Consider the following 230,686-nt stretch of genomic DNA (forward strand, 5'->3'; position numbering starts at 1 on the left):
TGACATGATGTTAGTTCCTGGAGCCACCACGTCCGGTTTAATATCAAAGACCGGATTGGCAGGTCCGCGCGAACTTGAATTATTGATATCGTCACTTAAAGTCGTACCGGTGGAGAATTCTCCGAAGGTGACGGTACCTGAGTCGCCCGCAAGAGCCGTTCGCAGTGCGCTGCCGTCCGTGTAGGACATATCAAACGTTGGGATGGACGCGAAGGAATCTCCCACAAAGGCGCCTGACGGTCCTGGAGTATTCGTTCCGCCCGCAGAGTTGTGAACAATAACCGCTACGGCACCTGCACTTTTTGCTGCCGCTATTTTATCCACGAAGGCAATATCACCGCGGGCAACGAGAGCGACTTTACCTGCCACATTCAGACCCGCGTAATCCGTCACTTTACCAAGGCCAGGGATTGCGACGACATTATACGTTCCGGTCAAAATGGTTTTCGGGTCTGTGCCGAATTTCCATGCCATCAAATTCATGATATATGGTGTGACCGTTCCCGCTTTGTCTAGAGTTACAGTAGCCTTTCCGGCCATCGTTTTTTCCGGAACAGTAGAGTTGCCCACCGATATCGCGAAGGCTGCCGTGCCCGGACTGCCGATCGTCCCTCTATTTGGACCTGAGTTCCCCGTAGAAAGGACTGCTGTCGTACCTGCCAAAACCGCATTGTTGATGGCGATCGCGTCAGAAGCAACTTGGCTATTGGTAGATCCGCCCAAAGATAGATTGATAATGTCCATTTTCTCTTCGACGGCTTTATCAATACCTGCGATAACCCCTGAATTCGAGCCGCTTCCATACGCGCCCAGCACGCGATAAGCATACAATTCAACGGAAGGGGCAAGTCCCTTTATGCCAAAAGGATTTTGGCCTTGAGCTGCAATCGTCCCGGCAACATGGGTGCCATGTGAGGTATTAAAAGGATTTCCAGTAGTAGGGTGAATCCACGGTCTATTATCAGGGTGATCCAACGGCGTAGTTTCATACGGATCGTCTCCTCTAGTGCGAGCGTATCCCGTATCGGAACCGTCTACTACTTGCGTAATAAAGTTATGTCCGCCTTTATAAACGTCTTTTAAATCTGGATGAGTATAATCAATTCCGGTGTCTATAACGCCTACTTTAACTCCTTGGCCTGTATAGCCTAAGGCCCATACAGATGGAACTTCAAGGAATGGATTACTCGTGTTCATGTTCGGATGGATTTCACTATCCGGCAGTTTTGAGGACTCTACCCCCAGAGCGTGAACTTCCACGTCAGGCTCTACCATTTGTACACCTTTCATCTTAAGTAACTGTTCCACTTGACTTGCTTTTACTTTAAGGGAGACCCCATTAAATGCATAATTGTATGTAAAGCCCACGTTAGCGTTGATACTCTTGCTACTTAATTGGCTGACAAAGCTTTGTTGCTGTTTATTGATCTTTTGTTTCGTGCTCTGTTCTGAGGCTGCAGTAAATGATTTGCCCTCTAGCATACTCATACCCTTCGCTAGAGCTACTGGGGCTTCGGATAATTGGACGATAACTGAAATTTCCTTGTCGTCAGTAAGGTTTTGCAAATCGGGATGGAGTACAGGCTCTTGACCTTCTGTAAATTTATTCTGCTCAACAATCTGCTGCATTTTTGCACGCACTTCAGGACTCAGTGCCTGGCCTGTCAATTGTGCTTGTGAATCAAATGCGTATGCGGAAATCGGAAAGAGTAGGGAAAATAGCGTCAATACGACTACTAGCAAACGACTTACAAATAAACGTAAATTTTTCAATCGGCTGTGCACTCCTTTTCTCAAAATGATAGATAGCATTTCTCGGGTTATTTACACCTCCTTACATATTCTGAAAATGATGGCGGTTCACTTAGAATATATGATACAATTTGTATCGTGTCAACGCTTTCATGTTAATGAAATGTAACTGAAATCAAATTTCCTAAAATGAAAAATAAAAAACGACACTCTATACCAATTTTCGGAGTAGAGTGTCGTTTTTTGGGCTTAATATCCGCCCGCAATGAATATAAATTCGCATCCAATTAACCAAGTGATTAACCAAATTTGAACCCCATGGATTTACAATTCTAGAGCGTGGAATTTGTATCATATCAACTGCCTTCGGCTTGCTTCATTTATTCAGCTGCAGCGGCTGTATTGGCCTTAACTCGGGAAGAACGAGTCAGGGAGAACATGGCACTTCCCAGCGCCAGCAGGACGAACAGGCAGCCGACCCATGCATTATTGGCTACAGAGCTCTGTTCAATGACAAGTCCGCCAACGACAGAACCACTCGCAATACCAAGATGAAGCACCGATGAGTTCAGGCTGAGCTGGATGTCAGCTGTATCGGGAGCAGTCTGCATGAGATAGCTTTGCTGCGCCGGGGACAATGCCCAGCTAAGCGCACTCCAAATCACCATCGCAATCAAGAAGACGTAGAACGATACTTGTGCCGTCAGCGGCAGGACAAACATGATCACCGCGAAGCTTGATACAATCAACAAAATGGAGCGTTTTGTTCCCCATTTATCCGCCATCAAGCCGCCAAGCCCTCCGCCAGATACGGCTGCCAAGCCGAACAAGAAGTACACAATGCTGGTCATGCCTGGACTGAGCTGGAACGTCTCCTGTAAATAAGGAGTCAGATATGCATAGAGGGTCAAATGCCCTGTCAGCATCAAGTACGAAATAAGATGACCGCTGACGAGCTTCGCATTCTTCAATGAAGCGAACTGTGCACGCAGGGTCGTAACCTCGGAAGGGGGAACCTTCGATAAGAAGGCATAAATCCCTAGCATTGCAATTGCAGTCAGTCCCACAACTAGCAGGAACGGCGCTCGCCATCCGTATGCATTTCCGATAACCATCCCAATAGGAACGCCTAAGACGAGTGATCCGCTGATGCCCATGTAGATGACGCCAATGGCGCGCCCTTTATATTCCGGCTGGACGAGCTTCGAGGCAATCGTGATGGACAAAACAATAAGCAGCGAACCGCTGGATGCAGACAAGGCTCTGGCTGCGAGCAATGTTGCATAATTCGAGCTGAAAGCCACGATAAGATTCGAGATTAGGAAGATGAACAAAAAGACAATATACAGTTTTTTGCGCTCAAATTTGGCTGTGAGATTCATTAATATTGGTGCCGATATCGCGAAGGCAATCGAGAAGATCGTAATCAGTTGCCCGGCTGCACTGACGGAAATGTTCAAGTCCGCGGCTATCTGATCGAGAATTCCCCCGATAATAAGCTCTACCGTGCCGACAACGAATGCGGCTACTGCCAAAATATATACACGAAAGTTCAAGAGAGACATTCCTTTCTGATTGAATAAAAAGTTACTACCATTATAGTAACCTAAATGCGAATGTGCAACAGAAAAGTATTCCTGCCTGTCAGATGTCGTATCCATTCACTCGCAAGATAAGAACAAGCCGACCTAAGATGATGGCATCCTGGTCGGCTTGTTTACGTTCAGTATATCTCTATGCATTATGATGTCTTGGTCGAACGAAAGACGTACTGGAAGGCATTCAGCAGCTTGGCGAATGCGCGCTTGCGGATATGTCCGTAGGTTACGGCGCTGATCGGGGGATCGAATCGGAAATTGTACACCTTCGTATCCGTCATGCGAGCTTCCTTCATATATCGCTCGCGGATGAGCAGCTGCTCGTCCGGCTCCAATTCGTGCACGATGGACTCAATCAGCTCGCAAAACGCCAGACATTCGCTCGCTTTATCTGTATTATAGACCGCTACTGCGGCAGTCGGATCGCCGACCCGGTTCGTCGCGCCATTTTCTCTCGCTTCATAATTCGTTGTAATCCGCGCCTCGCGAACTGCGAACTTCATAACCTTGCACATTCTGTATTTGGCAAATACCTCATCAATTCGTGCTTTTGCTTGCTTCACATCCATCGCTTCATGCTCTGGCATGTCCATGAATCCCATTACCATTAGGCAAGGCCTCCTTTGTTTCCATTCATACTCGAGGTTGTGTACTTCCTATTTATCTATTGGGTCCAGCATCGAAATGGAACACCGTGGGCAGGTATTCCCATTATACCACAAAAACAAGAACATTTGTTCCTATAAATAATTAAAAACAAATCAAAAAGAAACTATAAAACGAGTTTAAACCAAACAGGTGTTCGCCATTTTATACTGTTAACGTGGACATCGTGAGCAGAAAGGAAGCTGCCTTCGCTATTTTAAAGCAAGCAGCATGACGCTCTATTAGGATGGCCGATTAGCAAATGAGCAGGATGCAAGATTAGCAAATTTCCCAGTAGATGAAGGGAGGTGATGTGGATTGATTGTATATCGCGACATTGTAGAACGATGGCTCGTGCCCATGGGGAAGGCATTGAACATGCCGGTTGTTCCCTTGGACGGCCTGAAGGCGGATCAGACCGAGCCGCTTATCGCGTACGACGTGGCTGAGCCCTACATCGATTGCTCGCCCCATCATGCGGAGTCACAGGGGATGATTGAGAAGGTTGTTGAGATGGAATGGCTTCTTCTCATTCGCTCCAAGGATCGCATGGATATGGTGGAACGCTGCCGGGATTTGCTCGGCTGGCAGTGGACGGAAGGATTGGAGTGCTTGACGACAATCCCAGCCGTGCAGGTGCATATGGGGCCAGCGCAGTGGAAGACGGAGCCGACTGCCGGACTAGGTCTCCGCATTAGGCTTCGCATGAAGGATCGCTTCGAGCGAAACTTTACATTCATCGAAAAAGTGGAATTACAACGAAACGAAAAGAAGGAGTGATTGTTCATGTCAATTCAAGACGTGCAAGTAACGATTGATTTACAAAAGCCTACAGGTCGGTTGTCCTTCGGAATGCCGCTTATTATCGGGAAAAAAGCCGGAGGCTCTGCCTATAAAGAATACGGGGATCTCAAGGCGGTCAAGGATGATTTCGCGGATACGACAGCGGAATACAAAATGGCGGAGGCGCTCTTTGGACAAGGCGACCGCTCGCCAGCTCGCATTGCGATTACAGCTTGCGATGAGAAGGAGGAACCGGCAGCTCGCCTTCGTTCTGTAGTCGATAACGGCTGGTACTACCTGCTCTCCTCTGATAATAGCGATGCTGTAGTTGAGGCGTTGGCGGCAGAGATTGAGAAGGAAGATTACCGTCTGTTCTTTACACGTACTGCTGATAAGACGAAGCTTCAGGCGCTGAAGTCCAAGGCTTATACACGTACGGTTGTGTTCTATCACACGGATGCCGCGGTATATCCAGAAGCTGCGCTTGTAGGTTCGGTTGGTTCTGCGGAAGTGGGCTCTGTGACGTGGAAGTTCAAGAAGTGCACCGGCATTGACGCGATGAAGGTAACGGCTGGCGAATTGATGGAAATCCACGATAGCGGAGCAATTACGTACGTGAACAAGCAAGGCGAGGCTCGCACTTCGGAAGGCAAGACGCTGTCCGGTGAATATATCGACGTCATTATGGCGCGTGATTATGTGCGTGCCCGCATGGAAATGCAAATTCAGAATTTGCTCAATCAATCGAGCAAAATTCCGTACACCGATGCAGGTATTGTCCAAATCGAGAGCGCAGTGATCAACGTGCTGTTGGAATCTGCACGTATGGGTATCATCGCGACAGCCGACAGTGGCGAGCCGCTGTTCGGTACGTCCTTCCTGTCTCGCAATGAGGTAAATCCAAGCGATCGCGCGAACCGCGAATATCGCGGCGGCTCGTTCTGGTTCGAGATCGCGGGCGCGGTACATCAGGTGAAGGTGAACGGTGTTATCCGCTTCTAATGAATCACAATTGATCACGAACATCATACACAACATTTTCTATTAAAGGATGGTGCTTATCTATGAGTATCGGTATTTATGATGCAAAGCAAGTATCTGTAATCATTAACGAAGAACACATTACGGGATTTGGCGAGAATACTTTCGTCACTTGTGAAAAGGATGAGGAGCAGACGGTAACGCATGTTGGCGCGCGCGGCGAGGTAGCGATTGCCTATAAGAACAATCCGCTCGGCACGATTAAGCTGACGGTGATGTCAACGTCGCCGCAATTGCCGCTCTTATATGGATTAGGGAACGAGAAGAAATTATTCAAAATTATGGTAAAGTCCAATAACAAGCCAGGAGAAACAATTAGCGGTAATCAGGCTATCATCAAGAAGCTGCCGGCTGCTTCGTACGGCTCAGAGCTTGAGGATCGTGAATTTGAAATCCAAGTTCTCGATTATATGCATCAAACAGAATAGTGAAGTTAAAAATTTAGGAGCTAAATTTCAATAAAACGGATTCGGAAAGGGTGGCTACTTGTGAGCAAGCAAAAGACTGTAACGATTGAAACTGAGGAATATGTGCTGCAGCATCCGGGCGCGCGGGCGCTCATGCGATTGTATGACGCAGCATTGAAGGCAGACGGGGGATGGAAGCTGGAAGCGTCGATGGACTTTTTCCTCCAACATGTCATCGTGTCTCCACGCCTAAGCTGGGAGGGTCTTGAAGAGAAGACCGATCTGATGACGCCGCTCTGGCTGGAGTGTGCGCGCTTCTTGGGCATGGTCGATACACCCTTGGAATCCGAATCATCCGACGTATAAGCAATCCATCTCCCGCAATCCGCTCCGGCAATTGTTCTGGCGTGTCGTCCTGAACAGCCGGGGCGGCATTACGTATGCAGAAGCGAGCGGCATGAGCATTGAGGAATTATGCGAAGCCGCCGCCGCTGTGGAATGGATGTACGGGAAAGGAGGGGGTTAACCCAATGGATGATCGGATCTCCAAAAATATTCACCGCGAACTGCGCACCATGAACGGGAAGCTCGATGAGATGGGCGTCGTCTCCCGCATATTGACGGACAGCATTAAGGAACAGACCGCGGAGATGAAGCGGAATGCAAGACAGAAGACGCCGAAGATAGGAGGACTTACCTTTCCTACTGCTACGTCTGATAGCATTACGTTTTCCAAATTGAACACGATGTTCGTTTCCTTACAGAGGCAGGTAGCTTCACTCGGTGTTTCACCATTGATAACGATAGCAACAAATGGAAACTCATCATCTTCAAACAGGGTTGTGATTGAGAATACGAATGAGCTTGCTTCGTCTATTGCCCAGCAGTTACCGACTTCGCTCTCGCAAAAGCCAGCTGTTGCTCTTGCTTTTGCTCTGTGTAATTGCAGTTCTGACAAGAAGGAGGAAAAACCCAAGACTTGGCTTGATTATATAGGCGATGCTTACAAATTATTTAAGGATGTAAATAGTGATTTTACAAATCTTAGAGATCTTTCAGACAATATAAAGTTTGGCAAAGAAATGTACGAGAAAATTAAGAAGAAACGGGGCGGCTCCAAATCGAATGGGAAGTCCGAAAGTTCTAGCGGTGGAAAAGATGATGATCCGCAGAAAGATCTCGGACAAGCTGCTAACGGTTCTAAAAATGAAGGGGAAGCCAAAGACAAGGGCAATCCATCCAATAAGGGCAAAGAAAAAGAGAATACAGCTGATTCCTTGAAGACTGCGGCAAATGGTTCGAATAAGGATAAAAATCCTCCCCCTAATAATGCCAAGCCCAATGATAGCAAGAGTCCCCCAACGAATGCGGGTACGGATACAGACCAGAAATCTTCACCGAAGCCTACCTCAAATGCCCGGCAGGATTTAGCGAATGCAGCTACCGGATCGAATGGGGAAGGTCAAGCTCCTTCGCCAAAGGATACAAAGGTTGATAATACTAAACCAAGCCCAGCGCCAAAAAATAGGCGAGGGGCAGGTATATTAGGGAGGGCGAAAAAACTCGGCAAATGGGGAGGTTTCTTAGCTGGGGGAGCTGGTCTTGCTATGGGTCTTTTTGGCGGCAAGAAGGATGAAGATGGAGGTGGGGAAAAGTCTGAGTCCACTGCGGATGATTCCTCGAACGTCGTTCAGGCAACAGCTGAAACGGTTCAATCTGTTCAATCAACAGTTGGGCCGATGGCGGATGCTGCTAAAGCGGCTTCGACCGCGTCAGATGTGAGTAAGGCTGCCTCTGCAACGAAGAAGGTCGGCTGGTTGGGCAAGTTGTTGAAGGGAGCTCGTACAGTCAGCAAGGCAACAAGGTTTCTGCGCTTTAATCCCGTTGGATTTCTAGGCGGATTAGCCGTAGATGCAGGCTTATGGGCAGCGGAGAAGTTCCTACTCCCGAATGACGAGGAGAACCCAGACAAGGAATCAGAAGAGGATGACAAGTCAAAATCAGCTGCAAAGATGATGGTGAGATCCTATATGGCTAAAAACCATGCGCTTGCAGCCTCGACGGGACAATCAAATATACAATCGTATTCCCCTAATGGTGAGGGCATGCAACCGATAGTTGAGGGTTCACCGACTGGAGCGATATCCTCAACTGCATCTATGCCTCAACATCAGACACCCAATATGCCTGGGCCTACTGCTAGTGGCAGCATGGAAGTCAGCGCGAACAGCAATGTCACGATGAACCTGAACGTGAACGGCTATATTGACAACCGCATGATTGAAGAGATCAAGCGGATCGCCCGCGAGCAGTACGACGCCTCATTCCGAGCATTAGAGCGGGGCATTGCGGACAAACTGCCGAAGCCTAAGCCTATCCCAAGGCCTCAGGTGGCGGAAGGAGGAATGATGTCCCATTAATACGCGAAAAAGCAAATTAGGCGGCGTGGAACTGTTCGTCATTTCAGAGGAACCTGAGTATTCAGTGCAGGTGAGCAGTCACAATGTGGAAAAGGGCGGTACCATTACGGATCACATCCGGAAGGAAACAACAAGCTTAGTTCTGCAAGGATTGCTAATAGGCCCCCAGGCCTCCAATTATAAGCAGCGTTTGGTAAAGGCAATGAACGAGGGGAAGCTGCTCCAATACACAGGGCGCAATATGATGCTGAATTGTGTCATCACTAGCTTGCGAACCGCTCATAACAACTCGATTGCTAATGGCATGACTTTCACCATGTCATTGAAGCAGGTCAACATTGTCCAGCCAGCTTACAGTAAGCTGCCGCCGAAGAAGAAGGCGGCCGTGAAGCCGAAGAGCCGTTCCGGGAAGCGGAATACTTCTTATCGTCCGGTGCCGGAGACGCATACAGCGCGCCCTGGCCAGTCGCTAATGGATATCGCTAGGTACTTCGGGATTCCTGAAAGCATGATTCGGATAGCTAATAATGTCATTGAGCGTACCGCCAAGCCATTTGTAGAGGGAGCGAAACTTCTGCTTGGCCTTTCCAAAAAGAAAAAGAAAAAAACCATGCCCTCAGGTGGGGGCGGGGGTGGAAAACAATACATGCAGGATCGGTAAGGCAAGGAAGCTTCAGAAAGGAGGAGAAGGATGGCGATCATCGGGATCGACAAAGATCTTATTCCTTACTCATTTGATATGGATTTGGGCGATCGAACCTATACGTTCGAAATACGCTACAACTTTACCCATGATTATTTTACCGTGGACTTATCGGAAGGGGATACTCCATTGGCGCTAGGCGTAAAGTTGGTATGGGGAATGCCGCTGTTCGTCAGTATGGAGACGCGGGAGTTCCCGCTTGAGCTCATCGTCCCGTATGGGGATAATCCGGAAGAACAGATTACGTGGGATACACTTGGGCAGTCTGTTCACCTGCATTTGGGGGATGACGATGGAATACTTATTTAATCGCGGGTGCGAGATTTTGATTGGTGGCTATCGATTCAACTACGGTGATCTGACAATGAATGTTCACGTAGATTTTGATGATAACAATGAGCCGAATGAATCCACCGTAGAGCTGTACAATTTGTCCAAGCATACGCTGGCGAACATTCGCACGGGGATGCGAGTCATCGTCAATGCGGGTTACGGCAAGGATCTCGGCACTGTGCTTCAGGGCAACATTGTAGAGGTGCGAACGAAGCGGGAGCAGATGGATCGGGTGACGACGATTCAAGTGAAGGATGATTTGACAGTTTCCTTATATGAAATGGCACATACGTATCGGCCGGGCACGAAGGCTAGCGAAATTATTCATGATCTGTTAAGTCGGGCGCAAATTCCGCATGGAGCCGTGCAGCTTGGCTCCAATCATGCCTATATGAAGGGATTCATTGTGAAAGGTGATCCAGTTGCATCGATACGCCGGGCAGCTCGTGATTGCAATACGGAAGTGTTTACGCGGCAAGGCAAGCTACATTTCAAACCTCTTACTGGAGCCGGATTAGAGGTGACGGGCATCGTTCGTTTATCCGCAGACAGCGGGTTAATTGACAGCCCGCAATCGTATGAAGAGGACAAAGTTAAGGGTGTGCGCGTGACGTCCCTCTTGAATTATCGGCTGCATGCAGATGCACAGCTTCGATTGGTTAGTGAGGATTTTGACGGTGTGTACCGGGTGAAGCGGGGCAAGCATACCATTTCGATGGATCAATTTGTGACGGAAGTGGATTTGGTTAAGATTTAATCTTTCGTTGCATTTGCAAAAGGAATAACGGAGATTAGCGTGAGTGTGCCCAGAAATGAAATGCAATGATGATGCGATTAAGCGACAAGGAGGTGACGCTATGGGCGCGAATCGAGCGGTCAGTGCACTGGAAGCCTGGATGGATCATCGAATCTCGGGAACAGCAGGAGCGCAGCTGGGTACGATTGTGAGCATGGGATCGGGCACGGCTGATGTGGAGCTGGAAGGCGAGGCTGGACTTATTCGATATCAGCTTCCGATTTTAGAACAGGCACAAGACATCGTGATCGAAAGTGGGAGCCGTGTACTGGTTGTATTTACAGAGGCCAGCAAAGGCGGCGGCGTCATTGTCGGAAAGGTGGCTGGAGGATGAGGACGTGGGCGCTTCAAGACAGAGATCTTCAATTATCAGATGGACAAATTGCTTGGATCGATGGGCGTGAGGAATTAACGCAAGCGGTTCGCATTCGGTTGGGTACTCGCTTGGGCGAGTATTTTTTTGCGCCGGATATGGGCTTGGATCATGAGCGAATGGTTGGCAAGCAGGTAGATGAGGATACCATTCGCGAGGCGATTATGCGCTGCCTCATGGATGAACCGCGTATTCAATCAGTCGAGGATGTAGAAGTGACAAGAGACAAGCACTCGCGTACAGCTCAAGTACGCCTAGTCATGACAAGCTCTGAAGGAGAGGAGGTTGAGCTTATCTATGCTGACGGCAGCGGGATTGAAGCGTAAAACCTATCACGAAATTTATGAAGAAATGGTTGAGGATTTAGGCAAGCAGCTCGGACAGGACATCAATACCTCGGAGACATCGCCACTTGGCATGATGATGCAGCTCTTTGCATGGCACTTGTCTGTGCTGTGGGAGGATGTCGAGCAGGTATACCACGAGTCATACATTCAATATGCAACAGGAGTGCAGCTTGATGCATTAGCCGTATTTTATGGGCTGCGTCGCAAGCTGGAGCAGGCGGCTTATGGGAATATCAAGCTGACAGGCGTTCCGAAGTTTATCGTTCCAGCAGGACTACAAGTGGGTACGAAATCAGGCGTGTGGTTCATGACGGTGGATGATTGCGTATTGGACGATTCGGGCAAGGGAGAAGTTGCTGTGGTGGCGACTGTACCAGGCATTATCGGTAACGTACCTGCTGATTCCATTACAGAAATACTTACTTCCGTGAAGGAAATTACGAGCATTACGAACCCAGCTAGTATGGCAGAGGGTCGTGAACGGGAAAATGATGTCGAGTTCCGCGACCGTTTGCGTGCCGCGCGAGATGGCAGTCATGCGGCAACCGTGGACGCAATTGTATCCGCTCTGCTGCAAATTCCAGATGTAAAATCAGCGGCTGTACGTGTGAACGATACGATGCAGACGAACGAAGAAGGCATTCCAGCGAAGTCGATTCGTACGTACGTGTACGGCGGTCAGGATGAGCGCATCGCGCAGACGATTTTTGAGAAAAAAGCAGCGGGTATTGGAACAGATGGAACGAACACTGTGAAGGTGCGCGATGTCAGCGGTGGTGAGCATGATGTGCGCTTCAGCCGTATGAAGCTGCAAGATGCTCATATTGAGGCCGAAATCAAGGCAACTTCATCATTTTCTTCTCGTGGGAAGGAGGACATCGTCACGGCGATTGCACAGTATATTGGCGGCGTTGGCGCGGATCAGCAGGATTACACAGGGCTTCCGCAAGGATCCCGTATCGTGTACAGTCGTTTGCTGGCAGCCATCCAGAATGTGGCCGGCGTTGAGGAAGTTACCGAGCTGAAGGTGAAGCTTGGCGATGGCGAATTCGTCAGCGGCAACGTGAACATTCCGCTATATGAAGTGGCTCGTGTGGCACCTGAGCGGGTAAAGGTGGCGGTGAGCTATGTTTAAGCTTCCAGAGGTGATGGAGCTGCTGCCGGATGTCATCGCGAAGGAAGGCAGCAGCCGCTTCGCTCAGCTCGTAAATGTGTGGCTGAAGCAGATGAATGAGTTAAGCAGTACGATTCAGCGAATATCCGAATGGAAAAGCATCGAGCAGGCAGAAGGTGCCGCGCTTGATGAAATCGGCGGCAATCTAGGGCAAGCGCGCGGTCAAGCGACCGATGAGGTGTATCGACTGCTCCTGCGCTCTAAGCTGGCCCGCATGAATTCAAGCAGCAGCTTGGATTCCGTCATTGAGGTGCTCGCTCTCGCTCTTCGAGCAGCACCGGATGAGTTCCGCATCGCGGAACAATACGCTGACCCGTTCCAGCCTGAACCTGCGTCCATTCAGGTCACCGAGGTGCCGTACGAGAAACTGAATGGTGTTGGGCTAAGCCCTTCACAATTCGTTTCACTTGTCGAGAGCCTCGTCGCCGCTGGCGTTCGTGTAACACAGGTTGGTCTGACGGGCTCGTTCGAGCTGGCATCTGCTCATGATGTGCTAGAACAATCTGAGCACGGCCTCGCCGATGAGGCCATGACCGTAGGCGGCACGTTGGGCGATCTTTATGTCCCGGGCAATGACTACGTACTTCCAGTATAGAATGTTGGTTCGATAGAGTAGAAGGATTACGAATGATAAATGAGGTGACGATATTATGACGTTCGAAAAAGAGCTTCCAGAATGGAAGGAAAAAGGGGTCAAGCCCCCGCAAAGTAAACTGGACGAAGGCTGGAAAGTCCAAGACAAGCCTCCCGCAGCTTGGCTAAACTGGCAAATGAATAAGACGTACGAAGCCTTGAAGGAAGTTCAGGAGAAGGCAGCGGAAAAGACAGATGTAACCAAGACACTGAAAGATGCAAAGGATTACACGGATCAGAAGGTAAAGGACATTGATCTTTCAAAGATCACACCGGAAAGTATTGGCGCCCTTCCGATTGCAGGAGGAACGGTTAGAGGTAATTTAGGTCTGCAAGGCTCGAACGGGGCACTACAGTTTCAGAGTGGTACCGGGGACAATGCTACTTACGAAACTTATAACAACGCTATACAAGCTCATTGGGGCTTAGCAATGAAAACCTATGACGGCACAGTCACTGGATTATGGGATTCTCGCATGGGTAGGTGGGTTACCAAAGGCGGACACGTCGTTCAAAACAACAGTGGGGTTCAGTGGAGCGTTGATACTAATGGTGAGCAGTCCATGAACGGAAACCTCTACGCAAATAAGCAAATACATGCAGCAGGGAGAGTATGGGTTGGGAAAACTACACAGTTCGGAAATGAAGCTAGTTGTACTCTTACCTTAGGTGATACAGACACAGGACTGAATTGGGTTGGAGATGGACAGTTCGATATTATGTCTAACGCCCAAGCTGCTGCAAAAGTGAATGGTGGTCAAATGAGCTTCCGCATGGCTGATGGTTCGTATAAAACAGCTAATGACCTTTTTCAATCTGGAGTTAATGCCAAACAAGGCACGGTGGATGCCCTTAACTCCAAGTCGGTAGCGGCATCCACCAATGATGACTGGTCTACTTTAAATGGTAAGATCAGAACACTGCATGGAAGACATGATGGTAGTTTAACCATGAAAGGCTCTGCAGGCGGCGGGGGAAATCCCGAAGCAGGCTATCAGTACGTTCCAATAACCACTGTGCCAGCAGGAGCTACCCAGATTATACTCAACGCGATATCAACAGATACTTGGAGCGGCAACTGTATTACCATTCCAATGACAGACAGCTATTCTATTAAAATAAGACTTGAATTAGTTGATATAACTGGAAAAGCTGTAACCATCGCAGAGACTTCTGGCAGTTCTTACGGTATTGGACGAGTATATTTCCAGAGCATTACTTATTCTCCAAACAGTGGCGAATTATATTTCAATGCGGGTTATCGAAGTAATGGAGAGACATCTGGATTCAACTTTGGCCGTAAAGATGTAGGCACACTGAATAATAGTGGGGCTATGTCTATTAGAATGGTCTATTTCTCTCCTACACAAGTTTTTGATTATGACCTCAATATGTCACTCACAACTTATCTATAAGGTTTACAAATTAAGGACGAGCGCCATGCCGTATAGGTGGCGCTTTTATCATGCCCTCACAACTGCGTGGGGGCTATTTATATTTCACCTAAAGGGGGATATGTATGGAACGCTTTATTGAATTTGTTGGACAACTTGTAGGAGACTACGGCACAAAGCAAATAGCCGCAGCTGGTGGTTTTGGTGTTGTTGGTGCATACCTGTTCGGTGGCTGGCCGCTGCTGCTGCAGGTGCTTCTGATTATGACGGTGGCTGACTTCGTAACCGGCATCATGGCTGCCGGAACCGAAGGCAAACTGCGCAGCAGTGTAGGACTCATTGGCATTGCACGAAAGGTGTTTATTTTCGTAATCGTGTCGATCGCGCATCAGGTGGATGTGGTGCTTGGAGGGCAGCATCTACTCAGAGATGCGACGGTCTTTTTTTATATGGCGAACGAATTGTTGTCGATTATTGAAAATGGCGGACGTCTAGGCGTGCCGCTGCCGCCGGTTATTAAGCAGGCGGTGGAAGTGTTGAAGGGAAAAGGGGGAATTCATGATGAGCATCGACATTAAGCAGCGCCTGATTCCGGATGGAAGGGCGAATAAACCGAACCTTGCCATGAAGCCAATGTATCTTACTGTGCACAACACGGACAATACAGATGCGGGGGCGACAGCAGAAGCGCATTCGAGGTATTTGTTGAACGGCAGTGGCGGGGCGAAGAAGAGCTGGCACTATACGGTGGATGATAAGAGTGTGTATCAGCATTTGCGAGATAATGAGCAGGGATGGCATGCTGGGGATGGGACAGGCCCTGGCAATGCGTTGTCCATTGGCATCGAAGTATGTATGTACGCAGGGATCGACGAGCAGGCCGCATGGCGCAATGCTGCTGAACTGCTCGCCATCTTGTCGTGCAAGCATGGCATTGCACTGGAACGCATTATGCCGCACAAACATTGGAGCGGGAAGGCTTGTCCGTCTCGACTGCTGCCGCATTGGCAGCAATTTATGGACATGGTGGTGCAGGCTAAGGAAGCGATGTCAGGCGACACTAGTGGTACGAAGCCGCCATCGCCCAATCCGACTACCGAACAGCAGCTGCGTGCCGAGCGAGTGAAGGTCATCTGGGAAGGTGCTCCCGAAGGAAGTTCGCAAGGGTACTTGATCGACAATAAGGTTTATATCCCAGTGCGCGAGGCTGTAGAACGTAGTGGAATGCGTGTGCAGTGGGAAGCGGAGAAGAGGCAGGTTGTTGTCCGCGGAGGCAGCAAGTAAATTAAACGAATGAGGCCACATTCAACGGAGATGGAGAATCAATTACTACCCAACGAAGTCTTGCTCTATTCGCATAGCGATGTTTAACCGCTTATCATATGGGCAAGGCTTAAAAGTTGATGCGTTAGTATTGATCTGGATCATCGAAAAAAGCGCTGTTCGCTTTTACACCCATACCTTCGCTGATATCTCATCAAAGATAAAGTACTGGCACTATTGCGATTGCTGTATATCCCTGTCCATGCTCATTCTCACAACCAAGAATATTTCCCCTCCTGACTGCACAATCTAACATAATGTGACATTGTTGCCGCCGAACAACTTTCCTTAGTGGGCTCAACTTTTCTTGCCGGTTCCAACAGGTTGTTGCCGGTTCAATTGTTGTAAGGAGGGGCAACACTGTTTCTGTAGACCCACACGGGATCGGTGAGGTAAGATAGGATTCCGGGTTGGAACGGCATATTCCATAATATGCCTGGTAATAAGGAGTCAGGGAGGGGTCAGCGTGAGCGCGGACATATATGCAGATATGAAACAAGGGGAAAAAGGAGCATGGATCAGCATTGCTGCCTATATCGCCCTATCCGCATTCAAGCTAGCTATCGGCTTATTCTACCAATCGAAGGCGCTGCAAGCAGATGGATGGAATAACTTGACCGATATCGTCGCATCGCTTGCTGTACTTATCGGACTGCGAATTTCGCAGAAGCCGCCGGATCATGACCATCCTTACGGTCATTTGCGGGCGGAGACAATCGCTGCTCTAATTGCTTCCTTTATTATGGCGACAGTCGGGATTCAAGTGATCATATCCACGGTGCAAGCATTGTTCCATGGCGAGTCGACAACCCCGAACCCGCTTACGGGTTGGGTAGCGCTTGGCTGTGCGATCGTGATGTACGCGGTGTACTCATATAATAAGCGGCTGGCAGAGCGCATTCGTAATCAGGCGCTTATGGCGGCAGCACAAGATAACCGGTCAGATGCATTTGTAAGTATTGGCGCAGCAGTTGGTATTTTCGGTGCTCAGCTTGGCATTAGCTGGCTCGATCCGCTTGCCGCCTTAACGGTAGGCTTCATTATATGCAAGACAGCATGGGATATTTTCCGAGAAGCAACTCATACATTGACGGACGGATTCGATGAAGCGCAGCTGGATCGCCTGCGCAAGACGGTAGAGAGTACAGAAGGCGTGCGCAAGATTAAGGAAGTGAAGGCGCGCCTGCATGGAAGTCTGGTTCTCGTTGATGTGGTTGTACAGGTTGATCCGAAGCTAAGCCTCATTGAAGGACATCATATTTGTGACGATATTGAGCAGCGCATGAAGCGCAAGCATAATATTACTCATGTACATGTGCATGTCGAGCCAATGGATATAGATACAAGCAAAACAATTCATCAGCAATTGGTGTAATGTATGATCATAGAACGCGACCAGCGTGCCCGCGAGTGACGGTAACATCCGTCCTCAGGGCACGTTTTTTTGTGTTTCTAGTAAAACGGACAGACGGAGCAGATCACATAAATAAGCTTCGAAAGAGTAGTACTGGGAACAGGCTCGATTGTTTAAATCTGGTATTCATCCCATGAATCAACCAGTTAATAGGCATAAAGACCCACAGAGAAGGTTACAATTTTGTCTTTTTTAAGAGGATAGGCCGATAGAAACCGACGAAGAAGACTCTATATAATTAGGCGTAGGGGAAATGGGATGTCATTACAGAAATAGAATAACCACTTAATTATAGAAACAATTGACATCTTGTTCATATGAACATCAACTCACATTCGGTTCACGATTACAGTAATGTAACAACAACTTAGAGGAGGATTTCTATGAAGAAGAAATTACTGTTAGGCATAATGATGTTCACAATGGCAGGGCAGATGATATTGCCGTCATTGCATGCGGCACCTGCAGCAACTAGCAATGTACAAGCTGCATCTGTAACGAGCTCCAACCAGAATCGCGGAGAGATTGTTCAGTCCGTCAATTTGAGAACGAAGCCGAGTACTTCATCCTCAATCATTCGATTGGTGAAGACAGGCGAATCCGTTACAATTTTGGACAAGCCCAACAGCAGTTGGTACAAAGTGAAGGATACCAAAGGCAACACGGGCTATGTAAGCTCACAGAGTAAATACATACGAGTAGGGAATGCATCTGGATCTAACTCTTCAGGAAGTTCAAATAATAAACCTACGACTTCTGCTCCATCAAGTAAGGCTGCGAAGATGGACAAAGTGGAGAAAGTAGCGAAGAAATACATGGGCACGCCATATGAATTTGGATCGGATCGGAATACAACTAAAACATTCGATTGCTCCGACTTTGTACGCCAAGTCTATAAGGAAGCATTAGGCATCGTACTGCCGACAGATTCCCGCAAGCAAGGTACTTATATTAAGGATAAAGGCGGCGTGAAGAAGAGTATCAGCCAACTGCAGCGTGGAGACTTGATGTTCTTCATGTCCTATAAGGGATCCAGTGCATCCAGTTATAAAAATGTGAATAAATCAAAAGAGCGAATTACACATGTCGGCATTTACTTGGGCAATGGCAAAATCATTCATACATATTCCAAAGCTTCAGGCGGCGTACGGATCGACACGGTGAGCAACACTAGCTGGGAACATCGTTTCCTGTATGGAGGAAGCGTAGTAAAATAGAAGCGTTCATCGAGCATACTGCATATGCACGCATCAAAAAGGGCTATCTATTCAACAGGGAAAGCTGTTGGTAGATAGCCCTTACTTGTTCGTAGGAAGAGGAATTCAAGCGTGCTGATGCATGTTCCGTCCCACATCCATTAAAATGGAACACGGCGGTTCCTAGTTATTGATATTTTGGAGGCCCTTGTTGTTCATCGATCTTCGGTCTTGTGCGATATTTCTTCGTCTTCGCCATGGCAACTGCAGCCCATGAGCTAAGCAAGCTTATTGGAAGCAGTAGAGCAGTAGTTGTGTAGCGTACAATATTATCCTGATAGAGAACATAGGCAATGACAAGCACCATGAGTGGGGCGTAATCGACATACCGCACCATCCGATGTCTGAGGCCTAAGCGGTTCTCAACGATACCGAAACAGAAGAAACCGGCAATAATGATGGCAGCGAATAGGAACGCTCCTGTAATCCAGCCGAGTGCTCTCATGAGAAGAGCAAGCGTGATAAGGGCGTATCCGACGAAGCCTACTCCAGTAAACAGCATGTTGCAATCAACTCCTTGGCTAAGATCCTAATCGTAGATGATTATTGCAGCAATTGCAACACGGTTCGGGCACAGGCCTCAGGATCCGTCATAGCAAGAGCGCCAAGCTGCCGCTTCTCGCGCAGCCGGTCATAGTGGTGCTGTAATTCGTTGAACCAACGTGCAATGGTATCCGAGGATTCAATCTTCTCACCCATACCATGCTCCATGAAATATTCACAGTTCTCTTCCTCTTGTCCAGGGATTGGATCATAGAAGAGCATAGGGATGCCCTTCATCATTCCTTCTGTACAAGTCATTCCCCCAGGCTTCGTTACCAGTAAATCGGAAGCATCCATCAGACGCGACACCTCTTGCGTGTAGCCGAATATATGTATGTTCGGATGCTGGAACAATGGATCCTGTTCCATCCGAGCGATTGCCTTCTGATTGCTGCCCATGCAGAACAGAAGCTGGACATGTTCGCGCCATGTCGTCATGTACTGGAGCAAATCCTCATTCAGCGACAATCCCCAGCCGCCGCCCATAATCATGACGGTCGGAAGCGGACGCAATCCAAGCTCCAGCTGCGCTTCCGATTGAGGACAGCGCTCCCAGAACTTCGGATGAACAGGAATGCCAGTAACAACAATGCGGCTATCATCAATCCCGCGTTCCAGGAGCTTGTTCCGTACTTCTGGTGCGGAGACGAGGTATTTTGTAACTTCTGGGTTCATCCACGTACCATGCGCATCGTAGTCCGTAATCAATGTATATAATGGAAGATGAAGACCAGAGCGCTTCAGGCGCGATACGATGATATTCGGAAATGGATGAGTGCACACAATCGCATCAGGACGCAATTGATCGAGCACATGAGAAGCTTGTGTGTAGAAAATGCGATGCAATGCGAGCTGTGTGACGCGGTTCAGCGATTTTTTATATTTTTTTCGATACAAGAGTCCAACCAGCTTCGGCTGTGAGCTTACCGTCTTCCGATAAGCAGCGAAGATTAGCGGCCCGACCGTCGGATTCAAGAACTTGCCCAGCTCGATGACGCGTGTTTGGACATCGGGCTCCAGCTGGCGCAGTCCGACTGATAGGGCATAGGCTGCTTGCGTATGGCCTGTACCGAATCCTTCAGATAGAAGGATGATTCTCTTTTTTCGCATGTTCTCACCCACATTCCATTATAACCTGAAAGTTGAAAGGAAGCATCAGCCAATTACGTCGAAACTGAGCGTTCATTTTCCTTGGTTTAGTTGAAATTCACAGGCAGGTATGATAAGGTTCAGGTAACGGCATATGACCATAATTTCTAATTGGTCATTCAGTCAAATGTGCGCCAGGAGAAAGGAGGCGGGGGATGTGACCGTAGACCGCCGAAAACAAATCGTGGAAGCGGCAGCGCAATCCTTTGCTCTGTTCGGGTACAAAGCGACGACGATGGATCAAGTAGCGAAGATTGCCAAGGTAGGCAAAGGAACGATTTATACGTTCTTTACGAACAAAGAGGAGCTGTTCGATGAGATTTTGCAGCAGCTCATCCACGAGATGAAAGAGATCGCGGATCGGGAAATCACCGAGGATAGACCGTTTATTGATAAGCTGTATCGTGTGTTGGATCGTGTGCTGGAATATAGAAGCCGCCATGAGCTGGCATTGAAGCTGTCCCAGGAGCTGCGCGACTTCGGGACGCCGATGGCGAAGGAAGCGCTGGCTAAGATGGAACAGGAACTGCTTGAGTACATAGAGCGAGAAGTGCGTGTGGCTATGGAGCGTGGAGAAGTGAAGCAAGGTGACCCGAAGGTCGTCAGCTTCGTCATGCTTCAATTGTACAAAGCGCTTACGACCGAATGGAACAAGCTGAATGCTCCGCTCGATAAGGAAGCGATTAAGGATTATTATCGCCTTCATTTTATGGAAGGGTTAATGATTCGCCAGCCATAAGGAAGTCAGGACGGATGTTGATATACAAAAGAGAAGCACCCTTCAAATAGGAACGCGTGGTCGAACCTGCAGAAGGGTGCTTTTGTGTGGAGACTATAATATAGTTATTTACTTTTTAATGACGACCATCTGAGCTTTCTCTAATTTTTTAGACAAGTCAACTAGTGCATTCTTCGGATCCTTCTTGAAATGAGCAACCGTTAAGCCAAGCTTGTCTGCGTTCAGCTTCTCCCAAGCTGCATCATCGAGCAGCACAATCGTGTGGGCAAATCCGCGTGACTCCCCAATTACAATATCGCCACCGTACTGACCAGCGAGCTTCACACCTTTCAGTTCTGTCACCGTTGTATCTGTCTTCGCGAAGATCACCGCATTGTCGCCTGTTACTTCAGGCAGCTTCGCAATCACTTCTGTTGTGTCTTTGTCCTTCACTTGTTGAAGCAACCCATTATTGAACAAGCCTTGAGCGGTTGATTTGCTGATCGCAATGACACGGTCATCCGCTTGCTTTGCATCATATTTCAATGCGAAATCATCTGTCTTCGACACATCATTCTTCGTGCTCTCCAATGCATCTTTAATTTGAGCATCCGTTCCATACATAATCAGTCCATTTGCCTTAGGGCCGAATAGGCTGCAGCCTGTCGCCATTACAAGTACAAGTATCATGGTAGCTACTATGCCAAGTTTCTTTTTCATTCGTCATCCACCTCAATTACCAGTATTGATTCTTACACCGTTAACGATACAGGAGGGATCATCTTGTTTCCATTGGTTTAGATGACAGCACTCTTTCAATCTCGTAAGAAAGTAGGACTATAGTATCAAAATAGCCGCCGCTCGCAAGAAGTTGCCTGCATAAGATAATAATTCCCCTCCTTTTTACCGTTATAGTAGATATGTACTTTTTTGTTCCATTGGAACTACTCACAGGAGCAAAACGGGAAGGGAGAAGATAAGGTGTACCCATCAAGGAAAAAATCGACATGGCTTAGCATAGCGCTCGTATGCACGTTGCTATTCGGTATGCTGCCAATCCAAGGTATCGTTCATGCAGAAGATTCGTTTACAGGTATTGCTTTTGAATCAGATGTGTCTCCAGTACACGTCACAGTTGAAGGTTCCTCTGTACAATTGAAGGTGCTTGGTACAATCAGCGGAAAGACGGATAAGAAAGATGTTACGAGCTTGGCTACGTGGACGTCCTCGAATCCGAGTGCTGTCAAAGTAGACGCTGGTTGGGTAAGCGGCGCTGGAAAAGGTACTTCGGAAATTACAGTGAAATATCAAGGATATACATTGAAGAAAACGGTTGTATCCGAATACTTGTATGACAAGATCGTTATTCGTACAGGAGATACGGATCAAGAGGTTGCCAATGAAGTGAAGGCGAATCTTGGAGACAAGCTTGCCTGGAAGGCATTCGCCTTGGACAAATCGACGAGTACGAACAATGACGTTACGGCTGAAGCCTCCTGGACTTCCTCCAATACAGATGTAGCGGATGTGAATAAAGGGGTCATTACACTGAAGTCCAAGGGTAAAACGGACATTACCATTAAGCATAAAGGATTAAGCACGAAGATCGAGCTGAAGGTTGAGCAGCCTTACGACAAATTGGAGCTGTCGCCAGAAAAGCTGGTTGAATTCGAATACGGTGCAGCTTCCAAGACCGTAACCGCCAAGGCGAAGACTGCTGACGGCAAGCTCGAAGATGTAACAGGTAAGGCAGATTGGACAACAAGCGATGCGAATATCGTCGAAGTGAAGAACGGAGAAGTCAAGCCTATCAACGTAGGTTCGGCAACGGTAACGGCGAACTATCTTGGGGCTTCGCAATCCATTACAGTGGTCGTACGTGCTTCTTACCAAGCGATGCGCATCACACCGGATCAGAAACAGCACATGATGCTGGGAGACGGGCCGCTGCAAGTGCAGACCTTCGTGCTCAATTCGGCTGATAATCAGCAGGATGTTAGTGATCTTGCAGAGTGGACATCAAGCAACCTGATGGCTGTAACGGTAGAACACGGCAAGGTCTACGCGAAGAGCGAAGGAACTGCAACGGTAACAGCTTCTTACAAAGGGCTGACGAAGTCGGTTGAGATTACGGTATACCCGACGATCGAGAAGTTGAAATGGACGGAAGAAGATAAGAATGCAAAACCTGGAGACGTTCGCAAGCAGGAGCTAATCTTAGAAGATGTGAAGCCTTTGCCTAAGATCAGTGGGGTATCCTTGAGCGGCAATACGCTTGATGTATCGGAACTGGTGCAGTGGACATCTTCTAATGAAAGTGTTGTCTCCGTTAAAGATGGCAAGATGAAGGCAGCAGCACCGGGAACGACTTTCCTGACTGCGAGCATTCGCAATCAAACGCTTCCTTTGGAAGTAAATGTTCAGCGCAAGGCACTCGTATTGCAGGCGAACAATGCGGATATCAGTATCGTAACGGGTCGTGAGCAGCCATTGCCAGAAGTAAATGTTATTTATGCTGATGGTACAGAGGAAAATGTAACGACTCAAGTGAAATGGGAATCAAGTTCTCCGAACTTGCTCGTTCGCGAGGGGAACATGAAGGGCCTCATTGCAGGTCGTGCGACGTTGACAGGTACATTTGCCAATGTGAAAGTGACTGTGAAAGCAACGATCGAAGAAGAGATTGTGAAGTATGATATCGTTCCTTCTGAAATTCGTACGAACGTGAACAAGTCCCAATCGGTTAAGGTAACAGGAACCTACAAGAACGGAAAGACGATTGCGCTTGCTTCACGTATTAAGTGGACTATTGAAAATGAAAAGGTAGCGACGGTTCGCGGAGCTACTGTCAAGGGTGTGGCTATTGGCAGCACGAAGCTGGTCGGTGAGTATCAAGGAAGAAAACTGGAGGTTACAGTGCATGTGAAGCCTCGCTTGCTGAAGCTGGAAGCAAATCCGACAACTGTGAAGCTGGGCATCGGTCAGTCTGCATCGTGGAAGGTTCAGGCGATTTATGATACAGGTGAAGTTGTGGATGTGACGTCCTCCGTGACATTCGTTCCTTCCAATGTGAAGATTAAGGCGTCGCGTGGTTCGGTGCAAGGTGTATCTAAGGGCAGTGGGAGTTTGAAGTTGACATTGGACGGCAAGAGCACATCACTGCGTGTAACGGTGAAATAAGGGCAACCATTGAACCGGTTGAGTTTATTGAAATACAGAACAGGGACTGCGCGTGCAGTCCCTGTTTTGTTATTACAATTATGTGCTGCAAGGAAGAAGCTGGTGCAAGCAAGAGTTGGAGCGAACAGAGCTAGAGTAAACAGCCGAAATCACTATACATCTCCGTAATGTTGCTATGCCCCGACTGACTGACCTGCTTGTTCTTTTCCTTGCATGGCATCACCGAAGAGCTTCATTTTGATCGTAATTGCGGCAAACGCAAGCATGGAAAATCCTATTCCACACCAGATAAGCTGGTGCATGCCGAGGTGAGCGATGATAAATCCCGCAACAGCAGTACCCATCGTAATTCCTAAGTTGGAGAAAGAAACGAACAGACTGTTGCCGAATTCAGGTGCTTCCTTTGTTTCAGCAGTCAGCCAAGTTTGACTCACAATCAGTCCTCCTGAGTGCACAGTTCCCCAAATGAATATCATCCCAATCATGAGAGAAAGATACGACCCTGCATAATAGACAAGTACATAGATGAACGCGTAGAGAAGCGGGAAAAGCAGTATCGTTTTTGTAGTATTTTTCTGAAGCAAAGTTCCGAACAGAAAGTTGCCAGCAATCATAACAAGCCCAAATACCATGAGCATGAGACTGATGAGTGAGCCATTCATTCGAGTGATTTGGCTTGTGTATTCGGCAAAGTAACCGTACACAGAGAACATCGCTGCAAAAATAAAGATGACAGCCGCTATGTTGAGCCAAAGTCCGGGCTTACGTAAAATACTCAGCTGTTTGCCGTAAGACATCTTCTCCTTCACAGGCATGGAAGGCAGCCAAATAAGCAAACCTATCAAGGCGATTGCATTCACGATGGCCCCAAATAAGAAGGAGGTGGATAACGAAATACGTTCAGCAAGGTAAGACGTAATCGGGACACCAAATGCGAAGCCTACTGTAATACCTGCAAATACGCGAACGACAGCCTGACTGCTCTGCTCGGGAGGTACCAGACTGGCGGCAGCTACGAGTGCGATGGAGAAGAAAATCGGATGGAACATCGCAGGCAAGATCCGGAATATAAGCATTACCTCAAAATGCGAGGTGAACGCATAGACGAGATTGGACAGAACAAACATGGAAATGGCCGTCAATAGGACACTTTTGCGGTTAAAGCGGGATGCGATCAGGGTAAGAAACGGACCGCTAACGGCCACGATGAGTGCAAATATACCGACCAGCCAGCCTGCTTGGGAAGCTGTAATGTTGTATTTCTGCGATATTTGAGGCAGCACGCCCACAATACCCATTTCTGTCGTAATAATGCCGAATACGCCAAGGGACAGCAGAAGAAGCAGCAAGGGGTTTGTTTTTCTCATTTCAACGATAACTCCATTTCTATTCAGTCATGAATTTACACTTTAATGATCTTAAAAGTACTACAATGCACTTCATTCAAATAAATTTCACTTCAATGAGCTTCACTTCAATACACTTCAACCCATTTATGCCATTCCATTTGATATACATAACTATATATCTATAAATATAGATGTAATATGACAAAAAAAGAGATATTCCTCCTCCTCTACAAGTGATGGGTGACGTAATCGGCATATTCTCGTATCGTGCGTTCATTGCGGCGATAGTACGTCCATTTGCCGATTCGTTCAGACTCTAATAGTCCAGCTTGCTGCATCGTGAGCAGGTAGCTGGAGATGACCGATTGCGCAAGCCCTGTCTTTTTCTGAATATCGCCTACGCATATGCCTGTTGCAAATGATATTCCATACTGAATGTACTTCTCTTCATTGAAATGTTCTTCAGGATTCTTCAACCATTGAAGAATTTGGGCGCGTGTGTCATTAGACAAAGCTTTGCAAATGAGTAAAGGTTCCATACGTCTCATTATATCTATAATTATAGATTTGTAAATACAATAATTGGTGAATGATCTGTAGATGCTCCGATAGCAGGTAAATTTAATATACACACGAGTGAATATAAATACAAATAAAAAGATATTATTTATCCTATCCGAAGAAAATAATGGTTCATATATGTCGAAAAATGCAAAAAAAGGACGAGAATTTATAAACAAAAATGATGATCTGTGCATAGAGATAGATTGATCTACTTGGCTCTATATAAAGGGATTATCAACTATTATAACTTATCAAGGACATAAAAATATTAAATTGCCATCATATTGGCGTGGTGATAAAATAATGAAACAATACAAATGAATAATTATAAATTCTTAAAGAGAACGTGTTGATTGCTGTCGATCCTATGCAATGTATGTCGATCACTTTTAAATAGAAAGGTTGCTTCGTATGAAACTGAACGGATTACCTCCCAAGCAAGGCTTATATGATCCACGATTTGAAAAAGATGCATGCGGAATGGGCTTCGTCGCTCATATTAAAGGGCAGAAGTCCCATGATATCGTACGTCAAGCGCTGCAGATGCTGGTGAATATGGAGCATCGCGGCGGTCAAGGAAGCGAACCGAATACAGGCGATGGAGCAGGAATTATGCTGCAAATTCCGCATCGCTTCTTTGCTCGCGAGTTGGAGCAGCAAGGAATTACACTTCCGGAATCAGGTCAATACGGTGTAGGTATGCTGTTCCTGACTCAGAATGAGCAAGCGCGGGAAGAGCATGAAGCGCGTCTTCGTCGCATCGTTGAGGAAGAAGGGCATCAATTAATCGGGTTCCGTATTGTGCCAACGAACGGGGAAGGTCTTGGCCAATCCGCACGGGCGGTTCAGCCTTATGTTCGTCAAGTGTTTATCGCACGGAATGCGGATAGCGACAGTGAGCTGGCCTTTGAACGCAAGCTGTACATGATTCGCAAGCGGATGGAGCGGGAAATTCGCTATACCGGGGAAGAGGAAGCGAGCACGTTCTATATTTCGAGCATGTCTTGCCGGAAAATTGTATATAAAGGAATGCTGACCACGGAGCAAGTTGGGCAGTTCTATCTCGATCTGCAGCATGATTTGCTCGAATCTGCGATTGCACTTATTCATTCACGCTTCAGCACGAACACGTTCCCGAGTTGGGAGCGTGCCCATCCGTATCGCTATATGATTCATAATGGTGAAATCAACACGCTTCGCGGCAATGTGAACTGGATGCATGCGCGTCAGACATTGTTCGCATCAGGCGCCTTCGGCGCTGATCTGGAGAAGGTGAAGCCAGTCATTAATGACGATGGTTCAGATACGGGTATGTTCGACAATACATTTGAATTTCTGTATTTGGCGGGACGTCCGCTATCGCATGTTGCGATGATGATGGTGCCTGAGCCATGGAACAATCATGACAGCATGGATCCGGCGAAGAAGGCCTTCTACGAGTATCACAGCTGTCTGATGGAGCCTTGGGATGGCCCTGCGGCAATGGCGTTTACAGACGGCGTGCAAATTGTAGCCACCTTGGATCGCAATGGATTGCGCCCATCTCGTTACTATGTGACGAAGGACGATATGATTGTGCTTAGCTCGGAAGCGGGCGTGCTGGATATTGCGCCAGAGCAGATTGCCTACAAGGATCGCCTTCGTCCTGGGCGCATGCTCGTTGTAGATACCGAGCAAGGCTGCATCATTTCCGATGAAGAAGTGAAGGCGCAGATTGCGGCGGAGAATCCGTACCAAGCTTGGCTGGAGGAGCATCTGGTCAGTCTTGAGGACTTGCCGGACGCGCCGGAAGTGCCTGAGCCGAAGCATGAGAATGTGCAGCAGCGCCAGCAGGCATTCGGTTACACCTATGAGGAACTGCGCAAGATTATCGAGCCGATGGCGGCTACTGGTGTAGAGCCGCTTGGATCGATGGGATATGATGCACCGCTTGCGATATTATCTGAACGTCCGCAGCGGCTGTACAATTACTTTAAGCAATTGTTTGCACAGGTGACGAACCCGCCTATCGATGCCATTCGCGAGGAGATTGTCACAGCGACGGGCACGACGATCGGGCCTGAGCGGAATCTGTTGCTTCCAGAGCCGGAGAGCTGCCGCCAGATTAAGCTCGATTCTCCCGTGCTCTCCAATGAAGAATTTGCGAAGCTTCGCCATATTCGCAGACCAGGCTTCAAGTCGATCACCATTCCGATCTTATTCACAGCATCAGAAGGAGCGGCGGGGCTTGAAGCGGCTTTGAAGACGATGTGCGAGGCAGCTGATCGGGTTATCGGCAAGGGACATAATTTAATCATTCTGTCTGATCGTGGCGTGGAGGAGGAACAAGCTGCTATTCCAGCGCTTCTTGCAGTATCCAGCCTTCATCACCATCTCATTCGCCAAGGGACGCGTACGAAGGTAAGCCTATTGCTCGAATCGGGCGAGCCGCGCGAGGTACACCACTATGCTCTGCTGCTTGGCTATGGCGTCAGTGTGGTGAACCCTTACTTGGTGTTCGAGACGCTGGATGATATGATTCGCCAAGGCATCCTGCACGGCATTACGCATGAGAAGGCAGTTAAGAATTATATGAAGGCCGCGACGAAGGGCGTCGTGAAGATCTTGTCCAAGATGGGAATCTCGACGGTACAGTCTTATCGCGGCGCACAAATTTTTGAAGCAATTGGATTGAAGCAGGACTTTGTCGATCAATACTTTACTTGGACGCCATCCCGAATCGGCGGCATTGGCTTGGAGGAAGTAGCGCAGGAGGCGTTGTCTCATCACTATCGTGCTTTCGCCTCACAGCCGGGAAGAGATACGGAATTGGATTCCGGGGGCGAGTATCAGTGGCGCAAGGACGGGGAGGAGCATCTGTTCAACCCGCAAACCATTCATACCTTGCAGCAAGCTGTACGTACGAACGATTACCGTCTGTTCAAGAAGTATTCGAAGCTGGTGCGAGGAGAGTACAACAGCAGCCGAACCCTTCGTTCGTTGTTCACCTTGAAGCCAATTGGCCCAGCGATTCCGTTAGATGAAGTGGAATCCGTCGAATCGATCGTGAAGCGGTTCAAGACGGGAGCAATGTCGTTCGGCTCGATCTCGAAGGAAGCGCACGAGAGCTTGGCTATCGCTATGAACCGAATCGGAGGCAAGTCGAACTCCGGTGAAGGCGGGGAGAATCCAGCCCGTTATGTAAAAGATGCGAATGGCGATTCTCGAAGAAGCGCGATCAAGCAGGTGGCATCTGGACGCTTCGGTGTGACATCTCATTATCTCGTCAACGCAGATGAGATCCAGATTAAGATGGCGCAGGGAGCTAAGCCGGGAGAAGGCGGGCAGCTGCCAGGCCGCAAGGTATATCCATGGGTTGCGGAAGTGCGCGGCTCGACACCAGGAGTAGGCTTGATTTCTCCGCCGCCGCACCATGACATTTACTCGATCGAGGATTTGGCTGAGCTGATCTATGATTTGAAGAATGCCAATCCGCGGGCGCGCATCAATGTGAAGCTCGTCTCGGAAGTCGGTGTTGGAACGATTGCTGCCGGAGTAGCCAAGGGGCGTGCAGATGTAATTCTCGTCAGCGGCTATGACGGTGGCACTGGCGCTTCACCGCAGGGCTCGATCCGCCACGCAGGCTTGCCGTGGGAGCTTGGATTGGCGGAGACGCATCAGACCTTGATCCTGAACAACTTGCGCGATCGTATTGTATTGGAAACGGACGGGAAGATGATGACAGGACGCGACCTTGCTATCGCTGCATTGCTGGGAGCTGAGGAATATGGCTTCTCCACAGCACCGCTTGTTGCGGTCGGCTGTATTATGATGCGAGTATGCCAGCTGGACACATGCCCTGTCGGAGTAGCTACGCAAAATCCAGAGCTGCGCAAGAACTTTACAGGTGATCCGCAGCATGTCGTGAACTTCATGCTCTTCATTGCAGAGGAGCTTCGCGAATGGATGGCAGAGCTTGGATTCCGTACGCTGGATGAGATGATTGGGCGTACAGAATGCTTGGATATGAAGGATGCGCTGGATCATTGGAAGGCGAAGCATCTCGACTTGTCCTCGGTGCTGTATCAGCCTGAGATGCCAGAAGGTGCCTCGCGCATTCAAGTACGCGAACAGAACCATGGCTTGGAAGAGACGCTCGATATGACAAGGCTCGTTCCCGAAGCGCAGTCTGCGCTGGAATCAGGAATGCCAGTGGAAGAGACATTCCCGATATGCAATGTGAATCGTGCGACGGGCACAATATTGGGCAGCGAGGTAACGAGAAGATACGGCGCGGCAGGACTGCCTGAGGATACGATCCGTTACTCGTTTATCGGGTCTGCTGGACAGAGCTTCGGCGCATTTGTTCCACGCGGCATGACGTTGACGGTTGAAGGCGACAGCAACGACTATGTCGGCAAGGGGTTATCGGGCGGTAAAATTATCGTGAAGCCGTCTCCGCAGGCTACTTTTGCAGCAGAGGACAATGTCATTATCGGCAATACGGCATTCTACGGGGCTACAAGCGGTGAAGCCTACATTCGCGGAATCGCTGGCGAACGCTTCGCGGTTCGCAATTCAGGTGTACATGTGGTCGTCGAAGGCGTAGGCGATCATGGCTGTGAATATATGACTGGCGGACGTGTCGTCGTGCTCGGCAAGACGGGGCGCAACTTCGCGGCAGGGATGTCCGGGGGGATCGCATATGTATGGGATGAGGATCGTACATTCGTGAACCGCTGCAATCTAGAAATGGTGCTGCTGGAGCCGCTTGAAGGAGCGGAAGAAGAGCAGCAGGTGCGAGGCATGATTGAGCGTCATGTGCAAGCAACGGGCAGCACCATTGGGGAACGAATCTTGCAGCAATGGGACAATGGAGCAAGCGAGCAATTCGTCCGTGTCATTCCGAAGGATTATAAGCGCATGATGGAGCAAATTGCGAAGGTAGAGGCGCAGGGGATGACCGGAGAAGCGGCGCTGCTTGCCGCATTTGAAGCGAATATGCGCGATTTATCACGTGCTAGCGGAAACTAAATTATGGTATGATAGCTATGGCCTGCAGTTCGGAACTATCCGGGCGCAGGCCATCGCTTTTTTCAACCTACTTCTACTAGAAATCGTTGGTGATACCATGAAGTTTTCGCCGATGGGGGCGTTCCGCAATTATACGCGGGAGATGAACGTATTTATCTGGGCAAGCATGATTAATTCAACAGGCGGTGCTCTCATGTGGCCGCTCACGACGTTGTTTGTTCACATGCAATTAAATCGCTCCTTGGCTGATGCCGGATTCGTCATTCTGATACAAATGCTCGGCGGCGTATTTGGACAGTTCCTTGGAGGGGGATTGTATTATCGGGTAGGAGTGCGACGCCTGCTTGTATGGGCACTGGCGATTACCTCTGTGCTGCAATTCTCGCTCGTGTTCACGGCATATGCCAGCTGGTGGGGATATATCATTACGATGGGGGCGATTGGCCTAGCCAATTCCGTATCGATGCCGGCGATTCAATCTTTTATTGGCTTTCGCTGGTCTGACCGTCGGGACGAATTATTCAATGTGATCTATGTGGCGAACAACATCGGGGTCGCGCTGGGAACAGCATTGAGCGGTGTGCTCGCAGACATTTCGTTTAATTTAACCTTCATGCTGAACGGAGTCACCTCAGCCGGGTTTGCCTTCTTCTTCTATCGCTTCCTGCAAGGCATGCAGGAAGAGGGAGCCGTGCAAGAGAATAGTTTGACAAATAACGGACAAGCTCTTGAGAGTCAAGGTACTGGAGTGGCAGTAAATTCTGGCGATAGACAACAGCCCTCAGCTGGAGTGCTGCCGGAACAGACACTATGGAATAAGCTAGCCGCTTATCGCATATATTTGTTCATGTCCTTAGGGGCCATGTTCATATGGCTGGCGAATTCCTTGTGGGGAAGCGGGATTGCCCCGCATATTGCAGATCAGGGTATGGTCCTCTCAATGTACAGTCTGCTGTGGACATTGAACGGCGTACTTATCTTTGCAGCTCAGCCGATTACAACATGGATGAAGAGAACCGTAGCGAAGCGTGTAACGGATCAGCTGACATGGAGCGGCATTTTTTATGGAGCGGCATATCTCGTCATTTGGATTGTGCCGAACTATGCAGGTTTCGTGCTTGGAATGGCATTGGCAACACTAGGAGAAATGCTTGTATCCCCGGCTGTCCCAGCATTCCTATCCGCTCGGGCTGGTCGTGAGGCCCCATTCTATATGGGGGTTGCAGGTGGAATCAGCTCTATTGGAAGGATGATAGGGCCATATTTGCTGGGCGTTACGTACGATCATAGCGGGCTTGCTGGCGTAGCAGTCATCTCAATCGCGATTGCGGTATTATCGATTATTAGTTTTATCATTCATGCATGGCTTCAACGTCAAGGCAAAGTCCCGGTTCGTCCGCGCTCTTTTCCTTCATCTTCGTAATTTTTGAAGAATACGTATAAAATTCGACAAAAGTAGAACTGAATAGGTACGCTCCTCTCCCCATGATACGACAGTGTACCTGCAGCTTATGGGTTATAATAAAGATTGAAATATGGCAATTTGGAACTAAATAAAGAGCTATAGCAGTGGTCATTACAAGATAAGTGAGGTACGGGTTATGGGAGGAATAGGGGAGAATCATAATCTGAAAAGTCAAAATGAAACAAGTCTAGACAATAAACAGACTAAACTAGATATTTTTGACATTTTGACTCAATTGCAAATTGATCTTGAACGATGGCCCGATGTATACCGTCGACCGGAGGCTATACCTGCAATTGAATAGTATGTAGATGAGCATCCTCCATTTGATCAATGGAGGATGTATTGTTTTCTTATGGTTATTTCTTAATTCTGGAAGTTGGCTGCATGGAACGCTCGGCGCGCACAAATGCGATGAAGCGTCGCGATTCGTCCTCAGACAGCTCACGTCCATCTACCGTAAGACGGAACCTCTTCATCAAGTCTTCATCAGACAACTCCAAAGCGTCTGCAAACTCACGAACCTCATGTGTCAAGGTTGTTGTTGGATTGGAGATGCGTCCCACCAAATAATCTATAGATACTCCAAATAAATCCGCTAATTTGGTCAACGTTTCAAAATCAGGCTTGCGGCGATTTTTTTCATAGTGAGAAAGCGCGGCTCGGGTAATACCCAGCAGCTCAGCGAGTCCCTCTTGTGTCCATCCCTTCTGATCTCGAAGATATGATATGCGATTTCCGGTACTCATGCCAACAATTCCTCCCTTGCTAAGACGATACACCCTTTTTGAAACAATATGTCGCAAAAAAATTATAAATTATACAGAAATGAATTGACACGATACAAAATGTATCTTAATCTAAAAGTAGTTCAAGGTTACAAAATGTATCAAAACTATGACTTTAGAACCTCTTTTTCTATTATAGTGTCCCCCCCATATGATGGTCAATTGAAGATAAATCGATTACGTTTCCTCAAGTAGAGAAGCATTATAATCCATCAAAAAGGAGTGAACGACCATCGAACTTCTAACCTTGCTTGAAGTTATCAACCGTAGAAAATGGTTTCTAATCATCACTACCCTTATTGTAACATTGCTTGCGGCATTGTTCATGCAAGTAACTCAAAAACCGACCTATCGCTCTACAGTAAAGATGATTATGAGTAATAGCGGTTCAGATGCAGAAATGACGATGGAAAGAATGAATTTGAATATATCCTTGATGAACACCTTTAAGGAATTAATTAAGACACCTACTATTCTTGGGGCGGTTATACGTGATAATCCAAGCTGGGGCCTGTCAATCAGTGAACTCGCGGATCGCATATCGGTAAGCACGGTGGAGCAAACCCCAGTAATGTCTATAACCGTTCGAGACGTCTCAGAATCGAGAGTGATTGACATTATGAATGATGTAACAAGCACGCTAAAAAGACAAGTAGCATTCATCTACAAAATGGACAACATTCTCATTCTCGATGACCCGAATCACCAACAGCGCATGATTCCAGAAGTCGAATCCCATGTATTGCGCAACACAGTGATCGTTGGGGCTGCTTGCTTTATTTTACTCATGCTGTTTGTCAGCATGAAAGATATGACGGGAGATGTTGTGCGAAATGAAGCACGACTGAGGGAACTGGAACTTTCACCTCTCGTGTCCATCGAACCTTGCAAAAGAGGAGATATGTTGACGCAAAAGACAGCGAATACCAAATTGGCGGGTGATAAAAAGAATGTTCCGATATCGACGTAAAATTCAGCTATTAGTGCATATGAAGAAGACGTCTAACATTTCCCAAACGTACCGCGCATTGCGAACGAAGTTGAATTATATGCTAGCCAAGCGAAATGATCGAACTCTTTTGGTGACTTCATCCGTGCATGGGGAAGGCAAGACGACGGTAGCTAGCAATTTGGGAATTGCCTTCGCGCTGGAAGGAAAGAAAGTCGTAATCATCGATGCGAATCTGCGCCTGCCAACACTTCACCATGTATTCTCCCTCTCGAAGCGCAGCGGATTAGGCGATTATTTGGAATCTGCGCAATGGTCGGAAGAAATGATACAAGAAAGCTCCATACCTAATTTATTCATACTCCCTGGGAATCCGACGAACAGTGATCCTTCCGAGCTGTTGGGCAGCTCTCAAATGGAATACCTCTTAAGTCATCTTGCAGAACAATTCGATCTGATTCTTATCGATTCGCCCCCCATAACGAAAGTCACGGATGGACTAATATTGTCAGGTTTGTGCGATGCGGTACTGATCGTTGTTAAATCTGGAAAAGTAAAAGCTGCTACGCTCATGAAAGTGAAAGAGGCCATAGAGTGCGTGAGCGGTACGATTATCGGCACTGTACTCAATCAAGTCGAACGGCGCAATTCGTTGAATTCACAGGTAATTGCGATGAAATAGCTGCTCGGGATAGAGACAACTGAACTAATGGAGTGATGGAGTTGAAATTGTGGTGGCTCAAGAAAGGAAGTTTTGCAGTTCTGGATGCAGGATGTATTGCTGTAAGTGTCAGGCTGTCCTATTTGCTTACGATCCATGCTAACGAAGGACAGATTGGAAATTCGTTCGTGCTCGGGTTCAGCGTGCTTACCATCGTCTGCTGTCTGATCGGCTTCCAGGTGTTCAATTTATATGAACAAGTATGGCGTTATGCAGATAGTAGACATGTGTTGTTAATTGCGTCTGCCGTTACGGCTGGCTGTGGTATGTCTTCGATGATATCTATTCTCCTATGGGGAAATGAGGTGCCATGGGGGTTTATGATCATGACCTATGAGACGGTTCTTCTGTCCGTCGGAGGAATCCGAATGCTGCAAAGGTACAGGCAGAGACGTACGGTGAGCCATCAGCGGGTGAAGCGTCACATTCTCATTATCGGAGCGGGTGATTGTGGGTCGCTAGTGGCCAAAAAGATATTGGACAATGAGCATTCAGACTCCCTGCCTGCAGCGTTCATCGACGATGATTCAAATAAGTGGAACAAAAAAATCGTGGGCATTCCGGTCGTTGGTGGCCGTGATTCGATTATGCAAGCTGTACAGCAATATCAGATTCAGGACATTATTATCGCCCTGCCTTCCTTGCCGCGCAAGCAAATTGCCGAATTTATCGATTGCTGTAAGACAACGGGCTGCAATATTTATACGATGCCTAGTCTGGATGACCTGATGCAGGGCAAGCTCACGGTGAACGATATTCGTCATGTAGACGTCGAGGATTTGCTTGGGAGAGAGCCTGTTCGCCTGCATTTGCAAGACAACTGCAATTATATTCGGGGTAGAACGGTTCTTGTTACAGGGGCTGGGGGTTCTATTGGTTCCGAGTTATGTCGTCAGATCGCTGCCCTTAGTCCGCAATTATTGCTCCTGCTTGGTCATGGAGAGAACAGTATTTATGCCATTGAGTCGGAGCTTCGCCGGCTTCATCCTGGGTTGGAAATTATGCCAATCATTGCGGATATTCAAAATAAGCCAAGACTTGAACAACTGTTCCACGAATATGCTCCGAATGTCGTGTTTCATGCGGCGGCGCATAAGCATGTCCCGCTCATGGAGCTGAACCCTTCCGAGGCTATTCGAAATAATGTGCACGGAACGAGGAATGTAGCGGAATGTGCCCATCGATTTGGCAGTGAGCGTTTCGTCCTTATTTCTTCAGATAAGGCTGTGCATCCTTCGAGTGTCATGGGGGCAACGAAGCGAATGGCTGAGATGGTCATCCAGCATCTGAACGAGCGCAGCAGTACGAACTTTACTTCGGTTCGGTTCGGCAATGTGCTTGGCAGCCGCGGAAGCGTAATTCCGCGCTTCAAGGAGCAGATCCAGCAGGGCGGGCCCATCACGATCACACACCCGGATATGACGCGCTTTTTCATGACGATTCCAGAAGCTGTTGCCTTAGTAATTCAAGCTGGAGCCTATGCCGTTGGCGGAGAGGTATTCATCTTGGATATGGGCAAGCCTGTTAAAATTTTGGATTTAGCAACAGATTTAATCCGTTTGTCCGGCTTTGAGCCTTACAAAGATATTGAAATTGAAGTAACGGGAATACGACCTGGGGAAAAGCTGCATGAGGAATTGTCAACGGAGGAGGAGGGATTGCGGAGAACGGAACATCAGCGCATTTTTGTCGGCAATCCACTTCTGATAGAGGAGCGCGCATTTGAGCACTGGAATAAGCAGCTCAATGAGCTTCTTCTTGATAATCCCCTACATTTGAAGCGTTTTTTAATGGAAACTATTTCGAGTTCGGATGAAGGAGTGAAGATGGCACGATGATACGATTCGGGATTGTAGGATGCGGCCATATTGCAGCAAAGCATGTGGAAGCTATTCAGAACGTACAAGGAGCAGTACTGCAAGCGTTGTGCGACTCGGACGCGGAGCGGATGAGACCATGGGCAGAAGACGGGATTGCGGCGTATTTGCAGTACAGGGACATACTGCAGGATCCACGTGTAGATGTGGTCATTATTTGTACGCCGAGCGGGCTGCATGCGGATATGGCCGTTCAAGCGGCTCAGGCTGGCAAGCATGTTGTCGTGGAGAAGCCGCTCGCCTTGACGCTTCTTGATGCAGAGCGGGTGATAGCAGCATGCAGCAAGCATAAGGTGAAGCTGGCAGTCGTACATCCGAACCGCTATCGTCCGGCAATTGTGCAATTGAAGAAAATGCTGGATGAGGGGAGATTCGGCAAGCTGAGCCATGCGAGCGTCAAGCTTCGCTGGAATCGGAACCAGGACTATTACAATCAATCTCCTTGGCGGGGAACGAGAGCGATGGATGGCGGTGTCCTGATGAATCAAGGCATCCATTCAATGGATTTGCTAGCTTGGCTGATGGGGCCGGCAGTTAAAGTGCGAGCCATGTCGGCAACGCGGCTGAGAAATATCGAAATGGAGGACGTGGCATTGGCTGTTATGCAATTTGCCGATGGCGCACTTGGCTCGGTAGAAGTTGCTTCGACCGTCTATCCGAACAACTTAGAGGAAGAGATTGCATTGTTCGGCGAACATGGTTCAGCGGTGATTGGCGGTCCAACCGCGCACTGGATTAAATATTGGAACTTTGCATCCCTTGATAAGCAAGAAGCGTTGGCATTTGTTGAGCATACGCATTTAAATCCTTTTGGCGAACCCGGACATACCCATATGATTCGGGATATGGTCGAAGCGATTCGCGATGATCGTGATCCGCATGTATCAGGCGAAGATGGCAAGAGAGCGCTGCAGATGGTGTTGGACATCTACGATGCAAGCGTGAATCAACGGAGCAGCGAAGAGCAGCTCATTTCCCTGTAATCGGAATGAATGGACTAATAGGTGAAGGTGGAGATTCGGTTGTCTAATATTCTCGTGCAAACAAAACGCAGCATCCCTCTTATTGATTTGCAAGCTTCCTATGCGTCGATTTCAGAAGAGCTGCTGCGGGCTGCAGAAGAAGTACTATCTAGCGGCCATTATATTAACGGCCCGCAAGTTCAAGCGTTCGAAGAAGAGTTGGCGCAATATTTGAATGTTCCGTATGCCGTTGGAGTAGCGAATGGAACAGATGCGCTCATGCTGACCTTAGATGCGCTCGGCGTCGGTCCTGGAGATGAGGTAATTACCTCTCCCTTTACCTTCTTTGCCAGTGCGGAAGTGATCTCGCGCGTTGGGGCAACTCCTGTGTTTGTTGATGTGAATCCAGAAACGTATTTGATTGATACAAATTGTATCGATAAAGCGATAACGCCGCGCACGAAAGCAATTATTCCGGTACATATTTTCGGACAGATGGCAGATATGGATGCCGTGAATGACATTGCCATGAGGCATGGGCTTCATGTTGTGGAAGATGCTTGTCAGGCGCTGGGCGCAGATTATAACGGGAAGCAGGCAGGAAGCCTTGGCACTGCGGGATGCTTTTCGTTCTTCCCTACCAAAAATTTAGGGGGATTCGGAGATGGCGGCATCGTCGTTACGCACGACGCAGAACTTGCCCGCACCATTCGCATGCTGCGTGTTCATGGTTCGAATCCGAAATATTATCATGCCAGAGTAGGCTATAACAGCCGGCTGGATGAGCTTCAAGCGAGCTTGCTCCGTGTCAAATTGCGCAGATTGAATGAATGGACAGACGTGCGCCGGCAGAAGGTGAAGCAGTACGAAGAAGGGCTGTCACAATTGCCTATTACGCTTCCAACAGAGCTGGATTACGGAAAGCATGCTTATCATTTGTACATTATTGAGACTGATCAGCGTGAACAGTTAATGGCGCATCTCAAGGAGCAGGGAATTGATTCCGGTGTATATTATCCGGTTCCGCTGCATCTTCAAGAGGTATATCGCCCGCTTGAATATAGCGAAGGCGACCTGCCGCATGCAGAGCAGGCCTCCGCCCGCTGTATGGCGCTGCCGTTGTTCCCAGAACTGACTCAGCAGGATCAGCAATATATTATAGACGCCGTGACACAGTTTTTTAAAGGACGTGATAAATAGATGAGTGTAGTTGCCAGCTCTTTAACGATCAGTGCGGCCGATGTGCTAATGGAAAAGCTGCTTGATAAGTCAGCTGTGATCGGCGTAGTAGGCTTGGGATACGTGGGACTGCCGTTGGCGGTGGAGAAGGCGAAATCCGGCTTCCAAGTCATCGGTTTCGACGTACAGGACACGAAGGTGAGCCTGATTAATCAAGGAATTAACTATATCGGCGATGTCGTCGACGAAGAATTGAGCATGATGGTGCAGGCGAATAAATTAATGGCAACTACAGATTTTGTGTTCATAAATGAAGTGGATGTCGTAACGATCTGCGTGCCGACTCCGTTAGACAGCTATCATCAACCGGATACGAGCTATGTCAAGCAATCAACAGAGGAAATTGCCAAGCACTTGCGTCCCGGAATGCTAGTGATCTTGGAAAGTACGACGTATCCCGGGACGACGGATGAGTTGGTGAAGCCTATTCTAGAAACTTCGGGCCTTACCTGTGGCGTTGACTTTTTCCTGGCGTATTCTCCTGAACGCGTAGATCCAGGCAACAAAAGCTATAACACAAAAAATACACCAAAAGTAGTTGGCGGTATAACATCGTCATGCACCCGAGTGGCTGCTCAGCTCTATCGGTCCGTTTTGGAGGGAGATGTGGTTGAAGTAAGTTCTCCCGCAGTTGCGGAGATGGAGAAGGTGTTCGAGAACACGTTCCGCAACATCAATATCGCCCTTGTAAATGAGCTGACCCTTCTGTGCAATCGAATGGGGATTAACATTTGGGAAGTCATTGATGCCGCGAAGACGAAGCCGTATGGGTTTATGGCGTTCTATCCAGGGCCTGGCCTCGGCGGGCACTGCATTCCGATCGATCCGTTCTATTTAAGCTGGAAGGCTCGTGAATACAATTGCCATATGCGGCTCATTGAAACGGCCGGTGAAATCAACCGAACAATGCCGGAATATGTAGTGACTCGTATTGGTTCGATCCTGAATGAAGAAGGGAAAACAATAAAAAATTCGCGCATCGTCCTGCTCGGCATGGCTTACAAAAAGGATGTGGACGATTGGCGGGAATCTCCCGTGCTTACCATTATGGATGCCTTGAAGTCGAAGGGGGCAGATGTCGTATTTAGCGATCCGCATGTCGTTCACTGCATCCATCGTGGACAGTGTATGGAAGCGTCAGAATTAACGGGAGAGCTACTGGGAGGAGCGGATATTACGGTCATTACAACCGATCATTCCGCTTTCGATTATCAGTTCATCTGTGAACACTCCCAAGTTGTATACGATACGCGCAATGCGGTTAAGGGCGAGTATGGTTCAGCCAAATATTATCGACTTTAATCACCATCGGCGTGCCAGCACAATTCGGATTGATCACCTTCTGATGAGTCTCCTTCACACCCTTTTTTCCTTTGAAATGTTATTTGTGATCTTTCTGTTCGCAGGTGTATTCAAATCCGATCCAAGATTCAGTTGGATACCGATGGACATCACGATGCTGACGTTGGGACTCGGTGTGCTGGTATCGATTTTTGTACTGATGAAGAGGAAATTCATCGTTCTATGGGACAGCTACATGGTGACAGCCATTTATCTTCTGCTCGCAGCCTATGCGATGCTGTCGCTAATCTGGTCCCCAAGCCAGATCTATGCCACTGATAAAGTGTCCAAGATGCTTACACTCGTGTTGTGGTCAATCATCGGCAGCTCATGGATCATTGCTTCGGAACCGAAGCGGGTACAGCGATTCATAATGGCGCTCGGCATATTCTCCTTATGGATTGCAGGGGAAGGGATCCTCACCTACGCAGCGTCCGGGGGGAAGGGATTTGTCAACGTTATGGGTGGCACGTATTTAGGAGCAGGCCAAATTTCGAGCTTAGGTGCAATTGTATTCATGTGGCAGCTTCTGTTCGGACAGAGAGAAGCCCTGTATAAATTGTTCTCATTGTTCTCATTCGGTATTTGTATGTTTCACTTATTTGTTGGCGGGGGTAGAGGTCCTCTGCTAGCAACATTTCTGTCCTTGCTCTTGCCGATGCTGTATTCGATTCGATTGGAGCACAATCGGATGTACGTAAGGCGTTACAGCTTATTGTTGCTTGCCATGATAGCGGGGGCGATCTCTACAGCGGTAATATGGTCTGCATCTCCGAATCCACCACAGACATTGCTCCGGCTATCTCTGCTGATGCCGGGAAGTGATGGAATTGGGGGTTCGGCCTCCGCAAGGGTGTCGTATGCAGGCGAAGCGGGAGATTACTGGCTGAGATCCCCATTGCGGGGCAATGGGATTGGATCATGGCCTGTGCTGTCTCAGATGGACGATTTCCGCGATTATCCGCATAATCTGTTCATCGAAGTGATGGTAGAACTCGGTGGTATTGGCTTGCTGCTCTTAGCTTTATTGATTGGTATTACGATTCGATATGCGATATTGATCTTGAAATCTGCTCAATCCGAGCGCTGGATCGTGCTGGTCATGATATTTATAGCCATGCTGTTCAATGTAACGGTCAGTGGCGATATTCCCGACAATCGAGCGTTCTTTGCCGTAATCGGCCTGCTTCCAGTCATAACTAAAGCAGGATTATTAGCAGCGCGAGAGGAGGAGCATTCTATTGCACACCGTTAAATATGGCAGCAGCGGATTGATGGAGGATCAACATGAGCGTAATCATTTGTTCACGGTATGCATGCTTAGTACGGCCCACGATGCCAACGATTCCCGCATAACGTACAAAGAAGCCGTCTCGCTGGCCAAGGCTGGATATAACACACTGTTCATTGTACCGCACCATGGAGAGGAAGTTATTGAAGGGGTGCGCATTGTCCCTCTGCCGATTCCACGTTCTCGGTCTGAGAGAATGTGGACGACAACATGGCGACTCTATCGGGCGGCGAGGCAAATAGATGCAGACGTATACCATTTTCATGATCCAGAATTGATTCCGATAGGGTTGTGGCTGAAGAAAAAGGGATACAGAGTCATATACGATGTGCATGAAGATGTCCCGCGCCAGATTTTGAGCAAAGGGTGGATTCCGAAGTGGCTAAGAGGCGGCGTATCTCGATTGGTGGAGCGGATAGAGCTCTGGGCTAGTCTTCGCTTCGATGCGATTGTAACGGCAACGACTCATATTGAAGAACGGTTCGCTAGACACCCGAAGTGTTACACCAAGACAGTGTGCAATTATCCAATTCTGGACGAATTCGTACACACTGCCGAGTCACCACAATCCGTACAATCTGTACAATCCGGGGAATTCATTGGCATTTCCCAACATGCAGGTAAGGAGGACGCCGTCTGTTATGTTGGCTCCATCGGGAATATTCGCGGACTTCAGCAGATAGTTGGCGCCATGGAGTTCGGAATACCGGATAAAAAGCTTTTGCTGGCGGGTTCCTTCGCTTCTGCCGAGGAGAAGCATGTTGCTATGGGACGTTCCGGCTGGGCCAAAGTTGATTACCTCGGGCAGTTGAACCGTAAGCAGGTATATGAAACGATGGCTCGTTCGAGAGCAGGGCTCGTTATTTTGCACCCGACGATCAATTACATAGACGCGCTCCCGATCAAGCTGTTCGAATATATGGCGGCAGGCATTCCCGTCATCGCCTCTGACTTCCCGAAGTGGAGGCAGATTATTGAGCAAGCAGGCTGCGGATTTTGCGTCGACCCCTTCGATCTTGAAGGCATATCAGAGCGAATCGATTGGCTCATTACGCATCATGAAGAAGCGGAAGAAATGGGGCGCTGCGGGCAAGAAGCAGTTCAGTCTCTCTATCATTGGAATGTAGAAAAAGAAAAGCTGCTGCATGTTTATGCCGACGTCACGGGTCGCATCAGGAAGGAAGAAGTACAGCAAACTGCCTTTGGCATGATGAATAGGGAACGTGAAAGGAAGGTTGTAAAGTAGCATGGTACTACCAACACAAGTTAGCGCTCGTAACATTTTGGTGCTGGCTCCTCATACGGATGATGCGGAACTAGGCTGCGGCGCGTTTATTGCGAAGCAGATCGAGTCTGGAGCTAATGTTGTTGTCGCGGCGTTTTCGGTAGCTGAGCAATCATTGCCAGGCGATTTCGCCAAAGACACGCTGGCGCATGAATTTCATGCATCCATGGACGTATTGGAAATTCCACATGACAATCGCATCATCTATCGATTCCCTGTCCGCCAATTTCCCACCCATCGCCAAGAATTGCTGGAAGTTCTCGTTGGAATGAAGCGAGACATGAAACCGGATTTGGTCCTAGTGCCATCCTCGTCCGATATACACCAAGATCATCAGGTCATCTGTAGTGAGAGCCAGCGCGCATTCAAGGAACAATCCCTTTACGGTTACGAGCTCCCTTGGAATCAACTGAGCACCAATTCACGAATATTTGCCCCGCTTGACCGGAAATATATGGAGCGGAAATGGGAAGCTTTGCAGCAATATCGTTCTCAGCTGCATCTGAACCGGAGCTATTTTACGAGAGAGATGGTATTTGGATTGGCCAAAATTCGAGGCGTTCAAATCGGTGAAGAGTATGCCGAAGCCTTTGAACCCCTAAGGGTGAGAATATGATTGTCAGCATTCATCAGCCGAATGTCCTGCCGTGGCTTGGTTTTTTTCATAAGATGGCCTGCTCGGATTTGTTCATCTTGCTCGATACCGTTCAATTCACGAAAAATGGCTATCAAAATCGCACAATGATCGACACGCAAGGCGGTCCGAAATGGCTGACTATTCCCGTAGCGAAGGAAGGCTTGTTCGGAACGAGGACGATCGATGTGCGAATTGCGAACAACCGCGACTGGCAGGCGGAGCACATGCGCCAGCTCGAGGCCAGCTATGGCAAATGCCCTGGGTATCTTCAGCGGAAAAATGAACTGCACGATCTCTACGGTGCGAAATATGAGCGCCTTGTCGATTTTGCTATACCGAGCATCGAGCTGCTCATGAACTGGCTGGACATTCGCACTCCGCTCATCCGTTCCAGTTCCATGTTGGCAGATGGGAGTAAATCGGAGCTGCTTGCTCAGCTCGTTCATGAGGCAGGCGGCGATGTTTATTTATCAGGCCCCAGCGGCAGGGAGTATTTAGATGAATCCATATTTCACAAATATGGAATCCGGGTGGAATATCACGAATTCACACCGTTTTCTTATCCGCAAAGACATGCCAAGGAAGGGTTTACGGGCGGGTTAAGCTCGCTGGATTATGCGATGCAAGTGGAAACTTTGCATTGGAAGGAGGCGGCAGTATGAGTGTAGCTGGAATGAACATATGGATCGTGAATCATTACGGAGTCGCCCCTGGCACAGGCGGAGGGACTCGTCATTTTGATTTGGCGAAGCAGCTTGTGAGGCAAGGAGCGAGTGTCACGATATTTGCTTCCGCCTACGGGCATCAGAATTGGATTAATCATTTGGAAGGCTCGCGCAATGCGGTTCGGGAAGTGACATATGATGGAGTGCGGTTCGTCTGGCTCCGCACAACGGCTTATAAGCGCAATGATTGGCGGCGCGTTAAGAATATGCTGGATTATACATGGCGCTGTTATTGGGAGGGGCGGCGGCGCAAAGAGAGCCCCGATCTCATCATCGGCTCTCTTATGCATCCTGCGGCTGCATGGATCGGTTCCCGCCTTGCTGCTCATCATAATGCGGTATTCTACTTCGAGGAACGAGACTTATGGCCGCAGACACTCATAGACTTCGGCAAGATGTCGCCGAACCATCCGATCGTCAAGGCGCTCTATTGGCTGGAATCTCATTTATATCGGAAGGCGTCCCGCATCATCGTGCTGTTCGATAAAGCTGCTGATTATGTGGAGAAGCAGAGCGGGCTGGGATCGAAGGTACTGGTTCTGCCTAATGGTGTCGATATGGAGCGCTTCGCTCTTCCGCTGGCCGAACTCCCTTCTGAGGTGGAGCGCCAATTTGAACAATGGCAAGGGAAGTTCATTGCGATTTATACCGGATCGCACGGTATTTCTGACGGCATACATCACCTTTTGGAAGCAGCAGCACTTAGTAAGGGAACCGACAGTAACATTCAATTCGTCTTTGTTGGGGACGGACCGGAGAAGGAAGCTCTAGTGCAGCAGGCGGAACAAGCGGGATTGACTAATGTAGCCTTCCTCCCACTTGTGAAGAAGGAAGCCGTGCCCACACTTTTGGCGCGGGCTCATGTAGGCTTAATTGCGCTGCGTGATGCTTCTGTCTACAAATGGGGCATGAGCTTCAACAAAATGTACGACTATATGGCTTCTTCATTGCCGACTCTTCTCGTTGGCAAGATTGACGACTCAGTCATTGCAAAGGAACGAATCGGTCTTGTCCTGCAAGATTCAGAGGAATTAAGTGAAGCTCTGTCCAAACTGGCGAGGCAGTTGAAGGATCGGGAGGAAATGGGCCATAGAGCAAGAGCGTATGTGGAACGAGAGCATGATTGGGAACGCATGTCCTATAAGCTCTCCGCGGCAATAGCGGAGGACGTTGGGCGTAACGAGAAGCGAGTTAGCAAGCGCAATACGGCTGCGTCCTACGATGTGTAGAGGGGATGATTCGAAGATGGGGATAAAGGATGACAAGCATGCAGCAGCAGAATTGCAAGTGTTGGGACAGGATATTCGAATGGGAGAACAGGTGAGGCTGGGATATTTCTGTGTAATTGGTGATGGAGTGACAATCGAAGATGGAGTCTGCATTGGCGATGGGAGCATCATTGGAGCAGGTTCGGTCATTGGCAAGGGAGCGGTTATTGGCCGTCATGTCATCATCGAAGAGAAGACGGTTTTGTGCGATGGGGTAACGATTATGGATCAAGCCGTCATCGGCAAGCAGCCATTTCGTGCGAAACGATCTGTACTTCAAGATAGAGGAAGCCAGGATCCGTGCATCATCGAGGAAGGCTGTACGATTGGAACAGCTAGCATCGTATATGCGGGCGCTGTTCTGGAGCAGGATGTATTCGTCGCCGACCTAGCTACTGTGCGTGAACGTGTACGTGTAGGTGCTGGTACGATTATCGGACGCGGAGCTTCGGTAGAGAACGATTGTACGGTAGGCGCACGCTGCAAGCTGGAAACGAATTGTTACATTACGGCTTATTCCACTATTGGTGATGATGTATTTGTTGCGCCGGGTGTTATCACGAGCAATGACAATTTCATTGGCCGAACGAAGGAACGATTTAAGTGGATGAAGGGAATAACTGTGAAGAAGGGCGGACGTCTTGGGGCTGGAGTCGTAACGCTGCCGGGGGTTGTCATTGAAGAAGAAGCCGTTGTCGCGGCTGGAAGTGTTGTTACTAAAGATGTGGAAGGACAGCAATTGGTCATGGGGATTCCTGCACGCGTTCTCCGTCAAGTGGCCGAGGAACAATTGCTGCAGCATCAGTAATGAAGCGTATATTCGATATTGCAGTTTCGTCCATTTTACTGCTCGTAATCAGCCCAATCCTCCTTATTACCTATATTTGCGTTCGCGTTGCATTAGGTTCGCCGGCCATTTTCAAGCAGGAGAGGCCGGGCAAGGATAAACGCGTATTCCAGGTTTATAAATTTCGCACGATGTCAGACGCCAGAGACAGTGCAGGGCAACTGCTTCCAGATGCCCACCGCATTACCCCTTTCGGTACGTTCCTGCGCTCAACGAGCTTGGATGAGCTGCCCCAATTGTGGAACGTGTTGCGCGGAGACATGAGCCTGGTAGGACCACGGCCTTTGCTCGTGAAGCACTTGCCGTACTTCACGAAGCGGGAACAGAAACGATTCCATGTTCGTCCGGGCATTACTGGATTAGCCCAGGTGAAGGGAAGGAACCATCTATCCTGGAATGAACGTTTGGAGCTTGACGTCCAGTATGTGGAGAACTGGTCCTTCTGGCTGGATATCAAAATTTTGTTCTTAACAATCATTACCGTGGTCAAGCGGGAGGGAGTTGCACTTCCTGGAAGTCGTGGGGCTTCTGACCTCGATAAGGAACGATATCACAGCCGCGAGGGGTGATGGGGACATGTGGAAACGATTATTTCCTGACTGCCGCATCGAGTCACGAGGCGAATCTGTTCATGTCCGAACGTTGGAACCGGAACATTATGAGGAAATCTCCCGCATGAGCGAGACATGGATGACTGCGGGGCTCTATGAAGCGACGCTTTTTTCGGCCCATGGATATGCTGATTTTTTGCGTGCTTCGCTTGCTATCCCTCCGTCTCGTTTCACTTCGCATTTTATAGGGATATATACGAATGCGAATTCCCTGATTGGCTTCGCAGAATGGAGACTGTTCGATGACATCTTATTTCTGAATAATTTCTACGTATCTGCTCTGTTCAGAGGAAGAGGCATCGGCTCCCATGTGATTCGACAGGCAAGCATTCACGCCGCGAAGGAGGGCTTCTCTTCCGTGCAGCTTGATGCATTCGACACGAACGAATCTGCCATTCGGCTATATGAGCGGAACGGATTCGTTCGCCAGCATGCTTATTATTGGTATGCAAGTGCTCCGCTGCATCAATGGATGGACGTAGAAGCGGAAGAGGGCAGCTTGGATTATATGATTCAAGACTGGCCGCAAGCGGTAGCCAGCCTCGAAGTGTATGGATATGGATTCTTTCGCGTGAGCTTCGATCATCAAGAAGAACGAATTGTGCTTATGAAGGAGAATTATTTCCGTATGCGCTTGAAAGCTGCAATGAATAAGGATGTGCTTGCTCTGCTTGCACGTCTTGCCCCGCATCGAAGGGTGCTTGTGTCAGACGGAGGGGAAGAGCCGCCTTACTCCGGCATGGAACAGTTGGCTGTAGCGTTTCGCATGGTGAAGCCATTGTCTTGATAAGATGAGGACAGGAAGGGTTAAGGGCCATGATTATAACAATACCTGCATTGTTCGTACCCGAACGAACATATATCATTCAACAATTGGTCGGCGATATGCTCGGATTACCGTATCAGCTCGTCGTGGACAATGATAAGGATCAGTCGCCCTATATCCGGTTCGCACTGTCGAACGGGAGCAGCCTGTATATCAGAGATGCCTTCTTTGCTCAATATGAGGATGGATTGTCTTACTTGTCCGCGGATACGAGCCAACTACGTGTGTCCTATGCCAACTCCAGATTTGCTCCCGAAGGGGATTTGCCCGTATGGTTCGGGAGAGGGGAATGGCGAGTGGATGGAGGGGACTTGTATTGCGAAGCAGATCTGCTGGCTGCTTGCTTTTTTATGCTCACTCGATGGGAAGAGTGCGCGAACATAAGAGACCGTCATGAACGGTTCCCCTCATCCGGCAGTTTGGCTGTTCGGAGCCGCTTCTGGCAGCGTCCTGTTGTGAATGAGATGGCTGAGATGCTCTGGAATATGCTCATTGAAGTAGGATTGGAGGCAGAACGAACAAATCGTCCCTCTGAATTGATTGTGACGCATGATGTGGATGATTTGCGATATTGGGACGGTATGAAGCGTCTTATTCGGAGTATGGCAAGAGGCTTGGCCAACTTGAGTCCATTGGCTCCCATTCGAAGCATGCTGGAATACATACAAGTAAAGTCAGGTAGATGTGCCGACCCGTACGATACATTTGATTGGCTGATGGATCTGTCTGAGCAGGCAGGAGTTCAATCCAGGTTCTATTTTATGGCGGGGGGCACGACCTTTTACGACAATCGATATGATGTCCGGGGAGAACTCGCTCGTTCGGTGCTCAAGCGTGTACGTGAGCGCGGTCATATCGTCGGATTCCACCCCAGCTATGATGCATACTGCAATGAAGAGTTGTTCTTGCAAGAGAAGGAGCGGCTTCAAGAAGCGGCGGGATGCGTGGTTACAGAGGGAAGGCATCATTATTTGCGCTTCCGTGTTCCGGATACATGGGGCATATGGGAGCGAGCCGGGATGAAGATAGACAGTACGATTGGGTATGCCGATGAAATCGGGTTTCGCAGCGGAATCTGCCATTCATACCGTGTCTTTGATATTCATGCCAGACAGCCTTTATCTCTACAAGAGCTCCCTCTAACCGCAATGGAGGTAAGCCTTGGCGGTTATCAAGGACTTGAACCCGCTCAGATGTTTGAGCAGATGAATAACCTTCTAGGAGTCGTGCATCGATATCGCGGACAGTTCGTTTTATTGTGGCACAACTCCAACATTCGCAACTCGTTCTGGAAGCCGTATGCGAATTACTATCATTCGTTCGTCATTCAAGGAGGGTGTCCAATTGGGTAATGTTCAAATACTGTCGCCTGACGATAGGAAGCAATGGGATGAACTTGCCATGAGTATAGTGAATCCGGACATATATTGGTTATCAGGCTATTGCTCCTTATACGAGAGCGGACAGGAAGAATCGGCACGTCTATTTATTTACAAAGAAGATACCGGAACTGTCATGTATCCATTTGTTCTCAGGCAAGTCAATACTCTACCGCATATTAAGCGCTTATGGGAAGACGCTCCGGAAATGTACGACATTATTACCCCATACGGTTATGGAGGACCTATATGCACTTCCTTACATAATGAAGATCGTAATGGATTGCTTGGGCGATTTCAGCAAGCCTTCTCCAGCTATTGTAAGGATCAAAAAATTATAACGGAGTTTGTCAGATTTCATCCTCTTTATCGCAATCATCAGGATTACATGGACGTGGATCCGTGCTTCGTGCGCAATACGATCAGTGTGGATTTAGAACCGGCGGTAGACGATATTTTCGCCAAGTTCAGCTCCAAGAACCGGAATCGAATTCGTGTATCTTTGAAATCTGGACTTTTTGGACGGCAGGAAACGATGACGTTAGAACGGCTTCAATCTTTCATTGATATGTATTATCACACGATGGATCGTGTGAAGGCTCAGACCAGCTATTACTTTACCGAACAATACTTTTATGACATGCTGGATCGCCTATCCGATCAACTCACCATGCTGGGAATATACGCGGAAGACGAGTTGGTTTGTGCATCGATATTTTTGCATGAAGGTGAACATGTGCACTATCATCTGCTCGCTTCCAATGAGCGATATTTTTCTTGCGCGCCCAATAATTTTTTGCTGTACTTCGCCATACAGCACTTCAAGGAACGAGGATTCAAGAAGATTCATCTAGGAGGCGGTTATACGGGCAATGATTCCTTGTATCGCTTCAAGAAAGGGTTCAATAATCATGAACCATTGGACTTCTATGTTGGAAGGAAAGTACGAGATCCCTACCTATACAAATTATTGAAAAGCAAATTTAATGGTATTACGGAGAGCGAGTATTTCCCATTTTATCGCGACCCTTCACTTATGGCGGTTGGGATTGACTCAGCAGAGGTGACCCAGTATGTCTAAGCCTTATATATATCTGTCTCCTCCGCATATGGGAGATGAAGAACGGATTAAAATCGATGAGGCATTTGCTAGTAATTGGCTGTCCTCCGTCGGTCCGCATATTCAGGCATTTGAAGAAGAAGTGGCCCATTATGTAGGGGCGCAAGGAGCAGTTGCGCTAAGCTCAGGGACGGCGGCCATCCATTTGGCTTTACGGCTGGCTGGGGTAGAAGCGGGCGATTATGTGCTATGTTCCACGTTTACCTTTATAGCTAGTGTGAATCCTATCCTGTACTTGAACGGGATTCCTGTATTCGTTGATTCGGAGCCGAATTCCTGGAATATGTCGCCAGAGGCGCTGGAACGGGCATGTGAGCAGCTTGCGCAAGAGGGGAAGACGCCGAAAGCTGCTGTCATCGTTCATCTCTATGGGCAGAGCGCAGATATGGATGCAATTATGGCTATTTGCAATCGTTATGGCATTATTGTGGTGGAAGATGCAGCAGAGTCACTAGGTACGACCTATCGTGGCAGACATTGTGGGACAATCGGTCATTTCGGCATCTATTCGTTCAACGGCAATAAGCTCATTACCACATCCGGAGGGGGAATGCTGGTGAGCAGCGACCCCGTGGCACTTAGAAAGGCCAGACATTGGGCGACACAGGCTAAAGAAGATCTGCCGTACTATGAGCATTATGAGATGGGGTACAATTACCGGATGAGCAATGTGCTGGCAGGAATTGGACGTGGTCAGCTCACCGTGATTGAAGGGCGAATTGCCGCAAGAAGGGCTGTATATCAGCGGTATCGGAGTGTATTGGAAGCTTATGATGGTATTCGACTGATATCAGAACCTACCTACGGAAGATCGACTTGCTGGCTTACGGTTATCTTGGTTGACTGCAAGCGTACGGGGACGTATCCGCTCTCGATCAAAACTGCTCTGCAGCAGAACGGCATCGAGTCGCGTCTCGTATGGAAGCCGATGCATCTGCAGCCGATGTTCCACTCCAGCTTATATTTCCCTCACGAGTCGCATCTTAGTGTGTCCGAGCAATTGTTTGCACAAGGGCTATGTTTGCCATCCGGCTCGAATCTGACGAGTGCTGAACAGGATCGGGTGGTCGATGTCGTTTTGGAACATTTACAGCAGAATGCGATTTATCGGCAAAGTGTGTAGAACAGGAAGAAGCATAGAAGCCGAGTGAAGAAGGAATCACCCGGCTGCCCGTACCATTTTTTTTATAAGTGCGTGTTCAAAAAGGCTGGTTTTCAGCACCGAGAAAGTTGGATGAAGCTAGGGCATGAGGAGCGGAGCGTACGTTTTGGGTACATGAGCACCGGAAGGCCCGGCTGAATTCAAGATTCGATGCCGAGCCCACTTCATGATTTACTTCGTGATCAAAAGCGGACTTTTTGAACAACCTCTATAAGCCTGTATAGGATCTTTTTTCTATCCACTGATTGGGCGCTAGAATGCATTGCCAGCCTTCTACGACATATTTGCTGCCTTCGGTGCCGAGCAGCGAGAGATTATCGTTCAAGATCATTCGCCCTTTATCCCATTGTCCTGCAGTAGGCGGCTGCGTGCCAAGATTCACACCAGGTATGATCTCTTCGTAGCCAGACCAGACCGCTGCCGTGCAGTCGATGCTGTAAATGCAGAAACTCTTGATGCGCAGCGGCTGTGTTCCTCCTGATAACAAGACGCGTATCATAGTGACATCAGAATGAACACGGAAATAGAAGTCTTTGTTGGAGTCAGAGCCGGTAATATAACCGCCTATTGCTCCACCCCCGGGTGCGGTTGTGTTGAAGTAGGGCTCTGCGTTGGAGGAGCCTTTGACTGTTGCTTCATTTTGAATAGTGCTTCCTAGAATGTTGCCGTTTGCATCGTAGCAGATGACAATGACGCGTCCCCCATATCCAGTGATCGTATCTTTTTGTACAATAAATCGCTTGGCTTTGGAGGTGTTGATGAATACGCCGATTGCTGGCTGAATAAGCTCTACATATTCATTGGCGAGCGTCATTGCTCCGGACTTCAGAACTGTGGACGTGCGAGAAGTGGCGACATTAACGCGTGGAATATTGACTAAGCTGTTCCCATTATAGTAGCAGGCTATTTTATTCAGGGAACCGGATAGGAAGATCATGTTTCCTTTTGTATTGATTAATTTGGATTTGCGTGAGGAGTACACGGATACAGGATAACGGCTTCGATCATCGATATTGCTTCCGTTCAGTTCTCCATAACCGACATTGAACACGTTATTCGAAGACGAGTTGAACACCCGTACAAAGGTCGTATTATTGTCCTCGTTGCGCATATCTTGGAATTTATTTTGCTCACCGTGATAGATCAGAAGCGGGACTGCTTCGGCATTGCCCGTAAGGTAGGATTGGCCAAGCTCGAAGCTAGGTTTGATAAAGACATTGTTGTTATTGTAAAAGTACGAATTATCAGGCGATACAATGCGAATTCCGTAACGGCTTGCATTCGTATTGACCTGACTCCAGCATCCAAACCTTCCATTCTCAAATAAATTTTCATTGACCCAGCCAGAACGAACTGCCGACAAATCCAGCGCAATCTTATTATTCATGATTTGTCCAAGTGTCAGCTTGTTGAAGGAGAATCCTTTACTATTTCCCTTAGCTTGCAGACCGATTGTGAAGCCATCGATTCCTACAATATCGATATTACATGAGATGAAGTTGGTCAGAATGATGCCGATGTTCCCTTCGTTGCTCCAGTCGGATACTTGCGCATTTCGGACATTCAATTTGTAATCCATCATGGTGGTAGATTCGATGGCATTGCCGATCAGCAGACAAGGTTGAGTGTTGTCTCCCTTATAAATAAGCGGGGCATCCATAATAAGTCTGACGCCGGATGGCACGGTGATTGCTTGGGAGACTACAGCACCTTTGCCGGGAGGAAAGTAGACGCTCATCTGATTGACCGCAGCGAATTGCAGCGCTTTATTGACGGGAGTGGTATCGTCTGCTGCTCCATCATACAAAGCTCCGAAGTTCTGCGGAGTAACAAAGTTCGGATTAATCATAGGCGGACACATCCTCTTCTATCGGAATAGTAGCTTGTTTTTTATACAATATGAAACGCCCTACTAGAAAGTGATGACAGCAAATGTCACGATATATAAGTAAGGAGATTACATATATGACAACTTATAGAATTGATTGGAAATGGAAGTTAATTATCGTTTCTTTCATTATTGCTGTACTATATTTTTGTATCGATTTCGTGCTTATGAACAGTCCGCATGCAGCAGGCCAGTCCAGGAGCAATTACTATACAGCAGAGAAACGCCAAGCTGTTCAGGACAATGTGAAAATGTATAAATGGGCGCGGGATGAAAGGGATGCAAGCATAAGAAGGGCGCAAAAATATATAGATTTGAGCTACGAAGAGCTATGGTCGATGATTACCACGCAGGCCTTGCCGAGAAGCTATGATGTGAATGAAGAGATGGGAAGTGTGATAGGTGGTCAGAAGGGGCCTCGTGATGACCGTTCAAGCTACGAAATTGACCCTGTGGCGAAGCCGTGGAAAGTAAAGGATAAATCGAATGGAATGATGTTCCCAACGAATGATTTCGCTTCATACTACCGGAGCGGCTTAGATGATAAGGGAGGATTTGATCCGAAGCGCGCCGACCGCAAATATTTGGTGAATACGCTGTATCCGGACAAAGGCACGGCATTTGGCGTCGATGACGGCAGTGGATATGTTGATGAAAAAGGCAACAAGTATACGTTTATCGCGTTCTACAATCATTGGGTATGGAGTCAGTGGTTAACTGATGCATTGCGTTCGCTGCGTGAAGCCTACTTATATACGGGAAATGAGAAGTATGCATATAGCGGTCTGGTTCTATTAGATCGTGTAGCCGATGTGTATCCTGATATGGACGTCTCCGTGTATCGGTGGGAGGATGGGTTCAAAAATGCGCACGGCGGGACGGGACAAGGCAAAGTATTGGGATCAATTGCTGAAGTTACACTGACGGAGCAGCTGCTCCTCAGTTACGATGCCTTTTTACCCGTACTCCAGAAGAAGACTGCTCCATACTTGTCCTTTTTGCAAAAGAAAGCCGCTCGTTACAGCCTTCCCTCATCGAAGGGAACAGCCGACAGTATAAAGCAAAACTTTGAGAATCGTATCATTCGTCAAATTGTGCCTGCTGTCAAGAAAGCGCAAATTTCAGGCAACTTCGGATCTCATCAGAATGTGATCGCACTAGCGGCTATTACCTTGGATCAGCTTCCTGAATCTGCGGAGTGGATTCAATTTGCGCTGCAGTCAGGGCAGTTGGAGCGTGTAGCGGGCGGCGGATGGAGAATAAGTGGCGGAGGCGTCTATGACGTTCTGGCGAATCGTATTGATCGCGATGGCTATGGTGATGAAGCTTCACCTGAATACAATGTGACCTGGTTGGAACGAATGAACAGTTTGGCGGATATTTTGGACAGCTATGAGCGCGTCCCAAGCGCGGATTTATATAAGCATCCGAAGGTGAAGAAGATGTTCTATGCCTTTCTTGATCTTGTGATGCAAGGCAAGGACACACCCAATATCGGGGATTCCGGCTCGATAGGCAAAGATAATATCTGGGCGAAGCGGGACTTGGTATGGAGGGCATTTGTTAAATATCGCGATCCTTTATTTGCCCAGGCAGCATTTCTATTGAATGGAAACCGAACGGAAGGGATTACAAATGATTTGTTTCAGCCGAAGATGGAAGCGCTGCTAGCTCAGTTCCGGAAAGTCGTACAATCTCAGGGCAGCTATAAGTTCAAAAGTATCAATTTAACGGGATATGGATACACAGCTTTGAGGCATGGGGATATTGAGGCTTGGCTGTACTATGGGCGAAATGGCACATCCCACGCTCATCGGGATGCGCTGAATATCGGGTTATATGGGTTCGGTCTAGATATGGCCCCGGATCTTGGTTACGTGACCTTCGCTGACGATAACATTTTGCGCAGACGCTGGGAATCGAACACCATATCGCATAATACAGTTGTGTTCAATAAGGAAGGACAGCAGCCAAATTCATGGGTTGGCATTCCACGTCATTATGATGACGGCAAATACGCCAAATTAATCGATGTGGAGGCGCCCTATGCATACGAGGGGGCTGACTTGTATCGAAGGACGTTCGCTCTTATTCCCATTGATGATCGACTTGCCTATGCCGTTGATTTCTTCCGCGTCAAGGGGGCGGGTGAACAAGTGTCAAGCTTTCACGGCATGGAAGGAACGGTCGAGACTGGTGGGCTGAAATTAGTGGAGCAGAAGTCAGGCACGTATGCTGGCGAACAGATTCCTCTTGCAGATCCCGCCTATTCGGAGCAGAGCAAGAGCGGATATAACTATTTGTACAATGTCCGTAAGGACAAGGATCCGATCGGCCAGTTTTATGCAGAGTGGAAGTCGGCGAAGTCTGTGTCATATAACCGCGCGCAGGTGAAGCCGAATTTGCGGGTTACGATGCTTGGTTCGTATACAGATGCAGCAGTTGCCCAGGGAGATCCACCCCAAAATAAGCCGGGGAATCCTCGACGACTCGATTATTTATTAACACGGCGTCCTGGCGGGGAGAGCTTGTTCACTTCGATTCTGGAGCCATTCGCGAAGGAACGAACGATCAAAACAATTCGAAGGCTTAGCGTAACCCATGAAGGTGCGGCTGTTCCTGAATGGGAAGCGATGGCCATTGAGGTTGCCCTCCAAAATGGTCGGAAAGATACGATTATTTGCAGTCTGGAATCGAATCGGGAATACCAATTGGAGAACGGACTGTCATTCAAGGGCTTTTTTGGACTGACAAGTATGTCGTCTAAGGGGGCGAAGGTTCAGTATGCACACGATGGAACGTGGCTGCAGAACGATGGCGGCAAGCAGGAGTCCAAATCGGAAGCAGAGCGCTTAGTGGGGAAAGTTGCTGGCTTTACAACAGGGTGGAGCCTTGATAATCGTTTGGAACTCCAATTTGAAAATATGGCATCGTTCGATGTGAAGAAACTAGTTGGTGCTACGGTGTATGTTGACAATCATTCGGTGACTTCATCGAACTCTGCAGCTGTACGGAATGCGGCTTATACGATTAAGAGTGTAATCAAGCAGGAAGGCAGTCATGTGGTCGTCAGTCTTGGCAATACGACCTTTATTCAACAACAGATCGGCGATAGATTCATCTACGATATTCAGGCAGGACAGTCGTTTGTTATCCCTCTATCGCAAGCACGCCAATTCTAGCGGAATGACAAAGGAAGGTTACGAGAATGAATATTATCCATACTGCGATCAAGCGCTGGCGCGTGCTCACCGGCCAGGGATCCTTTGTTAAGAACGTTATTATTATGCTTAGCGGAACGGCTGCCGCCCAAGGAATAGGGATTGTTCTATCCCCCCTCTTGGCACATTTGTATACACCTGAGCAATACGGTGAGCTGGCTGTTTATATGTCTATACTGGCGATTTCTGTTTTGTTCGGAAGCTTGGGGTTTGAACGAGCGATACCGATGGAGGAGGACGAAGAGCATATCCCCTATATCGTAACTTTTTGTTTTTTGCTTCTCATTCTTCTCACCGGTGTGTTCTTGGCAGCGATTATTTTGTTTGCGCCGATGATAACTGATTCGTTCAGAATTGGAATGATCGTGTACCTGCTTCCTATATCCTTCTTCGGTTACGGCCTCTATAATACGTTAAATTATTGGGCGCTCCGAACGAGAAGCTATGGACCGCTAGCCAGAACGAAATGGGTGCAGGGGATGGGGGGAATCCTTATCCAGTTGGCTGCTCCGTTTGTCGGATTGGGCAGAGTCGGGCTCGTATTGGGCGAAGTATTTGGACGCGTAGCAGGAACGGGAACACTGTACACGTTATTTCATAAGCAATTCCGGCCTGGCCAATGGGCCCGTCAAGCGAATTGGAGCATTATGAAGAAGATGGTCAGCCGATATCGCAAAATTGCGCTGTATGTGACTGGATCAGGAGTATTCACCTCGATGACACTCCAAATGCTGCCGCTCTTCATGGCGGGATATTACGGGTTGAAGGAAGCGGGCTCCATCGCTCTCGTTGATAAGGTGCTAGGAGGGCCGATACTGCTGCTAAGCATGTCTATCTCGCAAGTGTTCTACGCGGAATCGATGAAGCATGCACGCGAGAATCCGCAGATGCTCGAGCAACTATTCCGGGATACGTTTCGCAAGCTATGTCGAATCGGAGTAGTACCTATTGTTGTAATCGCGGTTGTAGGACCGCCATTATTTGTATGGCTGTTCGGTACTGCATGGGAACCTGCTGCCAAATATGTGCCGGTCTACGCGCTATTGTACGGTGTAAATATTTTGTTTTCTCCGGTATCCGTCATTTTAGAATCCCTTCGCCTGCAGCATTGGAATTTTTGGTGGACGGTTACTCGTTTTCTGGTATTGGCGCTAGGTTTGCTAATCGTCGTATGGCTGCAATTGTCCCCGCTGGCGGCTGCCATCTTGCAAGCCGTCATATTGGGCGTATTCTATTTGATTATTTATCGAATGAGCGCTATCGGCATAAGGAAGCGTAAGGAAGAGTGGATGAATTCCGCTGCAACAGGTGGAACTGATACGACAGTGAATGAACGAGGTGATAGGAGTGAGGCATGACATGACAGTTGAGCTGCATGAAAGAGAGACCTTGACAGAGAAACGAACGGTTGATATTACGGATATCATGCTGCAATTAGGCATTTTGCGAGCAAGGTGGGAATGTGCTGCGAGTCATTCTGTTGTTCAGATTGTACAAGAGGAATATCATGACGAATAATTGGCCTACTGCGTATCCGTCGCAACTATTCATTATCTTGCCCAAGCCGGTACCCGTTCTGATGACAATAGATCGCGTGCATCAGGAGCCTGTTCTTCACGCGCGAAGCTGTGAAGTTATGCTTGTCGGGCTTAGCCCGAACTGCTTAACGATGATTACTCATTTGAGCTTGCCAATATCAAATCATTACTCCTTAGCATTTACATGTGAATTTGACGACGACCGTATGTCTATTCGCGGAAACGTTGTGTGCAAAGAACGGAAGCATGAACAAGAACAGGTTGAATATCAATACACCGTCAAATTTATATTAACCCCTCAGCAGAAAGCAATGCTTACCTCACGACTAAACATTCAACTTACGAAGGCATGTCCGCATTATTCCAAAATGATGAATACGTATAATCAATGTTTTTTGTATAACCCCGATCCTGCTTGGGCGCAAGTCCAATGGTTCGGCTGACCGTAGAACTGGAATCATCCCGAATATGTGATTGATGGATATATGTCGCACTTTCCCCACATTGAAGGTCAATAAGAGGGTGAACGGCATAGAATAGTAATGAGTGGGCGAAAAGCCTCTTCAATCAGTCACGAATTATCTCTCGAAAAGGGAGTTGTCAGGATGAAGGTCAGTCAGACAAAATTACCCGAAGTATTTCTTCTCGAGCCGAATGTGTTCGAGGATGAACGCGGATTTTTTATGGAGAGCTATCACGCACATAAGTGGGAAGAGCTTGGTATAAATTATTCGTTCATGCAGGATAACCATTCCTTATCTGTGCGTGCTGGCACACTGCGAGGTCTTCATTATCAGTTGGATCCTTATGCGCAGACGAAGCTGGTACGGGTTGCAGTCGGAGCCGTCTATGATGTTGCGGTTGATATTCGCCAAGGCTCTTCGACGTTCGGACAATGGGTTGGTGCTATCTTAAGCGCATCAAATCGTCGGCAGCTTCTCGTCCCGCAAGGCTTTGCACATGGCTTCTGTACGCTCGTTCCGAATACAGAGGTTCTATATAAGGTGGATGCTCCCTATCATGCGGCATCCGACCGAGGGATTGCATGGAACGATCCAGCGCTTCATATTGACTGGCCTGTAAGCAAGCCCATCTTGTCCGAGAAGGATGCCAAGCATCCGATGTTAGAAGATGCCGAGCTTCCTACTTGGAAGGCAGCCCCCAATTCTTGCAATAAGGATGGTGCTGCCGAGTGAACAAGGAAGAGATGAAGGTGCTGGTTACAGGAGCAGGTGGACAACTTGGAATGGAGATGCTGATTGTGCTGCATCGCCACGGCATATCGGCAGTTGGCTACGGGCATCACGATATGGATGTGGCGGATGCGGAGCGAGTGCGGACGGTGATGGAGAAGGAGCGTCCTACACATGTTATCCACGCTGGGGCGTATACGAAGGTAGACTTGGCTGAGTCGGATTCTGACACAGCGTATCGAATTAACAGCTACGGGACGCGCAACGTGGCCGTAGCGGCTAACCGTATTGGTGCAGCACTTGTATATATCAGCACGGATTATGTATTTGATGGGAAGAGTGACTGCCCATACAATGAGTTCCATTCCGTTCGTCCCATCAATATCTATGGGCGTTCGAAGTGGGAAGGCGAGAGATTTGTACGAAATCATCATCCTGCTGCATTTATTGTACGCACCTCTTGGGTTTTCGGCTTGTATGGGGACAACTTCGTCAAAGCGATTCTAAGGAAGGCACAGACGGAACAAGTGCTGCAAGTCGTTAATGACCAAGTTGGTTCGCCTACGTATACGCTTGATTTGGCGGAGAAGATAGTCGAATTGCTCTACACTACCAAATATGGAACCTATCATATTACGAACAGCGGAAGCTGCTCGTGGCATGAATTCGCTACAGCAATTATCAAGGAGGCAGGCTTGTCTACGATCGTACGCGCGGTGCCCACCTCTCATTTTCCAAGGCCTGCTCGCAGACCTGAATATTCAGTGTTGGAGCCACTAGCGTTGAGGCTTAATGACTTCTCGCTGCTTCGACATTGGAATGAGGCAATACGGCATTTCTTGCAGAAGGATGCTCCTCCCGAGAAATAGAGTGGTAATAGGGTGAAAGGGCAGATCGCACAAGTGAATAAGATGGATCTCGTTATTCGTTGTTTGCTTGCGCGATCTGGCCGGTCGGTTCAAATTTGCACGAACGATCAAGGTGAATAGAGGGGAGCAAGGGGAGGGGAGATTGTTTGATAGTACGAAGGAACTCATTGCGAAGATGGCACAAGGTCGTTCTTATCCTGCTTGGAGCTATGATATTAATTGTATCTACCGTTCTTCTTATCGTATGGAATACGTTGAAGGGAACGGCTGATGCGATGTATGAACCGCTCCCGGAAGGAACGAGAGGGCCATTACTGGAGCAGCCGACATCTGATTTGACGAAGCATGCTGTGCGAGATAGGAACGAGACAGTGCCAGCATCGACACAGGCAGCTACTGGTCTGCCGAATTTATCCGAGCAGAGCCCCTTTACGCTGCTCCTGATCGGAACGGATGAGCGGCCTGGCGATAAGGGGAGATCTGATTCGCTCGCCCTGGTTCTGGTTCACCCGCAGAGTGGTACCTTGTCCTTGCTCAGCATTCCTCGTGATACGAGGACGTCAATCGTAGGCCACCATACGGTTGATAAAATCAATCATGCCTATGCATTTGGCGGAGTTCCAATGACAGTTGCCACGGTGGAACAACTCTTTAAGGTGCCTGTTCATTATTATGTGAAGACGAATATGAATGGGTTTGTGTCGATGATAGATGCCTTAAACGGCATAGAAATAGAGAATCGCTTATCATTCACGGACGACGGTATAACTTTCCCGAAGGGCAAGGTGGCGTTGCAAGGGAGAGAAGCACTCGTATATGTTCGGATGCGCAAGCAGGATCCAGATGGCGACTTTGGCCGCATGCAGCGACAGCGCCAAGTGCTGCAGGCGATACTGAACAAGTCGGCCCAACTTGACTCAGCAGGACATTGGATGGATTTGCTCGCACAGGTAAAGGAGAATATCCGTACAAACCTGCAATTTGACGATTGGAAGCAGCTGATGCTTCATTATCGGCCACAGTTGACGAAAGTGGAGCAGCAGGTGCTGCAGGGGAAGGGGAAGATGATCAATGGGATCTACTACTTCCTCCCTGATGAAGAACAATTGCAGAAAATAGCCGAATCGATACGCAACCAATTGAAGGGGTAAACATATAAATACATAAAAAATGAGCGAGAATTCCCATGTTAACACCTTCTCCTCTATATAATAGAAGAAGCAAGCGGTTATCCCGCTTGCTTCTCGTTTTCTTTATGACTAGATGCATTGGCCGTCTCTTGTTTGTTCCCCTTGCCGCCTTTTTTGGATGAGCTAGCCTCGGATGAACGTTCCATGAGGCTTGTTCCATTCAGTAATCCGCCTTCCTGGATTAACAGCACTTCCGATAGACAATTGCCGCAGACTTGCCCCGTTGAGGAAATTACTAATTTGCCGCTTGCGTGAATATCGCCAACTACGCTGCCTGCTACAATAATATGATTGGCGGTAAGGGTAGAGTGTGCCTCTCCATGTTCACCAATTGTAATCGTACCACTGCAAGTCACTTCTCCTGTGAACTTGCCGTCAATGCGGATGTTTGCCTCGCAGCGGATTGCGCCTTCTAATTGAGTCCCAGGTGCGATATACGTGTCACTGTGCTTCGGTTGTTGTGTTGAGCGACGGAGCATGCTCGCATAACCTCCTTGAAATGGATCGGGATGACGAAGCTAGGATTGATAAATCGGATACGAGTCGGCACGAGTGCTGAGAGACGTTAATGGTTCGCTTGAACGTCTGTTGCGAATAAGAGGAGTAGGGATAGATTTCTTGGAACTTGTAGTCTCATACAGAGCGTTGCGTACATAAGGAAACGGATCGATCGGTTCGCCGCGCTGTACAATTTGAAAATGAAGATGAGGCCCTGTACTTCTTCCGGTATTCCCAAGCTTGGCAATATGGTCGCCTTTCGCCACTGTGTCATTTACGTCGATGAGGATCGACTGTAGATGCATATACCAGGTGTCTAGCTGATTGACATGGCGGATGACGATATAGTTGCCGCGAGCTGGCTGAAATCCGGCCTCAATGACCTTGCCGTCAGCTGCGGCATAGACGGGGTCGCCCAGCTCGCCGCCGATGTCGAGTCCCGCATGGAAGGCGGCTCGGCCATGCATTGGATCTTGGCGATAGCCGAAGCTGGATGTGATGCGGCGTGACTTCGTCGGCCAGATGGACGGCGTTCCTGCGATCGTCGATTGTCTGTTCTGTGCTTGCTTCAAGGTAGTCGGAACAGAACGCTGCATTGTATTCAACATGTCACTTACTTGCTTGAGATCGATGCGAGAGCGGTTTGCCAAATTCAGAATTTGATCCGTGCTCGCCTCGATGTCTTCGCCGCCAACCTGAATGCGTTCATTCCAAACAGAGGATTGTGAGGGGGCAGATAGCATAGCTGAATGTTTGGATGCATCCGAAGGAGCGATGTATCCTTCGACGAATTGCTGAAGCTGCTTCTCCAGGGAACTCATCTGCTCCATTTGATCCTTGACGGATTCTGCTTGGGAAGACAAGCGGATGACTTCATTTTTCAGAAGACGAATAGCCTCGTCCTTGTCCTTCACGGTGACGTCCAAGGCCATAGTCTGGGAAGTCACTTGTCCCTGAAGCTCTTGAATATGTGCGGTAGATTTCCATTGCATAGCCAGAAAGAGCCCAGATATCGATATGACTGCCGCAATCGGGACGGAGACAACTAGCATTTTCGATACACTGACCTGCTTCACTGCTTGATCTGCATCACGAATGACAAGCAGTGTCATCGATCCATTCCACCAATGCCGTTTCATCCTATCACCTCAACTTTAGACGCGTCATCAAGCATTCCCCTTCCCGGGTTAGCTTGCTGCTCGCGCACGATTCGCATGCTCGTAAGAAAGTTGTCTATTGATCTCTATTCAATGATTCCTCAAAACATACCTTTTTTCGTGGAGGCGTCACTTGTTCTCTGTCTTGGTTGGCACCAAAGTTTCAGAAGAAGTAGAGCCTTGTTGTGGATTTCGATAGCTTCCGGCTTGCAAATAGAGTGTTACAGATTGTTGTTCTCCGGCCATACTCTCTTCTTGCTTGACGACATACCCCTCCCCGATGATGGTGGCTTTGCGATCAAGCAACTGGCAGATGGTAAGTGCGTCTCGCAGCGACAATCCGGCAAGCGTAGGGAGGGGAACGTCCTTCTCCTTGCTTGTTAGTAAATAGACTGGCTGCTGTTCATACAGCTCTTCACCCTGCTGCGGATATTGTTCAAGCACTTGCGTACCTTTTCCAAGTACAACGGCATGCATGCGTCTATCTTTGATAGCCTGCACGGAGTCCTTTACCGGTTTTGATTTATAATTTCCTACGACAGCTGTATTCTTCGCTTCCACTTTGCTGTTGATCTTTACCGGTGGTTCAGAACCTTCATCGTTAGTAGGGAGTAGACTTGGATCGGGCTTAATCCCCATATATTGAAGCGTACTGAGCATGATGGAGCGGAAGGCGGGCATAGCGACCTGACCACCCAAGGTGAAGTCACCCCCAAGATCGGGCTCATCCACTACAATCGCGACGACAGCCTTCGGGTTATCGGCCGGTGCGTAGCCGACAAATGAAATAAGCCAATTTCCTTTCTTATAGCCTCGTTTGGCTGGTTTCTGTGCAGTTCCGGTCTTGCCAGCTACCCGATAGCCATCAATGATAGCAGGCTTGCCAGTACCTTTTAGGATAACTTGCTCCAAGCGCTCTGTGACCTCTCTTGCAGTGGCAGGGGAGACGACCTGACGCTCAGTCTGAGCGTTAGGAGAGGAGTCATTCTTCAGAATACTCGGCTGCATCCATTTCCCGCCGTTCGCGATGCTGGCATAAGCGGTAGCAAGCTGGAGTGTGTTTACGCGCACACTACCTTGCCCGAAGGTCGCGGTTGCAACCTCGGAGGGACGCTCAAATCGAACAAGAGGCGCTGCCTCTCCACTTAATTCGATGCCTGTTGGATATGTAAATCCGAAGCGGTCAATATAGTTGTACAGCTTCTCCTTACCGAGCTTCTCCAGGCCCAGTTTGACGAAGGCGACATTACTTGACTTCTCCAATCCTTGCTGGTAGCTGATCGTTCCCCAGCCATCCTTCTTCACATCGTGAATGACGTTGCCGGGAACCTTGATCGAGCCAGAGACAAATGTATCTTCCGGTCGGAATACGTTCTCCTCAATGGCAGCCGCAAGCGTAACGATCTTGAACGTGGATCCAGGCTCGTATCCGAAATGTATGGTATCGTTCGTCAAAGCGCCAATATTCGATATATCCCAGTATCGGTTCGGGTTGAAATCCGGTTTCGAGGACATAGCCAGCACTTCCATCGAATGCGGATCCATAACAACGGCCATGGCTCTGGCAGGCTGCCATTGCTTCATGACACGAGTCATGGCCTCGTCTACGAACCGCTGAACCTCGATATCAATCGTAAGCGTTACGGACTGACCGTCAATGGGCGGTGTTGTCGAACGGCTTGCCAGTGCAATGGGGTTGCCGCGATTATCCCTCAGAAATGCTGCCTTGCCATTCACACCTTGCAGCTGTTCATTGAATTTGCCTTCAATGCCGGATACAGCTTGTCCTTCTTTATTGATATATCCGAGTACGTGAGCGGCTAATTGATTATAGGGGTAATAACGCTTGGAGGACTTCATTAATCCAACCCCATAATCAGGGAAATGCAGCCACTCTCCATAATCCAATTCTTTGCCGAAGAGGGTGCGGAAATCATCGAGCTTCGAATAGTCCATGAGCCAGCCTTCTGTGCGCACTTCGACTTGGCGCTGCTTCGTTCGGCTAATGAGATCATTGAGCTCGGGAAGAGGTTTGCCCGTTATTTGATGAAGCCCATCGGCAACTCGACTTTGCTGCTTCAGATGCTCGATCTCCTGCGGGAAAACCACCAGATTATATGCTGAGGCTTCGAGAGCAAGCGGCTTCTGGTTTCGATCATATATTGTGCCTCTTTTGGCCAGAAGAACCTCGCTGCGCGCCCAAGTCTTTACATTGTGTTCCATGTAGAAATCATAACTGATGACTTGAATCCAGAACGTGCGTATGATTAAGACGAGAAAAACAAATACCATGATCATACCTAGTGCAAATACGCGCAATCGAATTCTGCGGTTCATGATCGACTGATCCTCCATGGAAAGTGTTGGGGTAGTAATATTTACTGTACATGGAGTGTGGTTATTGTACAAGAGGATACAATGGAAAAAACGCAGTACTGTTCGTGTGAACCATCAAATGATCTGGAATGGATAGGAATATGGTATAAATAGAAGACGTCACATTACGGAGGTTGCACGAATTCATGATATGGGTCATCGTAATATTGCTTGTGTACTTCTTCCAAATCGTGACGATTGTGCTCTCAGAATACAAGCATCCATCTAAAGCAGTTGCCTGGTTATTGATTCTTTTCTGCTTTCCTCTCATTGGCTTTGTCATGTATTACTTTCTGGCTCAGGAATATACGGCTCGTAGACGTGTGCGCAAGCATGAATTGTGGGGAGAATACGTTAATAAAAGCGAGCTGTCCAAGTTGAGTATTATTGATCAAGTTGAGGAATTGAACAACAGCGATATGCTTAAGCATGAACGTTTGTTTTCTTTAATTTCTACTTTGTCGCCCAGCCCGATAACCAGCTGCAACTCAACTGAGGTATTAACGAATGGACAGGCTGCGTTTGAATCGATGCTGGACGCTATCCGCGGGGCGAAGCGTCATATACATATGGAATTTTATATTATTCGAGATGATGGTATTGGCACGATGTTTCAAGAAGCACTGATTGCGAAGGCGAAGGAAGGCGTCAAGGTGCGCATCATTGCGGATGGGGTAGGAAGCATTGAGCTGCGGCGCAAATATGTGCGCAAGCTCCAGCAGGCAGGCGTGGAATTTCATTGGTTCCTTCCTGTGTGGGTATCTTTCTTTCGGCGCAGGCTCAACTACCGGAACCATCGCAAGATTGTCGTGATTGACGGGACGATTGGATTTGTTGGCGGTATTAATATCGGTGACGATTATTTAGGGTTGAACCACAAGCTGGGGTTTTGGAGAGATACACATTTGCGGGTAGTAGGGGATGGTGTCTACGCGCTTCAGGCCGTATTTCTGCACGACTGGTCCTTTGTGAAGGAGCCGCCGAATGATCGGCAGGATCTATTTCCTGAACATACCTGTCAAGGCTGTGAGCAGGTGAAGATGATTTCAAGCGGGCCAGACGCAAGCTGGGATGCCATTCAAGAGCTGTTCTTCGGAGCATTAAGCTCGGCGCAGGAACGGATGTGGATAATAACGCCATACTTCATTCCTGATTTAAGCATCCGGCTTGCATTGAAGACGGCAGCGGTAAGCGGAATTGATGTGCGGGTTATTATTCCGGGGAAGTCGGATTCACGCATCGTAGATTGGGGCTCCTTATCCTATGTGGAAGAGCTCATGCAGTCCGGGGTTCGCTTTTATCAATATCAGAAAGGCTTCGCCCATGCAAAAGCATTTATTATGGATAACGCGCTGGGTTCAGTCGGAACTGCGAATTTGGATATGCGCAGCTTTTTTAGTAATTTTGAGATCAATGCGGTGTTGTTCGACAAGCAGGCAATTGAACGATTGGAGCAGGATTTCTATAAGGATTTTGATGACAGTGTTGAAATTGATTATACGAAGTTCGTTCATCGCTCCCGCTGGCAACGGGCAGCCGAGGCGTTGGCTCGGCTGCTATCGCCGCTTCTGTAATGCAGCAATATGGCTTGCTAGTGCTTCCAATACTGGCTCAATGTGCTGCTTCGGCTCAAGCTGAATGAGATCGCCTGTTAGCTGCAGGCGATCAGCAGCATTAAGCAGATGGAAATCCCGAGGCATCGGATTCCGTCTGACTTCATCCCAAGTAAGCGGCATGGAGACGGACGCATATCGCGTTGCTCGTGGTGTATAGGGAGCCGCGATGGTTCGTCCTTTGTCATGCTGCATGTAATCGATATAAATCTTAGTGCCGCGATTTTTTTTGAATCGTTCAATCGTGAACAGCTTCGGGTGACGTTCACATAAATAAGCCGCAACCACATGTCCCAGTTCTTTTAACTGAGTGAAGGAAGGGCCTTGCTCAATGGGGACTACAATCTGTACGCCTGTTGCACCGGAGGTCTTCGGCACGGAGCGGAGCCCCAGCTGCTCCAGCATATCACCGACGAGCGCAGCTGCCTCCATGATCCGAGGCTCCTCCTCGACAGACGGATCAAGGTCAATAATCCACTCCGTCGGAAGCGGGTCATGAACCTTATGCAGGGAGGGGTGGTATTCGATGCAAGCCAGATTCCCAAGCCAGAGCAATGTCGTAATATCATTGAGCACCACATAAGAAATGCCTTCCGATACAGCCGTTTGAACATAAGGTGGAGTGGGCTCAGGGGCATTTTTCTGATAGAAGAATTTCCCGCTTACGCCATCTGGATAACGTATTGTCGTTAAGTATCTTCCTTCACATGCAGGCAGCAAATAAGGACTAAGCCGTACAAGCTCCTGCATGAACCGTCCTTTAGTAATCCCCATTTCAGGGAACAGCATCTTGTCAGGATTGGTAATCTGCACATGATTCCCGCCGATGTTCAATGTCGTGGCAGAAGTCTGTGCCTGGCTGATAGTCCCCTTTGAAGTTCCCAATATATGAAACCTCCTTCACGCACATTGATGATGGCCGCTCTATGGCCACTCTTCAACGCGCTATAGCCGAATTTATCAGGTACCGTGTTTGAAAATGTTTTGGAATTTCAGGTATTAAGCAGTGGCAGCGTTAAGATGCGCGGATGGCGAAGCAAGCCAGCGTCTGTGTATTCTAGAGCACCGATGAGACAAGGGATAGGATGTCGATACCAGATAATCTGCTCCTTCGATAAGGAAGCAGGCAGCCCTTGTGTTGTTGGACGGTCTGCTGGATGCTTGATTGCCCATGCCGTAAGCAGCTGTCTGCGGAGCTCGTCCAATCCGATAGAGGCCTTGCCTATATATTGCCCTGCAGAATCCGCCAAGACAATGCTTGAAGGACGATTGTCCTTACGCACATAGCCAATTGCGAAAGACTCAAGCTGCATATCCTTCTTCTTCTTTATCCAATCTCGATGCTGTTTCCCTTCTACATAGGGCGAATCCAATCGCTTGCTGACGATTCCTTCCCACCCACGCTCGTTGACCCACTGCCATAAGGCGTCGCCATCATCGAAGCAATCCGTTACGAAGCAACGTTCTGTTGATGGTATTGGCAGGCTAATAAGGCGTTCATAACGCTCAGAGTAGGGACATGCCCGGACATCCTTCCCATTGCATGCGAGCAGGTCGAAGAGTACGTAGATGGCTTGCAACGCTTTACCTGCTCCTTGCGCTCTTGTCCGCTCCCGCTGAAGCACAAGCGGGAATGACGGGCGCAGCGTCTTAGGATCCATTACAACGACTTCTCCATCCAAGAGCACAGGGTGCTGAAGCGTTCTCGACCATTGATTGAGTATCCCGGTTACTTCTGGGTAGATACTGGTCTTGTTAAGCAATTTCTTCGAGTACAGCTGTACGCTCCCAGGAGAGCATAAAGCTAATATGCGTACCCCATCCCACTTTAGTTGATGCGTCCAGCCTGCTCCTGTAGGGATATGGGAGGACAGCAGCGGGGACATGGGAGGGGCAGGCAGTCGATACGCAGCAGAAAGAGATTCCTTCGTCTGTTCTGTACCTTGATTAGAAGGTATAGAAAGTAAGTCTGATTGTGAGGGAACGTTAGAATTGGCAATCGACGTTGCAGTCAGATTACGCGGCCCATCCTCTCTCATTAGGAGCTCAAGCCTTCCTTCGATTTCTTAGTACTTCTGCGCCGACGTGCAGGAGGGGCTGGTTCTGCAGCTTCTCCGCTGGCTGCTTGCTTAGCCGGCACGCGTGTAGAAGTACTGCGAGCCTTGCGCCTGCTTCGAGGAGCTTCTTCGGACAAGGTTGACTCATTAGCAGCTGCATTTGCACCGGTCTGCTCGGTATTTGCTTCCTGTGCTGCCGTTTCTGATTTTCGTTTAGTTGTTCTTCGTTTCCGTGACGATGCGCCTTCTGTAGCTGTTGCATTGCTTGCTGTTACCGGCTGGCTTACGCCTGTATCCGTGCTAATCGGTGCAGGTGATTTCATTGCCTCGATACTAGCTTGCAATGCAGCCATCAAATCAACGACATTAGCGGTAGGCTGAGCAGCTGGAGCGGTACGAATCTCTTGTCCTGCAATTTTTTGTTCGATACGTTCCAACAAGCGTGCTCGGTACTCGTCCGTATATTTTTCAGGTTCGAAGGAGGTTGATAACTGGCTAATAAGCAGCTTGGCCATCTCTAGTTCTTTGGGGTTCACCTGTACCTGTTCCGGAACATTCGGAACTTGAGTCGATGCCCGGATCTCGTCGGGGTAGTGCATCGTCTCCATTACGAGGCAATTGTTCAACACACGTATTGCAGCAAGACTGCTCTTAGCCCGAAGGGTAACCTTAGCAATTCCTATTTTGCCAGTCTCATTGAGGGCTTCCCTCAGAAGTTGATACGCATTCGCCCCAGCTTGGTCTGGGGAGAGGTAATACGTTTTCTGGTAATAAATTGGATCGATTTCCTGCAAATCGACAAAATCAATGATGGAGATAGCACGGTTGGCCTCTTCTTGCAGCTGCTCCAATTCCTCTTTGTCGAATAAGACGAAACGCCCTTTCTCATACTCATATCCCTTGATGATCTCGTCCCAGGCCACCTCTTTGTCGCATACCGGACAGGATCGAACGTAGGATAACGGGCTGCCGCACTCTTTATGAATCATGCGCATGGATATATCCTTATCCTCGGTTGCGGTATGCATTTTGACAGGGACGTGTACAAGGCCGAAGCTTATGGCGCCTTTCCAAACCGTATGCATGCTGTGCCTCCTTTGCTTATCGATACTTGATGATCACATTAGTAAGCATGACAAATGTAAAATGATTGCCTGATCTCAGTATGTGACAGATGCACAGGGGTTACCCATTCAGAATCATGCATGAAATAGGAAGCGCTGAGCCATCTTAACAGAAGGTGGCTGCAGGCAGGATATGCCGCATGCGGCGTGGAAAATGAAGGAGGATGGGACAAGATGATGGATGCCAACCGTGCGAAGCAAATATTAGAGATGAAGGATACTGTGCCCGTTCGCTTGGATGGGGAGCAGTCTGTGTGGATTGAAAGCGTGGATGTAGCAAATAGTATGGCGACCGTTCAAGTGGGAACGAGTCCATTGAACACGCAGACGGTAGCGGTAGACCGCCTCGTTGAGGAGAAAAAGCATTAACGCCTCTTGTATGGAATGATGGAAACAAAAGAAGGGAGAAGGCGCCTGCGGCATGCAGGTGTCTTTTTGTATATTAGACATTTGATTTATGCCTTTCTTTTTGGCAGGTGAAAATGGTTTTAGGATGGTGAGGGGAGTGTACCATGGATTGCATGTAGGGTCATAGAAATCATTTTCCTAAGGGTATAGTTGTACGATGACTTCGCATGTTTCTAAGGTAGATCTCGGTTTGGAGATGTTGAATTTATGCTATAATGATAACTTAGTTACTATACGTATCGTGATGGAGGACAAATATGAATCAAATTGCGGAATTTGCCTTCCGCTCAAGCAGCGAAGCGGATACGGAACGACTGGCTTCCCGGCTGGCTGAACGGTTCCATGCGGGAACTGTAATCGCGCTTGATGGGGACTTAGGCGCAGGCAAGACGAGGTTCTCACAGGCTGTAGCGAAGGCGCTGGGCATTACGGGTGTCGTGAACAGCCCAACCTTTACGATTATTAAGGAATACGAAGGCGATGCGTTGCCTTTATATCATATGGACGTATATCGGATATCGATGGCGGAAGCGGACGAGCTGGGGCTGGATGAGTACTTCTATGGAGAAGGCGTGTCCTTGGTGGAATGGTCCAGCATTATTACCCCGATCTTGCCTCCACAGCATTTGCACTTGTTCATTCAGAATGAGGGAGAGACAGAACGCATCATTCGATTGACTGGATACGGGGAGCCGTACGTGTCATGGGTGAATGAATTGAAACGGATGGGAGTATGAATCATGGCAGTACAACATGAGCAAGTCAAGGTGTTAGCGTTAGATACCTCTACTTCTACTATGGCTCTAGCGCTTCTTCATGATAGGGGAACAGCAGCTCAGCTTGAATCGCAGGCTGAACGCAATCACTCCTTGAAGCTGGTTCCAGCGATGCAATCCATGCTGAAGGGTCTGGATTGGGAGGGGAGCGATCTTTCTCTCCTTGCAGTGGGGATTGGACCAGGCTCTTATACAGGTGTGCGAATTTCCGTTACAGCTGCGAAGACCATGGCCTGGGCATGGGGCAAGCCGGTTGTAGGCGTGTCAAGCTTGCATGCATTAGCGCTAAGCGGACTAGAAGCTGTTCGCGAGGGAAAAGTCTCAGATGGGATCCTAAAGATAGGCAAAGACTGGGTTTATCCGTTAGTGGACGCTCGGAGAGGCCAAGTATATACGGCTCGGTTCCGCACAGGAACAGATACAGGTGCTGTCGAAGTAGAAGATAAGACTTCTGGACAAGAATCGGAATGGGATACACAGCTCGGATATCGCGTGCAAGAGGATGGGATTCGATTGTTCAGTCAGGTGGCTGAAGAGGTGGCACACGTATTGCAATCCACTGATTTAGAGCCGGCTGATATGCCCGAACATGTATGGTTCGTCGGAGAGATTGAGCCGCATTTGGAACGAATTGCAGCACTTCAAGAACAATTCGGAGATCGGATACATGCGGTTCCTTGTATGATGAAGGCCCATTGGATCGGCCGAATTGGAAGCAAGGCCTTCCATCAAGGTGAGATTGGTGACACACACCGACTGGAGCCGAATTACACACAATTGACGGAAGCGGAATCGAAGCTGCTAGCGAAGGAGCAGGCGGCAGCCAAGGCTGTACAACAATCGTAAAGGAGCGTACTTCGAATGGGACAAGCTGAAGAACAGAAGGCTGGAATTGTGTCACAGCCGCGGCATGCAGGTCAGGACGAGGCGAATGTTAACCACTCTTCTCAGCTGAAACAAGCTCAACATGTTCAATTTCGCCGTATGACGATTGATGATATCTCGGGTGTGCTCGCGGTTGAGCATGCTTCATTTACGTTGCCATGGACACAAGATGCTTTCCGTAATGAGATGACGAACAATTTATTTGCAAAATATATCGTGATGACAGCGGGTGAGCGTATTATCGGTTATGCAGGAATGTGGACCGTCCTGGATGAGGCGCATATTACGAATATTGCTGTACATCCAGAATATCGAGGGCAGCGGCTCGGAGAAATGCTGCTCCAAGAGCTAGTTCAGCTGGCGCACTCACTTGAAATGCTGCGAATGACACTTGAGGTACGTGTCTCGAATCATGTCGCACAGCGATTGTATGCCAAGTTCGGCTTCACTTCGCAAGGCGTGCGCAAAGGCTATTACTCCGATAACCAAGAAGACGCGCTTATTATGTGGTCAGACTTGGATCCTACGGCTCCCTATGCAAGACCCTAAGGCGCTAACTGATTAAAGCAGGTGAAATCATTGACGAACCAATCTATTAAAGATAATTCTTGCCTCATTATGTCTATTGAAACGAGCTGCGATGAGACCTCAGTAGCTCTCGTCCGCGATGGACGAGAGGTGCTGTCCAATATGGTGTCCAGTCAAATCGACGTTCATCGCCGCTTCGGCGGAGTTGTTCCTGAGATTGCCTCTCGCAAGCATGTCGAGACGATTACGGTGATGCTGGAGCAGGCGCTTCAGGAAGCAGACGTTATGATGGCAGATGTAGATGCAATTGCGGTAACACAAGGGCCGGGTCTAGTCGGATCGCTGCTTGTTGGCGTTGTCGCTGCCAAATCACTGTCTATGGCTCTTGATATTCCGCTCATTGGAACTCATCATATTGCGGGTCATATTTATGCGAATCGACTAGTGGAAGAGATTGAGTACCCATGCATGGCGCTCGTAGTGTCTGGGGGTCATACAGAACTTGTGCTCTTGGAGGAAGAAGGAAAATTCCAGGTAATCGGGCGTACAAGAGACGACGCAGTAGGCGAGGCTTATGACAAGGTTGCACGGGCAGTCGGCTTCCCATATCCGGGGGGTCCGCATATCGACCGGCTGGCAGTTGAATCAACCGAGGAGGTCGAGATGCCCCGAGCTTGGCTTGATCCCGAATCGTACGACTTCAGCTTCAGTGGATTGAAATCTGCCGTGCTGAATGCGGTCAACCAGGCAAAGATGAAGGGGGACGAGCCGAATTACGCAGGAATTGCCCGTGGATTCCAGCTCTCTGTCATCGACGTGCTGATTGGCAAAGCGATGCGGGCTGTTCAACAATACGGTGCGAAGCAGCTTCTGCTGTGCGGAGGGGTTGCCGCCAACCGGGGCCTGCGGGCAGCATTGGCAGAACGCTGTGCTGCTGAGGGGATTCCGCTGCTCATCCCGCCATTCGAATATTGTACGGACAATGCGGCAATGATTGGAGCTGCTGCTTACTTGAAGTGGAAGCATGGTCAGTCTACGCCGCTTGACTTCAAGGCAGAGCCATCGTTCTCCTTAGAAGCGTGGTCCGTGTAATCCATTGCAGAATGCAGCTTCTTTCAAGCGTCGATAATTAGGTATTGACGATTTCAGATGAGGGCAATATAATAGTCATCAAACCTAAATCCTTCCATGGAATGGGAAATACGGTATAACGCTAAGATCAGGAGTAGTAGGGAAATTGCTGTTCAAATGAAGAGAGCTGCGGGATGGTGCAACGCAGTGGCAGCAAGCCTGAACTCGCCTGTGAGCGGATCGGCGGAATGAAGTACGCAGATACGGTAGCCCCCGTCATCGGGCGTACATGACGATATATTTCTAGGCTGTGGCCTGCGTGTATCGACATGTGCATGAAGCGGATGAGGCTTCATCTATCGCGAAGATGGAGTTCATCAACTAGAGTGGTACCACGGCAGAACACCTGTCGTCTCTAACGAGGCGACAGGTTTTTTTATTGTCACCCAACTTAATCGAACGACACGACAATAACATAGTATTCATACACAACGAACAGGAGTAGTAAGAGTTGAACTGTCTCACAGCAAGCTGCGGGGTGATGCGACGCAGTGACAGTAAAGTCTGAACTCGCCTGGGAGTGGAACAGCTGAACGAGCATGATTGGATATGACGATATTCCGATTATATTCGATAAGCAGTTACGGTACCTGCCGTTATCAGGCATGAGAGGAAGGTCTCGAATAGGAGCTGGCTGCGCCTGCGTCTTATATGGCCTTCAATCGGAGTGGTACCGCGGCATACAACCTGTCGTCTCCTGATACGTGGAGACGATAGGTTTTTTTGTATTCATTTCTCCTTTTGGAGTATGTCTCTGGACGACAGAAAAATAATTTCCGTTTGAAGATGAATAACGAGTTTCTATGCTGATTCCCTATAGCCTTTCCATATGAAGGAGGACTTTCTATGTCAACGAACAATAGCAATATGGTTCGAATTTTCGATACTACGCTGCGGGATGGAGAGCAAGCACCAGGTGCAGCTCTCACGTTGGATCAGAAGTTGGAGCTGGCGGGGAGACTCGCTGCATTGGGTGTAGATGTCATGGAGCCGGGATTTCCGGTATCCAGCCCAGGGGAATTTGAGGCCGTACAGCGCATTTCAAGAATGTTCCCTGAGGTTGAAATCTGTGGTTTTGCACGTGCGGTAAAAGAGGATATCGATGCTGCGGTTCGCGCAACCGAAGATGCAGCGAAGAGACGTATCCATCTCTTTATTTCCGCTTCGGATATTCATCTGCAATATCAGCTGCGCAAGACTCGGGAAGAAGTGAAGCAAATGGCACGGGAAATGGTGTCCTACGCCAAGCAATTTGTAGATCAGATTGAGTTCACGGCTATGGATGCGACACGCGCAGACGCTGATTATGTAATTGAACTTGTAGAGACTGCTATTCAAGAAGGAGCCACAATTATTAACTTGCCGGATACAGTTGGTTATGCTCTTCCTGAGGAGTACGGAGCATTATTCCGCAAGGTGAGACAAGGCGCGCGGGGGGCAGACCAAGTTCAATTCAGTGCCCATTGCCATAATGATCTGGGTCTTGCTGTTGCGAACAGCATCGCTGCGATTAAGGCAGGAGCTACTCAGATTGAAGTAACGGTAAATGGGGTTGGGGAACGCACAGGCAATTGCGCGTTGGAAGAGCTCGTGATGGCACTGAATACGCGGAATGATGTATTGCGGGCGGGCACGCAGATCAAGCCAGAGCACTTATACGAAACGTCTCGCATGGTTAGCCGCATGATGCATTTCCCGATTGCATTCAACAAGCCGATTGTGGGCCGCAACGCTTTCCAGCATGAGTCTGGTATTCATCAGGATGGATTGCTCAAAAACCGCAGCACTTACGAGATCATGGATCCTGTTGAGCTGGGCATTCCTCATCATATGATTATTCTGGGCAAGCATTCGGGACGCCATGCACTCAAGCATAGAGCTGCCCAATATGGAGTCTCATTGGATACGAATCAGTTGGAAGAGGTATATGCGAACTTCAAGCAGATGGCTGATCAGCAGAAGGTTGTGACGGATGAACAACTGCTTCATTGCATCGGGGAGACGTTGAATGAACAGCTGGAGGCTGTTGAACTGCTTGATGTTCAAGTAATAGCGGGGAGCTCTCGCAGTCGTGTTGCCTCCGTGGTAGTTAAGAAGCAGGATACTGGAATGGAGCATACTTACGCCGGTGTGGGCAGCGGGCCAATTGAAGCCGTGATACGGGCAATTACGCAGTCCTTCTCTGAACCGATTCAATTTGAAGACTTAGAGCTTCATTCCTTGTCTTCCGGGGAGAATGCTGCGGGCGAGGCCATAGTTACCGTGTCGTGCAATGAATGCCGCTACCAAGGAAGTGCGATGCACCAAGATATTGTAATGGCGGCTGCACAAGCCTATGTTGCTGCATGCAATCAAGCCGTTCGAGGCCAAGTGGCTGAGTCAGACCCTATTGCCGAGTCGAGGATTGTGGAGGTATCCTAACGAAGTGTGGACAAAGTTATCCACATATTCCGTTGAAAACGTGGATAGAACGATTTCGGCCATGCAGGACTAAGGATCTAGTTTTGGTGAAAAAAAGAATAACATTTGCAATGGAATACACTGGAATTGTGGATAATGTGGATAAAACAGTGGATAATCTTGGTTTACAAAATCAAAACACTGCTCTACCAATAAAAAATGAGTGGAAATGAAAACTTGAATTCTGTTTCATAAAGATGAATCTTGTGAATAACCTGTGATTTACGTGGATGTGGTCTTAAGGTATGCATTTCTTCATGAAAATTCCAAATGGTGGAGTGGGATGCGGGGCATGGATGCTGCGGGATGACTTATCTTTCTCCCGATAAATAATGGTTCGGTGCTGATGCTATTCAGCACTGACCATCCATCTTGTAAGTAGCCATTCAGAGTAAAATTGATTCACCGAGCTGTGATGGAGGTGTTGGAATGGATGAGCTTAAGAACAGTGCTCAGATTGTGCAGGACAAGCTTGCAGCTAGGGGTCTGCCTAATCAGGTTGTTGAGCTGCCGGATAGCACGAGAACCGCGCAAGAAGCCGCAAACACAATCGGGTGTGAAATATCGCAAATCGCAAAGTCAATTATATTTCGCAGAAAGGCTGCAGACCTCCCTTTGCTGATTGTGGCAAGTGGGACGAATCGCGTAAATGAGAGAGCGATCAGTTATCTATTGAACGAAAAGATTGGCAAGGCAGATGCTGATTTTGTCCGAGAACATACAGGCTATGTGATCGGAGGTGTTCCGCCGTTTGCCCATAAGGAATCGATTGAGACGCTGATCGACGAAGAACTGATGAAATATGAAGTGATATGGGCCGCAGCAGGCCATCCCAAAGCTGTCTTTTCAATTAACGCCTGAGCAGTTAGTGGAATTGACGAACGGAAAGGTAGTTTCTATCACATAGTTCATATGGATAAGTTGTATGGTGCCTGAAGTGTATACAAAAAAAGGGATCCCAATGGAGATCCCTTTTCAACACGTATTGAGGATAAACTTTCTTATGCATCCATAAGCAGCTCCCACTCGGCATATACTTCATCAAGTGCGGCCTTGGACGCATCTAATTGCTCTTGAATCGACTGGACGCGTACATAATCATTGAACACTTCGGGTTCGGTAAGCTCTAGCTCACGAGCAGCAATCTCTGCTTCCAACTCGGCAATTTGCTTCTCGATTTGCTCCAGCTTACGTTGTCGTGCGCGTTCTTCTCGCTTCGACTGCTTATCTGCTTCATACGTAGACAATCCGCTAGGTGCTGCTTCTGATTTGCCTTCCGCCGTACTGCTCTGGAATGAAGCAGGTTTGCTCGGCTGAGATGGATTTGTGGAGAGCAGATCCTTATCTTCTTCTAGCTGCTGCTTCTTCTCTACATAGTCGTCATAATTTCCTAGGAAATGACACGTTCCTTCTGCACTCATTTCCACGATGCGCTCAGCCATCTTGTTCAGGAAGTAACGGTCATGTGAAATAAAGAGCAGTGTGCCTTCATAGTCAATCAGAGCGGATTCGAGCACTTCCTTGCTGAATAGATCCAAATGGTTGGTCGGCTCATCGAGTATGAGCACATTTGCTTGTAGGAGCATCAGCTTGGCTAGTGCTACTCTAGCTTTTTCCCCACCACTGAGAGAAGCGATCTTCTTCTGTACATCGTCTCCGCTGAATAAGAAGCTTCCGAGTACGGTTCGAATACGAACTTCATCCATATGCGGATAGGCAGACCATACTTCCTCCATGACGGTTACATTCGGGTTCAAATTTGTCTGTTCCTGATCATAGTAACCAATCGTAACATTCGTGCCCCATTGGATCTGTCCAGCTAATAGATCGTGCTTGCCAGTCAATGCTTTCAACAAGGTTGACTTGCCGATTCCGTTCGGGCCAATGAGTGCGACCATTTCTCCACGCTTCAATTCGAAGCTTACGTGGCGGAATAATGGAGGCTTATGGTCATAGGAGGCAGATGCTTCTTCTACTTTAAGCACATCTTTCCCGCTTTGACGTGTAATCTCGAAGCTGAAGCTTGCACGCTTCAGATCCCCTAATGGCTTATCGATTCGTTCCATTTTTTCGAGTGTTTTACGACGGCTTTGTGCACGCTTGGTTGTTGAGGCGCGTACGATATTGCGCTGTACAAAGTCCTCAAGCTTAGCTATTTCAACTTGCTGCTTCTCATAGAGTTTCATTTGCTGCTCATATTCGGCTGCCTTCAACTCGATATATTTCGAATAATTGCCTGTATACCGCTTGGCCTGATGGCGTTCGATCTCGATGATCGTCGTCACCATCGCATCTAGGAAGTATCGGTCATGCGATACAACAAGGACAGCGCCAGGGTAGGAGCGTAAGTAACCTTCGAGCCATGTAAGGGTATGGATGTCTAGATGGTTCGTAGGTTCGTCAAGCAAGAGCAAATCAGGCTGTTGCAACAAAATTCGGGCAAGTGCCAATCTCGTCTTCTGTCCACCGCTCAACGTGTGAATATGAATCGTGTTCGGATCCATCTGGCCGAATCCCATGCCGTGCAAGATGCTTCGCACACGCGTCTCCATCTCGTAGCCGCCATGCTGGCGGAACCAATCTTGTTGCTCCGCATATCGACGCAAGATCTCTTCATATCGAGATTCATTCTCCGCAGTTGCAGGGTCAGCAATAAGACGCTCTAATTCTCGAAGCTCCTGCTCAGCCTCAATGAGGTGAGAGAATACGGACATCATCTCTTCCCAAATCGTCCGTTCCGAGTGAAGGCCGGTATGTTGGGCAAGATAGCCGATTCGAGTTTCCTTCGACTTGTATATGATGCCATCATCAGGTGTGAGCTCTCCCGCAATCATTTGCAGGAGCGTAGACTTGCCGGCGCCGTTGACCCCAACTAAGCCAATCCGCTCACGTTCTAAAATTTGAAAAGTAATGTTGGATAACACGGGGGTAATCCCGTAACTTTTGCATATGCCGTTCGCTTGAAGCAGCATCGGTATCTCCTCCGTTTTGGGCAAACTACCATGTCTTAAGAGGTTGTCCAATCCGTGCTACAAGAGCAATCAGAATTGAACATATCCTCTTAAGTTTACATGAAAATGCGGAAAAGTGCGAAGTCTTTCCATGTATGAGATGATAATAACGAAAGCAGTCGGTATCGAAAATGGAGAATGCTTGCGCATAGCTAGCGGAAATGAAGTAAGGATGGTAAACTAAGGTTGAAAATGGTGAAAATGAGTGAAAATAAGAGTAAATGAACATACATAAGAGATTTACGCCGAATGGAAGAATGTAACGCAGCGGAGGAGGGGTACAGTTGGAGCAAGCGGCAGATAAAGGCATACTACGAGAACGATTCAAACAGCGCCGAAAGGCGGTAATGGAGAAGGAGTACGCTGTATCCAGTGCAGAAGTATGCAATCATGCTTCTGCCTATTTCGCGCAGCTGCGGGAACATTTGAAACGCCCTCTTCGGATATTTGGCTATTGGCCATTTGGAAGAGAATTGGACATCAAACCATTGCTTGCTGCATGTTTAGCAGCTGGAGATCAGATTTACTTGCCGCGAACGATCCCTGCTACACGAACAATGACACTGCATCGATGGGATGACCGCACGACGTTTACGGATGGCTGCTTCGGACTCCGTGAACCTGAAGCACATACGGATGTGCTGCCGAGCGAAGAATGGACAATTCTAGACGTAATTATTGTACCTGGTATTGCATTTGATACCGAAGGCGGCAGACTCGGATTAGGGGCTGGATATTATGACCGCTTCTGGCAGTCTTATATGGAGAGCTTCACGAACAAACAAGGAGTCGAAGAGGATCTATCAGTCGTGCGGATAAGCTGTGTCTATTCTTGGCAGATTACTGATGATGTTCCGATGGAGCCCCATGACATTGGGGTGGATCTGCTTATTTCCGAAGAAGGCATAATTTTCTGCGAGCGAGGAAGGATTTCGCAGGAAGAGCTCGAACTTGGATTGCAGTAGCAGACTCATGGTATTTTTGATTAGACTGCGACTTTTTATATTGGACTAGACAGACACAACTGAGGAAATATAAACGAGCTTTAGCATGGAACAAGAGATTATTATGATGAATTGGCGAATGGCGGAAGGAGGAATGGACATGCTTTGGAAAGTGGCGATATTAACAGCAAGTGATAAAGGTTCACGTGGCGAACGGGAGGATACGAGCGCACAGGTTATCCGTGAGCTAGTCGAGGAAGAATTGCATGGTGAGGTTGTAGAATACCGGATTGTGCCGGATGAGGTCAATGATATTTCAGCATCATTAATTGAGATGGCTGACTACTTCCAAGCGGACTTAATTATTACCACCGGAGGAAATGGATTAGCTCCGCGTGATGTGACGCCTGAAGCGACGATGAAGGTGATTGATAAGGAAGTTCCTGGATTGGCAGAAGCAATGCGGTACGCAGCTATGCAGCGAACCCGCAAGGCAATGCTGTCTCGTGCAGTCTGTGGAATAAGAGGCAAATCACTCATTATCAACTTGCCTGCAAGTCCAAAGGGTGTACACGATCATTTGCTGGCGATTATCGACCAGTTGCCGCATGCTTTGTACGCGGTTAGCGGGAATTTGAGCAGTGCAGACGAATTCGAGTAGTGTGCCGAATTTGGAATGATTTTCATAAATTTGTTACAGTTCATTGGTATTTTCTACATATCTAGTATGTTATGATGTATATCATAGCATTTCATTTTATAGAGGCAATGAAAGGTGGAATTACAAGGTGTTTAACGGAATCGGGGTTTCTGGTGTTCTGTTGCTGTTGATTATTGCCTTGTTATTGTTCGGACCGAATAAACTTCCTGAGCTTGGCCGCGCATTTGGCCGCACTTTACGGGAGTTCAAAGCAGGTGCTCGCGATATTATGGGCGATGACGAAGAATCTAAGCCTGTTCGCAAGGAAGTGCAGCATGTAGATGTAGAGAAGTCTGAACAGCCTTCTCCTACGGCTTCGGCGACTCATTCCGAATCACAGCGGCGTTTGCCGGAATAATGCTTCATTGGTGTCACAACCTACTGGCTGTGACCTAGCGAAGATTGCAACAATGTGATGAACAGGCTGGTGTAGCAATGTCGATAGAAAAGGAAGACCAAATGACAATGGTCGAGCACATTGTCGAACTGCGCAAGCGGATTGTTCTCATTCTGGTGGCGCTTGTTATTGGGCTTGTAGGCGGACTTATTATAGCTGATCCGATCTATACCTATTTGCGCAGTGTCGAGCCGGCCAAAAATATCCCCCTGCATGGATTTTCGCTCTGGGATGGCATCAATATTTATATGAAGTTCGCCTTTATTTTTGCCTTGGCGATTACGCTGCCGATTACGCTGTATCAACTGTGGGCTTTCGTTAGTCCGGGCTTGAGAGTGATAGAACGGCGAGCGGCTCTTCGTTATGTGCCCTTTGTGTTCGTATTATTTTTGTTAGGGCTGTCATTTGCGTATTTTGTTGTCTTTCCGATGGCTTTCGAGTTCACTTCTAGTATTAATAAGCATATGGATCTGCAAGCAACGTATGGGATTACGCAATATTTCTCGTTCATGTTCAATATATTGCTCCCGATATCGCTGCTGTTTGAGCTGCCAGTTGTGATCATGTTCCTGACACGAATACGGTTGTTAAATCCGCTTCGGCTGCGCAAAATGCGCCGTTTAGCGTATTTTATCTTAATTGTGTTAGGTACGATGCTGTCGCCGCCGGATGTCATTTCAGACATCTTGGTGTCGATTCCGCTGCTCATCCTTTATGAGTTAAGTGTGTTCTTGTCTTCGATTGTTTATCGCAAACAGATAGCAGAACAGCTTGCTTGGGAGAAAGAGTTCGATGAATCAGCAGATGCGACAATCGCTTAAGTTATAAATGCAGGTAGAGAGAGTGTGATTCGATATGCACTTTTCCTTACCTGCATTTTTTGTTTAAATCAGCCCGTCTTTATAAGCTTTGGACACATAAGGGTTATAAAAAGTTAAAAATTTTTAAGCGAATACCCCCTTGCAATCGAATCTTAAAATCAGTATCATAAGAATTGTTATTAGCACTAACCACTATCGAGTGCTAACACATTACTAATTTTGTTGTGGAGCCTTTGTCCGTACTATCGGGCAGCGGATTCTTCACTTTATAACTCTTGTTTAAAAGGAGGCTATTTTTCATGATCAGACCTTTAGGTGAACGCGTATTGATCGAGGCAATTGCGAAGGAGGAAACTACAGCTTTCGGAATCGTATTGCCGGACACTGCCAAAGAAAAGCCGCAAGAAGGTAAAGTTGTGGCAGTAGGTAACGGAGTGTGGAAAGACGGCCAACGTGTGGCTTTGGAAGTAAAAGAAGGCGACCGCGTGCTGTTCTCCAAATACGCTGGAACTGAAATCAAATTCGAAGGCAAAGAATACTTGATTATGAAAGAAAGCGACATCCACGCAGTAATCGGCGAATAGAGCCGGAGAGCGTATGCGCTCATTTTGCAATCACATGATCACGTTCCAGAGAGGGAACCGCTGAATCACATACATGAAGATGAATGAATGAACATATTGATACGAATTGAGGAGGGTTTCACTAATGGCTAAGGATATTTTGTTCTCTGAAGAAGCACGTCGTGCGATGCTTCGTGGTGTAGATGCTTTGGCAAATGCGGTTAAAGTGACACTTGGACCAAAAGGTCGCAACGTTGTATTGGAGAAGAAATTCGGTTCTCCGCTTATTACGAATGACGGTGTAACAATCGCGAAAGAAATCGAGTTGGAAGATGCATTCGAAAACATGGGTGCACAACTCGTTAAAGAAGTAGCTACGAAAACAAACGACGTTGCTGGTGACGGTACAACTACAGCTACGGTTCTGGCTCAAGCGATGATTCGCGAAGGCTTGAAGAACGTTACAGCTGGCGCGAACCCAATGGTAGTTCGCAAAGGTATCGAGAAGGCTGTTCGTGCAGCAGTTGAAGAATTGCACAACATTGCGAAGCCGATCGAAGGCAAGCAAAACATTGCTCAAGTTGCAGCGATCTCTGCAGCTGACGATGAAGTAGGTACGTTGATCGCTGAAGCGATGGAGAAGGTTGGCAAAGATGGCGTAATCACAGTGGAAGAATCCAAAGGGTTCAACACAGAACTTGAAGTGGTTGAAGGTATGCAATTCGACCGTGGATACATCTCTCCATACATGATTACAGACACAGACAAGATGGAAGCTGTTCTGGACAATCCGTACATCTTGATCACAGATAAGAAAATCTCGACAATCCAAGAAATCTTGCCAGTATTGGAGAAAGTCGTTCAACAAGGCAAGCAGCTCGTTATCATCGCTGAAGATGTAGACGGCGAAGCACTTCCTACATTGGTTCTGAACAAATTGCGCGGTACATTCACTTGCGTAGCTGTTAAAGCACCAGGCTTTGGCGACCGTCGTAAAGCAATGCTGCAAGATATCGGCGCATTGACTGGCGGCCAAGTCATTACAGAAGAGCTTGGTCTGGAATTGAAATCGACTACGATCGATCAATTGGGTACTGCTCGCCAAGTTCGTGTAACAAAAGAAAACACAATCGTAGTAGATGGTGCTGGCAACAAAGCGGACATCGATGCGCGTGTGAACCAAATCCGTACGCAATTGGAAGAAACAACTTCCGAATTCGACAAAGAGAAGCTGCAAGAGCGTCTTGCTAAATTGGCAGGCGGCGTAGCAGTTATCAAAGTTGGTGCGGCTACTGAAACAGAATTGAAAGAGCGCAAATTGCGCATTGAGGATGCTTTGAACGCGACTCGTGCAGCAGTTGAAGAAGGTATCGTTGCAGGTGGCGGTACTGCGCTTCTGAACGTATACAATGCAGTTGCAGCTGTAACAGCTTCTGACGATGAGCAAACAGGCGTGAACATCGTCCTGAAAGCTCTTGAGTCTCCAGTTCGTACAATCGCTGACAACGCTGGTCAAGAAGGCTCCGTTATCGTTGAGCGCTTGAAGAATGAAAAAGTTGGCGTAGGCTACAACGCTGCTACTGGCGAGTGGGTTGACATGATCGTTCAAGGTATCGTTGACCCTGCAAAAGTAACACGCTCCGCGTTGCAAAACGCAGCTTCCGTTGCTGCTATGTTCTTGACAACTGAAGCGGTTATCGCTGACAAGCCAGAGAAAGAAAAAGCCGGCATGCCTGATATGGGCGGCATGGGTGGCATGGGTGGCATGGGCGGCATGATGTAATAGAATCATTTTCGAAGCAATTCGAAGATGGTCGACCGCGCCTAAATTATCTACATTGATTATGAGAAGCTACTCATTCGTTCTCTGAACGTTTGAGTGGCTTCTTTTTTATTGGTTTCTTTTACTGCATATAGATGTTCCTCAGCCATATTCTAGATGGCGATTGAGCGCATCCGTTCTGGTGAAGAGTCTGTTGGTACAGTCTGGTAGCAAATGGCCCGTCTTCGTGGACAAGGCGATCAGTTTTAATCAGTTAATAAGTGAACCTATCCGTTATCGACAAAGCAGCTATTCGCGCACAAGCGCTGGATAGCTGTTCTTTTTGTTGAACTCAGTGATCGAATTCCTGTACACGGAGCTGAAGTTATCTTGATATATCCAGTTTGAGGAATTATTTTTAACATTTTTTTCATTTACCTATTGTATGTAGTGTATCAAGTGATATAATACACTACATACAAATGATACACCAAAGGAAGGAGCTCATTGAATGACATGATTGTTGCGGAATGTGAATCACGTTGGATTTAAGCAAACCACTATACGAGCAAGTGCTCAATCGAATCCGAAGCTCCATCCCGGATCAACTTACAGAGACACGCTGCGGAGAGCAGAGAAATGCTGCATCATTCATACCAAGGTAGGTATGCGTTATTTCCTTAACAATACTAATGAGCGAAATGAGGAGTATTGATGAAGACAGAATTTTCGATAAGACACCCATACTGGGCGGCAATACTTGTAGGATTGCTTTGCACTTTGATGACAGCAACCGGCTTCGCTGTAACGAAGGCTATCGGGTTAGACGATGATCATAGCTTGTTAGTATTGGCAGCTTTTCTCGCTGTATCAGCCATTATTGGGTTTATGATTATGAAGAAGTCACGGTTTTCGTTATATGATTACGGATTCCGTTATAGCGAGGCTAAGAGCAGTAGTAAGGTTATGTTTTACATTCCGCTGCTCGTAATTGAAGTGCTTTCTATTGTAGCGTATGGCTTCAGTGGTGAAATACGTCCGGTACAATATGTGTTTACCCTGTTATTTACGATTTCGATTGGTTTCAATGAGGAAATCTATTTTAGGGGGTTGGCTCTAAGGTACATAGGGGAAAAAGGAATTAAAGCGGCGATCATATGGTCGTCGGTAATATTTGGGGTATTACATATGGCGAATGCATTTGGTGGCCAAAATATTGGCTACAGCTTACTGCAGGTTGTTTATGCTTTTCTGGTTGGTATTGTATTCGCGGAGATTGTATCGATTACGAAGAGCTTGTGGTTCGTAATTGTATGGCATGCCGCACATGACTTTATCTCACTTCTGACAGAAGGCAGTATCGAAACTGGAATTATTATACTACCCGTGCAGGTAGCACTTTTATTGTTTTATGCGATCTATCTTTGGAAGAAGCATATTGCGCAAGAGAGTAGCATCACTAATTCTACCGATCAACAACCTCAAATGTCGCAATGAGCGACTCTATAAGATGAGTGCTTCAGCTCTATTTGCTGGGGCACTCATTTTGTTCTACAGCTTTGTATACGATCATCTTTCTTTGTTCAATACTTTCCTTCTGAATCAGTTTCTACTCTACCGCCTTGTTTAGGGAGATGCCTGTGTCGAGCATTCGGCGGTTAAAATTTTTATACCCTCTTTTTATACACCCTTATTGCAAACATATAAGCATCATCGTATCCGTATGTCCGCGCAGTAGGTCGGATGTGATCTTGTTCTCGCTCATACAATCACCTCCACAACTGCATAATAAAATATATTACACTGACAGTCAAGGTACTATATTTATTATAATACTCTGTTCTAAATAAATGGTGCATCCCCCTGGCTAGATCGCGTGATTCCTTTTTTTTGCTTTCACTTTCTTTTACAGACACTCCATATGGGGATGACCTGGATATTACAATTTGGAGGTAGAATTCAGTAGCAATACATCTACCATTCTGTAACAGATAACAAAGGAGAGAGAAAAGATCACATGCGAATACGCAGAAAATGGTTGTCTCTGGCATTGCTGGGGAGCATGCTGCTTGGCGTGCTGCAGCCCGCATTGGCGCAAGCTTCACCTGGATTCGATTATACTAAGGTGCCGAAGCTATTAATTACAGAGCTGGTGCCAGATACGAAGAATGTGAATTCGGCCGACGGCTATGAGAGTATTGAGATTTACAATAATACGAACCGAGACATCAACTTCAGAGATTACAAAATCGTGTATAACAACGGCAGCAACAATGACTGGTCGCTTACGGATAAGAAAGTGCCCGTGATCATCAAGCCGCATCAGACGATCGTGCTCTGGATCATGAACGGCAGTAATACGAACGAGACGGCTGATGCATTTAATAGCAATTATACAATTAACGGACATACGTCCAATTTGATCGAAAACACGAATTTGTTCCGGATTGATGCCGGCGGAGGCATGGCGAATACGGGAGAACGCAGCGTAGCGATTCATACGCTAGGCGGTGTCGAGATTGCCAAAGCGGCTTATTCGGTAACCAAGTCCAAAGAAAATTACGGCATTCACTATAATTATCCAATAGATGCAAGTAAGAATATGGCGATGATAGGCGCAGCGGAATCGCAACCGGCTTCCCCGGGAACCGTTGAGGCGAATCAAGTACCGGCATTCCCTTCGGATATCGGGGAGCCGCCTGCTGCTACGACTCTGAATTTCGATCACGTGCCGGCAAGCAAGACGCTCGTGAATCAAGATGTGCCGATCGATGCGTCCATTACAGGCAACCAGACTTCGGTTACCGCTTCCGTCTACTATAAGACAGACGTTCAGACGGCTTATACGCCGCTAGTGATGGCATCGGCTGACGGCGTAAAGCATACGGCTACGATTCCGGGCCAAGCGGTCGTTGACGGCAATTTGCTTCAATACTATATTGAAGCGGCGGACGGCAATCAGCCGCCGGAGCGTTCGGGTACATATGCGGTCGAGATCGAATCTTTGCCGCCGGTACAAGGGGACAAGCTTCAAATCGAGCATACTTCGGCGAAGCAAGTCGAAGCGAAGGATCTGCTCATTACTGCGAAGCTGAACCATCCGGATAAAGTCAAAGTTGACAAAGTAGAGCTGCTGTACAAGTCGCCATCGCAGGCGAAGTACACCCTTCTGACAATGAAGCAGCTGCAACCTGATGGCAATGATTATAGCGTTACCATTCCGGCGAATGCGTTCGTCGAATCTACGCTCGATTACACCATTCGTGTGAAAGACGTCGAGAAGAGCTACTCCGTGGATGTCAATATCCCGCCATTTAACGCAGCAAAGGTGCCGTCCTTGCTGGTGACAAAGATCGTTCCGAACACGACGAACGTGCCGAACACGTCATCGGACGCATTCGAAATGATTGAAGTGTACAACAATACCGATGCACCGATCGATTTCAAGAACTACAAGGTCAACTATCGATATCCTGATGATGGACCGGAAGCTGATTTGAAATGGCCTACGACCAAAGAAGATTTCATGATTCCTTCTCAGCAGTCGGTTGTGTTCTGGATTAAGAACGGCGCGAACAATAGCTATACGGCTGCGGATTTCAACAACTTCCACAAGACAAACTTGGTTGAGGATGCGAACCTGTTCGTAATCATGAGTGACGGCATGGCGAATTCGGGTCGCCGTGGTATCGTCATTAAGACGAACACGGGCAAAGAAATTTCTTATGCCAATTATGACGCAACGACCGTATATGAAGGCGGCGTGAGTGACGAGACCAAGGAAGACAAAGCGATTCTATTCAAATATCCAATGGACGGCAGCATCACGATGATCAAGACAAGTTCCGGGCTCGCGGCGCCTGCTCCTGGCGTGATCGATCCGGCGCTCGTTCCGGCTGTGCCTGTACATGTCGAGCAAGACACGACGCCGCCAAAGGCAGAAGACCGCTCTGGCATAACGTCGGTAGAGCAATCGCAGAACCTTGATCTGAAAGCTTTTGCGGATGATGAGAGGCAAGTGGCGACAGTAAAAGTCTATATCCGCACGGACAAAGAAGCGGATTATACCGGTTATGCACTGACGCAGAATTTCACTGATTCGTTGTATCATTATCTCGTGCCTGCAGCTACGCTGATCGGCAGCAAGTATATTGAATATTATTTCATGGTATCTGACGGTACAAATGAGGTGGAGACGGTAAAGGCCAAGGTGGACATCACCGGCAAGCCGGGTCATGATCCGCTCCGTCTCAACGTGAAGAACGGGGATATCGTGAACGGCACGAAGACGTTGAAAGGGACGTCGGAGACAACGCCTGCGAATACGTTGAAGTTAAGCGTAGACGGCCAAGCGATTACACAAGGTTCGTTCGATGCATTAGAGCATGATGCATACTTCGTCTTCGAAGCGAAGAACGTGGACTATTATTTCAAGAATGCCGTCACGATGGGGCCGGAGAGCGAGAAGGATAAGACGATCCTCTATACGTTCATGGATCCGATTCCGACGTATACGACATTGACTTTTAAAATCGATGCGAGCCGCTTCCATATTGGTGCGGATAACGTGATCTATATTCGTGCAGGTTCGAAGACAAGTCCATTCGATGACCGCAAGGAAGAGAATAAAGACGATTTCGAAGTACGAAACGTACGCTTAATGCTAGCGGATGGTACCGAGATTTGGGATCCACTCTACGTGAAGGGTAAAGAAATCAAGATCGGCGACAGCCCGGGAAAAATGGAAGGAATCGGTTTCAACTTCAATCTGGATGCGAAGTACTTCCAGTCGCGCGCCTATGCTTGGGATACGACCAAAGTGGCGGACGGTGCGCATCAGGTGAAAGTGACCGATAGCAACAACGTTGACGTGACAGCGAATGTCACGGTAGACAATACGCCGCCTTCGATCAAGCCGAATGTTGAAGAAGGCAAGCAGTACCGCGGCAGCTTCAATCTGGATGCGGAGATAAAAGACCAGATTGCCGGCGTAGACCAAGTGATCGTGAAGCTGGATAACCAAGATATTAAGCTTCCCTATGTTTTATCTTCCGGCAGCATGAAGGCGGGCAAGCACACGCTGACGATTACGGCATCCGATAAGGTGGGCAATCAAGCGGAGCGTACGGTCACATTCACGACGCCGGAGGAAAATCCGCTGAAGCCGGAATTGATCGCGCCAACGCAAGGTCAATCCGAATTGGGCGGCAGCGTGGGTCTGAAGGTGAAAGTGCAGGATCCGACGAATGATCCGATGAACGTCACGTTCTACAGAGGCTTCCAATATGATGGCAACCGCACTGCAGAAGGATTCACAGGCTTCATGAACGCATCCGATACCGAACCGCCGAAAGTCATGATTCCGGAAGGAGAGCAGACATTAACGGCGGAGGATTACCGTAAGATCAGCGCAGAAGACGGCGATTACTTAGTCAATGACGCAGTGGAGCAATTCCCATACCAACGTTATCAGATTAAGCTTGACCCAGCGGTTCAGAAGACAGACCGCGTCGATATCGTCTGGAAGGGCAAATCGATCGAAGGACGTAAAGTCAGCTTGTATGCTTGGAACGAGAGCGCGAAGAAATGGGTGCAGCTCGTTACCCGCATTGCAGGCACAGAGGATTTCGAATTGAAGTCCACGGTTAAAGTTGAAGACTATGCAATGGGACAGACAATCCAGATCATCGTGCAAGATGAGATCGCGGAGATGAAGGAACTCAAGTCTGATACGGCCCAAGATACGTATGATTTCTCCTTCGTATGGATGTCGGATACGCAGTACTACTCGCAGAGTTATCCTCAGATTTACAAGAAAATCGTGAATTGGGTGAAGGATAACAAAGAGAGCAACAATATTAAATATGTCATCCATACGGGAGACATCGTCGATAAATCCTATCAAGAGTATCAATGGCAGGAAGCGGACGAGGATATGAAGGTGTTGGAAGATGCCAACATTCCTTACGGCGTGCTTGCTGGTAACCATGATGTTGGTCACCAAGACAACGACTATACGAAGTACTGGCAGTATTTCGGAGAACAGAGATTCAAGGATATGCCAACGTACGGCGAGTCCTATCAGAACAATCGCGGACACTACGATCTCGTTTCGGCCGGAGGCAATGATTTTATCATCGTCTATATGGGCTGGGGCCTGGGTGACAAGGAAATCGACTGGATGAATGAGGTCGTGGCGAAATATCCGGAGCGTAAGGCAATCTTGTGCTTGCATGAATACATGCTCGTATCCAATAACCGTGCCCCGATTGCCGATAAGATTTTCGAGAAGGTCATTAAGCCGAACAAGAACGTCATCGCGGCATTGTCCGGACACTATCACGATGCGCAGCTGAAGATCGATGAGCTGGAGGACGACAACGGCGAGAAGCGCAAAGTCTATCAGATGCTTGCTGACTATCAAGGCGCGCCGGAAGGCGGTCTCGGCTATATCCGTCTGATGCAGTTCGACATGAAGAACAACAAGCTTCACATCAAGACGTATTCGCCGTATCTGGACGATTATAACTATTACGATCCTGAGTTCTATCCTGGCAAAGACGAGTTTTCGCTGGATTTGGATTTACAGCCGAAGACCAAACGCGTCGCAACCGACTACATCGGCGTGAAGGTCTATAGTGAATTGCCGATCGGCAAAGTGAATAACGTGAAGAGCGGCCAGCAGGCAGCTTTTACTTGGAACGGTCTCAAAGGCGATAGCTACTATCAATGGTATACGAAGGCAGAGGACGGCAACAGCGGTCAAGTGTTATCGGATATTTGGGGCTTCTATACGGGTAAGGTGAGTAATCCTGATCCAGGCCCTGGTACTACGAAACCAGATCCAAAGCCAGAACAAAAGCCTGGTACAAAACCTCAACCTAAGCCGGAGACTTCTTCGGACAAAGGGGTTATAAGCATTAAAGCGGGCGCAGATGGCGCTTATGCGGTAGATCGCGCTGCGCTTGAAAAAGCAGTCAATGAAGCAGAGCACGGCAAAGTGGAGATTAAGCTTGAGGCAGTGGCTTCGGAACAAGCGGCTCAGCTCGCGTTGGATGCGGCTGGTGTGCAAAAAGCGAAAGAACGCAAATTGAGTATTGAAATTGTGGGATCTGGATTTACCGTGATGATTCCGGCAGCTTCCTTGCCAAATGACATTGCAGATGCGGATCGCATCGTACTTCATATTGATCCGACGATGAATTCCTCAATCCAGACGGCCGTCAACGCGGCAATCAGCTCGAACGGTGAACTGAAGTCGACAGGCGTAGTCTTTACGATTAAGCTCGTTACGTTCAAAGGAAAGACAGAGACGGCGGTTCAGCAATTCAGCGGTTCGATTACCGTGAAGCGTACGCTAACGGCAGAGCAACAGAAGCAGCTGCAAAAAGAATACGCGAATATGTATCGTCTGGTCGGCGGCAAAGCAGAGATGATCGCGGGTACGTTCGATGGGAGCACAATTAGCTTCACGACTGATCAATTGGGGCAATTCGCAGTGCTCGAGGTTCACAAGCAGTTCGCTGACTTAATCGGCGGTTGGGCTGATGAGTACATCCTCAAGCTGGCTGCGAAGAATATCATTAGGGGGATGGAGAATAACCAATTCCGCCCGAACTTGCATGTATCGAGAGCGGATTTCGCGACGCTCGTCATCCGTGCTCTGGGTATCCAAGCAGCAGAAGGACAGACGCCATTCGCGGATGTAGCGGCAGACCGTTACTATGCAGGCTATGTGAGCAAAGCGGCTGAACTGGGATTAGTACAGGGCAGCAACGGCAAATTCCGTCCGACGGAGCCGATTACGCGCCAAGAAGCGGCGGTGATTCTGAACAAAATGGCAGAATACATGAAGAAGCCAATTTCGGGATCGTCCTCCGTGCCAGCATTTGCTGACTTGGGCAGCATTTCCGGCTGGGCGAAGGATGCGGTGACGATGCTGCAAGCAGCGGGTATCATTAATGGCAAAGACAACAACCGTTTCGATCCGCGCGGCTCAGTAACGAGAGCGGAAATCTCGAAGATGCTGTATATAATGTTGAATAAGTAACGAATACGCGCAGAACCCAAAAGACCGTCAGGGATCATCCTGACGGTCTTTTCATGAGCTGGAAGTTCAAATGCAAGCATACGAGGCTGAAGTATCAGCTTCAAGATGGACGCTGGATCAAGACCTTGTTGTGGGCTTAATGGAAGATTTGAATGTTGATCCAGCTGTATAGAACATACCGTTTAAGTCATACTAATTGCGACCGGACAGTTGCAGAGGCGTAAAAGATCCCTGTTTCCGACTTCTTCAATTTTTAAAATTTCAAAAAAATGGTGTTGACAGACGGTTTAATAAGTTCTAAGATTGTCAGTAATCTAATATTGAATAACCCGATGAAAGAGCGAAGTAGCAATGTTGTCACTGTTCTCAGAAAGCCAGGGGTTGATGCGACCTGGTACACACAATGAATTGCGAATTACACTCTGGAGGTTCTTAGGTAACGCTAAGCGGATTGGCAATCGATATCATTGCCGAGAGTGGTATGAATAGTGGCTGCAGCACTGTTCATGCAAGCTGGGTGGTAACACGGTTAATTAATCGTCCCTATGTCTACAATAGACAAGGAGACGATTTTTTTGTTTTTCTAAACCTATAAGGAAGCGTTTTGAACTTACATTCCCAATTATCAAATATAAATTCACACCAAGGAGCTGAATCACAATGATGAACATTATCGACGAATTGGAATGGCGCGGTGCCATTAATCAACAGACAGATGCTGAAGGTTTGCGTAAATTAACAAGCGAGAAATCGATATCATTATACTGTGGTGTTGACCCTACTGGGGACAGCATGCATATCGGGCACTTGATTCCATTCATGATGCTGAAGAGATTCCAGCTTGCAGGACACCGTCCGGTGATCTTGATTGGTGGAGCAACAGGGACAATCGGCGATCCAAGCGGCCGTACAACAGAGCGTACGCTGCAAACGATGGATCAAGTCCAAAATAACGTAGATGCATTGACTGCGCAAATGAAGAAGCTGTTCCTGAACGAAGGCGAAACGGGCCTGCGCATGGTGAACAACTACGATTGGACTCATAACGTAACAATTCTTGATTTCCTTCGCGACTACGGGAAGAACTTCAGCGTCAACACGATGCTGGCGAAAGATATCGTAGCAAGCCGTCTCGATACGGGGATCTCCTTCACTGAGTTCTCGTACCAGATTCTTCAGTCGATGGACTTCCATCACTTGTTCGTTAATGAAGACGTACAACTGCAAATCGGCGGCGCGGATCAATGGGGTAACATTACAAGCGGCCTTGACTTGATTCGCAAAAAAGAAGGATCAGAAGCTAAAGCATTTGGTTTGACAATTCCATTGATGCTCAAAGCAGATGGTACGAAATTCGGTAAAACTGCTGGCGGTGCAATCTGGCTCGATCCGAACAAAACGACTCCATTCGAGTTCTACCAGTTCTGGGCAAACACAGATGATCGTGACGTAATTAGATACCTGAAATTCTTCACATTCTTAACGCAAGAGCAAATCAAGACGTTGGAAGAGAAAGTACAAACTGAGCCGCATAAACGTGAAGCTCAACGTGTACTTGCTGAAGAAATGACCAAATTCGTTCATAGCGAAGAAGCATTGGTACAAGCTCAGAAAATTACAGCTGCCTTGTTCAGCGGAGATATCAAAGCGCTGACTGCAGATGAAATCGAGCAAGGCTTCAAAGATATGCCTACATTTCATGCTTCTAAGGAAGAGAAAAACATTGTAGACTGGCTCGTTGATCTTGGTATCGAACCATCCAAGCGTCAAGCGCGTGAAGATATTGCGAACGGTGCAATTTCGATGAATGGAGAAAAAGTAACGGATCTGGAAATGACAGTTACTGTGGACAATTCCTTCGATGGCCGCTTCATTATTATCCGTAAAGGTAAAAAGAGCTACAGCCTCGTGAAATTGGGAGAATAGTTGCTTATGAAATTTGGAGAATAGCTGCTACAGCTATTCTCTTTCCTTTATCTCCTTTAGTTAGGGGGCAGGATAACCAAATGCCAGAATCGTGGAAAAAATCGCTGCAAAGTGCTTTACTGAATCATCGCATTATATCGGCTATCAATCAGGACATGCAAGTCAATTGGCTTATGCTCGATCTCGGGATTGCCGAAGTGGCTCTCGATCAACTGAATGAAGAACTTGACCGTATGCTGATTGCGTTCAATCGATTATGCAAGTATAAACAGGTAAAGCAGATATCGCTAGGCTGCTTTCGAATGTTGGATATTATACGAAATGAAGAGAGTTGCCAGCCTAAGCTACATATTCTGCTTCCAACAATTAAGAGTTATTTTCAAGGCAGGTATTATATTAAGGCAGAGTCGTGGTTGTCTCTATGGTGCAGAGCTTTGGATAAAGAATCTGTAGACCATGTGACCGTGAACGTGAAGGTTGTGAACCCAAAGGGCGATCAGCAGGCGACTGTTCAAAAGATGGACGAAGGCTTGGACAAGCTTGTAGTGAATAGGGGACAACGAAGGTTGGAGAGTAGTGAGCCAAGTACCCTACTCCCTTCTCGCAGATTAATCGGATACAGCAGAGTGATGAAGGAATATATGGAGAAGTTGAAGCCTGACCCTGTATATGAACTGAGCGAGTACCGAACAGAAGATGTCGTAGCGAACGCTGCATTCGAAATCATGCTCGATTGGTATCCTGGGATACGGCTCAAATAGATCATCATCCTAAGAAATAGAGTCATCATTTATTTTATTATAGATGATAGAAGTTTGAAGGACTGGATTGAGACAAAATCCAGTCCTTTCTTTGTACGGAACGTCACCAATGAATGCTGCTTGGTTCAAAAAAGTGGGAGTTGAAGAGAAATTATACACTTTCTGATGCAGATTGAGCGCATTAATCTATAAAGGCAATAAAAAGATCAAAAATTGAAATGTTTGGCTATGATATATTTCACAACTAAAATATGAGGATTATCATAGGAAAATAAGAAAGGGTACATGTTTTGATATAAGAAATAGCCGATTTCAACATAATTACTTACCAAATTAATCCTCCGCATTTGTGTCTGCGTACTTCAAGCATTTGAGTGGAATTTGATAAAAAATAGAAATAGAGAGGGTATTATCTATTTCTGAGAGGTTTCCCTTACTCCAGCAAGCCGCTAAACATATTCCCCAGCATGTATAAGTATTCCCTTTTGTATTTTCTTCACTCTTTGTTCCCCAATCCAGTTTTGCCCTCAATTACGTTCAACCTTAGGGAATAAGAACAACTTCCCCAACGCATGATAGTGATATCGTCTAGTAGGCAACCAATCCCCATGTGTGCTTTTATTTCATGATTGAAAGGATGTGTGTTCAATATCAATAAATAAATGATAGATAAGATGAAATGATGTATATATAAAAATACTATTTACCGCATTTATATTCACTATTTCACCCTGGAAATGCTTTTACCTATAGAAGCGAAAAACCTTTAAAGCCTTCATCGAATTGCTGGAAAAAGCTTTAAAGTATTTGCTAACAAGATTCTGGAAAATGACGAAAAAACCTTATGTGACAAGGTGTTGAATCGAATTGACAGAACAAAAAAATGAGGCGTATACTGACGGTGCAAGTTAATCGATTAACAAAACTATATAAATAATTTCATATGATCAAGGGGTGAGCTCGAAGCGTTTCAATTGCATTCCTATAGTTTCAATTCATACCTTATTCATTGATTTGAATAATTTAGGAAGATTGAAAAGGTTAGACAACTGAGAGAAAGAAGGATAGATCAATGGCCAATTCAAAAAAGTTGACGCTATTCGGGTTAATTGGGATTACGATGGCGTTCTTCGGTACTGTTCGTAGTGTGCCGACACTTGCCGCCACCGGCTGGACTCAAATCTTTTATATGTTGGTTGCAGCCGTATTGTTCGCCTTGCCAATCGCGTTGATGTCAGCCGAGCTGTCAACAGGGTTCCCTGAAGAGGGCGGACCGCAAGTATGGGTTAAAAACGCTTTAGGCGAGAAATGGGGCTTCGTTACCTCATGGCTCTTATGGGTACAAATGTTCTTCGGGATGGTAATGGTCGCATCCACAGTAGGGGTTCTATTCGGATACGTCATTAATGTTCCCGATTTATCATCAAACAATTACTTCATATTCGCAGTTATCCTGATTTCATATTGGGGCGTTACATTATTGAACTTGAAGTTCGATATGGTCAAAATTGCAGGTAACTGGGGCGCAATTATCGGGGTGTATATCCCATTCGTTATTCTTGTAATCCTGGGTCTTATGTATATGTTCAAAAATGGAATTAACCCACAAGGTTACTTGGCTGACTTCAAAGCAAGCAATTTGTTGCCGAATCTAAGCGATTTGGGAAGCTTGGCATTCTTGTCCGGTATCATCTTTATCTTCGCTGGTGTAGAGATCTCCTCTGTACATGCGAATAACATTGAAAATCCGAAACGCAACTATCCGATTGCAGTTATCGCTTCCGTTATCCTGCTGGTTATTTTCAACCTGATTGCAGGTCTTACTGTAGCAAACGGTGTTCCAATGGGGAAAATGGAACTTGCGAACATTACGCAGCCTTACCTGATCTTCTGTGAAGACTTAGGCATTCCATCAATTTTCGTTAATATTATATCGGCAATGATTTTGATCGGTGTACTTGTTCAACTTAGTGCATGGGTACTTGGACCAAGTAAATCGATGATCAAGGTCGCAGAAGATGGTAACTTGCCGCCATTCTTCCAAAAGAGAAATGGAAAAGGTATTCCAATTTCGTTCGTATTGATCCAAGCGATTGTTATCTCGTTAGTTTCCGTTCTTTATATCGTAGTACCTGACGTAAACAGTGCGTTCTTGATTATCACAATTACAACGACAATTCTCTATTGTCTCGTATATGCTTTTATCGCAATTTCAGCAATTCGTCTTCGTTACAAAATGCCTGAAGTCGAAAGACCATTCCGACTTGGCAGCAAAGGCAATGGCTTGATGTGGTTCGTAGCTTTGCTGGCCTTGTTGAGCGTAGGCATTACATTGGTTGTTAGCTTGATTCCACCATCTATTCTCGAACCAAGCCAAACAACGGGTTATATCATTTATCAAGTAGGCGCAACAATTGTTATGGTGGGCATCGCCCTTATCATATATAAATTCAAGAAGCCAAGCTGGAAAAAGAGTGAATAGTTTCACAAATTAAGTGCTTCATCAATTCGTTTCATCACATTCAATTCATTTATACATCACGGGAGGAATAGAACATGAACTATCAAATTCCGGAAATTAACCTGAAAGCATTATTCCTTGGTTCTAAAGGCGAAAACGTTAATCTCTTCAAAGAAGTATTGAATAAAATTGTGGACGAGCATGTTGGCTGGAGACAAAACTATCAACCGCAAGATTTGCCAGTCATCTCTCCTTTCGATAAGAGCTCTGAGAGCTTCCAAAATACTGCAGACCATATGCGCAGCGTATTCGATCAATTGTCTTCCAAGCTTCGTTCCGAATCCTTGCCTTGGCATACAGCAGGACGCTTCTGGGGTCATATGAACTCTGAAACATTGATGCCTGCGATTATCGCTTATACAGCAGCAATGCTATGGAATGGTAACAACGTAGCTTATGAATCTTCTCCGGGTACATCCCAAATGGAAGAAGAAGTTGGACATCAATTGTGCAAAATGATGAGCTATCGCGAAGGACATAGCTGGGGCCACATCTGTGCCGATGGTTCCATCGCGAACTTGGAAGGTCTCTGGTATGCACGTAACATCAAGTCCTTGCCGCTTGCAATTAAAGAAGTTGCACCTGAGCATGTAGAAGGCAAATCCGAATGGGAATTGCTCAACATGCCTACGAATGAAATTATGGACATCTTGGACAAAGTTCAAGACAAATTGGATGATATCAAAGCAAAATCCGCACGCAGCGGCCGTTATTTGGACAAGCTTGGTAAATGGTTGATTCCACAAACAAAACACTATTCCTGGTTGAAAGCAGCCGACATTATCGGTATCGGCTTGGATGCTGTTGAAGCAATCGATGTAGACAGCAGCTATCACATGGATATTGAAAAGCTGGAAACACGCATTCGTGAACTGGCAGCAGAAAATACGCCAGTCCTTGGGGTTGTCGGCGTAGTCGGCAGTACAGAAGAAGGTCAAATCGACCATATTCATAAAATGGTTGCCCTTCGTGAAAAATTGGCGAAGGAAGGCATTTACTTCTATATCCATGTCGATGCAGCTTACGGCGGATATGCACGTTCCATCTTCTTGGATGAAAATGATCAATTCATCGAATATAACAAAATTAATGAAGTATTCAAGAAACACAATGTCTTCACAGATATGAGCTTGAAGGACGAATGGCTTACTGAAGACGTATATGAAGCCTTCAAAGCAATGAGCCAAGTTGAATCCATTACAATTGACCCGCACAAAATGGGCTATATCCCTTACTCTGCAGGTGCAATTGTTATTCAAGATATCAGAATGCGCGATGCAATCTCTTACTTCGCAACATACGTGTTCGAGAAGGGTGCAGATATCCCAGCATTGCTCGGCGCGTACATTCTCGAAGGTTCCAAAGCAGGTGCAACAGCAGCAGCTGTATGGACAGCTCACAAAGTATTGCCGCTTAACGTTACAGGCTTTGGTAAGTTGATGGGCGCAAGCATCGAAGGCGCTTATCGCTTCTACAACTTCTTGAAGGAAAGAACATTCAACGTTAATGGCAAAGTGATTAAACTTCATCCATTGACTAAACCAGACTTCAACATGGTTGACTATGTATTTAACGAAGAAGGCAACACAGACTTGGAGAAAATGAACAAATTGAACCATGAATTCTTCAATTACGCTTCCTATGTGAAGGGCGGATTGTATAACAACGAATTCATCACTTCTCATACAGACTTTGCAATTCCTGACTATGGCAACAGCCCATTGGAATTCGTCAACAGCCTTGGATTCAGCAGAGAAGAATGGGATCGTGTTGAAAAAGTTACAATCCTTCGTGCTTGTGCCTTGTCTCCATATGCTCATGACAAAGACGTATTCGAAGAATATGCGCTTAAGATTGAGAAAGCTATTCAAGACAAGCTGGAAAAAATATACTTGTACGAAATGTAAGTTTCAAATTTATAAAATGGAATGCGTAACAATCTTCGGTTGTTGCGCATTCCTCTTTATCCAAGGAGTGCTGGATATGACAAACATCAAAAAGGTATTAACGGTTGCAGGTTCGGACTCTAGCGGCGGCGCTGGACTACAAGCGGATCTGAAAACGTTTGAAGAATACGGAACATTTGGCTTCTCTTCCATTACTTCCATCGTTACGATGGATCCGGATAACAACTGGCATCATGCCGTATATCCGATTGATCCTGAACTTGTTCGCAATCAGATTAAAACCGTACTATCTGGGGGCAAACTAGATGCGATGAAGACAGGCATGCTCGGTTCCATTCCTGTGATCGAACTGCTTAGAGAGGTTATTGACCAGCACGACATCACGAATGTCGTCATCGACCCAGTTATGGTGTGCAAAGGCGAGGATGAAGTTGTTCAACCGGAAAACGGTGAAGCCATTCGAGAGCTTCTGCTTCCTAGAGCAACGGTTGTGACGCCCAATTTATTCGAAGCGGGACAGCTTGCGGGAATTCGCAAAGTTAGCACGCTAGAGGATATGAAGGAAGCTGCAACCAAGATTCATGAGCTTGGAGCACAGCACGTAGTCATTAAGGGTGGCAAGACATTGGAAGATCAGAAGGCTATTGATCTGCTGTTCGATGGTCAATCGTTCACATTGTTCGAAGCAGAGAAGCTGGATACGAACCATAATCATGGTGCAGGGTGTACATTTGCGGCGGCTATCGCTGCTGGTCTTGCGAAGGGGATGTCGGTCAAGGATGCAGTAGCTACAGCGAAGCAATTCGTTACAGCAGGCATTGGAGGCGGATTCGCGCTTAATCAATTTGTAGGACCTGTATGGCATGGTGCGTACAATAAGGCTGAACAACGCATGAATTGCTAAACACAGCAGGTATATGTCCAATCTATAGACCCCATTTGCGAGCGCAGCATTGCAATAGTTGGTCATGAAGGAGTTCGGCTTATATGAAGAAAGAAGAGGTTACACTGAAAGAAAGCCTATTTCTTTTAGTTGTTTTATTAGCCATTATAGGAGCTTGTATTATCGGCTTAAGCATGGATCCACAAATTCCGATACTATTCTCTCTGGGGATTATTATCGTCTTCGCTAAAATAAAGGGCATATCTTGGGATCGCGTTCACAAAGGAATATCGAACGGCATTACACCCGGATTAATCCCTATTCTCATCTTTATGCTAATTGGAGCCTTAATCAGCGTGTGGATTGCAGCAGGAACAATTCCGACGATTATGGTTTATGGCTTTGGCATCTTGTCCGCTAAATATTTTTTGCCTTCTGTTTTTATCATTTGTGCAGTCGTTGGTATTACAGTAGGGAGCTCATTCACTACGATCTCAACTGTAGGTATTGCCTTCTTCGGAATGGGGCAGATTATGGGATACCATCCCGCCATTACGACCGGGGCAATCATTTCAGGTGCATTCTTAGGAAACAACGTCTCGCCTTTATCGGATACAACGAACCTGTCCTCGGCCATTGGTGAGGTTGACTTGTTCGAACATATCCGTTATATGCTGCGAGTTGTTATTCCCGCCTTCCTGATTTCGCTTTTGTTCTTTGGAATTGTAGGTCACGCGAAGGTGCTGACGACAGGCGAACAAATCAATGAACTTGTTCAGACTTTGAATTCGTCATTTACCGTATCTGCATGGACCTTGATTCCGGTATTGGTACTCTTCTTATGTGCATGGCGCAAGATTCCGGCCATCCCGACTTTGCTGCTAAGCATTGTCTTTACCATCGGAGTTCTGTTTATTTATCACCCAGAAACAAGCTTGGCAAGCCTGTCTAAGCTGATGCAGGATGGTTATGTTGCGCAGACAGGCGTTGAGAGCGTGGACAAGCTGTTGTCTCGCGGCGGTATCCAGAGCATGATGTGGTCTGTATCCCTTATTTTGCTTGCATTATCATTAGGCGGGCTGTTGGTAGAAATGAACATCATCAAAACGATTATTTCTCGCATCTCTTCATTTGTTAGCACAAAAGGAAAGCTGATTCTGATGACGGCGCTTAGCTCGATGGGGATTAACCTTCTCCTTGGAGAGCAGTACTTGTCCATTATTTTACCGGGAGAAGCGTTCAAGTCTCAGTATGATGCGATTGATGTGGGACGCAAGGAAATGACGAGAATACTCGCCAATGGCGGAGCAGCTTTTAATGCGCTCATTCCTTGGGGCGTCAGTGGGGTATTTATTACAGGGACACTCGGCGTATCGACACTTGAATATTTGCCGTTCGCTATTTTCTGTATTGTTGCACCGCTTCTCAACATTTTGTACGGTTTCTTGGGAAAATCTACGAAAGCTTCCAAAGCTTCCAAAGCAGCATAATCGCAAACGATAAGAAGAAAAGTTGGTGCATAGAGCCAGCTTTTTTTCTATGGAAGGTGCTGCTCTTCTTATGAAATATGTGGTATTAATTACTAATGAAAAATAATGCTATAATATGTTATACCTATTTCAGATACTTGGAGAAAAAAATCACATAACTGGATATGTCATATGAATGACCTTCTAATCCCACCTTCAACATGATGAGATTGGAAATCAGCCAGTCAGTACTCAAGGAGGTAAACATATGTTAATAGAAGAGCTGCAGGGGAAAGCGTTAGATGAATTTTTCCAAGGGATTTTATCTTTGGAGACGATTGAAGAGTGCTATGCTTTCTTTGATGATTTGTGCACAGTAAATGAAATTAAGACGATGGTTCAGCGTTTTCAGGTTGCGAAGATGCTGCACAACCATAACACATACAGTGAGATTGAAGCTGAGGCGAATGCAAGCACGGCTACCATTTCACGCGTTAAGCGATCCTTGAATCATGGCAACCACAGCTATGAATTCGTATTCGCACGTATGAAAGAACAATCAGAGAACAATCCAGAGAAGTAAGTTTCCAATCTTCAGACTTTGCGTACGATGTATCTGCGTACAATGAATACCTCTCCATGCAAGCTTTTGCACCTAGAAGGAAAATCAGCCTTCAAATCAATTCATTCTTTGTGATACGATACAATTTTCATACCATTAGGGAGAAGGAGGGGGACTAAGCTTCGCTGCATCATTACGAGATAAGCGAAATGCCCAAGTCGCCCCTTATCATGCATGTTACTCCTCAACAAGCTCCTTGAATGATTTCACCTTGCCATGCGCATGCGGTGTTTGCTTGCGGATTTTATCGGCGTTTTCCCGGCGATGTTTAGGAATGGACATGGATGATAGCCTCCTCTTGAAATGAGCCCAATAAGGCATAGTAAGTTTGCGGCTGGATAGATGCAAGCATCTGTCTAGCCGTGCTGCACTCGGTTCAATCGTGAACCGAATGTGTTGTTAATATGAGCTGGATTCATAGCGACTATCCCCGCCAATGTTAGGGGGAGAGGGGTTATGGATTCTTTTGACATGGAATTGGGTGTTGTGATATCTTTTATTTAGACATTTATCTAAATGTCTAATGGGTTCTAATTCTGTGGCCGGGGGGATTCCAATTGAATAAATCAGCTTGGAAATGGATGATGGCAGCATGCTTGCTGCTCGGGAGCGCAGTCCCAACTGCATTTGCGGAGGAGACGAAGCAGGAAGCGGCATCAGAAAAGAAGGAAACTGCTAGTATGGTGCAACTGCGGCAAGCGGCGAACGCAATTGGAGCTTATGTAAAGTGGGATCAGAGTACGAAAGAAGCAACGGTTACTTATGGGGATCGTGTATGGATCGTACGCAGCGGGTCTGTTGAATCGACGATTAGCGGCCAACCGTTGAAGCTGACTGTGGCACCTAGAGTGGAGCAAGGAACTCTGGTTGTACCTTGGAACGATCTGTGTGAAGCCCTGCACATTCAAGCGAAGTGGGTAAATGGGAAAGTGGAAGCAGAGACGTCGGACTGGAAGACGCGTGCGTCTCAATTTGTCATGCAATTCGCAGCAGCCGCTGACCGTCCGGAAGCGGTGGAGCAGATCCAATCTTCTCTGACTCCGGCACTCAAGAAAGCGGGTCACGTGTACCCGATCGGCATGTTTGCCAAGCAAATTACGACGATGTTCGGGCAGCCAACCCAATTGATCCAAGTCACGCAAACTGAAAATGATGTGCATCGCAATGCTGCCGTCTCATTCAAGACTGATAAAGGCTCGGTATTATCCGTGGTACTCCGTTATGCTAAGGACGGCTTGGTGGATGATATGTATTTCAACTTCGTACCCCAAGGTCAGTATCAAGCCCCATCCTATGATGATAAGGGTGCTTATAGAGAAGAGTCGATCGTAATCGGAGAAGGGGAATTCAAGCTGCCGGGCACACTGACAGTGCCAGCGACAGGAGACGGAAATTATCCGGTTCTGGTGCTTGTACATGGATCGGGTGCGAATGATCGAGATGAATCGATCGGCAGCAGCAAGATGTTCCGTGACCTGTCCGTCGGCCTTGCCAAGCAAGGGATTGCAACGATTCGTTATGAGAAGCGGACGCGTGAATATTCGTATCAGTCCACCGCAGTTCCACGCTTTACGGTGAAGGAAGAGACGATAGATGATGCCCTTCATGCGGTTGCTTGGGTGGCCCAAGACAAGCGGCTGAACAAGCAGCAGATCTTTGTGCTTGGCCACAGTCAAGGCGGAATGCTCGTGCCTAGAATTCTTGCTCAAGATACTGCGAAGGCAATTCGGGGAGCTGTAGTTGCAGCAGGGCCATCTGGCCCGCTTGAGGATCTCATGCTGACGCAATTCGAAGGCCAATTGGCTCGTGCAAAGGAGTCGAAGCTTCCAGAGCAGGCAATTGCTCAATTGGAAGCACAAGTAGCAGCATGGAAGCAGTCCCTTCAAATCATAAAAAATAAAGAATATACAGTCGACAACTACCCGGCAAATTTGCCAATCGGCACACCTTCTTGGTGGTTTGATTTCCGCGATTATTATGGCGGAGACATTGCGAAGACTCAGCAAGTTCCGATGTTCCTCATCCAAGGGGACAATGATGTCCAAGTGGGCAAGGAGCATTTAGACGGCTGGAAGAAGGCGCTGTCGGCTCGTACCAATGTCGCATACAAGCTGTATCCGAAGCTGAACCATGTTTTTGTACCGTATGATAAACCATCGACTGGAGAAGAATATATGCTGCCGGGCAACGTACCGCTTGATGTTATTACTGACATGGCGAAATGGATAAAAACTCAATCCTAATGATATCGTTGCCGTTATACACGTCAATATAGCATTGGCTTATAACCAAGAGCGTGATAGTCTAGATAGCTAGGCTATGCGCTCTTTGTGATTTTTGAGTGGAATGATTTATGCGTTATAATGGATAAATAGTCAAAGGGGGGCTGGTCATGCGACGTACGAAAAAACCGCGAAAACGCAGAATCGGGCTTCTGATCTCCCTTGTTCTCATTATTTTGGTTCCCTACATATTGGTGAACAGCACACCTGCATTAACGGCGCTGTTTGTAAGAAAACTATTTGAGACTCCAATCGCGACCCAGCCAGCAGGGTATGCTTCGTATAGCAGCCAAGTGCAGGTTCAGCATGATTTGACCTATCCATCAAGGTATAAGGACAACCGATTCGATATATACTTGCCACAATCATCAAGCGCCGAAGGAGCGAAATCATACCCGACTATTATCTGGGTGCATGGAGGCGCGTATGTTGGAGGGGATAAGAAGGATCTTGCGATTTTTTCCACCATGTTAGCAAGTCAAGGTTATGTGGTATTGGCGATGAATTATGAGCGCGCACCAGAAGCCAAATATCCTACGCCTCTTTTGCAACTGGATGAATGTTATCAATATGTGAAGGCAAATCCAGATCGCTTCCCGATTGATACAAATCGGCTATTCTTTGCTGGAGATTCGGCAGGAGCACAGATTGCCAGCAACTATACAGCTATTCAGACGAACTCAGATTTGGCACGTCAAATGGGTATGGAGCAAGCAGTGCCACGAGACACGATAAAGGGAATGCTGCTGTATTGCGGCCCATTCGATCTTCAACTGTTCCACAGTACGAAGTATTCACTGCCTGTGCAATTTTTCTTGAATCAAGTAGCTTGGAGCTACATCGGAGAGAAGAATTGGCATGAAGTGGAGAAGGTGAAGTTAGCTTCGGTTGTGAACTTTGTGACGAAGGATTATCCACCAACCTTTATTACCGATGGCAACAAAAATTCATTTGAGGAGCACGGAAGAGAGCTGGCTGCAAGGCTGGAGGCGGTGAATGTCCCGGTTCATTCGCTCTTTTTCGTGCAGAATGAGGCGATTACCGAGCATGAGTTTCAATTTAAGTTAGATACCGAGTCTGGAATGAAGGCATTGGAGCAATCTTTGTCATTTTTGAGGCAGTACGCAAGCAAATAAAAAACAGGAGCCAATATGCACAAAATAAGACAAAGCATACTGCGCTCCTGTTGGTTATATATTAATTTTTCAACAGTGGAGTCCATAATTTATACAGGTCAGCAAATCCAAATGAATCATATTGAACATGCTGCAGCATCGGATGAATGGGGCGCACGTGCTGCGGATGATGCATGAAACCAATGCAGGCTTCATCAACTACGTATTGGACGATGCGATCAATTCGACTTTCTCTCTCCTCCGCATTTTCATGCTGGAACAAAACGAATTGGGAATCAATCCATTCGAGCTGTTCATCGCTCAAATAACGACGGAAAGCCAATGCATCGCTGCGGAAAGCAGCAAGCACTGACAGATGCGGATCAAGTGATGATACCTCACCGGACAGGATGATATCCATGTGCGGATCGTTAGTCGAATCATGGACATCGTTGAAGGAGTAGGGATGAAGTTCGATATGGATCCCGATACAGAGCGCCCTTTGTTTAATCCATGTCGCTTCCTCCCATGCCTCTGGGATATCCAGCATATATAGCCGCAGCTTTTCGCCGCTATAGGAGCTGATGGCTAGCCATCTTATTGCTTCTGTTAGACTTTTCCTGATCGGAGTGCTCCTCCACGGAAAAAAATGAGAGGCAGGGATAAGCCCAGTTCTGCCAAGCTCTCTCCACATGGTTTCCATGTCCAGCAATTCGTTCAACGCTTTCCGCAGCATGCGATTCTGCATGGTAGAAGAGTGCTTTGTATTATACATAGCAAACCGATATCCAAGTTCCGTGGGACGATCATATGCCGCATTGAAAGGAACTGTTCCAGTGCTAGGAATGTCATATTGGATAAGATGTGCCCGTTCCGGGGGCATTTGCCAACAATGAATTTCATCCATATAAGCGCGCTCGCGAAAATACGAATCAAATGCATGCAGTACAACTCGATTCTGCTGGCAGGATACAATCCGATATGGCCCTGTGCCGATAAAGAAGCTGTCCGTATTCTCACCATCTTCGGGGAGGATGATCATCGGTGTTGATGCTAGATAGCGCCCAAACAAAGGATTCGAGCGATGTAGTATAATCCGAGCCACGAGTGGCGAAGGACAATCTATAGATGCGATATCTCGGGCTAGCCAGCGATTGGGACAGGCTGAATGCATGAGCCTCTCCATGCTGAACTTGACGTCCCGACTTGTCAAAGCGCGATGGTGATGGAACCATACCTGCTTGCGCAAATATATCGTCCATGTTAGCCCCTGTTCATCGACCTCCCACCCAATAGCTAAATGAGGCACAAGCTCATTCTGATCGGCATCATAACGGAGCAGTGTATCCCCGATCAACGAGGCAAGCATTGAATCATAGGTGATCGATACGAACGCAGGATCAAGATTCGTTACCGGATAGGTCGTAATGGCATGTAACACATCCTTACCTACTGTTGTAGACTGCAGCCCAAACTGCTCTTGAATAGGCTTTTGCAAATCACCGATCCACTGCCTTGGAAAAGGAAGCTGAAGCACTTGAAGCAGCTGCTCCATGTCCTGCTGCTGAAGACAGAGCTGAATGAAATCAAGCAGATCCTCATAAAAATCCGTAACGAAGCAAATCTCGGATTGATTTCCTCTGCCGCATCCGGGAATGTAAGTACAATCATACTCAGATACCAGCTTATGTAGCTTTCGTTTAGCATTTTTCCGGCTGCAATGCCATACATTCTCCAGTTCTTGCAGCCGCAGCATTGCGGTATGCTCATGTTCACGCTCGTAGAGATAGGCGCGCAATGATAAATAATCCAGTTGAAGCAATTGACTCACCTCACTAAAAGGGGACATGTAAGCAAGGATTATACCCTTTTTTCCTCTTTTTGCAAGGCTGATAATAGGGATAAAGCAGTTATTATTAGTTTTCTAAACAAGAGAGAAGCAGGGAGGCATTCCTATGTTCACAACAGAAAGAATCCGATTGCGCAAAATGACGGAGCAGGATGCACAGGTGTATCATAGCTGGAGAAACGATGCAAGGGTGATGGAGACAACGAATCCGCATATGGATGTATATGCTCCTGAGGATACTGATGCTTTTGTTCGCACTGTTATACTTGGATCTTCGAGTTCGAAATCGTATATCATTGGTGACGCAGACACGGATACGCCCATCGGAATCATGTCGCTCATTTCAATCGATTACAAAAATCGCAATGCGGAGCTGATAATAGATATCGGCGAACCGGATTATTGGGGGAAAGGGTACGGTCAGGAAGCAATGCAGATTTTGCTGCACTATGCCTTCAATGAGTTGAATTTGCATCGATTGTCCTTGCGGGTGTTCGATTTTAACGAAAGAGCGATTAGGCTGTACTCGAAAATGGGTTTTAAGCAAGAGGGGGTTATGAAAGAGGCATTATTCCGCGATGGAGCTTGGCACGATATTATCCATATGGGACTGCTGCAATCGGAGTACATGAAGCAAAGTCTACTTCTAAAATAATGAAAATAAAAGATATACTAGGTGAAAGTGATAACTTTCACTTTTAACATTACAAATATATGCTACTCTTATCTATGTACGGTACATCTTCCGCGTGCGCAGCGGACAACCAGTATATACAGACGAGGGGTATAACAACATGAAGAGCATTCGTAAGGCTGGAACTTGGCTGCTCATTTTATGTCTTATTGTAATGGTAGCAGCTTGTGGCAATGGAAGTGGCAAGGAATCGCAAGGAGCCGCACAGCAGGAACAAGGCAAGACCATTACATCTGTCGGGGAAGGTGATGGCAAGCACGGTGCGATCAAGGTAGAGGTTACATTCGACAATAATGAAATTACGGATATTAAGGTACTCGAACAGAAGGAGAACGAAGTTCTGGCCGAGCCTGTATATAAACAGCTGAAAGAAAATATGATCAGCACCAATACGGCTGAAGTAGATGCAATCAGCGGCTCCAGCATGACGAGCCATGGCTTCATTGATGCAGTCCAAGATGCTGTATCTAAAGCAGGAATTACGCTCATCGCGAAGAAGGCCGATTCCTCCAATAAATCCGAGGAGCCTGCGGAACAAACCTATGACATCGTTGTGGTTGGTGCAGGCGGAGCGGGATTCAGTGCGGCAATTGAAGCGAAGAAGGCAGGGGCTACTGTCGTTCTGTTGGAGAAGATGCCAACCGTTGGCGGCAACACATTGATTTCCGGCGGGGAAATGAACGCAGCGAACACATGGGTTCAACAGAAACTTGGCATTAAAGATGATGTCGAATTGTTTATTAAGGATACGCTGAAGGGCGGCGACAACGTCGGTGATCCAGAGATGGTGCGCACGATGGCTGAGAATGCGACCCAAGCAGCAGAATGGCTGAAGGATGAGATCAAGGTTGAATTTTTGCCGGATCATCTCTTCCAGTTCGGTGGACACTCCGTGAAGCGCGCGCTTATTCCACAGGGACATACAGGGGCAGAGCTGATTACGAAGCTGAAGAAGCATTTGGATGGGGCTGGCATTCCGCTGAAGACAGATACGAAAGTGGAAAAGCTGCTCACAGACAGCTCTGGCAAAGTAATCGGCGTAGAAGCAACAGGCGCTAAAGGAAGCAAGCTGACATTCCATGCGAACAAGGGCGTTATCATTGCATCCGGCGGCTTTGGCTCCAATGTAGAAATGCGTAAGAAATATAATCCGGAGTATGACGAGAAATACATGACAACAGATGCTCCTGGCTCTACAGGTGACGGTATCGTGATGGCTCAGGATGTAGGGGCAGCATTAACGAACATGGAGAGCATTCAAACGTATCCGGTCTGCGATCCAGTAACAGGTGTTATTTCGCTCGTAGCGGACAGCCGCTTCGATGGCGCAATCCTTGTGAACCAAAGCGGTAAGCGGTTTGTTGAAGAGCTTGAACGCCGCGACGTAATTTCCAAGGCAATTTTGGCGCAGGAGGGAAAATACGCTTACCAACTGTGGAACGAAGATATTGCGAATATTAGTAAGACGCACGAGGTGCACAAGGACGAATACGATGCGCTCGTGAAGGAAGGCATGCTGTATAAAGCGGACACGCTTGAAGACGCTGCAAAGTTCTTCAACATCGATCCGGCTGCATTGAAGGCAACAATTGAGCGGGTCAACGGCTTCGCAAAAGCAGGAGACGATAAGGACTTCCATCATCGTGCTGGCCTAAAGGACATGAGCAAGGGCCCTTATTATATTGAAAAAGCAGTTCCATCCGTTCACCATACGATGGGTGGCGTGGTGATCAACAAGACGACTCAAGTATTGAATGAGAAGGGACAACCGATCCCAGGCTTGTTCGCAGCAGGTGAAGTAACAGGTGTCATCCACGGCAAGAACCGTCTCGGCGGCAACGCGGTTGCGGACGCCATTACATTCGGCCGTATTGCAGGACAACAGTCTGTGAAATAAAAGTTAGGCAGATGTGATTATAGTGAACCCTGATTAACAAGCTAATCATAGTAAATGGAAGTAGGCCGCAGCTTAGCTGCGGTCTTTTCTTGTAGAGAATATTTTCCCAATCACCTATAATGGGAGGATGGCATCATGTATAACCATATTTTTCTTACAAAGGAGACATCGACATAATGGGATCCGCATCACTCTTTGCAAGACCGCATCTAGCAGAATGCGTGCCTGACCTCGTAGCAACGGCAAGAGGAGATAAGAAAGCGACGCTTGTCATTCAGCATGCCAAGCTGGTCAATGTGACTTCTGGAGAAATATTGGACGATATGTCCATCGGTGTACAAGGTTCAAGGATTGCATTTGTAGGCAAGGATGCAAGTCATCTTATCGGAGACACGACGAAAGTTATTGATGCACAGGGCCGTTATGTAGCGCCCGGACTGCTTGACGGGCATTGCCATATTGAGAGCAGCCAGATTACGCCAACGCAATTTGCAAGAGCTGTATTGCCAAAAGGGACAACAGGCGGCTTTTTCGACGCGCATGAGATTACGAACGTTCTCGGACTTCCGGGATTGAAGCTTATGCTTGATGAAGCGAGAACGACTCCACTCGCCGCTTACATGCAGGTCGCTTCCTGCGTGCCTTCTACCGGCCCAGAGCTGGAGACGGCAGGCGCTTCGATTGGACCGGCCGAGGTAGCGGAAGCCTTTACGTGGGGCCCGGACATGATTGCCCTTGGCGAAGTCATGAACTTCCCGGGCGTCGTATTCGGCGATGACAAAATGATTGGGGAAATTCAAGCTGCCTTGCGCGCAGGCAGAGTAGCTGATGGACACTATACATGGCCTGTTCAAGACTGGCGATTGCCAGCATATGCCGCCAGCGGGATTACCGGTTGCCATGAAAGCGTGAATGCGGAGGATGTCATCGCACGCGTGCGGCTAGGCATGTATGCGAAAATGAGACGCGGTTCCGCATGGCATGACGTTGCGGAGTCAATCAAGGCCCATACTGAGCACAATATCGACACGCGCCGCATGATACTCGTCACCGACGATCGGAGTCCAGAGTCGCTAGTAGATGAAGGACATATGGATTTCGTTGTACGCCATGCGATTGCGCAGGGAGTGCGTCCTGTGACGGCATTCCAGATGGCAACCATTAATACGGCAGAACGATTTGGCGTGGCGCGGGATGTAGGTTCGATTACGCCGGGTTCGTTCGCGGACATGATTATGCTGGACGGTCATATTTCCGACGTGAATGTAATCATGACGATTACTGCCGGACAAGTAGTCGCCGAGCATGGTCAAATGGTCGTCGAACTTCCAGAGTTCCATTATCCCGAATCAGCGATTCGCTCCGTACACTTGGCTCGTCCGGTAAAGGCAGAAGACTTCGTGATTGAAGCACCGATTACGGGCGGTGTTGCAACCGCTCGTTCGATTCAAGTGAGGGAGAATCATGTGGACACGAAGGAATTGCTTGTGTCTGTGCAGGTTGAAGACGGAATCGCATCATTACGAGATCAAGCGGATTTATGTAAATTAGCCGTGATCGAGCGCCACCGTGGTACGGGCAAGCAGGCAGTAGGCTTCGTATCCGGTGTAGGGTTCCAGGAACCGGCTGCGTTGGCTTCGACGGTGGCACATGATTGTCATAACGTCATGGTCATCGGCAACTCCGATGAGCTTATGGCGAAAGCGGCGAATGTGGTTGCCGATATGCAGGGCGGTATCGCGCTCGTTACCGAGACGGAAATCGTAACTTTGCCGTTGCCCGTTGCTGGCCTTATGTCGAATGCGCCGTTCGAGCAAGTGGCGGAACAGTCGAAGGCAGTTAGCGAAGCCTTGAACAAGGCAGGCTGCACGATGAATTATGCGTTCATGACCTTATCGCTGCTTGCCCTCGTTGTCGTTCCCGAACTCCGCCTGTCGGACATCGGTCTCATCAAAACGACGGAACAAGGTTTTGTTCAGGTGCCATTGTTCGTGGAGCAATAAAATTAGTATTCATCTTTATATACAGTCATTTCAGTCAGGCGTCTTTCCAAGCGGAAAGCGCCTTTTTTATATAATCTTTTCTTATGAATTAGCGAATTAGAAAGGTGGAAACTGCATGCAGAGGCACTTGCAGCTGCTCCTACTATCCTCCAATTATTCTTGCATACGTTACAGGCGTGGGCATGAGGAGGATAAAGAAACGGAATGTCTTACGCTAACAACCAATGCTGTAACGGTGGGGATCGTAGAAGGATAATCGACATGATGAAGCGAAGAGGATAGAGATACGTTTAATAGCTTACTAGTTGAGGTGCATCGTCATGACGAAACTATCCATCGGCCGCATGGCCGAGCTGAATCATACCTCTGTACAAACGCTTCGCTATTACGACAAACTCGGTCTCTTGAAGCCTGAGTTTATTGAAGAAAGCTCAGGTTATCGGTATTATGCAATCAAGCAGTGCGCAAGATTGGACATGATCAACTATATGAAGTATCTGGGAATGTCCTTGTACAGCATCAAGGCTTGGCTCGATCATGAAGAGGTCGAATCGATTCCTGCAATGCTGCGGAAGCAGGCGGCGCTCATTGAGCAGAAGATGAATGAACTAGAGCAGATGAGGAAAGCAGTTAACGTAAGCATCAACAATTATGAAACGTATATACAAACGCCAAAAGATGGGCATATTGTGCTGGAGCACATTTCTGCACGCAAAATCTTTTGCTATGACAGCGGCATCAATATATATGAGAACACGTTGGAGTCCTATGAGTATATATTGCGGGAGCTGCGAACACAGGCAATTGTGAATCACCTGCCGATGGCATACTTCTGCAATGTCGGTTCAATGATACGCAAGGACAGGTTGAAGCGAGGCGAGTTCGTATCCACGGAAATATTTCTATTTGTCGATGATGACTTTGCTATGCAAGAGGGGGTTGAATGGATTCCCGAGCACGACTATTTGTGCATCTATTGCAGCAGTTTCTTCGATGAGCAGGAGTGCGCTAATAAGCTGCTCGCCTACGTTCGCGAGCTTGATTACGACATCATAGGCGATTACATTTGCGAAGTCGTAGTTGAACTGCCGGTATTTCATCATGAGGAGCGCAACATGTTCATGAAATTGCAGATTCCCGTACAAAAGGGATTGACTCTATAGTTGCTATAGAGTTTATGATGAGGACATAGGAGCTCCAAGTATTTCAGATACATTAGATTGTGAAATTAATAACAATCCATTAAGGAGGCTGTCCACATGCGAGAAAAAATCAGAGTGATTCAATATGGCTGCGGGAAAATGGGAATTTACTTTTTGAGATATTTGTATGAAAAAGGGGCTGAAATCGTTGGTGCAGTCGATCTTAATCCGAACGTCGTCGGCAAGGACGTTGGCGAAGTAGCGGGACTCGGCGTGAAGCTGAACGTGCCAATTCGCTCGGATGCAGAGGAAGTATTCAAGGAGTGTGACGCGCAGGTGTGCATTATTGCGACGACGAGCTTGCTAAGCGATACGTATGCTGCATTCGAACTTGCTGCGCGTTATGGGGTGAACGCCATCAGTACATGCGAAGAGGCCTTCTATCCATGGACGACTTCTCCGGCGCTGACGAACCGGTTGGATCGGCTGGCGAAGGACAACAACTGCACGTTGACGGGATCCGGGTATCAGGATGTATTCTGGGGCAGCTTGATCACGACATTGGCAGGGGCAACGCATCAGATTGCGAGAATCGAAGGCATGTCCAGCTACAACGTGGAAGAGTACGGCATTGCACTGGCAGAGGTTCATGGTGCGGGATTGACGCTTGCGGAATTTGAAGAGAAGATTGCAAGCAACAATGACTTGCCTTCCTTCATGCGCAATGCCAATGAGTGGCTGTGCTCGCAGTTCGGCTGGACGATCAAGTCGATGGATCAGCAGTTGATTCCGATGACGCATGACAAAGATCTGTACTCGACGACGCTCGGCAGAACGATTCCGGCCGGCGACGCGACGGGTATGTCCGCGGTTGTCACTACGGTAACCCATCAAGGATCGGTCATCGTGACAGAATGCATCGGCAAGGTATATGCGGAGGACGAAGTGGATCATAATGACTGGATCATCAAGGGTGAACCGAAGACAGAGGTTAAGATCGCGTGCCCGGCTACCGTAGAGCTTACCTGTGCAACGGTGGTCAATCGCATTCCGGATCTGCTGCAGTCACCAGCGGGCTTTTACACGACGGAGAAAATGCCTCCGGCACAATATCGCACCTATCCGCTCCATTATTATGTGAAATAATATAGATCGTGAACAAGGCAATGGCTGAAAAGCTGTTGCCTTTTTTTGTAACTATTCCCTGTATAATTTTTGGAAATTTTACAATTGTGCGATGAAAGTCATTGCATTCCGACAAGATGCAAGCTAGAATAAAATATAATACCAAAATGATTGTTTTATTTCGAAATAAAATTTCTTGGCGAGTAGGGATAGACATATGTCGATACATGATAATATTTTAATCAAAATCCGTGATATGAAGGATAGTCTTACGCCAGTAGAACGCATCGTTGCTGAGTATGTACTTGCCAACCTAGAGGAGATACCGCACTTGTCGATCAAGAACTTGGCGCAGCTGACGAAAACCAGTGATGCATCCGTGCTTCGCTTCTGCAAGACGATGGGCTATTCAGGCTACCGCAGCTTTATCGTCAGCATCTCCGCATCAATCGGATCGATGGATGACGAGCAGAAGGATCAGTATACAGACATTCAACCAGGGGATGATTTAGATACGATCATCTCTAATATTTCGCGCAACAATAGTAAATCCATCGAGGATACGCTCTGTGTCATTGACCGGAAAGAAATCGGCCGTGCCGTGCAGGTGCTGCGCGAGAGCAATCGGGTTGTGTTCTTCGGTATTGGTGCATCAGGGCTCGTTGCGATTGATGGGGAGCAGAAGTTCTCGCGCATCAACAAAATGTGCCATGCGTATACGGACGGGCATAGTCAGTTAACGGCGGCTACACTGCTCGATAAGGGCGATGTGGCGATCTTTGTCTCGAATTCAGGCGACACGATTGATATTCTGGATTCGTTGGAAATCGCCAAGAAAAATGGCGCCTGTATTATTGCGATAACGAAGTATACAAAAAGCGAGCTGGCGGATAATGCCGATATCGTGCTGAGCATATCCACGCCTGAGGTTACGATTCGCAGCGGTGCGATGGGTTCTCGTATCGCTATGCTAACGGTTATCGATATTCTTTTTGCAGGTGTCGCGAGTGCGGAATATAAGAATGTGAAGAAGTATTTGACGAAAACACATAATATTTTGGCCAGCAAGCATCGTTGATACGAAGGACAGATCAACATGGCAGACATCGGCAGGGCACGTGCGCCGATGTCTTTTTTTGTTGAAAAACAAAAATAAAACACCAATAATTTATTTTATAATAAAATTTTATTTCAAAAACTGTTGACCATGATAACATTTAGGTCTAAGATGGATATATAAGCAAGTTATACAAAACAGGATAGGAGGATGGCTATGGATGAGTATCTGGCGGGTCTAACGACAGAAGAAATCAATCCAGAGACATTAGTGATAGACGAGTGCACAACCGATCAGATGCTGCGCCTCATGAATGAGCAAGATTCGAAAGTTCCGCAAGCGGTTGCAGCAGAGATTCCGCAAATTGCAAAAGCGGTCGACACCCTGCACAATGCGCTTAAAAATGGCGGTAGAATGTTCTATGTCGGGGCTGGATCTTCCGGCAGACTCGGCGTCCTCGACGCTTCAGAATGTCCACCCACTTTCGGAACTGACCCTTCGCTAGTGCAAGGACATATCGCTGGGGGAGACACTGCACTGAGATGGGCCGTTGAAGGCTGCGAGGATGATGCAGAGGAGGGGATGGCATTAATCGAGAGATGCGGCGTGACGGACAAGGATGCGGTTGTTGGCATTACAGCGAGCGGAAGCGCACAATTCGTAATCGGTGCCTTGAGAAAGGCGCGGGAAATTGGAGCGGCAACGATCGGCGTAGTGAATAACAAGCAATCCAAAATAGAGAGCGTCTGCGATGTATGCATCTCACCTGTTGTAGGACCGGAAGTCATTATGGGATCGACAAGATTGAAAGCGGGTACAGCCCAGAAGTTGGTACTGAATATGCTGACAACTTGCACGATGGTTAAACTTGGGAAGACCTATAATAACTTGATGGTTGACTTGAAAGCGAGTAATATCAAGTTGCGCGACCGTTCAGTTCGGATTATCCAAGCGGTTACAGGCGTTGATGCGAAGACTGCGACTAGCTATTTAGAAAGCGCTTCCATGAACTGCAAGCTAGCCATCATGATGATCAAGACAGGACTTGACGCAGCTGAAGCGGAACGGGCATTAGAGCAAAGTGAAGGTAGTTTGAAAAAAGCAATTGGCACGTTTACAAAAGCGGTATAGAAATCATTCGATATCCTTGAGGGGGGCTTTATCAATGAGAAAAAAAATGCGTGTATTGGCGTCCATCTGTGCTTTTACCTTGGCAATTTCCTTGCTGTCGGCTTGCGGAAGTTCCAATGATGCAAAATCCGGAGAACAGGCGAACGGAGGCAAAGGTGGAAAAGATACAATTACAGCTTTGTTGCCACCAGTATCCGGTAAGTTCCAAGATAATTTCAAGCAAATGGAGAAGGAATTTAGCGAGTTGTACCCTGACCTGACGCTGAAGATTGAGCCAGCAAGCTGGGAAGATGTGACGCAGAAGCTTGATACACAAGTTAACGCGGGCAGCCCGCCAGATATTGCATTCATCGGTTCCACAGGTATTCCAAAATACATTCAACAAGGTATGTTGATGGATATCTCGGATACAGCTACACCAGAGATGATTGCTGACTATGACAAAATTCCACTTGAATACATGAAGAACGGCAACGGACTTTACGGCTTCCCGGCATACATGGAAGTACATGCGTTGGGCGGTAACAGAGAGTTCTTGGAGAAGGCAGGAATCGACTGGAAGAAAGTTCAGCAAGAAGGCTGGACATTTGACGAATTCCGCGAAGCTGTGAAGAAGGGCGTCGTGAAGGAAGGCGACAAAACTTCCCGTTATGGATTCGTATTTGCAACAGCAGGTGTAGCTTCCAAGGATTACTTGGGTATTCTGGTCAAGAATGCTGGTATGCCTGATCCATTCGATAAGGATTTGAAATATGCGTACACAAGCAAAAACTTCTTGGAAGTACTGAAGGATATTCGCACACTTATTGATGATGGCTCCATGCCGAAAGAACTCAGCTCTGTTGACGCTGGTAAGCGTTGGAACATGTTCTTGACAGGGCAAACGATGATTACAGGTAAAGGCCTTGCAACTTTCGAAAATAACGCGAACGAAAACAACGAAAAAATCGCGAAAAAAGATGGCAGCGAAGTGAAAGGCAGCATCCCGGTTCAATATACGGTTCTTCCAGTTCCAACCTTCTTGGGGCAAGAACAGAAATCTACTGTTGCAGTAGATGGTTATGTAACGTTCCGTGGTAAAAATGAACCAACGCCTGAGCATAAAGCGAACGTAGTAAAAGCTGCGTACTTCCTTGCAAGCGGTAAAGTTGCAGCAACGACGAACAATGATCTCTTTGCAGCACATATCACGGCATCAGCTAAGAAAGAAGCTGAAAAAATGCCAATTCAAAGAGACGAGTTCAATGAAAAGGCTGTACAAACATTGCTCAGCCATGCAGCGCCTGCACGTCCAGACATCCCATCAGATCTGGGTGCAAAAGCAATCAAAATGGAAACAGAAGTCATTGTCCCTAAACTTCAAGCTTTGATTGCCAATGAAATTACGCCGGAGAAAATGTTCGATGCTGTGAAAGAGGCAGCGATCTCGACATTCGGTGAAGACGGCATTGTGAAGGACTAAGAAGAAGTCAGCTTCGGATAGCCGTATGATTCGACGTACGGCTATCCGGAAATGTTTATGACATTGCGTATTGAAAGGGGTTTCACATTATGGCCCAATTAGCTAAGCCGTTGAAGAAACGGAAAATTAGAGGAGATTCTGGTTGGGGATATGCGTTTATCGCGGTTGCATTAGTGGTATTTGCAATCTTTACCGCATATCCGGTCGTAAGTGCCTTTATAATCAGTTTTCAGGATTATAAACCGCTAGGATCTACATGGGTAGGATTCGATAACTATATTTCTTCCTTTAAAGATCCGCTCTTTTGGAAGTCAATTAAGAATACGGTTGTGTATACGGTACTCACGGTTCCTGTTGCATTGATGATCTCGTTTGCGGTTGCTATTCTCATCTTGCCGCTCAGCAAGAAGCTGCAGACGACGTTCAAGGCCGTATACTATTTGCCAGCTGTTGCATCAGGTGTTGCGATGTCCGTTGTGTGGCTGTGGATCTTCGATCCAATGGAATCCGGGATTATGAACCAGCTGTTAGGCCTGTTCGGCATCAGCAATCTGAACTGGCTCGGCTCAAGCGCGACTTCAATGTTCTCCTTGGTTCTGATGTCCTGGCTGGCAAGCCATGGTACAAGCATCATTATTTATTTGGCAGCATTGCTCGGTATTGATGATAGTTATTATGAGGCAGCAGAATTGGATGGCGCTTCTTTCCTGAAGAAGCTGTGGTACATTGTCATTCCTTGCTTAAAGCCAACAACGTTGTTCTTGTTGGTAACCGGTGTTATCGGCTCTTTCCAAGTATTCCAAAACGCTTATCTGATGACAGGCGGCGGCCCAGACAACTCGACAACAATGGTCGGATTGCTCATCTTTGACAACGCATTCAAATACTTTGAATTCGGTAAAGCTGCAGCGCAATCTCTCGTGTTGGCTGGAATTATCGCTATTATATCGTTCGCTCAGTTCAAATTTATGGGTAAAGACGTGGAGTACTAAGGAAAGGGGAGAAGCCAACGATGTCACTTTACAATCCGCATAATGGAAATCCGGCGGCTAAACATACGAGAAACGCTGCCATCATATTCATACTTTTACTATTTGCTTTGGCAACGATCTTCCCTATTTATTTTATGCTTATTTCTTCCTTTGGGGATCCCGTCGAAGCTGGGGCGATGAGCTATTCGCTCTTCCCAACCAAAATATCTTTTGAATCGTATAAGTTCTTCTTTGATTACAGTGAATACTCACTGCGTTGGTTATTGAACTCATTATTTGTGGCGGCTGTTGTTACGGTATCAAACGTGTTCTTTGCAAGTATGGCTGGCTATGCCTTCTCCAAAATTAAGTTCAAAGGCAGAACAGCATTGTTTACATTGCTTCTCGTTGCGATGATGATTCCGTATCAGGTAACACAAGTGCCGTTGTACATCTTAATCGTTAACATTTTCCAAATTCAAAATACGTACAGCGCTTTGATTTTACCTGGTCTCGTTACTGTATATAATATCTTCCTTTCGAAGCAGTTCATGAGCAGTATTCCGAATGAGGTACTGGAATGTGCAAAGATTGAAGGCTGCAACCAGTTCCAAGTGTATTTCAAGATCATTTTGCCTTTGTCTAAAACAGTACTCGCGGTAATGGCGATCCTGACGTTTATGGATAGCTGGAATACGTTCTTCTGGCCATTCTTGGTTACCAATACAATGGATATGCAGACGATTCAGGTAGGCCTCAAAAACTTCAGATTTGCCAACACGACTTACTTTGCGCCGATGATGGCAGGGGCTACAATCTCAGCGTTGCCTATGTTTATTCTCTTCTTCAGCTTGCAGAAGTACTTCTTGCAAGGTGTAACTGTAGGTGCGGTGAAAGGCTAATAGTCCTGCAATCTAATCCTGAACCTTCATCGCTGCGATGAAGGTTTAATGTTTAATTGGAGGTCCTGCGATGCTTATCACATGGGACAACAAATATCGAGAAGACGTTATCGCATTATGGAATGAAGAGGCAGTTCGCGATGGATATAAAGAGCTTACCGTAGAGAGCTTCCATGACATATTTCAATCTAACCCATACTTCGATTCGGAGAACACATTCGTTCTACTTGATGATGAAGGCGGTGTGCAGGGCTTCGCTTGCGGCTGTACAGGAAATGATCTGCCGCTAGGTCACGATGCTGGCTATATTACGTGCATTATCTTGTCTCGGAATTACCGTACAGACGAGTACTATACACAAATGCTGGATGCAGTTGAGGGGCGTTTCCGTGAGCTTGGGAAGAAGCAGGCAGATATCCTGTTCTTCAATCCAATGATGCTCCCTTGGTATATTCCGAATACACCGCAGCATGAGCATAACAATGCGCCTGGAGTGCCTGTCGGAAGTGAACTCTATCATTACCTGCTGCAGGAGGGCTACCTCGAGCGGGCGGTTCAACAAGCGATGTATCTGCCATTGGCTAGCTTCGAAGTTCCGGAGCAGATCACGAGCAAAGAATTAGCAGCGGCAGCAGATGGCTACGCGGTGGAATTGGTCGACCTTAATCGTCATCGTGGGATCGAGTCGATGCTAGAGGAACTACACAACCCATTTTGGACCAGGGAGATTAAGCAAGCAGCTGCTAACGGTGTTCCCGTAGTGATTGCAGCCTATCAAGGAGAAGCAGTTGGCTTCGCAGGGCCGGTCATTCGCCAGCAGAGTGGTAGGGGATATTTTGCAGGCATTGGCGTAAGCCCGCGACATGAGGGACATGGACTTGGAACCATTTTGTTTTTCAAGCTTTGCGAAGCATTTCGCAGCATGGGAACGGAATATATGTCGTTGTTCACAGGCAGTACCAACCCTGCGCTTCGCATTTACGAGAAGGCAGGTTTCCAGACAGTCAAATCATTTTCAATCATGAGGAAGGAGTTGTAGGTATGAGCGAGCAGCGTCGAACGATTCTAGCAATTGGTGGACATGTGGGGGATATGGAGCTGACGGCAGGCGGTGTATTGGCAAGCCACGCACTCAAGGGCGACCGTATTGTCACTTTGGCTTTGACAGCAGGAGAACGTGGGGTTCCAGCCGGACAAGATATGGCGGAATATCGCGAGCAGAAGGTGAACGAAGCGAAGGCATTCGCGGAAATGCTCGGCGGTGAAGCGATCGTATTCGAAACTCCAGACGGTGAACTGAAGGATAATGAAGAAATGCGCTTGAGAGTTTGCGATGTCATTCGTCAGGTGCGTCCGAACATCATTATTACGCATTTCAAAAACAGCATGCACAAGGATCATATGACGACCCATCGCATTGTCAATGATGCACGCTTCTTCGCAGGGCTGGCATCGTTCGAGCGGGAGCTCCCTGCATTCTTCGCTTCTACTCTCTATTATGCGGAAAATTGGGAGGATGCAGTCGACTATAAGCCTTACGTGTACGTGGACTTCTCGCAAGAAGCTTACGATCTGTGGGTGAAGGCAGTGTCCTTGCATTGGTTCGTAACGGGCAGCAAGTCATTCCCATATCTCGAATACTACAAGCACCTGGCTCGGGTCCGCGGTATTGAGGCACGGAAGCAATATGCGGAAACATTCATGGTTCCGGCAGAGACGATGTGTGTTCGAAAATCAGAATTGTAAAATTGGCAAGTGAACGTGCACTTAGAGGGAGGCACCTATGATCCGCAACGGTATTGATTGTATTGGAGAATATACAGAGCTATTCAAAGGCAAGCGAATTGGTCTCATTACATCGCCGACTGGATTGAACAATCAATTCGAATCGACGATTCAAATTATGCATGACAACTTCAATCTTGTAGCGATGTTCTCGCCGGAGCATGGCGTTCGTGGCGACTTAGCTGCAGGGGCACAGGTTGAGACTTACACCGATCCATTTACAGGCGTTCCGGTATACAGCTTGTATCGCAAGGATTCCAAGCGACTCAGTCAAGAAATGCTGGATGAAGTGGACATGGTTGTATACGACATCCAGGATGTAGGTGCACGCTATTATACGTTTATTTATACAATGCTGTACGCGCTGGAAGATTGCGCGAAGGCAGGCAAGGAATTCGTTGTTCTGGATCGGATTAATCCACTTGATGGCACGACGGTTGAAGGGAATATCTTAAAACCAGGCTATCAATCCTTCGTCGGCAACTATCCATTAGCGGTACGGTATGGTTTGACCGCAGGAGAGGTCGCTCTTATGGCGAACGAACAAATGGGTTGGAACTGCAAGCTTCATGTCGTTCGTTGTGACGGTTGGGAGCGGTCGATGCAGTTCACGGATACGGGGCGTCCTTGGGTTATGCCGTCTCTGGGATTACCACGTTATGATTCAGCACTGTTGTACCCGGGGACTTGTGTATTCGAGGGAACGAATATATCAGAAGGCAGAGGAACGACAGCACCATTCGAAATGATCGGTGCACCGTTCATTGAGGCAGAGAAGCTGGCAGACGAGATGAATCGTCAGAAGCTGCCGGGCATTATATTCCGTCCAGTATACTTCAAGCCATCCTTCTCGAAGTTCGAAGGAGAGCAATGCGGCGGGGTGCAGATCCATATGCTCGACAATCGCGCGGTGCAGCCGTTTGAAGCGGGAGTTAAGCTTATGTTCACTATTAAGCGCAATTATGAGCAGTTCACCTTCTTGCCGCCAGTGAAGGAGAATTCCAGACCGTTCATCGATTTGCTCTGCGGAGACAAGTTGTATCGTGAGGAATCTCTTGATGTAGAAGCGATGCTGGAGCAATTCCGTGAAGAGAGCAGAGAATTCAGTGCCATGAAGCAGCAGTATCATTTGTATAAATAGAGAACTGCCTTTACAAGGAAGATGAAGGATGTGAGCTTACGTTGACATACGTAGCGGGCTTAGACGGCGGCGGTACGAAGACGGCAGTAAATATAGCGGACGAACATGGAGCAGCCGTGCATACCTTCACATCTGGAGCCATTAATATCAATGGTCAGGATGAAGCGAGTGTGCGCGCAAGCTTGCAAGAAATAGTTGAGACGATCGCCAGCGTATGCGGCGGGCTGGGCAACTGTGCGCAGGTGTGCATTGGTGCAGCCGGAGTCAGCAACCCGACAGTCGTAACACGGCTGGAAGCCATTGTTCGCGATTGCGGATATGAAGGTGGGCTAATCATTACCGGTGATCAAGAGACAGCCTTGTACGGCGCCCATGATCGTGAATATGGCATTATTCTTATTGCAGGTACGGGATCCATTTGCTATGGGAGAAATGAAGTAGGCCAGTCCCATCGCGCAGGCGGCTACGGCCATCTCATCGATGATGAGGGCAGTGGTTATAGCATTGGGCGTGACTTGTTGTCCATCGTTGTACGGGCACATGATGGACGCATGCCGGCAACACCAATTACAGATATGGTTATGGAACAGCTGGGGATTGAGTCTATGCAGCAATTGATTCGATTCGTATACGACAAGCAGACGAATAAGAAGGATATTGCAGCTCTTGCTCCGATATTATCGCGGGCATGTGAGCTTGGCGATTCTGCGGCTCTGGAGATTGCTCACAAGGCGGCAAGTTCTCTCTGTGAACTTGTTATCCCGGTTGTAGAGAAGCTGTCTCTGCAGTCAGGAACGGTTGCTATGGCAGGAAGCGTGCTGCTGAAGAACAGCAATGTGCGGGGTGCCTTCATAGCCATGCTCAAAGAACACTATCCCAATATGGACTGCATTACACCGAAGAAAGATGCTGCGCATGGCGCAGTCATCATGGCATTAGCTAAGCTTGCAGCCTGCTCCTAGGTGGGCGAGCTTATTAGAAAAAGTACACTAGCATTCGTTACTAGATCGCGGTGACACGTATCTCTTTCTCCTGAGGAGAGGGTATGAATAACCGCGATTTTTGTATGTTGAAGAAAATTATGAAATGAATACTCAGTTGTTCTAAAAGATCCATTGATTATGTAGTGAGAGAATCATCGTTCGCTATCAATGGGTTATTCTGGATAATGTTTGCTGTGAGTAGTGGGTGCGCATCAACAATAGGTAGTAGAGAAGCTTGTCAGCGCGTCTGGAGGCAAGATGCTAGACGACGCCACATTGATTCAATAGAGGAGTGCCAACTCAATGGTTCATACGACAAAGGATGCTCAGTACGTATTGGAAGGCTTGCATACTCTCGTCAAAAAGCAATTGGAAATGTGGAACGTCCCAGGCTTAGCACTCGCCATTGTGAAGGATGGAGAGATCATTATGGCAGAAGGATTCGGTTATCGGGATGTGGAACGCAAGCTACCTGTTACACCAAATACGATGTTTGCCATTGGCTCTTGTTCGAAAGCATTTACTGCAATGGTAGCCGCTCAGCTTGTAGATGATGAGAAGCTTGAATGGGATACACCTGTGCGCACGTATCTCCCTGACTTTGATATGTACGATTCGATGGCATCGGAGCGAATTACGATGCGAGACATGTTGTGTCATCGTACCGGTTTGCCGCGGCATGATAATATGTGGTACGGCTCTTTCTTGACTCGCGAGGAGATAATCAAGCGAATCAAATACCTCGAGCCTAATGTCGATTTCAGGTCAACCTGGCAGTATAACAATATTATGTATACGGCTGCTGGATATATAGCAGGGCATGTAGCGGAGTGTACTTGGGAACAGCTTGTTAAAGAGCGAATATTCGATCCGCTGGAAATGAAGGAGAGCGGCTTTTCCGTGAATGAGTTGAAGTTGCATGATAATGCGGGAGTTCCCTACATCGAACAGGAGGGGCAGTTTCGAGAAGTTGAGTATCGCAATTTCGATGCGATTGGACCTGCTGGTTCTATTAATAGTACAGTCATGGACATGAGTAATTGGTTGATTGCTAATCTTGAAAATGGGGCTTTCAAAGGGAAGCGTATTATTTCAGAGAAGAATCTTGTGACCTTACATTCTCCACAAATGTCTTGCCCACCAATGTTGTTCGGAAAGAAGGAGTTTCCATTAAGCTGTTATGGATTGGGTTGGGGATTCGAATCATATCGTGGATACCGCATGCTTCAGCATGGGGGTGGCATCGACGGATTTACTTCGTACATCTCTTTCCTACCCGATGAAAGGATCGGCATTGTTCTGCTGACGAACAGACAAGGTACCATGCTTCCTACATCTTTAGCATTGACTGTCTATGATAGGCTTTTGAATCTTGATCCTATTGAATGGTGCGAACAACTCCGTGAGGATATTCAGAAATGGGAAGCACTACGAAAACAAATGGCAGCCGAAAGCGCTGCATCAAGAGGAGAGGCCGTGTTGGTTTCTTCAACCACACTCCAGAGGTATGAAGGAAGCTACGAGCATCCTGGTTATGGAACCGTTAAGGTTCAAGTTGTGGAGAATGAACTTCAGGCTGTTTTTCATGTCGGTTGTTTTCGAATGAGTCAGACTGGGGAGCATGTATTCACGATACATTCAGAAATATTAGGGGTAACAGCGAATATAAAATTTGCTGCCGACGAGGAAGGGAATATAATTCTGCTAAATGCTCCGCTTAATACAGAACCCGGTGCAAAAGATATTACATTCAGACGAACAAAAAACTCATCGATTACATAAAGGAAGGAGCATCCCAGTATGGTTGATTCAATCATACTGGGATGCTCCTTTACGATTAGAAGGGTCACATTTTCCCTCTACGAGGGCCATGGAATAAGATGCCCATTGATATTCTTGCACACCATAGTGACACGGCGGTAAACAGTAGCGCCCACACGATGGATGGTATATAGGTAACATGACTAAGATTGGCAGCATCTCCTGCTCCATTAGGCATTTTCATTGACAAGTAGACAAGGTATGCGGAACTTATGACCGATTCCACGAGACAAATGAACGCAATTAGTAAATAGTAGCCGCTCCGAAGCCACGGAGGTGCGAACTTCCAGATGAGGCATGTCAGTATGACGAAGCCAGCACACCACATCATGCCGTACCCATTGCGGACAAATAGAATTAAGCTGATGAGCGCTAAGGACGCGATAGCGATCAGTCCAGCGGCTTCTTGCTTGCGAGCATGCAAATAGAACAGCAATACAGCAAATAACGAAGCGCCGATGTATCCAGCAAGAGAGATCGGAATGGCCTTCCACGTCGACGTATAGGCAGAATAAGTAACGCCGCTCTGATTACTGAATAAATGAATGTACATCACTTTGCCTGAGAGTACAAGGGTCATAAGGGCATGAGACAGCTCGTGAATTAACGTGTCCACATTGCGGAAGAAGCTCGAGAACGGGATGAACCGCGTCAAGCAAGCGGTAGCTACAATAAATAAGATAACTTTTGTCCAAGATCGTATGTCAATCACTACTCCCTGAATCTGCAATCGATCCAATGATATTCTTATCTTGATTCCCTCTCATGATATTCGACGCTAATTTGTGTATTCCTTGAACCGGAGGGTGTAAATTTCACAAAGATAACTTGTCACGCTTGTCATGCTAGTCTGCATAATCGTCCAAGTTCCTACATAGACATGTTATCAGTGATGAGGAGTACACCGAATCGAAGAATATTGATGTCAGAGGGGATGATCTCATGCGTCGGATCACATGGGTGTTGGCCATCGTGATGAGCGTAGCAATCCTAGTAGCTGGATGCGGCAAAAAGGATGCGACCGCGGTGGTTCAAGATCTGGACAAGGTAATGAGTAAATTGGAAAGCTACGCAGGCATCGGCACGATGACGCTGCACTCGGGTCAGCAGCCGCTTGAATACCGGGTTGAGGTATGGTATCAGAACCCGTCGTACTACCGGATTGAGCTGAAGAATGAGAAGAAGGATATTACGCAAATTGTGCTTCGCAACAAGGAAGGCGTCTTCGTCCTGACACCAAGCTTGAATAAAATCTTCCGCTTCCAGAGTGATTGGCCAGAGAACCAAGGCCAAGTGTACTTGTATCAAACGTTAGTACGCAGCATCCTGTCTGACAATGCTCGCCAGTTCACAGCAGATGGTGAAGACTATGTATTTGAAGTGGCGGCTAATTATCAGACTGACTCTTTGGTTCGTCAGAAAATATGGTTGAACAAGGATAGCTATGCACCGAAGCAAGTACAAGTGAGTGATTCAGATTCCAAGGTCATTGTGGAAATGAAGTTCAATCAATTCGACTTCGGCAAGAAGTTCGAGCAGGATTCCTTCGATATGCAGCGCAATATGACGAGCATGAAGAACGCCGCGCTTCCAAACACGACTGTCGAGGTAAATAAGCTTCCAACAGGCGAAACGAAGGAAACGAATGCTCAAGTTGACAATTCGGAGCATCCAGACAGCACCGAGCCATCATCGGGTACGACAGAAGGAACAGGTTCGGAGACAACAGGCTCTGATGCTGGAGCAAATGATCGCAGCAATGATGAGGCTGAGCTTGGGCCATTTGGAATTATTGAGCCATCCTACTTGCCAGAGGGGGTAGCGAAGAAGGATGAGCCAGCAATTCCAGACAGCAAGGAGCATGCTGTAGTGATTCGATATACAGGAACGTATAACTTCACCCTTATGGAATCCCGTCCGAAAGATATGGAGACAGGGCTGCCGATTGGGGAAGGCTTGAATCTTGGCTTTACGGTCGGACAGTTGTCGGGCGAGGAGCAAAAGGCGCTCACCTGGATGTATGATGGTGTCAAATATCGCATCGTCAGCTCAGATCTCCCGACCGCTGAGATGGTGAAGATTGCACAATCATTAGTCGACCAGCCAGGAAAATAAGATAGAGTATCTAACTTACGCGGTCCGTATTCATGTACATGAAATTCGGGCCGCGTTTATGCGTATCTCAAGAGAGGAAACGGGAGATTCTGACTAGCTATGTGGTTATTTCCTTAGAAAAGGGTGGTAAACACGGTCTCCGTTGGTTGACAGTCTTCCTGACGGCAAGTAACATAGGATATTGACGATTGAACGGGAGAGACGAGGAGACGGTGAAGGTGGTTGACTTGGATACGTATTTTCGCCCGACGCGCGCAGAGATTTCTTTAGATGCATTGCGCCGGAACTTGCAAGCATTTCGCAGCTCAATGTCAGCTTCGACGAAGCTAAGTGTATGTGTAAAGGCGAATGCATATGGACATGGTGCGATAGAAGTGTCTCGCGCCGCAGAACAATTTGGTGTTGATTATTTGAATGTAGCGTTCTTGGAGGAAGCGATCCAGCTTCGCAAGGCAGGCATCCATACGCCAATATTGATACTTGGATATACGCCGCCAGAAGCAATAGAAGCGGCATTTCGATATGATATAACATTGAATATATTTTCAGAAGAATGTGTGCAGGCCTTAGAGCAGCAGGCTTCTCAATGGTCTGCCAATCACGCCGGTCGCATATTGAAGGTTCATGTCAAGATTGATTCGGGTATGGGACGCCTTGGGATTCGCAGTCCAGAGGATGCGGTGCGTACGATTAACCGGTTAAGATCGATTCAAGGAGTCGAGGTAGAGGGGCTGTTCACTCACTTCGCGACAGCTGATGAGGCGGATAAGTCGTATGCGCAAGTGCAGCGTGATCGTTTCCTAACGGTTGTTGATGTCCTGAAGGAACACGGGATTACGATCCCGATCGTCCATACCAGCAACAGTGCGGCCACGATCGACATGCCGAGTTGGAGCGATCAAATGGTGCGTGTTGGTATCAGTCTGTATGGACTGTATCCATCCGCTGAAGTCAATCAGCAGAGCATTGCACTAGAGCCAGTTCTTAGCTTAAAGAGTGCGGTTAGCCACAGCAAGCCGCTTCCTGCAAATGAGGGCGTTAGCTATGGGGTCAATTACCATACAGGAGATGGTGAATGGATAGCTACGATGCCGGTAGGCTACGCAGACGGCTATTCACGCTTGCTGCAGCGTAAAGCCTCGATGCTCATTCGAGGGCAACGTGTACCGGTAGTAGGGACTATTTGTATGGATCAGTGCATGCTGTCTTTGCTGCCATTAGGCGAGGCTGCCAGCACTATTGGACCAGGTGAGGAAGTTGTGCTCATTGGCCGTCAAGGCGAGGAATGCATAACGGCAGCCGAGGTAGCAGAATGGTTAGGCACGATACATTATGAGGTCACATGCATGATCGCGAATCGTGTACCGCGCGTATATATCGACAACGGGCAAGTCGTGAAGGTGTCGAATCCGCTCCTTCTGGGATAAATACTGCAGGTTGCAGTGCCGCGCATCTGATGATTCGGCATATGGAACCATTTACCGCGAAACTTTTTGCGGAACTTGAAGGATTTTGGTGTCCCAAGGGCGAATGAAATGGAGAGGCTCAGTGGGGATGTTGTTGAGACGAACTTGTTGGTGATGCAACATACTTCGTCTGCATTGGGCATATATATTCTTTTGTATAAATTTTCTACGGAATCGACATAATGGTAACTAGGCAGGAAAGGTTTTGGGGGTGCGAGGACAGGTGGCAAATATTCAGAACACCAAACGGATCATGATCAGCTTGCCCGACCAATTATTACAAGAAGTGGACGGCATCGTCGCTATGGAGAAATCCAATCGGAGTGAATTTATCCGACAAGCGATGAAATTATATTTGAACGAGCGCAAGAAACGGCACATTCGTGAATCGATGCAGCGTGGCTATATGGAAATGGCTAAAATCAATCTCACAATGGCATCGGAGGCTTTTTATGCGGAAGAAGATGCGGATGGCACTCTCGGCCGTTTGGTTAGCGGGGTGTAAACATTGATTGTGAAGCGCGGCGACGTATTTTTTGCGGATTTATCGCCCGTCGTTGGTTCGGAACAGGGAGGGGTTCGACCTGTCCTCGTCATACAGAACGATATTGGCAACCGATTCAGTCCAACGGTGATCGTTGCGGCGATTACAGCCCAGATCCAGAAGGCGAAATTGCCGACCCATGTCGAAATCGATGCGGAAACCCACGGCTTTGATCGTGATTCGGTCATATTGCTGGAACAGATTCGTACGATCGATAAGCAGCGTTTGACGGATAAGATAACGCACTTGGATGAGGAAACGATGCGCAAGGTTGATGAAGGCTTGCAAATTAGTGTGGGCTTGATCGACTTCTAGATACGATATTGAGAATGAGAAGAACGGGGATTGCCTCGTTCTTTTTTGCTATGAGCAGAAATAGGAATACAGCTATATCCCTCTGTGAATCGGATCATAACGATTTGTGACCTTTGCGCTGGAAAATAAGGCTCAATTTTGCGAAAATAGAGAGAGCATAATGATCAGGCATCAATCTAAGAAACCGTAAATGTCGGACAAGTGCCGGCGATACCTAATATCTCGAATTCTTCGATGAGGGTTCGGGTTGCAGAGAGGATGTAACGAATGGCAGGACAAGAATCCGTTATCGATATGACAGCATTGGAACCCTTGCTAGAACAGATGGCTGCGGAACAGCCAAAACGACTGCGCAAGCAGCTTATAAGCGAATTATCACTGAATCCGAAGCAGGTAGATGCAACTATCAGCTTATTGGATGAGGGCAATACGATTCCATTTATCGCGCGATATCGTAAGGAAATGACTGGAGAGCTGGATGAGAACCAGTTGCGCGCACTCGAAGAGCGGCTTGCTTATGTACGCGGGCTGGAGGATCGCAAGCGTGAGGTGCTTCGTCTGATTGCGGAGCAGGGCAAGCTGACAGCGGATCTGCAGCAAGCAGTTGTAGAAGCTTCGAAGCTGCAAGAGGTAGAGGATTTGTACCGTCCCTATCGCCAGAAGAGGAAAACGCGGGCAAGCGTGGCGAAGGAGCGGGGGCTTGAGCCGCTGGCGAACTGGATCCTGACGTTCCCGAAGCAAGGCAGCGCGCTAGCGGAAGCTGCTTCATACGTAAATGAAGAAGTGGGCGTTGCAACCGCTGAGGATGCGGTGCAGGGTGCGCTTGATATTATAGCGGAGATGGTGGGCGACGAGCCTGCTATACGAGCCTGGGTTCGTAAGTTTACATTTGATCAAGGCATAATTCGTACCGAAGCGAAGGACAAAGAGCAGGAATCGGTATACGAGATGTACTATGCGTACACGGAACCGGTTCGCAGGCTGCCTTCTCACCGGATATTGGCGATTAACCGCGGTGAGCGTGAAGACATCCTGAAAGTTGCGTTAGATGTGCCTGTAGAACAGGTACATGCTTATATGGAGCGGAAAGTGATTCAACGCGACTCTGTCGTCACTTCCTTATTGAAGGCGACGATTGAAGATGCATATAAGCGATTAATTGCACCGTCGATTGAGCGGGATGTACGCAATGAGCTAACTGACAAGGCTGAGGAGCAAGCAATCCAAGTATTCGCACAGAACTTGCGAAGTCTTCTATTACAGCCGCCAGTAAAGGGGAAGACCGTATTAGGTGTCGACCCCGCTTTCCGGACAGGCTGCAAGCTGTGCGTGGTCGATGATACAGGCAAGCTGCTGGAGGTAGCAGTAACGTATCCAACAGCCCCTCACCATAAGGTGGCAGAGGCTGAGCAGACGTTCAGCAGACTCGCAGACAAGTATGGGGTTGAGTTGGTCGTAATCGGCAACGGAACCGCTTCTCGCGAGACCGAGCAATTTGTTGCAGATTGGTTGAAGTCCCGTCCAGGCGGTGGAGCTGGCATCCAATATGTAATCGTCAATGAGGCTGGCGCTAGTGTCTATTCGGCTTCTAAGCTAGCCCAAGAGGAGTTTCCTTCTCTGGATGTTGCAGAGCGCAGTGCAGTATCGATTGCTCGTCGGATGCAAGATCCATTAGCGGAGTTGGTTAAAATTGAACCTAAGGCTATTGGAGTTGGCCAGTATCAGCATGATGTGGCTCCTAAGCGGCTGGAGGAGAGCTTGGGCGCCGTTGTGGAATCGGCAGTTAACCATGTTGGTGTAGATTTGAACACGGCTTCTCCGTCCTTGCTGTCTTATGTATCAGGCATCAATGCAACCTTGGCTAAGAACATCGTGAAGTACAGGGAAGAGAACGGGAAATTTACGGTTCGCAAACAGCTGCAGAAGGTGCCGCGTCTGGGGCCGAAGGCATTTGAGCAATGTGTAGGATTTCTCCGTATTCCAGATGGAGATCTTCCTCTTGATAAGACGCCGATTCACCCAGAGTCGTATGGAGTTGTTGATCGGCTGTTCGCGCTCATGGGACTTCGTACGGAGGATATTGGGACAGCTGCGTTAACACAGGCACTTAGCGGGGCGAATATAAATGAGCTGGCTGAGAAGTTAGAGGTAGGTACACCTACACTGAAGGATATTATCGACAGCTTGCTGCGTCCGGGTCGCGACCCGCGCGAGGAGTTGGCGCCGCCTATTTTCCGTACAGATGTCCTCCAAATCGAGGACTTGAAACCTGGTATGGAGCTGAAGGGAACGGTTCGCAACGTAATTGACTTCGGTGCATTTGTTGATATCGGCATTAAGAATGACGGCCTCGTGCATATTTCTCAGCTTAGCGACCGTTTTGTGAAGCATCCGCTTGATGTTGTCTCTGTTGGTGATAATGTAACGGTATGGGTACTGCAAGTGGATATGAAGAAGGGCCGGGTCGGTCTTACCATGAAGGCTCCGAAGTAAAGAGGGATAAAGCGATAGAACGAAAGCATTAAAACCGTATATGTAATACATGCAATCGTAAAATATGAAACATGACGGTAGCATATTGCAGCATGACGAAAGTCCCCCGATGAGGAAGTCGGACGGTCTCACACCTTGTTAGGAGACGCCGTTCGTTCAATCGGGGGTTTTTGCCTATATGCGATGATGATCTACGGCCTGACTTTCTGCTTGTGCATGTTGCGCAGCGTACGGAGCCATTTACGTATGCGCACGCGGCTTCGAACGGTAAAAAAACCAACACTCATTTAATAGCTTAATTTGACGGCGATCCTTCTTATTGAAGGCGCGCATTAGCTGATTGCATAACCATTGCGGCATGAGTATCCCTCCTTCGGCGGGGACGAGAGAATCGTCGTTGTAACGCTATCATATGGGCGTTGGCCGCATTTGGTGCAGGTCCGCAATCGTCTCTGCAGGTATCTTTGCAAGCATTTCTGCAAGTATCTCTGCAAGTATCTCAAAGGAATTTATGCTTCATTCTTGTTGTTGTAGGGAACAACCTTTCCCGCTACAATGTAGGCATACCCTGAAAGCAACTTATCTCGAACAGGATTAGAAATAGCAGACTGAGACGATGAGGCAAAAGGGGGATGAAGATGTCAGATGAACAGCTGCAAGCATGGATCGAACATGTTTCGCTCCGTGATTTCGGGAAGTCTTTTCGGCATAAGGCACGTTATAATTCGCGGCTGAAGTCAACAGGAGGACGCTACTTGCTGCGCTCGCATGATATTGAAATCAATCCGAAGCAGCTGGAGCAGAATGGCCTGGAAGAAGTCGAACGTATTATTAAGCATGAGCTCTGTCATTACCATCTGCACTTGGAAGGGAAAGGGTACAAGCATCGGGATGCAGACTTCAGACAGCTGCTGCAAGCAGTTGGAGGGGCTAGATATTGCAAATCGCTGCCGGATGCTGCCCGCACCCGTCAAATGCCTTATCGATACCGCTTGGTATGTGTACAATGCGGACAAGCATATATGCGCAAACGCAAGGTGGATGTTCGTAAGTATGTATGTGGTCGTTGTCACGGAAAATTGAAGATGCTGCTAATGACCGAGCAGGTGGAGAACTAATGAACTGCCGTACGTACAGCAATAATGTTCATCATACAGCATTACTCGTACTCGTTGTGAACCAATTAAACGATAGCTGAGGGAGGTCTTGTCATGCCGAAATGTGAGGGAAAGGTTATTGCAATTACAGGTCCACGCAAAGCTGAGGAGATGTCATTGCTTGTTGCGAAGCAGGGAGGAATACCGCTTGTAAGGCCAACTCAAGGGACGATGTTCGAGCATTTTGACCATCTGGCTGCAGAAGTGGACAAGGTAATAGACAAACCTGTGCAGTGGGCTGTCTGGACGACAGGAATCGGGCTTGAGAAGCTGCTGGAGGCGGCGCGTGAAGCGGGGAGAGAAGAGGCACTGCTCGTGAAGCTGAAGCAGATACGGCATGCAGCACGAGGCTACAAAACCGTTAATGCATTGAAGCGGCTTGGCATCGTCCCGGATATTCGAGATGATGACGGCTCAACGCTTGGTCTGATAAGGGCTATGGCTTCTTATGATGCTGAACAATGGCGCGGCTCATTAGTAGCGCTGCAATTGCATGGGGATCCAGCCCCAACCCTGAACGCATTTCTTGCTGATGCAGGTGCGCAATCTATAGAGCTGATGCCTTACCGGCATACTCCGCCCGATGAAGCCGTACTGGAGCAGTTCACTTCAGAGCTGTTGTCGGGACAGATAGATGCAGTTGCCGTAACGGCTGCTCCACAGCTTCGGTTCCTATTTGCCTATGCGAAGGAAAGAGGGATGGCGGATAAGCTGCTCCAGATCTTCCAAGAGCGAACACTGCTTGCGGCGGTGGGCAAAGTTACAGCTGCAGCGGCGATAGATGAAGGGATAGAGCGGATGTTAGTTCCAGATGAGGAGCGAATGGGGGCGTTAATCGTTGCCTTGTCACGCTGGTTTGAAGCGAACTGATTGACTGCTTGTATGCTATTGTACATTTATTTTTTGAAAAGTGTTGACACTCTATCGGATTCATGATAAATTAGTACTTGTCATTCCCTGATAGCTCAGTTGGTAGAGCACTCGACTGTTAATCGAGTTGTCACAGGTTCGAGTCCTGTTCGGGGAGCCATTTATGGAGAGGTACCCAAGAGGCCGAAGGGGGCGCTTTGCTAAAGCGTTAGGGTGTAACAGCCGCGAGGGTTCGAATCCCTCTCTCTCCGCCACAATGGTACAGATAAGATCCCGCAAGGGATTTTTTTGTTATATACATATTGCAAATTGCATCATCGCCGAAATGGATAAAGCAAGGGTAACTGTGAGAGATCGCGGTTATTCCTTGCTTTTTTTCATACACTATGAAGGCATTCTGTGTGAACAGATGATGGTCATTCTGTTTCGCCAATTGTTCAGTGCGTTTAATGAGTGTAATGGTGGGTTTCAAATACCGGCTTGAAGTAGCAGCGGAGTACACCATATACGGATTGTTATCCGTGGGGGGTGAGGTAATGGGAAGTAAACGTGATAAGCAGAAGCAAGCATGGAACGAGAAAAAGATAACCAAAGCAGATTCGAGCAAGGATAAGGATACAGTACCGTACGATACTGATGAGATCATAGATGAGGCAGAACTCATTTTGCAGGGTTCTGTTGATGAAGTGAAGTATGCGCTCCGCTATTGGCATCCTTATGATTTAGCGGTCGTATATCGGCATGTGAATTTGTCGCAGCGCTCTCGGCTGCTTGAGGTGCTGGAAGTAGGTCAGCTAACGGAGATGATCCGTGAGTTGAATCCGGATCTTCAATTGGAATCGTTCCAGATGCTTGGCCGCAATCGTGCGGCAGAAGTATTGAACCGGATGGACAATGACGACTTGGCTGATATGATGGCAGCGGTTAGTGTGGAAGAGAAGGAGTTCTTGCTTTCGCTCATGGAGCGGGAGGAGAGCGACACAGTACGCCGCCTAATGACTTATGAACCGGAGACCGCGGGCGGATTGATGACAAACCGCTATGTCTGGTTCTATGAGCGTTACACCGTGCGGGAAGCAGTTGAGAAGGTGAAGGCGTTCGCTGAGATGACGAAGAACGTCCACTATCTGTATGTAGTCAATGAACAGAAGCGGCTGGTCGGTACGTTGACTTACCGTGAATTGGTGCTGGCTCCGGAGACGGATACCATCCAATCGCTTATGAATGAGAAGGTCATTTCCGTCACCGTCGATACGGATCAGGAGGAAGTGGCACGCCTATTTGAACAATACGATTTCTTGTCCATGCCTGTTGTTGATCCAGATGACAAGCTTCTAGGGATCGTAACCGTTGATGATGTCATTGACGTCTTGCGGGAAGAAGCGCATGAGGACATTAATAAGTTGTCGGCAACGGACAAGACGATTGACTTTCGAACGAACCCTTTCATAGCCGCCCGCAGACGTTTGCCATGGTTGATTATGCTTCTGTTCCTTGGGCTTGTGTCGGGAAGCATTATTAGTAGGTTTGAGGGGACGCTGCAGCAGGTTGTTGCGCTGACCTTCTTCATGCCCATGATTGCAGGGATGACAGGAAACACAGGCACGCAGTCACTTGCTGTAGTAATACGAGGACTTGCGTCAGAGCATTTAGACAAGGGAACAGTTACGAGGCTCCTGTGGCGAGAATTGTTCGTAGGTCTGATCATCGGTACGGTGTGCGGCACCGCGGTTGCCCTTGTAGCGGGGATATGGCAGGGAAGCTTAGCGCTGGGGCTCGTAGTGGGCTGCTCTCTATTCCTGACGGTTATCATCGGTACAATGGCGGGTACAGCAATTCCTATCTTGCTGTATAAGCTTAACGCCGACCCAGCTGTAGCATCAGGGCCACTTATTACAACATTGAATGATATCTTCTCGCTGACGGTTTACTTCGGTACAGCCACCTTGTTCCTGTCGTATTTAATTTGAGGCTGCGGGCATATTATAAGAGCAATTAACCATGCCAAAATTGGTGCAGAGAATAGCTGTCGGACAAGGCAAAAACGGTTCATAAATATGGTAAAAAAGTTTTTTTAAAAAAAGGCTTGTCAACGGTCGTATCGTTTGATATACTCTTAATTGTCGCCGAGAGGTGATGAGAAAAAAGTAAGAAACGACAACGATATGGCCCGTTGGTCAAGGGGTTAAGACACCTCCCTTTCACGGAGGTAACAGGGGTTCGAATCCCCTACGGGTCACCACTTCAATCCTTGTTGGAGTGACATGGCGAACAGCAATGTTCTTGCACCATGAGCCATTAGCTCAGTTGGTAGAGCACCTGACTTTTAATCAGGGTGTCGAAGGTTCGAGTCCTTCATGGCTCACCAGTTTTATTCCTCGGTTGAGATGTCAATAGACATCCTTCCCAAAATACGTGCGGTAGTGGTGGAATGGCAGACACGCTATCTTGAGGGGGTAGTGGGCGTACGCCCGTGGAGGTTCGAGTCCTCTCTACCGCACCAAATCAACTAATGACAACTCCTTGCGCAGCAAGGAGTTTTTTAGTGCTTTCAATCATGTTCGGTGACGTCATCATGTGCGATTATATTTTTGTTTGGGGACAACTTGGGAACGAAAATTACAGAGGAAGATTTGGAGTCTGATTGGTTTAAATCGCAAAGTATTGAAGATCAAGAATATGAAAAGAAGTTTTTATATTTTGAAACTGTCATGTTGTGCGGACTAAACTATTATAATGCGTTTATAAGTGAATAAATCTATGTCATGAAAGAGCCGTTGAGAATCTAGAATCTCACGGCTCTTATTTATGTTGGGGCAACGATAGACGATCTGATCCTTGAAAATGCCAAGGTTGATAGAATAGTAAGCTAACTGGTTGTGACGAGGAAGGATGGACGTACTATTAGTAATGAGAGTGTAAATCTATTTGTTTTGGATATAAGCCAAGTCATATTGAGAGAAACTTAAATACTATGGAATATGATACGAATAAATAGAGTAACTCTCTTGAAAAATGATAAGCTGATGGCGGTTCGAAAAAGGAGTTTGTTTATGGATAATCATTATCGTTTTCTAAACGGTCATCCATTTTCATCATGGCTTGCAAAGGCATCTGGGATCATTGTGCCTTTGTTCCCTAAAGGAGAAACAGGTGCTACAGGAGCGACTGGAGCGACTGGATCAAAAGGTCAGAACGGCGCCACAGGGAGCATAGGCTCTACCGGAGTCACAGGGCTAACGGGAACTACTGGTTTAACAGGTGCTACGGGTGCAACGGGTGTGATGGGAGCTACAGGAACGACAGGTATAATCGGATCGACAGGTGTAACTGGCGTAACGGGATCGACAGGTGTAACGGGTTCTACGGGGATTACTGGCTCTACCGGAGCCACCGGGGCAACTGGAGCAACGGGGACGAGTACTACCGCGACATCCTCGTATGCTGCCAATACTACCGGCGCATCGATCGCGGTCGTCTTGCTAGGTACACTCGTTCCACTCCCAAGCGCCCAGAACATTGGATCTGGAATAAGCGTGAATGGCTCGAACGATACTTTTACCGTATCTACGGCGGGAAGATATTACATCTCGTATCAGCTCAACTTAACCGCAGGTTTGTTGCTGGGCTCAAGACTGCTTATCAACGGTGCTGCGAACATAGCCTCTACGATAACACCTGTTCTCACGTTATCTACCTTTAACAATGACGTCATTCTAACATTGGCTGCGAACACGACAATATCGCTTCAATTGTTCGGACTTCTAGGAACAGCTACGCTTATTAACAATGCTGCTGGTGCGGCTCTAACCATCATTCACTTAGTCTAGAAATGAAACTAGAAATGGAGCGGTAATCGGTATGCAATCTGACTACAAAAAGAGCTGTTGAGGACGGGATCTCACGGCTCTTTTTGCGTTATTCCTGTGATGAGTCTTCGCACCACTGAAATCTATTCTTGTCCTTATCCGTAATACGACGAATTACGCAACCAGGGATTTCTATATCGGCCCGCTAGACGTCTTTACGGGCTATTCCCGATATGCCGGCTTGCCTAGCAGCTTATCTAACGTCACCATCTCAATGCCTTGTCGATTTAGCTCCTCAATGATGTGAGGGAGCGCCTTGACGGTACCGTTTAAGTCATGATCTTTACCGCCGGCAGCATGCTGGAGCACGATAGCACCAGGAGTCAGGTGAGACATAATGTTGGCTTCGATTTGCTCTGCGGTGAGCCCTTTCCAATCTAGGGAATCAACATTCCAGTTCACGATCAGCATGTGTTGTGAGGCAAGCCATTTAATTTGCTCTTCACTTATATTGCCGTAAGGCGGTCGAATGAAGTTGATCGTACGTCCCGTAGCAGCTCGCAGAATATTCTGTGTGCGAAGAATCTCATTATGGAAGGCCTCATTAGAGAGCTTCGGCAGATTCGCATGATCATAGGAATGATTGCCGACGATATGGCCTTCCTCTAGGATGCGCTTCATGATATCTGGATATTTCTCCGCTCGATTGCCGACAACGAAGAATGTTGCCTTAACCCCATAGTTACGCAACACATCAAGAACCTGCGGGGTAAAGTGGTTGTCGGGACCATCATCGAATGTCAGGGCAACCCTCCGTTGGTCAGACGGGCCCTGCATAATGAAGTGGGAGCGGTATTTCCTGCGCAGTTCAGATAAGGTGAGCGGCTTAGGGCTCCGTACATCGCTCTCATTGCCGCCGACGAAGGAAGGAGCTTCCTTCGTCGCGACACGTGCTTGCCGTTGTTGAATCGAATATCCTTCATGCGATTTTTGGGCGGAAGGGGACTGAGGGGACGTGCTTGTCGTGCTGCAACCCGATGCATATATGCTTAGCATGGTACATAATCCGAGCAGAATTAGTCGTGTAATCATTGGCGGAACCTCCTGAACCGATGCTCATCAAATTAAGTATTGTACATAGGGTTCGAAGGAAGGTCGTAAATTATCCATCCGACACGGATTTTATTCGTATAGCGCATCCCTTAATTTGGTAGACATCTGGCTGTGACCACCATTTTGTTTCCTTGCGGAACTCAGTGCTTTGCGCAGGCGCTCATTCTCTGCTTGAAGTTCCTTAATTTCTTCAACCATCTCTTTGATCAAAGGTGAGCAGTCCTTGTTATGGGCTTCAATAAGTGCTGCAGCTCTATGCTGCAAATCCTGCCATTGCTGTTCATTCATCATCATATGACTCCTATTCCATAGCGTACATTTCCTATCTACTCATTATAAGGCAAAAAGAAAGAGCCGTCACATGACGGCTCTGCGGGATGGCGCTTATTTGTTCTTCCACATTTGCTCGACTTGCTTCATATCCAGGATGTGCATGCGATCCATTGCATAACTTCCTGTCATCGCAATCCCTTCAGAGGCAGACTCATAATTGATATATAAGGAATCATCAGCAACAGTTATTTCTTCAGCCATTGGAGGTCCGTCAAGCTTCAGCTTAAGCTCAGCGTTATCCAAGAACCATAGCGGAACTTCCTTGTTGCTAATCGTTACCTTCTGGTGAGGCGCTTGCCCACGAGGATCGGTGAAGAACAGCATCGTGCTATTGCTGTTACGACCATAGGAATCGCTCAATACCCAGTGGCCATTCCAGAACGATACGCCTTGAATTCGATTCGGAATCGAGAGGAGCTGCTCAGGTACCAGCTTGTCGCCGGAATTTTTCAGTTGCATAGGCAATCCTGTATTCGGATTTACCGAGAATCCCTCAATCCAAGCACGATATTGGTCGCCATCACGGTTGGTCATATGATGGGAGGTATCTGTTGGATAGCTTGTGCCGTGCGCAAATTCGCCAACCCATAGTTTTCCGTTCTCGAAGGCAATGAAGGATGCGTTCGTATTGACCTTGAATTGTCCGTCGAAAATAAGCTGTCCGCCATCTTCCGTCTGCTTCATCTTATCGATGGATACATATCTGGCCTTGCTGCCGGAAGCAACGAACACATAACCATTTGTGATGGCAACGCCACCGGCGTGACCCGTATATGGATCTCCTACAGCATCATACAGCTCGAAGGACTTCAGCAGCTGACCAGTTTTGGCATCCATAATCGCGATGACGCTGACGCCGACGTCACGGTAGCCTGACATAACAAGCCATCCCTGTTCTGCGGAGTAGGCAAGACCCTGCGGGATAACAAGCTCGTGCAGACCAGGAATAATAGGTCCATCCTGTGCAATGTTGAGCAGCGGCTTGAACTCGTTCTTGTCAATGCGAAGCTTCGGATTCACCTCTTGTTGCGTCAGTTTGCCAGCAGCCACTGCCGCAGCCGCACTTGGAGTTGTGTTGGATACTTGTGTGACTGGTGCAGCAGCCTGACTCAAGCCTGCCGGCTCTTCCTCACCATTGGCACAGGCAACGGCAGATGACAAGAGAATAGAGGAGAGCAGCACTGCTTGAACACTTTTTCGGCAACGTGAAGAAGTAGACTGAGAATTCATTACATAGCCTCCTTAAGATAGATGAGATGGTGCATTATAAGAGAAGCTGCATGCAGTTGTCTTATTATTTAAATGTTGAATTCGCGAGTGCTGAGACGATATGCTTTTGTGCAAAAGCAAACACAATGACAATCGGCAGAATAACCATCACACTTGCAGCGCTAAGCAAATGGAAGGTAAGTGCTTCGTCGCCTGCTACTGCATCTCGCATCATCGCAACCGCAACTGTCAGCACACGCATGCTGTCCGAATTCGTCATAATAAGCGGCCAGAAGTACGAGTTCCAGCTGCCGATAAAGGTGAGCACGATCAGTGTCGCAATCGTCGGCATCGCCATCGGAACGAGAATGCGATACAGCTGATGGAACCGGCCAGCACCGTCGACTCGAGCAGCCTCCAGCACATCATTGTTAAGCGACTTGAAAGCTTGACGAAGCAGGAAGATGCCGTAAGCAGACGCACCATGCGGAACGATCAATGCCAAGAAAGTGTTGAGCCAGCCAATCTTGGACATCATCACATATACAGGAACGAAGGTTACTTGTTCTGGAACGATCAACGCAGCAAGCACGAGAACGAACCATTTATCGCGTCCCCAGAAATTTCCCTTCGCGAAGGCGAAGGCAGCCCAGATGGCAACATTAATCTGCAGAATCATAATCCCAAGCGTTTGCACGGCAGTATTGAAGAAATAACGGCCGAACGGTGAAGCCTGGAATGCATCAATATAGTTCTGGAAGCGGAACGATTCTGGCCAGAAGGATGGAATCGCGAGCCGCAGCTCGAACGGTGTTTTTAAAGAAGTGACAACGAGCCAATAGGTTGGAAAGAACATCACTAATGTAATGAGGATGGCTGCTGCCAACCGGATGGATGAAAATAAGGATTTTGACATCCGCTAAGCCTACCCTTCGTAATGAACTCTTTTTTTCGAAATCCACAGCTGGATTACGGTTAAGGCGATAATAATGATGAAGAAAATAACGACCAGTGCAGATGCGCGGCCTGTCCGGAACTCGGAGAAGGCCATCTGATAGATCCAGAATACCATCGCCTTCGTTGCATTCAGCGGTCCGCCGTTCGTCATAATATTGATCGACTGGAATACTTGCATCGATCCGATGAAGTTCGTGATAACAAGGAACAACGTCATTGGAGACAGCAATGGGATCGTAATATTGCAGAATTGGTTCCAGCGAGAAGCGCCATCGATGCTAGAAGCCTCATAGTATTCAACTGGGATGCTGCGCAAGCCGGCAATGAACAGCAGCATTGCGAAGCCGACGCCTTTCCATAGGGATACTGTAATAAGAGCGCCGAGCGCCGTGTTCGGATTCGTCATCCAGTTGATCTTATCGAATCCTGCCAAGTCCAATAGGTAGTTGGCAAGGCCGTATTCACCGTTAAATATCCACAAGAAGATCATGGCTGCGACGACCATAGAGATGTAGTATGGCATGAAGATGATCGAACGCAAGAAATTATAAAACTTGGATTTAGAGTTGAACAAAAGTGCGAGTAGAAGCCCAATAACAATCGTAAAGAACACGTCGAAAATCGTGTATTTGAACGTAATCGTAAGTACCTTCCAGAAGTCTTCACTGGATAACAGCTTCGTATAGTTATCCGCCCCGATAAATTTCATCACTGGCCGCGACATATTCCAGTTCGTTGTACTAATGAAGATCGAGAATACCAGTGGAACATACGTAAAAATAAGCAGGAACAACAGTGCCGGCAGCGCGAAGCTGAAATCCTTCAACTTCTCGGAGAAGCGGTACCATGACCAAGGCCGCTTGTACTTCACAGCTTCTGCCGGCGTATCATTCGAAATTCCGGAATTACCATTCATCTGTTTAATCGCCCTCTCCTTTAGAACAATGATAAAGAAAGGTCAAGCCAAAGCCGCATGCCCTGTTCCCGTGTGGTATATAGGGGAGACGACCTTGCTTGACCACAGATGTACACATGCAATTGTTAGTTGCTATCTAGTTGCTATCTTCGAGTACTTTGTTAATTTCCACAGCTGCTTCCTTCATCAATTTCACTGGGTCGCCTTTTTCAAGAACCATCTTGCCCATTGCTTCGATGTAGAGGTTGCTGAACTCAGGGTACAATGGATGCTGCATGCGCGCTTGCACTTGGTCGAAGTTGTCAAGTACGGCTTTGTATTGTGGCCAACGCTGCATGTACGCTTTGCCTTCTTCTGTATCGATGGCCGACTTGTGTGTAGGGAGGTAGCCTACTTTTTCCGCCCACTTCAAGTTGTTCTCTTTGCCTGTCATGAATTGAATGAACTTCCAAGCTGCTTCTTTTTGATTGTCCTTAGCACCTTTCATCATGACGATGCCAGCGCCGCCGATGTTGGAGATGCGTGTTTTGTCACCCGGCAAGAAGGAAACGCCAACTTCGAATTTCGCATTTTCCACGTATGTTTTGATCATTGCGGAAGTGTGCTCAACCATACCAATTTTGCCTTCCAGGAACATTTGACGCATTGTGCCAGAAGCGCCTTTGCCGTAACCGATGTGCATGTTGCCTTCATCAACCCAACGCTTGAAGTTCTCGATGTAGCGCAGGCTTTCAGGTGTATCGATTGATGCTTTTGTCATGTCTTCGTTCAGAACAGAACCGCCGCCGTTAATCATCCAAGGATCGTAGTACCAGTTATCCCAGCCTGGAACGGAAAATGCATAGCGAACTGTTTTTCCGTCTTTCTTCTCTGTAACTTTCTTATTGTAGTCTTCGATTTCTGCCCAAGTTTGCGGAGGCTGAACGCCGAGCTTATCAAGCAATGTTTTGTTGTAGACCATAACACTCGTACTTACGATTAGCGGGAATCCAAATTGACGGCCTTCATACGCATATGCCTTAAGCATGCCTTCCGAGAAGTCGGAAGTATCAACCTTGTCGCGCTCTACATAAGGTGTCAAATCTTCGAAAATACCATCACGAGAGAAGATAGGCAAGGAAGATACTTCAACGTTCGTTACCGCTGGAACATCGCCGGCAGCTACAGCCGCAAGCAGCTTCTTATGTAGGTCTTCATATCCGCCCTGGTATACAGGCTCGACAGTAATGTAAGGATATTTCTTCTGGAACTCCCCGATCATATAGTTCAAGCCCTCAGTCTGAGCTTCTGCATGGGAGTGCCAGTATTGAATTTTAACAGGTGTCTTATCTTCCTCCTTCACAGCAGGCGCGCTTGCACCTGATTCACTGCTTTGGCCTTCTCCAGAAGATGAACCGCTCGAACAACCAATAACGGATATAAATAGTAGAGAGATGACAGTGAGCAGGGTAAACCAGCGTTTTGCTTTCATAATTACACTCCTTAGTAGAATTAAAATAACAGGTTCCCATAGTGATACATCTTGTTAGCTAACCAATCCAAATCTTTAGCGAAATTCGTCGAATCTGTGCACATGCCTCATTGTAAATGCCAATATTAAACATAGCGTTAAGCAGAAGATAAGGAATTGTAAATAATTTCATTGCTTGTTTATGGGAACCTTGTGGAAAAAGCTTATCTCATCTTATGTGAATGCGTTTTCAATCATTACTATAGAAACTCATGATTTCGTAAATTTCTATTAAAGCTAAATCGCTTTAATTATTAATAGATTGTGTATGGAAAGGTATCTTGCAATACACAGTAGTGAGTGATACAATGTAGGAAATTACCAATGACAAGGGAAGGTGGTGGAGATGTCGTGAATGTTCAATTTAAAAAGGGAGTTCTGGAGCTGTGTGTACTTGTACTTACCTATGAACAAGATCGATACGGGTATGAGCTTGTTCATCGCATCTCAGAGAAGTTCCAGGTCGCAGAGGGAACGATGTATCCACTGCTTCGCAGATTGACACAGGAAGGGTATTTTTCAACTTATCTGAAGGAGTCTCCGGAGGGGCCTCCGCGCAAGTATTACAAGCTGACGGATACAGGCAAGACCTACATGCATGAAATGCTGAAGGAATGGAGTCTATTCTCCAAAGGTGTAGATGAGATGATTGAGGAGGTAATGTCAAAATGAGCATGCAGAAGTTAGAATTTCTCATAAGATTGGAACGGGAGCTGGGGGAGATTCCTTCGGCGGAGCGTGCGGAGATCATGACGGACTTTGAGGCTCACTTCCAAGATGCGATGCAGACTGGCAAGACCGAAGAGGATATTCTAAATGCACTGGGCAGTGTACAGACCATTGCAAGCGAAATTCTTGAACAGCATCGTCAGCAGGCTTCACTAGAGGGACAGACTGAGGGGGATACACGCTCTAATGGTGAAGGAGAACGCAGTGATGGATATTCAGTAAGTGAAGAAACGCATGCTGAGGAATCGTCTCACACATTCTCTGCTTCTTCCTTTAGTCAAGAAGATCGCAGTCAATCGAATTTGTGTATTCACACACTCCGCATACATACTAGTGAGGTGGATGTCGCCATTGAATCATATGAAGGAGACCGGATCGGCTATCGCATCGAATCGGATGAGCCAGAGAAGTTCGATATTCGTGATTATATAGACGGAGATACGTATACAATATCGGCTCGAATGAGATACAATGCGAAGCGCTTTTTCTCCTTTATCAATTTACGGTATGGCGACCAGAAGTTATATATCCGTGTGCCTAGCAGCTACCAAGGAGACATTCAAGTGGTGTCTGAATCAGGAGATATTGACATGCAGCATGTTCGTGCAGACCAATTACAAATGGAATTGTCATCAGGAGATGGAGTGATTCGGCAAGGGGCATTTCAGGATGTACGAATAACAAGCAAATCCGGAGATATCCGTATGGAATATAGCTCGGCCGAACGGATAAGTATGGAGGCATCTTCAGGTGACGTGGACGTCAGCCGCATTAACACGCATACAATGGCAGTTAGGACATCATCCGGAGATGTAGATATTGAGCAGCTTCATGCTGAAGAGCTGCGTGCAGAAGTCACGTCAGGTGATCTTAGTCTCAGCGACGGTGTCGGACTTAATTGGTACTTGTCCTCTTCTTCAGGAGATATTGAAGCAGAGCGAATTCGAGCTAATATGGATATCGTTAGCCACTCTGGAGAAGTTGAAATCGACGAATTGAACGGAGCACTCTTGTTGAAGTCGAGTAGCGGGGACGTAGAGTGCACATTTGGTCGTGATATTGGCCCTTCGGTGATTGAAAGTAAATCCGGGGATATCGACGTTCGAATTTCATCGTGGGCGGCGAATGTTCAGATTGAGGCGATGGCAGATCACGGAGACTTGTCCGTGAAGCTTCCGCAAGTACGGACAGAGACGGAACGTAGGGATTACTACCGCGGAAGTATTGGAGTGGATGGACCTGTAGTTCGGATTGCATCTGTAAGTGGCGATATCGAGCTTCGGGAGACAAGAGCCTGACAGATATAGGTGCGCCTCATTTCAATGTTTATTTTTCTGCTTGCAGATATTCACATTTCTATTCACATTTCTTGAACTGTTGATTATAATAAATACAGTAATGTTGCCTCAATTCAAAAAAAATGACCATAGTGAAAATTAATCTCATTCTCAATACACATGCTGCTTCCAACACGGAAGCAGCATGATGCATTTTTAGGGGATTAACAACGATAGTCATTTTCATTTGAAGAGAGGATGAAATGAAATGAACAATACAATTTCGATGACAACATCATGGAAGCAATGGCTTGGCGAACATAAAGAATCCTGCGCAGCAGCTGGAAGCCTGCTGTTTCTGCTGCTAGCCATGTTCAGCAATCAGCTTGCTGAACAATGGGCGGTAGCGTGCTATGTACTGTCTTACGTGTGTGGAGGATGGCTTAAGTTGAAGGAAGGCCTTGTTACGCTGCTTCGCGACAGGGATTTGGATGTTAATCTACTCATGATTGCTGCCGCACTTGGCGCTGCTTCGATTGGATACTGGTCAGAAGGCGCAGTGCTTATTTTCATTTTTGCATTGAGTGGCGCACTTGAAACCTTTACGATGAACCGCAGCTCGCGGGATATCTCTGCGCTGATGGATTTGAAGCCGGAGCAAGCGCTCGTCATTCGAAATGGGATTGAATTGTTATTGCCTGTAGAGCAGTTGATAATAGGGGATCTTGTGCTTGTAAAGCCAGGTGAGCGTATACCAGCAGATGGAATGGTTCAGGATGGCCAATCCTCTGTCAACCAATCCTCGATTACAGGAGAGAGCATTCCTGTAGATAAGGCCAAGGGGGATGACGTATACGCAGGAACGGTGAATGGGCAAGGGGCTTTGTATGTTACTGTATCGAGATCAAGTGACTCGTCTCTCTTCGCGAAGATCATTCGCCTCGTTCAAGAAGCTCAGAGTGAGATGCCCAAGTCGCAGCGGATGATTGAGAAATTTGAACATATATACGCAAGAGTGATTATTGCTGCAACCTTGGCGCTTGCAGTTCTTCCCCCACTGCTGCTGCAAGAAGCATGGTCGGATGCCTTTTATCGGGCAATGGTATTTCTCGTTGTTGCCTCACCATGCGCATTGGTTGCCTCTATCATGCCAGCAACACTGTCTGCTATCTCGAACAGCGCACGAAAAGGCGTATTGTTCAAGGGAGGCGCATATTTGGATCTTATCTCGCACGTAAAGGCAATTGCCTTTGACAAGACTGGAACGCTCACCTCCGGCAAGCTGGAGGTTACGGATGTCATTCCGTATGAATCAATGGATAAACGGGAGCTTCTATCTGCTGCCGGAGCGTTGGAGAAGCTGTCCACACATCCGATCGCTAAGGCAATTGTTGCTGAAGCAGAGCGTAACCAAGAGCATACAGAAGCCACTGAGCGTTTGCTGCGCCCTACTCAATTCCAAGCACATGCCGGGCAGGGCATTGAAGCTGAATGGGAAGGGAAGCAATGGAGAATCGGCAAGCCGTCATATATTTGCTCTGAGCAAGGGATGGATGAGATGATTCGCACTCAGATCGAATCTTTGCAATGCAAAGGCAAGACGGTGATTGTGGTGGAGAGATCCGAGCGTGTTGTCGGTGTGATCGCGCTCCAGGATCGCATTCGCCCAGAGGCGATTGAAATGGTGAAGCAACTGAAGCGGCAGGGCATAGAGGTAGCGATGTTGACAGGCGATCAGAAGCAGACGGCAAGTTCTATTGCTTCTCAAGCAGGAATTGACTTGGTGTTCTCCGAACTGCTGCCGGAAGATAAGCTCAACATTATTAAGAAGCTTAAGGAGCAATATGGTCAGGTGGCGATGGTAGGCGATGGCGTCAATGATGCGCCTGCACTGGCCAGTGCAACTGTCGGGATTGCTATGGGGGCGGCAGGCAGTGACGCAGCTTTGGAGACCGCCGATGTTGTCTTGATGAACGATGATCTGGCCAACATCGCGCATGCGATCGTGCTGGGGAGAAGAACACAGTCGATTGTAAAGCAGAACATCATATTCGCTGTAGCGGTCATTACGGGGTTAATTGCAACTAACTTCATACTCGGGATTCCTCTCCCGCTTGGAGTCGTCGGACACGAGGGGAGTACGATTCTTGTCATCCTGAATGGGCTTCGTCTACTGCGATCCTAACATAAAAATTTGAATGGTTGCCCAAGTGGGCAGGAATTGATGATCTCCCTATTGAATTAGGTATGTGGAAAAAAACTCCTAAGCGAGGTTATGTTTTGGATGTTGTTTCCATAATGTGTAGGGAGGTCATTGTATTATGCTGCAGCATGGGGATAAGATCGTTATCATTGGAGATTCCATAACGGATTGTGAGCGGGCTAGACCGTATGGGGAAGGATTATTCGGAGCCAATGGCAAAGGATACGTATCCATGTTCGATGCACTAGTTCAGACGGAGCATCCTGAGATGGGAATTCGCATTGTGAATATGGGCATTAGTGGGAATACAGTGGTTGATTTAGAGCGTAGATGGGAGACAGATGTCGAACAATTGGAGCCGGACGGACTTGTTATTTGTATTGGAATTAATGATGTCTGGCGTCAATACGATATGCCCTTCGTGTCGGAGCAGCATGTAGGTTCGGATCAATATTATGACACCTTGAATCGTCTCGTTGAACGATCCAAGCCGAATGTACGCTGGATTGCGTTAATGACACCCTATTATATTGAACCGAACCAAGAAGATGCGATGCGCCGAACGATGAATGAATACGGTCGAATTGTTAAGGAGATCGCGAATGAGCATGGTACATTATTTGTAGATACACAGCAGGTCATGGATAAGCTGCTGGAGCATTTCTATCCGGCTACACTGGCATGGGATCGCGTTCATCCGAGCGCGGTTGGACATATGGCTCTAGCCAAAGCTCTGTATCAGGCATGTTTTGCGGAGTAATCCTCATGGGAACAGGAAGCCTACATGATTCTTCAGGTAAGATCACTGGGCCTTCCTGTCGCATTTTCCCTCATAGACAGTCTTTAAACTTCCACATTGTTAAACATGCTTGTTGAGAAGAGGGATAAACCGCTGTTCGTGCAAACGCTTACATTGAGAGCTTTCCAAATTCGATATTTCTAGCGAATAGGAGGGGAATTGATGTCTGTAATAGGTAGTCAGCCCGCAATGAAAAACATGTGGATTGGCAGAAGCATTGAGGAGTTCTCATCAAAGGGTGTCGTATTTTTTCACTCAAAGTTTGAATTTCCAGAGGCTCTCCCTTGCAAATTGTATCGGATCGACCATACTCACGGCAATTTGCATGAACATACCCATGATTACTTTCAAATTTGGTATGTCGTGAAGGGAGGGATCATGCATTCTTATCTCGGGAGACGTCACAAAATGCTCGCGGGAAGTGTATGCATCGTGCCTCCGTTCGCGGTACACGGTGTGGAATGGATTCCGGGACGACAGACGGAAGTCATTGGCTGCGAGTTCTTACCTTATTATATCAATGAGCGCTTTACCCAGCCTGAGCTCCAGAGTAATTTCATGGACTATCAGTATTTGCATCCTGTGCTAAGTGAAGGGGGAAGGAAGCCAACTTTAATGTCCCTCTCCGGTCAAGAAGAACGACATGTGAGGACGATTCTGGAGGAGATGCAGAGGGAGTTCCGGATGAAGACAGCTCATTACGGGCTTGTTTTAAAGGCGAATTTGCTGAAGCTTCTCGTTCTGTTGAGCCGGGGAAGTGAAGACAATGACACGAGAACAGTCGTGCAGGTAAAGAAGGAGGAAGATCGTATAAATAAGCACCGAGAGGCTGTTCAAGTCTCTCTTGATTATGTGCATAAGCATTTTCATGAGGATATTCGTCTGGAGCAGATTTGCCGGCTTGCATCACTATCCAAGACCTATTTCTGTGATGTATTTAAATCCTACACAGGCAAGTCATTTAACGAATATTTGAATGATTTCCGCATGCGTCAGGCAAGCGAGATGCTGCTGACAAGAGATACTACAGTAGCAGAGGTATGTCGGGCAGTCGGATTTCGCGATTTAACGCATTTTTCAAGGATGTTCAAACGGTGGACGGGAATCCCTCCTTCTCATTATCGCAAGAAGAGCCGCTAAATATAACGAATACTTATGATTCATATACAGGAACCGGCGACACGTTCTTGTTGCCGGTTGTATATTTCGCAGCCTGTTCATAAGTTATTCTTATTTATTCGGTAGGTATACAGTATAATGGAGGTACAGTATGTAAACGCAATCCTCCATATTCCATCTTGATTGTGCTGGACGATACTGTATGCGATATAGTGATGAAAAGGAATGATGCGAATTTGTGGACGACGGATATGATTATTTTCTTATTTGGTTCTTTACTTCTAGCGGGAGTGATTAGTGCCAAATTCTCGAATCGATTCAATGTGCCTTCACTTGTATTGTTTATTATTGTAGGGATGGCATTGAATCCTCTCATTTATTACGATAATGCGAAGTTAACGCAACTATTCGGGATTTTGGCTCTGATCATTATATTGTTCGATGGAGGAATGCAGACAAGCTGGCGTGACATTCGGCCTGTCATTGGCGGATCTGTATCGCTTGCAACCATCGGTGTATTGATTACTGCTACGGTTTTTGGTGTGTGTTCGGTATTTATCTTAGGAATTGATTGGAAAGAGGGCATGCTGATCGGTGCGATTGTCGGCTCTACGGATGCCGCAGCCGTGTTCGCAGTTCTCGGAAGCCAGAATGTGAAGAAGCGGTTGACCTCCACCTTGGAGGCGGAATCAGGAACGAATGACCCGATGGCCGTCTTCTTGACGATATCATTCATTGAATGGATTCAGATTCCGGATCTTTCCGTATGGGAAATGCTGTTCTCATTTGTATGGCAAATGGGACTTGGACTTGGCTTAGGACTGCTCGCAGGCTGGTTCATCGTTCAAGTATTGAATCGAATTGCCCTTGATACATCTGGTATGTACCCTATACTTGCAATCGGATTCGCGATTCTTACTTATAGCGGTGTTGGTCTGCTGAAGGGCAGCGGCTTCTTAGCTGTATACGTGATGGCACTTGTCATCGGCAATTCCGATTTGCAGTATCGTTTTACAATTGTAAGATTCAATGAGGGCTTCGCCTGGCTGATGCAGATCATGATGTTCATCCTTCTTGGACTTCTCGTGTTCCCGCTTCAACTGCTGGAGATTACATGGCAAGGTCTGGTGCTGTCAATTCTTCTCATGTTCGTCGCAAGACCGCTCGGTGTATTCATTAGCTTGATGTATAGTAAGTTTACAGGCAAGGAGAAGACGCTTATTGCTTGGGCAGGGTTAAAAGGTGCGGTGCCTATTGTTATGGCGACATATCCTATGATTGCAGGCTTAGAACATGGACAATTGTTCTTCAATATTGTATTCTTTATTGTTCTGACGTCTGCCCTTATTCAAGGGGCTACCATTTCTCCGCTTGCGAAGCGGCTTGGATTGGCTGGCGAACCAGGCGGGCAGCAGGTACATGCGCTTGAGCTGGTGTCGGTCGGGAAGACGAACATGGACTTGGTGAAGAAAACGATTGAGCCTGGTGCTTGTATAGAGAACAGCTACTTGCATCAATTAAGGTTGCCGGATGACACCTTGATTACAGCTATAATTCGTGGGGAAGAGATGATTGCGCCCAAAGGAACCACGCAGTTATTGGCAGGAGATGTGGCTTATGTACTCGTTGCCAAAAATCAAAGGGATGAAATAAGAAGATTGTTCACCGAGCAGATCCAAGATAGTCAATGTACGGTGACAAGTGGCAGTGCCGCGGATCGAGACCAGACAACTGTAGACACCCAATCAGACACAGAGAATCAACCGATAGTGAGCTCGACAGAACATACGGTTGTGGAGAATAAGTGGCAAGGAAAAGACTAATGTATTCATGCAGGGGAAGGCACCATGATGAACACACCATGATGAGTTAGTACGATACAATGACTTTCAAGGGGGAAGTGGAATCGTATGCTAGGATTGGAGAAGCACACGTACCGAATTCGCAAAATTGCGACGGAATGGAAGCGGGATGATAAGACGTTGCGTGGCTTGATTACTCTGCCTGTTACGGAACAACCAGTAGCAGCAGTTGTAATGAGTCATGGATTTACAGGGCATATGCTGGAGGGCAGAGGCTTCTTTCGACGGCTTAGTGAACAGTTGGCACAGGCTGGTGTCGCCGCGATTCGCTTTGACTTCGCAGGCAGCGGTGAGAGTGATGGAACGTTTGAAGAAATGACGCTGTCAACTGAGCTGGCGGATGCATTAACTGTATTTCAAGCCGTGCGTTGTATGGAAGGCATTGATTCGAATCGTGTCAGCTTACTGGGCTTCAGTATGGGGGGAGCGGTATCGCTTCTGGCAGCTTCACAGCTGGGAGAAGAGGTGCATCGCTTAGTGGGGCTTTGCCCTGCTGCCAATATCTTTGATATTGTAGCTAGAGAGGCGGCCGGTTCACGATTCAAGCAGCTGTTGGAAGAAGGGCGTATGGACATGAATGGCTTCATCGTAGGCCAAGGATTGCTGGATGATACGGCACAGCATGATATGTATGCTGCTGCATCTCGTATCCACTGTCCAACGTTGTTCGTTCATGGGACGGCTGACGGCGCTGTTCCCCCTTATATTTCTTATCGATTGGCAGCTGCGATGGATGGGCGTGCTAACATTACGTGGATTGATGGTTCTGATCATGTATTTTCGTTGTCTGAGCATTCGAAGCAAGTCTGTGAGGCGGTTGTGAAATTCTTAGCAGATAAGTAGCAAAAAGTTATGTCGTAGGAGACGAAAAAAGAAGTGACTGATGTGATCTATCTCCTTTTATTGGTATGAGCAATGCTGCACAATAGATTCAGGTATGGCGTCTATGCATTGGCGTATACGTCATGCAATGTGCCCGTCCATCTGCCCCCCAACTCCAGGTAGGGCGGGACACTTTGCGCCATTTACGCATCTGCTTGCGAGCGGGTGCGTTTTGTTCTTTCTAGAGGCTTTGCTGCAGAGCATACAGTTTGAATAACAAAAAAATGAGGAAAATGTTTCATAATACTATTGTGAAATAGGACTAATTAACCGATATTAGTAGTAGTGCGTAAAAGTACAGCGAGGTTAAGAGAAGAAAGGTGAAGGCAAATAGATGAAGTATGAGAAATTGAATGAAGAGTTTAAGCATGTTGGCTACAGTCCGTACCGTTATGTTCATATTGTGGATGTAACGACAGAAGCAGTTGATTTTGATCACCGTGAGAAAGAACGTCTCGATCAATTAGTAATTGGGTCAGAAGAACCAATGACTGAAGAACAGTTGAAGGAAGAGGCACGCGCGAAGTTGATGGAAGAGCATCCAGATTTCCAGTTTTTCCGTGAGGTACAGGTGGCGAAATTGGATGTAGTGAAGTGCTTTGATCTAGAACTGTAGTAGAAACGAGAAGGAAGCAGCGTTTGTGAATTTGGATGCTAAGTTCTCCCCTTAGGTGTGTTTTTATGCAACGGGTACGATGCCGCACGTAAGGGGACGAGCTTTCTAAATAGCAGCACAGGTACCTATAGCGATAAGGAGATGAATCGGTTGTTCAAGGGGCTTAAGAGAGTACAGGGGACGACATCACGGAAAGTGGATTGGAAATCACTCGTTTCATCCGTATTTCAGAATCCATCCCGTTCCGTGGGAACGAAGTTATTTCTTGTATTTGTAATCAGCATTATTGTGTTCGTTTTTAGTGTTGGCATGATTTCGTATCTATTCTCCAAGAATGCAATTGAAGATCAAGCATCCAAGTCCAATTATCAGACTATGATCCAAGCAGCGCAAAAAATTGATCTTCAGCTGACCCAGTTCAACAATATGACGATGCAGATTATGTTCGATCCAAACCTGACTGCTTCGCTCAAAACCTTGAAGGACAATCAGCTTAGCGCTTATGAAAAGATTCAATCTACGGAAGCGATTACGAAAACGCTTCAAACCTACAGTGTTGGCAATCCATTAATTGAGAACATTTATTTGATCCCAATTGATCCAAAGCGCAATACGATGGCTGCACTTGGCATTCGGAGTAAGCTGGACGATTTGCGCAAGCAACCATGGTTTGAAGAAGCAACGAAGAGCAATGGACAATCCATTTGGGTAGATACAATGCCGAAAGGTGTTGATAAGGCGCCGGAGCCTACATTCGGAATTGCAAGACCAATGCGTGATTTGAATTCCGGGATGGCTGAATACATCGTTCTAATGGAAATTAGACTGGCTACTTTCCAGAAGTCGCTCGATGGGATTAATCTAGGCGAGGGATCTACCGTTCAAGTGGTGAATCGTGCGGGTCATTTTATTTATACCGAGGAAGATGGGAAGTTGACCAAGGAAGCTCCGAAGTGGCTTCTGCCGGAGGTTGAGGAGGGCAATACTAGTGCGATTAGCGGAAGCAGGAAGATAAGCTCTGATTCCGATGGCGAGATGCTCCTGGTCTATGATCAGATGCCGTCGAGTCGCTGGCTGCTAGTTGGAGCGGTCCCTGTAGCTGAGCTGGTGAAGGAAGCCAAGTCCATCTTGACACTTACATTCATCTCTATGCTGGCTGCCGCTGTCATCGCAGTCGTAATCGGCTGGTTGGTAATTCAATGGGTAGCGACACCACTCGTGAAGCTGCGGAATCTCATGAATGAGGGTGCACAGGGCAATCTGGCAGTACGCGCAGTTCCTAAGTCTAAGGATGAGATTGGCCAGCTTGCGAATGGGTTTAATACGATGATGGAGCAGATTACGAATCTCGTGAAGAGCACAGATGCAAGCGCTCGTGCCGTCTTAGATACAGCTTCTTACTTGTCTGAAGCATCACGCAGCACCGCGATCTCCGCGAAGGAAATTGCGATTGCAACAGAGGAAATTGCGAAGGGAGCTACTTCGCTGGCGGTAGAGGCTGAGCGAGGCCATGATCTCACGCATAGTATTGCTTCACAAATGTCGAATGTTATTGATGCCAACGGGCAAATGGATCATTCGGTTCAGGCGGTTGCCGAATCGAGCACGCTTGGTGCATCAAATATGACTTCCTTAATGAGCCGTACGACTTCCACCGGGGATATGATGCGCTCGCTTGCGACGAAGGTCAATACACTGAGTGACAGTACACAATCGATTCGCAAAATTTTGGATGTCCTCCATAACATGACGAAGCAAACGAACATTCTGTCCCTGAATGCAACCATTGAGGCTGCGCGTGCAGGAACAGCAGGCAAGGGGTTCATGGTCGTTGCTGATGAAATTCGGAACCTTGCTGATCAATCAAGGCAGTCCATCGATATCGTTGGGCAAATTACGGAGAAGATTCAGCTAGAGATTACGGAGACCGTAACAGCGTTGTCAGAAGCTTTCCCACTCTTCCAGAAACAAGCGGAAGCTGTACAGGAGACAGATGTCATCTTCTCAACGGTACAGCAGCAAATGGATGGCATGATTCAGCAGCTTGGAAATGTGACAGGCTCCATTGGGCGTCTAAATGAGGCACAGTCCATTCTGGTAGAAGCGATGAGCAATGTAAGTGCGGTTGCGGAAGAGGCATCTGCTACTTCCGAAGAGGTTGCATCGTTAAGCACGGAACAGTTGAATGTATCGAACCGCTTAGTCGAGCTGTCTCAGCAGCTTGAAGATGTATCCTCGAATCTGAAGGAAACCTTATCTCAATTCAAATATTAGTACCGATAGAGAAAGCCCGTATCTCCAACGAGAGATACGGGCTCCTGTATGATCGGCGACTTTAAAGCATCTATATAGTAGAATGGCAGCAGCTATTTTTCTTGATTTTCTGATTTAACGATTTAATTTGATCTCGCCTACCTGAGTAGAAATCAATAAAGATGGGCTCTTCGTATTGGCTGCCCCAATATGGCCTTTAACTTTCTTCGATACGATCATATTGGATGTACTTGCCCCGTCCAACTCGACATTATTAGTGATACTTCCCATATTAGTGGATAGCTCTACAGCCAGTGATTCCAGCTTCTCCGGCAAATCAAATGTTATCTTGCCAAACTCAGTATGAAGCTTAGTGCTCTCCATTCCCATTACATTGGAGGATGAAATATCGCTCGCACTGCCGTTGACAACTAGATGGCTAGGATACAGCCCAGACTCGGATTCAAGTGAGAGTTTTCCAAAATCATTGTTAATCTCTAAAGTGTCGTAATCCTTGACTGGAACTCGGACAATTAGTGATGGCGGAGAATCTGTATTTATGAAACTTTTTTGTTTAGAATGCAATTTAATCGTCAGCGTATTATCGTTTATTGTGCCGCTCACATCTGTCTCCATTGAACTGGATGTTCCATCTATAAGCTCATATTGTGCTTGACTTAATTGATGATCTCCGATAACGGTAATGTGGGCAGCTGTACTTAGAATACGGATCGTATGTATTTGGTTAACATCAAATTGTTTTTTCTTTGGATTGCTAGTTGATATTTTGCTCAATGCAGTTGAACCTTTTTCAGATATAGCTGAAGAAGATACTTCTGTGACGCTTGTATTCGATGCTGCTGTGGTTGCATGATCCGAAGCACACCCTGCCAAACTTATACTTGCTGTGGATAAGAGAATACATGCAAATTTGGTGTATCTCATTGTTCGTCTTCCTTTCAAATAGTAGTGTAATTACAAGTGGGAACTATGCAAACAAGACATGCTTCATGTTACCTGATTAAGGAACATTTGGTAACGTACTTCGGTCTGTTCACGTCCTAGACTTATGTCTAGGATGGAGAGGACTTGGATCGACATATTTGACATTGATCCGGAGATTGGGTGTAACGATTGATTTAGGAAAAATATGTTGAAAATTGGATGGAATTATGATACTGTTGAAATAACTTCACACAATAATGTACGGAAGCACCGTCATGAAACGAAGCATCAATATTGATGCCCGTTTAATGGCGGTGTTTTTTTATGTCCATATTGAATTGCGGGGCGTTCTAATCCGTGAAGTAGAAAGGGGGGGGAGTGGGATTAACAGATGGGATATTGTAGTGGCACATCCGCAGAAGCGCATTTTAGACGGATACACAGATTATTGGAAGCAATCGACCTATGCTGAGAAGCTTCACCTTCGTGTATTTACTCAGGCGGATACACTTGGTCACTATTTGCGCTTGAAGCCAGGCATACATGTTCTAGTCGCGGCACCTGAGCTGCTTGGGACACTCTCTTCATCCGATGTGAGAGGAATAATCGTGATCGCATTATCCGCAGAGAAGTCTGAACAACTGACAGGGGCCGACTTCCCTTGTAGGATAGAGAATCCATATCAGCCCATTCCGCAACTGTTCCAATCCATCATTGAATATTGTGAATCGGACAATGCCTCTGAAGGGGACAAGCGGAGCAACACAGCGTGCCGTATCGTTGGCATTACTTCAACCTCAGGCGGAGCAGGGAAGTCAACAACGGCATTTCATTTATCAGCTGTGGCTGCTCAATCAGGTCTTCGACCCTTCCTTCTGAATGTAGATCCGATCCAAGAATACAGCTTGCTGCTACAAGAAGCGATCGAACAGAACGAAAATCAGAGCAACTTAGCACAATTATTTTACTACTTGAAGAAGGCTCAGGGAGGGCCGGGGAGTGAGCTGCTGTCCTTAGAGCCATATATGCTGAGTGTTCCTGCAATAGGAGCGCGAATGCTCCATCCGAAGCAGTTAGCAGAGGAATGGAAGTGGATGGATGCCAGTATGCTGCGATTATTGTTGAATACGCTTCGGAGCAGCGGGCAGTACGACTTGATTATTGTGGAGGGCGCGCATTTCCACTCTCCATTCGAAGCGGTATGGGATGTGGCAGATCAGGTAATGTGGCTTCTCCTAGATGATATGGCCTATATACAGAAGACGAAGCTGTTACTGCAGCAGTGGGCGCTTGCGGAAGAGTCTGTTGTGCGTCATCGAAGCAAGCTCATTCGGATGGGTGTGAATCGTTATATGGGGACGATGCTCAATTCATGGCAGCAGCGTGATGCTCCGATCTCAGGATATCTGCCTTACATACCGGCTTGGAAGCAAATTTATCGATTTGATCAATGGCTTCAATCGAGTGTATTCCGCTCAACCTTGGAGGAATGGGCAGGTTCAGAGTTGAGATTATTCAGCGGAGCGCGGTAAGGGGTGAGTCGATGGTACATGGGGACGAGGGGTACCAGTTTCAGCTGAAGCCTTCTGGGACAGAGTCTAATCTGATGTCGCTTGATGAATTGTATCTTACAATTCGGCAGCAGGTGCGCGAGAGTATGGAATGGGGGGAACCGTTATCTGATGAAGCATTAACAGAGAGGATCGAACAAGCGTTGTTTGCGTTTTCGAAGGCGATGAATTTGACCTCGGCAGATCTTCGAATGGTAGTACGTAGGGTCTTTTATTCTTTCCGTGGTCTTGATGCGCTTCAGCCGCTTGTTGATGATCCGGAAATTACGGAGATTATGGTGAACAGTCATCGGGAATTGTTCGTTGAACGTCAAGGACATATGGAGAAATTAAATCATACCTTCGAAAGCGAGGAGAAGCTGGAGGACATTATTCAGGCGATTGTCTCTCAAGTAAATCGCACGGTGAATGAGTCTTCACCAATCGTCGATGCGAGATTGCGAGATGGATCAAGGGTTCATGTTGTTCTGCCCCCAATTGCGCTTAAGGGACCCACGGTAACGATTCGGAAGTTTCCTTCTAAGCCGCTTCATATGGAGGATCTCATACGATACGGCGCGATGAGTGAAGAGGCGGCACAAATTCTGCAGACGCTGGTAAGGGCGAAGTACAATTTATTCATCAGTGGTGGAACTGGATCGGGCAAGACGACGTTCTTGAACGCTTTGTCTCAGTTCATTCCATCTGATGAACGGGTGATTACAATTGAGGATGCAGCAGAGCTGCAAATTCATTCAGTGCCGAATCTGGTGTCATTGGAAACGCGCAATGCGAATTCGGAAGGAAAGGGAGCCATAGCCATGCGTGACCTTATTCGAGCTTCGCTTCGGATGCGGCCAAACCGCATTATAGTGGGAGAGGTGCGCGGTGCTGAGGCTTTGGATATGCTTCAGGCAATGAATACGGGCCATGATGGTTCTTTATCTACGGGTCATTCCAATGGGCCCAAAGATATGGTGAGTCGCTTGGAAACGATGGTATTGAGTGGGGCTTCGCTGCCGGTTGTCGTCGTTAGACAGCAGATTGCCTCCGCAATTGATGTCATTGTTCATTTGGCAAGGATGCGAGATGGATCCCGCAAAGTGCAGGAGATTGCAGAAGTAATTGGATTTGCAGAAGGTGAAGTGAAGCTGTCGAGCCTGTATCAATTCGTGGAACACGGGCAGGAAGGCGGAAAAATTCTAGGAGGCCTTGTTAAGCGCGATACGCTGCAGCATGTGGACAAACTGCGAATGGCGGGGCTGACTCTGCCTCAAGCACAAGGGGGCGCGGACGATGAAGGGATCGAAGATCAAGACTGAAGCTGGACTGCCTCGCTACGATGTATATCATTTGAACCGCAAGGAGCAGCTACTGGCGATCTTTGTTGGATGTTCTGTAATGGCTGGAATCGGATATCTGTTCTACCAGCATTGGATCGGGATGATCCTGCTGTCAGTCATTGGGGTTCGATTTACCCAGATTCGGCAGCGGACACTGCTGGAACGAAAGCGGTCACAATTGACCCAACAGTTCAAGCAGACCTTGTATTCTTTGTCTTCTGCACTAGGTGCAGGGCGATCAATGGAGAATGCTTTCCGTGAGGCTGCACAGGATTTGAGGCTGCTCTATCCCGGAACTGATGTGGATATGATTCGGGAGCTTCGTATTTTGTCGTTGCGAATGGAGCATGGCGAGCCAGTGGAACGAGCCATGATGGACTTCAGTGAGCGGGCACAGCAGGACGATATCGCGAATTTTGCAGATGTATTTGTTACTTGCAAGCGGACAGGCGGGGATTTCATTGAAGTGGTGCGCAGAACTTCCTCCGTTATTGGAGAGAAGATGGATATTATGCAGGAGATAGAAGTATTAGTCGCACAGAAGAAGCTGGAGATGAAAGCGATGATGGCAGCTCCATTTTTGTTTCTAGCTTTTCTCAATATGACCTCGCCTGATTTTATGACGCCGTTATATGAAGGAGTCGGCAGAGTGATTGCAACAGCTGCATTGATTGTGTTGTCCATTGGGATCTTGCTAATTCGCAAATTAATGGATATTAGAGTGTAGTAATATCGTTTATGCCATATAGCAGGGAGGAGGTTGGTAGATGCTGCCCTCATGGATGTGGGGATTGGCATGCCTGCTTGTAATAGGGATTTATGCTGTGATGAATCATGTAGGAAAGGCCCGCTATACGGAATTACTTGCCTCGATCCAGTCGGAAGTAAAGACAGCGAAATGGCTTCCAGCACCTCTGATGTGGCTGGAACGATTACAACCAACGCTTGATACACATCCTGCACTGGTTCAGTTGAGGCAGTCGCTTATGCAAATGCACGGTCCAGCCCTGTCCCATACGATGTATCGCGCACTTCTTGCGGAGATGGGATTGTATGTATTTGCGGGCGTCGTAGCTGGATGTATCCTCCCTGCTGTGACGGACGGAAGTTTCGCCAACATGGCTGGAGGGATGCTGCTCGGTATCGTTCTGCCGCTAGTACGCGGGAAGGAGGTAGTCGGTAAGGCGGAACGCAGACGTCAGGATATTCAACTGGAGCTCCCCGAATTGATTAATAAGCTGAATCTGCTCGTACAAGCGGGAGAGACAGTTCCCAAGGCTCTTGCAACTTGCATTGAGCGGAAGAAGTCGGAGAACGAGCACCCATTATACATCGAACTATTCCGAATGATGTCAGATGTACAGAATGGTTATTCTTTTGCTCAGGCCATGGAACTGCTGGCGAAGCGCTGCACGATGCAGGAAGTTTCGATGTTCGTCACGACGGTGCTGATTAATCAGCGGCGTGGAGGAGAGACATTTGTGCTCGCGATGGCGGATTTGAGCCGACAGCTGTGGGATAAGCGCAAGGCGGTGGCTCGCAAGCGAGGCGAAGAGGTATCTACCAAGCTGGTGTTTCCGATGATGCTCATGTTCCTCGTTGTACTAGTTGTCGTAGGAGCTCCTGCATTGTTAATGATGCAAGGGTGAGGAATAAGCAATTTCACTTATGATGTAATTCAATTGAAGGAGGATCAAGATATGAATTCACTTTGGAAACGGTTATGGACGGAAGAAGATGGGCTTGGCATGGTGGAACTGGTCATTATCATTGCAGTTATTGTAGTTTTAGCGATTGCTTTTAGGGAGCAAATCAAAGGATTTCTGACAAGGCTGTTCACGAAAGTAGATAAACAGACGGATGAAATTTTTAAATAGTAATTGTAAGTAATAATTGGAGGTAATAGAGGAGGGTTACAAGCTGCATAAAAAGCTACGTAAATGGTGGAAACGGCTTGCCTCCGAAGATGGGGCCTACACCGTTGAAGCGAGTATAATCTTTCCGGTTGTTTTCTATTGCTGCTTAGCAATGCTCTTCTTCGCCATGTTAATGTTCCAGCATGTTATGTCATCACATGCTGCTACGTTAGCGGCGGAACGGGGGGCGGCGTTCTGGGACAACAGCTATAAAGATGAAACCAGGGGATCTTACCCTGTAGGAAAACATGATGGTCTGTATTGGCGGATGCTGGATGATTATATGCTGGATCGTTTGCTTGGTGTTGTTACCGGCAGTGTGACCAACGAAGTATCACTGCCGGTCAGTAGTGACTCTGAGTCTCTGCCGGAGAAGAAGCTGATACGTGCAGGAAGACTGCTGCCTCCGGTATTCCATGGAGAGATGAAATTCGACAATATTGCAATTGAGCGGAAGGTGACCGTCTCTCTCGAACGGCCATTGTATCAAACGGCATTCGAACGTTTAACTAGACGACGTGTATCTGGAGAAGGAGGAGCATCTGCTGCAGTCGTAGAGCCTGTAGAATTTATTCGTTCCGTAGAATTTGCGAGGTACATGTCAACGAAGCTGACACAATGGAATAAGAAGGGGATATCGAATGAACAAGCTGCAGATACAATCAAGCGTGCGGCGAAATAGCAAAGCCAATGATGTAGCGATGTCTCATACATGCGGAGGTGCTGGAAATGATGGGGGACGAGAGTAATGCCCGAATACGGCGGAATTTGTGGAAAGAAATTCGAGGTTCCGTGTCCGTCCTGCTCATTTTCATAGTAGCTGCAATCTTTTTATTTACAAGTGTACTTATTGACTACGCACGAATTGCTGCTGCTGAATGGAGGGCAGAGGTACTCGCTCAGACTGGAATTCGCTCCGTCATGTCCGCCTATGAACCGGCACTGCAGCAACGGTATCAATTGTTTGCTTATGGGAAGAGCGATCCTGCTTTCATAATGGATGAAGTGATGCGGGATCAGGCTGAGCTTAAGGCGACGGGGGTCTTTCCCTGGGTGCCTGTGCTGCTTGATAGTCATACTACCTCGATCACTAGGGAACTTGGTCGATATGACGAACTCGAGCGGCAAATCTTAGAGGAGATGAAGTATAAAGCTCCTGTTCAATTTGCCTTCGATTTGTCCAGCAAGTTGAAGCCGATGTCCAAAGTGATGAAGGAGGCAGCGCAGACGACAGAACTGTTATCCAAGCTGCAGAAGCTAGTTGATAAGCGCGATAAGGAAATAGCCTCTGCCTTCAAGCTCCAGAAGTCGCTTCGCAATTATGCGGCGCGTTCTGATCTTTCTAGTCGGATTGCAACGGGAGAAAGTGATATTATGCGCGACAGCTCGCTTGGTTCAATTGGAAGTGCAGCGGATGTGGGAGCTCAATATGCAGACTATGTACATAAGATTCGTCTGGATTCGAATCGCGGTAAGGATGAGGACAAGCAGTATGAGAATGAAACGGATGACTATGAATCCGATTCATGGGATATATCGCGTAGGCTGACATCTACAACATCTAGTTTGCTGGATCAACATCGCATCGGATTGAACACAGCTCTGTCGCATATAGAGAAAGCCCGTCAATATAATGAGGACATGAAGCGTGTCATTCAAGAGGTACGCGCAAGCTCGAACTATAACGGTTATGACCGAGTTGGACAATCTAGCGAGCAGAGTGAAGGGACAATGGATGAATCGGACCAGATGTCAGATTCGATTAAGCGTATTAATGAAGCTGCGGATGACCTAGTGCTGCCAGATGACTTCCTTACCGAATGGAAGCAGGAAATGGAAGAACAGCATCGGAGTATGGAACAAGTAAATGATGCAGCAAACCGTGTTCAATCGATGGTCAGTCAAATTGTCGGGAGAAGCATATCCGCTTATAACATGAAAACTTCGATCCTTAGCCTGTGGAGGCAGTGGGAGCAATATGCAAAAGATTATATTGGCAGCTCGAATGTGATAGATGCTAGAGAACAGCGATTTGAACAGGGCCGATCTACAGAGAAGGAACGCAAGCAGAAAGAGAAGGAAGCGAATAGAAAGCTCGGGAAAGCGGCAGACTTATTGTCCTCATTGAAGAAGCTGAATGATCAATTGAAGGAGCATGAACAGCTGTTTCAAGAAGTGAAAGAGAAGGCTAATGCAATCGCTGCATTTAATGAACATGAGTCCAGTGAGGAGTCGGCAGTTGACCAAGAACGTGACGATGCGGTAGAAGAGGGGAAGGAGTCTATGGACGCTGTTACCTCTATCTATGATAGCATTGCTAACGGATTTAGCATGTTAAGAGATCGTTTATACCGTGATGAGTATGCGTTTCTCTATTTCAACACCTATGACCCTACGAAATTGAAATCGATACTTACTTCAGAGCAGTCTGCGGAAGAACTGATAAAGTCCTTATCCATACATAATCAAGAAGTGGAGTACCTATTGTATGGTCTTCATAATCCAGCAGGCAATGTGGCTGCAGCGTTGGGGGAGATCTTTGCTATGCGGCTTGCTATTCGTACAATGGAGGGCTTTATCGAATGTGCGAACTTGAGACATCCGCTGCTTATATTAGTAGCAGCTATTATTTATGGGATTGAACAGGCAGTTCAAGATATGATCCTTCTTGCTACGCAAGACAAAGTGCCAATTTCGAAATACTTGCCTTCCGTCACATTGTCTTACTCGGATCACTTGCGATTATTTATGCTCGTCCATGGCAGTCGGGAAGGAATGTTGAAGCGAATGCTCGCACTCATTCATCAAAATACAGGTATCGACCCCACGACAAGAGGTACCTATGGCGAGACGGAGCTGCGAATAAGCACACCGTTGTGGTTTCTACCCGGGGTTATGAAGTGGATTGGACAAACCGGCATATTGGGCGGTGAAGTCGAGAATGGAAGATACTATGCAACAAAGACATCCGTGTTCTCCTACTAGTGGCAAGTTACTAGCTCGGGCAAGGGGCTGGTTCATACGATTTGGCAATTGGCTCCGTCGCTATATGGGGGACGGTAGAGCCAGCATCACAGTCGAAGCTGCGCTAATGCTGCCTATGGTGCTGCTTTTGTTTTTGTTTTTTGTATATATGATTTACGCTTCTGTCGTTACGACATCCTTGCAATCTGCTGCGACGAATACGGTGAAGCAGATTGCCGCTCATATGTATCCCATCGAACTGATGACGAAGAAGGTTGGAGCGGAAGCAGGGGACAACAACAGTCCTTGGCTCCACAAGCCGCCGGCAATCGCTCTGAAAATGACGGCACGTCATTTCGCCGAGCGCTTCAGCAATGCTTTGCCACCTCCATTGAATCAATGGGCATCCGAACATGTGGTGGACTGGGCGGAGAAGCGAGCGGAAGCGGCGGGGGAATGGGGTCAAGCGCGAGTCGGAGAAGCCTTGATAAAGCCTTTGTTCGTCCGTTACGGGATTCGAGGGACACTTAGAGAAGATCGGATCCGGATCACACATGTGAAGCTGCCGGATATTGTAGAGAAGGAAGACCCATATATCGCAATTGAAGTGGAATATGATCTGCCGATGCGTGTGCCGTTCTTATATAAGACGATCACGATCGCTGCAAGAGCATCTGAGAGAGTTTGGATTGGGGATGGTCCGCAGCCCGGTTCAGCCAATAAAGAGTCAGGCACGGAAGAGAAAGGTGCGCCACCCGCTTTTGTTAGTTTGGAACCGGAACCGCTATTGCCAGGCCGCAAGGCCAAGTTAACAGCGAAGGCTAAGCCGCATGAAAAAGTCGAACTCGTAATCTTCTATAAGAGCGGCAAGAGCCAAGCGAGGCACATCGGTTGGGCAGAAGCGGATGCCGATGGGAATATAAGCTGGCTATGGCATGTCTCAGGCAATACAACCTCAGGTACGTGGAGATTAGTTATGAATACGGGAGACGGAAGAAGTGCGGAAAGGCAATTTATCGTAAAGTGATCTGGAGTCATACCGCATGGGAGAAGGGGGCTGCCAAATGATGTGGTCGAGTTGGCTATGTGGGATATTGCTAGTGGCTGCGTTCACCACGGATTTGCTTACTCGTAAAATACCAAATTATTTAACGGTCTCAATAGTACTTGCTGCACTAACTGGATATTGCGCTGTAAGTGGATGGGACGGTTTGCTGTTCAGTCTATTCGGAGCGGGCTGTGGGTTTGGGATCATGCTTGTTCTATTCTTGCTGCGTGCGGTCGGGGCAGGGGATGTGAAGTTGTTTGCAGCGATTGGCGCCAGCATGGGAGCTAATTTTGCATGGGAGACGTTTATCTATGCCATTATCTATGGGGGACTGATTGCAGCAGGGATTATGCTGTTCGGGCATGGGAGAAGGTGGAGGCGCATCGGGATCGCAATCATTCAATTTTTTTGGCTTCGCTCCGTAACACCCTTGAAACAGCTAACCTTGAACCAAGCGACCTTTCCATTTATGTGGGCGGTACTGCCTGCAGCGGCAACCGTTTATTGGACTCAATTATGGATATAGGGGGTGATGGCGATGTATGGTTACCGGTCGGATTTCATCCACGAGGGTAAAATGAGGATGCTCCTTACGAGAGAACCAGCGGTTCATTCCAATGACTTGGATACCTATCAAGTGAATATGCTGCGGTTTAACGAAGTTCCTCAGTTGCTTCCAATAGAAATTAGGGAAATCGATTTTGAGGTCACGTTTTTGTACGATATTAGTGGTAAAAAAATGCTGGAGCAGGTTCTGCGTTCATTACAGATTACTGCAATTCAATATTTTGAATGGATGATCCAACTGGTCAACGTGTTGGAAGGATGCCGTGCATATATGCTGCATCCGAATCAGATTCTGCTTCATGAGCGTTTTATTTATGTAGATGGGCACTCCTGGAATAGCAGTCTTTATACAGCGTACATCCCAACAGAAGAACCTTTGCACCCCCAAGCGGGGCTAGAGGGATTGAAGAGATTAGGCATTTTGCTCTCTTCCCATGTGAGCCATTGGGATGGTGACGGCTTTCAGCGTCTTGTCCAGTTGTTGTCACAGGAGGGGACGACTCTTGCAGATGTACGAGGCTTGCTGCAATCCTTAATTGTGGGCACAGCAAGCGGCACTTCTGCGAACCCCAATCAATCTGGACGAGGGCAGTTTTTCCCGGGGAGCGGTGAAAGGGATGAGCGTGAACCTAAGCAGCAGGTTGCTTATGGACAAGCTGGCTTGCACAATGAGCAGGGGAAGAACAGTTGGAATTCGACGGCGAAGCCTTTTGCAGATGGGCAAGAGCAAATACCTGTTACATCTGCTGCATCAATTTCGAATCCTGCCATGGAGAGATATGATCGAGAGCATAGCATCCATTCGGGAACAGATACGGCTAACGAAGCAATAACACCGATACCCAAGAAGTATACCTTGGTAACCTCGGTTGTCGTAATTGCAGCAGCCGGAATAGGTTGGAAGTTCGGATATATGTCTCGACCTACATCGGAGGTATTCACTTACACTGTCATTTGGAACATTGCTGTCATAGCACTGGGAGCGATGTATTTAACGGGGATTCCCAGCATGTGGTGGAGCAAACGATTCTCTCGGAAGAAGGACAGCCGAGTTAGTGCTGATGAACAGGATTTCCAACCAAGCTCCAGCCATGGGTGGAATAATCCGAATAGGCTTCCCGACTTTTTGTCTATGGAGTTGTCACATCTCCCTCATCCTGCAGATGCGAGGGATGCACACAGCAGTCATGCAAAAGGGGGCCAGCAGCATAAGGAATTCGTTCCCTCTTCCCCTACATGGACTAGGGGGTCATCAGGAGGTTATATGAATGGGCAAATAGCCCCTCAAGCAACAGTCTCAAGTTCCGTTATCGCGGGAATAGGGCAGCAACAGGGGATTGGCATGCCGGCTAGTACCTCTCAATTGGGGCTACAATCCTTCAACAATGAGCTGCGATCACGGTCGGGTGATGGGATGAATCAAGATCCGATTATGTCAACGGCTGATCGCTATTATGCTGCTTTAACCGAACATACGGTAATGCTAAACCCTTCGAGCATTGATGCAACGGTAATGCTTGGAGAAATGGAAGAGCAAGGGGAAGGTTCGCAGCAGGAACCATATCTGCAGCAGCTCGATGAAGCGGGAATAACTGTGGTGGGAACTCATCCACTCCGTGGATTTCCATTCATAATAGGGCGTGCTGAGCAAGGGGTAAGTCATCGAAATGATAGCATGGGGGTATCCAAGCACCATTGTGAATTGATTCGCACGTCAGAGGGCAACTTAGAGCTTCGGGATTTGGGATCGAGAAATGGAACGGAGCTGCAGGGTGAACTATTGATTCCCTACAAGCTGTACCCGTTGAAGGATGGGGATAAGCTCGCAGTTGCTCGTTCGCAGTATATCTTCCGAGCTGGTTAGAAGGGTCAGATAGTGTGTCTGACCCTCTTTGTTATGTCATGCCGTTCTTACTTAGTAGCTAAGGTCAATCATGTGAAGGATTCTAATATATACATCAGTTAAATCTAAGATTTACATCTACAACATTGCGTTTCATGTAAGTACAGTCGCACTCCCATTCGAAATGATAATCAGATGCTTTCTGATCATCGGGATGTAGTGCGATTTCTCCCCGAATTACGCAGCTCGGTTAGCGCCTTCTCCAGCGTTCCATAATGGAAGGTGAAGCCATGCTCCAGAGCTTTAGCGGGATAGACACGCTGCCCTTCCAGCAATAGTGAGGACATTTCCCCGAATAGAAATTTGAAGGCTATAGCAGGAACGGGCATCCAATGGCGGCGATGGTATACTCGCGCAAGCGTTCTGCCGAAGTCGTCGTTCGTTACGGATTCGGGGGAAGAGGCGTTGACAACTCCCTCAATCGAGTCTTGCAGGACAAAATCAATCAGCCGAACCATGTCCGCAATATGTATCCAAGATAAAGGCTGCTTCCCAGAGCCTATTCGTCCTCCAACGCCCAGTAAATACGGCAGCTTCATCATTGGATATGCCCCACCTTCATTGGCGAGCACTGGCGCAATCCGCAACTTGACGCAGCGCGCGGCCGGAACGCGATCTGCTGCATCTTCCCATTGGTAGATGACATCGGTCAAGAAGTCATCTCCACCCGCATTGCTCATCTCATCGAATGTCCCTGTCTCGGAAGACCCATAAATAGAGATGCCTGAGGCGCTAATATAGATGGGCAGCTTGCGGGACAGCTTGCCCGCCCATACCGCAATTCTTCTTGCAGGAACGATCCGTGACGAGAGGATGCGATTCCTTGCGATATTCGTCCATCGCTGATTAATCGTCTCGCCCGCCAGATTGACAACGGCATCCACGTTATGGCAATGCTCAGGGCAATGAGCAAGCTCCGACCAGCTAATAGCGTGAATGGAACTTCCTCCCTCATAGGCATGTAACTTCGCTGGAGAGCGGGTAACGACGATGAGCTCATGTCCTTCTTGAAGCCAGAAGTCAACCAGAGCTCTGCCGATTAATCCAGTCCCGCCGCAAATCATCACTTTCACGTCTTATCCCTCCTAACACGTTAATGGAATGGATAGAACTAAGATGTGATTGTACTCGATTATGATTTTGTGTAGGCGCATCCATTTCTACTGCTGGGAAAGTCTTGGATCATTTGTTAAGCAAATGTTTATATGGCGTATAATCAATTCCATTATTGTCGAGAAATTTAACGAGGCTTCGATAGTCTCGCTTGGGTGTGGCCATGATGTAGCCTTGAATGCAATGATCCTGCGTTACTTCCGTCGCACCGCTCTCACAGGCTACCTGCCCGATCTTGGCTGCGATCGAATGACGTGCAATATCACGGAAGGCGGATGGAACTGGCTCAACAAGCTTCTCCAGAAATGCTTTGGAGTCGTCAGTCCATAGGTTTCGGCTCTGCTCTACCCAGTAATTTTGCCAATCGAGCTTCGATTTCCCGTCATTCATCGGAAGCACTTTCATAAACTTGCGGAACATGAAGTAGCCGCCAATCGCCATGAAGCCTAAGAGGACGAATGTCCAAAATGCGATGGAATTCATAAACCAACGGCCTGGGCCATCGACAGCCATTGGAAACAGGGTGGACGAGCTAAGCATAATTTCTCACCTCATGTGTTTTGGTACTTTTTACTAAGATGCTTACATCGAATTATACCCCATTCCTAGCATTATTTCGATAATCCTTGTAGAATAAGGGGAAATGATTTTGAAAGGAGCAATTACATGTTGAAAATTGGATCACACGTTTCGTTTTCCGATAAAGGGCTGTTGACTGCTACAAAGGAAGCTTTGTCTTACGGGTCAAGCTCATTCATGATATATACTGGGGCGCCGCAGAATACGCGTCGTAAGCCGATTGAATCGCTATATATTGAAGAGGGCAAGGAATTGATGGAGAAGCACGGCATCGGTGAAATTGTGGTGCATGCGCCGTACATTATTAACCTTGGATCGTACAAGCCGGATACGTTTGAGCTGGCCGTTAATTTCCTCCAAGAAGAAATTCGCCGCACAGACTGCATCGGTGTGAAAAATATCGTTCTTCATCCAGGTGCTTATACCGACAAAGATGCTGAGTTCGGGGTCAACCGGATCGCTGAGGGCTTGAATGAGGTACTGAGCAATACGAAAGATACGGACGTCAATATCGCACTGGAAACGATGGCTGGCAAAGGAACAGAGGTTGGCCGGAGCTTCGAGGAAATTGCCTCGATTATTGAGAAGGTTGAGGACAACCATCGCCTAACTGTATGTATGGACACATGCCATATTCATGATGCTGGTTATGATATCGTCAATGATCTTGATGGCGTATTGGAGCAATTCGATCGTACTGTGGGACTGAATCGAATCGCCGTTGTTCATATTAATGATAGCAAGAATCCACTTGGAGCCGGCAAAGACCGCCACGCACCAATCGGTGCAGGAATGCTTGGCTTTGAAGCGATTCAACGCCTCGTGCATCATGAAGGGCTCGCTGGCCGTCCATTTATTTTGGAGACACCGTGGATCGGGAAGGACGCGAAGAAGCAGCGTCCGATGTATGAAGCGGAAATCGCCCTTCTACGCGGTGATGTAGACAAGCGTTTCGGTGCAAGCTTTATCCCTGATGTGGAGCGCCTTGAGCATTTCTTCAAAGAGCAGGATGTATCCCCTCGTGATTACGTATTGACGACATGGGATGTTATCAAGAAGGATGCAAAAGCAAGAAAGGCAGATCCGCGCGAGCCGATGGAACGTCTCTATGATATGGTTGCTGAAGCCAACCTGTTCCCTGAATTGAATGAGGAAGAGATTAATCAGCGTCTGACTGTTTGCTTGGCTGGACAAGCTGCCTGGAAATAAGCTGCTATAGCTTGTGTGTGTGATTAAGTCGCAGCAGAAGCAGAGCATCCCGAAGGATACAAGTAGGTTGTACGGGGAATTTAGGAACGAGTGAAGCATGAAGATAGCATGGGATGCAGTAGAAAAATCATGATGGGGAATCTATGTAAGATTTGCAGAAAGCAACGCTAATTCATGGAGGAGAAACAAAGATGACGCACCAACACACGATGGTTCATGCCCTTCAGCAGGCTGGGGAACAAGCCCGCAATCGCGCACGGATGTTAATTTCTTGCCCGGACCGAGCTGGTATCGTCTCTGCTGTATCTAAATTTCTATATGAACATGGAGCGAATATTGTCCAGTCCGATCAATATACAATGGATCCAGAGGGCGGCATGTTCTTCATGCGCATTGAATTCGATATGGAGCAGCTTGATGATAAGCTGCCTCAATTGCAGGCTGAATTCGAGTCTATTGGCTCGGAATTCAAGATGCAGTGGAGAATTGCTTGCGTGAGCAAGAAGAAGCGAATTGCCATCTTTGTCTCGAAAGAGGATCATTGTCTAGTTGAGTTGCTGTGGCAATGGCAAGCAGGCGATCTCGATGCTGAAATCGCGATGGTGGTGAGCAATCACCCGGATATGCGTGAATATGTAGAGTCCTTCGGAATTCCGTATGTTCATATTCCAGTAACATCAGGCAACAAGCCAGAGGCTGAACGCCAACAGCTTGAAGCAGTTGAAGGCAAGGCTGACCTGATCGTATTAGCGCGCTATATGCAAATTATTTCGCCGAAGTTTATTGAGAAATATCCGAATCGAATTATTAATATTCATCATTCGTTCCTACCGGCATTTGTTGGCGGCAAGCCGTATCAACAGGCTTACACCCGCGGCGTGAAGCTGATTGGAGCAACAGGCCATTATGTAACGGAGGAGCTTGATGGCGGGCCGATCATCGAACAAGACGTTCAGCGCGTAACGCATCGTGCGGATGTGGATGAACTGAAGCGTATCGGCAGAACGATTGAGCGTGTCGTCCTTGCTCGTGCTGTGCATTGGCATATTGAGGATCGAATCCTCGTTTATCAGAACAAAACGGTTGTGTTTAATTAAAATGATGGTATACTGGCTGTCTCCGGCTTGCAGTTGAATCTGCGGCTGGAACAGCTTTATTTAATTGCTCTGGTTAGGGATTGAACACCACTATATAATCCCACTGTTAAGTTGAGCATGAAGTTCGGTTATACTAGATCTTGATATCCATAGCTTTTCACACGTTAAAGTAGCATCGAATGGGCTAGTAATGGTACAATGAATGCAAAATAGAGCACAGCGTACAAGCTTGGTAGTTACGCAATTTCATTTGTTCTGTATAGCTTTCAGCTTGTGATGAGTAGGGACAAGGAGGAAATCAGCAATGACTGCAAACCAAATGAATATTGACGCGCTATCGGTGGCAGCGATTCGAACACTTGCCATTGATGCGATTGAAAAAGCGAAATCCGGTCACCCGGGCATGCCAATGGGTGCTGCTCCAATGGGATACCATCTGTTTGCGAAGGCGATGACGCACAATCCGACCAATCCAACATGGATTAACCGCGACCGTTTCGTTCTTTCCGCTGGACATGGTTCCATGCTGCTGTACAGCCTTCTTCACCTCAGCGGATATGACCTTCCTATGGAAGAAATCAAGAATTTCCGCCAATGGGGAAGCAAAACTCCAGGTCATCCGGAGTTCGGACATACGGCTGGTGTAGATGCAACGACAGGTCCACTCGGACAAGGGATTGCAATGGCTGTAGGTATGGCTATGGCAGAGGCACAACTGGGTGCAACATATAATCGTGACGGCTATTCCGTTGTCGATCATCATACGTTTGTTATTTGTGGTGATGGAGATATGATGGAAGGTGTTGCTAGTGAAGCAGCATCGCTTGCAGGTCACTTGAAATTAGGTAAATTAGTCGTATTATACGATTCGAACGATATTACGTTGGATGGCGAATCCGGTCTGTCCTTCAGCGAGAACGTGCGTCAGCGCTACGAGGCTTATGGCTGGAACACGCTGCTTGTTGAAGACGGCAACGATCTTGCTGCAATTGCGCAAGCGGTTGAGAAGTCGAAGCAGGATTCCAGCAAGCCGACATTGATCGAAGTGAAGACCGTAATCGGATACGGAAGCCCGAACAAGCAAGGCAAGGGCGGACATGGAGGTACACACGGTTCTCCACTCGGCGCTGATGAAGCGAAGCTGACGAAGGAATTCTATCAATGGGGACACGAGGACTTCTTCGTGCCTGAAGAGGTATACAACCACTTCGATACAAATGTGAAGCAGAAGGGCATTCAGGCGAACGAAGAGTGGAATAAGATGTTCCAAGCTTATCAAGCTGCTTACCCTGAGCTTGCGAAGCAATTCGAAACTGCAATTAGCGGACAGCTTCCTGAGGGATGGGATAAGGATCTTCCGGCATATGCGGCAGGAGACAAAGCATTGTCCACCCGCGTCGCATCTGGAAATGCCTTGAACGGTCTTGCGAAGAACGTTCCGAACTTGACAGGCGGTTCTGCTGACTTGGAAAGCTCCACAATGACACACCTGAATGATCTGACTGCGTTCCGTCCGGGTCAATACGACGGCCGCAACATTTACTTCGGTGTGCGTGAATTTGCAATGGCGGCGGCAATGAACGGTATGGCATTGCATAGTGGTGTGAAGGTGTTCGGTGGTACGTTCTTCGTATTTACGGATTACCTGCGTCCTGCTGTTCGTTTGTCTGCATTGATGGGATTGCCAGTCACATATGTATTGACGCATGACAGTATTGCAGTTGGGGAAGACGGCCCTACTCATGAGCCTATCGAACAGCTTGCGTCTGTACGAATCATCCCGAACGTAACAGTAATCCGTCCAGCAGATGCGAATGAGACATCCGCTGCATGGGCATACACATTACAGAACCAATCTAACCCAGTCGTGCTTGTGCTTACTCGTCAGAACCTACCTATCTTGGAAGGCGGCGTAGCTGCTTCCCGCGAAGGTGTTGCACGCGGAGCTTATGTTGTGTCCGATGCGAAAGACGGCAAGCCTCAAGCGCAAATCATTGCGACAGGCTCTGAAGTTCAATTGGCGATTCGCGCTCAAGAAGCATTGGCTGAAGAGGGCATTCAAGTACGTGTTGTCAGCATGCCAAGCTGGGATCTGTTCGAGAAGCAATCGAAGGAGTATAAAGACTCCGTATTGCTTCCAGATGTGAAGGCTCGTCTTGCAATCGAAATGGCTTCACCATTTGGTTGGGAACGTTATGTAGGAGACCAAGGCGACATCATTGGTATCTCCACATTTGGCGCTTCCGCTCCTGGAGACCGCGTTATCAGCGAGTACGGCTTCACTGTTGAAAACGTAGTGAGTCGTGTAAAGGCATTGCTGTAATACACGAAACGAATGAAGCAAATCACTGGATAGGGGAAGATTCGATTCACTCCTATTTAGGTGCAAATAAGAATAAGTTCGTTCTCTAGCCGATTAAGGCGAGGGGGCTCGGCAATGAACAAGGCCGCTTAACGGGTACCAGAGATGGAAGTCCCCTGTTGTAGCGGCCTTGTTCGTGTTGTGATCTATTTTATCTGTAAATATCATCCTAATATTGGGTCTGAACTGATATAATAAAATTTATATATTAAATCATTAAGGATAGGGCGAGGAGTAAACGAGTGAAACAGAAGCAAAATCATTATGCGACCGGTATCGCAGCCGCCGGGCTGTCCTATATTATTTGGGGCTTCCTTCCGATCTATTGGAAGCTGCTCGGCTCTGTGCCAGCAGCAGAGGTATTGGCTCATCGGATTATTTGGTCATTAGTATTCATGATTGTCCTGTTGGCATTGCTGGGGAAGTGGAAGTCCACTATGGCAGAAATCAAGCAGCTGCTCACCCATAAGAAACAAGCTATAAGTATCATTGTGGCATCCGTTGTAATTAGCATCAACTGGCTCGTTTATATTTTTGCTGTGGAAAGTGCGCATGTAGTGGAAGCAAGCCTTGGATATTATATCAACCCTTTGCTTAATGTCTTTCTCGCGACATTTTTCCTGAAGGAGCGGTTGACGAAGACGGAGTGGTCAGCAGTTGGCATCGCAGCAGCAGGGGTTATATGCCTGACCGTATATTACGGCAGCTTTCCTTGGGCAGCGTTGACGCTCGCGACAACATTCAGTTGTTATGGACTCATTAAGAAGAAGGTATCTGTAGGCCCATGGACAGGGTTAACGGTGGAAACTTTGATCATGACGCCGTTTGCGCTTGTATTTCTTTTCTTCTTCAATCCTAATGGGATCCCGCTGTGGGATAAAGAAGCGTCTATTATCATGCTGCTAATGGGAGCGGGAATTGTAACGGCAATTCCACTGCTATTATTCGCTACAGGTGCGAAGCGAATATCATTTACCCTTGTAGGCTTCCTGCAATATATTGCACCTACGATCATGTTGCTGCTTGGCTTGTTTGTGTTCGGGGAAGAATTTACGACTCCACAGTTTCTTGCATTCGCCCTGATATGGATTGCATTAGCTGTATTTTCGCTCTCTCGAATCGTAAGGAATACCAAAGTGTCCAAGCAAGCTTCCCAAGCTCAGAATCCTTCGGACAGCTCATATACAGCTTCGTAGAGAAAAGCTCATTATGCAAAGTGAACGCTCTGTTTTCACAAAAAAAGCTTATCATACAAGGTCCGCAGGTTTCGTAGAAAGAGACCGTCTGACAATGCAGAAAATGCAGTAGTGAAGATGAAAAGCTTATTAGTGAATAATTCATTGGGCTTTATCGTGAGTATCAGAAACTGAAACGAATAATGAAAGGGAGTGTCGGTGTATTCCGTGCACTCCCTTGGTATATAAATCATCTTAGAATTAGGCTTATCCTACTCGTTGTTCTTGCTTTGTCCGATCGGGTGACCAATCCATTGCTCGTAGATTTTCACAAGTGAACATAAATCCTCTTCCCCAAAGCCTGCCGTTTGGCCCATTTGGAACAAACTCTTGGCAACCTCCAGCATAGGTGTCGGAGACTGCATCGTGTCAGTCAGCACGGAAGCGAGCTTCAAGTCCTTCAACATTAACTGCAGGGAGAATTGATTGTCGAAGTTGCCTGCAATAATCTTCTCACCTTTCAGTTCAGCTGCCTTACTGCCTGCACTGCCGTTGCGCACAACCTGAAGGAATGCCTCGGGATTTACGCCTGCCTTGGATACCATTGCAAACCCTTCTGCCAGAGCGGCATTGTTAATGCCGACAATTGTGTTGTGGGCCAGCTTCGTGATGGAGCCGCTGCCATTAGGACCCATATGAACGATCATTCGTCCCATTGCTTCCAACACGGGCATAGCTTGTTGCAGGGCGGTCTCTTCACCGCCGACCATAAAGACAAGTGTTCCATCGACGGCTGCAGGCTTGCTGCCCGTTACAGGAGCATCAAGGAACTGGGCTCCCCGCTCGGCGCAAGCTGCTGCGAGCTGTTGAACCAGAGAAGGAGATATGGTGCTGCAGTCAATTACGATATGACCAGAGCGAACGCCTGCGAGCACCCCGTCTTCTCCGTAATAGATCGCTTCTATGGAGGAATCATCACTAACCATGGTAATTACGACATCGGATTGTGCTGCGGCCTCACGCGGTAGATGTACGGCAGTCGCACCTTGCTCAACTAATGGAACGGTTTTATCTGTGGAACGATTGTATACGGCTACTTCGAATCCTTTGCTAAGCAGATTGGCTGCCATTGGCGCGCCCATCGTGCCTAATCCAAGTACTGCTGCCTTCATTGTCTCTCATCCTCTCGCACTGTGAATGATTCGCATGATTTCGATGATGTTAGTGTACCATATTTGTCAGTGGCGGAGACAAGGAATCAAGCAAACAAAGCAGCAGAGAAAGATGGTGAGAGCGTATTCATATGCAAATTTATGCAATGTTATAAATTTATTTTATCGTGGAATCCGGTTCAATGAAACGCGTTCCCTTGTGTTTCCGTCCAAAATCCAGTATCCTATGACTATATTGATTTTCGTGGGTTAAAGTGGCAAAGTCAACCAATACTCGAGGAGGGTGTACGATGGCAAAAAAAGTGCACTTTGATTACAGCAAGGCGTTGACGTTCGTAAGTCAGCATGAAATTGATTATTTTAAAGAGCCCATTCGCTTAGCGCATGAGCAATTACATAATAAGTCAGGAGCAGGTTCCGATTACCTAGGCTGGATTGATCTACCTTCCGCTTACGATAAAGAAGAATTTGCGCGCATTCAAGCAGCAGCTAAGCGCATTCAATCGAATTCTGAAGTGCTTATTGTTATCGGGATTGGCGGCTCCTATTTGGGCGCTCGTGCAGCGATTGAAATGTTGAGCCATTCCTTCTACAACATGCTTCCGAAGGACAAGCGCAACACGCCCGAGATTTACTTCGCAGGCAACAACATCAGCTCGACTTATATGACGCATCTAATGCAATTGATTGAAGGCAAGGACTTCTCAATCAATGTTATCTCCAAGTCGGGTACAACAACGGAGCCAGCAATCGCATTCCGTATCTTCAAAGACCTGCTCGAGAAGAAGTACGGCAAGGAAGAAGCGAAGAATCGTATCTTCGCTACTACGGATCGTGAGAAGGGCGCACTGAAGACGCTGGCAACGGCAGAAGGCTACGAGACATTCATCATTCCAGATGATGTAGGCGGCCGCTACTCCGTATTGACGCCGGTTGGTCTATTGCCAATCGCAGTCGCTGGCATTGATATTGACGAGATGATGCAAGGTGCTCGTGATGCTTCGGAAGAGTTCAGCAATCCGAACGTCGAAGAGAACCTCAGCTATCAATACGCAGCAGCACGCAATGCGCTGTATCGCAAGGGCAAGACAACAGAAATTCTCGTGAACTACGAGCCATCCCTTCACTATGTGTCGGAATGGTGGAAGCAGTTGTTCGGCGAGAGCGAAGGGAAAGACAACAAAGGGATCTATCCATCCTCCGTTGACTTCTCGACTGACCTTCACTCGATGGGGCAGTTCATTCAAGAAGGAACTCGCAACCTGTTCGAGACGGTTATTCAAGTAGAAGAAGTGAAGCATCACATCACGATTGAAGAAGATGCTGATGATTTGGACGGCTTGAATTTCCTCGCAGGCAAGACAGTCGACTTCGTGAATAAGAAGGCATTCCAAGGCACTTTGCTGGCACATACAGACGGTAATGTACCGAACTTGGTAGTGACGATTCCAGACATGACGCCATATTCGTTCGGATATTTGGTATACTTCTTTGAAAAAGCATGCGGCATCAGCGGCTATCTGCTCGGAGTGAATCCGTTCGATCAGCCTGGTGTGGAAGCATACAAGAAAAATATGTTCGCCTTGCTCGGCAAACCAGGATTCGAAGTCCAAAAAGCGGAATTGGAAGCAAGATTGTCCGAATAAGCGGGCGGCAAGAGTTAACAGCTTAGATAGGCAACAAGCCGTGAAAGCAGTTCTCCAACATGGGGGGCTGCTTTCTTGGCAATCTCGGAAGGTGAATCTTCATGCTAGAACAATATAAGACGTTGCGCCAATTTGGCAGCAAGGAGATCGTCATCAAGAAGTCGCGCTTTATCGGTTATGGCAAGCCAGTTGCCAACGAGGAAGAAGCGATTGCTTTTATAGAAGAAATCAAGAAACAGCACTGGAACGCCACACACAATTGTTCCGCCTACGTCATTGGCGAGCGGGATGAGATTCAGAAGGCATCCGACGACGGAGAGCCAAGCGGCACGGCAGGCAAACCCATTCTGGAAGTGATGAAGAATCAAGGTCTGAAAAATACCGCCATTGTCGTTACACGCTATTTCGGGGGTATTCTGCTTGGGGCAGGCGGCTTGATTCGGGCCTATACAGATGGAGCTGTTGCAGCGATTGAAGCGGCAGATGCGATTGTGAAGGTGCTGCATCAAGAGGTTTTTGTAGAAATCGATTATACTTGGCTTGGCAAGCTTGAGAATGAATTGCGAAATAGAGAGACGAGGATGGGAGAAACGCAATTTACCGACAAAGTGACATTGACGTGTTTGCCCGTTGTGTCGGAAACAGAGCGGTTTATGGCGTGGATTACGGATTTGACGCAAGGTCAAGCCGTTATTCGGAAGGGAGATTCTATTTACTATATCGAAGGGGAATAAGGAGAACAACCTCTATGCCAAGAAAAGCAGTGGATCAAGAGCTATCGCGAGAGCGAATCTTGGAAGTGGCGCGCCACTTGTTTGTCACGAAAGGATACCGCGCTATCTCCATGCGAAGTATCGGCCAACAATTAGGGTATAGCCACGGATCGCTTTATTATCATTTCAAAGACAAAGCGGAACTGTTCTACGCGCTCGTACAGGAAGATTTCAAGCGTTTGGGACGGCTGTTCGAACGTGTTATGGTTCAGGCTCCTTCCGATGGGTTGTCCAAGATGGAGCAGGTGATGCTAGAATTCATCCGCTTCGGTCTCGAGCAGCCGCACCACTATGAAATTATGTTTATGACGCGGGATGAAGAATTGCTCGCGTATGCCCGCTCAGAACAAGGTCGTTGCTTGGAATTGTTCTCGACGATTGTGAGACAGACGCTCGTGAGCAGCATTCATACCGAGCAGGAACGACATAATATCCCACGAAGCATTTTTCTTGCCATGCATGGATTCATCTCCTTTTACATTCAAGATCAAGTCACCTTTGATGAGGTGAAGCCGGCGGCGCTAGCTCACGTTCGCTTCTTATGCCGCAGAACGCTGGAGTCAGCACAGACGGCATAGTCACTTGCATTCTTATTTCAATGATAAATCGATATAAAAAAGCTCTTCTCACGTTTCTGTTCTCCTGCACATATAGTGACGATAGCCCAGCTTCGGGTTATCGGCATGTGTGTGAAAGGCAATTAGACGTAAGGGGGCTTTTTTATGTTAAAGCAATACAGTGACTTGTACTTACATGCACAGGTCATCAGGATAAAACATCTCCATCTTATGGTGTACACTCATGCCAATACTTCGATAGGAGTGTGTCTTCATGATTGAGTATATAGTACAGCCTGGAGATTCCTTGTTCACGATTGCAAATCGGTATGGGGTTCCGGTGTCTTCCCTCATTCAAGCGAATCAATTAACGAATACGGATGTTGTATATGTGGGGCAAGTGCTTCGATTCCCTGTGGGTGGAGGGGGGACATTTCCATTTCCGCCGCCACCGCCTCTCCCGCCAACGCAACCATTTCCTCCTTTTCCAGGAGGGATCAATTTGGAACAGCGTGTTACGATTCTTGAACAACAAGTTCGCCGCCTTCAGCGGGAAGTCGCGCAATTGCAAGGCAGAGAAGTGACGAGCAGTTGAATGGCCTGCTCGATGACAGGGTGTCCAATGTGTTGGGCGCCCTTCCTCTTGCAAATAGACGGTGAAGATGACAATATTGTAAGCTGAATTGTGACCAGATTCAGATGCTCATTCTACAAACTTCATGTAAAGTAGTAGGTATGGGGAATAGAGAGGTAGAATCCAACCATACCGATGGGATGAAGCGGGGTAGATGAAGGATGAAGAAGGCAGCACTGCTGCTGGCGGTCGTGGCGATCAGCTGGCTGTTGGCAGGATGCGGACAAGCCGTTCAGCATACATACGACAAGGTGAATCAAGTCGTAACCGATTATGGCAAAGAGAAATCGATTAATAAAGAGAAGGTCCTTCTTATTGTGAAAGAAGAACTGTACAAGCTGTATGATGTTCAGATCAATGATCAGGAATGGAACCTGATATGTGGGTTTTCAAAATATTTTCCGAACCAAGAGGATACCAAGTCGGATGAAGGACATGTTGCCTTTATTGGCACGATCAATGGAATGGAGCAGCGGCGGGGCGGCATAAGCGGTTTCTATGGGGAAGTGAACCTGAAGACGGGAGAGCTATACAAGCTCGGCATTCTGAGGCCGTCTGCAGAAGGGAATGTACGGGGTGACGATACAGGAGAGCTTCAGGTGAAGGCGCGAGCTTTTATTGTAGACCGATTGCAAGCGAATGAACGAACACTTCGAATCCTTTCGGAGAAGGGCCAGGATCGTGGAGTCTTTCTATTTCAAGATTCAGATAGCGGGATGCGGTATTGGATTCAGATGCATGTCGAACAACAGAAAGTAACCTTATTCAAAAAATGGAAATACATGTAAGCAAAGTCCGTCTGATGCAGGAAATGCAATCGGCGGATTTTTTTGTGCTTCCATCTGGGGAATCGAAACGGCGGCTCCATCGTCCATATCACATGAAATTGGGTTATCACCTATCATAAGGGTTTCGAATAAGTTGCATAAGGTTCACTTACAGATTGGGCGTTATAAATCAATCTTTGTATTGACGGTGTCATCTATTTTTTGGTAAAGTGGTGAAAACCATTACCGAGTAAAGAAGTTGGAATAATGGACATAAAGAGTTGAGTTTACGTAGATGGAGGGACGAAGGTGAACGCAGTACTGCGCTATCGTGGAGCGTTGTGGGGGTTTCGAACCACGCTGCTTCTATACGTATTTTTGCTGGTTGTGGTACCACTTGGCGGCATATATGCTCAATCGTTCTATGGCGGTTGGAGCACATTTGTAGACAGTCTCATGGAACCTCTTGCATGGCAATCAGTGGCGCTGACGTTCCGTCTGGCGATCATTGCAACGGCGATCAACGTTGTCATCGGAACATTGTCGGCTTGGGTGCTCCACCGCTATCGTTTCGTCGGGCGAACTTGGCTGAATAGCTTGGTAGACTTGCCATTCGCTCTGCCCACCGCGGTAGGCGGGTTGATGATCCTGCTTCTGCTCGGGCCAGGAAGCTTCGTTGGGAGATTGGCAGAATCTATGGGGTGGAGAATCGTTTTCGCAGAGCCCGCTATTGTAGCTGCCATGGTCTTCGTCACTTTTCCCTTCGTCATTCGGGCAGTTCAGCCGCTCTTGGAAGAGGCCGACTTGTCTGAAGAAGAAGCCTCTTATACGCTTGGCGCGTCCCGTATGTACACGTTCACTCGTGTTACGCTGCCGCGTATGAGGCCAGGCATTGTGAGTGGTGCAATGCTTGCCTTCTCCCGGGCAATGGCTGAATTCGGAGCAGTAGTGCTCGTCGCTGGGAACATACCGGGGAAGACGCTCGTTGCATCTGTATACATTTTCGGTGAAATTGAAAGTGACCACCCTCAATCGGCAGCAGTCGTTTCTGTCTTATTGTTGACCTTATCATTCATAGTCTTATGGGCGATTCATTGGATACAGAACCGGAGGAAATCGTCATGAAGCATACTCCTTATCATCAGCCCAATTCTTCAGAAGAACCGCATCAAGTGCTAACTGCCTCGCAATCCTCAGCAGCTGTACATGATCCACGCCCACACTCACGCTCTAAGCTGCAGTTGCTGCTTATCATTCTGACTTACGCTGTATTTATTACATTACTTATTGCTCCCTTATTGCAAATGCTGTTGGGAGCTTTCCAAGGTGGTTGGGGTTCAGCCCTCGCCTCCCTGCTTCGGCCTGAGTCGCTTCATGCACTTGGAGTTACAGCAGCAGTCGTAGGCGTTGTGACGCTGCTTAATGTTGTGTTTGGTGTATGGTTATCGATCGTCCTCGTAAGAGGGGGCTGGTTAAATGGTTTTGTTCGACGATTACTCAATGCGATTATCGATCTTCCTTTTGCGGTATCCCCGATTATAGGCGGATTTATGATTGTACTCTTGTTAGGCCCGCAGACGATTATGGGGACGTTATTTGCGAACATGGGCGTTCAAATCGTATATGCGTTCCCGGGTATGGTGCTTGCCACCTTATTTGTGACATTCCCGCTGCTTATCCGAGAAGTTGTGCCTGTCCTGCAGGAAATTGGGACACAGCAGGAAGAAGCTGCGTCGATGCTTGGCGCTTATGATTGGACTACCTTCTGGAAGGTAACATGGCCATCTATACGATGGGGGGTGCTCTATGGAGTCGTTCTAACCATAGCTCGTTCCCTTGGTGAATTTGGCGCCATTCTTGTCGTATCCGGCAATATTATGAACAAGACGCAGACCGCAACGACACTTGTATACCAAGACGTGGAGAACTTCAACATTACGGCGGCCAGCAGCTTGGCCCTAGTACTTGTATTCAGTTCGATCATCCTGCTGCTCTTCATGGAATGGGCGAAGCGTCACGCAGGACGCAAAGGAGTGCATTGACGATGCATATTGAGGTAAATCAGCTCAACAAATGGTTCGGTTCCTATCATGCAGTGCGTGACGTCAGCTTCTCCATTGAAGCGGGTCAGCTTATCGGCTTGCTCGGACCGAGCGGTGGCGGGAAGACTTCTGTACTGCGCATGCTAGCTGGCCTAGAGCAGCCAGACAGCGGTGAAATTCGATTCCAAGGGAATCGGGTCAATGAAATCCCGCCCCAGCAGCGCGGCATCGGCTTCGTATTCCAGCAATATGCGTTGTTCAAGCATATGACTGTCTATGACAACATTGCCTTTGGGCTGACGATTCAGAAATGGCCCAAGGATCGCATCCGTGAGCGGGTTACAGAGCTGCTCGAGCTAACCGGGTTGTCTGGGATCGAGCGCAGATATCCGCACCAGCTGTCCGGAGGCCAGCGCCAGCGTGTAGCTTTCGCGCGTGCATTGGCCCCTGAGCCACAGCTGCTGCTGTTGGATGAGCCATTCGCTGCAATTGATGCCAAGATTCGCAAGGAGCTGCGAAGCTGGCTGAGGGAACTGATTGAACGGGTTGGCATTACCTCCATCTTTGTTACCCATGATCAGGATGAAGCGATTGAAGTTGCAGATGAGATCATGATTATTAATCAGGGAAGTGTGGAGCAAAAAGGGACACCGTGGGATATTTATCAGTCTCCGAATACTCCATTCGTAGCTGAATTTATTGGAGAATCGACGATTATTTCGGATCTGGACTCTCTTCGGGGATTCGAGACTCTCTCGTCGTCACTTCAGACGGCTATTCCTTCCTCAACTAATCCTATAGAAGCTGTACTAGAGACTCCATATGTTCGGGAGACGATTCAGGAAGGAGCCGAATTCAAGGCATTGATTCGACCTGAATATATTGAGGTAGGCTTGCCTGGTGAATTGAAAATGGCATCTGCCTGCATACACGGCACCGTGAAGTCTCTTCAATTTCGTGGGAGTGAGTGGATGGTGGCCATTGAAGTTGGCGACATGATATTGAAAACATATCGTTCATTGGAGAAGCCAATGCTGCAGACGGGGGATTGGGTGCAGGTGCTCGTCCATCGCGTCTATGTGTTCGAGGGGGGTCGGAGTTGGGTAGTGGAAAATGTGTTAAAAGAAGACCCAATGCCGGTTCATATTTGAACACGGATCGTGGTCGAGGGATGAGGACGTCCAAGAGTTGGATTAAGACCAGAGATAGGCTTACGGCAATGATGGCGGTGCTCATACTCTCACTCCTTGTGGTACTGCCGGGCTGCAGCAGTGAGTCAGCCAGTCAAGACGGAAATGGGACCGAGAGAACCTTAGCCATGAAGCAGATTTCTGCTTCTGACAAGGATACGGTGACCATCGTAATCGGTGCCTACTCAGTTGTGAAGGACGCGCTAGGGCGCATACTCCCACAATTCGCTGCTGATTGGGAGGCGAAGACGGGGAAGAAGGTTGTCTTTCAGGAATCTTATGAAGCCTCCGGTACTCAGGCCAGAGCGATAGCCGGCGGGATGGAAGCGGATGTAGCCCTTCTCGCCATGGAAGGGGATATAGATAAGCTCGAACGTGCGAAGCTGATTAACTCAGATTGGAAGCAGCAGGATGCTTATCAGGGAATGGTTACTCGTTCTGTTGCTGTCATAGGTACACGGAAAGGCAATCCTCTCGGCATTCGGGATTGGACGGATTTGACCCGTGAAGGGGTTAATGTCTTATACCCGAACCCGAAGACATCAGGTGGAGCACAGTGGGATATTAATGCCATATACGGAGCAGGGTTGAAGATGGCAGCTGAGCAAGGGAAGGATGGGCCACCTTTTGCCAAGCAGCTGCTGATGCGCGTCCATCATAATGTACTGTCCATGGATAAGAGCGGCAGAGCGTCGATGGCGGCATTTGAGTATGGTGTTGGGGATGCAATCGTGACCTACGAAAATGAGATCCTGTCCCGCAAACGTGAAGGCGTACCTTATGAAATGGTTCTTCCTAAGCATACGATTCTAATCGAGAATCCAGTTGTTGTTGTGAGGAAATATGCGAGGAAGCACCAAGTTGAGGAAGCTGCGGAAGCGCTCGTCGATTATTTGCGTGAGCCGAAGGCGCAGCGAATGTTCGCGGAAGCAGGCTTCCGCCCTGTGAATGAGCAGGTTGCTAATGAGACTATCGAGATCTATCCCGTCCCAGATGGCTTATTCTATATCGATGATATGGGCGGATGGGATGAGGTCAGGGAGAAATTGTATAGTAGCCGGGGAATATGGTATCAAGTGTTGGCGGGAATAGAATGATCCTGCTATTGAAGTATAGGGATATCAACGCGATAGATGATTTAGGAATGAATAGTAGGGAAATGAGGGGGTAGATCCGGTGTCCTCTCTTTTTTCATTTTTTGGAATAGGGGAACGGAAAACAGAAAACAAGATGGGCTGATCATAAATTCTTGACCGAGTGCATAGATTCGTCACGAATGACTTTTCTAAGAAAGGAAGTAGCCTATGACCAGCGTAAAGTTCAATCAGTTGTTGGACTTCGCAATACTGCCCGCTCAGGAAAAGATAGTGGATAAAAGGTGGCCTGATGACAGCTCGAGATGGATTAAAACGAAGCGCGTCAAAGGCCTATGTTGGCCGTACCGGATGGCAAAAGAATTGGGCTGGACCATTTACTGTCCGGTCGACATTGATATTCAGCCCGTAAAGGAAATCCAAACTTCCATTCAGGATCCCACAGATTTTGCCCGTCTAAAGCATATGGTTCCCATGGAGGATTGGGCACATAAAAATGATGTCGTCATCGGCATTTCGCCCGCAGGTTGGTATAAAATCCACGAATACAAGTACAACGGACTTTATTATCCGATGCTGCTTCCGAATGGAGAAGGTACATTTGAATGGAGGCAAGGTTGGAGTGTAGAGATCCCAAAACAACATTTCATCCTTATACAACCACTCGAAACGCAAGACGGGAGATTCGCCATCTATCCTGGAATGCTTCATGGCCCGACATTGGCAAGAGTTCAGGAGAGAATAGGCTTGCCACTGGCGTTCGAACCCTTAAAGGAATGTCGGATCCAAAGAGGAGAGCCACTAGCTAAGCTTCTAGTGCTCCCCATGTCGGTTCTTTCTATTAAGAGTGAAATATCTATATCAAATACAGATGAAAATCCAGGTTAAGTGATCGCTACGATTGTGAACGTTACTCCTACGTTGTTGATTGGAAACAAAGAAGTATTAACAAGATTCAGCACGCTATCTGGTCCCGGTGGAGTGGTAACAATCATCGTCCCTGACGTATGGATGCCAACTGGGGAATTCGGAGGGGCTGAAACAAAGCTGAATTGGATTTCGGTGCCGTTCAATGTCAATATGAATTGTATGGATGAAGATTGCGGTAATGTGATTGTTATTTCCGATGCTTCCCAATTGACCAGATAGCTGTGTCCGCCTGCAAGAAAGATGTCTGGCGAAGGAGGCGTCTGAGAGATCAATGTCCCACTAATAACTGGAGCCATATTAAATGGAACGGTTCCTCCCGATGGGACCGGCGACGGAAGAAAACCACCATCAATTACGGCAAAATTGGAAGTGATCAGAGGTCCTGTGGCCCCCGTAACACCAGCAGCGCCCGTGGCCCCCGTAGCCCCCGTAACACCAGCAGCGCCCGTGGCCCCCGTAGCCCCCGTAACACCAGCAGCGCCCGTGGCCCCCGTAGCCCCCGTAACACCAGCAGCGCCCGTGGCCCCCGTAGCCCCCGTAGCGCCAGCAGCGCCTGTGGCCCCCGTAGCGCCAGTAACACCAGCAGCGCCCGTGGCCCCAGTAACCCCCGTAACACCAGCAGCGCCCGTGGCCCCCGTAGCCCCCGTAGCGCCAGCAGCGCCTGTGGGCCCCGTAGCCCCAGTAGCGCCAGCGGCACCTCCTGTAGGCCCTGTAGGCCCGGTGGGGCCTAATAAAGACGGAGCTGCCAATACACTTTCTAATTTGGATTGCAGCAAAAATTCTTTTTTCGTTAAATCATTGATTGTCCCTCGGACGCTCTCGTTGATAAGAAGCAGGTCACTTATACTAGCTGGTGGTGAGGTTACGCCCGGTAATGTGCCGAGAGCAAATTGGATTTTTTCCCCTTCCGCATTAATAATATGGCTTAAGCCTAATTCCTCCAATGCGATTGAGGATAATAGTAAGTTTAATGCATCATCTCTTGTTACGGATATTATCGGTGTAATATTGGGAATGTTGGATTGTGACATGATATGCCTCCTTAATTAGTAATTTTGTGATACCAATATATGTATATGGAGTATGTCGGTAATTGCAACAGCTTGAACCTAGTAGGGTAACTCAAGATCTTCTACGACAAAGCTGAAGCTCTGCAAGTATGCTAGACGTCGCTCGATCTATGATCTGTTCTCGCTTTCCTCTAAAAATCTATTACTAGCGATCGTATAATCGCCGCGAGGCATACGTTTCTTGAAGGCAGCAATGATTCCCGATCCACCAGCCAACATAAATATAAAAGCGCAGACTACTCTGTATTCAGAGCGGTCTGCGCATGTGTGCTGATAGAGATTCGATTGCGGAATACCTACTTCAATAGGCTTCAATATTTAGATGATTCATGGGTTAGGCTTCGCGATACAATGGAATGTCCGTGGTCAGTCTGCGAACACCAATTTCAACGAGCTTATAAGCATCTTCTAGGCTGCGAACGGTCCAGACACCAAGTCCTACACCGGCTGCTTGCGTCTCAGCGACGAGCTGCGGATACTCCAAAACTGTCGACAACTGAATTAGAAGTGTGGCGTTGCCAAGCTCGGCTACTGCCTTCAAATCGACAAGCTCGCTTGACAGGAGCGCAAGCTCAATCTCGTTGTTTAGGCTGCGTAATATATGCAGATTGTCTGGGTAAAAAGAGATAAACATCGTGCGTTCTGTCATATCATATTGATTCAACAGATGAAGGATGGCGCGAAGTTCCTCTTCTGTATTATGTTCTTTCAATTCCAGCTGAAGGCCAACTTTTCCCCCGCATAATTCAAGCACTTCTTCCAGCAGTGGAACACCGCATCCAGCGAACTCTGGGCTGAACTTCTTGCCGGCATCTACCTGCTGAAGCTCAGCAACCGTCTTCTCTCGGATTCGTCCTGTGCCCGTTGTTGTTCGATCCAGTGTATCGTCGTGGATGACGACGGGAATGCCGTCTTTCGAATGATGTACGTCGATTTCTAACGTATCGGCGCCCATTTGGATGGAACGGCGGAATGCCGCCATCGTATTCTCGGGATGCACCGCTGCATAGCCACGGTGAGCGACAATTTCAACATCATTGAACAGTGCGTTGGAACTCATGATAATCCTCCTCATTATAACGAACATGATAGCGAATGTGATGATAACTGCGTTATCATGTATCATAGGATCCGTATGTAAGTATGTGTGCATGCGGAATTGACTCCGATTATACTTGATACATGATGGAAGAACAATGGAGATTTTATAACGGTTACGTGTTGTTCTTGTAAATATATACGCAGCTGAAGGAGAAAAATGGACATGAATTATGAGGAAAAGAGTTGGTCAATTTCTTTTTGGGGGACAGGAGACTCCATGGGGGTTCCACGAGTATATTGCGACTGTGAGGTGTGCAGAGAGGCGCGTGAGGAAGGACAGAACCGCCGTTATCGTTCCTCTGTTGTGATTGAACGAGCTGACGAACGGCTTCTCATCGACTGCGGGCCGGATTGGACAGGCCAGATGGAACGTGCAGGCTTGTTCTGGATAGATGATATCCTCATCACCCATGCGCATCAGGATCATATTGCAGGACTCCCTGCGTATGCAGATGCATGCCGCTGGCTGGATCGACAAGGGCATGTCATTGCTCCTGCAGAGGTGAATCAATTGATTCGAACGATGTACCCATGGCTTGAGCGGTTCATCCAATTCGAAGATATCGAGCAGACATGGGAGTGGCGGGAATGGTCCATTCAACCGATCCGTGTCAATCACGGCAAGAATGGCTATTCCTACGCGTATCGCTTTGATCGGCTTCAAGCCGTCTTGAGAACGGAGGAACCGTATTCGGAAGCGGAGAGGCAGACGTCGGAAAGAAGCGCAAGCTCCACGAATGCGGAATCCACTGCGTTGAATAGCTGGTTGTATGCATCGGATGCAATTGGACTGGGCGCTGAGGAACGCCAATTTTTCCACGATCTTGATCTTCTTATATTGGGAACGAATTTTTATCATGAACAGGCAGCCTATGAGACCCGTTCCGTATACGACATGGTCGAGGCTGTGGAATTGCTTCAGGATATCTGTCCGAAGCGGGCCATATTTACGCATATGTCCCATGACATTGATTTTCGTACAAGCTATGAGCTGCCATCAAATGTGGCACTTGCGCGGACAGGGATGCGAGTGGAAGGGTAACCGAGGTTACCCTTTTTTTGCTAGAGAGGTACGTTGCTTATCTGCTGTTCTTCAAATATTCGCTTAGCTGTAAATATGGCATTGAGGACGCGGGGGAATCCGGTGTATGGAACACAATGAATCATCGCTTCAATAATTTCGTTAGGAGCTAGACCGACATGTAGTGCTGCTCGAATATGGACATGTAACTGCGGTTCGCATCCGCCTTGAGTAGTGAGAGACGCAAGTGTGACGAGCTGACGCTGCTTCAAATCCAGTCCTTCACGAGAATAAATGTCTCCAAAAGCAAATTCAATAATATATTGACCAAGCTCAGGGGCAATCCCGCTCAAGGATTCAATCACATGCTCGCCTGCCTCGCCATCTACTTCCTTCAACCTGTCCCAGCCTCGTTGATAACGCTCAGTTGCCACTTTTTCTTCATTATCCACATTCATCATCGGGAAGTCCTCCTTTAAGATAGATAATCCAATCGTATTGGAATGCACTGCATGAATGACATGCTACACATTAGAGTGCGCTCTATAGCAAGCCTTTTTTTCGGTGTTGGGTGGCGTGATATAATGTTCCATTATGAAAACCTATTTTACGATCCAACAAATTGCGGATAAGACAGGACTGTCCGTACATACGTTGCGCTACTACGAAAAGATTGAGTTGCTGACAGAAGTGCAGCGTGATGCAAATGGCTACCGGCAATATACGGAATCGGACATAGCGTGGATTCATTTCCTGCTCCGATTGCGTGCGACAGGCATGCCAATCAGGGAGATGCAGCAGTTTTCTCATTTGCGAAGCAGAGGGGATTCCACGATACGTGCACGACGTGCGTTATTGGAGGAACATCAAGAGCAGGTTATGGCACAAGTTAAGGAGTTGCATGAGCATCTACTGAAGATTGAATCCAAAATTGAGCACTATAAACGACTAGAGGAGAACCCAGTGGAGTAATACCTGTGCGGTTGATTAAAAAAGCACCGCTTTCCCAGACGGTTTTGTCTGGTCGAAAGCGGTGCTTCGTTTAGGTGTGATTAGTTCGCGCTGTCACGATTCAGGATGAACTTCTCTATGACATGACGTACTCCTTCATCATTGTTGCTCTCTGTTACATAATCGGCAATCGTCTTAAGTGAATCAACGGCATTGCCCATCGCAACACCGAGTCCAGCCGTCTCGATCAGATCATGGTCATTCCATGAATCTCCGATACCGATCGTCTCTTCCAAGCTGCAGCCGAAGTGTTCCGCCAAATGGCGCAATGCGCTTCCCTTCGTGCCCTCATAATGGGTAACCTCTAAGAAATGAGGCTTCGACTTTGTAATATGAACCTCTGATCCCAGCAATTCCTTCAGTTCTTCTGCGACACGATCCAGTCGATCCGGTTCGTCGATCATGAGCATCTTCGTGGAAGGGGAAGCGAGCAGACGATCAAAGTCAGGTTCTATGAAATAAGGAATGCGGCTCAAGTTCGCGTAGTCAATCAGCTTTTGATTTTCTTCGCGAGCGTACAGCTTGTCATCAATGTACAACTGCAGATGGATATTGTGCTCGTCACAGTAGCGAAGCAGCTTAAGTGCAGCATCGCGCGGCACTGCACGCTCGTAGAGTACTTCACCGTCCATTACGTTCTTCACCAGAGAGCCTTGATACGTAATGAGAGGCACATTTAGACCTGTCTGCAAGGCAATGTTATGAGCAGAAGCATACATGCGTCCTGTTGCAAGTGTAACGGTAACGCCTTGTTGAACGGCGAGCTCCAATGCACGCTTCGTGCCGGGAGTTACCTGCTTGTCATCATTAATCAACGTGTCGTCTACATCAATTGCGATAAGTTTATACATGGGTTATGAGTTTCTCTCCTATCTATGCAGCACATATTCATGTACTGGTAATAGGGGCTCGTCACATTTTTATCCACGAACACCCGTATTTCTCTCTACTTCTATTGTACAGCATGTCCGCTCCATTTCAATTCGGCAACGATCATTCCAATAAAAATAAGCCCACATCCCGCAAGCGACCATCCTCCCAGCGCTTCTCCGGCAAAGGTTACGCCCGTAATGGCGGCAAATACCGGTTCCATCGCAAATAAAATCGCAACGCGTGTCGCGGAGGTATATTTCTGACACCAAGTCTGCGCCCAGAAGGCAAACGCGGTCGAGAGCCCAATGGATATAGCAAGTGCGAACAGCACCTTCGGTTCCGATAAGGCTTGCCCGAGCAATCTCATTGTTAGCTGCGGTTCGAAGATGGCCGAACTAATACCAGATAGAATGCCGACAGTCATAAGCTGTACGGTAACAAGCGGCAGTGTATCGTGCTGCGATGCGAAACGGCCTGTCAGGGCGATATGCATGGCGAAGCCAACAGCGCAGAGCAGCACGAGTCCGTCTCCCTTATTCCACTCAGCCGCTCCACCGTTGAAGGCGAGCAAATACAGCCCGCAAAGAGCAAGCAGTGCGGAGATCCAAGTTGGGAGCGTCAGCCGCTGCTTCGACAGCCATAAGGTAATGAAAGGAACCAGCACAACCGATAGACCCGTTAGAAATCCGGTGTTGGTTGTCGTTGTGTATAACAGTCCAATGGTCTGAAACGCATATGCGGAAAATAACCATAAGCCAAGTATCCCGCCGTGAAGAAGCAGTCGCTTGTTCAGGAAGATAGTCAAGGTTCGTCTTGTAAGAAGTAGAACGACTGTAAACAGCAGTCCAGCGCATGCAAAGCGAATTGCATTAAAGGCAAGAGGGGGCAAAGTATGGACAGCATGCTGAACAACAAGAAACGTACTGCCCCAAATCAATGCAACGAGCAAGAGACATACATCGGCCAACCATGTGCGTTTCATGATGAGTAAACTAGACTCCCTTCCCACTTTCAAATATTTTACTCTTATCATGTAAGAAAGAGCGCATGCTGTAAAGCACAGTTTTCGATGATCTATCCTTTACATCCTTCATTTTCCATGCTAAATTGGAGTAAGAATCCGAAATGTGGTCGAAATATTGGATGATTATTTCTAACCTATGGGAGTTGGAAACGATGAAGGTAGAGGAAACGAACAAAAGAGTAGAGAAGCTTGCTGAACAACTACAAGGAAATTTGATTGTATCGTGTCAGGCGTATCCAGGGGAAGCGTTGTATGGAAGCGATATGATGGTGCGCATGGCTTTAGCAGCCGTGAATGGCGGTGCTTCCGGAATTCGCAGTAATTCGCCGCAAGATGTTGCAGCGATTAAGGAAGCGATTCGCATTCCGGTTATCGGAATATGGAAGAAGGAATATCCGGGTTCTAACGTATATATAACTCCGACTCTTGCGGATGTTGAAGTGATGATTGCTGCCGGCGCTGACATGGTAGCGCTTGATGCCACGATGCAGCCGCGTCCATCGGGTGAAACGCTTGAATACATTGTAAACGTTATCAAAACAAAATATGACATCCCCTTGATGGCGGATATTTCAACTTATGAGGAAGGGATTCGCGCGGCGGAGTTGGGTTTTGATTTTATTTCTACGACATTATCAGGTTATACGCCCTATAGCGTGCAGCAGAAGGAGCCGGATATGGAGCTGATCAAGCGGCTGGCCGCAGCAGTGTCAACGCCGATCATCGCGGAAGGACGCATCCATACACCGGAGCAGGCGGAGGAAGCCTTGAGAAATGGCGCATTCTCCGTAGTAGTGGGCACGGCCATTACACGTCCGCATACGCTTACCAGTTCATTTGTTTCCAAGATAAAAGGGGGGCAAGTCCCCGTCCAAGCGGCGATGTCGGGCTCGGTTATCCCTGTGATTGCTCAGAATCAGGATGGGAATGTTAGTGCCAGCAAGGGAGAGGCGTCATCATGACAGACGTAGTGAACAGTCATGAATCTGTCGTCATCGCTATTGATATTGGTGGAACGAATATAAAGAGCGGCATTGTAGATAAACAGGGAAATGTACTTCATTCCCGTACCATTCCTACAGAGGCTATGCTTGGACGAGACGAACTGCTGAACAAGCTGAAGCAGCTTATTCATTATTATCGGAGTGAGGCGGCACAGAATCAGTGGGCAGTAGAAGGCATTGGTATAGGTTCCGCAGGCTATATTCACCGCGATGGGCATGTGGCTTATGCGACGGATAATTTGCCGGGTTGGAGCGGGACTCCTGTTCAAGAATTGCTTCATGAAGCGACGGGGGTGCCGGTTCGCGTCATTAACGATGTGCATGCAATCGCCCTCGGGGAGAGCTGGAAGGGCGCAGGCAGAGGCATGGATCAATTCGTCTGCGTCGCGCTCGGTACAGGAATTGGAGGTGCGATTATTGAAGAGGGTGCACTCTATGGCGGGGCTGATGGCCATGCGGGTGGATTCGGGCACTTCATCGTGCAGATGGATGGCGAGCCTTGTACTTGTGGATTGATCGGTTGTTGGGAGCAGTATGCTTCTGTAAATGCCTTGAAGCGGATGATGAGAGAGAAGATTACTTCTCTTGAAGGCAGCTCTTCTGCGGCATCAATATTGCCTCAATGTGAGGAGAAGCCAGAGGCTTGGTTCGCAGCGGCACGTAGTGGCAATCTGGTAGCAAATGAGGTCATTACCCAATATATTCGAAACATCGCGGTTGGGCTTGTGACGCTGCAGCATGTGCTCAATAGTCGTCGATTTGTATTAGGCGGAGCTGTTATCGGACAAGGGGCATGGCTGCTTGAAGCAATTAAGGAAGAGATGCGCAAGATGTGCATGCCTGCATATTGGGGAGATGGTGTGGAACTCCATGCTGCTGAAATGGGTGAGCATGCTGGGGTAGTCGGAGCTGCCAACTGTATTTGGACGGAGCTTCATTCGACCCAACCTTCCGACCATTTTTCTGTAATCTAGTCTACTTATAACTTGCATAATAAATCGATCGTAATAAGCGGCAATAGCAGGACGTGAACTGTCTGTTTGCCGCTTTTTTATCGTGTTCTTACCAATGAATCGAAGCAGTTCACGTCGGGGACTGTATGGTATAGTGACCCTGCTTGAGCTATCACTAAGTAAGAGCGCTTTCATTATTTTGTTATCAACATGTTGATTTTTTAATCGTTCCATTAGATGATAAGGTTAGTTCGAATTTCCCTGTGAATGGGTTGTGCATGATGACTTTGGTGTAAGCACCGACCACTGACGTCGTGGATGGCTGTTAATCGGATGGTGAATGAGGCATGTGGAATCTTGCCTAGTACGATCAATACATCGATTGAACCGATGAACTATGAGTGAGGGAAGTCCGAACACTAGGATTGTGTCAGTAGTTGTGAGCTGGCATGGAAATAAACAAATCCGGCACAAGATACGCTATAGAGTGCCGCATCATACGGATTGAAATACATAAAGAAGTTAGGGGGAATCATGAGATGGTCGCAGGTGAACATACCAATACACTGCTGCTGATTAGAAGTCTCTATCCGTCACTGACGAAGACGGAGAAGAAAATAGCAGACTATGTATTGAAAAATGCCGAATCGGTGCTATATGCGACAGTTACGGATTTAGCGGAGCGAGCAAGTGCGGGCGAGACTTCTGTTCTGCGTTTTTGTCGTAATCTGGGCTTTAAAAGCTACCAAGATTTCAAGCTATCCTTGGCTAAAGATCTGGTATCACCACTGAAACATGAAGATAGTGAGATTGATGAGAGTGATGACCTGGCTGTTGTAGCGAAGAAAATGACAATGGAGAATGTCGCGTCGCTTGAGCATACGCTGTCCTTGCTGAATATGGAGGAACTGAATAAGGCTGTCGAAGCCATCGTGAATGCGAAGCGCCTATTCTTCATGGGGGTAGGCTCGTCTGCTATGACAGCGATGGATGCACAGTATCGCTTTATGCGGCTTGGCTACACTGGGGAAGCGATAACAGATCCACACGTGATGGCGATGAATGCGGTACTTATGACTGAACAAGATGTCGTATTCGGCATATCAACATCAGGCAGTACGAAGGATTTGGTGGACACGATTCGATTGGCGAAGGAGAATGGCGTATTTTTCATTTGCTTGACGAGTCATGCAAAGTCCCCTATTACGAAATATGCAGACTCCATTCTGCTGATCAAATCCAAGGAGACACCTCTTGAGGGTGGGGCCTTTTCATCGAAAATTGCACAAATCCATGTCCTCGATATTCTGTCGACGGCTGTTGCCTTACAAGATAAGGAGAAGGCATACAAGGCAATTCAACAAACGGCCAAGTCCGTATTGGACAAGCTATACTAAGCTTATGAGCTTCAGTGCTTTATGACTATGATAAGACATACAAGTAGTCTGAATTGGATCGGGCGACGCCCGGTAAATTTCGCGTTACATAACGAAGAGGCGTTCTCATCAAGAGAGGACGCCTCTATCTGCTTTACGGACTATTCCTGCAGCATAAGCAGCCCGACAAAGTCATCCTTGCTAATGTTGCCGAGGTAATGATTAATGTCCATATCTCCAATTGCCTCGGAGACGGCTTGTTCCTCATAGCGAACACCTTGGAGCCGCTCCTCAATATCACTTACCTCGCCGATTCCGAAGAAGTCCCCGTATATCTTCATTGATTGAATCACACCATCCGCTACATCCAATCGTACATCGACGATTCCGGCAGGGAATTTCTTCGTATGCTCCACATTGAACTTCGGAGAGTGGCCATAGTTCCAATCCCAGTTCTGGTAGCGTTCCTCGGAGATTCGATGAATAATCTCCCAATCCTGCTCAGTCAACACATACTGCGGAACTTGATTCGCTTCGATACCGAAGATGTGGTGCAGAATCGAAGCCTTGAATTCTTCAATGGTCATTGGCTCCTTCAAGTACTCCGCTATATTGGCAACACGGGAGCGCACAGATTTCGTACCCTTGGATTCGATTTTGATTTGGCGCACTTTAAGTGCAGATGCGACATGTTCCATTTCCGAATTGAACAGCAGCGTTCCATGGCTGAACATGCGGCCACGGGTAGCGAACTGGGCATTTCCTGAAATTTTGCGTTCCCCAACTTGGATATCATTGCGTCCAGTTAGCTCGGCATTCACGCCGAGAGCGTGCAAGGTGTCGATAACAGGCTGGGTGAATTTGCGGAAGTTATGGAAGGACTCACCGTCATCCTTAGTAATGAAGCTGAAGTTCAGGTTGCCTGTATCATGATATACAGCTCCACCGCCAGAAAGGCGACGCACAACATGAATGTTGTTATCTTTCACGTACTCGGCATTGATTTCTTCGATTGTATTTTGGTTTCTACCTATAATGATCGATGGCTCATTGATATAGAATAGAAGATAGCTGTCTTCCTCAAGCGGCAAATGCTTCAATACGAATTCCTCGATTGCAAGATTGATCCGCGGGTCTGTTATGCCTTGATTATCAATAAACTTCATAGCTTGTCCGTCTCCTTCATGTAGAAGCTGTTGGTGCATATAGTTCTATTGTATACGATTTGCAAGAGAATACAAAATAGATTTGATATTGATAATCGTTATCACAGGTGATATGATGTGAAGTAACAAAGACGGTTACAATGCAACCTATTGAGGGGGACTTTAGAATGTCAATTGCTTCAATTATTCGAGAACGTAGAAGTATACATGAATTCAACGACAAGCCTGTTGATCGCAGCCTAGTGCTGCAGCTGTTGAATGACGCAGTATGGGCACCGAACCACGGACTGCGTGAGCCTTGGCGCTTCATATATGCGGAAGGAGAAGGAAAGGCGCGTATTATGAACGGACTTCTTACCATTCTAGATAAGACTAAGCTAAGAGATGCAACGCCAGAGCAACGCCAGAAGTTCGAGGAGCATTTGATGCATGTCCCTGCTTATTTGCATGTGGTTATGCCTGAAGACCCTCGTCCGAATATTTGGCAAGAGGATTTGGAAGCGGTGAGCGCTCTGATTCAGAACTTCCAGCTGCTTGGATGGGAACAGGGTCTTGGCATGCTGTGGCATACAGGCGACTATATCTACAACAAGCAATATCGTGAGATGGTTGGCGTACAACCAGGCGAGAAGCTTGTCGGGGTAATCCGCATCGGCTACTTTGACGATGCGCCGAAGGCTCGCCCGCGTAAGAGTGCGGAGCAACTCTTCACTGTAATCGATCAATAAAGGAGGATGGCCAGTGCAACTGGCTCTGTCCTAACAATAAGGAGTGCCTCGCAGCGTATGCTGATCGGGCACTCCTTATCTTTTGTATCACGGATAGTAATATTCACGAAGTAAACGGTTACATGATCAAGGATGATCTAATGGATCCGCCTTGATAAAACGATGGTACAGCATTAATTCCAAGGAGTGCTTGATCACCCACGCAGCCAGCAGCACACAGACAAGCAAATGAGCGCATACGAGCGGAGACAGCAATAGGGTGCGTGTATCCGATACATATATTAAATAGGCCGCACAGCAAGCTACAGCAAGGACGAGAAAGAGTAGGCTGAACTGATTGGCCTGCATAGATACCGAACGAGCAAGCTCCTTGTCCTCGGCCTCATCCTTGGACATAAAATTGATAAAGTGCATAACGACTTGAACGACGACGGCAATTCCGAACACGTTCCGGGCAAGGGCCATCATTTCCGTGCTGTATAATCCAATGTCTCCCTTGAGTCGAAATAGAATTGCAGCGTAATAGATGGTGACAATGATGGCGGCGCTGAGAGTAGCCCATGATGTCTTGTGATGCACCGACATAATCATCCCTCCTCATCCATGACATATCACACCTGTTAAGATGTGTGGTGCAACAAGATTATACAGCAATTAACAGAAGTGTTACAGTGTGCGATTGACCAATGTTTTTTGGCATTTCGTAATAAAACCTTTGCAATTCCACTATAATTGCTTGCGAATCGCACCGCAACGCCCGTAGTGAACGGAAGAACTGCACATATTTACAGGAAAATTCGTTTGACGAACATTGCTCTGTTACGCATAATGGACGAGTAGAAACGATTCCATATTGGAAAGCTCCGGTTCGTGGAGCTAGCAGTACATAGATATTTTCAACCTTTGGACAAATCCAATTGACATCATTGGGAGGCAGACAGCAATGGGCACAATTGAACGATTCGGGCATGGTGGGGATGTGTGGACGGCTGCGGACGCGTTCGGCGTCGATCGTAAGGCACTGCTGGACTTCAGTGCGAATATTAATCCGCTTGGTCCGCCTTCGGCTGTTATAGATCGTCTGAGGAGCGAGATGATGCCGTCAATCGTTCATTATCCGGATCCTGGACATCGGCAGATGAAGAAGCTCTTAGCTGCGAGGTTAGGGGTCGACGAGGCACTGATTAGCATTGGCAACGGGGCTGCAGAATGCATGGCGCTGCTGTTGCTGGCGATTCGGCCTAAACGGGTTGGCGTTATTGCCCCTTGTTTCTCTGAATATGAGATGCTGTCGCGCAAGTTCGGAGCAGAAGTGATGCATAGGGTTGGCGGTGAGGATAACGACTTCCGTGCTACCGAGTCTCAGCTGACAGAGCTTATTGAGCAGGCGGATGTCGTATTTATCGGCCACCCGAACAACCCGAATGGTGCATTATATGATCGTATGCTGCTGGGAAGACTTGCAGCCACAGCAGAAGCTGCTTCTACGATTCTCGTAATCGATGAAGCTTTTATCGACTTTGCGAATGAAGAGGAGCATTCCTTGATTCCATTCGTTCATCGATGTCCGAATCTTATTGTACTTCGTTCACTTACGAAGTTCTATGCGATTCCTGGATTACGTCTCGGGTACGCAATCGCCCAGCCGCAGCATATTGCGGCGATGTCGGCTATGCAGGTGGCATGGAGTGTCAATGGCTTGGCACTAGCGGCAGGGGAGGCCCTCCTGACGGACGAGCAAGCGGATCAATACGCGGCTTCAACACGAGCTCTCATCGTTGAAGAACGGGCTGCTCTACGTCAGCAGCTGCATATGTTAGGCATTCGAACATGGCCAAGCGTAGCGAATTTCCTATTATGCAGAGCTCCAGAAGGGTGGACGGCGAAGTCGCTTCAGGCCGAATTATGCCGATCTGGCATTCTCATTCGCAATTGCGATATGTATGTTGGACTGACGGAGAGAGACTTCCGATTGGCAGTCAAGGATCGCGCTGCGAATGCAATTGTAGCGTCAGCCCTTGCAGCTGTGTTACAGTAGACAAACACAGAATGAAGGAGAAGTGGGATGCAGCCATATCGAGAGGGCAACTGTACCTTTACATCTGGACATATTGCAGGAGTAGATATTCGCTGGGAGGATGCTCTCATCGCTGTTGAGCTGCCACAGGCAGCGCCGATATGGAGCAGTGCTGTATATCATGGAGGGCAATGGACGGGCAATCGCATCTTGAATCAGATGGTTCATTATCAGTTCAATTGTGCAGATCCGATAGAGTACCTTCGTTTGACATGTGTAGAGAAGGGGTACGCTCCGGAGCAGACAGTTGGGCTTATGACCGCTGCTAAGGTGAGCCATGCATCTGTTGCTGAGCAGGATGCGGATGAATGCTCGCTTCTGTGCGTGACGACTGCCGGAACGTCTAATGCGGCTCGCGCAGGGATGCCGCGGCGCGTATTCTCAGCTTATGAACCATTGAAGCCAGGGACGATTAATTCCATTCTTATTATGGATGGCAAATTGTCTGATGCCGCGGTATGGAATGTGTTCATGACGGCAACGGAGGCCAAATGTGCGGCTCTGTCTGATCTGGGCATCTTGGATTCAGAGACGGGGCGCATTGCCACGGGGACGACGACAGATGCAATTGCATTTGCCGTGATAGATACTGGTCGATATGAACCTGTGCATTGCTATGCAGGGACAGCGACCACATTGGGTCATGCGGTCGGACAACTCGTGTATACTACCGTATATGAGTCCGTCAAGACTCAGCATGAAGCATGACCGCTAACAGAGAAGAACAATCTACTAGGGTGGTAGACATATGACAGCAGCGCTCATCATAATAGCAGCATACATATGGGATCGGATTGTAGGCGATCCTCGGGCTATCCCGCATCCAGTCGTTGGGATTGGCAAAGGAATAAGCAGAGTAGAACGTGTTATACGCAGGATAAGTCCTTCCGAGCAGGCACTCAAGCCGCTAGGCATCCTGCTGCCGATGATCATGGTAGGAGGAGCGTATGCGTCGACTTGGCTTATATTAACAGGACTATATCATGTTCATGAATATGTAGGATGGATTGCCGAGGCATTGCTCATTGGAACGACAATTGCGGCAAAAGGACTGAAGGATGCAGGGATGGCTGTGTATCGGAGGCTGAAGGAGCAGGACTTAGAGGGTGCAAGGCGAGAAGTCGGCATGATTGTCGGCCGCGATACAGAGCAATTGGATGAACCGGAAGTCGTGCGAGCTACCGTCGAGACGGTAGCGGAGAACATTGTTGATGCGGTCATTTCGCCGCTATTCTTCGCACTTATCGGAGGCGCTCCGCTGGCTATGGCATATCGTGCGGTGAATACGCTCGATTCTATGGTCGGCTATAAAAACGAGAAATATCAGAATCTGGGCTGGGCATCTGCCCGCCTCGATGATATCGCCAACTGGATACCAGCACGGATCACTGCTGTGCTCATCACGCTGAGCGCTTGGATTCATCGGTATGATGTACGCAGGGCTTGGTCAATGGCGCTTCGAGATGCAAGCAAGCATCCAAGCCCGAATAGCGGGTGGGCAGAGGCAGCAGCAGCAGGTGCGCTTGGCATCAGGCTTGGTGGTTATAATGTGTATAAAGGAATACGTTCGTTCCGCGCTTATATGGGGGATATGAAGCAGCCTCTGCAAGCAGAGCATGTGCCTGCGGTATGCAGGCTGCTCGTAAGCAGCTCGACAGTCTTTGTTATTCTGGCAGGCCTGCTCCTATATGTGCGCGGAGGATGGCTTCTGTAGACGAATGGCGGATGAAGGAGTACAAATGGGATGACACGGACAACTAAATGGAATGCTCCCGTTATTCATCGGAACCGGCGTCGTTCAGGAGCATCGAAAAACAACAGGAAACGATTATTAATGACAAGACATATGTTACGAAAAAAGAGTCAAGCAAGCGGCAAAATTGTGCGCTTCGCACTTGTTCGTCATGGCTTGACGCAAGAGAATACGGAGCGGCGATATATTAGCTATTCAGATGTACCGCTATTGCCGGATTCAACAGAAGAGCTCCGAGCTCTTCGCCGAACATTGGCGCATCCATCACCGCTGCTATACACGAGCGATATGCGCCGCTGTCGCGACACGCTCGCTTATTTGCGTCCGCGTGACAGCATCCAAGCTGTGGAGGACACAAGGCTGCGAGAATATGACTTCGGTATGTGGGAAGGGTTAACCTACAATGACTTGAAGGAAGATCCACAGTATCGAAGATGGCTTGACGATTCATCAGCCATCCAGCCGCCGCGAGGGGAACCGTGGCAGACCTTCTGTACGCGAACGGCGCATGTATGGTGGGAAGTGCTGCGCAATGCGCGTGATTCCTTCATCAGCAGTGAAAATCACATGGAACGGCAAGAGAGCGCTATCCGTCGTCGGCCGTACCATGCTTCGCCGCTGCCACGTGGACGTGTGCTGCGGAGCAAGACAAGCCGGATGCAGAGACAGTCATATGGAAGCGGGCTTAGTCCGCGGCCAGATGTTGTCATCGTTACACACGGTGGTGTCGTTCGTCGCTTATACACGCTGGCTTTCCCAAGGAAGTCATTCTGGGAAGCCGCTGCGCCAATTGGTGGCGGTGTTATGATTACGGCGAAGCGATGTGCCCGCAAATGGAAGTTCTTGCGAGCAGAACGGCTTCCCAGCAGATGATGACGTTTGTGTGTCAAAGCAGGTTCATTGGATGCACGCAATGATGTAATCTATTGCAACGCAGGGGCTTTTCCCCTATAATCAATTATCGAGTTTAGCACTTGGATGACGAAATGTATTCCATATTGAATAATCGTGATACTTCAGGTCCTTGGATATGTATGCGGTACGGATCCATACGCGTTGTTCGGTAAGAGACACCGTTGTATTGTATGGCCGATGCATATTCGAGGTTAATAGGGAAGCCGGTGTGAACCCGGCGCGGTCCCGCCACTGTGAATGGAGTGTTGCGCTCATGATGCCACTGTCGGATTCATTAGTGTGTGCTGTATGTACCGCTATGGATGGGAAGGCGAGCTGCAACGTATTCTCCTAAGTCAGGAAACCTGCCTGAAGATGGACGAGCTGTATCCTTCGCGGAGAGGATCACGTCATTGGCGTAATGCATCAGGCAACATGGCAGCGCAGCTGCTTGCTTCCTGCTTCTAGGTGTCTGTTGAATATTGCGATAGATGACTTTGTGTTCCCCCGGATCGAAGGATCGGGGGTTTTTGCTGTATTTGGAAATGATTTCACATCCCATCAAGCACTTCGTTTGTACAAGGTAAACTGCAGTTCAATGCAATTGCACAGCACGAATGTATATCACAAATTCAGTCACAGTAGGATTTACAGCTCAGGTATATGCAAGTGCTCATTGACAACTGATACCGAATGGGGATGTACATACATTCTTACGGCAAGTACAGCTTGCAGTGCATTATCGTTCGCATGGCGAAGGATGGAACCGCTTTACACCTGCACGGGTAGTACATGGTTAGAGACTAGGAAGAATGACGCGAGGGAGAGATTCTGACATGAACAAATGGCTGAACAAATCGGTAGCGGTGCTATTGGCGCTTATGCTTACAGTAGGACTGGCGGCTTGCGGCAATAAAGATGCGGCTAAGCCTGCTGAGAATAATACTGCACAGCAAGAGTCCAATGGCAATGGGGCTACAGAACAACCGAAGCAGGATGATCTAAAAACGACGTATCCACTGACTGTTAAGGATGCGACGGGTGAGGAGTTCACATTCGACAAAGCGCCAGAACGTATTATATCCGTGTCCCCAGCTGAGACAGAGTCCTTGTTCGCGCTTGGATTGGATGCACAAATCGTTGGGGTGTCTGATTTTGACGACTATCCAGAGGCAGCGAAGTCCAAAGAGAAAATGGGCGGCATTACGAAGCCGAATGAAGAGGCAATCATTAAAGCTAAGCCGGACATCGTATTCACAGGTATCTCCATGAAGGAGCCCGTCGTGAAGAAGTTCCGTGAACTGGGCATTAAAATATTCAAGGTTGAGCCAAAAACGTACGATGATGTGATTAAGAACATTGAATTGTATGGTCAAATTACGGATCAGCAAGCTAAGGCGAAGACGATTGTTGACAACATGAAACAAGTGCGTGAAGATGTGAAGTCGGCCGTTCAAAGTGCGGAGAAGAAAAAGGTGTATATTGAATTCTCCCCAGGCTGGACAGTAGGCAGCGGCGAGTTCATGAACGAACTGATTGAAGTGGCAGGCGGCACGAACGTTGCGGCTGATTCAGCTGGCTGGATTCAAATTAACGAAGAGAATATTATTAAATCCAATCCGGATGTAATCATGTTCACGCAAGGTGTAGTGGACAAAGAGACGAACAAATCCTTGGAAGAAATTATTCGTGGACGCAGCGGTTGGAACAACATTAATGCAATTAAGAACAATCAAGTAATCGGTGTGGATCAGAACCTGATCAGCCGTCCGGGACCTCGTGTAGCTGAAGGATTGAAGGCAGTTGCGAAGGCGATTCATCCGGACTTGGTAAAATAATCGTCGTGGAGAAATCGATGAATAAAATGGGTTGGTATGGAGGAGCGGGTATTGCGCTTCTCCTTTTGTCCGTTGTAGGATGCCTCGCTGTAGGCTCTGTACAAATGCCAATGGGGGAAATTGCTCAAATTCTGCTTCATCATATTCCAGGGCTGGATCAGTTCATACCGGTGACATGGGATGACGCTTCCGCGCAAATTATGATGAAGGTACGCTTCCCACGAGTTCTATTGGCAATGCTCGTAGGGGCGGCGCTTGGGGTCGCAGGTACTGCATTTCAAGGAGTGCTGCGCAACCCGTTGGCAGATCCGTATACATTAGGGGTATCTTCAGGGGCTTCTGTTGGAGCCGCATTCCTTATTTACTTCGGTTTGCAGTATTCGCTGTTCGGCGAATGGACGATTCCTGTCGTTGCATTCGCTACAGGGGTAGCGACCCTAATGTTCGTCATTAAGCTGGCCAGTGAGCAGGGGAAGATTCCAATCGAGACACTGATCTTATCTGGAGTCGTGATGCAAGCTTTTCTCGGCTCCATCGTCTCCTTTCTTGTAGCCATGACAAATCAGACGATCAATGAGATTTTGTTTTGGGTGATGGGCAGTTTGGCGATGCGAGGCTGGTCTTATACAGTGGTGCTCGCTCCTTATTTGGCAATCGGCATTGTTATTCTTATTGCATATGCAAGACCGCTTAATTTGCTTGCATTAGGTGAGCGACAGGCCTCGCATCTCGGACTTCATGTAGAGCGGACGAAATGGGTAGTGCTGCTGACGGCAACGATGATTACTGCAGCTGCCGTATCTGTATCCGGCGTCATCGGCTTTGTCGGATTAGTCGTTCCGCATCTGCTGCGCTTAATTGTGGGCCCTGATTATCGATATTTGATACCGCTCTCAGCAATTGGTGGGGCGATATATGTGATGTGGGCAGATACGATTGCCCGTACGGCATTCGCACCGACGGAAATCCCGCTCGGGGTTGTAACCGCGTTTCTAGGTGCGCCATTCTTCGCCTACTTGCTTATGCGCAATAAGCGAGCGAAACGGGGGAAATGGTCATGACACAGCGAAGAGAACATTTTCCGGAAGCATATCTGGATCATGCAGAGAGCAGCAAGCTTGCCATTCATATCGAGAAGGGCAACATCATTGAGGTTCAAGGACTGAGCAAGCATTATGGGGAGAAGCATGTATTGCAAGATGTGGATTTCGCTGTGAAGTCTGGAGAGTGGGTTGGCATCATTGGTCCGAACGGCAGTGGCAAGTCCACGCTTCTGTCTTTGTTGTCAGGAGTGGATCGACCTGCTTCTGGTTCTATACAGCTTGCTGGTCAAATGCTGGGTACCTATAAGCGCAGAGCACTATCTCAGATGATGGCAGTGCTGCAGCAGGAAGCGCTTCCGCCACTTGGATTTACGGTGCGCGAAGTGGTTGAGATGGGACGTTTCCCATTTCAATCCTGGCTTGGATCAGAATCTGAGGATAGTGGAGAGATTGTAGACCGGATTATGGAGAAGCTGCAACTGACGGAGCTGGCTGACCATCCACTTGATCGGATTAGCGGCGGGCAGCGCCAACGGACGGCATTGGCCAAGCTAATGGTGCAATCCCCTTCTGTTGTACTGCTGGATGAGCCGACGACGTATTTGGACATTCATTATCAGGTGCAATTTATGGATATTGTTCGGGAGTGGCAGCAGGATTGCGGGTTGACGGTCGTATCCGTGCTCCATGATTTGAATTTGGCTTCTTTATATTGCGATAGGCTTGTTGTCATTCATGGCGGCGGCATTGCTGCTCAAGGCACACCTGAGCAGATCATGACTACGGAGCTGCTGTCACGTATTTTTGCCACAGAGACGACGGTTGTTCCGCATCCCGATACGGGCCGCCCTCAGATTCTTATTCGACCGAAGCTAGGGTTATAGACGGCCCTGGACAGCATAAATTGCTGTCATTTTGCAATAACGCAATTTATAGCATTCCGCTTGAAAATCGATAACGATGAATATAGTGAATGCTGCATGGAACAAGAGTAGATATGAGTCATAGTCAGAAAGAACCACAATCTGTGCACGGATCTAAGATCACAACTAAGAACTGAAAACAATCATTTGCACATTTAAGAACAGAACTACGAACTGAATACAACTTTGTGCACATCTATGAACACAGCTTGTACACATGTAAATCAATTTGACAACGGAGATGAGCAGCATGAATGAACGATTGAATCAACTGATCGCACAAATTAAGCCCTTGGATGAGCAGGCAATCCAATCTGCTATCGAACATCAAAATCAATTGACGAAGCCGCCGGGAAGCTTGGGAGTACTCGAGCAGGTTGCGATTCAAGTTGCAGGTATTACAGGAGAAGTTAAACCGCAATTCGAGAAGAAGGCCGTTATTGTCATGGCTGGCGATCATGGGGTATGTGAGGAAGGTGTTAGCGCATTCCCATCCGAAGTGACGCCGCAGATGGTGTATAACTTCCTCCGTGGCGGAGCTGCGGTCAATGTTCTGTCGCGCGAAGCAGGTGCAGACGTGGTATGTGTCGACATCGGTGTCAATGCGGACTTGGACGATCCGAAGCTTGTATCGCGCAAGGTGCGCAAAGGAACGGCGAATATGGCGAAGGGGCCTGCTATGTCGCGAGAGGAAGCAATCTCTGCGATTCTAGTAGGTGTTGATATTGTGGAGCAGTACGTTCGCGAAGGATATCGCCTGTTCTCGACAGGGGAGATGGGCATTGGAAATACAACGGCGAGCGCTGCGATGCTGTGTGCATTTACTGGAATGGAGCCTGAAGAGGCAGTAGGCCATGGGACAGGCATTGGCGACGCGCAGTGGAAGCATAAATGCAATGTGGTACGGCAAGCGCTTGAAATCAATGCACCGAATCGTGAGGATGCATTGGATGTATTGGCGAAGGTAGGAGGGCTGGAAATTGCCGGTCTTACGGGTGTTATTCTAGCAGCGGCGGCGAATCAGGTTCCGGTTGTGATAGACGGGTTTATCTCCAGTGCGGCTGCTCTGGCTGCTGTACGATTAGCTCCGGCGGTACAGCCTTATCTTATTGGATCGCACTTGTCAGAGGAGCGGGGGCATACAGCGCTGTTGTCTGAGCTCAAGCTGAATCCTTGCTTGCATGTGCAGATGCGTCTTGGCGAAGGGACTGGCGGTGTGCTGATGTTCCAGCTTATTGATGCTGCAGTGCGAATTATGCGAGAGATGGCAACATTCGCAGAGGCAGGTGTAACCAATAAGGAGTAATCGCAGATTGGAATGCCAAGATTATGGTTCCAAATGAATAAGAAACGTAAACAAGCATGACGATTGCATGTATGTATGGTGTCACACGAGTGTGATCAGCTTAGGTATGATGTTAACACAAGGATAATCAATGCAAGTATCTTGAAGCAAGGATGAGTGAGCATGGGGAAAATTGTACTCGTAACAGGCGGAGCACGCAGCGGGAAGAGTACGTTCGCTGAGCGACTATTTATGAAGTTGTCCCCGCAGGGCGGTACCTATGTTGCGACCGCTGAAGCTCATGACGAGGAGATGAAGGAGCGCATCCGGCTGCATCAGGCGAGTCGAGAGGCATCTGGATACGCGTGGAGCACAGTGAACCAGTCGCTGGATCTCCCGGGTTGGCTGAGTGGAGAGGAACAGCCGACAGTGCTCGTTGATTGCTTAACGATCTGGCTGTCCAATGAGCTTCTGCGTGCAGAGCAGGAGGATGAGGAACGGATGGAGGCACAGTTGGAGTGCCGTATTCGCGACATTCTGCATGCGCTTCAAGGTATTCAGCAGCGCGATGGTGTCGTCGTCATGGTAACGAATGAGGTTGGCAGTGGCGTTGTACCAGCCTACAAGCTTGGACGAGTATTCCGTGATGCAGCGGGCCGGCTAAATCAGCGAATAGCTGCACTTGCAGACGAAGTGTATTTGGTTACGGCTGGGATTCCGATAGAGCTCAAGAGCAGGATGGTTGAGCTATGAAGCAATATGTACATGCTTGTATTGCTGCCATGCAGTTCCTGACCCGCATTCCAATCCCGAAGGAAGTACCGTTCACGAATGAGGTGCTGAAGCGCAGCACCTTGTTCTTTCCCGTCGCGGGCGGAATAATTGGATTGATTGTGTGGGGAGCAGGAGCTGGGTTGACATTGCTGCTTCCGACAGGGCCAGCAGCGGCAGTAACGTTGGCGCTTATGCTTCTGCTTACAGGTGGACTGCATATGGACGGACTGATGGATACAGCGGACGGCATATTCAGCAGCCGATCCCGTGAGCGTATGCTGGAGATTATGAAGGACAGCCGTGTTGGGGCGATGGGGGTTATTGCATGCGTCCTGATGCTGCTGCTGAAATGGTCGTTGCTAACCGCATTATTTGACGCGAATGCCTGGAATGTCTGGATCGTCATTCCGTTCATCTGGTCGCGTGCCGCTATGGTATGGGCGATGACCAATGAACCGTATGCACGGGCTGAGTCTGGGTTGGGCAGTTATTTTCAAGGGCTCAACCGGAATCATGTGGCTGCAGCATATGGCTGTGCTTGGCTGCTGACCGCAGTGGCTGTTGGAGCTATGGCGCTTCCGATTCGAATCAGCTATCTGATGACGATGCCAGCGGGGATCATCTCGGGTTGGCCTTGGTGGCTGCTCATTGCTTCGCTGCTGTTAGGAGTTGCAGCGGCATGGGGAGTATCTCGATACCTGTCGAAGAAACTCGGCGGCCTGACAGGTGATACCTATGGCGCGTTGAATGAGTGTACAGAAATGGTGTTCATGCTGCTGCTGGTGCTCTTGTGTGGAATGAAAGGGTGAACGTGATATGGATGAACAGTTAAATAACAACGTTCCTGCTCAAGGAGATAAGGTGTCCTTGACAGCGCTGGCCTCTGTTTCGGCTCAAGAAGAAGCCGGACAGAGGGAAGTCGGGAAGGTAGAGCATGAACGAAGCAAGCCCAGACGCGGACGGACAATTATGCTGCAGGGCACGGCTTCTGATGTGGGCAAAAGTGTTGTGACCACGGCGCTGTGCCGTATCTTGAAGCAGGACGGATATAAGGTGGCGCCGTTCAAGTCGCAAAATATGGCGTTGAATTCTTACGTTACGCCTGATGGCAAGGAGATCGGGCGCGCACAAGGTGTGCAAGCCGAAGCATGCGGGGTAATGGCGACGACGGATATGAATCCAGTGCTGCTGAAGCCCATGCAGGAGATGAGCTCCCAAGTCGTCGTTCACGGCAAGCCTTATCAAAATTTGAGTGCTCGCGATTATCGCTCTAGCTTCCTACCCGAGGCGAAGCGCATCGTCGTTGACGCGGTCAATAGGCTTCGCGATGAGTATGATATTGTCGTCATGGAGGGGGCAGGAAGCCCAGCGGAAATTAATCTCAAGCATAATGATATTGTGAACATGAACATGGCTGCCTGGGCAGATGCTCCAGTTATCCTCGTCGCGGATATTGACCGCGGCGGCGTATTCGCGTTCATCGTCGGGACATTGGAGCTGCTGGAGCCGCATGAGCGAGAACGGGTTCACGGCATCATCATTAATAAATTCCGCGGTGATGTGTCGCTTTTGCAGCCGGGAATCGAATGGCTGGAGGAACGGACAGGCATCCCGGTACTTGGTGTGCTTCCTTACGCCAATGATCTCGATATTGAGGCAGAGGACTCTGTTGCTCTCGAACAGTGGAAAGGCAAGGCAGAACCGGAAAATGATCTGGATATTGCCATAATGGCGTTGCCCCATATCTCGAACTTTACCGATATTGATCCATTAATAGCTGAGCCTGATGTTCGCGTTCGATATGTGAGAAAGCCGGAGGAGCTGGGCAATCCCGATGCAATCGTCATTCCGGGAACCAAAAGTACAATGGCTGATCTAGAGTGGCTGCGCAGCACGGGATTGGCGGAAGCTGTTCAGCACTACGCAGCACAACATCTAGGGGCAGTTGCAGGGATCTGCGGCGGTTATCAGATGCTTGGCCAGCATTTATCTGATCCAGCAGGAGCTGAGGCGGAGGCAGGAGCGACCATGGAGGGATTAGGCTTACTCCCACTGGCTACGGAATTTGCCGCCGAGAAGCGAACTGAGCGGGTATCAGGTGTCGTGAGCGCATCGCAGCTCGTTGGAACACCCATGAACCAAGTTCCCGTTGAAGGATATGAGATTCATATGGGGCGTTCTACGATCACGACACATACATGCACCGGCATTGAAGCTGAGCCCCTATTCAGGCTTGATGGCGATGGGGGAACAGATGGCTGTGTAACGGAATCAGGACGTCTATTTGGAACGTATATGCACGGTGTTTTTCATAATGATGCCTTTCGCAGGGGCTGGTTGAACGGGCTGCGTCTCAAGCAAGGGCTCAACCCTATCCCGACGATACTGAATTATAATGCGAAGCGTGAGGATGCATTTGATCGGCTGGCTGACTTGGTGCGGAGCAACTTGCAGATGGATGTGCTGTATCGTATTCTTCAAGTAGATAAACCAGAGGATAGTGTATAGCTGAGGGATTCGAAGGAGCAATCGGACACAGCAGCAGGAGAAGGATGGGAAAGCACGAATTTGAAATGATTTCCCTATCGCCTTCTGCTCTTGCCTCGACGTACTAAAGACATTACAATCAAGGGAGTTCGGGACATGGTTACCGAGGTCCTTCTTTTTTTGCATAAGGCTACGATGGCTGTTGATTTGTTCATACAATGATTCGAGACATTGTACGGAGCAATTCATGGGAAGGGCGTTTCGAAGCTTCCTTGATAGGGTACTGAATTTATTACGATGCGCTTTATAAGTACTGTACAGGTGCTGCATTGCTTGATGCACTGCTGATGGACATCGGAAGCATGATCCATTGCTGCTGTACAACTGCTTAGCAGGCGAGAGAGGATTTGCGTGTATGCTTACGATACTGATTGCCATTTTCACGATCCAAATCGTATATGTCTCCTTTTTTACGCTGCGGATGATTCTGACGTTGAAGGGGCAGCGCTACTTGGCTGCAACGATCAGTACGGTAGAAATTATTATTTACGTGCTCGGCTTGAATATGGTGCTGAAGTACTTGAACGAGCCAATTAGTCTGATTGTGTATGCCGCTGGTTACGGAATTGGTGTCCTCGTTGGGTCATGGATCGAGGATAAAATTGCGCTTGGGTATGTCGTACTGAAGGTAATTGTCAACAACCCGCACAGTGAGCTTCCGAATCATTTGCGCGATCACGGCTATGGAGTAACGACATGGATCGGCAGCGGCCGAGACGGCGAACGCTTAATGCTCGAAGTGCTGTCACGGCGCAAAAATCGGAATAAGCTCCAGGCTTCAATCCTCGATATGGAGCCGAAGGCTTTTATTATTACATCTGAACCATCACAGCTGCATGGCGGCTTCTGGACAAAGGTGACCCGGCGTTAAGTCGCAGTGTGCCTTTGTCTTTTTTTCTTGGGTACGTATTAACAGTGCTGTTTATTGGCTATATTGGGTATATCGCTTAACACTAATGAAGATAATAAAACCGTCCTTTTTGCGAGGGCGGTTTTTTTGTTGTTTTTACTTATGTGGCAGTGGTTAATGTATACTTATAAGTCTAACTTATATATAGATTTTTCATAGGTCTACATAACAGGAAAATGCATGAAAGTTTACATGAAAAAATATATATGTAATAATAAACATAGTTGTTTTCATCGTTTTCATAACCATGAAATATATTATCTAATCTTATAAAAGAGGTGAGCGATGCATGATTCAATTCCAGCATGTGAATAAGGTGTATGAGGATGGCTTTCAGGCGTTGAAGGACATCAATCTTGAGTTCAAGAAGGGAGAGCTAACCGTTCTTATTGGACCGAGTGGCTGCGGGAAGTCGACCACAATGAAGATGATTAATCGTCTCATGACTCCTTCCAGCGGCACCATTCTCATTGACGGCAAAGACGTGTCGTCGCAGAACCCCGTAGAACTCCGCCGCAACATTGGCTATGTTATTCAAAATATCGGTTTATTTCCCCATATGACGATTGGGAACAACATTGCAGTTGTCCCACGGTTGAATAAGTGGGAGAAAGAGAAGATCGACCCTAGAGTCGACGAACTGATGCGTCTTGTTAATCTAGATCCGGAAATTTACCGCAACCGGTATCCTTCTGAGTTGAGCGGCGGCCAGCAGCAGCGTATAGGTGTGGCGCGCGCTTTTGCAGCAGATCCAGATGTTATCCTGATGGATGAACCGTTCAGTGCGCTTGACCCGATCAGTCGTGAGCAATTGCAGGATGAATTGATTCGGTTGCAGCAGGATTTCAACAAGACCATTATTTTCGTTACACATGATATGGATGAAGCGATCAAAATCGCGGATACCATCGTACTCATGAAAGATGGAGTGGTCGTGCAAACAGGCTCTCCGGAAGCGATTCTCCGGCATCCGGCGAATGATTTCGTTCGTACCTTCATTGGACAGAAGCGTCTCGAGAGCGAGTCACCAATTGAGATTCCTACTGTAGATGAGGTAATGGTGACAACACCAGCGACGGCATTCCCGAACCGCGGTCTTGCTGAAGCGATTAAAATGATGGAGCATCGCAAGGTAGACTCCTTGTTCATCGTAGATCGTGCCAAAAAGCTTCAAGGCATCGTGTCGATCTACAACGTACTCGATCAATACGGCGAGGAAGGCAAGACGGTCAAGGATGTCATGAAACCAATTGGCTATTCGGTACCAGCGGGAACGCCGCTGCCAGATGCCTTGAACATCATGAATGATCATCGCTTGACGAATTTAGCGGTGATCGACAATGCGGGAACCCTTGTAGGACTCATTACGCGGGGGAGCGTCGTCAAGCACTTGTCCGAGGTATATCCAGCTGTCGTCGATAAGCTGGCCAAAGCATATGCGGAGGAGGCGTAACGGATGATGAATGAATGGTGGGCATTCTTTCAGGAGCGCGGTGCCGACATCGTTACGGCACTCCGTGAACATTTGACGATTACAGCAGCTTCCGTGCTGCTTGGCTGCTTGGTTGCAATTCCATTAGGAATCCTGCTCGTCTACAATCGCGTGAAATGGGTGAACAGCATCGTGTTCTTCGGCGCGAACTTGTTGCAGACGATTCCGAGCTTGGCATTGCTTGCTATTCTGATCCCGCTGATGGGGATCGGGATGAAGCCTGCGATTATTGCTTTGTTCTTGTACTCCATTATGCCGATTCTGCGCAATACGTACGATGGCTTCGAGTCGGTTGACCGCGGTGTGCTGGAATCTGCTCGAGGTATGGGGTACGACACGATGCAGCGCATTCTTCGCATACAGCTCCCTTTGGCACTTCCTTATATCATGTCGGGGATACGAATTACGACGGTATATATTATCAGTTGGGCCACGCTTGCAGCACTGATCGGTGCAGGTGGTCTTGGACAGCTCATCGTATCCGGTCTTGGCGTAAATAAGCCGGAATTGATCGTTGCGGGAGCTGTTGGGGCCATCGTACTTGCATTCGTCATTGACGCATTGCTGGGCTGGCTTGAACGAGCACTGACACGCCGTTTCGGACGGACGAGCAGCATGGCCGCATAAATTGCCGTACGTGAACGGGGTGGACAGTCGGATAAATGTACTAGGGAAATTGGTTTAATTGTTTGTCTGCTGCTAATCGCGGTCAGACAGATGAGAGTTACCGATAGTTTGGAGTTAGCTGTAAATGGTAGACTGACGACATTCCGGGAGATGGTTGTCAAATTTTCATGTACAGCTGTGCTAACGTCTGAATAAGGGAGGACACGCATATGAAAATGCGATACAAATGGGCTGCTGGCGGTAGTGCACTTATGCTGGTGATGACATTATTGTTGTCCGCGTGCGGAGCCGATAACCGGATAGTCATCGGCACCCAGACATTTTCAGAAACAAAGATTATTGCAGAAATGTATAAGGCGCTTATTGAGGATCGTACAAATATTAAAGTTAAAGTGCTGCCGGATCTGGCGGCAAGTCCCGTTGTCATTAATGCGATGAAGAAGAACGAGGTGCAGATGGCGACCTTGTATTCGGGTGAGATTTTCAACAACCACTTCCCTGTGAAGGAAACGAAAGATCGCGGGGAAGTGTTGAAGCAGGCCCAAGAGGGCTTTGATAAATATTTTGATTTCAAATGGTATGAACCGCTTGGCTTTGAAAATACGTATGCCTTCACGATCCAGAAGAAGCTCGCGGATGAGAAGGGGTATAAGGCGATTTCGGATGTAGCGAAGGATGCTGACAAGCTGCGGCTTGGTGTCGATACGACATGGCTGGAACGCGATGCGGATGGATACAAGGGATTTCAACGAACCTACGGCTTCGCCTTCGGCAAGGAGTTCCCGATGGAAATGAGCCTTGTGTATGAGGCGGTGGCGAACAATCAGGTAGATATCGTGCTTGCGTATTCGACGGATTCGCGGTTGAAAGCATACAACCTGACAACAATTCAGGATGACAAACAGTTCTTCCCGCCTTATGATGCATCGCCAGTGATTCGCAAGGATGTGCTGGAGAAGCATCCGGAGCTGAATGACGTGATCGGACTGCTTCTGGGAACGCTCGATGAGAAGACGATGATTGACCTCAATTATCAGGTGGATATTGAGAAGAAGAGCGAACGGGAAGTTGCGGTTGATTATTTGAAACAAGTCGGCCTATTGCAGGGCGAATGAAAGGGGGATATGGATGAGTAACTACGAATGGTCAATTGCAGATTTACTGTCTTACATGGGAAGGAACAGCGGCATGCTGTGGGAGTATTTTGTGACGCACGTGATGATGGTGATAGGCGGCATTGTTCTGGCGCTCGCGATTGGTATCCCTCTCGGTGTGCTCTGCTCCAAGAATGAGAAGCTGGCCAAGTTCATTCTGGCCGTGACAAGCATGCTGCAGGTCGTACCGAGTCTGGCGCTGCTTGTGCTGTTAATGCTCGTATTTGGACTTGGAACGACGACCGTGGTCGTTGGCTTGTTATTGTATTCCTTGAACCCGATCGTACGCAATACGTATGTCGGCTTGAAGCAGGTGAACGGCAGCTACGTGGAAGCCGGACGAGGGCTCGGGATGAGCTCTTTGCAGTTGCTGTTCAAGGTAAGATTTCCACTTGCGCTGCCCTATGTTATTTCTGGGCTTCGCATCGCGGCTGTCATTGCAATCGGGGTTGCCACCATTGCTCCACTTGTTGGTGGCGACGGACTAGGAAGAGAGATCTATTCCGGCTTGAACGGACAGAACCCGCTCCGACTGTACGCAGGTGCGATCCCTGCGGCGTTGCTCGCTATTGTTGCTGATATCATATTCGGTGTGCTGCAGCGCAAGCTTAATTTCGCTCATCGGACTTCGAATTCAGGATCCAAGCAAGGTGCCGCGTCTTCGAAGTAAGGCACACGCACGAAAAGTAAATTTATACGCTACATGCTGCGAGGCATAATCGAGAAGGAAGCACCGGGAATCGGTGCTTCTTTTTATGGACTGATCCAACTGACAGGACGATGTGGCACGAAGAGTTAGGATGTGAACAAAACATGAATATCTTTATATTATTGTTACATTTTGGAATATTTGCGTTATACTCAAAATGAACAGGGTTGCTTTTACGGGCGAGCTTGTAAGCAGCAGCGAGTCAGATCAACCGGAAGCAAGAACGCCCCATATCAATGACTTGATCGGGGGAAAGCAAAAATGGGACAAGCATTGCTTCAATTGTACTCCAATGTACAGAATGCGAATTTAGAGATGCAGGAAGATGTTTATTATCAATTTCGCAAGCTTGTATATGCAGACATTTATGCCATCGTTCAAGATCACTCTTTAACGGAGGATGTCATTCAAGAAGCCTCGATGAAGGTGCTGGCTAATGTCCATCGTGTGCAGCATCCTGCCGCTATACGATCATGGGTCAAACAAGTCGCGCGCCATGCTGCGTTAGATGTTCTTCGCAAAAATAAAAGCCACTATATCCAACCAACTGAGTCCATGATTCACATGGCGAACCCAACCTCACTTTCTACGGAACCAGATATATCGATTGAAGTAGAGAATAAAATGCGAGATTCCTTGCTGCATCAGGCGATATGGGAATTGAAGTCTCACTACCGAGGCCTGCTTCATATGCACTATTTTGAAAATAAATCGTATAAGGAGATGTCCAAGGAGTTGCACTTATCCGAGCAAGTGATCAGCCAACGTCTGGCCAGAGCGCGGAATAAGCTGCGACAGCAATTTTCAAAGAAATGGTCGTAAGGTTGCATTCGGGATGTCATGATATTTTTCGTTAGAAAAATCATCGTGGATGCGTCTTTAGTAATAAGACCTTCCGTTCCTCCCAATTACAAGGTCTCATACAATGACGAGAAAGGGGTAAGTCCACGATGAAGAAAAAGTTTTCAATCGTAACGGTGCTAAGCCTCGTCCTGCTGCTTGTCTTTCAAATGAGTGTAGTGTCTGCAGCCGAAGACAAACTCTCAGAGACGCTGCCGGCAACCATGCAAGAGAATGAATTATCTCTGCAAGCCACAATGGATCATGCGGAGCCTGTTACACAACTCATGAAAGCCGCTCCTGCGGAAGGCTTAGACGGCACTTTGGAACATACGATTATAACTCCCATAAATTTGAATGATGCCGAGGCAATATTGCCTCAATCAAGCGCCTTGCGCACATTGGCAGAGCCATCCAACACGGTGACGACCGCCACATATAGCGGGGTTATCCCGAAGGAAGGAGAAGCGGTTCATTTATATCCGATATATGTGAAGCCTGGCGACGTACTTCAGGTACAGCTGGATCCACCATTGTCTCCTCAGTTGAACTACGATTTGTATTTATATGAATTCGATATGACGACAGGCAATCTCAATACGACACCAATCGATTACTCGATTTACGGAACATATATGAATAATTACGCCAACGGAACACGCACGTTATCAGAAAACGTCGGCACCAAAAACACGACGTCTGGAGATAAAGCGTATCTCATCGAGGTTCATGCCAAGCAGGGCGGAAGCATTAATGATCCGTTTAACGTCACACTTGCCATCAGCTCAGAATACGACGCCTATGAGACGGATGAAAATGCATTTCACGCCTACGGATTTACGGTAAACACATCTGGGTCATCATTGAACACACGCTCTATCAGCTCACCTATTGATAATGATTGGTTCGCTATCACTGTACCGGAAAATCGCAATTATGACGCTTTGAATCTCACGCTGGATGCCGCCTCAACAAGCAAAGGATATAAGGTTGAGGTGTATGGTGCTTATGAAGGCAATCAGATGAAGCTATTGTCGTCTCCGGCAGATCAAAATGTACGAATCGGAACCGGATCGTTCTATGTTCGCGTCTACACGACTGGCCAATACGACAATAGCAATTATACGTTGACGGTGAGACCGGTGCTGCGTGCAGATAAAATTGTCATTACCGGATTTAATTCGAAGGAAGGCCCGAATGATTATCCTACTTACCGCTACGGCAAGCATTTCCGTGCCAAGGATACGCTCACAGTATACGGCAGGGTGAGCACCTCAGATAATTATGCAGTAGCTAATGCGAAGGTGGATGTTCTGTGGTTGAATGAGAATTGGACAGAGGGAAGCGGCAATCGTACTCGCACTGCTTCCGTGTATACAGATGTGAATGGGAATTTCACGGCTACATTAAGTCTGCCGGCTTCAACAGGCAGCATAAGCGAATTTTTACCGGGAGCTATTAATTTTACGCATTATTATGACTTGAGTGGCATTAACGTACAAGTGTCCGAACGTCCGAGCGTAAGTGCAACGGATATTATCTATCACTTTGCTTATAGCTTGTACGGAGGAAGAGGTTAGTTCTTTACGACGAGGGTAAGCGCAATGATTACCGGTTTGTCTTAATCTTTAATATAAGTAAGCAGCACAAAGCCTCCAATCTCGCCTGCAAGCGTATTGGGGGCTTTGTTGTATGTTTGGGCTTATGGTTTCTTACTGACTTTGGAAGTAGATGTAAATTGTTGCCTGACATAGGTCGATATAGGTTGTAGAATCCTGAAATAACCATCTCTAATTCACGATAAGTCAAACGATGATTCCATCATGCGGGAGGCAGGCCATGAAAATAAACAGTGTACAAATTTCGCCGAAGCTGTATGACAGCAACGGACAAATGAGCAAGCAGACGAGAACAGTTACCGGCATAATGAATGACGTCAAGCACGACTCCGTTGAAATTAGCCCGACCGGACGGCAGCTAGCTGTCGGAGCTATTGAACATCACGTTGGTTCTTACTATGGCAATGCGGATATCCATGATTCCCTGCAGCGCATATTGGAAGGTAAATCCCCTGAAGTCAGGAAAGCCGTCTATACGATTATAGAATCCAATCTTGCTCCTGGGGGATCTGTTCCTGATGAAGTCGATCGCTACGCCTTGCAGGAACTTGGGCTAACCCAAGCCAAGTATGTTGCACGGCATTATTTTGACGAAAAAGAGGGTTCCGAATTGCTGAGTACGCTCAATAACATAGCTGTGCTATCCCGAAATCCGTCAGATGGAACGGGAGTTGGGGCAAATCCATACAGGGAACCCACGCCAAAACCAGTTGGGGCCCCGGACGACTATGTCAATATTACGGATTTGATGAAACGGTTTGCGCCTGAAAGTCATCAGCAGTTGGAGGAAGCTATCATCAATGGTGGCGACTGGTTTGGTGTTCTGATGAAGTTTGCACAGCGAATCCCGCAAAATAAGGACTGGATGAAGAAGTATCGAGAGGAAATGGATGCTGCTAAGAAAGAGGCCTTGCCTATAAAACTAGATAGCCGATTTGATAAAGCGAACCTGATGGATATGCGAACATTTAGTAAGGATATTCATCAAATGCTGCAGCAATTGCCGAGAATCGATCGTGAAACAATGGATCGGAATAACGCCTATTTTGCACATGTAATTGGACATACGGTGGCATCGAAAAATTGAATTATTGACGCAGAGTCGCGCTTTTAGGGGAATATAAGCTGCGGCTCTTTTTTTATATATGCCGAAATAATAACACATTTTTTTCAATTTCATATGTCAATGTTGACACAATGTAGAGTTGAGGATTACACTAGAAAGAGAGCCATGTCGTCTAAAAGCTTTGACATGGATGAACGGGCGTATTAGAAATTGATTATAGAAAGCTGTGATGTATGTCTATGGAAGAACAAGGTCAACCTATGATGACCAACCGTATGTTTTGGAGTATTATTTTCGCTATATTTTTCGGCAACTTCTTGGCTGTATTAAGTACGAATACAGTCAATATTGCGCTGCCTGTCATGATGAATCATTTCAATACCGATCTGACAACCATCCAATGGGTATTGACGGGATTTATGCTGGCAACAGGGATTATTGCTCCTGCTGTTGGATATTTGGGCAACCGATTCAGTACGAAGCGGTTGTATGTATTTGCCCTTAGTGGGTTTGTGATTTGCTCGATATTGTGTGCAATCTCGTGGAGCGAGTGGAGCCTAATCGTCTTCCGAGTCCTGCAAGGGATGTTCAGCGGCATTATTATGCCAACGACGATGTCGGTCGTCTATCAAGTGATTCCCCGTGAACGGCAAGCGATGGCGATAAGCCTGTGGGGCTTGTCTGCTATGCTCGCACCCGCAGTGGGGCCGACACTCGCCGGATTGATTGTCCATGTTGGGGATTGGCATTGGCTGTTCTGGATGAATGTGCCGATTGGATTGATTGCCATTGTGTCAGTGCTGCGCTACATTCCGATGTATCGTATTTCGAGTGGAGAAACGTTCGATAAACTTGGTTTCTTCTCCGTCGCAATGGGCAGTCTGTTACTGCTACTTGCCTTCGGCAATTTGTCGAATTGGGGATGGGGCTCCTGGAAGACAATTGGCTGCATCATTGTCGGCACAGTTATCTTAATTGCATTTGTTCGCCGCTCACTTCGCATTGAGCATCCGTTGCTGAATTTCCGAGTGTTCCGGTATAAACGATTTGCCTTCAGCATGATCCTCGTTACGATCATTACCATTAGCTTGTATGCGGGCGCGTTATTAACGCCGTTATTTCTGCAGCGGGTACAGGGTTCCTCGACGCTTGTATCAGGTTTAGTTCTCCTTCCTGCATCAGCGCTTATGGCTTTCGTGATGCCGTTCACAGGACGCTGGTATGAACGGTTCGGTCCAGTGAAACTGATCACTACCGGTCTGCTGCTGATGGTGATTGGTACGTACGAGCTGGGACGATTGCAGGTAGATACGCCTCACAGCTACATTACGCTGTGGATGGCAGTTCGCAACGTAGGGATTGCTCTTGCCAATACTCCGATTTTGAATGCAGGCATGTCTGCAATTCCGCGGGAGCTGTCTGGGTACGGATCTTCGATCAACAGCTGGCTGCGTCAAGGGATGGCAAGTTTGTCTATCGGCCTGTTTACGTCCTTGCTGGCTGTACGCGCGCTTCATCATGCAGGGGATCTGCATGGCGTGATCGCCGACGCGACATTGCTGAAAAATACAGCATTCACGATGAGTATCAATGAGGTGAACATGATCAGCATGGTCATGACCTTGATCGGCTTGCCATTCGTCTATTGGCTTGGGAAGACGCAGGGGAAAGTTGCTCCGGAAAAACCAGTTTTTGAGGGAAACTAAAATCTATCATAATAATTGAATAATAGAATGATAGCAGAGCCAACTGAAATGAGTAGGCTCTGCTTTTTTATAAAGAAGTACGAAATGATAGTTTACTAAAGCTAAAGAAAGTATTATTATGATGATATAAAAAGGGGTGGATGACGATGGGGAAAATGTCGGAGCATTTGGATTATGAAATAACAGATAGTAAATCTCGCTTAAAATCGGTACAAGAAATCATTTCAAATTATGATGAAGATATCGTGCGTTATTTTGACGAAGTATATAACCCGCATATCGGTCAACATGGGATGTTAAGTGACAGCAGCAGGGTAGCGAAGGACTTAGAATCGTTAGCAAATTATTTGCTTTATACTCAAGATAGTGATGCTGCCTCCGATACAATTACGGCATATCGAAAAAAGCGAAACCAAATTCGTGAGTCTGCCATCGAAAAAATAATTGTGGTCGAGGAGTCAAAAAAAGAATCGAGTCGTTCCATTATCAAAATTCCAAAACTAAAGGTTCTTAAGGAGGATCGATTAGTATATGCAGAGCTAAAAGAAACGGGTAAAACCATTGAGCAGATTGATAAGCTCATAAAAACGAGAACAGATTCGAAGGGGCTGCAAATGCCAGCAACAGAGATCAAAAAACTAAAATGGATTCGGACAGACATTCAAAAGGACGAAATTGCAGTAAAAAATGAACTTAAGCAATACATTAGATTCAATAAAATCAGCAAAATAGAAAAAGATAACAACCAACTTTCCTATATTCGATTTGACGATATTGAGATTGTTCGAACACTGTTTGAATGCTATACGGAGTTGAAAGAGAAGTCATACGAAGATACTCACGGATATTTAAAGCTAGTGATGCTTAATTTTGAAGAATTAATGGATCATACCGTAATGAAGAACTACATGAAGGATGTATTCATGTGGAAAATCGAAGGTTGCACACATGACATCATGATTGAGCGGTTAAATCAAAAATATCAATTAAAAATGACCAAACCTGCACTTAGTAAAATGACAAGGGATACGATTCCATCTATGCTCGTAGAAACATATAAACAAAGTAAAGAAGATTGGCTATATACATATATATTGCGTGGAAAATATAAGACATGCAACTGTTGCAGGCAGAGCTATATTGCGAGTACAAAATACTTCAGTCCTATGAAAAACTCGAAATCAGGACTTCGTTCGATTTGTAAACAATGTCGTAAATCCAAATATAGAGAGTCATGTCATACTACAAAAGCAAAATAAAGTACTATATTATATGAGGAGTATGGTGATTTCTGTGAAGAATTATTTCTTATTAATTATTTTATTGTCTGCGTATATGAATAGGAGCGAGATGAAGAACAATGGAGAGTCTTGATTTAAAACTGAAATTATTAGGAGGAAGGCCGATTTATGCAAAGAATTTTGGTGACATCTATCCGTTGAGAATAAGAGACATTATTGATGTAGGATATTCAGAATACATGAAATATTTAAACATGGTTGCGTTAGATAATAGCAATCTCCTGAAGGAGGCACCGGAACATATGGATACGCTTGAGCTATTGTTATTGGGAGGTGGGGATGAGATTGTTGATCTTCTCTTGCAGTCAGTTTCCTTCTTTCTCAGAGCTGAAGTGTACCCGGATAAGGAAAACGTAGGCTTAATCGTTACAATGACTGATGGAGAGACACGTCAAATTAATAAAATGAATTATAAAGAGATTCAGGAAATAATTAAATGGCAAAATTACATCAATCATTTTGATGAAAAAAAGGGAAAAGAGTTCGATCCGGCAGATGAAGAAACTAAAAATTTAAAAGAACAAATGGATAAGCTGGCAAAACAACGAGATGAACTAAAGCGGCGGAAAAATAGACTAGATGATGAAGATAACGCCGATTTAGATTTCTTTGATATCCTCGCAGCCATTACCTCTAAATCATATAGTATCAATGAAATTAACATGCTGGACTTAACGGTGTTCCAAGTGTATAGGAAGTTCAAGCGGCTTGAGATTATCGATCAGTATGATATTAGTATTCAATCAATGCTGGCAGGGGCCCAGAATGTTCAGCTTCGTCATTGGTCAAGTAGAGATAATTAAGGGGAAAATAGGATTGGAGAATAGAATAACCAAAAAACAATAAATCATTACGTATAAGTGACTATTTAGAATGTAAGCAACTCAAACATAACTTATTTAAGGAGAGGATTTATTATGGCACGATTTGGAGTTAAAGAGGTAGCAGATGTAATGTTCTACAATTTGTTGACGAATAAGGCAGAATTGTACTTGGATACATTGAAGCTATCTAATCTGGAAAATACGGCAGAAAGCAGCTTTGCCACTGGCGGTAAAGGCGGAAGCCGTCTTGTAGGTTGGGATTTCGGTCGTACAGCTACATTTAATATCCAGGACGCACTGTTGAATCCAAAATCCATTGCGATGCAAACAGGCACTGGGCTGGAGAAACGCACGGAGATGATTTATGAGCGTGTGGTAGCAGTGGCAACTGACGGCGGTTCGAATATTTCGAAAATTGTTCTTGAAGAAAAGGCAGATAAAGATTCTGTTCAAATCTACTTCTCTGAAGATGGCTATAGCCAAGGAAAAGAAGTGCCAACGGCATCAATCACAGTAACGGACAAGGAAATTACGGTTCCATCCAGTGACCTGCCAGTTGGTCAAAAGGTTATTGTATACTTTACTTACCAAACAACGAGTGACGCAGAAGTTCTTACGATTAAGTCCGATAAGTTCAGCGGCTACTATCGTGTCGTTGGTAAAACGGTATGGCGTTCTGAAACGACAGGTAAGGATGAGAAAGTTCAAATCGTCATTCCGAAAGCGAAAATCGGTTCCGAGTTTACATTGACTATGCAGCCTGATGGAGATCCATCCGTATTCGATATGAAATTGGATGTATTTAAAGATCCAGCAAGCACAGACATGGTTAAGATTGTTCGTTACTAATATCAAAGACTAAATAAAGTATCTAATCGAAGGCGAGAAGGGTTCTCCTTCTCGCCTTTTTTTTCGAATTTTAATAAAATGAACATTTTATTTATAAATTGACGATTCAGGAGTGAACACAAATGGCAAAGCGAGTAAAAAACTTAAATTATGAACTGATTACACAAATGAACGAGAAGTTCAACGAAACGAAAAAGGTTGTCGTTACGATTGACATTGGGGAAAAGGCTCAGCAGTTTGGCTTAGAAATTTGTAAATATTTTAGTCCCGCCAAAATGGATTCCTGCATTACAGAACTGATCGATAAGCTTGACCAAGCTAAATTGCAAGATAAGGAGAAGTATGAACAAATTATCGTTCCGTATTTGATGTTTTTAACGGTGAAGCATTTTACGACATTAGAGCTTCCTTCTACATTGAGTGAGCAGCTTCAAGCCATTGAAACCATGATTAATACAGGAACATTGTTTCAGATTTATATGAGTTTTGAGGAGAAAGAACTCGAAAGATTGTCAAGCACCCTGCGAAGTGCAATCGATAATTTCAATGCAAATGCGAAAGAATTTGAAGAACTGAAAGAAAAAATGAAAACACAGTTAGTGGATAAAAGCCTAATGGAATAAGAACAGGGGATAGTCAGTTGTCTAGCAGAAAATATATACGGTACGTAACAAAAGAGAAGTTAGAAAAGGTAGCGAATGAAAATAAACATTATGTGAGTTGTTATTTTACATATAAAAGTCTTAGTGAATCCTCCCAATTAAGTTACTTATCTGATTTTAATCAATGGTTGGTTTATCTACATGACAGAGTTGAAAGAGGGATTGTGGCAGAAGAGGATATATTGAAATGTTTGAATGCCGAGAATGGGATCGACAGAATGATATCGCTAATTGAGGATTTTATTTCGTTTTGCATCGTGGAGCTAGGAAATAATGAACGAAGAATTCAACGAAGATTAAGTTCGATGTCGTCCTTCTTCTTGTATTTGTTGAAGGAGCGAAAAATCCGTTCTAATCCGCTTGATTATATTGAACGTCAAACTAAATAAAAGGAGAAATTTCAAATGGAACTAAAAAATGCAGAGGTTGAGCCTTTAATTACCTTTTTGATGAGCTTTGGACTAACAGGACAGAAATCGCGAATGCGAACCAGATTCGTGAAAGTCTTAATGGAGCGCCATAAGCTAATTCAGGAAGAGCATGCGGAATTGATTCGCGAGTTCGCTAAGCTGGACAGCAACGGTGAGCCTGTTATTATCGAATCGAACGGTCAGCAAATGTATGATGTGCCTGATCGAGAAGGCTTCCAGGGTGAGTATTTTCTATTGTTAAATGAGAATTTTATTATAGAGCAAAATACAGAGCGTAAAGAAATGCTGCTCTTTATAAAAGAATTAATTTTAGAGTGCGATAAGACTTTTAAAGGTAGCGAGGCCTTGGAATATGACAGATGGTGCGATATTGCGGAGATGATTACGTATGAGTGATATGGGTGAGGGGTGCGAAGAGCACTCCTTTTTCTTTTATGTACTGAAAAGGGGTGTTAGATGATGACGAATGATCAGACGATTTTAGTAGGCGTAGATATGAAAAATGCTGAAAAAGATATAAAAAAACTGATCGCAAACATTAGCAAAAAGTATAAATTCAAGCTGGAACTTATTATCCAGAACAAAGATAGTGTTATTCGCGAAGTAAATAGCATACAAAAATTAATCGCCTCGATTGGCAAGATTGATATCGACTACGGGCTTGGCAAGGCTGGCGAAGAAATCAATAAGTTAAAAAGATCGATCAAGGAACTGTCTAAAATCGATGTTGCGAAAGTAGGAAAGGAATTTGTAAGACAGCAAAAAGAAGCCAAGCGCCAAACGGATGAGTTAGTGGGGGCATATGCTCAATTGCTGAAAATGCAATCAACAGCTGCTCAAAACCAACCCGCTATGGTAGTTAACGAGAAAAATGAAGCTAGTGTGCAAGGTACGGGGACAAAGGCATCTTCTTCGAAGGATAGTAAAGCAAAAAAGGAAGAATCAATTCCAGATAAGCTAGCTGCTGCAATGAATGGCATTCCGTCATGGCAACGCGCGTCCGAGTCATTTGAATTTTCGTTCAAGTTCGGCGATCAGATGAAGAAGGGATTCGAGCAAGTCGTTGAACTCGATAGGGCCATGATTGACCTGAAGAGCACGTCCGGGGCAAGTTCGCAAGAATTAGATGCGTTTAAAGACCGTGCCTTTGGAATCAGCAAAGAAATGGGTATTGCTTCAGCTTCCGTTGTAAAAGCAACCACAGAGTTCCAAAAGCTGGGCTACACGTTGGAACAGTCAACGGCGCTAAGTGAAAATAGTATGCTGCTGTCCAAGGTAGGCGGCATGGGCATAGGGGACGCGAGCGCGAGCATCATAGCCGTATTGCGCGGCTTCGACATTGAAGTCGATAAATACGGGAACAATGTCCGCAGCGTCGTTGATATGTTTACGGCGGTTAAGAATAATTACTCCATCACGTCAGAAGGCTTGGGCAGCGCGTTGAAAGATTCGTCTTCTGATCTGAAAAAGGCCGGCAATACGGTTCAGCAATCTATTGGAATGATTACGGCAGCGAATATTGATCTGAAAGATCCGGAAAAAGCCGGAGAAGGATTAAAAACCATTGCCATGAGATTGCAGGGGCTCTCTGAGAGCGGCGAAAAAGTAAGGGGCGCCGTTCCGCAAATCGAAAAAACATTTGCATCCCTCAATGAGAAATACAAGTTGATGGGCAGCGGCGCTCTGAATGTAATGAAAGAGGATCAAACGACCTTTAAGTCCACCTATGAAATCTTCCAAAGTCTCTCTCAGGTATGGGATAAATTGTCGAAGGAAGAGAAAGTGGACGTTTCCAGCAAAATTGGCGGGGATCAGAGCGAGATCGTATCCTCCATCATTGAGAATTGGAGCAAGGCCAAAGGAGCAACCGAAACAGCTATGAGCTCAGCCGGATCGGCGGCTCAAGCATTCAATAAACATTCGGATAGCTTCGAGGCGCGTATCGGGAAGTTGCAGACCTCTCTTTCTGAATTTTGGAATACGTTCAGCAATTCAGAAGTCATTAAAGATATTATTTCTGGGCTAACAACATTAGTAGAATTTCTTACAAAAGTAACGGAAATGATAGGTGCTCTTCCTATAGCTACAGTTTTTGCCGGGCTCAGCGGGTTGTCTAAATTTGATGCCTTGAAAAATCTCGTTATGGGCAGCAGCAGCATTGGCACTTTTTTCTCAGTAATAGGAAAAGGTATAGCGAGAATTGTCCCATACGTGGGTGCACTTCTTATGATTGGGGAAGTAATTCAAGGTCTGTTTAACATTATCAACAAACCAGAGAACGATCGAAAAGATAGATTAAAATTCCTCGATGACGATACCAAAAGAATTAAAAAGTTTAAAGAAGACTATGACAGCATTTTTGATGGAAAGAATATGGATGTTGATACCTTTGAGAATTTGCAACTTAAAGGTAAAAGCCGAACAATAGAGGAAGAGGAAAAGTATTTAGGTATTATTGAGCAAATAAAAACGAAGATGCCCGAACTTATATCCCACTATGATGAATATGGGAATGCTGTAGCAAAAAGTGCGGATGAAATAAAGAGGCTTCGAGTAGAAGAAGAGCAAAGGGAACTAAAAAATAATAAAGAAGAGTTGAAGTTAAAGTTAGATGGCGGTTTTGGAGAAGTAGATAAAAATATTAAGGAAATCAGAAACAACAAAAAACAAATCGATTTCCAAGATACGCGGCTTGACTTTGCAAAAAGAGCAAGAATGTTCATTGAAACGGACATTAAAGACATCAAATTTGATGATATAGAGGGTATAAAAGAAGCTTTCACAAATAAAATGAATCCAATTTTTGATGCCTTACCAAAAGATAAAGCTCTAGACGTTGATCCGTTCTATACTATTCTCATAAATAGCTTACAAGGATCACCCGATAGAAGTGCAGCCTTAGCAAATTTTGATAAGTTTATAAATGATATTATCTCTAAAAAAGAAGAATATGAAGTAGAAAATCAAAACTTGAAGGACAGTATCATTCATGGTTCTACCGAATTTAATGAATCTATTAACTTAGCCTTTCAGAATTATATTAACTCAAGCAATATACCTGTAGGTTCAAATAAGTTTTTATTTATAGAATCCATAAAGCAAATATTTATGGAAAATATAGATGATTTCGGTGAAAACACAAAAGATGCTGCTCAAAAGATCCCTTCGTTTATTAATGAAATAATGGGGGCAATTCAAAGTAACAAAATATCTATAGATGATTTAATGAATGTAAAACCAGAACAGGCTAATAATATGCTTGATGTTATAGATAATATAAAAGAGAAATTGAGCAAAAATCCGGTTAATAATCCGTTCCTCAAATTATTCAATGACATAAGAGTTGGACATCAAAAAGCAGCTAACGAAATAAATAACACGAGAATGAAAATAGATCCGAAAAATGCGAAAGAGATTGAAAATCTCCGTTCGGCTTATCATAAATTAGCAGATGGCCAAAAGCTATCTAAAGATTCGATTACTGAATTGCTAAGTACGTATCCTTCCTTAAATGATGCAATATATATTGAAAACGGGAACATTCAACTTACTGCAGATGGTTTAAAAGATTTAATGCAGCAAAGAGAAAAAGAATTTCAAGATGATATCGATAAGAAGAAGAAACAAGGCATTGCTGCTAAGGACAAAGCAGTCGATACAATTGAGGCAATCGAAAACGAAATTGATGCTCTCGAATTGCTTATGGATGCTCGAAATTTATACGATGTTGATGTAGATAAGATTTATGACGACGCAAAAAAGAAAAATGATGAAATAGAGAGCAATCGAAAAAAAGGAATTTACACGACTACTATCGATGAAATAAATGCAGCAAAAGAGCTTACACAAGCTGGTTATAATCGTCATATAAAGCACGAATATTATGGAAATAAAGAAAAACTTAAAGATATAAAGAAAAAAGTAGCTGCTAAAAAAGAACAAGCTTCTAGTGGTAGTTCTTCTGGGGGGAGTTCTCATTCATCTAACCCGAAACCCGAACTTCAAGATGCAATCTATGTGGTAGACAAGTATAAAGAACATATGGATGAACTTACTCAGTCCATAGAAAAACAGCAAAGAATTCAAGAGAAGTACAGTACGTGGTCTAAGCAGCACCGGCAGGCTCTTTCTGAAGAAATCAGATTGTCTGGAGAGAAGAAAAAAACGATTGACAATGAAATTAGCTCTTTAAAAGAACAAATCAAGCAAAAACAAATCAAGAAAACCGGTTATATGACCGTTGATAAAAATAAAAATGCAAACAAAACGAAACAAGCGATTGAGGCAGAAATTGCGCAAGAAATAGCTCAAGCGACAGAACGACTCAATGATTTGCAATCTCAATCATCTGAAATGGAGTCGGTCATTGCAGAGCTTAATAGTAAGAGGGTTGATGCTACTGCTTCTATGTACAGCCATCGAAGAGAAACGTTATCCGAGAAAATAGATTATCAGGATTACGTAATGGATTTATATGACAGCACAACCCAAGGATATCGTGATCATGCGGCTGAAAAAATCCAATTATTAAGTTTGCAAAAGAAAAGTTATCAAGACGAAATAAATTTTTATGAAGAACAATTAAAAAATAAAGATTTGTCGGAACTTAAAAAAGACGAATTAAAGAAGAGTATTGAAGGAAATTATTCTGAAATGCGTCAAAAGGATAGGGCTATTAATTCGGAGAAAACAAAAATAGCAAACTCCGTCATCGACAAACATCTATATCGCATGAATGACGAGAGCAAAAAATATGCCAAAAGCATTCAGCAACTAGAGGATAATATTCGCTATGACGTGGATAAAGAAGATGGGGATTATGCGAAGCATATCGGATATTTGCAACAAATCGCTGGCTTGCGCAAGGGTGAGGCCAATGATATTAAAAACAATATTAAATTC

Annotated in this window: 199 protein-coding genes, 5 tRNA genes, 1 riboswitch and 3 other annotated features (2 of these 208 running past the window's edge); of the genes, 166 read left to right on the top strand and 38 right to left on the bottom strand. The window is 47.3% G+C overall.

Annotated features, from left to right (window positions below):
• The 3 genes from RQP50_RS01035 to RQP50_RS01045 all read right to left on the bottom strand — a co-directional run.
• Nucleotides 1-1,773: the start of a S8 family serine peptidase gene (locus RQP50_RS01035; RefSeq protein ID WP_315742562.1), read on the bottom strand. Its footprint begins 3,330 nt before the window's first position; the window shows 1,773 of its 5,103 coding nt (coding positions 1-1,773); it begins with the start codon at nucleotides 1,771-1,773; the stop codon falls past the left edge of the window.
• A 359-nt stretch (nucleotides 1,774-2,132) separates the two neighbouring features.
• Nucleotides 2,133-3,317 (bottom strand): MFS transporter, encoded by a 1,185-nt coding sequence (locus tag RQP50_RS01040; RefSeq protein ID WP_315742564.1) that lies wholly within the window; start codon nucleotides 3,315-3,317, stop codon nucleotides 2,133-2,135.
• A gap of 176 nt (nucleotides 3,318-3,493) precedes the next feature.
• Nucleotides 3,494-3,958 carry an ArpU family phage packaging/lysis transcriptional regulator gene (locus tag RQP50_RS01045; RefSeq protein WP_315742565.1) on the bottom strand — a complete coding sequence of 155 codons (465 nt, stop codon included), beginning with the start codon at nucleotides 3,956-3,958 and terminating at the stop codon, nucleotides 3,494-3,496.
• Nucleotides 3,959-4,313: 355 nt separating this feature from the next.
• Between RQP50_RS01045 and RQP50_RS01050 the strand changes: the two genes are divergently transcribed.
• The 18 genes from RQP50_RS01050 (at nucleotide 4,314) to RQP50_RS01135 (ending at nucleotide 18,353) form a co-directional block, all read left to right on the top strand.
• Nucleotides 4,314-4,775 carry a hypothetical protein gene (locus RQP50_RS01050; RefSeq protein WP_021254395.1) on the top strand — a complete coding sequence of 154 codons (462 nt, stop codon included), beginning with the start codon at nucleotides 4,314-4,316 and terminating at the stop codon, nucleotides 4,773-4,775.
• A 6-nt stretch (nucleotides 4,776-4,781) separates the two neighbouring features.
• Entirely contained in the window at nucleotides 4,782-5,780 is a 999-nt protein-coding gene (locus tag RQP50_RS01055; RefSeq protein ID WP_315742571.1) for a DUF3383 family protein, read from the top strand.
• 62 nt (nucleotides 5,781-5,842) lie between these two features.
• Nucleotides 5,843-6,247 (top strand): phage structural protein, encoded by a 405-nt coding sequence (locus tag RQP50_RS01060; RefSeq protein WP_315742573.1) that lies wholly within the window; start codon nucleotides 5,843-5,845, stop codon nucleotides 6,245-6,247.
• 60 nt (nucleotides 6,248-6,307) lie between these two features.
• Nucleotides 6,308-6,592: a hypothetical protein gene (locus RQP50_RS01065; RefSeq protein WP_005542653.1), complete on the top strand. Its 285-nt coding sequence runs from the start codon at nucleotides 6,308-6,310 to the stop codon at nucleotides 6,590-6,592.
• Entirely contained in the window at nucleotides 6,534-6,752 is a 219-nt protein-coding gene (locus RQP50_RS01070) for a hypothetical protein (RefSeq protein WP_139070713.1), read from the top strand. The genes RQP50_RS01065 and RQP50_RS01070 overlap by 59 nt, the downstream gene beginning before the upstream one ends.
• A gap of 4 nt (nucleotides 6,753-6,756) precedes the next feature.
• On the top strand, nucleotides 6,757-8,646 hold the full coding sequence (locus RQP50_RS01075) for a hypothetical protein (RefSeq protein WP_315742581.1): 1,890 nt from the start codon (nucleotides 6,757-6,759) through the stop codon (nucleotides 8,644-8,646).
• Nucleotides 8,647-8,671: 25 nt separating this feature from the next.
• Nucleotides 8,672-9,307, top strand: a complete 636-nt coding sequence (locus RQP50_RS01080) for a LysM peptidoglycan-binding domain-containing protein (RefSeq protein ID WP_021254391.1) — start codon at nucleotides 8,672-8,674, stop codon at nucleotides 9,305-9,307.
• A 30-nt stretch (nucleotides 9,308-9,337) separates the two neighbouring features.
• Nucleotides 9,338-9,658, top strand: coding sequence for a phage baseplate plug family protein (locus tag RQP50_RS01085; protein WP_021254390.1), 321 nt, complete (start codon nucleotides 9,338-9,340; stop codon nucleotides 9,656-9,658).
• Complete coding sequence (locus RQP50_RS01090) at nucleotides 9,642-10,439, top strand: phage protein (protein WP_315742583.1); 798 nt, start codon at nucleotides 9,642-9,644, stop codon at nucleotides 10,437-10,439. Before RQP50_RS01085 ends, RQP50_RS01090 begins: the two co-directional genes overlap by 17 nt.
• A 100-nt stretch (nucleotides 10,440-10,539) precedes the next feature.
• The gene (locus RQP50_RS01095; RefSeq protein ID WP_315742585.1) at nucleotides 10,540-10,812 is read left to right on the top strand and encodes a hypothetical protein; all 273 of its coding nucleotides are present in this window, start codon (nucleotides 10,540-10,542) and stop codon (nucleotides 10,810-10,812) included.
• Nucleotides 10,809-11,177, top strand: coding sequence for a DUF2634 domain-containing protein (locus RQP50_RS01100; protein ID WP_315742587.1), 369 nt, complete (start codon nucleotides 10,809-10,811; stop codon nucleotides 11,175-11,177). The genes RQP50_RS01095 and RQP50_RS01100 overlap by 4 nt, the downstream gene beginning before the upstream one ends.
• On the top strand, nucleotides 11,149-12,333 hold the full coding sequence (locus tag RQP50_RS01105; protein ID WP_315742589.1) for a baseplate J/gp47 family protein: 1,185 nt from the start codon (nucleotides 11,149-11,151) through the stop codon (nucleotides 12,331-12,333). Before RQP50_RS01100 ends, RQP50_RS01105 begins: the two co-directional genes overlap by 29 nt.
• Nucleotides 12,326-12,967 (top strand): hypothetical protein, encoded by a 642-nt coding sequence (locus tag RQP50_RS01110; protein WP_315742591.1) that lies wholly within the window; start codon nucleotides 12,326-12,328, stop codon nucleotides 12,965-12,967. Before RQP50_RS01105 ends, RQP50_RS01110 begins: the two co-directional genes overlap by 8 nt.
• Nucleotides 12,968-13,022: 55 nt before the next feature.
• Nucleotides 13,023-14,420 carry a hypothetical protein gene (locus RQP50_RS01115; RefSeq protein WP_315742593.1) on the top strand — a complete coding sequence of 466 codons (1,398 nt, stop codon included), beginning with the start codon at nucleotides 13,023-13,025 and terminating at the stop codon, nucleotides 14,418-14,420.
• A 104-nt stretch (nucleotides 14,421-14,524) separates the two neighbouring features.
• Entirely contained in the window at nucleotides 14,525-14,977 is a 453-nt protein-coding gene (locus RQP50_RS01120) for a phage holin family protein (protein ID WP_315742595.1), read from the top strand.
• Complete coding sequence (locus tag RQP50_RS01125) at nucleotides 14,961-15,683, top strand: N-acetylmuramoyl-L-alanine amidase (protein WP_315744512.1); 723 nt, start codon at nucleotides 14,961-14,963, stop codon at nucleotides 15,681-15,683. The genes RQP50_RS01120 and RQP50_RS01125 overlap by 17 nt, the downstream gene beginning before the upstream one ends.
• 505 nt (nucleotides 15,684-16,188) lie before the next feature.
• Nucleotides 16,189-17,097, top strand: coding sequence for a cation diffusion facilitator family transporter (locus RQP50_RS01130; protein ID WP_315742597.1), 909 nt, complete (start codon nucleotides 16,189-16,191; stop codon nucleotides 17,095-17,097).
• A 422-nt stretch (nucleotides 17,098-17,519) separates the two neighbouring features.
• Nucleotides 17,520-18,353, top strand: coding sequence for a C40 family peptidase (locus tag RQP50_RS01135; RefSeq protein ID WP_072727431.1), 834 nt, complete (start codon nucleotides 17,520-17,522; stop codon nucleotides 18,351-18,353).
• Nucleotides 18,354-18,519: 166 nt separating this feature from the next.
• On the opposite strand, the gene RQP50_RS01140 is transcribed toward RQP50_RS01135, so the two are convergent.
• Complete coding sequence (locus tag RQP50_RS01140) at nucleotides 18,520-18,894, bottom strand: hypothetical protein (protein WP_028531632.1); 375 nt, start codon at nucleotides 18,892-18,894, stop codon at nucleotides 18,520-18,522.
• A gap of 41 nt (nucleotides 18,895-18,935) precedes the next feature.
• Nucleotides 18,936-20,045: a UDP-N-acetylglucosamine--LPS N-acetylglucosamine transferase gene (locus RQP50_RS01145; protein ID WP_028531633.1), complete on the bottom strand. Its 1,110-nt coding sequence runs from the start codon at nucleotides 20,043-20,045 to the stop codon at nucleotides 18,936-18,938.
• Nucleotides 20,046-20,241: 196 nt separating this feature from the next.
• Between RQP50_RS01145 and RQP50_RS01150 the strand changes: the two genes are divergently transcribed.
• The gene (locus RQP50_RS01150; RefSeq protein WP_072727430.1) at nucleotides 20,242-20,823 is read left to right on the top strand and encodes a TetR/AcrR family transcriptional regulator; all 582 of its coding nucleotides are present in this window, start codon (nucleotides 20,242-20,244) and stop codon (nucleotides 20,821-20,823) included.
• A 108-nt stretch (nucleotides 20,824-20,931) separates the two neighbouring features.
• On the opposite strand, the gene RQP50_RS01155 is transcribed toward RQP50_RS01150, so the two are convergent.
• Nucleotides 20,932-21,522, bottom strand: a complete 591-nt coding sequence (locus RQP50_RS01155; RefSeq protein WP_315742602.1) for a lipoprotein BA_5634 family protein — start codon at nucleotides 21,520-21,522, stop codon at nucleotides 20,932-20,934.
• Nucleotides 21,523-21,783: 261 nt separating this feature from the next.
• Here RQP50_RS01155 and RQP50_RS01160 point away from each other — a divergent pair, with 261 nt between their 5' ends.
• The gene (locus RQP50_RS01160; protein WP_315742604.1) at nucleotides 21,784-23,982 is read left to right on the top strand and encodes an Ig-like domain-containing protein; all 2,199 of its coding nucleotides are present in this window, start codon (nucleotides 21,784-21,786) and stop codon (nucleotides 23,980-23,982) included.
• Nucleotides 23,983-24,155: 173 nt separating this feature from the next.
• Here RQP50_RS01160 and RQP50_RS01165 read toward each other — a convergent pair whose 3' ends face one another.
• Both RQP50_RS01165 and RQP50_RS01170 read right to left on the bottom strand, forming a co-directional pair.
• Nucleotides 24,156-25,349 (bottom strand): MFS transporter, encoded by a 1,194-nt coding sequence (locus RQP50_RS01165; RefSeq protein ID WP_315742606.1) that lies wholly within the window; start codon nucleotides 25,347-25,349, stop codon nucleotides 24,156-24,158.
• 209 nt (nucleotides 25,350-25,558) lie between these two features.
• Nucleotides 25,559-25,870, bottom strand: coding sequence for an ArsR/SmtB family transcription factor (locus RQP50_RS01170; RefSeq protein ID WP_021254373.1), 312 nt, complete (start codon nucleotides 25,868-25,870; stop codon nucleotides 25,559-25,561).
• A 436-nt stretch (nucleotides 25,871-26,306) separates the two neighbouring features.
• Here RQP50_RS01170 and gltB point away from each other — a divergent pair, with 436 nt between their 5' ends.
• Nucleotides 26,307-30,908, top strand: coding sequence for a glutamate synthase large subunit (gene gltB, locus RQP50_RS01175; RefSeq protein WP_315742609.1), 4,602 nt, complete (start codon nucleotides 26,307-26,309; stop codon nucleotides 30,906-30,908).
• 112 nt (nucleotides 30,909-31,020) lie between these two features.
• On the top strand, nucleotides 31,021-32,331 hold the full coding sequence (locus RQP50_RS01180) for an MFS transporter (protein ID WP_315744514.1): 1,311 nt from the start codon (nucleotides 31,021-31,023) through the stop codon (nucleotides 32,329-32,331).
• A 401-nt stretch (nucleotides 32,332-32,732) separates the two neighbouring features.
• On the opposite strand, the gene RQP50_RS01185 is transcribed toward RQP50_RS01180, so the two are convergent.
• Complete coding sequence (locus RQP50_RS01185) at nucleotides 32,733-33,122, bottom strand: helix-turn-helix domain-containing protein (protein WP_021254370.1); 390 nt, start codon at nucleotides 33,120-33,122, stop codon at nucleotides 32,733-32,735.
• Between the two features lie 271 nt (nucleotides 33,123-33,393).
• Between RQP50_RS01185 and RQP50_RS01190 the strand changes: the two genes are divergently transcribed.
• The 17 genes from RQP50_RS01190 to RQP50_RS01270 are packed head-to-tail and all read left to right on the top strand — an operon-like array spanning nucleotide 33,394 to nucleotide 51,362.
• Nucleotides 33,394-34,131, top strand: a complete 738-nt coding sequence (locus RQP50_RS01190; protein ID WP_081676260.1) for a YveK family protein — start codon at nucleotides 33,394-33,396, stop codon at nucleotides 34,129-34,131.
• Entirely contained in the window at nucleotides 34,112-34,792 is a 681-nt protein-coding gene (locus RQP50_RS01195; protein ID WP_021254368.1) for a CpsD/CapB family tyrosine-protein kinase, read from the top strand. The genes RQP50_RS01190 and RQP50_RS01195 overlap by 20 nt, the downstream gene beginning before the upstream one ends.
• 41 nt (nucleotides 34,793-34,833) lie before the next feature.
• Entirely contained in the window at nucleotides 34,834-36,669 is a 1,836-nt protein-coding gene (locus RQP50_RS01200) for a polysaccharide biosynthesis protein (RefSeq protein WP_315742612.1), read from the top strand.
• A complete protein-coding gene (locus tag RQP50_RS01205; RefSeq protein ID WP_072727423.1) occupies nucleotides 36,666-37,691 on the top strand; it encodes a Gfo/Idh/MocA family protein in 1,026 nt (341 codons plus the stop codon). The genes RQP50_RS01200 and RQP50_RS01205 overlap by 4 nt, the downstream gene beginning before the upstream one ends.
• Before the next feature lie 39 nt (nucleotides 37,692-37,730).
• Entirely contained in the window at nucleotides 37,731-38,870 is a 1,140-nt protein-coding gene (locus tag RQP50_RS01210; RefSeq protein ID WP_315742615.1) for a DegT/DnrJ/EryC1/StrS family aminotransferase, read from the top strand.
• A gap of 27 nt (nucleotides 38,871-38,897) precedes the next feature.
• Nucleotides 38,898-40,211 carry a nucleotide sugar dehydrogenase gene (locus RQP50_RS01215; RefSeq protein ID WP_072727749.1) on the top strand — a complete coding sequence of 438 codons (1,314 nt, stop codon included), beginning with the start codon at nucleotides 38,898-38,900 and terminating at the stop codon, nucleotides 40,209-40,211.
• On the top strand, nucleotides 40,183-41,505 hold the full coding sequence (locus RQP50_RS01220) for an O-antigen ligase family protein (RefSeq protein WP_139295252.1): 1,323 nt from the start codon (nucleotides 40,183-40,185) through the stop codon (nucleotides 41,503-41,505). Before RQP50_RS01215 ends, RQP50_RS01220 begins: the two co-directional genes overlap by 29 nt.
• Complete coding sequence (locus RQP50_RS01225; protein ID WP_315742618.1) at nucleotides 41,492-42,787, top strand: glycosyltransferase family 4 protein; 1,296 nt, start codon at nucleotides 41,492-41,494, stop codon at nucleotides 42,785-42,787. The genes RQP50_RS01220 and RQP50_RS01225 overlap by 14 nt, the downstream gene beginning before the upstream one ends.
• A gap of 1 nt (nucleotide 42,788) precedes the next feature.
• Nucleotides 42,789-43,442: a PIG-L deacetylase family protein gene (locus tag RQP50_RS01230; protein ID WP_065292608.1), complete on the top strand. Its 654-nt coding sequence runs from the start codon at nucleotides 42,789-42,791 to the stop codon at nucleotides 43,440-43,442.
• Entirely contained in the window at nucleotides 43,439-44,125 is a 687-nt protein-coding gene (locus RQP50_RS01235; protein WP_072727422.1) for a WbqC family protein, read from the top strand. The genes RQP50_RS01230 and RQP50_RS01235 overlap by 4 nt, the downstream gene beginning before the upstream one ends.
• Nucleotides 44,122-45,417, top strand: a complete 1,296-nt coding sequence (locus tag RQP50_RS01240) for a glycosyltransferase family 4 protein (RefSeq protein WP_315742622.1) — start codon at nucleotides 44,122-44,124, stop codon at nucleotides 45,415-45,417. The genes RQP50_RS01235 and RQP50_RS01240 overlap by 4 nt, the downstream gene beginning before the upstream one ends.
• A 16-nt stretch (nucleotides 45,418-45,433) precedes the next feature.
• On the top strand, nucleotides 45,434-46,264 hold the full coding sequence (locus tag RQP50_RS01245; RefSeq protein ID WP_315742624.1) for an acyltransferase: 831 nt from the start codon (nucleotides 45,434-45,436) through the stop codon (nucleotides 46,262-46,264).
• Nucleotides 46,264-46,872 (top strand): sugar transferase, encoded by a 609-nt coding sequence (locus tag RQP50_RS01250; protein ID WP_072727421.1) that lies wholly within the window; start codon nucleotides 46,264-46,266, stop codon nucleotides 46,870-46,872. Before RQP50_RS01245 ends, RQP50_RS01250 begins: the two co-directional genes overlap by 1 nt.
• A gap of 7 nt (nucleotides 46,873-46,879) precedes the next feature.
• A complete protein-coding gene (locus RQP50_RS01255; protein ID WP_315742626.1) occupies nucleotides 46,880-47,701 on the top strand; it encodes a GNAT family N-acetyltransferase in 822 nt (273 codons plus the stop codon).
• 29 nt (nucleotides 47,702-47,730) lie between these two features.
• On the top strand, nucleotides 47,731-49,092 hold the full coding sequence (locus tag RQP50_RS01260) for a polysaccharide deacetylase family protein (RefSeq protein ID WP_021254355.1): 1,362 nt from the start codon (nucleotides 47,731-47,733) through the stop codon (nucleotides 49,090-49,092).
• Entirely contained in the window at nucleotides 49,085-50,200 is a 1,116-nt protein-coding gene (locus RQP50_RS01265) for a lipid II:glycine glycyltransferase FemX (protein ID WP_315742629.1), read from the top strand. The genes RQP50_RS01260 and RQP50_RS01265 overlap by 8 nt, the downstream gene beginning before the upstream one ends.
• Nucleotides 50,193-51,362 carry a DegT/DnrJ/EryC1/StrS family aminotransferase gene (locus RQP50_RS01270; protein ID WP_072727417.1) on the top strand — a complete coding sequence of 390 codons (1,170 nt, stop codon included), beginning with the start codon at nucleotides 50,193-50,195 and terminating at the stop codon, nucleotides 51,360-51,362. Before RQP50_RS01265 ends, RQP50_RS01270 begins: the two co-directional genes overlap by 8 nt.
• 247 nt (nucleotides 51,363-51,609) lie before the next feature.
• On the opposite strand, the gene RQP50_RS01275 is transcribed toward RQP50_RS01270, so the two are convergent.
• Nucleotides 51,610-53,250: a hypothetical protein gene (locus tag RQP50_RS01275; protein WP_315742632.1), complete on the bottom strand. Its 1,641-nt coding sequence runs from the start codon at nucleotides 53,248-53,250 to the stop codon at nucleotides 51,610-51,612.
• 116 nt (nucleotides 53,251-53,366) lie between these two features.
• Between RQP50_RS01275 and RQP50_RS01280 the strand changes: the two genes are divergently transcribed.
• The 7 genes from RQP50_RS01280 to RQP50_RS01310 all read left to right on the top strand — a co-directional run bounded on the left by RQP50_RS01280 (nucleotide 53,367) and on the right by RQP50_RS01310 (nucleotide 61,261).
• Entirely contained in the window at nucleotides 53,367-56,471 is a 3,105-nt protein-coding gene (locus RQP50_RS01280) for a heparinase II/III domain-containing protein (RefSeq protein ID WP_315742634.1), read from the top strand.
• Between the two features lie 26 nt (nucleotides 56,472-56,497).
• Nucleotides 56,498-57,868, top strand: coding sequence for a lipopolysaccharide biosynthesis protein (locus RQP50_RS01285; RefSeq protein WP_315742636.1), 1,371 nt, complete (start codon nucleotides 56,498-56,500; stop codon nucleotides 57,866-57,868).
• Between the two features lies 1 nt (nucleotide 57,869).
• Complete coding sequence (locus tag RQP50_RS01290; RefSeq protein ID WP_172619579.1) at nucleotides 57,870-58,028, top strand: hypothetical protein; 159 nt, start codon at nucleotides 57,870-57,872, stop codon at nucleotides 58,026-58,028.
• Nucleotides 58,018-58,491: a hypothetical protein gene (locus RQP50_RS01295; RefSeq protein WP_315742639.1), complete on the top strand. Its 474-nt coding sequence runs from the start codon at nucleotides 58,018-58,020 to the stop codon at nucleotides 58,489-58,491. Before RQP50_RS01290 ends, RQP50_RS01295 begins: the two co-directional genes overlap by 11 nt.
• A 162-nt stretch (nucleotides 58,492-58,653) precedes the next feature.
• The gene (gene rfbC / locus RQP50_RS01300; RefSeq protein WP_315742641.1) at nucleotides 58,654-59,244 is read left to right on the top strand and encodes a dTDP-4-dehydrorhamnose 3,5-epimerase; all 591 of its coding nucleotides are present in this window, start codon (nucleotides 58,654-58,656) and stop codon (nucleotides 59,242-59,244) included.
• The gene (rfbD, locus tag RQP50_RS01305; RefSeq protein ID WP_028531643.1) at nucleotides 59,241-60,110 is read left to right on the top strand and encodes a dTDP-4-dehydrorhamnose reductase; all 870 of its coding nucleotides are present in this window, start codon (nucleotides 59,241-59,243) and stop codon (nucleotides 60,108-60,110) included. Before rfbC ends, rfbD begins: the two co-directional genes overlap by 4 nt.
• Nucleotides 60,111-60,256: 146 nt before the next feature.
• A complete protein-coding gene (locus RQP50_RS01310; protein WP_315742644.1) occupies nucleotides 60,257-61,261 on the top strand; it encodes an LCP family glycopolymer transferase in 1,005 nt (334 codons plus the stop codon).
• A gap of 77 nt (nucleotides 61,262-61,338) precedes the next feature.
• Here the strand turns inward: RQP50_RS01310 and RQP50_RS01315 are convergent, their stop codons facing one another.
• From RQP50_RS01315 to RQP50_RS01325, 3 genes are all read right to left on the bottom strand, one after another.
• Complete coding sequence (locus tag RQP50_RS01315; RefSeq protein WP_072727411.1) at nucleotides 61,339-61,779, bottom strand: bactofilin family protein; 441 nt, start codon at nucleotides 61,777-61,779, stop codon at nucleotides 61,339-61,341.
• Between the two features lie 39 nt (nucleotides 61,780-61,818).
• Nucleotides 61,819-62,937: a peptidoglycan DD-metalloendopeptidase family protein gene (locus tag RQP50_RS01320; protein ID WP_072727410.1), complete on the bottom strand. Its 1,119-nt coding sequence runs from the start codon at nucleotides 62,935-62,937 to the stop codon at nucleotides 61,819-61,821.
• 147 nt (nucleotides 62,938-63,084) lie between these two features.
• Complete coding sequence (locus tag RQP50_RS01325; protein ID WP_315742649.1) at nucleotides 63,085-65,292, bottom strand: penicillin-binding transpeptidase domain-containing protein; 2,208 nt, start codon at nucleotides 65,290-65,292, stop codon at nucleotides 63,085-63,087.
• Between the two features lie 185 nt (nucleotides 65,293-65,477).
• On the opposite strand from RQP50_RS01325, the gene cls reads away from it, so the two are divergent.
• Nucleotides 65,478-66,905, top strand: a complete 1,428-nt coding sequence (cls, locus tag RQP50_RS01330) for a cardiolipin synthase (protein WP_072727408.1) — start codon at nucleotides 65,478-65,480, stop codon at nucleotides 66,903-66,905.
• Here the strand turns inward: cls and ligD are convergent.
• From ligD to ku, 3 genes are all read right to left on the bottom strand, one after another.
• The gene (gene ligD / locus RQP50_RS01335) at nucleotides 66,888-67,829 is read right to left on the bottom strand and encodes a non-homologous end-joining DNA ligase (RefSeq protein ID WP_083544785.1); all 942 of its coding nucleotides are present in this window, start codon (nucleotides 67,827-67,829) and stop codon (nucleotides 66,888-66,890) included. The genes cls and ligD overlap by 18 nt on opposite strands.
• 107 nt (nucleotides 67,830-67,936) lie before the next feature.
• On the bottom strand, nucleotides 67,937-68,983 hold the full coding sequence (locus RQP50_RS01340) for an ATP-dependent DNA ligase (protein WP_083544783.1): 1,047 nt from the start codon (nucleotides 68,981-68,983) through the stop codon (nucleotides 67,937-67,939).
• Nucleotides 68,983-70,086: a non-homologous end joining protein Ku gene (gene ku, locus RQP50_RS01345; RefSeq protein WP_315742654.1), complete on the bottom strand. Its 1,104-nt coding sequence runs from the start codon at nucleotides 70,084-70,086 to the stop codon at nucleotides 68,983-68,985. Before ku ends, RQP50_RS01340 begins: the two co-directional genes overlap by 1 nt.
• Before the next feature lie 216 nt (nucleotides 70,087-70,302).
• On the opposite strand from ku, the gene RQP50_RS01350 reads away from it, so the two are divergent.
• From RQP50_RS01350 to RQP50_RS01385, 8 genes are all read left to right on the top strand, one after another.
• On the top strand, nucleotides 70,303-70,494 hold the full coding sequence (locus RQP50_RS01350) for an H-type small acid-soluble spore protein (RefSeq protein ID WP_028531648.1): 192 nt from the start codon (nucleotides 70,303-70,305) through the stop codon (nucleotides 70,492-70,494).
• Nucleotides 70,495-70,790: 296 nt separating this feature from the next.
• Entirely contained in the window at nucleotides 70,791-71,270 is a 480-nt protein-coding gene (tsaE, locus tag RQP50_RS01355) for a tRNA (adenosine(37)-N6)-threonylcarbamoyltransferase complex ATPase subunit type 1 TsaE (protein ID WP_021254337.1), read from the top strand.
• A gap of 3 nt (nucleotides 71,271-71,273) precedes the next feature.
• Complete coding sequence (gene tsaB, locus RQP50_RS01360; RefSeq protein WP_315742657.1) at nucleotides 71,274-72,155, top strand: tRNA (adenosine(37)-N6)-threonylcarbamoyltransferase complex dimerization subunit type 1 TsaB; 882 nt, start codon at nucleotides 71,274-71,276, stop codon at nucleotides 72,153-72,155.
• A 138-nt stretch (nucleotides 72,156-72,293) separates the two neighbouring features.
• Nucleotides 72,294-72,743 carry a ribosomal protein S18-alanine N-acetyltransferase gene (gene rimI, locus RQP50_RS01365; protein WP_051249928.1) on the top strand — a complete coding sequence of 150 codons (450 nt, stop codon included), beginning with the start codon at nucleotides 72,294-72,296 and terminating at the stop codon, nucleotides 72,741-72,743.
• Between the two features lie 69 nt (nucleotides 72,744-72,812).
• A complete protein-coding gene (gene tsaD, locus RQP50_RS01370; RefSeq protein ID WP_315744522.1) occupies nucleotides 72,813-73,814 on the top strand; it encodes a tRNA (adenosine(37)-N6)-threonylcarbamoyltransferase complex transferase subunit TsaD in 1,002 nt (333 codons plus the stop codon).
• A gap of 114 nt (nucleotides 73,815-73,928) precedes the next feature.
• Nucleotides 73,929-74,213: a binding site (T-box leader), on the top strand.
• Between the two features lie 62 nt (nucleotides 74,214-74,275).
• Nucleotides 74,276-74,554: a binding site (T-box leader), on the top strand.
• A 145-nt stretch (nucleotides 74,555-74,699) separates the two neighbouring features.
• Complete coding sequence (locus tag RQP50_RS01375; protein WP_315742660.1) at nucleotides 74,700-76,274, top strand: 2-isopropylmalate synthase; 1,575 nt, start codon at nucleotides 74,700-74,702, stop codon at nucleotides 76,272-76,274.
• Between the two features lie 86 nt (nucleotides 76,275-76,360).
• The gene (locus RQP50_RS01380) at nucleotides 76,361-76,486 is read left to right on the top strand and encodes a hypothetical protein (protein WP_265332066.1); all 126 of its coding nucleotides are present in this window, start codon (nucleotides 76,361-76,363) and stop codon (nucleotides 76,484-76,486) included.
• 256 nt (nucleotides 76,487-76,742) lie between these two features.
• Nucleotides 76,743-77,174 carry a YbaK/EbsC family protein gene (locus RQP50_RS01385; protein ID WP_315742663.1) on the top strand — a complete coding sequence of 144 codons (432 nt, stop codon included), beginning with the start codon at nucleotides 76,743-76,745 and terminating at the stop codon, nucleotides 77,172-77,174.
• Nucleotides 77,175-77,314: 140 nt separating this feature from the next.
• On the opposite strand, the gene RQP50_RS01390 is transcribed toward RQP50_RS01385, so the two are convergent.
• Complete coding sequence (locus tag RQP50_RS01390) at nucleotides 77,315-79,285, bottom strand: ABC-F family ATP-binding cassette domain-containing protein (RefSeq protein ID WP_315742665.1); 1,971 nt, start codon at nucleotides 79,283-79,285, stop codon at nucleotides 77,315-77,317.
• A 323-nt stretch (nucleotides 79,286-79,608) separates the two neighbouring features.
• Here RQP50_RS01390 and RQP50_RS01395 point away from each other — a divergent pair, with 323 nt between their 5' ends.
• The 15 genes from RQP50_RS01395 (at nucleotide 79,609) to RQP50_RS01465 (ending at nucleotide 102,611) form a co-directional block, all read left to right on the top strand.
• Complete coding sequence (locus tag RQP50_RS01395; protein WP_315742667.1) at nucleotides 79,609-80,289, top strand: 5-formyltetrahydrofolate cyclo-ligase; 681 nt, start codon at nucleotides 79,609-79,611, stop codon at nucleotides 80,287-80,289.
• Nucleotides 80,290-80,428: 139 nt separating this feature from the next.
• Complete coding sequence (locus RQP50_RS01400; protein WP_028531653.1) at nucleotides 80,429-80,929, top strand: MogA/MoaB family molybdenum cofactor biosynthesis protein; 501 nt, start codon at nucleotides 80,429-80,431, stop codon at nucleotides 80,927-80,929.
• A 127-nt stretch (nucleotides 80,930-81,056) separates the two neighbouring features.
• Complete coding sequence (locus RQP50_RS01405) at nucleotides 81,057-81,326, top strand: twin-arginine translocase TatA/TatE family subunit (RefSeq protein WP_021254328.1); 270 nt, start codon at nucleotides 81,057-81,059, stop codon at nucleotides 81,324-81,326.
• A gap of 77 nt (nucleotides 81,327-81,403) precedes the next feature.
• The gene (tatC, locus tag RQP50_RS01410; protein WP_072727401.1) at nucleotides 81,404-82,186 is read left to right on the top strand and encodes a twin-arginine translocase subunit TatC; all 783 of its coding nucleotides are present in this window, start codon (nucleotides 81,404-81,406) and stop codon (nucleotides 82,184-82,186) included.
• Between the two features lie 299 nt (nucleotides 82,187-82,485).
• Nucleotides 82,486-82,770 carry a co-chaperone GroES gene (groES, locus tag RQP50_RS01415; protein WP_021254326.1) on the top strand — a complete coding sequence of 95 codons (285 nt, stop codon included), beginning with the start codon at nucleotides 82,486-82,488 and terminating at the stop codon, nucleotides 82,768-82,770.
• 124 nt (nucleotides 82,771-82,894) lie between these two features.
• Complete coding sequence (gene groL / locus RQP50_RS01420; RefSeq protein ID WP_021254325.1) at nucleotides 82,895-84,532, top strand: chaperonin GroEL; 1,638 nt, start codon at nucleotides 82,895-82,897, stop codon at nucleotides 84,530-84,532.
• A gap of 693 nt (nucleotides 84,533-85,225) precedes the next feature.
• Nucleotides 85,226-86,008: a CPBP family intramembrane glutamic endopeptidase gene (locus RQP50_RS01425; protein WP_051614011.1), complete on the top strand. Its 783-nt coding sequence runs from the start codon at nucleotides 85,226-85,228 to the stop codon at nucleotides 86,006-86,008.
• A gap of 520 nt (nucleotides 86,009-86,528) precedes the next feature.
• Nucleotides 86,529-92,561 (top strand): S-layer homology domain-containing protein, encoded by a 6,033-nt coding sequence (locus RQP50_RS01430; protein WP_315742674.1) that lies wholly within the window; start codon nucleotides 86,529-86,531, stop codon nucleotides 92,559-92,561.
• 323 nt (nucleotides 92,562-92,884) lie between these two features.
• Nucleotides 92,885-93,109, top strand: a binding site (T-box leader).
• 115 nt (nucleotides 93,110-93,224) lie between these two features.
• Nucleotides 93,225-94,487: a tyrosine--tRNA ligase gene (gene tyrS / locus RQP50_RS01435; RefSeq protein ID WP_315744524.1), complete on the top strand. Its 1,263-nt coding sequence runs from the start codon at nucleotides 93,225-93,227 to the stop codon at nucleotides 94,485-94,487.
• Between the two features lie 80 nt (nucleotides 94,488-94,567).
• A complete protein-coding gene (locus tag RQP50_RS01440) occupies nucleotides 94,568-95,248 on the top strand; it encodes a protein rep (protein WP_315742676.1) in 681 nt (226 codons plus the stop codon).
• A gap of 1,072 nt (nucleotides 95,249-96,320) precedes the next feature.
• Nucleotides 96,321-97,730, top strand: coding sequence for a tyrosine-tyramine antiporter (tyrP, locus tag RQP50_RS01445; RefSeq protein WP_021254320.1), 1,410 nt, complete (start codon nucleotides 96,321-96,323; stop codon nucleotides 97,728-97,730).
• A gap of 74 nt (nucleotides 97,731-97,804) precedes the next feature.
• On the top strand, nucleotides 97,805-99,676 hold the full coding sequence (gene tdc, locus RQP50_RS01450) for a tyrosine decarboxylase (protein WP_315742678.1): 1,872 nt from the start codon (nucleotides 97,805-97,807) through the stop codon (nucleotides 99,674-99,676).
• Nucleotides 99,677-99,752: 76 nt separating this feature from the next.
• Nucleotides 99,753-100,580: a pyridoxine/pyridoxal/pyridoxamine kinase gene (gene pdxK / locus RQP50_RS01455; protein WP_021254318.1), complete on the top strand. Its 828-nt coding sequence runs from the start codon at nucleotides 99,753-99,755 to the stop codon at nucleotides 100,578-100,580.
• 83 nt (nucleotides 100,581-100,663) lie between these two features.
• Nucleotides 100,664-102,049: a Na+/H+ antiporter NhaC gene (gene nhaC / locus RQP50_RS01460; RefSeq protein WP_174810417.1), complete on the top strand. Its 1,386-nt coding sequence runs from the start codon at nucleotides 100,664-100,666 to the stop codon at nucleotides 102,047-102,049.
• Between the two features lie 247 nt (nucleotides 102,050-102,296).
• Nucleotides 102,297-102,611, top strand: coding sequence for a YerC/YecD family TrpR-related protein (locus RQP50_RS01465; RefSeq protein ID WP_065291372.1), 315 nt, complete (start codon nucleotides 102,297-102,299; stop codon nucleotides 102,609-102,611).
• Nucleotides 102,612-102,827: 216 nt separating this feature from the next.
• Here the strand turns inward: RQP50_RS01465 and RQP50_RS01470 are convergent, their stop codons facing one another.
• The gene (locus tag RQP50_RS01470) at nucleotides 102,828-102,932 is read right to left on the bottom strand and encodes a DUF6254 family protein (protein ID WP_005543954.1); all 105 of its coding nucleotides are present in this window, start codon (nucleotides 102,930-102,932) and stop codon (nucleotides 102,828-102,830) included.
• 275 nt (nucleotides 102,933-103,207) lie between these two features.
• On the opposite strand from RQP50_RS01470, the gene RQP50_RS01475 reads away from it, so the two are divergent.
• Together RQP50_RS01475 and RQP50_RS01480 are read left to right on the top strand one after the other, a co-directional pair.
• Nucleotides 103,208-104,893 (top strand): alpha/beta hydrolase family protein, encoded by a 1,686-nt coding sequence (locus tag RQP50_RS01475; RefSeq protein ID WP_315742690.1) that lies wholly within the window; start codon nucleotides 103,208-103,210, stop codon nucleotides 104,891-104,893.
• A 149-nt stretch (nucleotides 104,894-105,042) separates the two neighbouring features.
• Entirely contained in the window at nucleotides 105,043-106,068 is a 1,026-nt protein-coding gene (locus RQP50_RS01480; RefSeq protein ID WP_315742691.1) for an alpha/beta hydrolase, read from the top strand.
• Between the two features lie 61 nt (nucleotides 106,069-106,129).
• Here the strand turns inward: RQP50_RS01480 and RQP50_RS01485 are convergent, their stop codons facing one another.
• Entirely contained in the window at nucleotides 106,130-107,869 is a 1,740-nt protein-coding gene (locus tag RQP50_RS01485) for an ABC transporter substrate-binding protein (RefSeq protein ID WP_315742692.1), read from the bottom strand.
• Between the two features lie 133 nt (nucleotides 107,870-108,002).
• On the opposite strand from RQP50_RS01485, the gene RQP50_RS01490 reads away from it, so the two are divergent.
• From RQP50_RS01490 to RQP50_RS01560, 15 genes are all read left to right on the top strand, one after another.
• Complete coding sequence (locus RQP50_RS01490; RefSeq protein ID WP_315742694.1) at nucleotides 108,003-108,551, top strand: GNAT family N-acetyltransferase; 549 nt, start codon at nucleotides 108,003-108,005, stop codon at nucleotides 108,549-108,551.
• A gap of 139 nt (nucleotides 108,552-108,690) precedes the next feature.
• Nucleotides 108,691-110,487 (top strand): flavocytochrome c, encoded by a 1,797-nt coding sequence (locus RQP50_RS01495; protein WP_315742696.1) that lies wholly within the window; start codon nucleotides 108,691-108,693, stop codon nucleotides 110,485-110,487.
• A gap of 176 nt (nucleotides 110,488-110,663) precedes the next feature.
• Entirely contained in the window at nucleotides 110,664-112,490 is a 1,827-nt protein-coding gene (locus RQP50_RS01500) for an adenine deaminase (protein ID WP_315742697.1), read from the top strand.
• 320 nt (nucleotides 112,491-112,810) lie between these two features.
• On the top strand, nucleotides 112,811-113,653 hold the full coding sequence (locus RQP50_RS01505) for a MerR family transcriptional regulator (protein ID WP_315742699.1): 843 nt from the start codon (nucleotides 112,811-112,813) through the stop codon (nucleotides 113,651-113,653).
• 96 nt (nucleotides 113,654-113,749) lie between these two features.
• Nucleotides 113,750-114,778 carry an NAD(P)H-dependent amine dehydrogenase family protein gene (locus RQP50_RS01510; RefSeq protein ID WP_315742701.1) on the top strand — a complete coding sequence of 343 codons (1,029 nt, stop codon included), beginning with the start codon at nucleotides 113,750-113,752 and terminating at the stop codon, nucleotides 114,776-114,778.
• Nucleotides 114,779-114,974: 196 nt separating this feature from the next.
• The gene (locus tag RQP50_RS01515) at nucleotides 114,975-115,835 is read left to right on the top strand and encodes a MurR/RpiR family transcriptional regulator (protein WP_021254307.1); all 861 of its coding nucleotides are present in this window, start codon (nucleotides 114,975-114,977) and stop codon (nucleotides 115,833-115,835) included.
• 195 nt (nucleotides 115,836-116,030) lie between these two features.
• Nucleotides 116,031-116,945 carry an N-acetylmuramic acid 6-phosphate etherase gene (gene murQ / locus RQP50_RS01520; protein WP_072727389.1) on the top strand — a complete coding sequence of 305 codons (915 nt, stop codon included), beginning with the start codon at nucleotides 116,031-116,033 and terminating at the stop codon, nucleotides 116,943-116,945.
• A 34-nt stretch (nucleotides 116,946-116,979) separates the two neighbouring features.
• The gene (locus RQP50_RS01525; protein WP_021254305.1) at nucleotides 116,980-118,407 is read left to right on the top strand and encodes an ABC transporter substrate-binding protein; all 1,428 of its coding nucleotides are present in this window, start codon (nucleotides 116,980-116,982) and stop codon (nucleotides 118,405-118,407) included.
• Between the two features lie 89 nt (nucleotides 118,408-118,496).
• A complete protein-coding gene (locus tag RQP50_RS01530) occupies nucleotides 118,497-119,399 on the top strand; it encodes a carbohydrate ABC transporter permease (protein WP_072727388.1) in 903 nt (300 codons plus the stop codon).
• Between the two features lie 20 nt (nucleotides 119,400-119,419).
• Nucleotides 119,420-120,280, top strand: coding sequence for a carbohydrate ABC transporter permease (locus tag RQP50_RS01535; protein WP_174809722.1), 861 nt, complete (start codon nucleotides 119,420-119,422; stop codon nucleotides 120,278-120,280).
• 70 nt (nucleotides 120,281-120,350) lie between these two features.
• Nucleotides 120,351-121,319, top strand: coding sequence for a GNAT family N-acetyltransferase (locus RQP50_RS01540; RefSeq protein ID WP_072727387.1), 969 nt, complete (start codon nucleotides 120,351-120,353; stop codon nucleotides 121,317-121,319).
• A gap of 2 nt (nucleotides 121,320-121,321) precedes the next feature.
• Nucleotides 121,322-122,026, top strand: a complete 705-nt coding sequence (locus RQP50_RS01545; protein ID WP_315742711.1) for a PIG-L deacetylase family protein — start codon at nucleotides 121,322-121,324, stop codon at nucleotides 122,024-122,026.
• A 37-nt stretch (nucleotides 122,027-122,063) separates the two neighbouring features.
• The gene (locus tag RQP50_RS01550; RefSeq protein WP_315742713.1) at nucleotides 122,064-123,206 is read left to right on the top strand and encodes an exo-beta-N-acetylmuramidase NamZ family protein; all 1,143 of its coding nucleotides are present in this window, start codon (nucleotides 122,064-122,066) and stop codon (nucleotides 123,204-123,206) included.
• 41 nt (nucleotides 123,207-123,247) lie between these two features.
• Complete coding sequence (locus RQP50_RS01555; protein ID WP_315742714.1) at nucleotides 123,248-124,168, top strand: N-acetylglucosamine kinase; 921 nt, start codon at nucleotides 123,248-123,250, stop codon at nucleotides 124,166-124,168.
• Nucleotides 124,169-124,492: 324 nt separating this feature from the next.
• Entirely contained in the window at nucleotides 124,493-125,971 is a 1,479-nt protein-coding gene (locus RQP50_RS01560) for a serine hydrolase (protein ID WP_315742715.1), read from the top strand.
• A gap of 64 nt (nucleotides 125,972-126,035) precedes the next feature.
• Here the strand turns inward: RQP50_RS01560 and RQP50_RS01565 are convergent, their stop codons facing one another.
• Nucleotides 126,036-126,722, bottom strand: a complete 687-nt coding sequence (locus RQP50_RS01565) for a M50 family metallopeptidase (protein WP_315742716.1) — start codon at nucleotides 126,720-126,722, stop codon at nucleotides 126,036-126,038.
• 230 nt (nucleotides 126,723-126,952) lie between these two features.
• Here RQP50_RS01565 and RQP50_RS01570 point away from each other — a divergent pair, with 230 nt between their 5' ends.
• From RQP50_RS01570 to RQP50_RS01590, 5 genes are all read left to right on the top strand, one after another.
• Nucleotides 126,953-128,125, top strand: a complete 1,173-nt coding sequence (locus RQP50_RS01570; protein WP_072727382.1) for a LolA family protein — start codon at nucleotides 126,953-126,955, stop codon at nucleotides 128,123-128,125.
• 188 nt (nucleotides 128,126-128,313) lie between these two features.
• Nucleotides 128,314-129,552 carry an alanine racemase gene (gene alr, locus RQP50_RS01575; protein ID WP_315742717.1) on the top strand — a complete coding sequence of 413 codons (1,239 nt, stop codon included), beginning with the start codon at nucleotides 128,314-128,316 and terminating at the stop codon, nucleotides 129,550-129,552.
• A gap of 262 nt (nucleotides 129,553-129,814) precedes the next feature.
• The gene (locus tag RQP50_RS01580) at nucleotides 129,815-130,096 is read left to right on the top strand and encodes a CopG family ribbon-helix-helix protein (protein ID WP_019422582.1); all 282 of its coding nucleotides are present in this window, start codon (nucleotides 129,815-129,817) and stop codon (nucleotides 130,094-130,096) included.
• Between the two features lie 3 nt (nucleotides 130,097-130,099).
• Nucleotides 130,100-130,450, top strand: a complete 351-nt coding sequence (locus RQP50_RS01585) for a type II toxin-antitoxin system PemK/MazF family toxin (protein ID WP_019422581.1) — start codon at nucleotides 130,100-130,102, stop codon at nucleotides 130,448-130,450.
• Nucleotides 130,451-130,744: 294 nt separating this feature from the next.
• A complete protein-coding gene (locus RQP50_RS01590) occupies nucleotides 130,745-132,943 on the top strand; it encodes a Tex family protein (RefSeq protein ID WP_394358358.1) in 2,199 nt (732 codons plus the stop codon).
• A 240-nt stretch (nucleotides 132,944-133,183) separates the two neighbouring features.
• On the opposite strand, the gene cmpA is transcribed toward RQP50_RS01590, so the two are convergent.
• Entirely contained in the window at nucleotides 133,184-133,303 is a 120-nt protein-coding gene (gene cmpA / locus RQP50_RS01595; RefSeq protein WP_021254410.1) for a cortex morphogenetic protein CmpA, read from the bottom strand.
• A gap of 278 nt (nucleotides 133,304-133,581) precedes the next feature.
• On the opposite strand from cmpA, the gene RQP50_RS01600 reads away from it, so the two are divergent.
• From RQP50_RS01600 to RQP50_RS01640, 9 genes are all read left to right on the top strand, one after another.
• Nucleotides 133,582-134,061: a SprT family protein gene (locus RQP50_RS01600; RefSeq protein WP_072727380.1), complete on the top strand. Its 480-nt coding sequence runs from the start codon at nucleotides 133,582-133,584 to the stop codon at nucleotides 134,059-134,061.
• Between the two features lie 93 nt (nucleotides 134,062-134,154).
• A complete protein-coding gene (locus tag RQP50_RS01605; RefSeq protein WP_072727379.1) occupies nucleotides 134,155-134,970 on the top strand; it encodes a uroporphyrinogen-III synthase in 816 nt (271 codons plus the stop codon).
• An 84-nt stretch (nucleotides 134,971-135,054) separates the two neighbouring features.
• Nucleotides 135,055-135,130 (top strand) — tRNA-Asn (locus RQP50_RS01610).
• Between the two features lie 5 nt (nucleotides 135,131-135,135).
• A tRNA-Ser gene (locus RQP50_RS01615) sits at nucleotides 135,136-135,224 on the top strand.
• Nucleotides 135,225-135,506: 282 nt separating this feature from the next.
• Nucleotides 135,507-136,940, top strand: coding sequence for a magnesium transporter (gene mgtE, locus RQP50_RS01620; protein WP_315742727.1), 1,434 nt, complete (start codon nucleotides 135,507-135,509; stop codon nucleotides 136,938-136,940).
• A gap of 197 nt (nucleotides 136,941-137,137) precedes the next feature.
• A tRNA-Glu gene (locus RQP50_RS01625) sits at nucleotides 137,138-137,212 on the top strand.
• A gap of 50 nt (nucleotides 137,213-137,262) precedes the next feature.
• Nucleotides 137,263-137,338 (top strand) — tRNA-Lys (locus tag RQP50_RS01630).
• A 49-nt stretch (nucleotides 137,339-137,387) separates the two neighbouring features.
• Nucleotides 137,388-137,473, top strand: a tRNA-Leu gene (locus tag RQP50_RS01635).
• 550 nt (nucleotides 137,474-138,023) lie between these two features.
• A complete protein-coding gene (locus RQP50_RS01640; RefSeq protein ID WP_315742729.1) occupies nucleotides 138,024-138,800 on the top strand; it encodes a BclA C-terminal domain-containing protein in 777 nt (258 codons plus the stop codon).
• Nucleotides 138,801-139,001: 201 nt separating this feature from the next.
• Here RQP50_RS01640 and RQP50_RS01645 read toward each other — a convergent pair whose 3' ends face one another.
• The 6 genes from RQP50_RS01645 to RQP50_RS01670 all read right to left on the bottom strand — a co-directional run bounded on the left by RQP50_RS01645 (nucleotide 139,002) and on the right by RQP50_RS01670 (nucleotide 144,778).
• On the bottom strand, nucleotides 139,002-139,871 hold the full coding sequence (locus tag RQP50_RS01645; RefSeq protein WP_315742731.1) for a polysaccharide deacetylase family protein: 870 nt from the start codon (nucleotides 139,869-139,871) through the stop codon (nucleotides 139,002-139,004).
• A gap of 90 nt (nucleotides 139,872-139,961) precedes the next feature.
• Complete coding sequence (locus tag RQP50_RS01650; protein WP_021256403.1) at nucleotides 139,962-140,180, bottom strand: hypothetical protein; 219 nt, start codon at nucleotides 140,178-140,180, stop codon at nucleotides 139,962-139,964.
• 96 nt (nucleotides 140,181-140,276) lie between these two features.
• A complete protein-coding gene (locus tag RQP50_RS01655; protein WP_142543842.1) occupies nucleotides 140,277-141,455 on the bottom strand; it encodes a YncE family protein in 1,179 nt (392 codons plus the stop codon).
• Nucleotides 141,456-141,519: 64 nt separating this feature from the next.
• Nucleotides 141,520-142,350 carry a carbohydrate ABC transporter permease gene (locus RQP50_RS01660; protein ID WP_028531680.1) on the bottom strand — a complete coding sequence of 277 codons (831 nt, stop codon included), beginning with the start codon at nucleotides 142,348-142,350 and terminating at the stop codon, nucleotides 141,520-141,522.
• Nucleotides 142,351-142,359: 9 nt separating this feature from the next.
• Entirely contained in the window at nucleotides 142,360-143,307 is a 948-nt protein-coding gene (locus RQP50_RS01665; RefSeq protein WP_021256400.1) for a carbohydrate ABC transporter permease, read from the bottom strand.
• A gap of 136 nt (nucleotides 143,308-143,443) precedes the next feature.
• Nucleotides 143,444-144,778 (bottom strand): ABC transporter substrate-binding protein, encoded by a 1,335-nt coding sequence (locus RQP50_RS01670; RefSeq protein WP_315742746.1) that lies wholly within the window; start codon nucleotides 144,776-144,778, stop codon nucleotides 143,444-143,446.
• A 390-nt stretch (nucleotides 144,779-145,168) separates the two neighbouring features.
• Between RQP50_RS01670 and RQP50_RS01675 the strand changes: the two genes are divergently transcribed.
• The 9 genes from RQP50_RS01675 (at nucleotide 145,169) to RQP50_RS01715 (ending at nucleotide 156,578) form a co-directional block, all read left to right on the top strand.
• Nucleotides 145,169-145,489, top strand: coding sequence for a PadR family transcriptional regulator (locus RQP50_RS01675; RefSeq protein WP_072727374.1), 321 nt, complete (start codon nucleotides 145,169-145,171; stop codon nucleotides 145,487-145,489).
• Nucleotides 145,486-146,844: a DUF4097 family beta strand repeat-containing protein gene (locus tag RQP50_RS01680; RefSeq protein WP_315742748.1), complete on the top strand. Its 1,359-nt coding sequence runs from the start codon at nucleotides 145,486-145,488 to the stop codon at nucleotides 146,842-146,844. The genes RQP50_RS01675 and RQP50_RS01680 overlap by 4 nt, the downstream gene beginning before the upstream one ends.
• Before the next feature lie 247 nt (nucleotides 146,845-147,091).
• Nucleotides 147,092-149,008: a heavy metal translocating P-type ATPase gene (locus tag RQP50_RS01685; protein WP_072727372.1), complete on the top strand. Its 1,917-nt coding sequence runs from the start codon at nucleotides 147,092-147,094 to the stop codon at nucleotides 149,006-149,008.
• Between the two features lie 133 nt (nucleotides 149,009-149,141).
• Nucleotides 149,142-149,786, top strand: coding sequence for an SGNH/GDSL hydrolase family protein (locus tag RQP50_RS01690; RefSeq protein WP_028531682.1), 645 nt, complete (start codon nucleotides 149,142-149,144; stop codon nucleotides 149,784-149,786).
• Between the two features lie 201 nt (nucleotides 149,787-149,987).
• A complete protein-coding gene (locus RQP50_RS01695) occupies nucleotides 149,988-150,965 on the top strand; it encodes an AraC family transcriptional regulator (protein WP_083544778.1) in 978 nt (325 codons plus the stop codon).
• A gap of 194 nt (nucleotides 150,966-151,159) precedes the next feature.
• Nucleotides 151,160-152,767: a potassium/proton antiporter gene (locus RQP50_RS01700; protein WP_315742752.1), complete on the top strand. Its 1,608-nt coding sequence runs from the start codon at nucleotides 151,160-151,162 to the stop codon at nucleotides 152,765-152,767.
• An 87-nt stretch (nucleotides 152,768-152,854) separates the two neighbouring features.
• Nucleotides 152,855-153,649, top strand: coding sequence for an alpha/beta hydrolase family protein (locus RQP50_RS01705; RefSeq protein WP_185929427.1), 795 nt, complete (start codon nucleotides 152,855-152,857; stop codon nucleotides 153,647-153,649).
• A gap of 373 nt (nucleotides 153,650-154,022) precedes the next feature.
• Nucleotides 154,023-154,304, top strand: coding sequence for a hypothetical protein (locus RQP50_RS01710; RefSeq protein ID WP_072727370.1), 282 nt, complete (start codon nucleotides 154,023-154,025; stop codon nucleotides 154,302-154,304).
• A gap of 150 nt (nucleotides 154,305-154,454) precedes the next feature.
• Nucleotides 154,455-156,578, top strand: a complete 2,124-nt coding sequence (locus RQP50_RS01715; RefSeq protein WP_227774283.1) for a methyl-accepting chemotaxis protein — start codon at nucleotides 154,455-154,457, stop codon at nucleotides 156,576-156,578.
• A 114-nt stretch (nucleotides 156,579-156,692) separates the two neighbouring features.
• Here the strand turns inward: RQP50_RS01715 and RQP50_RS01720 are convergent, their stop codons facing one another.
• Nucleotides 156,693-157,502: a hypothetical protein gene (locus RQP50_RS01720; RefSeq protein ID WP_315742758.1), complete on the bottom strand. Its 810-nt coding sequence runs from the start codon at nucleotides 157,500-157,502 to the stop codon at nucleotides 156,693-156,695.
• 275 nt (nucleotides 157,503-157,777) lie between these two features.
• Here RQP50_RS01720 and RQP50_RS01725 point away from each other — a divergent pair, with 275 nt between their 5' ends.
• The 10 genes from RQP50_RS01725 (at nucleotide 157,778) to RQP50_RS01770 (ending at nucleotide 168,754) form a co-directional block, all read left to right on the top strand.
• The gene (locus RQP50_RS01725) at nucleotides 157,778-159,034 is read left to right on the top strand and encodes a nucleotide-binding protein (protein ID WP_315742760.1); all 1,257 of its coding nucleotides are present in this window, start codon (nucleotides 157,778-157,780) and stop codon (nucleotides 159,032-159,034) included.
• A 74-nt stretch (nucleotides 159,035-159,108) separates the two neighbouring features.
• A complete protein-coding gene (locus RQP50_RS01730) occupies nucleotides 159,109-160,374 on the top strand; it encodes a CpaF family protein (protein ID WP_315744527.1) in 1,266 nt (421 codons plus the stop codon).
• Nucleotides 160,349-161,122, top strand: coding sequence for a type II secretion system F family protein (locus RQP50_RS01735; RefSeq protein WP_315742762.1), 774 nt, complete (start codon nucleotides 160,349-160,351; stop codon nucleotides 161,120-161,122). The genes RQP50_RS01730 and RQP50_RS01735 overlap by 26 nt, the downstream gene beginning before the upstream one ends.
• A gap of 40 nt (nucleotides 161,123-161,162) precedes the next feature.
• Nucleotides 161,163-162,044 (top strand): type II secretion system F family protein, encoded by an 882-nt coding sequence (locus tag RQP50_RS01740; protein ID WP_315742764.1) that lies wholly within the window; start codon nucleotides 161,163-161,165, stop codon nucleotides 162,042-162,044.
• Between the two features lie 51 nt (nucleotides 162,045-162,095).
• Nucleotides 162,096-162,272: a Flp1 family type IVb pilin gene (locus RQP50_RS01745; protein ID WP_021256385.1), complete on the top strand. Its 177-nt coding sequence runs from the start codon at nucleotides 162,096-162,098 to the stop codon at nucleotides 162,270-162,272.
• Nucleotides 162,273-162,459: 187 nt separating this feature from the next.
• Nucleotides 162,460-162,993, top strand: a complete 534-nt coding sequence (locus RQP50_RS01750) for a pilus assembly protein (protein WP_315742768.1) — start codon at nucleotides 162,460-162,462, stop codon at nucleotides 162,991-162,993.
• A 47-nt stretch (nucleotides 162,994-163,040) separates the two neighbouring features.
• Nucleotides 163,041-165,296 (top strand): acyl-CoA cholesterol acyltransferase, encoded by a 2,256-nt coding sequence (locus RQP50_RS01755; RefSeq protein ID WP_315742770.1) that lies wholly within the window; start codon nucleotides 163,041-163,043, stop codon nucleotides 165,294-165,296.
• Nucleotides 165,265-166,302: an AAA family ATPase gene (locus tag RQP50_RS01760; protein ID WP_315742772.1), complete on the top strand. Its 1,038-nt coding sequence runs from the start codon at nucleotides 165,265-165,267 to the stop codon at nucleotides 166,300-166,302. The genes RQP50_RS01755 and RQP50_RS01760 overlap by 32 nt, the downstream gene beginning before the upstream one ends.
• Before the next feature lie 37 nt (nucleotides 166,303-166,339).
• Nucleotides 166,340-166,849: an A24 family peptidase gene (locus RQP50_RS01765; protein ID WP_315742774.1), complete on the top strand. Its 510-nt coding sequence runs from the start codon at nucleotides 166,340-166,342 to the stop codon at nucleotides 166,847-166,849.
• A gap of 12 nt (nucleotides 166,850-166,861) precedes the next feature.
• Nucleotides 166,862-168,754 (top strand): DUF6382 domain-containing protein, encoded by a 1,893-nt coding sequence (locus RQP50_RS01770; RefSeq protein WP_315742776.1) that lies wholly within the window; start codon nucleotides 166,862-166,864, stop codon nucleotides 168,752-168,754.
• A gap of 185 nt (nucleotides 168,755-168,939) precedes the next feature.
• On the opposite strand, the gene RQP50_RS01775 is transcribed toward RQP50_RS01770, so the two are convergent.
• Complete coding sequence (locus RQP50_RS01775; protein WP_315742778.1) at nucleotides 168,940-169,866, bottom strand: TIGR01777 family oxidoreductase; 927 nt, start codon at nucleotides 169,864-169,866, stop codon at nucleotides 168,940-168,942.
• A 109-nt stretch (nucleotides 169,867-169,975) separates the two neighbouring features.
• Nucleotides 169,976-170,446: a DUF2621 domain-containing protein gene (locus tag RQP50_RS01780; RefSeq protein WP_072727363.1), complete on the bottom strand. Its 471-nt coding sequence runs from the start codon at nucleotides 170,444-170,446 to the stop codon at nucleotides 169,976-169,978.
• Between the two features lie 126 nt (nucleotides 170,447-170,572).
• On the opposite strand from RQP50_RS01780, the gene RQP50_RS01785 reads away from it, so the two are divergent.
• From RQP50_RS01785 to rarD, 4 genes are all read left to right on the top strand, one after another.
• Nucleotides 170,573-171,694 carry a deoxyribonuclease IV gene (locus tag RQP50_RS01785; RefSeq protein WP_072727362.1) on the top strand — a complete coding sequence of 374 codons (1,122 nt, stop codon included), beginning with the start codon at nucleotides 170,573-170,575 and terminating at the stop codon, nucleotides 171,692-171,694.
• 191 nt (nucleotides 171,695-171,885) lie between these two features.
• Nucleotides 171,886-172,791: a formyltetrahydrofolate deformylase gene (gene purU, locus RQP50_RS01790; RefSeq protein WP_072727361.1), complete on the top strand. Its 906-nt coding sequence runs from the start codon at nucleotides 171,886-171,888 to the stop codon at nucleotides 172,789-172,791.
• Nucleotides 172,792-173,095: 304 nt separating this feature from the next.
• Nucleotides 173,096-175,114 carry a transketolase gene (gene tkt / locus RQP50_RS01795; protein ID WP_072727360.1) on the top strand — a complete coding sequence of 673 codons (2,019 nt, stop codon included), beginning with the start codon at nucleotides 173,096-173,098 and terminating at the stop codon, nucleotides 175,112-175,114.
• A gap of 281 nt (nucleotides 175,115-175,395) precedes the next feature.
• A complete protein-coding gene (gene rarD, locus RQP50_RS01800; RefSeq protein WP_072727359.1) occupies nucleotides 175,396-176,349 on the top strand; it encodes an EamA family transporter RarD in 954 nt (317 codons plus the stop codon).
• Nucleotides 176,350-176,600: 251 nt separating this feature from the next.
• On the opposite strand, the gene RQP50_RS01805 is transcribed toward rarD, so the two are convergent.
• Nucleotides 176,601-177,500: an NAD(P)-dependent oxidoreductase gene (locus tag RQP50_RS01805; RefSeq protein ID WP_072727358.1), complete on the bottom strand. Its 900-nt coding sequence runs from the start codon at nucleotides 177,498-177,500 to the stop codon at nucleotides 176,601-176,603.
• Between the two features lie 290 nt (nucleotides 177,501-177,790).
• Here RQP50_RS01805 and RQP50_RS01810 point away from each other — a divergent pair, with 290 nt between their 5' ends.
• The 10 genes from RQP50_RS01810 to RQP50_RS01855 all read left to right on the top strand — a co-directional run bounded on the left by RQP50_RS01810 (nucleotide 177,791) and on the right by RQP50_RS01855 (nucleotide 187,091).
• Nucleotides 177,791-179,146, top strand: coding sequence for a glucose-6-phosphate isomerase (locus RQP50_RS01810; protein WP_021256372.1), 1,356 nt, complete (start codon nucleotides 177,791-177,793; stop codon nucleotides 179,144-179,146).
• Nucleotides 179,147-179,247: 101 nt separating this feature from the next.
• Nucleotides 179,248-179,880 carry a YigZ family protein gene (locus RQP50_RS01815; protein WP_028531700.1) on the top strand — a complete coding sequence of 211 codons (633 nt, stop codon included), beginning with the start codon at nucleotides 179,248-179,250 and terminating at the stop codon, nucleotides 179,878-179,880.
• A gap of 14 nt (nucleotides 179,881-179,894) precedes the next feature.
• Nucleotides 179,895-180,497, top strand: a complete 603-nt coding sequence (locus RQP50_RS01820; protein WP_021256370.1) for a TetR/AcrR family transcriptional regulator — start codon at nucleotides 179,895-179,897, stop codon at nucleotides 180,495-180,497.
• 253 nt (nucleotides 180,498-180,750) lie between these two features.
• A complete protein-coding gene (locus RQP50_RS01825) occupies nucleotides 180,751-181,071 on the top strand; it encodes a LysM peptidoglycan-binding domain-containing protein (protein ID WP_315742788.1) in 321 nt (106 codons plus the stop codon).
• A 200-nt stretch (nucleotides 181,072-181,271) separates the two neighbouring features.
• The gene (locus RQP50_RS01830; protein ID WP_072727356.1) at nucleotides 181,272-181,898 is read left to right on the top strand and encodes a hypothetical protein; all 627 of its coding nucleotides are present in this window, start codon (nucleotides 181,272-181,274) and stop codon (nucleotides 181,896-181,898) included.
• A gap of 288 nt (nucleotides 181,899-182,186) precedes the next feature.
• The gene (cysT, locus tag RQP50_RS01835) at nucleotides 182,187-183,002 is read left to right on the top strand and encodes a sulfate ABC transporter permease subunit CysT (protein WP_021256367.1); all 816 of its coding nucleotides are present in this window, start codon (nucleotides 182,187-182,189) and stop codon (nucleotides 183,000-183,002) included.
• A gap of 110 nt (nucleotides 183,003-183,112) precedes the next feature.
• Complete coding sequence (locus RQP50_RS01840; protein WP_072727728.1) at nucleotides 183,113-183,919, top strand: sulfate ABC transporter permease subunit; 807 nt, start codon at nucleotides 183,113-183,115, stop codon at nucleotides 183,917-183,919.
• A gap of 2 nt (nucleotides 183,920-183,921) precedes the next feature.
• Nucleotides 183,922-185,070 (top strand): sulfate/molybdate ABC transporter ATP-binding protein, encoded by a 1,149-nt coding sequence (locus RQP50_RS01845; protein WP_315742791.1) that lies wholly within the window; start codon nucleotides 183,922-183,924, stop codon nucleotides 185,068-185,070.
• Between the two features lie 20 nt (nucleotides 185,071-185,090).
• Entirely contained in the window at nucleotides 185,091-186,206 is a 1,116-nt protein-coding gene (locus RQP50_RS01850; protein WP_315744530.1) for a sulfate ABC transporter substrate-binding protein, read from the top strand.
• A gap of 207 nt (nucleotides 186,207-186,413) precedes the next feature.
• On the top strand, nucleotides 186,414-187,091 hold the full coding sequence (locus RQP50_RS01855; RefSeq protein ID WP_065292421.1) for a hypothetical protein: 678 nt from the start codon (nucleotides 186,414-186,416) through the stop codon (nucleotides 187,089-187,091).
• On the opposite strand, the gene RQP50_RS01860 is transcribed toward RQP50_RS01855, so the two are convergent.
• Together RQP50_RS01860 and RQP50_RS01865 are read right to left on the bottom strand one after the other, a co-directional pair.
• Nucleotides 187,088-188,164 (bottom strand): hypothetical protein, encoded by a 1,077-nt coding sequence (locus RQP50_RS01860; protein WP_315742794.1) that lies wholly within the window; start codon nucleotides 188,162-188,164, stop codon nucleotides 187,088-187,090. The genes RQP50_RS01855 and RQP50_RS01860 overlap by 4 nt on opposite strands.
• Before the next feature lie 373 nt (nucleotides 188,165-188,537).
• Nucleotides 188,538-189,263 carry a glycerophosphodiester phosphodiesterase gene (locus RQP50_RS01865; protein WP_072727352.1) on the bottom strand — a complete coding sequence of 242 codons (726 nt, stop codon included), beginning with the start codon at nucleotides 189,261-189,263 and terminating at the stop codon, nucleotides 188,538-188,540.
• A 204-nt stretch (nucleotides 189,264-189,467) separates the two neighbouring features.
• Between RQP50_RS01865 and RQP50_RS01870 the strand changes: the two genes are divergently transcribed.
• Nucleotides 189,468-190,346: an MBL fold metallo-hydrolase gene (locus RQP50_RS01870; RefSeq protein WP_315742797.1), complete on the top strand. Its 879-nt coding sequence runs from the start codon at nucleotides 189,468-189,470 to the stop codon at nucleotides 190,344-190,346.
• A 20-nt stretch (nucleotides 190,347-190,366) separates the two neighbouring features.
• Here RQP50_RS01870 and RQP50_RS01875 read toward each other — a convergent pair whose 3' ends face one another.
• Nucleotides 190,367-190,759: a carboxymuconolactone decarboxylase family protein gene (locus tag RQP50_RS01875; RefSeq protein WP_315744532.1), complete on the bottom strand. Its 393-nt coding sequence runs from the start codon at nucleotides 190,757-190,759 to the stop codon at nucleotides 190,367-190,369.
• Nucleotides 190,760-190,919: 160 nt separating this feature from the next.
• On the opposite strand from RQP50_RS01875, the gene RQP50_RS01880 reads away from it, so the two are divergent.
• Entirely contained in the window at nucleotides 190,920-191,297 is a 378-nt protein-coding gene (locus RQP50_RS01880) for a MerR family transcriptional regulator (protein WP_072727350.1), read from the top strand.
• 80 nt (nucleotides 191,298-191,377) lie between these two features.
• Here the strand turns inward: RQP50_RS01880 and RQP50_RS01885 are convergent, their stop codons facing one another.
• Together RQP50_RS01885 and RQP50_RS01890 are read right to left on the bottom strand one after the other, a co-directional pair.
• Entirely contained in the window at nucleotides 191,378-192,187 is an 810-nt protein-coding gene (locus tag RQP50_RS01885; RefSeq protein WP_028531705.1) for a Cof-type HAD-IIB family hydrolase, read from the bottom strand.
• 101 nt (nucleotides 192,188-192,288) lie between these two features.
• Nucleotides 192,289-193,191 carry a DMT family transporter gene (locus RQP50_RS01890; protein ID WP_072727348.1) on the bottom strand — a complete coding sequence of 301 codons (903 nt, stop codon included), beginning with the start codon at nucleotides 193,189-193,191 and terminating at the stop codon, nucleotides 192,289-192,291.
• A gap of 194 nt (nucleotides 193,192-193,385) precedes the next feature.
• On the opposite strand from RQP50_RS01890, the gene RQP50_RS01895 reads away from it, so the two are divergent.
• From RQP50_RS01895 to RQP50_RS01905, 3 genes are all read left to right on the top strand, one after another.
• Nucleotides 193,386-194,195, top strand: a complete 810-nt coding sequence (locus RQP50_RS01895) for an N-acetylmannosamine-6-phosphate 2-epimerase (protein WP_315742802.1) — start codon at nucleotides 193,386-193,388, stop codon at nucleotides 194,193-194,195.
• Nucleotides 194,192-195,211 carry an ROK family protein gene (locus RQP50_RS01900; RefSeq protein ID WP_315742804.1) on the top strand — a complete coding sequence of 340 codons (1,020 nt, stop codon included), beginning with the start codon at nucleotides 194,192-194,194 and terminating at the stop codon, nucleotides 195,209-195,211. The genes RQP50_RS01895 and RQP50_RS01900 overlap by 4 nt, the downstream gene beginning before the upstream one ends.
• Nucleotides 195,212-195,729: 518 nt before the next feature.
• Nucleotides 195,730-196,587 carry a MurR/RpiR family transcriptional regulator gene (locus tag RQP50_RS01905; protein WP_021256356.1) on the top strand — a complete coding sequence of 286 codons (858 nt, stop codon included), beginning with the start codon at nucleotides 195,730-195,732 and terminating at the stop codon, nucleotides 196,585-196,587.
• 140 nt (nucleotides 196,588-196,727) lie between these two features.
• Here RQP50_RS01905 and RQP50_RS01910 read toward each other — a convergent pair whose 3' ends face one another.
• On the bottom strand, nucleotides 196,728-197,732 hold the full coding sequence (locus tag RQP50_RS01910) for a lipoate--protein ligase (protein ID WP_072727346.1): 1,005 nt from the start codon (nucleotides 197,730-197,732) through the stop codon (nucleotides 196,728-196,730).
• A 167-nt stretch (nucleotides 197,733-197,899) separates the two neighbouring features.
• On the opposite strand from RQP50_RS01910, the gene RQP50_RS01915 reads away from it, so the two are divergent.
• Nucleotides 197,900-198,460, top strand: a complete 561-nt coding sequence (locus RQP50_RS01915; protein WP_072727345.1) for a nitroreductase family protein — start codon at nucleotides 197,900-197,902, stop codon at nucleotides 198,458-198,460.
• A 126-nt stretch (nucleotides 198,461-198,586) separates the two neighbouring features.
• Here RQP50_RS01915 and RQP50_RS01920 read toward each other — a convergent pair whose 3' ends face one another.
• Nucleotides 198,587-199,045, bottom strand: a complete 459-nt coding sequence (locus RQP50_RS01920; RefSeq protein WP_072727344.1) for a phosphatase — start codon at nucleotides 199,043-199,045, stop codon at nucleotides 198,587-198,589.
• A 358-nt stretch (nucleotides 199,046-199,403) separates the two neighbouring features.
• On the opposite strand from RQP50_RS01920, the gene cobD reads away from it, so the two are divergent.
• From cobD to RQP50_RS02050, 26 genes are all read left to right on the top strand, one after another.
• Nucleotides 199,404-200,498 (top strand): threonine-phosphate decarboxylase CobD, encoded by a 1,095-nt coding sequence (gene cobD, locus RQP50_RS01925; protein WP_315742808.1) that lies wholly within the window; start codon nucleotides 199,404-199,406, stop codon nucleotides 200,496-200,498.
• Between the two features lie 27 nt (nucleotides 200,499-200,525).
• Complete coding sequence (locus RQP50_RS01930) at nucleotides 200,526-201,245, top strand: adenosylcobinamide amidohydrolase (protein WP_072727342.1); 720 nt, start codon at nucleotides 200,526-200,528, stop codon at nucleotides 201,243-201,245.
• Between the two features lie 40 nt (nucleotides 201,246-201,285).
• Nucleotides 201,286-202,251 carry an adenosylcobinamide-phosphate synthase CbiB gene (cbiB, locus tag RQP50_RS01935; protein WP_315742811.1) on the top strand — a complete coding sequence of 322 codons (966 nt, stop codon included), beginning with the start codon at nucleotides 201,286-201,288 and terminating at the stop codon, nucleotides 202,249-202,251.
• 30 nt (nucleotides 202,252-202,281) lie between these two features.
• Nucleotides 202,282-203,163 carry a histidine phosphatase family protein gene (locus tag RQP50_RS01940; protein ID WP_315742813.1) on the top strand — a complete coding sequence of 294 codons (882 nt, stop codon included), beginning with the start codon at nucleotides 202,282-202,284 and terminating at the stop codon, nucleotides 203,161-203,163.
• A gap of 196 nt (nucleotides 203,164-203,359) precedes the next feature.
• Nucleotides 203,360-203,571: riboswitch (cobalamin riboswitch) on the top strand.
• A gap of 449 nt (nucleotides 203,572-204,020) precedes the next feature.
• The gene (locus RQP50_RS01945; protein WP_315742815.1) at nucleotides 204,021-205,022 is read left to right on the top strand and encodes an ABC transporter substrate-binding protein; all 1,002 of its coding nucleotides are present in this window, start codon (nucleotides 204,021-204,023) and stop codon (nucleotides 205,020-205,022) included.
• Between the two features lie 17 nt (nucleotides 205,023-205,039).
• Nucleotides 205,040-206,083, top strand: coding sequence for a FecCD family ABC transporter permease (locus RQP50_RS01950; RefSeq protein WP_028531710.1), 1,044 nt, complete (start codon nucleotides 205,040-205,042; stop codon nucleotides 206,081-206,083).
• Nucleotides 206,080-206,949: an ABC transporter ATP-binding protein gene (locus RQP50_RS01955; RefSeq protein ID WP_315742818.1), complete on the top strand. Its 870-nt coding sequence runs from the start codon at nucleotides 206,080-206,082 to the stop codon at nucleotides 206,947-206,949. Before RQP50_RS01950 ends, RQP50_RS01955 begins: the two co-directional genes overlap by 4 nt.
• A 289-nt stretch (nucleotides 206,950-207,238) precedes the next feature.
• A complete protein-coding gene (gene cobT, locus RQP50_RS01960; RefSeq protein WP_072727339.1) occupies nucleotides 207,239-208,294 on the top strand; it encodes a nicotinate-nucleotide--dimethylbenzimidazole phosphoribosyltransferase in 1,056 nt (351 codons plus the stop codon).
• 162 nt (nucleotides 208,295-208,456) lie between these two features.
• Entirely contained in the window at nucleotides 208,457-209,026 is a 570-nt protein-coding gene (cobU, locus tag RQP50_RS01965; RefSeq protein ID WP_142543879.1) for a bifunctional adenosylcobinamide kinase/adenosylcobinamide-phosphate guanylyltransferase, read from the top strand.
• Nucleotides 209,023-209,856: an adenosylcobinamide-GDP ribazoletransferase gene (cobS, locus tag RQP50_RS01970; RefSeq protein WP_315742822.1), complete on the top strand. Its 834-nt coding sequence runs from the start codon at nucleotides 209,023-209,025 to the stop codon at nucleotides 209,854-209,856. Before cobU ends, cobS begins: the two co-directional genes overlap by 4 nt.
• Before the next feature lie 7 nt (nucleotides 209,857-209,863).
• On the top strand, nucleotides 209,864-211,555 hold the full coding sequence (locus tag RQP50_RS01975) for a cobyric acid synthase (protein ID WP_394358337.1): 1,692 nt from the start codon (nucleotides 209,864-209,866) through the stop codon (nucleotides 211,553-211,555).
• 394 nt (nucleotides 211,556-211,949) lie between these two features.
• Nucleotides 211,950-212,465, top strand: coding sequence for a DUF2179 domain-containing protein (locus tag RQP50_RS01980; protein WP_021256341.1), 516 nt, complete (start codon nucleotides 211,950-211,952; stop codon nucleotides 212,463-212,465).
• 328 nt (nucleotides 212,466-212,793) lie between these two features.
• Nucleotides 212,794-213,957 carry an ABC transporter ATP-binding protein gene (locus RQP50_RS01985; protein WP_021256340.1) on the top strand — a complete coding sequence of 388 codons (1,164 nt, stop codon included), beginning with the start codon at nucleotides 212,794-212,796 and terminating at the stop codon, nucleotides 213,955-213,957.
• 6 nt (nucleotides 213,958-213,963) lie between these two features.
• The gene (locus RQP50_RS01990; RefSeq protein WP_028531715.1) at nucleotides 213,964-214,623 is read left to right on the top strand and encodes an ABC transporter permease; all 660 of its coding nucleotides are present in this window, start codon (nucleotides 213,964-213,966) and stop codon (nucleotides 214,621-214,623) included.
• Between the two features lie 209 nt (nucleotides 214,624-214,832).
• A complete protein-coding gene (locus tag RQP50_RS01995; RefSeq protein WP_072727336.1) occupies nucleotides 214,833-215,738 on the top strand; it encodes a glycine betaine ABC transporter substrate-binding protein in 906 nt (301 codons plus the stop codon).
• Nucleotides 215,739-215,751: 13 nt separating this feature from the next.
• The gene (locus tag RQP50_RS02000; RefSeq protein WP_072727335.1) at nucleotides 215,752-216,447 is read left to right on the top strand and encodes an ABC transporter permease; all 696 of its coding nucleotides are present in this window, start codon (nucleotides 215,752-215,754) and stop codon (nucleotides 216,445-216,447) included.
• A 300-nt stretch (nucleotides 216,448-216,747) separates the two neighbouring features.
• Nucleotides 216,748-217,308, top strand: a complete 561-nt coding sequence (locus tag RQP50_RS02005; protein WP_072727334.1) for an RNA polymerase sigma factor — start codon at nucleotides 216,748-216,750, stop codon at nucleotides 217,306-217,308.
• Nucleotides 217,309-217,436: 128 nt separating this feature from the next.
• Nucleotides 217,437-218,906: a hypothetical protein gene (locus RQP50_RS02010; RefSeq protein ID WP_315742829.1), complete on the top strand. Its 1,470-nt coding sequence runs from the start codon at nucleotides 217,437-217,439 to the stop codon at nucleotides 218,904-218,906.
• A gap of 259 nt (nucleotides 218,907-219,165) precedes the next feature.
• Nucleotides 219,166-220,032, top strand: coding sequence for a hypothetical protein (locus RQP50_RS02015; protein ID WP_315742831.1), 867 nt, complete (start codon nucleotides 219,166-219,168; stop codon nucleotides 220,030-220,032).
• 212 nt (nucleotides 220,033-220,244) lie between these two features.
• Nucleotides 220,245-221,717: an MDR family MFS transporter gene (locus tag RQP50_RS02020; protein ID WP_072727331.1), complete on the top strand. Its 1,473-nt coding sequence runs from the start codon at nucleotides 220,245-220,247 to the stop codon at nucleotides 221,715-221,717.
• Between the two features lie 146 nt (nucleotides 221,718-221,863).
• The gene (locus RQP50_RS02025) at nucleotides 221,864-222,976 is read left to right on the top strand and encodes a hypothetical protein (RefSeq protein WP_315742833.1); all 1,113 of its coding nucleotides are present in this window, start codon (nucleotides 221,864-221,866) and stop codon (nucleotides 222,974-222,976) included.
• 101 nt (nucleotides 222,977-223,077) lie between these two features.
• Nucleotides 223,078-223,821, top strand: a complete 744-nt coding sequence (locus RQP50_RS02030) for a hypothetical protein (protein ID WP_315742835.1) — start codon at nucleotides 223,078-223,080, stop codon at nucleotides 223,819-223,821.
• A 114-nt stretch (nucleotides 223,822-223,935) separates the two neighbouring features.
• On the top strand, nucleotides 223,936-224,691 hold the full coding sequence (locus tag RQP50_RS02035) for a hypothetical protein (RefSeq protein WP_315742837.1): 756 nt from the start codon (nucleotides 223,936-223,938) through the stop codon (nucleotides 224,689-224,691).
• A 122-nt stretch (nucleotides 224,692-224,813) separates the two neighbouring features.
• The gene (locus RQP50_RS02040; RefSeq protein WP_315742839.1) at nucleotides 224,814-225,314 is read left to right on the top strand and encodes a hypothetical protein; all 501 of its coding nucleotides are present in this window, start codon (nucleotides 224,814-224,816) and stop codon (nucleotides 225,312-225,314) included.
• 443 nt (nucleotides 225,315-225,757) lie between these two features.
• Complete coding sequence (locus RQP50_RS02045; RefSeq protein WP_021256327.1) at nucleotides 225,758-226,180, top strand: hypothetical protein; 423 nt, start codon at nucleotides 225,758-225,760, stop codon at nucleotides 226,178-226,180.
• 60 nt (nucleotides 226,181-226,240) lie between these two features.
• Nucleotides 226,241-230,686 carry the 5' portion of a phage tail tape measure protein gene (locus tag RQP50_RS02050; protein ID WP_315742842.1) on the top strand. It continues 1,470 nt past the right edge of the window, so the window shows 4,446 of its 5,916 coding nt (coding positions 1-4,446); it begins with the start codon at nucleotides 226,241-226,243; the stop codon falls past the right edge of the window.

Origin of the sequence: Paenibacillus suaedae, from assembly GCF_032337355.1 — a bacterium.
Classification (GTDB): Bacteria; Bacillota; Bacilli; order Paenibacillales; family Paenibacillaceae; genus Paenibacillus_B; species Paenibacillus_B suaedae.

What these genes read in the sequence shown, in the direction of transcription:
- RQP50_RS01040 (WP_315742564.1), bottom strand. Translation starts at nt 3,317, where the DNA reads ATGTCTCTCTTGAACTTTCGTGTATATATTTTGGCAGTAGCCGCATTC.
- RQP50_RS01045 (WP_315742565.1), bottom strand. Translation starts at nt 3,958, where the DNA reads ATGGTAATGGGATTCATGGACATGCCAGAGCATGAAGCGATGGATGTG.
- RQP50_RS01055 (WP_315742571.1), top strand. Translation starts at nt 4,782, where the DNA reads ATGTCAATTCAAGACGTGCAAGTAACGATTGATTTACAAAAGCCTACA.
- RQP50_RS01060 (WP_315742573.1), top strand. Translation starts at nt 5,843, where the DNA reads ATGAGTATCGGTATTTATGATGCAAAGCAAGTATCTGTAATCATTAAC.
- RQP50_RS01075 (WP_315742581.1), top strand. Translation starts at nt 6,757, where the DNA reads ATGGATGATCGGATCTCCAAAAATATTCACCGCGAACTGCGCACCATG.
- RQP50_RS01085 (WP_021254390.1), top strand. Translation starts at nt 9,338, where the DNA reads ATGGCGATCATCGGGATCGACAAAGATCTTATTCCTTACTCATTTGAT.
- RQP50_RS01090 (WP_315742583.1), top strand. Translation starts at nt 9,642, where the DNA reads ATGGAATACTTATTTAATCGCGGGTGCGAGATTTTGATTGGTGGCTAT.
- RQP50_RS01095 (WP_315742585.1), top strand. Translation starts at nt 10,540, where the DNA reads ATGGGCGCGAATCGAGCGGTCAGTGCACTGGAAGCCTGGATGGATCAT.
- RQP50_RS01100 (WP_315742587.1), top strand. Translation starts at nt 10,809, where the DNA reads ATGAGGACGTGGGCGCTTCAAGACAGAGATCTTCAATTATCAGATGGA.
- RQP50_RS01105 (WP_315742589.1), top strand. Translation starts at nt 11,149, where the DNA reads ATGCTGACGGCAGCGGGATTGAAGCGTAAAACCTATCACGAAATTTAT.
- RQP50_RS01110 (WP_315742591.1), top strand. Translation starts at nt 12,326, where the DNA reads ATGTTTAAGCTTCCAGAGGTGATGGAGCTGCTGCCGGATGTCATCGCG.
- RQP50_RS01115 (WP_315742593.1), top strand. Translation starts at nt 13,023, where the DNA reads ATGACGTTCGAAAAAGAGCTTCCAGAATGGAAGGAAAAAGGGGTCAAG.
- RQP50_RS01120 (WP_315742595.1), top strand. Translation starts at nt 14,525, where the DNA reads ATGGAACGCTTTATTGAATTTGTTGGACAACTTGTAGGAGACTACGGC.
- RQP50_RS01125 (WP_315744512.1), top strand. Translation starts at nt 14,961, where the DNA reads ATGAGCATCGACATTAAGCAGCGCCTGATTCCGGATGGAAGGGCGAAT.
- RQP50_RS01135 (WP_072727431.1), top strand. Translation starts at nt 17,520, where the DNA reads ATGAAGAAGAAATTACTGTTAGGCATAATGATGTTCACAATGGCAGGG.
- RQP50_RS01140 (WP_028531632.1), bottom strand. Translation starts at nt 18,894, where the DNA reads ATGCTGTTTACTGGAGTAGGCTTCGTCGGATACGCCCTTATCACGCTT.
- RQP50_RS01145 (WP_028531633.1), bottom strand. Translation starts at nt 20,045, where the DNA reads ATGCGAAAAAAGAGAATCATCCTTCTATCTGAAGGATTCGGTACAGGC.
- RQP50_RS01155 (WP_315742602.1), bottom strand. Translation starts at nt 21,522, where the DNA reads ATGAAAAAGAAACTTGGCATAGTAGCTACCATGATACTTGTACTTGTA.
- RQP50_RS01165 (WP_315742606.1), bottom strand. Translation starts at nt 25,349, where the DNA reads ATGAGAAAAACAAACCCCTTGCTGCTTCTTCTGCTGTCCCTTGGCGTA.
- RQP50_RS01170 (WP_021254373.1), bottom strand. Translation starts at nt 25,870, where the DNA reads ATGGAACCTTTACTCATTTGCAAAGCTTTGTCTAATGACACACGCGCC.
- gltB (WP_315742609.1), top strand. Translation starts at nt 26,307, where the DNA reads ATGAAACTGAACGGATTACCTCCCAAGCAAGGCTTATATGATCCACGA.
- RQP50_RS01180 (WP_315744514.1), top strand. Translation starts at nt 31,021, where the DNA reads ATGGGGGCGTTCCGCAATTATACGCGGGAGATGAACGTATTTATCTGG.
- RQP50_RS01185 (WP_021254370.1), bottom strand. Translation starts at nt 33,122, where the DNA reads ATGAGTACCGGAAATCGCATATCATATCTTCGAGATCAGAAGGGATGG.
- RQP50_RS01195 (WP_021254368.1), top strand. Translation starts at nt 34,112, where the DNA reads ATGTTCCGATATCGACGTAAAATTCAGCTATTAGTGCATATGAAGAAG.
- RQP50_RS01205 (WP_072727423.1), top strand. Translation starts at nt 36,666, where the DNA reads ATGATACGATTCGGGATTGTAGGATGCGGCCATATTGCAGCAAAGCAT.
- RQP50_RS01220 (WP_139295252.1), top strand. Translation starts at nt 40,183, where the DNA reads ATGGTTCAGCCAAATATTATCGACTTTAATCACCATCGGCGTGCCAGC.
- RQP50_RS01230 (WP_065292608.1), top strand. Translation starts at nt 42,789, where the DNA reads ATGGTACTACCAACACAAGTTAGCGCTCGTAACATTTTGGTGCTGGCT.
- RQP50_RS01235 (WP_072727422.1), top strand. Translation starts at nt 43,439, where the DNA reads ATGATTGTCAGCATTCATCAGCCGAATGTCCTGCCGTGGCTTGGTTTT.
- RQP50_RS01240 (WP_315742622.1), top strand. Translation starts at nt 44,122, where the DNA reads ATGAGTGTAGCTGGAATGAACATATGGATCGTGAATCATTACGGAGTC.
- RQP50_RS01245 (WP_315742624.1), top strand. Translation starts at nt 45,434, where the DNA reads ATGGGGATAAAGGATGACAAGCATGCAGCAGCAGAATTGCAAGTGTTG.
- RQP50_RS01250 (WP_072727421.1), top strand. Translation starts at nt 46,264, where the DNA reads ATGAAGCGTATATTCGATATTGCAGTTTCGTCCATTTTACTGCTCGTA.
- RQP50_RS01255 (WP_315742626.1), top strand. Translation starts at nt 46,880, where the DNA reads ATGTGGAAACGATTATTTCCTGACTGCCGCATCGAGTCACGAGGCGAA.
- RQP50_RS01260 (WP_021254355.1), top strand. Translation starts at nt 47,731, where the DNA reads ATGATTATAACAATACCTGCATTGTTCGTACCCGAACGAACATATATC.
- RQP50_RS01270 (WP_072727417.1), top strand. Translation starts at nt 50,193, where the DNA reads ATGTCTAAGCCTTATATATATCTGTCTCCTCCGCATATGGGAGATGAA.
- RQP50_RS01275 (WP_315742632.1), bottom strand. Translation starts at nt 53,250, where the DNA reads ATGATTAATCCGAACTTTGTTACTCCGCAGAACTTCGGAGCTTTGTAT.
- RQP50_RS01280 (WP_315742634.1), top strand. Translation starts at nt 53,367, where the DNA reads ATGACAACTTATAGAATTGATTGGAAATGGAAGTTAATTATCGTTTCT.
- RQP50_RS01285 (WP_315742636.1), top strand. Translation starts at nt 56,498, where the DNA reads ATGAATATTATCCATACTGCGATCAAGCGCTGGCGCGTGCTCACCGGC.
- RQP50_RS01290 (WP_172619579.1), top strand. Translation starts at nt 57,870, where the DNA reads ATGACAGTTGAGCTGCATGAAAGAGAGACCTTGACAGAGAAACGAACG.
- RQP50_RS01295 (WP_315742639.1), top strand. Translation starts at nt 58,018, where the DNA reads ATGACGAATAATTGGCCTACTGCGTATCCGTCGCAACTATTCATTATC.
- rfbC (WP_315742641.1), top strand. Translation starts at nt 58,654, where the DNA reads ATGAAGGTCAGTCAGACAAAATTACCCGAAGTATTTCTTCTCGAGCCG.
- RQP50_RS01315 (WP_072727411.1), bottom strand. Translation starts at nt 61,779, where the DNA reads ATGCTCCGTCGCTCAACACAACAACCGAAGCACAGTGACACGTATATC.
- RQP50_RS01320 (WP_072727410.1), bottom strand. Translation starts at nt 62,937, where the DNA reads ATGAAACGGCATTGGTGGAATGGATCGATGACACTGCTTGTCATTCGT.
- RQP50_RS01325 (WP_315742649.1), bottom strand. Translation starts at nt 65,292, where the DNA reads ATGAACCGCAGAATTCGATTGCGCGTATTTGCACTAGGTATGATCATG.
- cls (WP_072727408.1), top strand. Translation starts at nt 65,478, where the DNA reads ATGATATGGGTCATCGTAATATTGCTTGTGTACTTCTTCCAAATCGTG.
- RQP50_RS01340 (WP_083544783.1), bottom strand. Translation starts at nt 68,983, where the DNA reads ATGAGAGAGGATGGGCCGCGTAATCTGACTGCAACGTCGATTGCCAAT.
- ku (WP_315742654.1), bottom strand. Translation starts at nt 70,086, where the DNA reads ATGCATACGGTTTGGAAAGGCGCCATAAGCTTCGGCCTTGTACACGTC.
- RQP50_RS01350 (WP_028531648.1), top strand. Translation starts at nt 70,303, where the DNA reads ATGGATGCCAACCGTGCGAAGCAAATATTAGAGATGAAGGATACTGTG.
- tsaE (WP_021254337.1), top strand. Translation starts at nt 70,791, where the DNA reads ATGAATCAAATTGCGGAATTTGCCTTCCGCTCAAGCAGCGAAGCGGAT.
- tsaB (WP_315742657.1), top strand. Translation starts at nt 71,274, where the DNA reads ATGGCAGTACAACATGAGCAAGTCAAGGTGTTAGCGTTAGATACCTCT.
- rimI (WP_051249928.1), top strand. Translation starts at nt 72,294, where the DNA reads ATGACGATTGATGATATCTCGGGTGTGCTCGCGGTTGAGCATGCTTCA.
- tsaD (WP_315744522.1), top strand. Translation starts at nt 72,813, where the DNA reads ATGTCTATTGAAACGAGCTGCGATGAGACCTCAGTAGCTCTCGTCCGC.
- RQP50_RS01375 (WP_315742660.1), top strand. Translation starts at nt 74,700, where the DNA reads ATGTCAACGAACAATAGCAATATGGTTCGAATTTTCGATACTACGCTG.
- RQP50_RS01385 (WP_315742663.1), top strand. Translation starts at nt 76,743, where the DNA reads ATGGATGAGCTTAAGAACAGTGCTCAGATTGTGCAGGACAAGCTTGCA.
- RQP50_RS01390 (WP_315742665.1), bottom strand. Translation starts at nt 79,285, where the DNA reads ATGCTGCTTCAAGCGAACGGCATATGCAAAAGTTACGGGATTACCCCC.
- RQP50_RS01400 (WP_028531653.1), top strand. Translation starts at nt 80,429, where the DNA reads ATGCTTTGGAAAGTGGCGATATTAACAGCAAGTGATAAAGGTTCACGT.
- tatC (WP_072727401.1), top strand. Translation starts at nt 81,404, where the DNA reads ATGTCGATAGAAAAGGAAGACCAAATGACAATGGTCGAGCACATTGTC.
- groES (WP_021254326.1), top strand. Translation starts at nt 82,486, where the DNA reads ATGATCAGACCTTTAGGTGAACGCGTATTGATCGAGGCAATTGCGAAG.
- groL (WP_021254325.1), top strand. Translation starts at nt 82,895, where the DNA reads ATGGCTAAGGATATTTTGTTCTCTGAAGAAGCACGTCGTGCGATGCTT.
- RQP50_RS01425 (WP_051614011.1), top strand. Translation starts at nt 85,226, where the DNA reads ATGAAGACAGAATTTTCGATAAGACACCCATACTGGGCGGCAATACTT.
- RQP50_RS01430 (WP_315742674.1), top strand. Translation starts at nt 86,529, where the DNA reads ATGCGAATACGCAGAAAATGGTTGTCTCTGGCATTGCTGGGGAGCATG.
- tyrS (WP_315744524.1), top strand. Translation starts at nt 93,225, where the DNA reads ATGAACATTATCGACGAATTGGAATGGCGCGGTGCCATTAATCAACAG.
- RQP50_RS01440 (WP_315742676.1), top strand. Translation starts at nt 94,568, where the DNA reads ATGCCAGAATCGTGGAAAAAATCGCTGCAAAGTGCTTTACTGAATCAT.
- tyrP (WP_021254320.1), top strand. Translation starts at nt 96,321, where the DNA reads ATGGCCAATTCAAAAAAGTTGACGCTATTCGGGTTAATTGGGATTACG.
- tdc (WP_315742678.1), top strand. Translation starts at nt 97,805, where the DNA reads ATGAACTATCAAATTCCGGAAATTAACCTGAAAGCATTATTCCTTGGT.
- pdxK (WP_021254318.1), top strand. Translation starts at nt 99,753, where the DNA reads ATGACAAACATCAAAAAGGTATTAACGGTTGCAGGTTCGGACTCTAGC.
- nhaC (WP_174810417.1), top strand. Translation starts at nt 100,664, where the DNA reads ATGAAGAAAGAAGAGGTTACACTGAAAGAAAGCCTATTTCTTTTAGTT.
- RQP50_RS01465 (WP_065291372.1), top strand. Translation starts at nt 102,297, where the DNA reads ATGTTAATAGAAGAGCTGCAGGGGAAAGCGTTAGATGAATTTTTCCAA.
- RQP50_RS01470 (WP_005543954.1), bottom strand. Translation starts at nt 102,932, where the DNA reads ATGTCCATTCCTAAACATCGCCGGGAAAACGCCGATAAAATCCGCAAG.
- RQP50_RS01480 (WP_315742691.1), top strand. Translation starts at nt 105,043, where the DNA reads ATGCGACGTACGAAAAAACCGCGAAAACGCAGAATCGGGCTTCTGATC.
- RQP50_RS01490 (WP_315742694.1), top strand. Translation starts at nt 108,003, where the DNA reads ATGTTCACAACAGAAAGAATCCGATTGCGCAAAATGACGGAGCAGGAT.
- RQP50_RS01495 (WP_315742696.1), top strand. Translation starts at nt 108,691, where the DNA reads ATGAAGAGCATTCGTAAGGCTGGAACTTGGCTGCTCATTTTATGTCTT.
- RQP50_RS01500 (WP_315742697.1), top strand. Translation starts at nt 110,664, where the DNA reads ATGGGATCCGCATCACTCTTTGCAAGACCGCATCTAGCAGAATGCGTG.
- RQP50_RS01505 (WP_315742699.1), top strand. Translation starts at nt 112,811, where the DNA reads ATGACGAAACTATCCATCGGCCGCATGGCCGAGCTGAATCATACCTCT.
- RQP50_RS01510 (WP_315742701.1), top strand. Translation starts at nt 113,750, where the DNA reads ATGCGAGAAAAAATCAGAGTGATTCAATATGGCTGCGGGAAAATGGGA.
- RQP50_RS01515 (WP_021254307.1), top strand. Translation starts at nt 114,975, where the DNA reads ATGTCGATACATGATAATATTTTAATCAAAATCCGTGATATGAAGGAT.
- murQ (WP_072727389.1), top strand. Translation starts at nt 116,031, where the DNA reads ATGGATGAGTATCTGGCGGGTCTAACGACAGAAGAAATCAATCCAGAG.
- RQP50_RS01525 (WP_021254305.1), top strand. Translation starts at nt 116,980, where the DNA reads ATGAGAAAAAAAATGCGTGTATTGGCGTCCATCTGTGCTTTTACCTTG.
- RQP50_RS01530 (WP_072727388.1), top strand. Translation starts at nt 118,497, where the DNA reads ATGGCCCAATTAGCTAAGCCGTTGAAGAAACGGAAAATTAGAGGAGAT.
- RQP50_RS01535 (WP_174809722.1), top strand. Translation starts at nt 119,420, where the DNA reads ATGTCACTTTACAATCCGCATAATGGAAATCCGGCGGCTAAACATACG.
- RQP50_RS01540 (WP_072727387.1), top strand. Translation starts at nt 120,351, where the DNA reads ATGCTTATCACATGGGACAACAAATATCGAGAAGACGTTATCGCATTA.
- RQP50_RS01545 (WP_315742711.1), top strand. Translation starts at nt 121,322, where the DNA reads ATGAGCGAGCAGCGTCGAACGATTCTAGCAATTGGTGGACATGTGGGG.
- RQP50_RS01550 (WP_315742713.1), top strand. Translation starts at nt 122,064, where the DNA reads ATGATCCGCAACGGTATTGATTGTATTGGAGAATATACAGAGCTATTC.
- RQP50_RS01560 (WP_315742715.1), top strand. Translation starts at nt 124,493, where the DNA reads ATGGTTCATACGACAAAGGATGCTCAGTACGTATTGGAAGGCTTGCAT.
- RQP50_RS01570 (WP_072727382.1), top strand. Translation starts at nt 126,953, where the DNA reads ATGCGTCGGATCACATGGGTGTTGGCCATCGTGATGAGCGTAGCAATC.
- RQP50_RS01590 (WP_394358358.1), top strand. Translation starts at nt 130,745, where the DNA reads ATGACAGCATTGGAACCCTTGCTAGAACAGATGGCTGCGGAACAGCCA.
- cmpA (WP_021254410.1), bottom strand. Translation starts at nt 133,303, where the DNA reads ATGCCGCAATGGTTATGCAATCAGCTAATGCGCGCCTTCAATAAGAAG.
- RQP50_RS01600 (WP_072727380.1), top strand. Translation starts at nt 133,582, where the DNA reads ATGTCAGATGAACAGCTGCAAGCATGGATCGAACATGTTTCGCTCCGT.
- RQP50_RS01605 (WP_072727379.1), top strand. Translation starts at nt 134,155, where the DNA reads ATGCCGAAATGTGAGGGAAAGGTTATTGCAATTACAGGTCCACGCAAA.
- mgtE (WP_315742727.1), top strand. Translation starts at nt 135,507, where the DNA reads ATGGGAAGTAAACGTGATAAGCAGAAGCAAGCATGGAACGAGAAAAAG.
- RQP50_RS01640 (WP_315742729.1), top strand. Translation starts at nt 138,024, where the DNA reads ATGGATAATCATTATCGTTTTCTAAACGGTCATCCATTTTCATCATGG.
- RQP50_RS01645 (WP_315742731.1), bottom strand. Translation starts at nt 139,871, where the DNA reads ATGATTACACGACTAATTCTGCTCGGATTATGTACCATGCTAAGCATA.
- RQP50_RS01650 (WP_021256403.1), bottom strand. Translation starts at nt 140,180, where the DNA reads ATGAATGAACAGCAATGGCAGGATTTGCAGCATAGAGCTGCAGCACTT.
- RQP50_RS01655 (WP_142543842.1), bottom strand. Translation starts at nt 141,455, where the DNA reads ATGAATTCTCAGTCTACTTCTTCACGTTGCCGAAAAAGTGTTCAAGCA.
- RQP50_RS01660 (WP_028531680.1), bottom strand. Translation starts at nt 142,350, where the DNA reads ATGTCAAAATCCTTATTTTCATCCATCCGGTTGGCAGCAGCCATCCTC.
- RQP50_RS01665 (WP_021256400.1), bottom strand. Translation starts at nt 143,307, where the DNA reads ATGAATGGTAATTCCGGAATTTCGAATGATACGCCGGCAGAAGCTGTG.
- RQP50_RS01670 (WP_315742746.1), bottom strand. Translation starts at nt 144,778, where the DNA reads ATGAAAGCAAAACGCTGGTTTACCCTGCTCACTGTCATCTCTCTACTA.
- RQP50_RS01680 (WP_315742748.1), top strand. Translation starts at nt 145,486, where the DNA reads ATGAGCATGCAGAAGTTAGAATTTCTCATAAGATTGGAACGGGAGCTG.
- RQP50_RS01685 (WP_072727372.1), top strand. Translation starts at nt 147,092, where the DNA reads ATGAACAATACAATTTCGATGACAACATCATGGAAGCAATGGCTTGGC.
- RQP50_RS01695 (WP_083544778.1), top strand. Translation starts at nt 149,988, where the DNA reads ATGTCTGTAATAGGTAGTCAGCCCGCAATGAAAAACATGTGGATTGGC.
- RQP50_RS01700 (WP_315742752.1), top strand. Translation starts at nt 151,160, where the DNA reads ATGAAAAGGAATGATGCGAATTTGTGGACGACGGATATGATTATTTTC.
- RQP50_RS01705 (WP_185929427.1), top strand. Translation starts at nt 152,855, where the DNA reads ATGCTAGGATTGGAGAAGCACACGTACCGAATTCGCAAAATTGCGACG.
- RQP50_RS01710 (WP_072727370.1), top strand. Translation starts at nt 154,023, where the DNA reads ATGAAGTATGAGAAATTGAATGAAGAGTTTAAGCATGTTGGCTACAGT.
- RQP50_RS01720 (WP_315742758.1), bottom strand. Translation starts at nt 157,502, where the DNA reads ATGAGATACACCAAATTTGCATGTATTCTCTTATCCACAGCAAGTATA.
- RQP50_RS01725 (WP_315742760.1), top strand. Translation starts at nt 157,778, where the DNA reads ATGAAACGAAGCATCAATATTGATGCCCGTTTAATGGCGGTGTTTTTT.
- RQP50_RS01730 (WP_315744527.1), top strand. Translation starts at nt 159,109, where the DNA reads ATGTCGCTTGATGAATTGTATCTTACAATTCGGCAGCAGGTGCGCGAG.
- RQP50_RS01735 (WP_315742762.1), top strand. Translation starts at nt 160,349, where the DNA reads ATGAAGGGATCGAAGATCAAGACTGAAGCTGGACTGCCTCGCTACGAT.
- RQP50_RS01740 (WP_315742764.1), top strand. Translation starts at nt 161,163, where the DNA reads ATGCTGCCCTCATGGATGTGGGGATTGGCATGCCTGCTTGTAATAGGG.
- RQP50_RS01745 (WP_021256385.1), top strand. Translation starts at nt 162,096, where the DNA reads ATGAATTCACTTTGGAAACGGTTATGGACGGAAGAAGATGGGCTTGGC.
- RQP50_RS01750 (WP_315742768.1), top strand. Translation starts at nt 162,460, where the DNA reads ATGTCATCACATGCTGCTACGTTAGCGGCGGAACGGGGGGCGGCGTTC.
- RQP50_RS01755 (WP_315742770.1), top strand. Translation starts at nt 163,041, where the DNA reads ATGATGGGGGACGAGAGTAATGCCCGAATACGGCGGAATTTGTGGAAA.
- RQP50_RS01760 (WP_315742772.1), top strand. Translation starts at nt 165,265, where the DNA reads ATGCAACAAAGACATCCGTGTTCTCCTACTAGTGGCAAGTTACTAGCT.
- RQP50_RS01765 (WP_315742774.1), top strand. Translation starts at nt 166,340, where the DNA reads ATGATGTGGTCGAGTTGGCTATGTGGGATATTGCTAGTGGCTGCGTTC.
- RQP50_RS01770 (WP_315742776.1), top strand. Translation starts at nt 166,862, where the DNA reads ATGTATGGTTACCGGTCGGATTTCATCCACGAGGGTAAAATGAGGATG.
- RQP50_RS01780 (WP_072727363.1), bottom strand. Translation starts at nt 170,446, where the DNA reads ATGCTTAGCTCGTCCACCCTGTTTCCAATGGCTGTCGATGGCCCAGGC.
- RQP50_RS01785 (WP_072727362.1), top strand. Translation starts at nt 170,573, where the DNA reads ATGTTGAAAATTGGATCACACGTTTCGTTTTCCGATAAAGGGCTGTTG.
- purU (WP_072727361.1), top strand. Translation starts at nt 171,886, where the DNA reads ATGACGCACCAACACACGATGGTTCATGCCCTTCAGCAGGCTGGGGAA.
- tkt (WP_072727360.1), top strand. Translation starts at nt 173,096, where the DNA reads ATGACTGCAAACCAAATGAATATTGACGCGCTATCGGTGGCAGCGATT.
- RQP50_RS01805 (WP_072727358.1), bottom strand. Translation starts at nt 177,500, where the DNA reads ATGAAGGCAGCAGTACTTGGATTAGGCACGATGGGCGCGCCAATGGCA.
- RQP50_RS01810 (WP_021256372.1), top strand. Translation starts at nt 177,791, where the DNA reads ATGGCAAAAAAAGTGCACTTTGATTACAGCAAGGCGTTGACGTTCGTA.
- RQP50_RS01815 (WP_028531700.1), top strand. Translation starts at nt 179,248, where the DNA reads ATGCTAGAACAATATAAGACGTTGCGCCAATTTGGCAGCAAGGAGATC.
- RQP50_RS01820 (WP_021256370.1), top strand. Translation starts at nt 179,895, where the DNA reads ATGCCAAGAAAAGCAGTGGATCAAGAGCTATCGCGAGAGCGAATCTTG.
- RQP50_RS01825 (WP_315742788.1), top strand. Translation starts at nt 180,751, where the DNA reads ATGATTGAGTATATAGTACAGCCTGGAGATTCCTTGTTCACGATTGCA.
- RQP50_RS01830 (WP_072727356.1), top strand. Translation starts at nt 181,272, where the DNA reads ATGAAGAAGGCAGCACTGCTGCTGGCGGTCGTGGCGATCAGCTGGCTG.
- RQP50_RS01845 (WP_315742791.1), top strand. Translation starts at nt 183,922, where the DNA reads ATGCATATTGAGGTAAATCAGCTCAACAAATGGTTCGGTTCCTATCAT.
- RQP50_RS01850 (WP_315744530.1), top strand. Translation starts at nt 185,091, where the DNA reads ATGAGGACGTCCAAGAGTTGGATTAAGACCAGAGATAGGCTTACGGCA.
- RQP50_RS01855 (WP_065292421.1), top strand. Translation starts at nt 186,414, where the DNA reads ATGACCAGCGTAAAGTTCAATCAGTTGTTGGACTTCGCAATACTGCCC.
- RQP50_RS01860 (WP_315742794.1), bottom strand. Translation starts at nt 188,164, where the DNA reads ATGTCACAATCCAACATTCCCAATATTACACCGATAATATCCGTAACA.
- RQP50_RS01865 (WP_072727352.1), bottom strand. Translation starts at nt 189,263, where the DNA reads ATGAGTTCCAACGCACTGTTCAATGATGTTGAAATTGTCGCTCACCGT.
- RQP50_RS01870 (WP_315742797.1), top strand. Translation starts at nt 189,468, where the DNA reads ATGAATTATGAGGAAAAGAGTTGGTCAATTTCTTTTTGGGGGACAGGA.
- RQP50_RS01880 (WP_072727350.1), top strand. Translation starts at nt 190,920, where the DNA reads ATGAAAACCTATTTTACGATCCAACAAATTGCGGATAAGACAGGACTG.
- RQP50_RS01885 (WP_028531705.1), bottom strand. Translation starts at nt 192,187, where the DNA reads ATGTATAAACTTATCGCAATTGATGTAGACGACACGTTGATTAATGAT.
- RQP50_RS01890 (WP_072727348.1), bottom strand. Translation starts at nt 193,191, where the DNA reads ATGAAACGCACATGGTTGGCCGATGTATGTCTCTTGCTCGTTGCATTG.
- RQP50_RS01895 (WP_315742802.1), top strand. Translation starts at nt 193,386, where the DNA reads ATGAAGGTAGAGGAAACGAACAAAAGAGTAGAGAAGCTTGCTGAACAA.
- RQP50_RS01900 (WP_315742804.1), top strand. Translation starts at nt 194,192, where the DNA reads ATGACAGACGTAGTGAACAGTCATGAATCTGTCGTCATCGCTATTGAT.
- RQP50_RS01905 (WP_021256356.1), top strand. Translation starts at nt 195,730, where the DNA reads ATGGTCGCAGGTGAACATACCAATACACTGCTGCTGATTAGAAGTCTC.
- RQP50_RS01910 (WP_072727346.1), bottom strand. Translation starts at nt 197,732, where the DNA reads ATGAAGTTTATTGATAATCAAGGCATAACAGACCCGCGGATCAATCTT.
- RQP50_RS01915 (WP_072727345.1), top strand. Translation starts at nt 197,900, where the DNA reads ATGTCAATTGCTTCAATTATTCGAGAACGTAGAAGTATACATGAATTC.
- RQP50_RS01920 (WP_072727344.1), bottom strand. Translation starts at nt 199,045, where the DNA reads ATGTCGGTGCATCACAAGACATCATGGGCTACTCTCAGCGCCGCCATC.
- cobD (WP_315742808.1), top strand. Translation starts at nt 199,404, where the DNA reads ATGGGCACAATTGAACGATTCGGGCATGGTGGGGATGTGTGGACGGCT.
- RQP50_RS01930 (WP_072727342.1), top strand. Translation starts at nt 200,526, where the DNA reads ATGCAGCCATATCGAGAGGGCAACTGTACCTTTACATCTGGACATATT.
- cbiB (WP_315742811.1), top strand. Translation starts at nt 201,286, where the DNA reads ATGACAGCAGCGCTCATCATAATAGCAGCATACATATGGGATCGGATT.
- RQP50_RS01940 (WP_315742813.1), top strand. Translation starts at nt 202,282, where the DNA reads ATGACACGGACAACTAAATGGAATGCTCCCGTTATTCATCGGAACCGG.
- RQP50_RS01945 (WP_315742815.1), top strand. Translation starts at nt 204,021, where the DNA reads ATGAACAAATGGCTGAACAAATCGGTAGCGGTGCTATTGGCGCTTATG.
- RQP50_RS01950 (WP_028531710.1), top strand. Translation starts at nt 205,040, where the DNA reads ATGAATAAAATGGGTTGGTATGGAGGAGCGGGTATTGCGCTTCTCCTT.
- RQP50_RS01955 (WP_315742818.1), top strand. Translation starts at nt 206,080, where the DNA reads ATGACACAGCGAAGAGAACATTTTCCGGAAGCATATCTGGATCATGCA.
- cobT (WP_072727339.1), top strand. Translation starts at nt 207,239, where the DNA reads ATGAATGAACGATTGAATCAACTGATCGCACAAATTAAGCCCTTGGAT.
- cobU (WP_142543879.1), top strand. Translation starts at nt 208,457, where the DNA reads ATGGGGAAAATTGTACTCGTAACAGGCGGAGCACGCAGCGGGAAGAGT.
- cobS (WP_315742822.1), top strand. Translation starts at nt 209,023, where the DNA reads ATGAAGCAATATGTACATGCTTGTATTGCTGCCATGCAGTTCCTGACC.
- RQP50_RS01975 (WP_394358337.1), top strand. Translation starts at nt 209,864, where the DNA reads ATGGATGAACAGTTAAATAACAACGTTCCTGCTCAAGGAGATAAGGTG.
- RQP50_RS01980 (WP_021256341.1), top strand. Translation starts at nt 211,950, where the DNA reads ATGCTTACGATACTGATTGCCATTTTCACGATCCAAATCGTATATGTC.
- RQP50_RS01985 (WP_021256340.1), top strand. Translation starts at nt 212,794, where the DNA reads ATGATTCAATTCCAGCATGTGAATAAGGTGTATGAGGATGGCTTTCAG.
- RQP50_RS01990 (WP_028531715.1), top strand. Translation starts at nt 213,964, where the DNA reads ATGAATGAATGGTGGGCATTCTTTCAGGAGCGCGGTGCCGACATCGTT.
- RQP50_RS01995 (WP_072727336.1), top strand. Translation starts at nt 214,833, where the DNA reads ATGAAAATGCGATACAAATGGGCTGCTGGCGGTAGTGCACTTATGCTG.
- RQP50_RS02000 (WP_072727335.1), top strand. Translation starts at nt 215,752, where the DNA reads ATGAGTAACTACGAATGGTCAATTGCAGATTTACTGTCTTACATGGGA.
- RQP50_RS02005 (WP_072727334.1), top strand. Translation starts at nt 216,748, where the DNA reads ATGGGACAAGCATTGCTTCAATTGTACTCCAATGTACAGAATGCGAAT.
- RQP50_RS02010 (WP_315742829.1), top strand. Translation starts at nt 217,437, where the DNA reads ATGAAGAAAAAGTTTTCAATCGTAACGGTGCTAAGCCTCGTCCTGCTG.
- RQP50_RS02015 (WP_315742831.1), top strand. Translation starts at nt 219,166, where the DNA reads ATGAAAATAAACAGTGTACAAATTTCGCCGAAGCTGTATGACAGCAAC.
- RQP50_RS02020 (WP_072727331.1), top strand. Translation starts at nt 220,245, where the DNA reads ATGTCTATGGAAGAACAAGGTCAACCTATGATGACCAACCGTATGTTT.
- RQP50_RS02025 (WP_315742833.1), top strand. Translation starts at nt 221,864, where the DNA reads ATGGGGAAAATGTCGGAGCATTTGGATTATGAAATAACAGATAGTAAA.
- RQP50_RS02030 (WP_315742835.1), top strand. Translation starts at nt 223,078, where the DNA reads ATGGAGAGTCTTGATTTAAAACTGAAATTATTAGGAGGAAGGCCGATT.
- RQP50_RS02035 (WP_315742837.1), top strand. Translation starts at nt 223,936, where the DNA reads ATGGCACGATTTGGAGTTAAAGAGGTAGCAGATGTAATGTTCTACAAT.
- RQP50_RS02040 (WP_315742839.1), top strand. Translation starts at nt 224,814, where the DNA reads ATGGCAAAGCGAGTAAAAAACTTAAATTATGAACTGATTACACAAATG.
- RQP50_RS02045 (WP_021256327.1), top strand. Translation starts at nt 225,758, where the DNA reads ATGGAACTAAAAAATGCAGAGGTTGAGCCTTTAATTACCTTTTTGATG.